186 protein-coding genes, 1 tRNA gene and 2 pseudogenes (2 of these 189 running past the window's edge) are annotated in these 230686 nt (G+C 44.6%); 78 read left to right on the top strand and 111 right to left on the bottom strand.

Annotation, left to right across the window (positions count from 1 at the left end; all coding sequences use genetic code 11):
• The 12 genes in view from H9L11_RS20560 to tagH are tightly spaced (at most 57 nt apart) and all read right to left on the bottom strand, a layout consistent with a single transcriptional unit that may run on beyond the window.
• Positions 1 to 557: the 5' portion of a type VI secretion system accessory protein TagJ gene (locus H9L11_RS20560; RefSeq protein ID WP_005375952.1), read on the bottom strand. 238 nt of this gene lie to the left of the window's left edge; the window shows 557 of its 795 coding nt (coding positions 1–557); it begins with the start codon at positions 555 to 557; its stop codon lies off the left edge, out of view.
• Positions 558 to 567: 10 nt separating this feature from the next.
• Positions 568 to 2079, bottom strand: a complete 1512-nt coding sequence (gene tssC / locus H9L11_RS20555) for a type VI secretion system contractile sheath large subunit (RefSeq protein ID WP_033907015.1) — start codon at positions 2077 to 2079, stop codon at positions 568 to 570.
• Positions 2080 to 2131: 52 nt separating this feature from the next.
• Entirely contained in the window at positions 2132 to 3625 is a 1494-nt protein-coding gene (tssC, locus tag H9L11_RS20550; protein ID WP_005375950.1) for a type VI secretion system contractile sheath large subunit, read from the bottom strand.
• Positions 3625 to 4155, bottom strand: a complete 531-nt coding sequence (tssB, locus tag H9L11_RS20545) for a type VI secretion system contractile sheath small subunit (protein WP_005387524.1) — start codon at positions 4153 to 4155, stop codon at positions 3625 to 3627. Before tssB ends, tssC (H9L11_RS20550) begins: the two co-directional genes overlap by 1 nt.
• Before the next feature lie 15 nt (positions 4156 to 4170).
• Positions 4171 to 5286, bottom strand: a complete 1116-nt coding sequence (gene tssA, locus H9L11_RS20540) for a type VI secretion system protein TssA (RefSeq protein ID WP_205391151.1) — start codon at positions 5284 to 5286, stop codon at positions 4171 to 4173.
• Complete coding sequence (locus H9L11_RS20535; protein WP_033907014.1) at positions 5279 to 6073, bottom strand: protein phosphatase 2C domain-containing protein; 795 nt, start codon at positions 6071 to 6073, stop codon at positions 5279 to 5281. The genes tssA and H9L11_RS20535 overlap by 8 nt, the downstream gene beginning before the upstream one ends.
• Positions 6074 to 6082: 9 nt before the next feature.
• On the bottom strand, positions 6083 to 6778 hold the full coding sequence (gene tagF, locus H9L11_RS20530) for a type VI secretion system-associated protein TagF (RefSeq protein WP_033907013.1): 696 nt from the start codon (positions 6776 to 6778) through the stop codon (positions 6083 to 6085).
• Positions 6760 to 10278, bottom strand: coding sequence for a type VI secretion system membrane subunit TssM (gene tssM / locus H9L11_RS20525; RefSeq protein WP_033907012.1), 3519 nt, complete (start codon positions 10276 to 10278; stop codon positions 6760 to 6762). The genes tagF and tssM overlap by 19 nt, the downstream gene beginning before the upstream one ends.
• Before the next feature lie 16 nt (positions 10279 to 10294).
• A complete protein-coding gene (tssL, locus tag H9L11_RS20520; RefSeq protein WP_033907010.1) occupies positions 10295 to 11587 on the bottom strand; it encodes a type VI secretion system protein TssL, long form in 1293 nt (430 codons plus the stop codon).
• Between the two features lie 11 nt (positions 11588 to 11598).
• Positions 11599 to 12888 (bottom strand): type VI secretion system baseplate subunit TssK, encoded by a 1290-nt coding sequence (gene tssK / locus H9L11_RS20515; protein ID WP_033907007.1) that lies wholly within the window; start codon positions 12886 to 12888, stop codon positions 11599 to 11601.
• Positions 12889 to 12945: 57 nt separating this feature from the next.
• Positions 12946 to 13401 carry a type VI secretion system lipoprotein TssJ gene (tssJ, locus tag H9L11_RS20510; RefSeq protein ID WP_033907006.1) on the bottom strand — a complete coding sequence of 152 codons (456 nt, stop codon included), beginning with the start codon at positions 13399 to 13401 and terminating at the stop codon, positions 12946 to 12948.
• Positions 13402 to 13412: 11 nt separating this feature from the next.
• Positions 13413 to 14606 (bottom strand): type VI secretion system-associated FHA domain protein TagH, encoded by a 1194-nt coding sequence (tagH, locus tag H9L11_RS20505; protein WP_005375931.1) that lies wholly within the window; start codon positions 14604 to 14606, stop codon positions 13413 to 13415.
• Between the two features lie 312 nt (positions 14607 to 14918).
• Between tagH and H9L11_RS20500 the strand changes: the two genes are divergently transcribed.
• The 3 genes from H9L11_RS20500 to H9L11_RS20490 all read left to right on the top strand — a co-directional run bounded on the left by H9L11_RS20500 (position 14919) and on the right by H9L11_RS20490 (position 18077).
• The gene (locus tag H9L11_RS20500) at positions 14919 to 17069 is read left to right on the top strand and encodes a serine/threonine-protein kinase (protein WP_033907005.1); all 2151 of its coding nucleotides are present in this window, start codon (positions 14919 to 14921) and stop codon (positions 17067 to 17069) included.
• A gap of 446 nt (positions 17070 to 17515) precedes the next feature.
• Positions 17516 to 17851, top strand: coding sequence for an Hpt domain-containing protein (locus H9L11_RS20495; protein ID WP_031781126.1), 336 nt, complete (start codon positions 17516 to 17518; stop codon positions 17849 to 17851).
• 34 nt (positions 17852 to 17885) lie between these two features.
• Positions 17886 to 18077: a hypothetical protein gene (locus tag H9L11_RS20490; RefSeq protein ID WP_025767706.1), complete on the top strand. Its 192-nt coding sequence runs from the start codon at positions 17886 to 17888 to the stop codon at positions 18075 to 18077.
• 70 nt (positions 18078 to 18147) lie between these two features.
• On the opposite strand, the gene H9L11_RS20485 is transcribed toward H9L11_RS20490, so the two are convergent.
• The 4 genes from H9L11_RS20485 to H9L11_RS20470 form a co-directional block, all read right to left on the bottom strand.
• Positions 18148 to 18525: an ATP-binding protein gene (locus H9L11_RS20485; RefSeq protein ID WP_230856642.1), complete on the bottom strand. Its 378-nt coding sequence runs from the start codon at positions 18523 to 18525 to the stop codon at positions 18148 to 18150.
• 64 nt (positions 18526 to 18589) lie between these two features.
• Positions 18590 to 19819, bottom strand: a complete 1230-nt coding sequence (locus H9L11_RS20480; RefSeq protein WP_064376518.1) for a SpoIIE family protein phosphatase — start codon at positions 19817 to 19819, stop codon at positions 18590 to 18592.
• 29 nt (positions 19820 to 19848) lie between these two features.
• The gene (locus H9L11_RS20475; protein WP_017820228.1) at positions 19849 to 20109 is read right to left on the bottom strand and encodes a hypothetical protein; all 261 of its coding nucleotides are present in this window, start codon (positions 20107 to 20109) and stop codon (positions 19849 to 19851) included.
• A 220-nt stretch (positions 20110 to 20329) separates the two neighbouring features.
• The gene (locus H9L11_RS20470) at positions 20330 to 20944 is read right to left on the bottom strand and encodes a glutathione S-transferase (protein ID WP_005375905.1); all 615 of its coding nucleotides are present in this window, start codon (positions 20942 to 20944) and stop codon (positions 20330 to 20332) included.
• A 284-nt stretch (positions 20945 to 21228) separates the two neighbouring features.
• Here H9L11_RS20470 and H9L11_RS20465 point away from each other — a divergent pair, with 284 nt between their 5' ends.
• The gene (locus H9L11_RS20465; RefSeq protein ID WP_005375904.1) at positions 21229 to 21804 is read left to right on the top strand and encodes a TetR/AcrR family transcriptional regulator; all 576 of its coding nucleotides are present in this window, start codon (positions 21229 to 21231) and stop codon (positions 21802 to 21804) included.
• A 1-nt stretch (position 21805) separates the two neighbouring features.
• Positions 21806 to 22210: a PPC domain-containing DNA-binding protein gene (locus tag H9L11_RS20460; RefSeq protein ID WP_205391150.1), complete on the top strand. Its 405-nt coding sequence runs from the start codon at positions 21806 to 21808 to the stop codon at positions 22208 to 22210.
• A 98-nt stretch (positions 22211 to 22308) separates the two neighbouring features.
• Here the strand turns inward: H9L11_RS20460 and nirD are convergent, their stop codons facing one another.
• The 11 genes from nirD to H9L11_RS20405 form a co-directional block, all read right to left on the bottom strand.
• Positions 22309 to 22644 carry a nitrite reductase small subunit NirD gene (gene nirD, locus H9L11_RS20455; RefSeq protein ID WP_050937941.1) on the bottom strand — a complete coding sequence of 112 codons (336 nt, stop codon included), beginning with the start codon at positions 22642 to 22644 and terminating at the stop codon, positions 22309 to 22311.
• Positions 22645 to 25164 carry a nitrite reductase large subunit NirB gene (gene nirB / locus H9L11_RS20450; RefSeq protein ID WP_205391149.1) on the bottom strand — a complete coding sequence of 840 codons (2520 nt, stop codon included), beginning with the start codon at positions 25162 to 25164 and terminating at the stop codon, positions 22645 to 22647.
• A gap of 10 nt (positions 25165 to 25174) precedes the next feature.
• Positions 25175 to 26011: an ABC transporter ATP-binding protein gene (locus H9L11_RS20445; protein ID WP_005450080.1), complete on the bottom strand. Its 837-nt coding sequence runs from the start codon at positions 26009 to 26011 to the stop codon at positions 25175 to 25177.
• 11 nt (positions 26012 to 26022) lie between these two features.
• The gene (locus H9L11_RS20440; RefSeq protein WP_005375889.1) at positions 26023 to 26988 is read right to left on the bottom strand and encodes an ABC transporter permease; all 966 of its coding nucleotides are present in this window, start codon (positions 26986 to 26988) and stop codon (positions 26023 to 26025) included.
• A gap of 72 nt (positions 26989 to 27060) precedes the next feature.
• A complete protein-coding gene (locus H9L11_RS20435) occupies positions 27061 to 28425 on the bottom strand; it encodes a CmpA/NrtA family ABC transporter substrate-binding protein (protein ID WP_033907000.1) in 1365 nt (454 codons plus the stop codon).
• A 265-nt stretch (positions 28426 to 28690) separates the two neighbouring features.
• On the bottom strand, positions 28691 to 29272 hold the full coding sequence (locus tag H9L11_RS20430; RefSeq protein ID WP_033906998.1) for an ANTAR domain-containing protein: 582 nt from the start codon (positions 29270 to 29272) through the stop codon (positions 28691 to 28693).
• Positions 29273 to 29345: 73 nt separating this feature from the next.
• Positions 29346 to 30263: a dienelactone hydrolase family protein gene (locus tag H9L11_RS20425; RefSeq protein WP_009704599.1), complete on the bottom strand. Its 918-nt coding sequence runs from the start codon at positions 30261 to 30263 to the stop codon at positions 29346 to 29348.
• A 229-nt stretch (positions 30264 to 30492) separates the two neighbouring features.
• Complete coding sequence (locus H9L11_RS20420; RefSeq protein WP_064376514.1) at positions 30493 to 31446, bottom strand: glycosyl transferase family protein; 954 nt, start codon at positions 31444 to 31446, stop codon at positions 30493 to 30495.
• On the bottom strand, positions 31443 to 32348 hold the full coding sequence (gene cobA, locus H9L11_RS20415; protein WP_064376513.1) for a uroporphyrinogen-III C-methyltransferase: 906 nt from the start codon (positions 32346 to 32348) through the stop codon (positions 31443 to 31445). Before cobA ends, H9L11_RS20420 begins: the two co-directional genes overlap by 4 nt.
• Positions 32349 to 32368: 20 nt before the next feature.
• The gene (locus tag H9L11_RS20410) at positions 32369 to 35032 is read right to left on the bottom strand and encodes a nitrate reductase (RefSeq protein ID WP_064376512.1); all 2664 of its coding nucleotides are present in this window, start codon (positions 35030 to 35032) and stop codon (positions 32369 to 32371) included.
• Positions 35033 to 35324: 292 nt separating this feature from the next.
• Positions 35325 to 35759, bottom strand: coding sequence for an N-acetyltransferase (locus H9L11_RS20405; protein WP_017634213.1), 435 nt, complete (start codon positions 35757 to 35759; stop codon positions 35325 to 35327).
• 379 nt (positions 35760 to 36138) lie between these two features.
• Here H9L11_RS20405 and H9L11_RS20400 point away from each other — a divergent pair, with 379 nt between their 5' ends.
• The 5 genes from H9L11_RS20400 (at position 36139) to H9L11_RS20380 (ending at position 42767) form a co-directional block, all read left to right on the top strand.
• Positions 36139 to 37395: an aromatic amino acid transport family protein gene (locus tag H9L11_RS20400; protein ID WP_205391148.1), complete on the top strand. Its 1257-nt coding sequence runs from the start codon at positions 36139 to 36141 to the stop codon at positions 37393 to 37395.
• Positions 37396 to 38006: 611 nt separating this feature from the next.
• Complete coding sequence (locus H9L11_RS20395; RefSeq protein WP_205391147.1) at positions 38007 to 39920, top strand: tetratricopeptide repeat-containing diguanylate cyclase; 1914 nt, start codon at positions 38007 to 38009, stop codon at positions 39918 to 39920.
• 10 nt (positions 39921 to 39930) lie between these two features.
• Positions 39931 to 40272 (top strand): hypothetical protein, encoded by a 342-nt coding sequence (locus tag H9L11_RS20390; RefSeq protein WP_025767691.1) that lies wholly within the window; start codon positions 39931 to 39933, stop codon positions 40270 to 40272.
• Between the two features lie 248 nt (positions 40273 to 40520).
• Entirely contained in the window at positions 40521 to 42299 is a 1779-nt protein-coding gene (locus H9L11_RS20385; RefSeq protein WP_205391146.1) for a S8 family peptidase, read from the top strand.
• 12 nt (positions 42300 to 42311) lie between these two features.
• Positions 42312 to 42767 (top strand): hypothetical protein, encoded by a 456-nt coding sequence (locus H9L11_RS20380; RefSeq protein ID WP_005375850.1) that lies wholly within the window; start codon positions 42312 to 42314, stop codon positions 42765 to 42767.
• Positions 42768 to 42913: 146 nt separating this feature from the next.
• On the opposite strand, the gene H9L11_RS20375 is transcribed toward H9L11_RS20380, so the two are convergent.
• The 3 genes from H9L11_RS20375 to H9L11_RS20365 all read right to left on the bottom strand — a co-directional run bounded on the left by H9L11_RS20375 (position 42914) and on the right by H9L11_RS20365 (position 45862).
• Positions 42914 to 43843 carry an SRPBCC family protein gene (locus H9L11_RS20375; protein ID WP_017820241.1) on the bottom strand — a complete coding sequence of 310 codons (930 nt, stop codon included), beginning with the start codon at positions 43841 to 43843 and terminating at the stop codon, positions 42914 to 42916.
• Between the two features lie 137 nt (positions 43844 to 43980).
• Positions 43981 to 45222: a HAMP domain-containing sensor histidine kinase gene (locus H9L11_RS20370; RefSeq protein WP_033906989.1), complete on the bottom strand. Its 1242-nt coding sequence runs from the start codon at positions 45220 to 45222 to the stop codon at positions 43981 to 43983.
• Positions 45194 to 45862: a response regulator transcription factor gene (locus H9L11_RS20365; protein WP_025767686.1), complete on the bottom strand. Its 669-nt coding sequence runs from the start codon at positions 45860 to 45862 to the stop codon at positions 45194 to 45196. Before H9L11_RS20365 ends, H9L11_RS20370 begins: the two co-directional genes overlap by 29 nt.
• A gap of 89 nt (positions 45863 to 45951) precedes the next feature.
• Here H9L11_RS20365 and H9L11_RS20360 point away from each other — a divergent pair, with 89 nt between their 5' ends.
• The 4 genes from H9L11_RS20360 (at position 45952) to H9L11_RS20345 (ending at position 48770) form a co-directional block, all read left to right on the top strand.
• Positions 45952 to 47151: a DUF5666 domain-containing protein gene (locus H9L11_RS20360; RefSeq protein WP_033906988.1), complete on the top strand. Its 1200-nt coding sequence runs from the start codon at positions 45952 to 45954 to the stop codon at positions 47149 to 47151.
• Positions 47152 to 47300: 149 nt separating this feature from the next.
• Complete coding sequence (locus tag H9L11_RS20355) at positions 47301 to 47597, top strand: hypothetical protein (RefSeq protein WP_033906987.1); 297 nt, start codon at positions 47301 to 47303, stop codon at positions 47595 to 47597.
• A 309-nt stretch (positions 47598 to 47906) separates the two neighbouring features.
• Positions 47907 to 48488 (top strand): hypothetical protein, encoded by a 582-nt coding sequence (locus H9L11_RS20350; protein WP_240199937.1) that lies wholly within the window; start codon positions 47907 to 47909, stop codon positions 48486 to 48488.
• A gap of 3 nt (positions 48489 to 48491) precedes the next feature.
• Complete coding sequence (locus H9L11_RS20345) at positions 48492 to 48770, top strand: hypothetical protein (RefSeq protein WP_033906986.1); 279 nt, start codon at positions 48492 to 48494, stop codon at positions 48768 to 48770.
• 476 nt (positions 48771 to 49246) lie between these two features.
• Here H9L11_RS20345 and H9L11_RS20340 read toward each other — a convergent pair whose 3' ends face one another.
• Entirely contained in the window at positions 49247 to 50296 is a 1050-nt protein-coding gene (locus H9L11_RS20340; RefSeq protein WP_017634220.1) for a hypothetical protein, read from the bottom strand.
• Positions 50297 to 50735: 439 nt separating this feature from the next.
• Here H9L11_RS20340 and H9L11_RS20335 point away from each other — a divergent pair, with 439 nt between their 5' ends.
• The 4 genes from H9L11_RS20335 to H9L11_RS20320 all read left to right on the top strand — a co-directional run bounded on the left by H9L11_RS20335 (position 50736) and on the right by H9L11_RS20320 (position 54441).
• The gene (locus H9L11_RS20335; protein ID WP_005375842.1) at positions 50736 to 51197 is read left to right on the top strand and encodes a hypothetical protein; all 462 of its coding nucleotides are present in this window, start codon (positions 50736 to 50738) and stop codon (positions 51195 to 51197) included.
• Between the two features lie 93 nt (positions 51198 to 51290).
• Positions 51291 to 51764 (top strand): copper chaperone PCu(A)C, encoded by a 474-nt coding sequence (locus H9L11_RS20330; protein WP_005395626.1) that lies wholly within the window; start codon positions 51291 to 51293, stop codon positions 51762 to 51764.
• 607 nt (positions 51765 to 52371) lie between these two features.
• Positions 52372 to 53127, top strand: a complete 756-nt coding sequence (locus tag H9L11_RS20325) for an SDR family NAD(P)-dependent oxidoreductase (protein ID WP_033906984.1) — start codon at positions 52372 to 52374, stop codon at positions 53125 to 53127.
• Between the two features lie 432 nt (positions 53128 to 53559).
• On the top strand, positions 53560 to 54441 hold the full coding sequence (locus H9L11_RS20320) for an NAD(P)-dependent oxidoreductase (protein WP_005388501.1): 882 nt from the start codon (positions 53560 to 53562) through the stop codon (positions 54439 to 54441).
• Between the two features lie 483 nt (positions 54442 to 54924).
• Here H9L11_RS20320 and H9L11_RS20315 read toward each other — a convergent pair whose 3' ends face one another.
• The 4 genes from H9L11_RS20315 to H9L11_RS20300 all read right to left on the bottom strand — a co-directional run bounded on the left by H9L11_RS20315 (position 54925) and on the right by H9L11_RS20300 (position 59138).
• A complete protein-coding gene (locus H9L11_RS20315) occupies positions 54925 to 56682 on the bottom strand; it encodes a sodium:solute symporter family protein (protein WP_033906983.1) in 1758 nt (585 codons plus the stop codon).
• A 451-nt stretch (positions 56683 to 57133) separates the two neighbouring features.
• Positions 57134 to 57757, bottom strand: a complete 624-nt coding sequence (locus tag H9L11_RS20310; protein ID WP_033906982.1) for a bifunctional 4-hydroxy-2-oxoglutarate aldolase/2-dehydro-3-deoxy-phosphogluconate aldolase — start codon at positions 57755 to 57757, stop codon at positions 57134 to 57136.
• Positions 57758 to 57835: 78 nt separating this feature from the next.
• Positions 57836 to 58768 (bottom strand): sugar kinase, encoded by a 933-nt coding sequence (locus H9L11_RS20305; protein WP_205391145.1) that lies wholly within the window; start codon positions 58766 to 58768, stop codon positions 57836 to 57838.
• Between the two features lie 34 nt (positions 58769 to 58802).
• The gene (locus H9L11_RS20300) at positions 58803 to 59138 is read right to left on the bottom strand and encodes a cupin domain-containing protein (protein ID WP_005450851.1); all 336 of its coding nucleotides are present in this window, start codon (positions 59136 to 59138) and stop codon (positions 58803 to 58805) included.
• A 421-nt stretch (positions 59139 to 59559) separates the two neighbouring features.
• Here H9L11_RS20300 and H9L11_RS20295 point away from each other — a divergent pair, with 421 nt between their 5' ends.
• From H9L11_RS20295 to H9L11_RS20285, 3 genes are all read left to right on the top strand, one after another.
• Positions 59560 to 61725, top strand: a complete 2166-nt coding sequence (locus H9L11_RS20295) for a heparinase II/III family protein (RefSeq protein ID WP_033906980.1) — start codon at positions 59560 to 59562, stop codon at positions 61723 to 61725.
• Between the two features lie 2 nt (positions 61726 to 61727).
• Positions 61728 to 63908: a heparinase II/III family protein gene (locus H9L11_RS20290; RefSeq protein WP_205391144.1), complete on the top strand. Its 2181-nt coding sequence runs from the start codon at positions 61728 to 61730 to the stop codon at positions 63906 to 63908.
• A 322-nt stretch (positions 63909 to 64230) separates the two neighbouring features.
• A complete protein-coding gene (locus tag H9L11_RS20285) occupies positions 64231 to 65982 on the top strand; it encodes a polysaccharide lyase family 7 protein (RefSeq protein WP_205391143.1) in 1752 nt (583 codons plus the stop codon).
• A gap of 469 nt (positions 65983 to 66451) precedes the next feature.
• On the opposite strand, the gene H9L11_RS20280 is transcribed toward H9L11_RS20285, so the two are convergent.
• Both H9L11_RS20280 and H9L11_RS20275 read right to left on the bottom strand, forming a co-directional pair.
• Entirely contained in the window at positions 66452 to 68017 is a 1566-nt protein-coding gene (locus tag H9L11_RS20280; protein WP_017821221.1) for a polysaccharide lyase family 7 protein, read from the bottom strand.
• Between the two features lie 76 nt (positions 68018 to 68093).
• Positions 68094 to 68867: an oligogalacturonate-specific porin KdgM family protein gene (locus H9L11_RS20275; RefSeq protein WP_017634227.1), complete on the bottom strand. Its 774-nt coding sequence runs from the start codon at positions 68865 to 68867 to the stop codon at positions 68094 to 68096.
• 570 nt (positions 68868 to 69437) lie between these two features.
• On the opposite strand from H9L11_RS20275, the gene H9L11_RS20270 reads away from it, so the two are divergent.
• Positions 69438 to 71183, top strand: a complete 1746-nt coding sequence (locus H9L11_RS20270) for a hypothetical protein (protein WP_033906977.1) — start codon at positions 69438 to 69440, stop codon at positions 71181 to 71183.
• Between the two features lie 228 nt (positions 71184 to 71411).
• Here the strand turns inward: H9L11_RS20270 and H9L11_RS20265 are convergent, their stop codons facing one another.
• From H9L11_RS20265 to H9L11_RS20255, 3 genes are all read right to left on the bottom strand, one after another.
• Positions 71412 to 72455, bottom strand: a complete 1044-nt coding sequence (locus tag H9L11_RS20265; protein ID WP_033906976.1) for a polysaccharide lyase family 7 protein — start codon at positions 72453 to 72455, stop codon at positions 71412 to 71414.
• Positions 72456 to 72652: 197 nt separating this feature from the next.
• A complete protein-coding gene (locus H9L11_RS20260; protein ID WP_080996215.1) occupies positions 72653 to 74011 on the bottom strand; it encodes an MATE family efflux transporter in 1359 nt (452 codons plus the stop codon).
• 120 nt (positions 74012 to 74131) lie between these two features.
• Complete coding sequence (locus tag H9L11_RS20255) at positions 74132 to 74848, bottom strand: FadR/GntR family transcriptional regulator (RefSeq protein ID WP_017634231.1); 717 nt, start codon at positions 74846 to 74848, stop codon at positions 74132 to 74134.
• Between the two features lie 560 nt (positions 74849 to 75408).
• Here H9L11_RS20255 and H9L11_RS20250 point away from each other — a divergent pair.
• The 4 genes from H9L11_RS20250 (at position 75409) to H9L11_RS20235 (ending at position 81316) form a co-directional block, all read left to right on the top strand.
• Positions 75409 to 76128, top strand: coding sequence for a FadR/GntR family transcriptional regulator (locus H9L11_RS20250; protein ID WP_005388529.1), 720 nt, complete (start codon positions 75409 to 75411; stop codon positions 76126 to 76128).
• Between the two features lie 142 nt (positions 76129 to 76270).
• Positions 76271 to 78133: a putative nucleotidyltransferase substrate binding domain-containing protein gene (locus H9L11_RS20245; RefSeq protein WP_132936392.1), complete on the top strand. Its 1863-nt coding sequence runs from the start codon at positions 76271 to 76273 to the stop codon at positions 78131 to 78133.
• Positions 78133 to 78849, top strand: a complete 717-nt coding sequence (locus H9L11_RS20240; protein ID WP_005388533.1) for a 3'-5' exonuclease — start codon at positions 78133 to 78135, stop codon at positions 78847 to 78849. The genes H9L11_RS20245 and H9L11_RS20240 overlap by 1 nt, the downstream gene beginning before the upstream one ends.
• Before the next feature lie 685 nt (positions 78850 to 79534).
• On the top strand, positions 79535 to 81316 hold the full coding sequence (locus H9L11_RS20235) for a transporter (RefSeq protein ID WP_205391142.1): 1782 nt from the start codon (positions 79535 to 79537) through the stop codon (positions 81314 to 81316).
• Between the two features lie 342 nt (positions 81317 to 81658).
• On the opposite strand, the gene H9L11_RS20230 is transcribed toward H9L11_RS20235, so the two are convergent.
• The 3 genes from H9L11_RS20230 to H9L11_RS20220 form a co-directional block, all read right to left on the bottom strand.
• Positions 81659 to 82285 (bottom strand): hypothetical protein, encoded by a 627-nt coding sequence (locus tag H9L11_RS20230; RefSeq protein ID WP_054578994.1) that lies wholly within the window; start codon positions 82283 to 82285, stop codon positions 81659 to 81661.
• Positions 82286 to 82610: 325 nt separating this feature from the next.
• On the bottom strand, positions 82611 to 82931 hold the full coding sequence (locus H9L11_RS20225) for a DOPA 4,5-dioxygenase family protein (protein WP_205391141.1): 321 nt from the start codon (positions 82929 to 82931) through the stop codon (positions 82611 to 82613).
• 396 nt (positions 82932 to 83327) lie between these two features.
• A complete protein-coding gene (locus tag H9L11_RS20220) occupies positions 83328 to 83522 on the bottom strand; it encodes a hypothetical protein (protein WP_152560954.1) in 195 nt (64 codons plus the stop codon).
• A gap of 65 nt (positions 83523 to 83587) precedes the next feature.
• On the opposite strand from H9L11_RS20220, the gene pdhA reads away from it, so the two are divergent.
• Genes pdhA through H9L11_RS20205 form a run of 3 tightly spaced genes read left to right on the top strand, consistent with a single transcriptional unit; the run spans position 83588 to position 86803 of the window.
• Positions 83588 to 84682 carry a pyruvate dehydrogenase (acetyl-transferring) E1 component subunit alpha gene (gene pdhA, locus H9L11_RS20215; protein WP_205391140.1) on the top strand — a complete coding sequence of 365 codons (1095 nt, stop codon included), beginning with the start codon at positions 83588 to 83590 and terminating at the stop codon, positions 84680 to 84682.
• A complete protein-coding gene (locus H9L11_RS20210) occupies positions 84675 to 85658 on the top strand; it encodes an alpha-ketoacid dehydrogenase subunit beta (RefSeq protein WP_042521051.1) in 984 nt (327 codons plus the stop codon). Before pdhA ends, H9L11_RS20210 begins: the two co-directional genes overlap by 8 nt.
• Positions 85655 to 86803 carry a dihydrolipoamide acetyltransferase family protein gene (locus H9L11_RS20205; protein ID WP_005375831.1) on the top strand — a complete coding sequence of 383 codons (1149 nt, stop codon included), beginning with the start codon at positions 85655 to 85657 and terminating at the stop codon, positions 86801 to 86803. The genes H9L11_RS20210 and H9L11_RS20205 overlap by 4 nt, the downstream gene beginning before the upstream one ends.
• A gap of 67 nt (positions 86804 to 86870) precedes the next feature.
• Here the strand turns inward: H9L11_RS20205 and H9L11_RS20200 are convergent, their stop codons facing one another.
• Positions 86871 to 87836: an FAD-binding protein gene (locus H9L11_RS20200; protein WP_205391139.1), complete on the bottom strand. Its 966-nt coding sequence runs from the start codon at positions 87834 to 87836 to the stop codon at positions 86871 to 86873.
• A 137-nt stretch (positions 87837 to 87973) separates the two neighbouring features.
• Between H9L11_RS20200 and H9L11_RS20195 the strand changes: the two genes are divergently transcribed.
• Positions 87974 to 89635: an electron transfer flavoprotein-ubiquinone oxidoreductase gene (locus H9L11_RS20195; RefSeq protein ID WP_054701352.1), complete on the top strand. Its 1662-nt coding sequence runs from the start codon at positions 87974 to 87976 to the stop codon at positions 89633 to 89635.
• 59 nt (positions 89636 to 89694) lie between these two features.
• Here H9L11_RS20195 and H9L11_RS20190 read toward each other — a convergent pair whose 3' ends face one another.
• Positions 89695 to 90579 carry a LysR family transcriptional regulator gene (locus H9L11_RS20190; RefSeq protein ID WP_042521059.1) on the bottom strand — a complete coding sequence of 295 codons (885 nt, stop codon included), beginning with the start codon at positions 90577 to 90579 and terminating at the stop codon, positions 89695 to 89697.
• 117 nt (positions 90580 to 90696) lie between these two features.
• Here H9L11_RS20190 and H9L11_RS20185 point away from each other — a divergent pair, with 117 nt between their 5' ends.
• Positions 90697 to 91368 carry a type 1 glutamine amidotransferase domain-containing protein gene (locus H9L11_RS20185; RefSeq protein ID WP_005388562.1) on the top strand — a complete coding sequence of 224 codons (672 nt, stop codon included), beginning with the start codon at positions 90697 to 90699 and terminating at the stop codon, positions 91366 to 91368.
• An 84-nt stretch (positions 91369 to 91452) separates the two neighbouring features.
• Here H9L11_RS20185 and H9L11_RS20180 read toward each other — a convergent pair whose 3' ends face one another.
• Positions 91453 to 92100 (bottom strand): glutathione S-transferase family protein, encoded by a 648-nt coding sequence (locus tag H9L11_RS20180; protein WP_205391138.1) that lies wholly within the window; start codon positions 92098 to 92100, stop codon positions 91453 to 91455.
• A gap of 118 nt (positions 92101 to 92218) precedes the next feature.
• Here H9L11_RS20180 and H9L11_RS20175 point away from each other — a divergent pair, with 118 nt between their 5' ends.
• The gene (locus H9L11_RS20175) at positions 92219 to 93049 is read left to right on the top strand and encodes a LysR family transcriptional regulator (protein ID WP_205391137.1); all 831 of its coding nucleotides are present in this window, start codon (positions 92219 to 92221) and stop codon (positions 93047 to 93049) included.
• Positions 93050 to 93058: 9 nt separating this feature from the next.
• On the opposite strand, the gene H9L11_RS20170 is transcribed toward H9L11_RS20175, so the two are convergent.
• From H9L11_RS20170 to artP, 5 genes are all read right to left on the bottom strand, one after another.
• Positions 93059 to 93631: a protocatechuate 3,4-dioxygenase gene (locus tag H9L11_RS20170; protein WP_205391136.1), complete on the bottom strand. Its 573-nt coding sequence runs from the start codon at positions 93629 to 93631 to the stop codon at positions 93059 to 93061.
• A 136-nt stretch (positions 93632 to 93767) separates the two neighbouring features.
• Positions 93768 to 94436, bottom strand: coding sequence for an arginine ABC transporter permease ArtM (gene artM / locus H9L11_RS20165; protein WP_005388569.1), 669 nt, complete (start codon positions 94434 to 94436; stop codon positions 93768 to 93770).
• The gene (gene artQ / locus H9L11_RS20160) at positions 94433 to 95122 is read right to left on the bottom strand and encodes an arginine ABC transporter permease ArtQ (protein ID WP_005388570.1); all 690 of its coding nucleotides are present in this window, start codon (positions 95120 to 95122) and stop codon (positions 94433 to 94435) included. The genes artM and artQ overlap by 4 nt, the downstream gene beginning before the upstream one ends.
• 1 nt (position 95123) lies before the next feature.
• Complete coding sequence (locus H9L11_RS20155) at positions 95124 to 95867, bottom strand: arginine ABC transporter substrate-binding protein (protein WP_005431576.1); 744 nt, start codon at positions 95865 to 95867, stop codon at positions 95124 to 95126.
• An 88-nt stretch (positions 95868 to 95955) separates the two neighbouring features.
• Positions 95956 to 96684 (bottom strand): arginine ABC transporter ATP-binding protein ArtP, encoded by a 729-nt coding sequence (artP, locus tag H9L11_RS20150; protein WP_318114309.1) that lies wholly within the window; start codon positions 96682 to 96684, stop codon positions 95956 to 95958.
• Between the two features lie 427 nt (positions 96685 to 97111).
• Here artP and H9L11_RS20145 point away from each other — a divergent pair, with 427 nt between their 5' ends.
• Positions 97112 to 99346 carry a hypothetical protein gene (locus H9L11_RS20145; protein ID WP_205391134.1) on the top strand — a complete coding sequence of 745 codons (2235 nt, stop codon included), beginning with the start codon at positions 97112 to 97114 and terminating at the stop codon, positions 99344 to 99346.
• A gap of 141 nt (positions 99347 to 99487) precedes the next feature.
• Positions 99488 to 100483 (top strand): ABC transporter substrate-binding protein, encoded by a 996-nt coding sequence (locus tag H9L11_RS20140; RefSeq protein ID WP_005375798.1) that lies wholly within the window; start codon positions 99488 to 99490, stop codon positions 100481 to 100483.
• 82 nt (positions 100484 to 100565) lie between these two features.
• Here the strand turns inward: H9L11_RS20140 and H9L11_RS20135 are convergent, their stop codons facing one another.
• The 7 genes from H9L11_RS20135 to H9L11_RS20105 form a co-directional block, all read right to left on the bottom strand.
• On the bottom strand, positions 100566 to 100943 hold the full coding sequence (locus H9L11_RS20135; RefSeq protein WP_065275629.1) for a nuclear transport factor 2 family protein: 378 nt from the start codon (positions 100941 to 100943) through the stop codon (positions 100566 to 100568).
• Between the two features lie 142 nt (positions 100944 to 101085).
• On the bottom strand, positions 101086 to 101817 hold the full coding sequence (locus tag H9L11_RS20130; protein ID WP_205391133.1) for a DUF3726 domain-containing protein: 732 nt from the start codon (positions 101815 to 101817) through the stop codon (positions 101086 to 101088).
• Positions 101814 to 103550, bottom strand: coding sequence for a hypothetical protein (locus tag H9L11_RS20125; RefSeq protein ID WP_205391132.1), 1737 nt, complete (start codon positions 103548 to 103550; stop codon positions 101814 to 101816). The genes H9L11_RS20130 and H9L11_RS20125 overlap by 4 nt, the downstream gene beginning before the upstream one ends.
• Positions 103551 to 103651: 101 nt before the next feature.
• Positions 103652 to 105253 (bottom strand): BCCT family transporter, encoded by a 1602-nt coding sequence (locus H9L11_RS20120; protein WP_205391131.1) that lies wholly within the window; start codon positions 105251 to 105253, stop codon positions 103652 to 103654.
• Positions 105254 to 105362: 109 nt separating this feature from the next.
• On the bottom strand, positions 105363 to 106352 hold the full coding sequence (locus H9L11_RS20115) for a membrane dipeptidase (RefSeq protein WP_053303711.1): 990 nt from the start codon (positions 106350 to 106352) through the stop codon (positions 105363 to 105365).
• A gap of 69 nt (positions 106353 to 106421) precedes the next feature.
• The gene (locus tag H9L11_RS20110) at positions 106422 to 107882 is read right to left on the bottom strand and encodes an aldehyde dehydrogenase family protein (RefSeq protein ID WP_193843688.1); all 1461 of its coding nucleotides are present in this window, start codon (positions 107880 to 107882) and stop codon (positions 106422 to 106424) included.
• Between the two features lie 73 nt (positions 107883 to 107955).
• Positions 107956 to 108354: a RidA family protein gene (locus H9L11_RS20105; protein ID WP_182016142.1), complete on the bottom strand. Its 399-nt coding sequence runs from the start codon at positions 108352 to 108354 to the stop codon at positions 107956 to 107958.
• Positions 108355 to 108509: 155 nt separating this feature from the next.
• Between H9L11_RS20105 and H9L11_RS20100 the strand changes: the two genes are divergently transcribed.
• Positions 108510 to 109400, top strand: a complete 891-nt coding sequence (locus tag H9L11_RS20100; protein WP_205391130.1) for a LysR family transcriptional regulator — start codon at positions 108510 to 108512, stop codon at positions 109398 to 109400.
• 79 nt (positions 109401 to 109479) lie between these two features.
• On the opposite strand, the gene H9L11_RS20095 is transcribed toward H9L11_RS20100, so the two are convergent.
• The 13 genes from H9L11_RS20095 to H9L11_RS20035 all read right to left on the bottom strand — a co-directional run bounded on the left by H9L11_RS20095 (position 109480) and on the right by H9L11_RS20035 (position 124417).
• Complete coding sequence (locus H9L11_RS20095) at positions 109480 to 110586, bottom strand: NADH:flavin oxidoreductase (RefSeq protein ID WP_053307780.1); 1107 nt, start codon at positions 110584 to 110586, stop codon at positions 109480 to 109482.
• 670 nt (positions 110587 to 111256) lie between these two features.
• Entirely contained in the window at positions 111257 to 112171 is a 915-nt protein-coding gene (cyoE, locus tag H9L11_RS20090; RefSeq protein ID WP_017634257.1) for a heme o synthase, read from the bottom strand.
• Entirely contained in the window at positions 112132 to 112443 is a 312-nt protein-coding gene (cyoD, locus tag H9L11_RS20085; protein WP_005375783.1) for a cytochrome o ubiquinol oxidase subunit IV, read from the bottom strand. The genes cyoE and cyoD overlap by 40 nt, the downstream gene beginning before the upstream one ends.
• A complete protein-coding gene (gene cyoC, locus H9L11_RS20080) occupies positions 112443 to 113045 on the bottom strand; it encodes a cytochrome o ubiquinol oxidase subunit III (protein ID WP_005375782.1) in 603 nt (200 codons plus the stop codon). The genes cyoD and cyoC overlap by 1 nt, the downstream gene beginning before the upstream one ends.
• The gene (gene cyoB / locus H9L11_RS20075) at positions 113035 to 115071 is read right to left on the bottom strand and encodes a cytochrome o ubiquinol oxidase subunit I (RefSeq protein ID WP_205391129.1); all 2037 of its coding nucleotides are present in this window, start codon (positions 115069 to 115071) and stop codon (positions 113035 to 113037) included. Before cyoB ends, cyoC begins: the two co-directional genes overlap by 11 nt.
• Positions 115072 to 115076: 5 nt before the next feature.
• Positions 115077 to 115958, bottom strand: a complete 882-nt coding sequence (gene cyoA, locus H9L11_RS20070; RefSeq protein WP_005388604.1) for a ubiquinol oxidase subunit II — start codon at positions 115956 to 115958, stop codon at positions 115077 to 115079.
• Positions 115959 to 116756: 798 nt separating this feature from the next.
• Positions 116757 to 117515, bottom strand: coding sequence for an SDR family oxidoreductase (locus H9L11_RS20065; RefSeq protein ID WP_005375778.1), 759 nt, complete (start codon positions 117513 to 117515; stop codon positions 116757 to 116759).
• A gap of 110 nt (positions 117516 to 117625) precedes the next feature.
• Entirely contained in the window at positions 117626 to 118531 is a 906-nt protein-coding gene (gene mmsB, locus H9L11_RS20060) for a 3-hydroxyisobutyrate dehydrogenase (protein WP_053307783.1), read from the bottom strand.
• 11 nt (positions 118532 to 118542) lie between these two features.
• Entirely contained in the window at positions 118543 to 119682 is a 1140-nt protein-coding gene (locus tag H9L11_RS20055) for an enoyl-CoA hydratase/isomerase family protein (RefSeq protein WP_047100927.1), read from the bottom strand.
• Positions 119683 to 119690: 8 nt separating this feature from the next.
• Positions 119691 to 120476 (bottom strand): enoyl-CoA hydratase, encoded by a 786-nt coding sequence (locus H9L11_RS20050; protein ID WP_025767665.1) that lies wholly within the window; start codon positions 120474 to 120476, stop codon positions 119691 to 119693.
• Positions 120477 to 120514: 38 nt separating this feature from the next.
• Entirely contained in the window at positions 120515 to 121669 is a 1155-nt protein-coding gene (locus H9L11_RS20045; RefSeq protein WP_205391128.1) for an acyl-CoA dehydrogenase family protein, read from the bottom strand.
• Between the two features lie 19 nt (positions 121670 to 121688).
• On the bottom strand, positions 121689 to 123182 hold the full coding sequence (locus H9L11_RS20040; protein ID WP_205391127.1) for a CoA-acylating methylmalonate-semialdehyde dehydrogenase: 1494 nt from the start codon (positions 123180 to 123182) through the stop codon (positions 121689 to 121691).
• Positions 123183 to 123205: 23 nt separating this feature from the next.
• A complete protein-coding gene (locus H9L11_RS20035; protein WP_053307787.1) occupies positions 123206 to 124417 on the bottom strand; it encodes an acetyl-CoA C-acyltransferase in 1212 nt (403 codons plus the stop codon).
• Positions 124418 to 124692: 275 nt separating this feature from the next.
• On the opposite strand from H9L11_RS20035, the gene H9L11_RS20030 reads away from it, so the two are divergent.
• The 5 genes from H9L11_RS20030 (at position 124693) to H9L11_RS20010 (ending at position 129710) form a co-directional block, all read left to right on the top strand.
• The gene (locus tag H9L11_RS20030; protein WP_017821195.1) at positions 124693 to 125067 is read left to right on the top strand and encodes a MerR family DNA-binding transcriptional regulator; all 375 of its coding nucleotides are present in this window, start codon (positions 124693 to 124695) and stop codon (positions 125065 to 125067) included.
• A gap of 66 nt (positions 125068 to 125133) precedes the next feature.
• Positions 125134 to 126303 (top strand): isovaleryl-CoA dehydrogenase, encoded by a 1170-nt coding sequence (locus H9L11_RS20025; protein WP_205391126.1) that lies wholly within the window; start codon positions 125134 to 125136, stop codon positions 126301 to 126303.
• A gap of 25 nt (positions 126304 to 126328) precedes the next feature.
• Positions 126329 to 127933, top strand: a complete 1605-nt coding sequence (locus H9L11_RS20020) for a carboxyl transferase domain-containing protein (protein ID WP_205391125.1) — start codon at positions 126329 to 126331, stop codon at positions 127931 to 127933.
• A gap of 29 nt (positions 127934 to 127962) precedes the next feature.
• Positions 127963 to 128802: an enoyl-CoA hydratase-related protein gene (locus tag H9L11_RS20015; RefSeq protein WP_064354630.1), complete on the top strand. Its 840-nt coding sequence runs from the start codon at positions 127963 to 127965 to the stop codon at positions 128800 to 128802.
• Positions 128802 to 129710 (top strand): hydroxymethylglutaryl-CoA lyase, encoded by a 909-nt coding sequence (locus H9L11_RS20010; protein WP_205391124.1) that lies wholly within the window; start codon positions 128802 to 128804, stop codon positions 129708 to 129710. Before H9L11_RS20015 ends, H9L11_RS20010 begins: the two co-directional genes overlap by 1 nt.
• Before the next feature lie 46 nt (positions 129711 to 129756).
• Here the strand turns inward: H9L11_RS20010 and H9L11_RS20005 are convergent, their stop codons facing one another.
• The 3 genes from H9L11_RS20005 to H9L11_RS19995 all read right to left on the bottom strand — a co-directional run bounded on the left by H9L11_RS20005 (position 129757) and on the right by H9L11_RS19995 (position 132928).
• Complete coding sequence (locus H9L11_RS20005; protein WP_205391123.1) at positions 129757 to 130635, bottom strand: DMT family transporter; 879 nt, start codon at positions 130633 to 130635, stop codon at positions 129757 to 129759.
• Between the two features lie 391 nt (positions 130636 to 131026).
• The gene (locus H9L11_RS20000; RefSeq protein WP_205391122.1) at positions 131027 to 132340 is read right to left on the bottom strand and encodes a methyl-accepting chemotaxis protein; all 1314 of its coding nucleotides are present in this window, start codon (positions 132338 to 132340) and stop codon (positions 131027 to 131029) included.
• A 414-nt stretch (positions 132341 to 132754) separates the two neighbouring features.
• Positions 132755 to 132928: a hypothetical protein gene (locus H9L11_RS19995; RefSeq protein ID WP_181881321.1), complete on the bottom strand. Its 174-nt coding sequence runs from the start codon at positions 132926 to 132928 to the stop codon at positions 132755 to 132757.
• A 179-nt stretch (positions 132929 to 133107) separates the two neighbouring features.
• On the opposite strand from H9L11_RS19995, the gene H9L11_RS19990 reads away from it, so the two are divergent.
• A complete protein-coding gene (locus tag H9L11_RS19990) occupies positions 133108 to 133548 on the top strand; it encodes a phosphate-starvation-inducible PsiE family protein (protein WP_005375731.1) in 441 nt (146 codons plus the stop codon).
• 419 nt (positions 133549 to 133967) lie between these two features.
• On the opposite strand, the gene H9L11_RS19985 is transcribed toward H9L11_RS19990, so the two are convergent.
• Both H9L11_RS19985 and H9L11_RS19980 read right to left on the bottom strand, forming a co-directional pair.
• A complete protein-coding gene (locus H9L11_RS19985) occupies positions 133968 to 134576 on the bottom strand; it encodes a MarC family protein (RefSeq protein ID WP_017635732.1) in 609 nt (202 codons plus the stop codon).
• A 279-nt stretch (positions 134577 to 134855) separates the two neighbouring features.
• Positions 134856 to 135281, bottom strand: a complete 426-nt coding sequence (locus H9L11_RS19980) for a TraR/DksA C4-type zinc finger protein (protein WP_205391121.1) — start codon at positions 135279 to 135281, stop codon at positions 134856 to 134858.
• Positions 135282 to 135471: 190 nt separating this feature from the next.
• Between H9L11_RS19980 and zigA the strand changes: the two genes are divergently transcribed.
• Positions 135472 to 136671, top strand: coding sequence for a zinc metallochaperone GTPase ZigA (zigA, locus tag H9L11_RS19975; RefSeq protein ID WP_047100912.1), 1200 nt, complete (start codon positions 135472 to 135474; stop codon positions 136669 to 136671).
• 147 nt (positions 136672 to 136818) lie between these two features.
• Here the strand turns inward: zigA and H9L11_RS19970 are convergent, their stop codons facing one another.
• Positions 136819 to 138033, bottom strand: a complete 1215-nt coding sequence (locus H9L11_RS19970; protein WP_205391120.1) for a GTP-binding protein — start codon at positions 138031 to 138033, stop codon at positions 136819 to 136821.
• A 276-nt stretch (positions 138034 to 138309) separates the two neighbouring features.
• Here H9L11_RS19970 and H9L11_RS23605 point away from each other — a divergent pair, with 276 nt between their 5' ends.
• Entirely contained in the window at positions 138310 to 138489 is a 180-nt protein-coding gene (locus tag H9L11_RS23605) for a hypothetical protein (protein ID WP_225455671.1), read from the top strand.
• A gap of 67 nt (positions 138490 to 138556) precedes the next feature.
• Here the strand turns inward: H9L11_RS23605 and H9L11_RS19965 are convergent, their stop codons facing one another.
• Positions 138557 to 139828 carry a peptidoglycan DD-metalloendopeptidase family protein gene (locus H9L11_RS19965; protein ID WP_205391119.1) on the bottom strand — a complete coding sequence of 424 codons (1272 nt, stop codon included), beginning with the start codon at positions 139826 to 139828 and terminating at the stop codon, positions 138557 to 138559.
• A 147-nt stretch (positions 139829 to 139975) separates the two neighbouring features.
• On the opposite strand from H9L11_RS19965, the gene H9L11_RS19960 reads away from it, so the two are divergent.
• Complete coding sequence (locus H9L11_RS19960; RefSeq protein ID WP_054574360.1) at positions 139976 to 140848, top strand: aspartoacylase; 873 nt, start codon at positions 139976 to 139978, stop codon at positions 140846 to 140848.
• A gap of 207 nt (positions 140849 to 141055) precedes the next feature.
• On the opposite strand, the gene H9L11_RS19955 is transcribed toward H9L11_RS19960, so the two are convergent.
• From H9L11_RS19955 to H9L11_RS19930, 6 genes are all read right to left on the bottom strand, one after another.
• Positions 141056 to 142069: a GTP-binding protein gene (locus H9L11_RS19955; RefSeq protein ID WP_205391118.1), complete on the bottom strand. Its 1014-nt coding sequence runs from the start codon at positions 142067 to 142069 to the stop codon at positions 141056 to 141058.
• Entirely contained in the window at positions 142059 to 142619 is a 561-nt protein-coding gene (locus H9L11_RS19950) for a carbonate dehydratase (protein WP_017821071.1), read from the bottom strand. Before H9L11_RS19950 ends, H9L11_RS19955 begins: the two co-directional genes overlap by 11 nt.
• A 44-nt stretch (positions 142620 to 142663) precedes the next feature.
• The gene (locus H9L11_RS19945) at positions 142664 to 143998 is read right to left on the bottom strand and encodes a dihydroorotase (RefSeq protein WP_047104476.1); all 1335 of its coding nucleotides are present in this window, start codon (positions 143996 to 143998) and stop codon (positions 142664 to 142666) included.
• An 82-nt stretch (positions 143999 to 144080) separates the two neighbouring features.
• Positions 144081 to 144551, bottom strand: coding sequence for a transcriptional repressor (locus H9L11_RS19940; protein WP_017821073.1), 471 nt, complete (start codon positions 144549 to 144551; stop codon positions 144081 to 144083).
• A gap of 4 nt (positions 144552 to 144555) precedes the next feature.
• Positions 144556 to 145224, bottom strand: coding sequence for a DUF1826 domain-containing protein (locus H9L11_RS19935; protein ID WP_025767648.1), 669 nt, complete (start codon positions 145222 to 145224; stop codon positions 144556 to 144558).
• 339 nt (positions 145225 to 145563) lie between these two features.
• Positions 145564 to 146358, bottom strand: a complete 795-nt coding sequence (locus tag H9L11_RS19930) for a helix-turn-helix transcriptional regulator (protein WP_104976541.1) — start codon at positions 146356 to 146358, stop codon at positions 145564 to 145566.
• 122 nt (positions 146359 to 146480) lie between these two features.
• On the opposite strand from H9L11_RS19930, the gene H9L11_RS19925 reads away from it, so the two are divergent.
• A complete protein-coding gene (locus tag H9L11_RS19925; RefSeq protein ID WP_053307804.1) occupies positions 146481 to 147287 on the top strand; it encodes a sulfite exporter TauE/SafE family protein in 807 nt (268 codons plus the stop codon).
• A gap of 119 nt (positions 147288 to 147406) precedes the next feature.
• On the opposite strand, the gene H9L11_RS19920 is transcribed toward H9L11_RS19925, so the two are convergent.
• The 4 genes from H9L11_RS19920 to H9L11_RS19905 all read right to left on the bottom strand — a co-directional run bounded on the left by H9L11_RS19920 (position 147407) and on the right by H9L11_RS19905 (position 151290).
• Positions 147407 to 148432 carry a hypothetical protein gene (locus H9L11_RS19920; protein ID WP_132936369.1) on the bottom strand — a complete coding sequence of 342 codons (1026 nt, stop codon included), beginning with the start codon at positions 148430 to 148432 and terminating at the stop codon, positions 147407 to 147409.
• 424 nt (positions 148433 to 148856) lie between these two features.
• Positions 148857 to 149159 carry a hypothetical protein gene (locus H9L11_RS19915; RefSeq protein WP_054579645.1) on the bottom strand — a complete coding sequence of 101 codons (303 nt, stop codon included), beginning with the start codon at positions 149157 to 149159 and terminating at the stop codon, positions 148857 to 148859.
• A gap of 205 nt (positions 149160 to 149364) precedes the next feature.
• A complete protein-coding gene (locus tag H9L11_RS19910; RefSeq protein WP_017635745.1) occupies positions 149365 to 150303 on the bottom strand; it encodes an alpha/beta hydrolase in 939 nt (312 codons plus the stop codon).
• Positions 150304 to 150375: 72 nt separating this feature from the next.
• Complete coding sequence (locus H9L11_RS19905) at positions 150376 to 151290, bottom strand: alpha/beta hydrolase (RefSeq protein ID WP_158173134.1); 915 nt, start codon at positions 151288 to 151290, stop codon at positions 150376 to 150378.
• Between the two features lie 128 nt (positions 151291 to 151418).
• Between H9L11_RS19905 and H9L11_RS19900 the strand changes: the two genes are divergently transcribed.
• The gene (locus H9L11_RS19900) at positions 151419 to 152348 is read left to right on the top strand and encodes a LysR family transcriptional regulator (RefSeq protein WP_054574369.1); all 930 of its coding nucleotides are present in this window, start codon (positions 151419 to 151421) and stop codon (positions 152346 to 152348) included.
• Positions 152349 to 152416: 68 nt separating this feature from the next.
• On the opposite strand, the gene H9L11_RS19895 is transcribed toward H9L11_RS19900, so the two are convergent.
• Entirely contained in the window at positions 152417 to 153610 is a 1194-nt protein-coding gene (locus tag H9L11_RS19895; RefSeq protein WP_005375697.1) for an acetate/propionate family kinase, read from the bottom strand.
• 363 nt (positions 153611 to 153973) lie between these two features.
• On the opposite strand from H9L11_RS19895, the pseudogene H9L11_RS23680 reads away from it, so the two are divergent.
• A pseudogene (locus tag H9L11_RS23680) lies at positions 153974 to 154624 on the top strand (EAL domain-containing protein).
• 72 nt (positions 154625 to 154696) lie between these two features.
• Here the strand turns inward: H9L11_RS23680 and H9L11_RS19885 are convergent.
• On the bottom strand, positions 154697 to 156628 hold the full coding sequence (locus H9L11_RS19885) for a DEAD/DEAH box helicase (RefSeq protein WP_104976537.1): 1932 nt from the start codon (positions 156626 to 156628) through the stop codon (positions 154697 to 154699).
• A gap of 413 nt (positions 156629 to 157041) precedes the next feature.
• On the opposite strand from H9L11_RS19885, the gene rnb reads away from it, so the two are divergent.
• Both rnb and H9L11_RS19875 read left to right on the top strand, forming a co-directional pair.
• Complete coding sequence (gene rnb, locus H9L11_RS19880) at positions 157042 to 159045, top strand: exoribonuclease II (RefSeq protein WP_170890049.1); 2004 nt, start codon at positions 157042 to 157044, stop codon at positions 159043 to 159045.
• 71 nt (positions 159046 to 159116) lie between these two features.
• The gene (locus H9L11_RS19875) at positions 159117 to 159926 is read left to right on the top strand and encodes an AraC family transcriptional regulator (RefSeq protein WP_053307810.1); all 810 of its coding nucleotides are present in this window, start codon (positions 159117 to 159119) and stop codon (positions 159924 to 159926) included.
• Positions 159927 to 159959: 33 nt separating this feature from the next.
• Here H9L11_RS19875 and H9L11_RS19870 read toward each other — a convergent pair whose 3' ends face one another.
• A complete protein-coding gene (locus tag H9L11_RS19870) occupies positions 159960 to 160313 on the bottom strand; it encodes a DUF3024 domain-containing protein (RefSeq protein WP_017635751.1) in 354 nt (117 codons plus the stop codon).
• 266 nt (positions 160314 to 160579) lie between these two features.
• Here H9L11_RS19870 and H9L11_RS19865 point away from each other — a divergent pair, with 266 nt between their 5' ends.
• Complete coding sequence (locus H9L11_RS19865) at positions 160580 to 161404, top strand: phosphate ABC transporter substrate-binding protein (RefSeq protein ID WP_064354614.1); 825 nt, start codon at positions 160580 to 160582, stop codon at positions 161402 to 161404.
• A 64-nt stretch (positions 161405 to 161468) separates the two neighbouring features.
• On the opposite strand, the gene H9L11_RS19860 is transcribed toward H9L11_RS19865, so the two are convergent.
• A complete protein-coding gene (locus H9L11_RS19860) occupies positions 161469 to 162149 on the bottom strand; it encodes a MaoC family dehydratase (protein WP_005375670.1) in 681 nt (226 codons plus the stop codon).
• Between the two features lie 329 nt (positions 162150 to 162478).
• On the opposite strand from H9L11_RS19860, the gene H9L11_RS19855 reads away from it, so the two are divergent.
• Positions 162479 to 162569, top strand: a tRNA-Ser gene (locus tag H9L11_RS19855).
• A 161-nt stretch (positions 162570 to 162730) separates the two neighbouring features.
• On the opposite strand, the gene H9L11_RS19850 is transcribed toward H9L11_RS19855, so the two are convergent.
• Positions 162731 to 164281: a PAS domain-containing methyl-accepting chemotaxis protein gene (locus tag H9L11_RS19850; protein ID WP_025768974.1), complete on the bottom strand. Its 1551-nt coding sequence runs from the start codon at positions 164279 to 164281 to the stop codon at positions 162731 to 162733.
• 285 nt (positions 164282 to 164566) lie between these two features.
• On the opposite strand from H9L11_RS19850, the gene modF reads away from it, so the two are divergent.
• On the top strand, positions 164567 to 166021 hold the full coding sequence (modF, locus tag H9L11_RS19845; RefSeq protein WP_064354613.1) for a molybdate ABC transporter ATP-binding protein ModF: 1455 nt from the start codon (positions 164567 to 164569) through the stop codon (positions 166019 to 166021).
• Here modF and H9L11_RS19840 read toward each other — a convergent pair.
• The gene (locus H9L11_RS19840; RefSeq protein WP_205391117.1) at positions 166009 to 167481 is read right to left on the bottom strand and encodes an EAL domain-containing protein; all 1473 of its coding nucleotides are present in this window, start codon (positions 167479 to 167481) and stop codon (positions 166009 to 166011) included. The two genes, modF and H9L11_RS19840, sit on opposite strands and share 13 nt — an antisense overlap.
• Before the next feature lie 348 nt (positions 167482 to 167829).
• On the opposite strand from H9L11_RS19840, the gene H9L11_RS19835 reads away from it, so the two are divergent.
• The 3 genes from H9L11_RS19835 to H9L11_RS19825 all read left to right on the top strand — a co-directional run bounded on the left by H9L11_RS19835 (position 167830) and on the right by H9L11_RS19825 (position 172742).
• The gene (locus tag H9L11_RS19835) at positions 167830 to 168564 is read left to right on the top strand and encodes an IclR family transcriptional regulator (RefSeq protein ID WP_005386192.1); all 735 of its coding nucleotides are present in this window, start codon (positions 167830 to 167832) and stop codon (positions 168562 to 168564) included.
• Between the two features lie 6 nt (positions 168565 to 168570).
• On the top strand, positions 168571 to 169410 hold the full coding sequence (locus H9L11_RS19830; protein ID WP_025768977.1) for an arginase family protein: 840 nt from the start codon (positions 168571 to 168573) through the stop codon (positions 169408 to 169410).
• 305 nt (positions 169411 to 169715) lie between these two features.
• Positions 169716 to 172742: a DUF6701 domain-containing protein gene (locus H9L11_RS19825; RefSeq protein WP_205391116.1), complete on the top strand. Its 3027-nt coding sequence runs from the start codon at positions 169716 to 169718 to the stop codon at positions 172740 to 172742.
• Between the two features lie 66 nt (positions 172743 to 172808).
• Here H9L11_RS19825 and H9L11_RS19820 read toward each other — a convergent pair whose 3' ends face one another.
• From H9L11_RS19820 to pcp, 4 genes are all read right to left on the bottom strand, one after another.
• Positions 172809 to 174101 carry a DEAD/DEAH box helicase gene (locus tag H9L11_RS19820; protein WP_005375652.1) on the bottom strand — a complete coding sequence of 431 codons (1293 nt, stop codon included), beginning with the start codon at positions 174099 to 174101 and terminating at the stop codon, positions 172809 to 172811.
• Between the two features lie 170 nt (positions 174102 to 174271).
• Entirely contained in the window at positions 174272 to 175258 is a 987-nt protein-coding gene (locus H9L11_RS19815; RefSeq protein WP_017821090.1) for a GTP-binding protein, read from the bottom strand.
• Positions 175259 to 175321: 63 nt separating this feature from the next.
• Entirely contained in the window at positions 175322 to 175585 is a 264-nt protein-coding gene (locus H9L11_RS19810) for a hypothetical protein (RefSeq protein ID WP_005375648.1), read from the bottom strand.
• Positions 175586 to 175782: 197 nt separating this feature from the next.
• Complete coding sequence (gene pcp, locus H9L11_RS19805; RefSeq protein ID WP_017821091.1) at positions 175783 to 176421, bottom strand: pyroglutamyl-peptidase I; 639 nt, start codon at positions 176419 to 176421, stop codon at positions 175783 to 175785.
• Positions 176422 to 176710: 289 nt separating this feature from the next.
• Between pcp and H9L11_RS19800 the strand changes: the two genes are divergently transcribed.
• The 4 genes and pseudogenes from H9L11_RS19800 (at position 176711) to trpB (ending at position 179768) form a co-directional block, all read left to right on the top strand.
• A complete protein-coding gene (locus H9L11_RS19800; RefSeq protein WP_005375646.1) occupies positions 176711 to 176959 on the top strand; it encodes a hypothetical protein in 249 nt (82 codons plus the stop codon).
• A 306-nt stretch (positions 176960 to 177265) separates the two neighbouring features.
• Positions 177266 to 177478 (top strand): cold-shock protein, encoded by a 213-nt coding sequence (locus tag H9L11_RS19795; RefSeq protein WP_005375644.1) that lies wholly within the window; start codon positions 177266 to 177268, stop codon positions 177476 to 177478.
• A 353-nt stretch (positions 177479 to 177831) separates the two neighbouring features.
• A pseudogene (locus H9L11_RS23675) lies at positions 177832 to 178090 on the top strand (S1 RNA-binding domain-containing protein); the annotation flags it as partial.
• 454 nt (positions 178091 to 178544) lie between these two features.
• Positions 178545 to 179768, top strand: a complete 1224-nt coding sequence (gene trpB, locus H9L11_RS19790; RefSeq protein WP_170890047.1) for a tryptophan synthase subunit beta — start codon at positions 178545 to 178547, stop codon at positions 179766 to 179768.
• Between the two features lie 131 nt (positions 179769 to 179899).
• Here the strand turns inward: trpB and H9L11_RS19785 are convergent, their stop codons facing one another.
• Entirely contained in the window at positions 179900 to 181357 is a 1458-nt protein-coding gene (locus H9L11_RS19785; protein ID WP_054576803.1) for a DUF3360 domain-containing protein, read from the bottom strand.
• A 418-nt stretch (positions 181358 to 181775) separates the two neighbouring features.
• Here H9L11_RS19785 and H9L11_RS19780 point away from each other — a divergent pair, with 418 nt between their 5' ends.
• Positions 181776 to 182192, top strand: a complete 417-nt coding sequence (locus H9L11_RS19780; protein ID WP_005375544.1) for a VF530 family DNA-binding protein — start codon at positions 181776 to 181778, stop codon at positions 182190 to 182192.
• Between the two features lie 151 nt (positions 182193 to 182343).
• On the opposite strand, the gene H9L11_RS19775 is transcribed toward H9L11_RS19780, so the two are convergent.
• Positions 182344 to 183594 carry a DEAD/DEAH box helicase gene (locus tag H9L11_RS19775; protein ID WP_104980805.1) on the bottom strand — a complete coding sequence of 417 codons (1251 nt, stop codon included), beginning with the start codon at positions 183592 to 183594 and terminating at the stop codon, positions 182344 to 182346.
• 576 nt (positions 183595 to 184170) lie between these two features.
• Here H9L11_RS19775 and H9L11_RS19770 point away from each other — a divergent pair.
• Both H9L11_RS19770 and yidZ read left to right on the top strand, forming a co-directional pair.
• Complete coding sequence (locus H9L11_RS19770) at positions 184171 to 185376, top strand: MFS transporter (protein ID WP_205391115.1); 1206 nt, start codon at positions 184171 to 184173, stop codon at positions 185374 to 185376.
• A complete protein-coding gene (yidZ, locus tag H9L11_RS19765) occupies positions 185351 to 186307 on the top strand; it encodes an HTH-type transcriptional regulator YidZ (protein ID WP_033907131.1) in 957 nt (318 codons plus the stop codon). Before H9L11_RS19770 ends, yidZ begins: the two co-directional genes overlap by 26 nt.
• 251 nt (positions 186308 to 186558) lie before the next feature.
• Here the strand turns inward: yidZ and H9L11_RS19760 are convergent, their stop codons facing one another.
• Complete coding sequence (locus tag H9L11_RS19760; protein WP_170890046.1) at positions 186559 to 186804, bottom strand: hypothetical protein; 246 nt, start codon at positions 186802 to 186804, stop codon at positions 186559 to 186561.
• 40 nt (positions 186805 to 186844) lie between these two features.
• Entirely contained in the window at positions 186845 to 187060 is a 216-nt protein-coding gene (locus tag H9L11_RS19755) for a DUF3820 family protein (protein WP_005375557.1), read from the bottom strand.
• Between the two features lie 143 nt (positions 187061 to 187203).
• On the opposite strand from H9L11_RS19755, the gene H9L11_RS19750 reads away from it, so the two are divergent.
• The gene (locus H9L11_RS19750) at positions 187204 to 187512 is read left to right on the top strand and encodes a cysteine-rich CWC family protein (protein ID WP_170890045.1); all 309 of its coding nucleotides are present in this window, start codon (positions 187204 to 187206) and stop codon (positions 187510 to 187512) included.
• 38 nt (positions 187513 to 187550) lie between these two features.
• On the opposite strand, the gene H9L11_RS19745 is transcribed toward H9L11_RS19750, so the two are convergent.
• Positions 187551 to 187895, bottom strand: a complete 345-nt coding sequence (locus H9L11_RS19745; protein ID WP_170890044.1) for a HopJ type III effector protein — start codon at positions 187893 to 187895, stop codon at positions 187551 to 187553.
• Between the two features lie 199 nt (positions 187896 to 188094).
• Here H9L11_RS19745 and H9L11_RS19740 point away from each other — a divergent pair, with 199 nt between their 5' ends.
• Complete coding sequence (locus tag H9L11_RS19740; protein ID WP_170890043.1) at positions 188095 to 189864, top strand: choice-of-anchor I family protein; 1770 nt, start codon at positions 188095 to 188097, stop codon at positions 189862 to 189864.
• A 70-nt stretch (positions 189865 to 189934) separates the two neighbouring features.
• On the opposite strand, the gene H9L11_RS19735 is transcribed toward H9L11_RS19740, so the two are convergent.
• Together H9L11_RS19735 and phhA are read right to left on the bottom strand one after the other, a co-directional pair.
• Positions 189935 to 190273: a 4a-hydroxytetrahydrobiopterin dehydratase gene (locus H9L11_RS19735; RefSeq protein WP_053303750.1), complete on the bottom strand. Its 339-nt coding sequence runs from the start codon at positions 190271 to 190273 to the stop codon at positions 189935 to 189937.
• Positions 190263 to 191057 carry a phenylalanine 4-monooxygenase gene (phhA, locus tag H9L11_RS19730; RefSeq protein WP_205391114.1) on the bottom strand — a complete coding sequence of 265 codons (795 nt, stop codon included), beginning with the start codon at positions 191055 to 191057 and terminating at the stop codon, positions 190263 to 190265. Before phhA ends, H9L11_RS19735 begins: the two co-directional genes overlap by 11 nt.
• Positions 191058 to 191279: 222 nt before the next feature.
• Between phhA and H9L11_RS19725 the strand changes: the two genes are divergently transcribed.
• Entirely contained in the window at positions 191280 to 193253 is a 1974-nt protein-coding gene (locus H9L11_RS19725; RefSeq protein ID WP_047101579.1) for an acetoacetate--CoA ligase, read from the top strand.
• A 148-nt stretch (positions 193254 to 193401) separates the two neighbouring features.
• On the opposite strand, the gene H9L11_RS19720 is transcribed toward H9L11_RS19725, so the two are convergent.
• The gene (locus H9L11_RS19720; RefSeq protein WP_017821100.1) at positions 193402 to 193977 is read right to left on the bottom strand and encodes a class I SAM-dependent methyltransferase; all 576 of its coding nucleotides are present in this window, start codon (positions 193975 to 193977) and stop codon (positions 193402 to 193404) included.
• A gap of 171 nt (positions 193978 to 194148) precedes the next feature.
• Here H9L11_RS19720 and H9L11_RS19715 point away from each other — a divergent pair, with 171 nt between their 5' ends.
• Both H9L11_RS19715 and H9L11_RS19710 read left to right on the top strand, forming a co-directional pair.
• Complete coding sequence (locus H9L11_RS19715; RefSeq protein ID WP_005375568.1) at positions 194149 to 195027, top strand: LysR family transcriptional regulator; 879 nt, start codon at positions 194149 to 194151, stop codon at positions 195025 to 195027.
• Between the two features lie 176 nt (positions 195028 to 195203).
• A complete protein-coding gene (locus H9L11_RS19710) occupies positions 195204 to 196097 on the top strand; it encodes a cation diffusion facilitator family transporter (protein ID WP_053303754.1) in 894 nt (297 codons plus the stop codon).
• A 151-nt stretch (positions 196098 to 196248) separates the two neighbouring features.
• On the opposite strand, the gene yddG is transcribed toward H9L11_RS19710, so the two are convergent.
• Entirely contained in the window at positions 196249 to 197151 is a 903-nt protein-coding gene (gene yddG / locus H9L11_RS19705; RefSeq protein ID WP_005389394.1) for an aromatic amino acid DMT transporter YddG, read from the bottom strand.
• 120 nt (positions 197152 to 197271) lie between these two features.
• Between yddG and H9L11_RS19700 the strand changes: the two genes are divergently transcribed.
• The 5 genes from H9L11_RS19700 (at position 197272) to H9L11_RS19680 (ending at position 201549) form a co-directional block, all read left to right on the top strand.
• A complete protein-coding gene (locus H9L11_RS19700; RefSeq protein ID WP_205391113.1) occupies positions 197272 to 197421 on the top strand; it encodes a hypothetical protein in 150 nt (49 codons plus the stop codon).
• Positions 197422 to 197433: 12 nt separating this feature from the next.
• On the top strand, positions 197434 to 198084 hold the full coding sequence (elbB, locus tag H9L11_RS19695; RefSeq protein ID WP_205391112.1) for an isoprenoid biosynthesis glyoxalase ElbB: 651 nt from the start codon (positions 197434 to 197436) through the stop codon (positions 198082 to 198084).
• 333 nt (positions 198085 to 198417) lie between these two features.
• Positions 198418 to 199566 carry an L-threonine dehydrogenase gene (gene yiaY / locus H9L11_RS19690; protein WP_205391111.1) on the top strand — a complete coding sequence of 383 codons (1149 nt, stop codon included), beginning with the start codon at positions 198418 to 198420 and terminating at the stop codon, positions 199564 to 199566.
• A gap of 149 nt (positions 199567 to 199715) precedes the next feature.
• A complete protein-coding gene (locus tag H9L11_RS19685; RefSeq protein WP_033906836.1) occupies positions 199716 to 200792 on the top strand; it encodes a PQQ-dependent sugar dehydrogenase in 1077 nt (358 codons plus the stop codon).
• Between the two features lie 142 nt (positions 200793 to 200934).
• Positions 200935 to 201549, top strand: a complete 615-nt coding sequence (locus H9L11_RS19680) for an HAD family hydrolase (RefSeq protein WP_021707668.1) — start codon at positions 200935 to 200937, stop codon at positions 201547 to 201549.
• A gap of 108 nt (positions 201550 to 201657) precedes the next feature.
• Here H9L11_RS19680 and H9L11_RS19675 read toward each other — a convergent pair whose 3' ends face one another.
• From H9L11_RS19675 to H9L11_RS19660, 4 genes are all read right to left on the bottom strand, one after another.
• On the bottom strand, positions 201658 to 202137 hold the full coding sequence (locus tag H9L11_RS19675) for a Dps family protein (protein WP_033906834.1): 480 nt from the start codon (positions 202135 to 202137) through the stop codon (positions 201658 to 201660).
• 300 nt (positions 202138 to 202437) lie between these two features.
• The gene (locus H9L11_RS19670; RefSeq protein ID WP_033906833.1) at positions 202438 to 204438 is read right to left on the bottom strand and encodes a methyl-accepting chemotaxis protein; all 2001 of its coding nucleotides are present in this window, start codon (positions 204436 to 204438) and stop codon (positions 202438 to 202440) included.
• Positions 204439 to 204559: 121 nt separating this feature from the next.
• Positions 204560 to 204913, bottom strand: a complete 354-nt coding sequence (locus H9L11_RS19665) for a hypothetical protein (RefSeq protein ID WP_033906832.1) — start codon at positions 204911 to 204913, stop codon at positions 204560 to 204562.
• Positions 204914 to 205345: 432 nt separating this feature from the next.
• Positions 205346 to 223162 carry a tandem-95 repeat protein gene (locus tag H9L11_RS19660; RefSeq protein ID WP_205391110.1) on the bottom strand — a complete coding sequence of 5939 codons (17817 nt, stop codon included), beginning with the start codon at positions 223160 to 223162 and terminating at the stop codon, positions 205346 to 205348.
• Positions 223163 to 223357: 195 nt separating this feature from the next.
• Here H9L11_RS19660 and H9L11_RS19655 point away from each other — a divergent pair, with 195 nt between their 5' ends.
• The 6 genes in view from H9L11_RS19655 to H9L11_RS19630 are tightly spaced (at most 9 nt apart) and all read left to right on the top strand, a layout consistent with a single transcriptional unit that may run on beyond the window.
• On the top strand, positions 223358 to 223726 hold the full coding sequence (locus H9L11_RS19655) for a hypothetical protein (protein WP_031777210.1): 369 nt from the start codon (positions 223358 to 223360) through the stop codon (positions 223724 to 223726).
• Between the two features lie 9 nt (positions 223727 to 223735).
• Positions 223736 to 225085: an HlyD family type I secretion periplasmic adaptor subunit gene (locus H9L11_RS19650; RefSeq protein WP_033906830.1), complete on the top strand. Its 1350-nt coding sequence runs from the start codon at positions 223736 to 223738 to the stop codon at positions 225083 to 225085.
• A 3-nt stretch (positions 225086 to 225088) separates the two neighbouring features.
• Positions 225089 to 227320, top strand: coding sequence for a response regulator (locus H9L11_RS19645; protein WP_042521473.1), 2232 nt, complete (start codon positions 225089 to 225091; stop codon positions 227318 to 227320).
• Positions 227295 to 228719 (top strand): TolC family protein, encoded by a 1425-nt coding sequence (locus H9L11_RS19640; protein ID WP_042521475.1) that lies wholly within the window; start codon positions 227295 to 227297, stop codon positions 228717 to 228719. Before H9L11_RS19645 ends, H9L11_RS19640 begins: the two co-directional genes overlap by 26 nt.
• Positions 228709 to 230295 (top strand): ATP-binding cassette domain-containing protein, encoded by a 1587-nt coding sequence (locus H9L11_RS19635; RefSeq protein ID WP_205391109.1) that lies wholly within the window; start codon positions 228709 to 228711, stop codon positions 230293 to 230295. Before H9L11_RS19640 ends, H9L11_RS19635 begins: the two co-directional genes overlap by 11 nt.
• Positions 230292 to 230686 carry the beginning of an ATP-binding cassette domain-containing protein gene (locus tag H9L11_RS19630; protein ID WP_205391108.1) on the top strand. The gene runs 1744 nt beyond the window's last position, so the window shows 395 of its 2139 coding nt (coding positions 1–395); its start codon is at positions 230292 to 230294; the stop codon falls past the right edge of the window. Before H9L11_RS19635 ends, H9L11_RS19630 begins: the two co-directional genes overlap by 4 nt.

Below are 230686 nucleotides of genomic sequence, written 5' to 3'. Positions count from 1 at the left end.
CTCTCTAACAAAGAAGTAGGTGCTTTAACTTCTAGCGTATGGATGCTCGATATGGGTACAAGAAAATAGTTACCTGCTGTAGAAAACAGTTCAATGTAACCACCTAAACGATCATCAATATCTCTAGCATCTTCGTAGTTTGTGCCGTTTACGTTAAACCCTTTAATAGTACGATGCTCTTCAATGCGATGCGATAGACGTGACGCTTCTTCGTACTCTTGATTTCCGAGAGCAAGATTAAATCGAACAAGCTCTTTAGTTAATTCCTCATCACCTATTACTTTGGCACTAGCCGCACCATTGATAAAATCCTTTCTAGCTTGAGCTGCTTTCACTAAATGTCGTAGCTGACTTGCACCAGGCAGATACTCAGGAAACAATTTAATCGATTGCATGAGCTGAGCGTCCGCACGCTCGAAGTCCCCATCAATGCAAAGAAGCTCAATGAAGGAACTTCTCAAGCTCGCATCTTTAGGTGTTGCTTTAATTTCATCAGTTAACTGCTCTAGAGCGTGTTGCAATAGGCCTTGGGACAAAGCATTTTTCCATTGAGTCATTGTTATTTCCTTACACCATGTGCTCTGGTGATAATTCGGTAATTAATTTAATGCTAGATACCATTTGATCGAGTTGAAAATGCGGTCGCAAATGGATAACTGAGTAATAATGTCCAGGAGTTTCTCTTTTCTCTCGAACTGTAATTTTTGCTTCATTTAGGGGGTATTTAGCTCGAAGCTCATCAGACGCTTCATCTGATGCGGTAGTGTACTGATGTAACCAGCGTTGAAAGTCACGCTCTAGGCTTTCTGCGTCTTGATACCCACCAATTTTGTCACGCCCCATAACCTTGAGATAATGTGCGACTCGCGATACACACAATGTGTATTGCAACATCGATGTCAGTTTTGCATTCGTTGAAATATGCTTTTCTGCGTATTGTTTGGGCTTGTAGAGAGATACATTCGAGGTCATCCCTACCATATCAGTCTCAGGTATTGGAGAAATAGAAATAAAACCGCACTCAGACAATTCTTGTTCTTTTCTCTCAGAGATTTTCAAGTTTAACGGACATCTTTCACGATCATTCTTGCCGTTAACACGCATCTTGCTCCTTGTAGGAGCGACGATAATGCCCTGACTGTAATCGCCTTGTTTAATCCCTCGCATATGCGTGAACCAACCATGTTCCTGAAATGCTCTAATTGATACGGCAGCAAAACAGTACGCACTACTCCCCCATAGCAAATCTCGGTTGGAGTCGTAGATGTGTTCTTGAAAATTGAATTTATCATTCCGCGAGCCATCACTTTTGTATGGCTGACGGAACAAGACGTTAGGTGCAGTCAAACCAATAAATTTAGCGTCATCGTTGTCTCTCAAACTACGCCACTTTGCATAATCTTCCTGTTCAAATTGGGCCGCTATATCTCTTATCGCAGAGAGTTGAGCGAAACTATCAACACCAAACATCTCTGGCGATGCAGACATGATAAATGGGCTGAATGCTGCAGCTGCAGACTGAGAGATCTTACTCAACACAGACAGATCTCTATCAAAATAATTTTTACTAGGATCACAGCGAAGCTGATAATCTCCAACCACCACACCAAAGGGTTCTCCCCCTGCCATGCCATATTCATTTTGATAGAGCAACTTAAATAGTGCTGATTGGTCAAACTCGATGGCTTTTAAAGCATCTTTACTGATTTCATTCCATGTCGCCGTTAAAACCTTAACTTTTACAGAATCCGATGAACGAGAATCAACCTGTTCACATAAATACCTAACTCCAACCCACCCCCTTTCGAGCTGTTGAAACTCAGGATGATGTAATATTTCATTTAGTTGAGATTCTAATAGCTCATCAATGCGGTTAATTGTGTTCATCACACTATGACGAAAGCTGTCCAAATCTCTTGAACGTGTACCTTCTATCCAAATTCGCGCTGACGCTACAAGATCAGAAGATTCATTGAATCGAGTCAACCACGGGCTATCAAGTTCAGCATAGCCTCCGGTACTGAACTCATGTTTTAGCTTGCTAGGGTCGCGAAAGTTAAGTGACACTGCTAATTCCATCTAGAACATAAAGATTGGTCATGGCTGGCCTTTCGACCAGCCAATTCATTTCTTATCCACCTGACTGAGGGATCTTTGCCACAAGTCGCAAAGATGTGGTCAGTTCTTCCATTTGTAACCAAGGCTTCAGCCATGCTACGGCATTGTAAGAACCAGGTGCGCCAGGAATTTCCTTAACCTGAACACGAGCGTCTGCTAGAGGGTATTTCGCTCTGATCTCTTGACCACCGCCTTCAGAAGCATTGACGTAACCTAGGATCCAGCGGTTCAGCCAAGACTCAACGTCTTCTGCTTCCATAAAGCTACCAATTTTATCTCGAGCCATTACTTTCAAATAATGCGCAAAACGAGATGTTGCCATCATATAAGGTAGGCGGGCAGAAATGGCCGCATTGGCCGTTGCTTCAGGGGATTCATGGTTCGCTGGTTTTTGACAGGTTTGCGCACCAAAGAACACTGCATAGTTGGTGTTTTTGTAGTGACAAAGTGGTAAGAAACCAAGCTTACCAAGCTCCGCCTCACGTCTGTCGGTAATACCAATCTCTGTTGGGCACTTCATATCAGGGTCGCCATCATCACTCATGAAGAAATGCGTTGGCAAGTTATCCACTCGACCGCCGCCTTCTGCACCACGGATGGCAGTACAAAATCCATATTTTGAAAATGCGTCGGTTAACTTAACACCAAGAACATACGAAGAGTTCATCCAACAGTAGTCGTTATGTTCAGCGTTAACAGCAATACCTGAAACAGGATCTACTTCGAACTCTTCAAACCCAAACTCTTCGACTGGAGCGGTAGCTTGTCCGTATGGCAAACGAGCAAGGACTTTTGGCATCGTCAGACTAACGAAGCGCGAATCGGCACTCTCGCGGAACGAACGCCATTGGGCGTATTCTAGTGATTCAAATACCTTATCTAGGTCGCGTGGTTTTGACAACTCAGTCCACTCATCAAAGCCGAATAGTGCTGGTGAAGCTGCGGACAAGAATGGAGAGAAGCCAGAAGCCGCTACATTTGACATTAGGCGTAACGACTCAATATCTTCTGGGTGGTTGGTAAACTCATAGTCTCCAATCAATGCACCATACGGTTCACCACCAGCACTACCAAACTCAGACTCGTAAACCTTTTTAAAGATCTGGCTTTGATCAAACTCAACAGCTTTGCTCAAGTCTTTATGTAGCTCTTTCTTGGTCATGCTCATCATGCGAACTTTCAAAGTAGAGCTGGTCTCTGAATTCATCACTAGATAATTTAAGCCGCGCCAAGAACCTTCGAGTTTCTGTAATTCTGGGTGATGCATTACTTCAGACAACTGATCAGAAATCTGCCTATCGAGCAAATTAATCGCTTCACGAAAAGTTACTGTTAGGTTTTTGTTCCAAGTAACTGTCCCTTTCATTGCTTCTTCAGCGAGCGTTTTAATCAGCTCCTCAGCACGAGAAGCTTCGGTCTGCTTAGTCGCACCAATAGCTTGATCTAAGAATGAAGTTGTCTGTTCATTAACTGTTGGATCTAACTGTTTTTCAGCTTCAGTCGTCATTATTCCGCTCCTTCAGTACTGTCTGACTTCGCTTTCTTGTCAAGATCTAACTCGCCTGCAAGTCTTGCCAGATTGTCCGTATTGTTCAAAACATCCTCTAGGATATTTTCAAGCTCTTCTGAGCGGTCAACTTTTGTCATCAAATCACGCAGTTTATTACGCGTTTCCATCAATTGGCGTAGTGGATCAACTTGATTTACGATCGCAGCAGGCTCAAAGTCTTGCATTGATTTAAAGTTTAAATCGACCTCAAACTGTGAATCGTCATTCGCAAGCTTATTCGCAACTTTAAACTTCACCGATGGATTCATTTTTTTGAGTACATCGTCAAAGTTATCTCGATCGATCTGAATAAAACGGCGGTCTTTTAATGGCTTCAACGCTTCTGTGTTTTGACCAGCGAAATCACCCATTACACCTACAACAAAAGGCAGTTCTTTCTTAAGAGTTGTACCTTCAGTTTCAACATCATAGGTAATGTGGACACGAGGCTTCCGTACTCGTGATAGTTTCGAGTGGATACTCGTCATACCATTCTCCCTTTATTAATTTTCATTTTGTTCTGCTATGCCAACCAAACGGAAGTAGCTTTTCTTTGCATCCCCGTCGGAGATAAGTTCCGCCAGTAACTCCGGCAGAGGCATCCCACACCAACGAATGATCTGTTCGATGGAGTAAGAAACTGGTGAGTGAGGTTCACTCTCTCGGAAGAAATCAGCTACTTGCTGCAATTGTCTAATTGCCTGCTCTCGTGATTTCATGTTTGTCGCTAATAATGCATCACAACTTTGTGAACTTAACGGTTGTTCAGAAGAAGATTCATCAAGATCCTCTAGCTCTTCAAACACCGCTTGTGGTTGATTAAAACGATCTCCAAGAAGGCGCTTTAATGCCGAGTGTATTGATTCAAGTCTTTTTGATATATAAGAACTAGGAGTCACATCACCGACCGCTTCATCTAATCGCTGACTGAATTCATTAAATGATTCCTTAGCGAACTCCAAATCCGTGATTAATTCTCGATAAAACGTATCAGAAGTCGACTTAACCGTAGTTGTAATTTCAGATAGCTCAACAGCCCCAAGCTCGACTCGATTTCGGCGCTTATCTTCGTCTAAGCGCTCAAGCTCTATAGCTTGCTGATATTCCCAATAGGCATAAGCTTGCTCCACGCCTAAGTCAGTCAATGGTATACAAGCAATTGGAAAAATAAGTGTTCCTTCACTATCGATACCATTGAGGCCAATAATCGCCGATATTCTTGTCTCAATACCATCTTCATCAGGCATTGGGTACAGATCATCCCAAAAGTTCTCAATTAAACTGGTTGCGAGTTTGTAGCCAACGCCCATACCACGAAAACCATACAATCGAGTTAGGGCTTCTATAAGCCAGGCAACAAATTCCAAATCTTTAGACTGATTCGTGAGTATTTCTGGGACATCTTCAATAAATACTCGCCATAAATTACTGTGGGTATAGATACTTTCTTCTTCTATAAGAGCATTACGTTCAGCGTTGCGGGCGGCCATACGCTGATCTTTCAACCGATAGTAAGCAGACTGTGGTGATACATCCTCTCTAGGATCAACACCTGTAGGATTTTCTTGAGATATAGGGGCCAACGCTTGTTCATACCAATCAAACATTTCATTACTCATAAGCTCTCCCTCTTAGAAAGACAGGTATTGTCGCGTCTTCTCTAGTTACTGTTTCGCACTCCGTTTGCGCTTGGCGAACTTTGATCAAAGCACAAGTTACGTTATCACTTGCGCCCCGAACCAAAGCCGAATGCATGAGCGCTAATCCAGCTTGGTTGACTGAGTCTGCATACAATGTCCGATGAATTTCCTCACTCGTAAGTTCCTTAGAGAGTCCATCGCTACAGAGTAGAAACTGATCGCCGTCAGCCAACTGCCCTGAAACTTGATCAATAGTGACACTTTCGTCGACCCCAACAGCTCTGGTAATAACATTTGCAAGAGGGTGAGATTCGGCATCTTCAAATGCCAATAAGCCCTGATCCACTAAGTCCATGACTTGACTATGATCACGTGTTTTTTGGACAAAATTACCACTTCTAAGCTGGTAAATTCGGCTATCACCCACCCAAAGACAGTGGTAATACCCATCCTGAATAAACAACAAAACAAGTGTTGTTCCCATCGTTTTACCGTCTAAGTGATTTTGTGCGTATTGGTAAATTTCTAAGTTCGCTTCTTGAACCACTCTTCGGATATCATCGATATTAGTATTGGAGACATCCTGCATGTGGCGCGCGACTCTATCCACTAGCATCTGGCTTGCTATATCGCCAGCACTGTGTCCACCCATTCCATCAGCAACCACCCAAATATGCTGCTCTGTCATATCCAACAGAGCATCCTCGTTATAAGGGCGTACTTTTCCTGCGTGCGATTTAGCAAAGGTAAAATAGTTCCAATTCATTCTTCTATCCTACCAATTCCACTTTTTCCAGCCGCCATCAAGCATGGCTGAAAACTGACCAATTGAAGGAAATCCACTCGTAATGAACATGCATGGTTCAACCTTCGTTGAACCTTCAGTCCACCAAAAACATGGTTTACTCAATTTCTCTTTAATGAGGAAATTCAAAAGAGTGTTTTGATCAGTATTGCCGTGATCATGAAAAACTGTAGATATTTGGCTTTGATAAAGAAACTCCAGAGGCCTCACTTCACTTGTCACATTCGCAACGAGGTCATTTTTTTCTTGAGTACTCTTATGCCAAACATCAAAGACAAAGTCGTCCTCAAGTACTGAAAGAGCAAGAGCGGCACTGTCCTCGGTCCAAGCTCTGTCACCCCAATATTGCGCAGCTTCACCTTTTACGGCACGAGCTATAGTAAAGAAAAAGTATCTACCGCATGCATCAACACTAGGAATCATGCTACCAATGTAGGTTGAGTCTTCTAAATAGCTAATATCCAAAGCAAAGTGCCACACAGGAGCCGTTAAAAAGTGCTCATTCCAGCTTTCGCCCAGTTGTTCCCTGCTGACTGCAATAACCGCCTGTTGCCAATCATGCCAACGCTCCGAGAAATCTTGTGATAAACCATCTTTCACAAAGTCCCCTTTTGCAGGCATTTTACCGATATAGCCCCAGCCTGATGTTATAAGGTTCGTGGACATCTGAACCTCTCCATTTCATTTGACCAAAACGGATTAATGGCACTAGAAGGAATAAGCTCTAGTTGCACCTTGTTTCCCTTTAAATCAATCATAACTATATTGTCTTTACGCGATTCTGGCCTTGCTTTAAGTGATTGATCCAAAAGCTTGAATATGCCCCACTCACCTTCATAGGTATGCGCAATTTCGCGTTTAGATTCAGGTGGTGTGAACACAATTCGAGTCTGATCTTGACCGGCAGGCCAACTCAACGATTTAGCTCTTGCTGGTCCATGCTTATAAACCAAATCTTGTCCACCCAACTCTAAGACAAATCGAGTAATGTGCTGGTCTAGATAAACAGGCTTCATACCAAACTCTACGCGTAATGAATTATCAGATTCAAAGAAAGACTGCCTGATACGTTGCGCTCTTTGAAAGACCATTAGTGTTTCTGGACGAACTCCAATTTCCTTTTCTAATCGCCAACGACTTTTCGAAGTATCCACAAACGGTTCGAGGTATTCTTGGAAGAATGCGTCAAGCGTGCCCCCATAACCAAAGAATCGCTTAAAGTCTTTCAATCTGACTTCTCTGCTCGCATTGGGCTCGAATGGATATCTGCCAGCAATAGTCCGCTGATAAGGGCGCACCACTTGTGTTACCCAAAGTTGATTTAGATGATCCTTCGAACCGCTCTCCGCAAACTTGACCGACTCTTGAGAAAGCTCACCTAGCCATTGATTAAATGGTCTCGGCAAAAGTTCTTTAGCACGAGCAAAGGAAGCTGCGACATCTTGTGTAACGGTTCCATCTAAAATACTTTTGTAGGCAATTTTCTGATTGTTACCAGAGCTTGATAAGTCACTTAAATACGAACGCAAGTTAATCATTGCTTGTTGAATATCATCAAAGTCTTGCTCACCAAGGCGTAAAATCTCTGAGAAATGTGATTCGACTTCTTTACCTGGCAGAGCAACATTGAAACCGTTTTCTTCAGGTAAATACATGTCTAGTCTATCTGCCGTATTTGAAAACTTAACTTTGGCAACTTTACCAGCAACTTCAGAAGCGGCTTTTTGATTTTCTGACAATGATACTTTTGATAGAGCAACCTCTTTTTGGATTGCTCTCAACAAAGATTCGATTGGTCTTTCAACTCCAGATAAAACCCTCGCTTGCTCTGTCGCAAGTTCTAGGCTCGGAGCCTGCTTCAATTGAATATCTTCGATCAACGTTTTCCATTCATTAACATAATCTTGATAGTATCGAGACTGAACGCCTTGGATGGCACTATCTTGATCAATTTCATGAGCCTTAAGATCGTCACCATAAACCCAGTTCTCTTCCATTAGGCTTTTTACTGTACGGTTGATCTGAATCTGAAAAATGCTATGAAAACCATTGTACGTGTAGAAACCCGAAATGCCTTGTGATAGCGGTTTTCCACTAGCTCGCTCGAACTGCTCAAGCCCTTTAGGTCCCAATACATCAGTCAAGCGAAATGAAGGTACATGACTCTTAGAAAATTGTATTTTCATTCGCTGATAAGCACGTTCAGGTAGAGACATTTGAGTCAACACTTCTCGAGCACTCGTCACGGCAGCAGTGTTGTAAGTAAAGCCTTGTCCATCGTTGCCTAATAAATATTGAGTGTGCTGTAGCAAGCGTCTTCTTAAGTCTGCGTTTAGCTCACCCGGATATTGACGTTCGAAATAAAAGTTAAACCAAGCCAACACTTCATCTTGTTGATATTTGTCTGGATTGAATAACATCAAATACGTTTTTAACGTTTCGTACAAATACTCACGATGCTGTTGATTGCTCTCCATTTCTGACACCAGGCTATCAAGAAGCAAAGGGGCGAAATATTGGGTCAAAGCATCAGAATATGCATTGTTTGCCGCCTGAGATACTTTGTCTCCTTGATAGAGACCAAACCTCTTTACAGAGTCGGCATCACCGTAGTTGCTTTGCTTTCCGAGAGGAAGCGTCATCAACCTATCTAATGTTTCTACAGCTGAAACAATATCCGCTTCAAAATCTAAACTTTGAGCGCCAATCAGTGCATCAATATGGCTCGCTTGTTCATTGGTATCGACAATTAACTGTGAGTTCCACTTATAACTCATAAACCAAAGCGCAGAAGCTCCTAGCAGTAGCGTTGTACATCCAATGTAAACACCTCGACGCATCCAACCTGACTGCTTTTGATAGTGACGATTAACTGTTCCTAACAGTTGCTCTTTGAAAATAACCTTGTCAAAAAGATTCTTTACGAAATAACTATGAGAACCAGTCTGACTCTTTGCTAGAGCTAAACGATTTAACCCAAGTCCATTGGTTGATTCATTCATCAGCTTATCGACTGGTAAGCCTTCTTGAACCGAACTCAACATAAACACACCACGAATCAAGGCAGGCTCTTCAAAACTGTTTTGTGCAAAAATTTCAGCTAAAAACTCGTCAAGATTAGCTTGTAGCACTCTTAATTGCTTTGGAAATTCAAAGATAAGCGCGCGTTTATCTAAATCGTCCTCAGTTTCAAGTATTCTAAGCATACGGGCATCAAGGCGCTCCAACATGCCATGAAATTCTTTGTTGAATAGAGAAATAACGCCTCTTTCATCATCCACTTCACGAGGGAACATGAAACCAAATAAATCATCTCGTTCTTCCTTACTTAAATCGGCAAAGAATTCATTGAAACCGGCAACTAAATCCATTTTGGTGAGCAATACGTAAATCGGAAACTGCATGCCTAACTGGTTTTTCAGTTCTTGAAGTCTCGACTTAATTGCTCGAGCATGAAGACTTCGCTCGGTTCGAGTCTGAGACATCACGCTGGCTAAACTTATCGTAACAATCGCACCATTAATTGGTCTTTGCGTTCTATACTTTTTCAACAATCCTAAGAAACCATGCCACGCTTTAGAGTCGACCTTTTCTTGACTGTCTTGTGTCGTATACCGGCCAGCCGTATCTATAAGAACTGCTTTATTTGCAAACCACCAATCACAGTGGCGAGTGCCACCTACACCGGCAATAGAGTCAGAGCCAAGGCTGTCTCCTAATGGAAACTCTAACCCCGACTGCTTTAATACGGTTGTTTTCCCCGTTCCAGGAGGGCCAATCAACACATACCACGGTAAGTCATACAAGCTTCTCTTGCCTTTGTGTGTTTTCGTCACTACTTTGACAGCTTGCTCAATACGCTCGCGCATTAAGTCAATTTCACTTGCTGCTTCTTTATCTGATTGGCTATCAACCTCAAGCAACGTTTGAATACTTTCGTCTTCTTTCACCTTTTGCTTATGCTGCTTGGTAACGTTAAATATCGCCCAAAGCAACACCAACACTAGAATAGTGACTAGCCGTTGAAAGTCACTCTTTAGGGGCTCATATCCCGCTATCGCAATAAGTGGACCAACAACCCAAATGAAAATAGAACAAGCAGCGACACCGATAAGACCGAGAAACCATCTTTGAGTAAATATTCTGCCAATTTCTTTAATACGCATCTCTATCTACCTATTATTAATTCGCGACAAGAAGGTCGATTTCAATCCGGCGGTTAATAGCTCGGTTTTCATCACTACTGTTTTCAACTAATGGTCTTGCATCCCCCAATCCCTCGGGTATCACTCGCCCTTCTAATGCACTATTCGAGATCAGTTGTTCAGACATAGCAGTGGCTCGAGCTAATGATAGGTGCCAGTTCGAGGGATATTTACTCGTGAAAATAGGCCTATCGTCGGTGTGACCAGTAACAATGATCTTGCCTTGGGTCGACTCCAATGTTCTCGCAAGCTTAGAAATAACGGGTTGGATGTAAGCGACAACATCAGCACTACCTGATTCAAATAGATCTTGAGACTTTAACGAAATTCTTACCCTGTCTTGCAGCGGCTCAACATTGATTAGCCCCTTACCGATCTCAGTTGCTAGATACATTGAAATCTTTTCTGCAATTGGCGCTGATTTTGATTCTGACGTTGCATCTTGGTTAAGTTGTTGCGGTTGAATCAAATTGACTAATTGAGAAAAGGTGCGATTGGATGCCTTATTTAGCTCATAGCTAAAATACATATATATGCAGACCAATAATGCCGCCGTTACAGAACATACAACCCAAAGAGGGGCTCTATCAGAAGCCTTTGAGCCATTCAAAATGTGTTGGTCGATACTATTACTTAGCTCCTGAGGGACTCCTCTCCCATAAGACTTAAGAGTAGCAATAACCTGTCTTCTCAATTTCCGGTGCGATTCCAGTCCATTTTTTTCTAAACGGTATTGACCCAGAAACCCGAGAGATAAGCACACATACATTAGTTCAAGCAAATCTAAGTTCGCATCTGGTTTCGCCATGCACTTATCAAGATGCTTAAAAAACGCTTCCCCACCTTGACTGCTGGCATAGAAGGAGCTAAGTAATGAATCGTGACTCCAGAATGAATGCCCACCCCAATTGGTGTTAAGGACAACTTCATCTAGTGAACAGCATAAACAATAACGAGCTGTATCAATGGTATCCAAATCAACGTCATGCTGACGTAATCGGTTCTCATAATCTCTAAGCTTTTGTGCCAATGTCTCTTTTAGAAACAACGGATCGGAATGAGTCGCTGTCGACCGAATTTGACCGATAATAGATAACAGGCCATTCGCCTCTGCTAGTAGAGAGTTATTCCCATAAGCGACCACTGAATCATTGTTCACCAATTCAGGGCTTTTTGAGATAACTACGGTATTATCCACAGACTTTTCTGATTGTGGTTTCGATGCGGGAGCTCTTCCACCCGGTGTTGGTTTTACTATCGTTTGTTCCATACAGAGCGCGCCTATTTATTAATACTCCAAAGCTCAAGTTCAGCATTCGGAAAATGCCCTGATAGGTGAAGCGCAATACCGCCACTATCTTTTAGCCTCATCCAAAATGGCCCTTTCTTGACAACTTCGAAATAGACATAACCCGTTTGGTAAGGAATCTGTCTCGGGACGACACTCAGCGGCACTACGTTTATACCGTTGATCTGATTATTAATTAGATCGCGAATCTGTTCTGCGGGGCCAAACTTGAGTTGCGCTGGGACCAGGCGTCTTATTTCATCTGTTGTGGTATCTGCTTTAATTGCTAGCACAAATTGGCATGACTCAAGCAAGCGTTTATCTGGAAGTGGCGTCACTTGAATACCGTACTGGCGAGGCTCCAACGGAAGTTTGGTCGCAGTTTGGTCAAGAACAACACTGAGGTACTGACTGAGTATCTGATTCAACTCGCTATAGACACTTGATACATCTAAGTGATCATACGCAAGCAAACTTGGGACTCTTTTAGTTTTATTAGAAAAAGTGGCTAACTCACCAATGTAACCTTTAAGTGTCGTCGCTAATTCCAGTGGATGTAACCTATCTAACTCACTGAAATGCTTTAACTTCGCCTCATATCGGTTCAGCATTTGGAGCATGATGAAATCAACAGCAGAAGCCGATGCAGATTTACCCTTAATCAAGCGCTGTGCAATAACGTCAGCACGCATCTTTGTCATCGCGATAACGTTACGTAGATAAGCTGACATAACTTTGTCGCTAAGGAGATTGATAAGCGGAGGAACGTACTCATCGTCTAGTATAACTTCCCCTTCAGGAGTTACCTCTTTGATCCTTAAGATAGGTAACTCCACATAACCCGCTAATTTGTCATTACTCGCTTTCAACTCTAGATTAAGGGCTGCAACTTGGATGGTTTCCTCATCTTGTCCTGTAAGGTTATCTATCACGGCGATATCTTGAAGTACATAACGAGAGACGATCGATTCGCTTACATCCGAAACGTTTTTACCTGTAACACTTGAAAGAGGGAGAGTTATTTTTACTAACGTATTTTCAGTGTTTTTATCAATAAGTAGAGGCGAAACTGAATCGTTGGATATTAACGTATTAACCAACGTCATATCTGGCAAAACAGCTTCAAGATGCTCAAGTTCAATAAGACCATCTTTTAGCGCGTGTTTTTTTACTCGACATTTCCAAACTCCCCAATTGTAAGCCCCACCTAACTGATGTAAGCCCTTGAATTCTTGAGAGGTTGCGCGTTCTTGTTGTTGGAAGTGCTGGGGACGTAAAAACATTCCTTCGCACCAAGCCGTCTTGGAGTATTGCGTCATTTATAATTAGCCAACTAAACGTTATTTAACGACCAAAGACAGATCTTCTAACAATACTTGATATGTGTTGTAACCGGTCTTATCCACTTTAATGACTTGTCGCCAATTTGAGTTTTCAATATCTCGAAACGCTACGACAATGCCTAAATATTCTGTCTTTGGAGACATACTTGCTTGATATGTTTCTTTCTGACCTGGAGTTAATGAAATTTCATATTTATTCACTAAATCAGGTCCTAAGACTTTTTCACTTTCTTCATAAATAGAAAAAAAGTCCTGGCTTTCGAAAATGGTATTTGACGTTAATTCAAATACATACACCACTACAGGAGAAGGCCTGCCGTTTGAATCAGGATTAATGTTATGACTTGCTGCTATTTCTAAATCTGAGTATGGATCAACAACTAGGTTCGCTGCTGAGCACCCAAATAAAGCCATTGAAATTAATAACAAAATATATTGGTAAAACTTTTTCATCACCCTAATTCCTAGCCTTTGTTTTTTAATGCTAATTCATAGTGCTTAGCGAAGTCTTCTAAATAGAACGGAGACTCTTTATTGATAATATCATCGGATAACTTTTCATGAATATCCTCAAACCTCTTCCAACTTTGAGCATATTTTCTAGCTGGAATAACCTTATTAATAACCGTGTCTTTCGCTAAAGCATCTGAGTATATAGAAGTAGGTTCAACAAGTGACATAACACTCGAAACCGTACCTTCAACACCTTTCATTAAGGCTTGCTCATGACTTTCGATGTCATTAAATGCTTCTTTAATGGCTGCATTTGGCTTTAAGAAGCTAGCGGTTTGACGGTTATATAAGTTATGAATCGCATCTTCTAAGTTTGCAGAAAACTTTAAAGGGTTATTTTCTGACTTACGAAATGCGGTATGACTAAGTCGATTTGTTTGTTTAAACACTGCTCTGTTATGCAGTGTTTCCATTAAACCAACTAGCATCAAAGAAAATGACTCCCCCAGTTGTTCGAACCATTCCTCTCGGTTATCGCTGGGAATCATCATTGGATCTATACCCACCCCTCTAACAAAAGCCGCAAGTTCACCCCCATTGGTATCAAAGTTGGGAGTCGATAGGTGTTCTGATTGTCGGTTAACTTTCGGTAAAGTTTCAGATACGGTGCTCTGTTTTTCGGGCTTTGGGATATCAATAAAATCATCGACTAAACCAATATCTAGCTGAAAGTCAGAAGGAACACTTTCGTTTAAGAGTTCACTAGCACTAAGGCCTAGGTCAACAAATTCTGCTTCCGATGGACTTGAGACTACTTCAGGGGGTGCGCTAGAAAGACTTTTACTTGTCTCAAGACTGAATACATCTGTATCTGTTTGAATAGAAACTGAAATTTGATAATCCCCTAAGCTAACCATATCGTCATCGCTTAGTGCTATTTCATTTCCTTGACCCACAGGAGTTACAGCATTATTTACAAAAGTACCATTAGTTGAGAGGTCTTTTATCAAGTATTTGTCACCAAACTTAATCAGTTCTCCGTGGGTTCCGGATACCACTCTTTCAGGATCTGGTAGTGTCCAATCACATTGTTCAGACCTACCAAATGTAACCTTGGCATGTTCATCACTTGATTCAAACACGAACTCACTCTCAATCTCTGGAGTAAATTTGTGAAAACTTGTTATGGTTAAAACCAACTTCATGTAAACCTCGCCAAAGACCTGCTAGATATTATTTTTAATTTTATTATTAACTGCTTTCTTATTAACAGTAAGATTAATAAAAACCTTAATACTGCCATTGAAAATCATGCACGGAATAATGAATCATTTTTTTATCAAAGCAATCACGTATTGTTCAACAATTTTAATTATCCAACCAAGTTCAAATTTTTTACACTTAGACTTTCATCAATAAAAAAACGAATGTTAGTTTGGCCGAGAAATTCTAACATAATGACTTTTCATTGAGCAGAAAGGTATATATTCCCCCATCATTTATACGGAGTTCTTGTGATGGAAGACAGTAATAAAAACAATTCTATAAATAACGAAGAAAGCGGAGATAAAACTAAAATTGTAAAGACTCAAAAACGAGACAATGCAATTAAATCAACCAAACTCACTAATAATGAAACCTCCGTTAAAAATAAAAATGAAACAAATACAAAACTGTCTCAAAAAGAAAACACTCCGTTAGTTAATAAGAAAAAAAACAATAAAGATGACTCATTAAATAATAACAAAGATGTTATTAACGAAAGCTTAATAGGAACGACCGTTAAAAATCGGTATGAAATTGAGTCGGTTATTGGGCATGGTGGGCTTTGCGATGTTTACTTAGCTAAAGATAAGATTCTTGAATCTTCAGGTTCAGAAACACCCTACGTTGCGTTAAAAATATTACAGAAAGAGTTTGCTTCTCAACCAGAGACTGCACGCATGTTAATACGTGAAGCTCAACAAACTCAAAGGTTAAGCCACCCTAATATCATTAGGGTTTTTGATTTTGGTGTTGATGGCGAAATATACTTTTTAGTTATGGAGTATATTAACGGAGAAACATTAGAGAGTTTAATACAGCGTTCTAGGCCCCATGGGCTGAAGTTTAATGCAACTTTATCAATCCTAAATCAGGTACTCGATGCACTCTCATATGCTCACTCTCTTGGTGTAGTGCACGCCGACCTAAAGCCCGCTAATGTGATTTTAACGTCTGAGGGTAACGTTAAGTTGCTTGATTTTGGTGTATCTAAAACTCATCAATTAAAGCAGGATCAATATGCGGCTAAACGTAAATCCGAAAATGTTGAAACGCTTGGTTATACTCCCAACTATGCATCACTCAACCTGTTATCCGGTAAGGAACCGAACTTAAGCGACGATATGTTTGCTCTATTTTGTATTGCTTACGAGCTATTGAGTTGCAAACACCCTTACGCAAGAACTCCAGTTAATGAAGCTCTCAAAAAGAAGATCAAGGTCTCTAAACCAACTAACATGCCTGCATCTAAGTGGCCAATATTTTCAAGCGTATTTTCAACTGGCATCATTCCGAACGAGCTGACCCCTGAGCAGTTGAAACGCAAATTGAATATGCGCTATTGGCCTATCGCTAGCGGCGCGGCAGCGAGTATATTATTAGTTAGCGGCATTGTATTTGGTTATCAGCAGCAACAAGAAACCATCGCCAATTTGGAAACCGTTATTAGCAAGCAAAATGATCAAATTGCCGGACAAGAGTGGCAGCTTGATACGCCAGCAGAAAAAAGTTTGGCACTGATTGATAGTGAAAAAAGCTTACATCCAGTCGTTAAGGCTGGCTTATTACGCTTACACAAGACCTATATTCTCAGCGAGTTTGAATCTGAAATTGATCAGGTTTTGAATTCTGATGCCAACAACTACCCGAATTATGATGAAATTGAGTCCATACTTGATAAAGCAAAAACCTACTACCCTGACTCACATAAAATAGAAGTTCTTGCCTTAGATATTCAGTCAAGCAAGCACTCCACGTTACTTTCGATAGCAAGGCAAATCAACAGTCAACTTGAAAAGTCTCGGTACAGTAAAGAAGACGGCAGTAAATCCATCTATGAGCTCAAGGATGAGTTAAATCAGATTCATCAAGGTTATCCTTTCACGCCAAGTTCGTTATCTAGCGATGTTTTCGGTCAGCACCTCACTGAAGCACTCAAAAAGAAAGACGCAGCTGCACTTGTTGCTCTTATTAAGGTTGGGAACACCTTCTTTTCAAACGTAGAAGAGCATCAAGAGAACTTACAGATAAGTAATGCGATGAAAGATGCAGTGCTGGAAATGAAATTATATGAGACAGCGCTAGATTCCAACAGCCCTCTACCGTTTCCAGAAGATGCCGCTAGAATCCTGTTCCAAGAAGAGTTTGAAAACTTTTATTCTCGCCTAGAAAAGGCAAGGACGACAACTCATCTCGATAACTTGGTGAAGGATGTGGATCTGTTCTCGAAAAACTTTCCTATTGGTTTTCAGGATGTTAACGATTTAAGATTCAAAACTGCTGATAAATACTTACGCTTCTCCGATATATTGCTTAATAAGCGAAGGACTTCAAGCGCAAGACGCGCTATGAAGAAAGCCAACGAGCTTATGAAGCAAATAGAACAGGACTCTAAGCAAAGCTAGTAATACAAAAGGGACGCGAGTCCCTTTTTTGCCGTAGATTACTTGCCAATATGCAACTAGATTGCTAATTTATACTTGTACTTAATGAGGAGAGTTAGCCTTGACTGAAGGAATAGTCAAAGTTGGCGAACGTCTGGCGTCCGTATGTAACGATAGCCTTAAACTAGGACTGCAAGACACTTACCGACTCGGCGTTTTACTTGGAAACATCCCCTTTGCTACTTGTGTTAAAAACACGCGAGTTGAAGTTTTTTCATCCCTACATTTCGACCATTGCCGTTTGGATATAAGTCAAAATATCTTTAACAATGACTTTCTTTTTGTAAGTTTATCTCAAGCGACAAGCAAACTATTTCTGCTCAAATACTGGTTATGCCATTCATACCTTCGGCTAAGCCTTCATTATCCGAAACATTCCTCTACCTCAACGTTTAATAGGGGTATACATGATTAATTTTGATGTTCTCAATACATACATGGATAACGACGTAGATCTGATCGTCACTGTTTTTTCTACATACCTTGAAGATCACACGAATGATATAGAGCGTATAGATGAGCTATATGCAAGCAAATGTTGGTCAGAACTCTATCTATTAGCTCATAGTTTAAAGGGCATTTTAGAGAGTTTCGGAGAAGACACCGCGGTCATTGCGTTTCAAAGAATAGAAGAAAAAACCAGAAACGATACAGCGCCAGATAGCTCAGATATAGCTATAGTTACTAAAGAGCTAGCTGCAATTAATCAACAAATCTTCACTTACTTGAAGAATATGCAATAAAGAAATTCAAGGCTTAACTGGGGGAAATATGGCAATGAATAATAGCAATTTCAGGGAGTTGATTGAGTCTCTCAAAGACTTAACACCAACTCAAAAAAGGTACTTACTTAGCCGTACAAAGATGGCGCTAGATGATGAAAGTAATATGTTAAACATCAGTGATATTCTAACACCAGAAGAGTTGGAGGCGTTACTATCACCGGCACCAACAACGAATACAAAATAACAATGATATACAACGCAACCGTCAGATTAACGCTAGGGACCAAGTGAAGCAAATCGACTTTGCTTGGTTGTTAGTTTCTCTCCCTATTCCTTTTCACTACAACAAACGTATTGTTTTCGAAACCTTTTTCCAATGTAAACAGGTCAGATAATTGAGCGACTAACATCAGTCCGCGACCTGAGGAGGACCAACTATCGTCATCCATTAAGTTAGGTGCCTCAATCTGTTTATTTTTATGTTGGATGAACGTCTTTTCATTGATCGGCGCTCCGCAATCAGAGACTCTCAGTTCCACGAAACCGGACACTTGGTCATCCCCAACCCTACACTCCACTTCAATTGGTAGGCCTTCTATTTCACTGTAAGAATGAATATAAGCGTTATTCATGAGTTCAACGACACAAAGCTCCAATGATTGAATTGCATTTAAGGGGATTTGATGACCCATCAAAAACCGAACAACGTCTTTGCTCGCACTTCGTGAGTGAGTAAGGGAGCTCCCGTAAGTTCGTTTAAATTCGCTCTTTGACATTCTTTTCCTTAAAATCGAGCCTCTCACCATGCCATTTTACCTGTAAAAGGCTGGCATCATCATCAAACTCATCTTCGTTATGCCAAGATTGTACTTTTTTAAAGACGTCTCCCACTTGGTCTTCAACTGTCAGCGTGCAAACAACTTTTATACTCGATGCCAATCGTTGTAGTGAAAACATCTCCTCACCCTGCCTCGCTTCAATCAAACCATCCGAATAAAGCCACAATGCATCGCCCTCATCCAGACTAATTTGGTTACCGATATATTCCATCGGCTGCATTGCACCAACGATAAAGTTATCGTCACCTATCTGTTCCATCGTTTTCGTACTCGTTCGCCAAACTAAGATCCTGGGGTGGCCAGCCGTGCAATAACTAAGTTGCCCTGATTTTGTGTTAAGAATGGCGTAAGCCATAGTAAAGTAAAGTTGACTGTTTCTAGTTTGCTGATAACGCCGATTTAGCCGTTCAATCACAGATGCAGGCTCACTTACGCAATAGCCGTCATCTCTCAACTCCATCGTGATCGAATCAGGCCCCTGACTTTGAGATAGCGTCTGTTGAATAGAAAAAGCCATCAAAGCTGAAGAAATACCATGACCAGAAACATCAAATACATAAAACGCAACATGTCGTTCATCGAGCTCCAAATACCCCAACATATCACCACCAATCTGGGAGCATGGTTTGTAGACATAGCTAAAATTTACATTCTGAATAGTTGATTCAGCAGGGAGTAGTTGCTCCATCAGATGACTAGCAGACTGTAGGTCTTGGTGAATTGTTTGATAGGCCGCATCTAGCTCTTTATTTCTCTCAACGAGTTTGTTGTGCAGTTCTAAAGTACGAAACCCCGCACGGATTCTGGCCTGAAGTTCCTCTACAGACGTCTTCTTATCTACGAAATCATCTGCGCCAGCATCAATGCCTTTCACGATCGAACTTTGGTCATTTCTAGAAGACAGTAGAACAAAGAAAATGTAACGTTCGCTAACTTTAGATTTTAATTGGCGACACAATTCAATACCATTAATTCCAGGCATCATTAAATCACTCAGCACAAACTGAATATCAGGGCGGTGGGTTAGCACCTCAAGCGCCGCTCTTCCGTCTTCAACTGCAACCACTTCATAGCCCTGCTTTTCCAATGCACTGCTGATGTAAAGCAGTACTGTTTTACTATCATCGACCAAAAGAATGGGTTTCATCTTCCTCCTTAATACGGTTGCTTTACTGGCTAACGCAAAACACTAGTCACTGACTGCTCATTTCTAAAACGGCTGTAGTCTTCGGCTAATAATTGGTGTTGATATCGAGTGTAAGACAACGCTTCATTAGAAATTAGTATCTGATGCTCTTTTTCGATTAACTGACTTTGCAGCCTTTCAATCTGTTCATTCTGCTGTGTGTAATTGAGGTACAGTGCGAATAGACCAAAAACCGAAACCATTAACAGGGCGATTAGAATATTATTGATAGTTTTCACTTGAATACTCATGACCTCTCCTTGTCTATTATTAGACTTTCCATGATGAAAGAGAGCGTCTACGGACCAAGAGCCCAAGGCTCTAAAACGCAACGAAGCAAATTGAGGTTGTTTTTCCAATTATAGGCGATAGGAGAAAAAATAAGAAAAATCTGAAAAAATTTGAATATCCTGCTGAGTTAAGAATCGGTAAGGTGGTAGCAGCGAGCTATCATCCACTCGCTGCAATACATTAACTCTGAAATGCAGGTCTAGCTAAAATTTGGTTATACCATCGAGCAATGTTTGGCGACGTCGATAGCACATCAATTTCTAGGCCTTTAATTGCGAAACTGATCAAAATAAAGCCTGTTATATCGACGATAGTAAAATGGTCTACGGCGATAAAATCATTATGTTCAAGGCGCTTGTCTAAGACAGGCAGAAATTCGTAGACGCGTTGTTTTGATTCTTCGCCCCATGCTTCAACGCAACGTTCTCTGTCTCCATAAACTCCGGTCATGTTTCGAAACGCCTGAAATGCCGCATTTAGTCCTTGGAACTCCACCACACGATGCCACATTTCCACCTGAGCACGTTCGAGCTGGTTTGCACCAAACAGCGCCAGATCATTTTCAAACGCTTCATCTAGGTAGCGACAAATCGCCACGCTTTCACAGATCGTCGTGCCGTCATCCAGTTCCAGTAAAGGCACTTTGCCGTTCACGCTTTTCGATTTAAACGGTTCAGATAGGTTATCGCCCTCACGAACGTTCAGCGCAATTCGCTCAACCTCGCCACCGATTTCCTTTAGAAAAATGCTAACTCGCTTACAACTTGGAGTCATTGCGGTTTCATAGAGCTTCATTTCACATCCTTTTATCTTTTTCTAACCGATTGGTTAGGATATACTGTAGCCAGTTTATAAACGATCAGTCAAGAACTTCACTATCAAAAATTTTCAAACAGTTGTGGGTCTGTTTGCTGAGCGAGATTTTTGATGCCGTTTGTGAGTTCACATGAATTTGGGGGCTGATACCCAAGAATAGATGGGTATTCATCATATTGGTTCAGTTCGAACGCTAGAGGTTCTCTGTACCATCCCTCCAAAGCAATTCAATTACCCAATAAGCAGACCCAGGCAGGTAATTTATGGCAAGAAAAGCCAACTTCGACCGAGATGAAAAGCTTCTCGTGGCTATGGATGTGTTTTGGCGCAAGGGCTTTGCGAACACGTCTATCTCGGATCTCACCGACGAGTTGAACATCAACCGCTTCAGTCTTTACAACACCTATGGTGACAAGCAACAGCTCTACTACGAAGCGCTCGATACCTACTTGAAAAAGGTCTCGCTACCGTCACTGAATGATTTGGAAAAAGACGACGCGTCTTTACCTGAGTTGGAATCGTTCCTTAAATCTTTTGCTGAGCTGCAACGTAAACGCAACTGTGGGTGCTTTATTCAAAATGCGTTGATTGAGCACGCTGGCGAAGACGACGACGTACTGCGCAAAGGGCATTTTTTGTTTGACCACCTTATCGACATCATTGCAGATGCGCTGACTAATGCGCAAAAAGAAACCTTAGTGCCGAAAACGTTGAAACCAGAAGAACTCGCTCGTTTTGTTCTCAACAACATGCAAGGTATGCGCGTACTTGGCAAAGCCAAACGTTATGCCGATTTGGATACGGCGCTTTCCTGCTTGCTGGTTTTGATTAGGAAGTAATATGTCGATTGAAGTGATAGCGGTACGTCTTACCAAAGGCATGGACTTAAAACTCAGCCTTGCGAAATTGGTCGAGCAGCATGGTATCAAAGCAGGCTCGATTGCCTCATGCGTTGGCTGTGTCTCTGACCTCAACCTTCGTTTGGCTGGTGCAGAGAGTACGCTCACCAAACAAGAGCCATTTGAAATCGTTTCGTTGATGGGAACCCTAACGCCTGAGCATCAGCACGTTCATATCTCGGTGTCTGATCGTGAAGGACGAGTTTGGGGTGGGCATTTGCTGGAAGGCACAGTGATTGATACTACCGCAGAATTGATCATCCATTCTTACTCAGAACTTGAGTTCACTAGAGCGATGGACGACTCGACTGGCTATACCGAACTACAAGTGAATCCTTCCAAATAGTAAAAAGCTCCAGAACCATACTGTGGTGTCTCTGGAGCTTTATTCGCATGTCTCTCACGCGAAGCATTCACTCATATCGAGCAAGCTAACTTCGGAGATCATTCTTCGACTAAATAACAAACCTGATTATCGTCGACCATTACTTGCCACGTTTTTAGACAGTGCGCTTCGTCTTCTAAACACTGCCCGCTCTTTAAGCTGAAATGCTGTTTGTACAGTGGTGACGCAACACACATCTCCCCATCAATATCACCGACAATCCCTCGACTCATCACATAAGCCTTACCAATTGGGTCCCAATCTTGAACGGCGTAAACACCGTTATCAGGAATGTAGAATAACGCCACATGCTCGCCTTCAATCAATACAGTGGCACCGATAAACGGCATTAAGTCATCAAGCTGACACAATTTCACTTTGGTTAAAGCTGCCATTTACACCTCCTGTTTCACGGGAATACGCTGACCGCGCACACGTTGGTACGGCAAGACTTTGCTGCCCGACGTGCTGTTCAAGAAAGGACGGAAGCGTTGCAATTTTTGAGGATTATCCAACGTACTCTTCCACTCACACTGATAGGTATCTACGACGCGCGCCATTTGTTCATCCAAAGAGTCACATAGATTCAGAGAGTCATCCAAAATCACTTGTTTAAGGTAATCTAAGCCCCCTTCCATATTCTCCATCCACACCGACGTACGCTGCAAACGATCTGCGGTGCTGACGTAGAACATCAAGACCCGGTCGATCATGGTGATCAACTCTGATTTGGATAGGTCGGATGCAAACAAATCAGCGTGTCTTGGTCTCATACCGCCATTACCACAAACGTATAGATTCCAGCCGTTTTCGGTGGCGATCACCCCAATGTCTTTACTTTGCGCTTCTGCACACTCGCGAGTACAGCCCGATACGGCAAACTTAAGCTTATGGGGCGCTCGCAATCCTTTGTAGCGGTTCTCTAACTCAATGGCTAACCCAACCGAATCATCAACACCATAACGACACCAAGTAGAACCCACGCAAGATTTCACAGTGCGCACCGATTTGCCGTAGGCGTGTCCTGTTTCAAAACCAGCATCAATTAAGGTTTGCCAGATTTCTGGGAGTTGCTCTAACTGCGCGCCAAATAAATCCACGCGCTGACCGCCAGTGATTTTGGTGTATAGATCGTATTGCTGAGCAACTTCGCCTAGCACGATGAGTTTGTCTGGTGTGATTTCGCCGCCCGGAACACGAGGTACAATCGAGTAAGAACCATCTTTTTGCAGGTTCGCCATAAAGGCATCATTAGAATCTTGCAGAGATTGATGCTGCGGCTCCATGATGTGTTCATTCCACAAAGAAGCGAACACAGATGCCGCTGTCGGCTTACAAATATCACACCCATGCCCTTTGCCATGCAGTGCGATTAAGGTGTCGAAGTCTTTGATTTGTTCCACTTGGCAAATATGGAACATCTCTTGTCGACTGAGCTCAAAGTGCTCACAAAGGTGGTTGTTAACCTCTACCCCCATAGCTGCCAATTGAGTATCCAATACCGACTTGACCATATTGTTACAGCCACCACAGCCAGTACCGGCTTTGGTGTTCGCTTTAAGGTCCGTCAGGTTGGTAGTGCCAGCTTGAATCTCGGCAACTAAGTCGCCTTTTGTGACGTTGTGACAAGAACAGATAATGGCGATGTCTGGCATCTCTCCATCAAGCATTCCGGTATCAAACAGCAGGTTCGCTGCGTGGTCTGGCAGGACCGTTTTGTTCAAATAACACTGTAAGAGCGCATCGTAGTCACTGTTGTCACCAACGAGAATCGCACCAAGCAATTGAGTGCCACTCGCATCAACCACCAACTTTTTGTAGATGCCTGCAACCGCATCTTGCAACACCATTTCTTGTGCGCCTTCGGTTTGCATTTGTGCATCGCCGATAGACGCCACATCCACCCCAAGTAGCTTGAGCTTGGTGCTCATGTCTGCGCCTTTAAAACCTTCGCTTGGCATTCCCGTCAGGACATCGGCAGTGGTTCTCGCCATGGTGTAACCGGGTGCAACTAAACCAAATATCTTCTGCTCCCAAAGGGCACATTCGCCAATCGCGTAAATATTCTCATCGCTGGTTTGGCATTGGTTGTTAATCACAATGCCGCCTCGCTCGCCTACTTCTAGCTCAGACATTTTTGCCAGCTCATCTTGAGGGCGAATCCCTGCGGAAAAGACAATCACATCCACTTCGAGAGGATCTTTGTCTTTAAACACCATACGATGCTTAGCCGTTTCACCATCGCAGATTCGTTCCGTACCCGTTGAGGTGTGAACGGTTAGCCCTAGTGCTTCAATCTTCTCTTTTAGCACTAAGCCAGCACCATCATCTAACTGCACGGGCATGAGGCGAGGTGCAAACTCAATGACGTGAGTTTCTAGCCCCAATAGTTTGAGTGCGTTTGCCGCTTCTAAACCCAACAAGCCGCCGCCAATCACTGCGCCTGTTCTTGCGCCTTCACATGCCTTTTTGATTTGTGAAAGATCATCAAGCGTGCGATAGACAAACACGTTGTCTCGGTCTTTACCTTCAATTGGCGGCACAAACGGGTAAGAACCGGTCGCGAGCACAAGTTGGTCGTAACCCAGCACATCTTCACCATCAAGCAGAATGCGCTTTTGCTCTCTGTCGATGCCTGTTACTTGGCTGCCAAGTACGAGTTGGATGCCATGCATGTCGTACCATTCTTGGTTACTCAGCATTAAATCATCATGAGACTTACCCGCAAACAAAGAGGACAACTGTACACGGTCATACGCGATAAAGCGCTCTGCACCAATCACGGTAATTCGGTGCTCCAAATGCGCGTTTTTCTGTACCAATTGCTCGATAAGGTGTTGCCCGACCATACCATTACCTACCACAACGATGTGGCTCAATGCGTTCTTTACTGGGATCGTTAAAGGACTGTTCATTGCTGCCTCCTTATGCCGTTTGCGCTGCGGTTTTGGGTTTGTCTTCTTTCGAAGCAGGAATCTCGACTTTGGATTGCTTCTCGTAAAGGAACTTCAACACGGCTTGTCGACACTTCTGATACTGCGCATCATCTGCCAGTGCGACACGCTCGCGAGGACGCGGTAGATTCACTTCCAACACTTCACCAATAGTTGCCGCCGGTCCGTTGGTCATCATCACGATTTTGTCGGATAGCAGCACTGCTTCATCCACATCGTGAGTAATCATGATGACGGTGTTGTTTAGCTCGGCTTGAATCTTCATCAGTGCATCCTGCAAATGCGCACGGGTTAACGCATCCAACGCGCCAAATGGTTCATCCATCAGCAAAACCTTCGGTTGAAGTGCCAGTGCTCTCGCAATGCCGACTCGCTGCTTCATACCGCCCGAGATTTCATCCGGCTTTTTGTGCGCGGCATGCTGCATTTGAATCAACTCCAAGTAGTGATTCACTTGTTCCTGAATCCACGCTTTGCCCTTTTTGCCGGCAATTTGTTTTACTGCGAGCTCAACGTTTTGATATACGGTGAGCCAAGGCAACAATGAATGGTTTTGGAACACGACTGCGCGGTCAGGTCCCGGTCCTGCCACCTCTCGTCCATCGACGATCACACCGCCGTCTGTTGGCATGTGCAGCCCTGCAACTAAGTTCAATACCGTTGATTTACCACAGCCAGAGTGACCAATTAGGGATACAAACTCGCCTTTATTTATTTGTAAATCGACGTTCTTAAGCGCGATGAACTCGCCATCTGGCGTTGGGAATCGCATCCCTAATCGCGTTAGATCTAATAATGCTTTTTCCATGATCTTTTCCCTTATCTCAACGCTTGTTGTTTATTCCAAGACAACCACTTTTGAAGTTGCAACATGCCTCTATCGAGCATCAAACCGATAAAGCCGATGGTGATGACTGCGACCATAATACGACCCAATGATGCCGAACTGCCGTTCTGGAATTCATCCCAAACGAACTTTCCCAACCCAGGGTTCTGCGCGAGCATCTCTGCTGCAATCAATACCATCCAAGCGATACCTAAAGAGAGACGTAAACCTGTGAAGATCATTGGAATGGCAGAAGGTAATACGATGGTGCGGATGTGCTGCCACCACGAAAGTTGAAGCACTTTACTCACGTTGATTAAGTCTTTATCAACGCTCGTCACACCCACAGCGGTGTTAATCAGCGTCGGCCACAAGCTACACAGCGCCACAGTGATCAGAGAGTTAATGAACGACTTAGCAAACATCGGGTCATCGCTCACATAAGTGGCACTCACCACCATAGTGACGATAGGCAGCCAAGCCAAAGGTGATACGGGCTTGAGCAATTGAATGATTGGGTTGAACGCTTGATACAGTCCTTGATTAAGACCAAGCACGATGCCAAGTGGAATCGCGATGACAGTCGCCAGCAAAAAGCCCGCAGTTACGGTCACTAAGCTTGTTATGATTTGGTCGAAGAACGTCGGTTTACCTGTGTAGGGACGAATCTTCACTTCCGCGTCCGGATTCTTGGCTAACTTCGCAGCATTACGTTTTTCCTGACGTTCGATAAACGCTTGTTCCTTTTCTCGCTCTTGCCAATGGTCATCGACAAGGTTGCTGAACTGCTGAAAAGTTTGCACTGGCCCCGGTAGCGTACCTAATGAGGTTTGCACTTCTCTCGCTGCTAAGTGCCACATTGCCAAAAAGATCAGTAAACCAATGACGGGCAAAAGTACCAACCGACTTCGGTTCACTACCTGCTTAGCAGGAAAAAGGGAAATGACATTACTAGACATACTCACTCCTAAGAAATTTACATCCTTGTTGCCACAAGCGAATCCCCTCGCCTGTGGCGTTTATCGTTATGGTTAAACCTTGTCTTTTCCTTTAAGCCCGATAGAGAACTTCTCTAGATATTTATTTGGCTCGCGACCGTCATAAACGATGTTGTCGATAAAGTGTGTTTGTGGCGCACGGAAACCATCTTCAGCACTAAAATCTGGGAAGTCTTTTTTGCTCAACACACCATCTTCAATCAGTGCTTGAGCCGCTTGTTGGTAAATGTCCGGACGGTAAACCTCTTTTGCGACATCCATGTACCAATCATCGGATTTCTCGCTTGAGATCTGTCCCCAGCGACGCATCTGAGTCAGGTACCAAATCGCATCGCTGTAATACGGATAAGTGGCGTTATGACGGAAGAACACGTTGAAGTCTGGCACATCTCGTTTGTCGCCTTTCTCGTATTCAAACGTGCCCGTCATTGAGTTGGCGATAACTTCGGCATCCGCTCCAACATACTCACTTTTTGATAGCATCTTCACTGCTTCTTGGCGGTTGGCATTGTCGTTTTCATCCAACCAATGTGCCGCCCGAATCAAGGCTTTCACTACACGAATGTGCGTGTTTGGATACTTCTCAGCCCAAGCTCTGGAAACACCAAACACTTTCTCTGGGTTGTTCTTCCAGATTTCGTAGTCAGTCACGACTGGCGTACCAATACCTTTGAATACGGCTTGTTGGTTCCATGGTTCACCTACGCAGTACCCTTTGATCGTGCCCGCTTCCATTGTGGCTGGCATTTGTGGTGGCGGTGTAACACTCAAAAGAACATCAGCATCCAGCTGGCCACTGTTATCGCCTGAGTCTGGTGCGTAAAAGCCTGGATGAATCCCCCCTGCCGCTAACCAGTATCGCAACTCATAGTTGTGCGTCGATACAGGGAACACCATCCCCATGTTGAACGGTTTGCCTTTATCCAGATAGCTGTCGACCACAGGCTTCAGTGCATCCGCTTTGATTGGGTGAACTGGCTTGCCATCTGGTTGCTTTGGAATGTATTGCTTCATCTGCTCCCAAGTATCATTGGAAACCGTGATTGCGTTGCCGTTCAAATCCATACTGAACGCGGTAATCACTTCTGCTTTTGTGCCGACACCAATCGTCGCGCCCAATGGCTGACCAGCAAGCATGTGCGCGCCCGCAAGCTCACCATCGATGACTCGGTCTAAAAGCACCTTCCAGTTTGCTTGCGCTTCTAAAGTGACGTACAAGCCTTCGTCTTCAAAAAAGCCTTTCTCATAAGCAACCGCCAGCGGTGCCATATCGGTTAACTTAATAAAACCAAACTTCAGGTCTTCAATTTCTGGTTCACCCAACTCTGCCTTTACGCTGACCGTGGTGAATACCGATAACGAAATTGCTGACACTTTCAGCATCGAACTCCATTTCATTGGTTTGCTCCCATAAAAAAAGCGCCACTACTCCGAAGAGCAGTAGCGCCGTTGCTAAGTCTACAATTACCGCCGTTGATAATTGAGATAAGCGATTCAACAATAAACCCAATTCTACTAATCCAATTACTGTGCCAACTTATTTTTCAAAGTAAATACAATAAATTAGTATATCTTGCCGTTTGTTACTCCCTGTTATTGCTTGCTGATAGTGCAACACGCACCACGTTAGAAAACGCACTATAACCCCAAAGTGGTAGAACGACTAATCAAGCACCTCCAAAGTAGTTATCAAATTCTTGGCAACTTGTGCGAGCGTTTGGCTCGATTGCATGGCTGAATTTCTTAGCGCTTTATAAGCCTGTCCTTCATCAACGCTGTGCATCTTCATCAGCAGACCTTTCGCTTTTTCCACCAGCTTGCGCTCTTCAATCTTATTGGTCAGTAATTCAATTTCCGATTGCATACTTTCGAATTTCGCTCTCACTAATGTCGCATGTTCAATCCAAGGTTGAAGTGCAAACTCACTATCGTGCGGCATAAGAACATAGTCCATTTTTTCTGATAAACGATTGATATCATTGGATGATAGCTGCTTTAAGACGATAAGAAGTGGTGCCGATTTTCTGCGGCAGAAATCGACGATCAAACGCAGTTCCGCGGTTGGTTGCTGCCATCCAACCACAACGCTTGCTGACGGTTCTCGTTGCATTAACGTTTCTAGTTGTGCCAATTGGCAACCCATGATGTTGTCGTAATCTTTGCTCAATAAGCCGGACAATCGAGCCTGCTCTTGGAGGCTATCGCAGCATACTATGATGGGTGTTTTTGACGTTGATTGAGTCATGCACATTCCTTGTTTATATCTCACTCACTAAGAGAGACATAACAAGGAATGTGCCAACTAAAGTAGACGCGCTTTAACTAGAGGCGAGATGTTCTTTGAAGAAGCCGAGTGTACGTTCCCAAGCGAGTGCTGCTTCTTCCGGTGCGTAGCGTGCTGTTGAGTCGTTATGGAAGCCGTGGTTGACGTTCTCATACATTAACGCTTGATACTGTGCGTCGGTTGCGATCAATTGCTGCTCATAAGCAGGCCATGTGTCGTTAACACGCTTATCGAGCCCTGCAAAGTGAATCATCAACGGTCCTTTGACTTGCTTTTGGATCTCTTGCGCCGCTGGTGTTCCATAAAAAGGCACACCTGCATCGAGCTCTTCAGGCATTACCGCTGCAAGCATATTGACAATGTATCCACCGAAGCAGAATCCAACCGCGCCCAATTTACCGTTGCCACCCTCGTATTGTTTGAGGAAGTTAGCGGCTGCAATAAAGTCTTGTTCGATCTTGGCTCTGTCCATCTCTTTCTGCATCGCGCGACCTTCATCGTCGTTCCCCGGATAGCCGCCGAGTGGATAAAGCGCGTCTGGAGCGAAAGCAATAAAGCCATCTTTTGCAAGTCGTCTTGCGACATCTTTGATATAAGGGTTCAGACCTCGATTTTCATGAATCACCAACACGGTCGGCGATTTTAAGGTCTTCTTCTGTGGCATCACCAAATAACCACGCCCTTCTCCATGCCCATTTGGAGATGGAAAGGTTTCGTAAGTTGCTTTGATGTCAGGATCGTTAAATGAAACTTGTTCTGCGAGTGCGTAATTCGGGGTTAACGCATCGACCAGTGCTGTCATGCTAAAGCCAAGCACCGCAAGGCCACCCAGCCTGTTAAGAAACTCACGGCGCGAGATTTTTCCGTGGGCGTATTCGTCGTACCAATCGAAGGCTTCTTGCGGGATCGGATGAGAAGCCTTTTCACTAGGAGTGGTATGCTTTAGAACCATTATCCATGTCCTCTGTGTCTTACCATATGGGATTTTCTCATTCTCAAACGCGAAGCTAAAAACGAACGCGATTGAGGCTAAAACTGCGGTTTCACCACTTTGATACGGAGCAAGGTGGTGAAACACATCATTGGCGAGCTAGGATCTTTTACCTTCTTCAAACAATAGATAATGGATTCAGATTCAACAACTTTGCGTCGTTGGTTTTACATTAATTGACAATAGTGCGTTATTGTTGGCCACAATAGGCTTGCCAGTAAGAGAAGGCACGTTCGAATGCTTTTTCTCTGTCGTGCATTTGTGCAAATAGCACCACTGTCATGGTGGCAAGAACCGTATTCGCCATTTGATTCATGTCGTCTTCTGACGTCCCAAATGGGCAATTCGCAGGCATTGGCACCTCAGACAGCATTTGCTCCGTCCAGTAGTGCGATGTCACGCCGCTTGTTTGGCTTAACCATACGGTTTGACTTACTTTCGGGTTGTATTCTGACTCACCCGACTGTCCTTTGAATGACACAACGGCATGAGCGGTTTGACCAATCTCGTATTCGACTTCAGCATGAAGTTGTTGGAATCCAGGATGGAAGCTACCACGAATACCAACCGTCGCCTGCCCCGGATTCAATGCACGAACCACGGTATTAATCGGCGTTCTAAGCCCATAACGATTCTTCCAACCGATCATGGTTTCTGCTTGGGGTGCAAACGAACTTAGCGGTAGATACACAATGTTTTGTGTTTCTAAGACACGCTTTGCGTCTTCTGCTGATTCCGCTTTCTTGATAGCAAATTTGTCGAGGTAACCTTCGGCATGCAAACGACCAGATTGACGGTCATGATAGCCGTGCATCAGCACTTTGTGGCCATTATCGGCAAGGATCTTCGCTGCCAACAGATGCCAAGGCTGACCTGCCGCTTCACGTTTGCCCGCATAACATGGCCAATCAATATCTGCACCAATAGCTGGCATGCGGGATTGGAATGCTTTCACAAAGCCAGCGATTTCTTGTTGAGTCTCGTTCTGTACGCGGATCAGCATCAATAACATCGCCATCTGATCATCATCGCACTCGCCGTTTAGGTATTCATCCATAACTCGAAACGCTTGGTCAAAGTTTAGTGGTTTTCTACCACGTTCGCCACGACCGACTGTTCTAATACATTCCAAAATGCTGCTCATATTCCCTCGTATTCCGTCACTGACTGTACGGTTTCTATTAGTTGTTCGCGCAGTTTGACAACTTCTCCCATCACAATCAATGCTGGGCTCACGCCTTTAAGTGTAATTGATAAATCATTGAGCTGATTGAGTTGGGTAACATGAACTTGTTGTTGAGGGCTGCAACCATGAGTAATGATCGCGACAGGGAAATCTTCTCTCAAACCAGAGCCTATTAAACCCGTTTGTATTTGCGATGACTTTTCTAACCCCATATAGAAGACTAACGTTTGTCCGCTTTGCATCAGTTGGCTCCACGCCTCAAATGCACCTGTTACCACTTGCCCCGTCACAAAGGTAACGCTGCGAGCTACGCCACGATGAGTCAGCGGAATCAAGCTGTTTGCTGCACATCCAATCGCAGCAGTAATTCCGGGGATGACTTCGTAAGCGATTGAGTGTTTGACGAGCACTAATGCTTCTTCGCCTCCACGGCCAAATACGAAAGGATCTCCCCCTTTTAAGCGCACAACTCGCTTTCCTTGCTGAGCGAGCGACACCATCAAATCACAGATTTCTTCCTGACCTATACTAGGTTGTCCGCATCGTTTGCCCACGTAAATCCAATCGGCTTGTGGCGAAGCCAACTCCAAAATATCTTTGTTAACCAAACGGTCGTACAGCAGAACCTCTGCCGACATAATCGCTTTCACAGCCTTCACGGTTAACAAGTCTGGATCGTGCGGCCCTGCTCCGACAATCGAGACAAAACCTTTGTGGTTCGCATCCAGGTCTAGTGAATGGTCTTCTAAAAGTTGGTTCAGTTTGCTTGCTTGATCATGCTTAGAAAAGCGAGACGAGCGTTCTTGTTTCTGACTCACTTGTCCTTTCTTAAACCAAGACTTTTGATAAGGCGCTTCCATGTGCTTATCCTCTTTATGACTTACTTTATTTGAATAGCCAAACTTTGTTGGTTCGCTTGCAGTTTGCCCTTTTGATGCTGATGGCTGTCGACCATTTGTTTGATTTGAGAAACGCACGAGCCACAGTTAGTGCCGCATTTGAGTTTGTTTTGAAGTTGAGTCAGTGACGTGCAGTCTTGTTTCTCCATCGCGTCATGTATTTGTTTATCAGTAACACGGAAACAACTACAAACCAGTTTGACGCTGCTTTGCGATTGAGTGATGGTAAGCAGTTGCGATAGCGCCATCGGTTTGCCAATCAAGCCGGTAAAGTTGGTGTAGTCGGTTTGAATCGGTTCACTAGACACCACCAAAACAGAGCGAATGATACGAACGTCTCCAACAAGGTCGTAATCCACCGCGAGCCAACCTTGGGCAATATCTATCGTAATTCTGCGGCTCTTTTCCGTTCGACAAAAACTCTGCTTCTTTGGTCGCTTATCATGTGCAAAGCGCCAAATACCCAAATGGCTTTCTGCTTGAAATGCGCTGTAGAGAAATTTACCGGAATCAAACTGTGTACCGATGAACATACCGTAGTTTTTTACCGCCGTATCTTGCACTTCAACATAAGATGACTTAAACGCAGGCTGCCCAGAAATAGGGTCTTTTGCGCTGTTTACTATCGCGTTAACACTGCTTTCGCCGCCATATCGCCCCGCCCAGTGCATTGACATAAACAGCTCCTGAAAACCCAAACCTTCATCAATGGCAACTTTGGCATATATACCGGTGTTTGAAGTAGGCTGAAACAGCTTGGTGAGTTGTCCTGCTTTTAAGCGATTTTGAGTGGCAGAGAGTGTATTCATGTACACGGTTGGTTCTAACTCAGAGGCGGCAAGGTGTGCGATATGCCCTGTGCGCGTCATGGTATGCCATTGGTCGCGTTGCCTACCCGTATTGAGCCACCAGCCTTTTGTTCTCTCTAAACGTGTTGGAGATTCACTGGTCACGACAAAACGCGCTTTTCCATCTTGGTGCGAATAGATTCCATCAGCAAAAGGACGCTCTCCTCCCCATTGTGTCGGCACCCACTCTTCGTATTCTTGCTCGGTTAAGTTGGCGTGTTGAGACAGGTCGAGCTTCAATGGCGAATCTGCATTCATGCCTGTCATCGCGGCATATTCTCTGAATACCGCCCGCTCAGAAGTAAACGCAAAGCCATTTTGTGTCTTTTCCAATGCACACAGAGCTTGTCCAACTTGGCTTATCGCCCACCAATCTGATTTTGCTTCACCCGGAGGCATTTGAAACTGACGCTGCCTTGAAAGCCGACGCTCAGAGTTGGTCACCATGCCTTGTTTCTCCCCCCAGCCAGCAGCGGGTAGCAACAGGTCTGCGTAATGCGCGACATCCGAATCCGCTGTGATATCGGAAACAATCACAAACGGACAAATCTCTAGTGCACGTTTTACCAATTGGTTATCTGGCAAAGAGACAACCGGATTGGTTGCCATGATCCACAGAACTTTAATCTCACCACGCTCTACCGCCTCAAACAGCTCAACGGCTTTTAAACCGGGCTGAGTGGCAATCTCTGGTGAATCCCAAAACGCCTGTACTTGCTTGATAGACTCTGCGTCAAAAGCACGATGAACCGCTAATTGGTTTGCCAAACCACCCACTTCTCGGCCCCCCATCGCATTCGGCTGACCTGTAATAGAAAATGGCCCGCAACCTGACTTGGCAATTTTACCTGTCGCCAAGTGTGCATTAATAATGGCATTGCCTTTATCGACACCATTTTCGGCTTGGTTAACCCCTTGGCAAAACAACGTGATTGCGGTTGGGCTTTGCGCAAACCATTGGAAGAATGTCGTGAGTTTTTCTTCTGAAATCCCAATGGAAGACGTCAAATTAGTGACATCGTAACGCAAGTCAGAAACCTCTTCTGTAAGTGCATCAAACCCGTCGGTATAGGAGTTTATGTATTGAGAATCAATGTATTGCTGCTCGATAAGAAACTTGAGCAGCCCATTGAAGAGTGACACATCACCATCGTTTTTAATCGGTAGATGCAAATCCGCTTGCTGCGCGGTGACCGTTTCACGCGGGTCAATGACCACCAGCTTGAGGTTAGGATTGTTTTCTCTCGCTTGTTGAATACGTCGGAATAAAACAGGATGCGTCCAAGCGGTATTAGCACCGCAAATTATCAATAGCTCAGTCTTATCAATATCGTCGTAATTGACGGGAACGACATCTTCACCAAATGCTCGTACATGAGCCGCAACCGCCGAAGACATACACAAACGGGAGTTAGTATCGATGTTTGCGCTGCCAACATAGCCTTTCATGAGTTTGTTGGCGACGTAATAGTCTTCCGTCAACAACTGACCAGAAACATACATAGCGACGGAATCAGGTCCAAACTCCGCTTTCGCTTGATGAATCTTTTCTGCAATTAGATCCGTGGCTTGTTGCCATTGTACTTCTTGCCCTTGAGGTCGCTGCTTGGTAACAAGCTTTGGATACAACAAGCGCGAAGGCATATTCAAACTCTCTGCCAACGCGACACCCTTTACGCACAGTGACCCCGCATTTGCAGGATGGCACGCATCCCCAACGATTCCTTTCGCATTGACCTCGACACCACATCCAACACCACAATAGGGACAAGTGGTTTTTTTGCATCCTTGCGACATAACACCTCCAGTGCGATTCAGCCCAACTTACTAGCAAAAAAAAGCCTCTCCCGAATCGAGAGAGGCAGCAATGCCTTTAACGCTGTTAGTACATTTTCAAAAAGTAATACCCTATACCGCTCTCGCCTGCTATTGAGAGCGGCGCATCGAGTTATCGATGAACATTTATGTAAAGCAAGTGAGGTGCCAAGATTAAAAACCTTTACTATACAACGGGTTAGCTTAAAACCAATTATAGCAACGTAATGCTACGCACTGATTGTGTGCAAATTTCGGTCATTATCGTGCAGTATTACTTTACTAATTCCATGACTAACCTGGATTCTTCGTCACCAAAATAATGCGCTTCTTCTTCTAACGTTTTAAAGCCAAGGGAGAGGTATAAAGACAATGCAGGTTGGTTCTTAGGATCGACAGTCAATTTCACGCTTGAGCCTAACGTCAACGACGCAATAACGTTTTCTAGGAGGGAACGCGCAATACCTTTACCTCTATGTTGAATATCGACGGCCAATGACATGATCCAATATTGATGTGCATTTGTGCTAGTCGTTAGCAATATATACCCTGCGACCTGCTCTCCCTCTTTTGCTACCAGTAAACTCTCTCCCCAACAATCAAAAGCTTGCCGAAAGAAAAATTGAGGATAGGCGTGTTCTCCAAATAAAGTATTTTCGAGCTTATATATGGCAAATAAGTCCTCTTTTTGCGCAGACAAAATGTCCATTCAATGACTCCTTCTTTAACATGAATGGCAGCAGTATACCTAAATCTCATCTAAATGACGGGACACAAACATCTCAATTAAGTGCTTAAGAAATGTAATATTCTTCCTGAAAATTAGGCCTAACTCACTTAGAACATACATCCGTGATTAAGTTTTAACCGCAAAATCAAAAACCACACAATATTAAAATTTCAACACATACAACCATTAAATATATTAAAATTAAGAACTTTATTCTGGTTTATTGAAAAATTCATAGTTGGATAATTTACAACCACCCCAAATCCACAGCATTATTCACCAAGCTTCGCATGTGATAATAAACACTAAAACCTTTACCATTTTCAGCATTATTATTTTTATAAAAGCGAGTTTTAAAGTGAAAGAATCTCGAAATGCCTTAAATCCTAGTGAAATAAACACAACCACAGCTTGGTCAAAACATGATACACATTGGGTTCTTAGCCTATTTGGAACGGCCGTTGGCGCAGGCATCCTGTTTCTGCCAATTAACCTTGGGATTGGTGGTTTTTGGCCTTTAGTCGCGATGGCAGTACTTGCTTTTCCAATGACCTATCTTGCGCACCGTGGCTTAGCTCGTTTTGTACTATCTTCTAAGATCAAAAACGCAGACTTCACTGATGTAGTGGAAGAGCACTTCGGCGCAAAAGCAGGCCGTTCTATTTCACTGCTGTATTTTCTTTCGATCTTCCCGATCCTGTTGATATATGGGGTTGGAATAACAAACACAGTAGATAGCTTCATGGTAAATCAGGCTGATATGGCTTCTTTACCTAGACCTTTGCTTTCTGGCGTACTAGTGTTTGCACTAATTGCTATTATGATGGCGGGTGAAAAAGTAATGCTACGGGCCTTTGCCATTATGGTGTTCCCACTTGTTGCCATTCTTGCCTTTCTATCATTTTACTTAATACCGAACTGGACCATGCCTGTCATGGATGTGCCAGAAACGTCAGCTTTTGCTAGCACTATGTGGTTAGCAGTTCCTGTAGTGATTTTTTCGTTTAGTCACGCAGCTGCAATTTCAAGCTTTGCAAATGTACAACGTCGCCATTACGGTAAGCAGGCAGATGCTAAATCCGAAGTTATTCTTCGTCGCACTAGCATCATGCTGATTGCCTTTGTTCTTATTTTTGTATTTTCCTGTGTGCTAACACTGTCACCTGAACAATTGGCTCAAGCAAAAGAACAAAACGTATCCGTATTGTCTTACTTAGCGAACGCAACCGATAATCCATTTATTGCAACACTTGGTCCTTTAGTAGCGTTTGTTGCTATCACTTCATCTTTCCTTGGGCATTTTTTAGGTGCGCGTGAAAGCTTAAATGGTTTAATTAACAAGCATTTTAACCTATCTGAGAAGCGTGTTGATCGTATCAGCGTGGCAGCACTGTTCTTCTCAATCTGGGCGGCGGCGATCATGAACCCAAGTATTCTTGGTATGATGGAAGCATTGTCAGGGCCTGTTATTGCAATGATCTTATTTATTATGCCAATGTTAGCGGTGTATAAAATCGAGGCGATGAAACAATATCGAGGAAATGTCTCTACTTACTTTGTTCTAGCAGCAGGCATTGTGGCGGTAAGTGCATTGATTTTTAGCTTCTTCAGCTAATAACTAAAGACTAGCTTGGATTTTCAGGGGAATACCTTACACAAGGTTAAGGTGATTCCCTGAATTTTCTTACTCTTTAAAAGGTAATCATCGTTACCCTTGACTCTTAAATAAGAGCGAAAACACCCGCAATCATAAGTACTGAAGCGATGCAGGTACGGCCGATAATGCCGAAGTGCGAAGGTTGAATCATTTCATTATGCATAGTTAATCTCCTATTTATTATAAAAGCCATTTTTTATTGGCTTAATAACACTATGTCTAATATCCAGTTTTTTAACAACCCATACAAACATTAAATATTTATGACAGAAACGTAATTTTTTACACTTCACTCTGATTTCGAGCGATGAATCCGCGGCTTAAATCATTAGATTGAGTCCACCGAATATGCTCACTTACCTTCCATCGTTACCCTACCTATGCCATCTTCCAATCATTACATAAGTTTTCAATAGATTTTGTTTTTATAAATCATAATATTATAGAGATCCTTCTCGTCTCTCACTCCCAAAGCACTTTGCCACTGGGAATCCATCCGCACTTAACCAACAAGAAATGGTAGACTTAACTGGTATTCGGTTAAGAGATCACATTTTATTAATACGCTCATGCACTTCTCAATTAAAAAACTGGCTTGCGCACTTTGTACTGCACTTGGACTTTTCTTGCATCCGACCAACGTGCTGGCGAGTACCGAAAAGCAAGCTTATCTGGAAGAACACATTTCAGCAGAAAGCAAGCCCATGTTAAAACTCTACTTTCGCTCGATGGGTAAGCCGCGATCAATTCAAAAAGATGAGTTAAATACGCCACAGCATGCATCAGCGGAGTCTCTTGCTCTGTATTACTTTGCACGAAAGTACCTTAAGCGTTACGAAGGCGTTCCATTACCGAAAGATATGCCCGATTTAATCGAATTCGGTAAAAAGCACCATTTGGAATGGGTCGTCGCTGAAGCACAGCTCAATAAGGCAGTAACAATGATTGAGCAAGACGATAACTGGAACGCAGAATTGTTACTCCATGACGTTGTTTCTACAGCCCGTGATCTTGGTTATCTAGCATTAGAAGGCCGTGCTTACCGCTGGTTAGGCAATCTAGAAGTATCTCGAAATCAACTACGCAGTGGCCTAAAATATTATCGCAATGCCTATGAGTTATTAGAAAAAACAGTATTTGAAATACAAGTCGCGATGACACTGAACAACATTGGGACGGTCTACATCGACGCATCAGATTGGGCTCGAGCCAACAGTTACCTAACGCAAGCTCTCGACACTTACCTAGAGAGCGAATATCAATACGATAATAGCTTTTTTATGGGGGTTATCTACGCAAACCTTAGCATCGTTCACTCGAGCCTCGGAGATAACAAAGAAGCGGAATATTATTTCAATGAAGCCATTCGACTTTCAATGCAAACAGGGTCGGACACAGTCAAGCACCACTCTTTATCCAGCTTTTCACAAATGTTGAGCTCGGTAGGAAAAATTGATGATGCATTAATGGTCGCACAGCGTTGCGTAGACCTGCCCATTCCAAAAAATCTAGAAATGCTAAAAACGTCTTGTTACGAGGCATTTGCAGAGGCTTACCTCGCAAACAAACAATACGATAAAGCTATTACAACAGCACTTAACGTTCTAGAACAAACCAAATCAACCAGTGAATTAGAGCTGCGTCAGCGTATTGATATGCTTTCGGTACTGGTAAACGCTCATCAAATTCTTAATGACTATGAAGCGGCTTTTCATTATTTAACCCAATTAAGAGAGCTAGAGGCTGAGTTTTCTCATCATATTCATGGTGAAGAGATGATTAACATTAAGTTTGACCTCGAAGCTAAGTTAGCCCAGAAAGAACTCAAATTGCTAGAAACAAAAAATGCGCTACAAGCCTCTGAACTGCGTTCACAGCGCTATCGAGAAATGTTCTACTTTATCGCTATTGCGGCAATTGGAGTCGTTGGTTTTCGTTACGTACTGCGCGTTAGACGTATTAATAAAGCACTCACTCAAGAAAATACTACCGATCCATTAACTCAACTGCATAACCGTCGCTATCTTCACATTTGGTTGGACAAAATGGCTCGTAGAAGCCCAGATAGAACATTTGCCTTAGCAGTTTTAGATGTTGATCATTTTAAAACCTTTAATGATCAATATGGACACGATATTGGCGATAAAATGCTGACTCATATTGCCACGCTATTTAATGAATCCACTCGCTCTGGTGACCTACTCATTCGTTGGGGTGGAGAAGAGTTTGTCCTATTATTCGAAGTACAGCGAGTTGAAGATTGCGCTAAGTTTTTGGAGCGATTGAGATATACTGTTGAAAACACGCCATTGGTGGTTGACTCTAAACCATTAAGCGCGACAATTTCCCTTGGAGCAGTGGACAAACTGTCGGCACAAATAATTAAACAAGAATGGGAGCAGTGGTTTTTCTTGGCAGACCAAGCTTTGTATGATGCGAAGCAAGCTGGCAGAAACCAGTTCATCATTCACCCTACATCATAAAAAAGCACACATGAAAAAAAATCTAATCATTATTACTTTTGCGCCTCTATTTCTTATGGCGTGCAGTAATCAGCAAGCATCTCAACTGGGAATGCGCAGCAGCAGTGTCAATGTATATGCCCAGCAAATGAGTAACACTCAACTATGTGAAACTCTCTACTACAACCGTGCAACCAACCAAACCAAAGTGGCGATTGGTGCTGAGTTCAATCGACGTGGATTAAACAAAAAGTGGTGTGATAAAGAATTCGATAAGTTGTACATTAAAAAGTGGATTGATAACGTGCTGCCTAAAGAAAAAGCCGAACCTAAGAAACCAATAGCAACTATTCAACCCGCTTCAACTAAATAACTCCCCTCTTGAAGCAGACGGTACACTCGTATTTTCTGCTTTTCACTTTTCATGCATGCTCGATGCGACATATAAAAACCTCATGGTTTCAGTAAATTAACAAAGACTTATGTTGTCCATCGAACTTTTAATGTAAACAAGTTGTAAATGGTTTTCGTCCTTATTCTTTGTCGTTAGCTTTGTTTGTTCCTGTTAGCGGAATATGAAACAGGAACTAAAAAATTCCAAACAAAGACATGAGGTCAAAAATGGAAATACGCATTAATCGCCTATTTGCTGCTATGTTGGCAGTAGGCATTGCACCTGCCGTCTCGGCGTTTGATCCACTCTATTCTGAACAATGGCACTTAGACAACACGGGGCAAACTGCGTTTGCGGCTAATCCTGCTGTTGCTGGGAACGACTTAAACACTAGGCTCACTCAGGCAATGGGGATTGCAGGTGTTGGTGTGAAAGTTGCCGTCATTGATTCTGGAGTGCAGATCGATCACCCCGACCTTGCAGGTAATATAGTTACAGGTAGCAGAAACTTCGTCGAAGACTCTTCATTCCCACCAAGTTATCCGGTTGATACTAATGGTCATGGCACTGCTGTAGCCGGTTTGATTAGCGCCGTCGGCAAAAACGGTGAAGGCGGACGCGGTGTCGCTTATCACTCTTCCCTCATCGGTTTTAACTGGTTAGCCAACCAGACATTAGAAGGCTGGTTAATCTCCCATGGCATGGACCCAGCAACACGCGATGTTCGCGTATTTAACCAAAGTTACGGTTTCAGCCCTATAAACCCGATTACTTTTGATGAAAGCGACCCTCAGCTAAAACTTGAAATGGACGTGATGAAAAACGTCAGCAACAGTAACGCCTGGGGTCGAGGTGCTGTATTTGTAAAGTCAGCAGGTAATGGTTACCGCTATTTCAATGCAGGGCGATTCTTCGTATTGCCAAGTAACTTCTTTGCTGGTGGGGACAATCAAGGCTTACCGATGCACAACTCTGCTCAGTCTTATGATAACGCCAATTACTTCAATTTAGTCACTAGTGCACTACGAGCGGATGGTACGCGAGCGAGTTACTCATCGGTGGGTTCGAACGTGTGGGTTGCAGCACCAGCAGGTGAATATGGGCAAGATTTCCCTGCTATGGTCACCACTGATTTAATGGGTTGTGAAGAAGGGCAAAATACCAGTGAAGGCCTTGGCATTAATGGGTTACACGGCGGAACGGAGCTCGATCCGAACTGTAACTATACCAGTACGATGAACGGAACCTCATCGGCTGCGCCGAACACATCGGGTGCCATCGCGGCAATCATGTCAACCAACCACGCACTTTCTGCTCGTGATGTACGTGCTTTACTAGCGGAGACAGCAAAAGTAACGGATAAAGCGCATCCAGGCGTACAGCTTGAATTTACTAACCATAAAGGTGAACAGGTTAGCTACGAGGCAATTGCCCCTTGGCAAAAAAACGCAGCAGGCGTAGATTTCCATACTTTTTATGGCTTCGGCGCTGTAGATTTAGATGAAGCGATGCAACGTGCTCGCATGACGAATCGTGTTTTGCCAACTCAAGTCATTACGCCATGGGTTAATAACGCTACAGAAGTAAGTGTACCCGATGCAAGTCTAGTTGGTGGTTCTTCAAGTATCGCCATTGCCGATGAGCTGACAGTAGAATCCGTTCAAGTGACATTGACACTGGACCACGCTCGTCTGCCCGACTTAGCTATCGAGCTCATTTCGCCATTAGGGACTCGTTCCGTTTTGCAAACACCGCGCAATGGTCTTGTTGGTCAATCTCTTGATTCATCGATTACTGGCTACAAAGATCAATTAATGTTGTCTAACCAATTTTATGGCGAAGATGCAAAAGGCGAATGGACGTTGCGAGCAATAGATACGAACGGCGATGAAGTCTATTCTTACATTGCATATTTCAACTCTTCCACCATCTATGACGTTCCGATGGCAAACAACGCTCAGCCCGGTGTTATTAAGAACTGGTCGATGCGCATATTTGGACACTAAGGAGTCAATAACATGAAATACAAATCATTTTCTATGCTGGCTCTCGTTATCATGACGTCGAGTGTATACGCTGAGCAACAGCTCTCTCAACAGCCTGCACCAGAACTGTTTGTGCCATCAGAAGCGGTTGAGATTAATGGCCAAGATTATCGAAAAGTGCAAACTGGCACTATTAGAACCCTATCTGAAGACGTAAAACTTCAAGCGGGTGATGAGGTGTTTAAGAATGCGTTTAGTAACGTATCCAAAGCCACTGGACTGGTTTATATCACCGTAAACAATCCTAACGAAGCGAAAGCAGTCGCCAAAGAGTTAAAATTAGAAGTTATCTTCGCAGAGGGGGAATCAGCGGTGTTAAAAGCATCTCAAGATCAAGATCTGCTAAGTATTAGCGACTACCTAAACGCAGACAGCCGGGTAAAAGCGTCTAAAATTGAACTAAACAGCGGTAAATACCGTGCACAATAATTCTCTAACAAGAGAAGTTGGCCTGTAAAACCATGCCTCAGCGATTGCTGAGGCATTTTTATGGGTAGGAACAGATAAGCTATTATTCTTTAATAACATTTCGCATAACCAGTATGATACCTAAACACCCTACTCGCCTGCGCCTGTCATTTCTTAAACAAAATAATTTCCGTTCTTAGCTCTTCTTCCGTGGTTTCCTTCGGGCTATTCAGATAGCGTTCGATTCCTAAAGGACTGGTTTTGACTTTCATACCACTCTGACGAACCAAGTTCATCGCTAAAGCCCATGCATTTCCCAAAAACTGATATTCACCTCGGTGTTCAACGACAAATGTTTCACTCTCAGGAATGGTACCGGTAACCGCCCCTTGAGGCGCTGGTACTGAGTTATGAAGAGGAAAGCAAGTGATAAACTCGAATGTACCTTTCTGCATATCCATCGACTGGTAATAACAAAACAATTCACCATTCACGGATAGGGTTTCGTCACTAATTAACTGTTCTAGTTGCTGAACATGCTTCTCAATTACCGAACCTAATTCCTGCAAGCTAGCCACACCCTTGATCCCAATGTAATGAATTTGAGGCAACGTTCGGTTACCTATTTCGACTAAGTCTGAATGCACTCTTCCGGTTTCAAGCTTACTTTTGAGCATGCGTAACCCACGTTGATAATCCATCTCTATCATCGACTTAAACATACTTTTCAGAAAGAACAGATACCAAGGGACGCGAGATTGCATTTGCCATTCGACTAAACAGCCATTTTGTGACGGCGTCACGATCAGAGTCACCTTTCCATGGCTCTTGATTGGGCGAAAGAAATGTAGCTCCATATCTAATCGATGCTCTTGAGTACTTTCCAGTACAATCGCGCCAGTCCCAATACGCTGACCATTCCATTGATAACCAGCTCCAACGTGGCCCTGATTATCACTGAATGTCAGCTCGCAGCTTGGTTCAAGAATGATCCATGGTGACCAGCTGGGCCAGTTATTGAAGTTCTTGAGATAGCCAATAATTTCACTTTGATTCTTATTAATTTCAATACTTCGGCTGACCTGATAAGAGAGCATAACGGTTCCTCGAGTTTCCGCTTCACTAACTTCAGTCTAATTCAAATTCCAGTTTTTTCTTGTTTGACTACGGGTTAGATGCGTACGACAAGAAAAATCCAGAGCGTTAATTCTCACTTGAATCAATACGCGCAAAGCTAAGAGCAGAACTCCACTTTTGCACTAAATCGAACACCATCATCGTCCAGTACTAACGCCCATCCCATCCGTTCACATATTCGTTGTACGATAACAAGCCCACAACCATAACCAGCGTTGTACGTCTCGTTGCCATCGTGACGATTTAGGATCTTAAGCGCATGACCTTTCAACTCAATTTCAATATCTCCCACACTATAGCTAAAGGCGTTTTTAATCAGATTGTTGATAACAATGGCCACAAAACTCTCTGGTGCCTTCACTACACCACTATGTTGTTCGTGCAAAGCGTAATTCGAATCTTGCTTGGCAAATAAAGGAGCTAGCTCTTCCAACTGTTTTTGTAAACAAGTGAGAAGCTGATGCTCTCCGTAATGCTGAGGCTCTATTTTCTCTTTACCAAGTAAGAGAAACGCTTCTGTCAGTACACGCATCTCGTCACAAGCTGACTGCATCCTCGTGATGGCTTTTTGCGCAACTCGAGGTTGGTCATGAATACGCGTCAGAATGTCTGTTGAGCCTTTAATCACCATGATTGGCGTTCTCAACTCATGCGATGCAAAACGGCTAAATTCTTGCTCTCGTTTGAAATAGCCCGCGATATCGTTTTTATTATCCAGCAAAGTTTGCTCTATCTGGCGTGTTTCGCTGAACTTAGTTTCAACTTGGAAAGCGGGTTGATCCGGTGACATTTGGCTAATTTTTTCTTCGATTTGCGCTAGTGGTCGAGACAATATTCGCACCATATAAATGCCATACCCGACCATAACAAATGAAAATAAGCCACCGAGCAGTAGCGTAAACTGATGCAGCGAGCTTTCGTATTCGTCGAGGTAATCATCGGAGTCATCTTGAAATACAATGTACATAAGCCCCTTCCCTGAGGGGTGTTTCAATACGACAAAGTGTTTGTCTTCTTCACCAAGCAGATATTCGTAAAAACCGGGCGAAGTAAAAGAGAGCAACCAATCCGGTGTCGGAGCTTCACTCCAATATGAGTTGAACTCCAATACGTTTGGCAATGGCGCATCCCAGCCCTGTTTCTCGAAATTCTCACTATAAAGCGCCGCTTCAGTATCAAGCCAGTGATGTAAACTCAGCACTTCAAGTTTGTTTTCTGCCACATAAATCAGCGACCAAAAAAGAGTAAACATCACAAACGTCATGACCCCAAAACCCCAACGGATCTTGCGATAAATGCTTGGATATTCGTTATGCTTTAAGTCGGTAACCTTGTCCATGAATAGTCTCTAATCGTGATTCTTCAAAACCTTTGTCTAGTGCGGTTCTTAAACCGTAAATATGGCTACGAAGTGCATCACTTCCGGGTGGTTCGTCTCCCCACACACTATCGATCACTTCTGTGCGCGAGACCGCTGCTGGAGCACGTTGGAGGAGCAATTTTAAAATTTTAGTTTGAATTCGACTCAGCTTAATTTCTTTGTCTTTTCTCGTTACTTTTCCTGTACGCGCATCTAAACAAATATCTGCAAATTTGAGCGTTCCGATATCTTGTCTTGGACCACGATTAGCCAAAGCATGAACACGCAAACTGAGCTCTTCCATCGCAAATGGCTTCATTAAATAGTCATCTCCCCCCGCTTTAAAAGCCGCGATTTTGTCATCTAGCGTATCTTTTGCCGTTAGGAAGAGAATTGGCGTTCCACATAACTTATCTTGTCGAAGCTTCTGTACCGTACTGATGCCATCGAGCTTCGGCATCATGATATCCATGATAATTACATCGTAATGATTTTCCTCGATTAACTTAATCGCAGCCTCTCCATGAAACGCACAATCGATAATCATGCCTTCGAGCTCAAGATAGTCTGCAATCGTCTCCGAGACGTTATGGTTGTCATCTACAATTAAAATTTTCATAAAATCACATTTCTTCACGATCTCTTCACGATATGCCCAATAAGATACAGGCAATTTCCTAAACTCGCTCGTAAATTGAGGTTAATACAATGAAAAAACTCGCTCTTATTTCTGTAGTAGGTTTGGCATTGTCTGGTTGTGGTGGTTCAGGTGGTGGCAGCAATAGCGATAGCACACCAACTCAACCAACAGTGAAACCAAGTGTAGCGATTGGCTCTGTTGAAGCGGTCAACGCTGAAGAAAGCACGTTGACCGTCAATGGACATACGTATCGTGTGTCTGAGGTGGTTTATGACGACACACAAGTGCAATTGGCCGAAGTAAAACCCAAAATGGTGGTTCGCGTGGGGTCAGATATTCGGCAAGCTTCGGACAATGGCGTCCGAGTCACACTTGAACCAACCATTACAGGACGTGTCACAGCGATTGATCATGTGAAGAAAACATTCACGGTAAACGGCATAGAGCTGCAGTTTGACGATTTAAGTGATGATATAGAAGTCAACGACTGGGTAATGGTGTCATCATTGCCAACTGCTGATGCGGGTTATCGAGTGTTGTCTGTGGTCGAACTCGACGTAGATAACGAGTACCCAGTACTTGATAACGACTACGAACTGGAAGGCCGTATTACCAGTATCGATGAAAATGCTGGAACATTTAAGTTAGGTGGAAAAGTAACGGTGGCATATAACAACGTTAACCAGCTTAGCATTGGTCAATGGATTGAAGCCGAAGGTGAAATGCAAAACGGTATCTTCATGGCACATGAGGTACAAGTTGAAGACTACGACGATCTAAAAAATGACAGCGATGTGGAAGGTATCGTGACTTGGGTTGCCAAGGATTATAGTGAGTTCTCTCTAAACTATCGAGGAGCCTTCTCCATTGATAACGCAACACGATTTGAGGATGGTAGCAAAGCTAATCTAGAACAAGGTCAAGAAGTAGAAGTGACCTCTGTGATGAAAAATGGCAAACGCACAGCTACCGTCATCGAATTTGAGCGGTCGGAGTTTGACAATGACAACCAATGGCGGGGTAAAGAGTTTGAATGTGAAGGCTATGTATCAAACTACGATGCTGATTCAAGAGTGTTTGAAGTTGAGCATTGTGAGAATGATGCTGATCAAGTACTAAGTAACACCACCGTTGTGATTGATGCACAAACACGCTTCCAAGGCATTGAAGAACTTAACCTAAATGGTGCTCGTGTCGAAGTCGAAGGTGTGATCATTAACAACCAAAATATTGCCCGTGAAGTGGAGTTAGACGTTTACGACAACTAATCCCTTCTACGCTTAAGAAAAAGTGTCACTTCGATGGCACTTTTTCTTTTCACCTTACTTTGCTTCCCAAGCTCAAACCAACAAATTCTCAGCCAAAGCCTTTTCTCTCCGTTACACTTTACCTATGTTCCACAAAATTGGTGACAACTATGAAAAAACGCAACCTCATTTTGTTAGTCTTGTTTTTTGGTTCAGCCACGAGCTTAGCTAGCGTTATGGATCCTGACTGCGATGCAGAAAAGGCAGCTAAAGCCGCTGCGACAAAAGCCGTGGTTGGTGTTGGTGGTCGCTGTACGCCTAAAGAGGCACTGAAAGATACCGCAGTTGATGCAGGAAAAGACAAATTGCCAGATGAAGGGATGGCGGGTAAAGCTGTTGATGCAATGACACCGGAAAAAGAGAAGAAAACGGTGAAAGACGTAACCAAAAAGCTCAATAAAGATTAACACCTACATCATAGATGTTTGAGCGTAAAAACATGTTCCTAGAATCAAGTGGCTATTTACCTGTTGTTTGAAGCACACGTCTAATCTTGGTTTTTTCATATTCCAAAAACTGCATTTGACCACACACTGTTTTTACTACACAAGTTCAAAAATTAGTAATAGTTTCTCCTAACTTTGAGACTTTGAGTCTAACTAAATGCGCAATGCATTGCATACAGATTGCTTGCCTATATTGTACACATACTATATCGGTTTAACGATGGTTAGAGGTTATAGTGAACAGACTCTAAAAACCGAACTGTAGTTCAATTGGCGGTACTGACTGGCTTAGATGCCGATTTGAACTTCATCAGAAACAACAGAGAAAAGGTTTTGCCTATAATCACAGGTGTCATTTTGTATCGACAGCTCAATAGACTCGACCAAAGAAAAGTCCTTGAGCAGGTACAGGCTTTAGGGAGTTCGAAATTTTTCGGTAAGATTCAAATGCTGGTAGCGCAAAGTATTGCTAAGCCAATGTGGAACCCTTGGAGCCTGTCAGATGGTGAGCTGCGCCAGTATTTTAATACTCATAAGGCAGTTGCAAATTTCCTTTCTACATGGTTTATCACCATCGATATTAAACTTGAGGTCGGCTTTATGGCAGCTGTTATATACGCACTATCAAAAGGTCAAGGGGCTGCATTGATTAAAGAAATGGCTGCAGTGCACATCGCTGAAGAGACTTTCAAAAACCTCAGCCTCTCATTAACTGCACAACAAGCTGGCGCGAGAGCATTTTTTGTAGCTGTTATTCTCACTACTGTACTCAAAGGCTTTAACGAGGCAGATGCGCTAGCTGCAAAGAAAGAGTTGTTACGACGTAATATGCTTAGAATAGAGGATTTGTAAGCTATGTTTTGGATACTGGGTCTTTTGGTTTCCTTGTTTATCATGTACTCGGATTACGCGCATTACTTCTATACCAAGCGACATGGAAAGAAATCTAGGGTTTCTCGCTTATTAAGCTTGTTGATCACGGTAACGCTCCCTATGATTGCGACTATCGAGATTTTGAACGATCTTAATGTAGAGAAAACCAGCTACCAAGTGTGTGTAGTTTTAGTCTCAGCTTTAGTTGGCCTTCTGGTCTGCTTGTCGGAACAGTATCGTTTTAAGTCAGAAAGAGATTAGTGGTATCGGGTTGTACAGCTATCAACAAAGGCATCAAATTGGTGCCTATTTTATTGTTGGTGTATTAATAACTGATCTGGCGAGTAAGGTCGACTCGAATGTCTTCTCACGTTCACCCTCGAGCACGAGACCGCTATCATGACTTCTTTAATGAAGGAAAGAGAACCTTTTGACTCGGGGAATTAGAGCTCTTGGACGTCTGAATGCACATAGTTCATACCCTCCATTGAGACGTCGGAATTATTCGCTGTACCATAATAGAAAATTATTTCTGTATTGAAACACATATACCTTGCTCGTGAATATCTAGCTGTCTCGGACATCTCAAATCTAGCCTCAACTTACATCCAAATGAAGTTGTAGTTTGTATGACCAATTGCTCATAGTTTATTTAACAAATAGAAACGAGTTCATGGGTAGCTAATACAAAAAAGAGCGCCGATTGACGCTCTTTCCGAACTTTAATAGATAACCAATTATGCAGTCTCTGCTTCACCTATCCAATGATAATGGTGGTTGGCTTTTTTCCCCACTAAACCGAGCTCTGCCAATTCTTCAAATACCTTGTCTACCTCTTCCGCAGACAGCCTAAACTGTTTAGCAACGGCTTTTTTGGTGCACGTAATTTGATGCGTTTTAAGTGCATCGCTAACTTGCTCTAACAAGGTTTTCGGTTCCTTTGGTTCTTCTGGCTCCGGCGCAGCTGGTATTTCTTGCTCTTCTTCCTCTTTTATATGAGGAAGATAACCCGCAGGCGCTGGATCTATATCGCGAACTGTTTTCAATATCATGCCCTCATTTCTGCGATAGAAATATCGGAACCGTTGCTCTTCACCAATCAAGCCAACAAAAAATGCAGCAAAGAAGTCCAAAAGAATCGAAAGAAATACAACCAAGCCAAGCTGAGCTTGTTGAGAGGTAGTACCAAATGCGTTGGCTAGGCTATCAATCAAACCAATCACTGAGCCTTGCGTCACCGGCGGTAAACTATCACGCTCCATAGCCAAGCGTTGCTGCTCTTCACGTAAGGTTTTGTTTTGATCCTGAATGCGAGTTACACCAGTCGCGATACGCTCCATCTCGATGTATTTCTGCGCTGCCATATTGTTGAGCTCAATCTGCTTATCGATTGCCGCAATCTGACGATTAAACGCTTCCACTTTCGCCTGCTCTACCGAAATATGACTTTGTGCACTATTGGTTGCACTATTAATCCCACCAATACTACCGCCAATGGAAATCGCAGCTAAAACTAAATAAAACACGAGAGCGGTTGCTGCTCCTGTGTAGTTGCGATGGGCTCGGCGCTCACCGTATTCATACCAAGCGTAAAATTTACCCGCTTCAAAAATGATCGCTAAACCACCAAATAAGGTTTGCATCATCGGGTTTTCGTCGATAGACAAAAATAGCAATAGAGAAAAAATAGTCGATGCTAAAATCGCAGCACCGGTGAATGCATATACACTCACCATGGCAAATCGACCTTTAGGGTATCGATATCCAATCTGTTGTTCGTATTTCATTTGAGAAATTTCTTAAGATTAATCGCCCCTCCGACTAAGTAGGACGGACGTTTCTGGCATGTACAAAGGAGCGCAGAATACCGTATCCTTTATTAAATTACTGTCATAATTCCGTTAATGGAAAACAAGTGAAGATTCGGTGTGCATTTTGAATCGATATCAGCCAAATCTAGCACGTAAAAACACCACCACGACACCCACTAACCGAAGCTTCAGTGACATATAAGAGAGATTAATTCGGTATCTTCAGAAGCGACTAAGCAAGACTGACAAGTTGAATTGGAGGTTGTGAATGTCAGCCGAATCAAGACATTAAAGCGTTAAAAATAGGCAACAAAACAAATAATGCACACTTGCATCACCTTTTAGTAAACTGATAATTACATTGTTTGGTTAATTTGTTAGTATCCCGCGCCGAAGAAGATAAGCACTCAATTGTATGGAAAACACTCTAATACAGCACAAACACCATCGCTTGCACGCTATTGCGGTTATTATCGCGGTGTTGTTTCAGTTGTATTTAGCGTCCACAGCCGCTCTTAATCCTACACAAGTTCACAGCACAACTTGGCTCAACAAAGTCCAAAGTGAAAAGGTTTTACTGTGTACCGCAGATGGTTTCAAATGGGTGGATATCAATACGTTGATTGAGGCTAACGCTCAATCTTCTTCTAAGCTCATCCAAGATCTTAACTTACACGACGGCTTTCAGTTTGAATGTCCGCTTCTTCAAGCTGTTCAATTCTTTCTTCTGGTTGCGATTGGGCTTTACCTGACAACCATCCATTGGCTGCGCCGAGTAAAGTATGCACTGACGACTTATCATTTTTCAAAATGCGATAAGTTCGTTTACAAACACATCGCGCCTAAGCACTCTCCGCCGAGTGTTTTTCCTGCCTAACAGGCATCTAATCATTGACAACTTTATTCAAAAATAACGATGACTCTGTTTGTTGTCCATTCAGAGAAGCTATTCATTCAAAAGGAAAAACACATGCTTAAATCATTTAAAACCGCCGCTATCGCGCTTATTGCTGTCATCGCTAGCCCACTGAGTTTAGCGCACGATTATGAAGCAGGAAAAATTCATATCGACCATCCATGGAGCCGCGAAGCGCCACCAAACGCACCTGTTATCGGTGGTTTTTTTCAATTAACCAACCACGGTGACAGTGAAGATGCATTGATCGCAGCAGAAAGCCCAATCGCAGGGCATGTCGAAATTCACACGCATAAGAAAGAAGATGGTGTGATGAAAATGATTAAGATTGACGAAGTGCGCGTTCCAGCCAATGACTCAGTGTTGTTTAAGCCAGGCAGCTTCCATTTAATGATTTTCAATCCAACACAAGCGCTCAAAGAAGGCGACCGCTTCCCTATGACGTTAACATTCAAAAACGCGGGTAAAGTGGAAGTAGAAATGGCGGTTGAAAAACAAGGTCACATGGAAAAACACATGCACCATTAATGACGTAAACAAAAATGCCCGCTGATTTAGCGGGCATTTTTATCTCAGCTTAGTCAAAATCATTATCCAATAGGTCCTAACTCGACTCTTCAGAATAATGGTGATAAATAACGCTTGGCGAAACGGCGTCATATATCATAACAGCGTGCTCGGGCAAGAGATTCTAAATCACGCTCGTTCCTCGCTATTCAGAATGACCTTGAAAGACTTAAGATCCTAAAAAGGTTCCCTACCCGCTTAAAACTCAACCTCTCGACAAAGTTATCCAACCATCACTTGGCAAGCCTAAATGAAATCATAAGTTTGGCAACAAAGACCCACGGTTAATCGGCTTTCTTTCTACTTGCAACAAACCTCGGCCCAACGAGCTAAGCCCGCAGCTATAAGCTCAATTGTTTATATATCCCGATTATCCTGACTAGATACAAATCATGCACGACCGTAAAAGTCGATATATGCCACTGGATGAGTCAGCATCTAAAGAAAGTACGTGATCGACTTCTCATTGTTGGTGTTTCTCTGTTTATTAAACTAATTTGTATTACAATAATACTCTATGTTAAATAAAAAATCCTTTCCAACTCTACAAACATGAGAGAACACCATTATGTCTACTAAAATTGCATTTATTTCTGGTGCTACTGGCGGTATCGGCTTCCAAGTGGCAAAGCGTCTTGGTCAGGATGGATACACGGTCATTCTAAACGGCATTGAAGATGAAAAAGGTTCGGAGTGTGTCTCCAAACTACATAACGCAGGAATTGAGGCTGAATACTACGGTTTTGACGTTACAGATGAACATGCCGTCGATGAAAACATCAATGCTATTGGTGAAAAATACGGCAAAATCGATGTTGTCGTTAATAACGCAGGTGGTCTTGGTGGTCGTAGTCCTATTGAAGGTATGGAAACTGCTTTTTTCCGTAAAGTCATGGCTTTAAACCTCGATAGTGCATTCTTCGTATCACGCGCAGCGATTCCATTTCTAAAAAAGTCTGATAACGCATCAATTATCAACTTCACTTCAAACGCTGCTTGGAATGCAGGTGGTCCAGGTGCAGGTATTTACGGTACATCAAAAGCCGCCGTTCATACATTAACTCGCGCTTTAGCTAAAGAGTTAGCTCCGGCTGGAATTCGAGTCAATGCAGTATCTCCTGGCACTATCGATACACCATTCCATGCTCAAATCAAAGCAACCAAGCCTGAAGTATTTGCTTCTTGGGCAGACAGTATTATGCTTGGACGCCTAGGCAAGCCAGAGGAAGTCGCCTCTGCTATCTCTTTTCTGGTAAGTAAAGATGCATCATTCATTACCGCAGAAACACTGCAAATTGGTGGTGGTCAAGCTTTAGGCATTTAGTACCAATAAGTCTTTTTACCTATCAGTAAGTACGCTTTAGTACTGATTTGATAACGGCCGCAGTATGTTTGTACTGCGGCTTATCCTTATACCACCTCGCCTTTCACCCCATTTGTAACGTTTCACCCATTTTTTGGTATGGACAGTATTCCTCTAGCTGAAACAAAACCACTTGTATTACAATAAATTTTATTTTTTACGTTATTTAAGCCTCCTAAAGGCTTTGTTCACGATAAAAATGGAAGCGTGATGAATCCGCTTTTCTTATATACACTGATGAATAAAACCCTCACAAACCTTACTTACATCTCACTTTTAGAAAAAATCCATCCCAAGCCCGCTATGCTCATAATTTTCAATTGCAAAAGCCACAATAGTCATTATGATTATCAACAAGCAATATAATCATACAATAGTATTTTTGGAGTTAAAATGACTAAACCTATCATTGGTTTCATCGGCCTAGGCTTGATGGGCGGAAACATGGTTGAAAACCTACAGAAACGTGGTTACGAAGTTGCTGTAATGGACCTCAATAAAGATGCTGTTGACGCAGTACTAGCTCGTGGAAACGCTTCTGAAGCTTCTTCAGGTAAAGAGCTAGCAGAGAAAAGTGATATCGTGATGCTGTGCCTAACAACATCTGAAGTTGTCGAAAAAATTGTTTACGGAGACACTGGTGTTCTAGCTGGCATGTCAGAAGGTAAAACACTCATCGACTTCGGTACATCTATTCCAGCTTCAACGAAGAAGATTGGCGCTGACCTCGCTAAGAAAGGGGCTGGTATGATTGATGCGCCTCTAGGTCGTACACCTGCCCACGCAAAAGATGGTTTACTAAACATCATGGCCGCAGGCGACGTCGAAACATTCAATAAGGTTAAGCCAGTACTGGACGATCAAGGTGAAAACGTATTTTACCTTGGCGCACTAGGCTCTGGTCACGTAACTAAGCTTGTGAATAACTTTATGGGTATGACAACCGTAGCAACCATGTCTCAGGCATTTGCTGTTGCTAAACGTGCTGGTGTTGATGGTCAACAATTATTCGACATCATGTCTGCAGGACCATCAAACTCACCATTTATGCAATTCTGTAAGTTTTACGCCGTAGATGGCGAAGAAAAACTAGGCTTCTCTGTTGCAAACGCAAACAAAGACCTCGGTTACTTCCTTGCTCTATGCGAAGAGCTTGGTACAACTTCCCTGATTGCAGAGGGCACTTCTAAGAGTCTACAAGCAGCAGTTGATAAAGGCCTTGGTCAAAATGACGTTCCAGTCATCTTCGACTACTTTGCAGAGCTAGAAGCTTAGTCACACTCAGTTGCAACTATAAGCCCAGCAACCAATGTAGCTGGGCTTTTTTGTTTTTCCCAAACGCTCATCACTCCTTGATACCCTAGCCACTCCTTTAAAGTTTTGCAGGGCAGCCTCTTCCAATTCTCTTATATATTTTCCACTCACACTTCAAAACCTCTCTCCTATTTCTGGCGTACGCCTCATTAAAGCTACGTCTGATTTAATGCTTTTTCTTTGCTAAGAAGGCACACATATTTATTTAAATAGACAAAGCATCAGGTTTGGGGTGTAAAGTGTAAACACGGCATGCAAAGAAAGTTAGATTGCTTTTTCGCTTTAGGCTGACGACTCTAATGTGAATATAGTCGCACCTTATTGGGAGTTCCCCAATACAACGAATAACAACAAACGATGCGCCACGCTTTCTCAGTCAGCTTGATCAAAAAATCCCACGGCTTTAACACCGCGGGATTTTTCATTGAGAGTCTTTAACTTTGGTTAGTTTTTCGCGTTAGCTAACTTTGGGCTTTTAGGCCCTCGGGCTGCGTTCACCAATAGAACACCCACCGAGAGAACAATCGCACCACACAAGATAAACAGTAGTCGACCAGATGGTTCATTTGGAATTAGAGCCATAGCTAGGATACCGAAGCCCGCTACGCTGATAAGCTTACCAAGCATGCCGCGCTGTTTTGTATCTAGGTTCTGCTGCTCTTCGCTGTCAGCCACAAGTGGCGTATTCCAGTTCTCGAACAATTGGTCCACTTCTTTCTCACGTTCAGGTGATAGACCTTTGTAGAAGCGCGTTGTCAGCAAGAAGAAACCACCGGTGAAGATAACGTGTGCCGCTAAGCTCAAGCCAACTTTCAGATCTGCCCACTCACGTCCTGTAAACGCTTGCTCTAGACCGAATAGGCGCTCTACATCTTCTGCTTGTAGTGAGATACCGAAGATGTAAGAAACAAAGCCACCAACAACCAGTGTTGCCCAACCAGCCCAATCCGGCGTCTTACGAATCCACATACCAAGTAGTATAGGAATCAGCATTGGGAAGCCAATTAATGCACCGACGTTCAGTACGATATCGAACAGGCTCAAGTGACGTAGTGAGTTAATGAATAGACCGATACCAATGATGATGAAGCCCATCACGATAGTCGTTGCTTTACTCACGATAACCAGTTCTTTTTGCGACGCTTGTGGACGCACAATCGGGCTGTAGAAGTTCATCACAAAGATGCCCGCGTTACGGTTAAGACCAGAGTCCATTGAAGACATGGTCGCCGCAAACATTGCTGACATCAGAAGACCCACCATACCTGCTGGCATTACGTTTTGTACGAATGCTAGGTATGCTGCATCACCACCTACTGAGCCGTATTGCTCTGCGAAATCAGGCATAAATGCCGCAACGTACCAAGGTGGTAGGAACCAGATGATAGGACCAACAATCATCAGCACACATGCAAGACCTGCAGCTTTACGTGCGTTTTCACTGTCTTTTGCACATAAGTAGCGGTAAGCGTTGATGCTGTTGTTCATGACACCGAACTGTTTAACAAAGATGAAGACAACCCAAAGGATAAAGATACTGAAGTAGTTCAGGTTGTTACCCAGCATGAAGTCGCCGTGGAAGTTCGACACGATGTTGCCAATACCGCCACCATGGAAGTATGCCGCCACCGCACAAGTGATCGTCACTGCCATGATAACCAGCATCTGCATAAAGTCAGATGCAACAACCGCCCAAGAGCCGCCTGTTACCGCCATTAGCATTAGCACTAAGCCCGTAACGATGATGGTCGCTTCCATAGGAATGTTGAAGACCGCTGCCACGAAAATCGCAAGACCATTCAACCAAATACCGGCCGAGATCAAGCTGTCTGGCATACCAGCCCAAGTGAAGAACTGCTCTGAAGTCTTACCAAAACGTTGACGAATTGCTTCAATCGCCGTCACTACACGTAGTTGGCGGAACTTTGGAGCAAAATAGAGGTAGTTCATAAAGTAGCCAAATGCGTTGGCTAAGAATAGGATTACAACAACGAAACCGTCGTTGAACGCGCGTCCTGCGGCACCTGTAAACGTCCATGCTGAAAATTGCGTCATGAAGGCGGTAGCACCTACCATCCACCATAACATCTTACCGCCCCCTCGGAAGTAGTCACTGGTTGAGGTAGTGAACTTACGGAACATCCAACCAATTGCAACTAAGAAGAAGAAGTAGGCAAGAACAACAAGAGTATCAATAGTCATTTTTTCAGCCTTTCAAGTTTGATCATTTTCTAACGTCTAGACTACTCTTCTCATAACCCCATTTGTACTACAATAAGCTTTAATTGTGATCTGAAGCATAAGTTATTCAACGAAAAAAACACGTCAAATCCCTTACTTTCTTAGACCAATGGCTTTCTAGGAGATAATTGCCACTCAGAACACCTCAACATATTGTAATACAAATTGTCTAATTGAAATTTATTAGAGTATGGAATATTTTTCTTCTTCGCGCTTTGTCTGAAGATCAAAAATGCGCGGCATTTCTTTGAAGGAAACGTAATGAGATGTTTCGAAAAAATTGGATAGAAAGTAGGATTTATATGAATGCGATTTTTAACTCTCGCCTCTTTCAAACTTTCAAACACAAAAAAGCGAGCCCTGAGGCTCGCTTTATATTCTATTCGCTAGTTTTATCGGGGTGTTACGACACTTATGCTACGTGAGCTACTGCGTCGCGAACCAGTGTACCCAGTTCATCCCAGTTACCTTCATCGATAAGTTTTGTTGGCACCATCCAAGTACCGCCACATGCCAGTACTGAAGGGATAGACAAGTACTCGTCTACGTTACCTAGGCTCACGCCACCTGTTGGCATGAATTTCACTGGGTAAACCGCCGTTAGTGCTTTAAGCATACCAACACCGCCAGATGGCTCAGCAGGGAAGAACTTAAGTGTACGCAGACCCATTTCCATCGCTTGCTCAACTAGGCTTGGGTTGTTTACGCCAGGTACGATAGCCACGCCTTTGTCTAGGCAGTATTGAACCGTGCGAGGGTTAAAACCTGGGCTTACGATAAAGTCCACACCAGCTTCGATCGCTTGGTCTACTTGCTCGTTAGTTAGGATCGTACCTGCACCGATCAGCATTTCTGGGAACTCAGCGCGCATAGCACGAATCGCTTCTGCAGCACACTCTGTGCGGAACGTGATCTCTGCGCAAGGCATACCGTTTTCAACCAAGGTGCGACCCAGAGGGATCGCATCTTCTGCTTTGTTGATGGCAATAACAGGAATTACTTTTAGGTTTGCTAATTGTTCGTTTAATGTCGTCATAAGAGTGTACTCGTCGTCATTAACTTGAGTTCAATAAATCACTGCGGAGCGCCGATTACTCAACGCTCCGCAAAAGAATTACAAAGGAAGATCTGGCATCACTTCACGTGGAATGATGGCACCTTTATGTTGAATTACCGCGCCAGCCATACAGTGGCCAGAGTAAGCCGATTCAGCTGCATTACCGCCAGTCAAACGCTTCGCCAAGAAGCCCGCACTGAAAGAATCACCAGCCGCTGTTGTATCAATCACGTTGTCGACTTTGTTTGGCGCCACGTATTGCGCTTCGCCATTCGCCACAACCAAGCAATCTTTGCTACCACGTTTGATGATGATTTCATCCACACCCAGGGCAGAGGTTCTCTCGATGCACTGTTCTAGATGCTCGTCACCGTAAAGCATTTGCTCATCTTCAAATGTGAGCAGTGCAATATCTGTGTGCTTAAGGATCTTAAGGTACCAAGACATGGCATTCTCGCGGCTTTCCCACAATTTAGGACGGTAGTTGTTATCGAAAATAACCTTACCACCTTGTGCCTTGAAGCGCTCAAGGAAGCCAAACAGTTGCGTCTTACTTTCTTCAGTAAGGATCGCTAATGTAATACCGCTCAAGTAAACCGCATCGTACGAGTAAAGTTTGTCGACTAATAGCGGAGACTCATTTTGTTCGAATAGGAACTTAGCGGCCGCTTCGTTACGCCAGTAGTGGAAGTAACGTTCGCCAGTTTCATCGGTTTCGATGTAGTAGATACCTGGTTGCTTTTCTTTAACGGAAAGAACGAGGCTAGTATCGATGCCCTCTTCCTGCCATGCTGATAGCATTTCTTGGCTAAAAGGATCGTTACCCAGAGCCGTTACATAGCTGGTTTTGATATCGTGAGCTTTGGTCAAACGAGATAAATACAGTGCGGTATTCAACGTATCACCACCGAATGACTGCTTTAGCTGACCTTCCTTTTTCTGTAGCTCAACCATACATTCGCCAATGACCGCGATGTTTAATGATTTCATGTTGTCACCTTAGCAACTGAGGTTGCGCTATAGATTATTTTAAGAAGTCTTCACGAGCTGGGTTGAAGATGTCTAGAAGAATGCTGTCTTGCTCTAGTGCAACCGCACCGTGCATCATGTGCTTACGAGCAAAGTATGCATCGCCTTCTTTTAGGACTTTCTTCTCGCCTTCGATTTCTGCTTCAAAGCTGCCACGTACTACGTAACCAATTTGATCATGGATTTCGTGAGTATGTGGAGCACCAATCGCCCCTTTGTCGAAACATAGGTGAACCGCCATTAGGTCATCTGTGTAAGCAACAATTTTACGTTTGATACCGCCGCCTAGCTCTTCCCACGGGTTCTCATCTAATACAAAGAAAGAATTCATCGTCATACTCCTAAAAAGTCTCTATTAAAGCGAACCCTACGGCACTTCATTCTTAACCATGCTTTTATTAAAAGGTTCTCTTAAAAAAGCGTCGTATTGATAAAAGTGAAACGCGAAGCGAAAGGGTCTGCTGTCGAATTGGTAACTAGCATATCCGATCTATTTTAATTGTCATACAATATATCTAAAAATATGTGATATTCATCAAACGGTGCTCGTTAAAGCATTCCACTTAACGATTGATAACGCCGAAACATCAGCCACAACAAGGATTGCCACAACAATACAAATCAATAAGTTAGCTAAATTCGCGTGATTTCACTCTCCCTTTTTGCCACAAAAACTACACCCAAACTTAATATTGTATTACTTTATAGAAAGTTTAAGAAAACAACACACTTCATCTGAGGGTGGTAAAGAAATGACTACACAACCGATTTTGTTGACTGAAGCAGAAGTCGAACTACTAAGAAAGGAAGTCGGAAAGCCGAGCTTAATGGGCAAGTCCATTGAAGCGAATCGCAAGGAACTTGAAGCCTTCATGCGTCTGCCTCTAGACGTACCAGGTCACGGCGAAGCAGGTGGCTACGAGCACAACCGCCACAAACAAAACTATACCTACATGAACTTAGCGGGTCGTTTGTTCTTGATCACTCAAGAAGAAAAGTACGCGCAGTTCGTTAAAGATCTTCTCGCTATTTACGCAGAGAAGTACCTCACTTTTGATTTCCACGTACAGAAAAACACTAACCCAACAGGTCGTCTTTTCCACCAGATCCTTAATGAACACTGTTGGTTAATGTTTACTAGCCTTGCTTACTCTTGCGTGGCATCAGTGATGACGGAAGAAGAGCGCACAGCCGTTGTTGAGCGCATTTTCGAACCAATGCTAGACATGTTCACAGTAAAATACGCGCACGATTTCGACCGTATTCACAACCACGGTATCTGGGCAGTTGCGGCTGTTGGTATTTGTGGTCTAGCTATTGGTAAACCTGAATATCTAGAGATGTCGGTATACGGTCAAGACCGTGATGATACCGGTGGCTTCCTAGCGCAAATCTCACAACTGTTCGCCCCTTCTGGTTACTACATGGAAGGCCCTTACTACCATCGTTATGCGATTCGTCCAACTTGTGTATTTGCAGAAGTAGTACACCGTCATATGCCTGAAGTAGACATCTACAACTACAAAGACAAAGTGATTGGCAACACAGTACAAGCGATGCTGGCAACGGCTTACCCGAATGGTGAGTTCCCTGCCCTAAACGACGCATCTCGTACCATGAGCATTACAGATATGGGTGTTCAAGTTGCGGTGAGCGTTTACAGCAAACACTACGGTATGGATGACAACATCCTAGGCATGGCGAAGATTCAAAACGCAGTTTGGATGCACCCTTGTGGTCTTGAGCTTTCTCAAGCCTATGATAAAGCCATCGCAGACCGTGAAATCGGCATGCCTTTCTGGCCGAGCGTGGAACTTAACGAAGGTCCAACTGGTAACAACGGTGCACAAGGCTTTATCCGTATGCAGGATAAAACCGGTGATGTGTCACAGCTTGTGATGAACTACGGTCAACACGGCATGGGACATGGTAACTTCGATACGCTTGGCATTACCTTCTTCAACCGTGGTCAAGAAGTGCTGCGTGAATACGGCTTCTGTCGCTGGGTAAACGTTGAGCCTAAATTCGGCGGTCGTTACGTAGACGAAAACAAATCCTACGCACGTCAAACTATCGCGCATAACGCGGTAACGATTGATGAGCAATGTCAGAATGGTTTCGATGTAGACCGCGCTGATTCAGTGCACGGTTTGCCTCACTTCTTCAAAGTAGAAGGCACTGAAATCAACGGTATGAGTGCGTTTGCGAACGACCATTACCCGAATACAGACATGCAGCGCAGTGTGTTCATGCTTAACCTCGATGAGCTTGAAGCACCGCTACTGCTAGACCTTTACCGCATCGAAGGTGAAGGCGAACATCAGTACGACTACTCTCATCAATACGATGGTCAAATCGTACGTACTAACTTTGATTACCAAAGCTTTGGTGAACTGAGCACGCTTGGCGATGATTTCGGTTATCAACACCTTTGGAAAGTAGCAAGCGGCAAAGTGCAAGATACGGCGTTGGTTAGCTGGCTACAAAACAACACCTACTACACTTGGTTAGGCACAAGCAGCAGCGCGAAACAAAACGGTGACAATGAAGTTATCTTCACTCGCACTGGCGCCAATGACCCGAGCTTTAACCTACGTAGCGAACCAGCATTCATTCTACGCAGCAAGGGCGAATCGACGCTATTTGCTTCTGTGCTAGAAACACACGGCTACTTCAACGAAGAGTTTGAGCAGTCGGTGAATGCACGTGGTCAGGTGAAAGATATCCGCGTCGTGGGTTACAACGCCGTTGGCAGCATCGTAGAAATCATGACTGAAAAATCACTGGTTACTGTGATGATCAGCAATGTGCTAGGCGCTGACGACCAAACCCCACACCAAGTAGAAATGAACGGTAAAACCTACAGCTGGAATGGCTTCTACTCTCTAGAAGTGAACGCATTCGGGCAGGAGAAATAATAATGAGCTACCAAACCCAGTCTTACCAACCGCTATTAATGAACTTTGAAGAAGCGGCAGAACTAAGCAAAGCACTTGGCACGGATAGCCTATTAGGAAATGCACTAGCACGTGACATCAAACAAACTGACGCTTACATGGCTGAGGTCGGTATTGAAGTTCCAGGTCACGGCGAAGGCGGCGGTTACGAGCACAACCGTCACAAGCAAAACTACATCCACATTGATCTAGCGGGTCGCCTATTCCTTATCACTGGCGAACAGAAGTACCGCGATTACATCGTGGACATGCTAACGGCTTACGCGAAGGTATACCCGACGCTAGAGAGCAACACCAGCCGTGACTCTAACCCTCCGGGTAAGATCTTCCACCAAACTCTGAACGAGAACATGTGGATGCTATACGCCTCTTGTGCGTACAGCTGCATTTACCACACGTTGGAAGAAGAGCAAAAAACACTGATTGAAAACGACCTGTTCAAACAAATGATTGAGCTGTTCGTAGTCACTTACGGTCACGACTTCGACATCGTACACAACCACGGTCTGTGGGCGGTAGCAGCAGTAGGTATCTGTGGTTACGCAATCAACGATCAAGGTGCAGTAGACAAAGCGCTTTACGGCTTGAAACTGGACAAAGTGAGCGGCGGCTTCCTAGCTCAGCTAGACCAACTGTTCTCGCCAGATGGCTACTACATGGAAGGTCCTTACTACCACCGTTTCTCGCTGCGTCCAATCTACCTATTCGCAGAAGCGATTGAACGTCGTCAGCCTGAGCTTGGTATTTACGAGTTCAACGACTCGGTCATCAAGACCACGTCTTACGCGGTATTTAAGACGGCATTCCCAGATGGTACTTTGCCAGCATTGAACGATTCATCGAAGACGATTTCGATTAACGATGAAGGCGTAATCATGGCAACGTCAGTATGTTTCCACCGTTACGAGCAATCTGAAACGCTACTTGGCATGGCAGACCACCAGCAAGACGTTTGGGTTCATATCTCAGGCAAAACATTGTCTGACGCAGTTGCAGCTGCAGATAACATCAAACCATTCAACTGGGGTAGCCTATTCGTAACAGACGGTCCAGAAGGCGAAAAAGGCGGCGTAAGCATTCTTCGTCACCGTGACGAACAAGACGACGACCCCAATACCGCAGATACAATGGCGCTTATCTGGTTTGGTCAACACGGCAGCGATCACCAATACCACTCAGCGCTAGACCACGGTCACTACGATGGTCTGCACCTGAGCGTGTTTAACCGCGGTCATGAAGTGCTGCACGATTACGGCTTTGGTCGCTGGGTAAACGTTGAGCCTAAGTTTGGCGGTCGTTACATTCCAGAGAACAAGTCTTACTGTAAGCAGACCGTCGCGCACAACACAGTAACGGTTGACCAAAAGACGCAAAACAACTTCGACACAGCGCTAGCAGAAACCAAGTTCGGTTCTAAGCACTTCTTCAAAGCTGATGACGAAAAACTGCAAGGCATGAGCGGTCGTATTTCTGGTTACTACAACGGCGTAGACATGCAGCGCAGCATCATTCTTGCTGAGTTGCCAGAATTCGAAAAACCACTTGTGATTGATGTTTACCGCATCGAAGCAGATCAAGAGCACCAATACGACCTGCCAGTGCACTACTCTGGTCAAATCATTCGTACGGATTTTGAATACGATGTCGAAAGCACGTTGCGTCCAATGGGCGAAGACAACGGCTACCAGCATCTATGGAATGTGGGTTCAGGCCAAGTTGAAGGCAGCTCGCTTGTAAGCTGGTTGCACGACAACAGCTACTACTCACTAATCACAAGCGCAACGAGCGGTGGCAAAGTGTTCTTCACTCGCACAGGCGCAAATGATCCAGACTTCAACTTGAAGAGCGAACCAGCACTGATCCTACGTCAATCTGGTCAGAACCACGTGTTTGCCTCTGTGTTAGAAACGCACGGTTACTTCAACGAGTCTATCGAAGCATCGGTTGGCGCTCGTGGCCTAGTAGAGTCAGTAACCATCGTTGGCAACAACGAAGTGGGTACCGTGATTCGTCTGCAAACAACCACAGGCAACGCTTACCACTTCGCTATCTGCAACCTAGACGAAGACAAACAGAACGCGGCACATCGCGTTGAGTTCGACGGTGTGACTTACACTTGGAAAGGCGCATTCGCACAAATTTAATCTTTAGTTAGTCACTAAAAATTAATGTAAAAATCGGGAACTAATTCAAAGCCGGACGTCATGTCCGGCTTTTTTTGATTGTTTACATGACTCTAGATGAACTTATCAATTAGCGTTTAATCATAGTAAAACCGTTAATAACTCTTAGGAAAAACAGACATAACTTAACCTTACGCCTTATCAAAGACACCACTTATAGATATAGAACTCTTCTGAGATTTAATTAACACTTTTACTATTTAACTTATGACTAAACTACTCCCCAACAACACTAAAATGATATTGTATTACAAATATTAAATAGTGTAAGAGGCTTACTACTGTGTTTATAAAATCAACTAAATTGCTTCTAATAAGCTTCTCTGGGCTTGGATTAATAGGTTGTGGAGGAAATACCGCCACTACAAGCCAAGATGATAAACCAAATATTCCGCACCAAGAGCATGTAGCACCATACTCAATAGCAAAATTTCAAAACATATTGAGAAATTCAGATTTACAAGTATCAGATCCCGATGGGAAGGAGGGAAATAAAACCAGTGACGTCAAAAATGGAGCATTCTCGGATTATAAGAGTGACCACTTTTACGCAGAAAAGGATTCCAATTACCTTGTCTTTAAAATGTCGAACTACAAAATGCGCTCAGAAGTTCGTGAGCGAGAAAACTTCAACATTTCAGAACAAGGCGTCTCTAGAACTTTGTATGCAGATGTTCGATTACCAGAGATTAACCTTGCAATGGCTAGCTCCCCTGCAAACCATGATGAAGTCACTTTCCTGCAAATTCATAACAAAGGCACAGATACTTCTGGTACAGGTGCTATCCCACACCCTTTGTTACGAATCGTTTGGGAACAAGAACGAAACAGTATCACTGGTCATTACTGGGCGGTAGTAAAGAACAATGCCATAGATTGCAGTCTACCTTCTAGCGCATCAGATTGTTATGCAACATCATATGATCGTTATGACTTAGGAAAAGCCGATCTCAACGCATTCACGCGATTCGAAGTAAAAATCGGAGAAAACACATTAACCATTAAAGTGAACGATGAACAAAAGGTAAATGTAGATGTATCCTACTGGCAGCACCTCCTGAGCTACTTTAAAGCCGGAGTTTACAACCAGTTTGAAAACGGTGAAGCAAAGGTACAATTTAAGCAGTTAGGACTAACCAAAACTGACCATACTGATTCAATAGCCTGGAATATTGACGATTGGAAATTAACCATTCCTGCAAGCAAAAATGATTGGTATGGTTTTGGCGGTGACAGCGCGGCTGAATTAGAGCCTGAGCGTTGTAATTCAAGTAAAGATCTTCTGTCTAACGAAGAGAGCGTTTACCAACGCGAGATTGATTTATCATACTTCAATGTTATTGACGGTAGCATGCATTTCCGCGCCGATATGGGTTACGGCACGTCAACGGCCAACTCCAGTTACATCCGTTCAGAATTGCGAGAGCTCTACATCAGTACTAACTCCCCGGATTGCAGCACCAGCGATGAAGAGACAAGTTGGTATATTGAAGATAGTCGTACCGGCGCAACTTCGCATACGCTAAACGCAACACTAAGAATTAACGAATACCCTAAAATCGACGGTCAATTACCAAAAGTCGTGGTAGGCCAGATACATGGTTGGAAAATCAGCCAAGCACTCGTGAAGCTACTTTGGGAAGGTGACAATAAGCCAGTCCGAGTTATTCTGAACGATAACTACAAACTTGATAACAACAAAGACTGTACTGATTGCAACGCATTCAGCGTTAAGCTTGGTACCTACGCGGTAAACGAAGACTGGCAATATACGATCCGTGCCGATAAGGAAGGACTGTTTTTAGCCACCTACGATGCAGATGGCAGTAATATGGTCTCGCACACACTGAAGTGGGGAGAAGCATACTCAGACACCGCTAACAACAAGTCCTATACTCTGACTGAAAGATGGGCGTCGCCTGATATTGCGTTTTACTTCAAAGCCGGAATTTACCCTCAGTTTAAACCTGATAATGCATATCGAGGAGAAATCTTTGATGTGAGCTTTAGTGCTTTGAGCACTCTTCATCAATAGTCATTTCAATCTCTTAGCAATAGGCTTGCTACTTTGCTCTAAAGCAACGAACAAAGCTCATACTGCCGCCACGGGAAATTTATTTTCTCGTGGCCTCTTCTTTTAGAACACCACAATTCAACTCGCTTCACGCATAGTGTTTCCTTCTACGATAAATATATAAATCAACCTCCACTTAGGCAGCTTAAAAACAGCTTCTATAGTTTCATGAGATATTTATCTACCCTAACGCAGAGTTATTTTAAATTTAACCAATTAAACTACTCTAATATACATTCGCACTTAAAAATAAACATTGTCAGAAGATAAAAGCAATCAATAATTATTACCTATCTATAGTGATAAATTTTTAAATTAATTTATCTATGTCAATTAAAATAATATTTGAGCTGTTTTATTCTTCTATAGAAAAAAGCCCTCAGCTACAAAGCTGAGGGCAAAGGACTTCAATCAACTATAAGTGATAGAACTAGCCTTGGTACTTACCAAAAGATTGTTTTAATTTATAGAAAGTAGCTTGTGCGTAATCATCTGGATTACCGTACATATTCTGGTTATAGACACCGGCTTTAAAGTACATATATCTGCCACCTTCGTCATAGCCACTGTCACTCATATCTACGACTTGAACAACATCATCTTTACCATCACGTTTTACCGTAACTGTCATTGTGTTGCCTTTCACATCAATGATGTAGCTGAATTTTTCACCTAGCGCGATGCCATCGTCACCGATTTCACCAGTCATATCACCCACTAAGCTGTAGTAATCCTCTGTTCCAGTTTTGGTTTTTTCGTGAGCAAAGTAAACTGTACCTGTTGGTTGGTCTGGTAGCTTACGATAATAAAGACGAATTGGCTCATCATCTTTGTCATGAATCTGGCCGATAATAAAGCGGCCAACTTCATGCGACTGACCAGTTGTGGTTGCATGGTCAATCTTCAGAGTAGCTTCAAGCGTACCGTCTACACCACCCGCTTCTTTTTGATCTTCAACTGGTGCAGAACTGAATACCCAGTTATTAGGATTTACACCTTTTGTGCTGTAAGACTTATCACCAGCACGAAGCATGGTACGTAACTCAGTTCGCGCGTATTTAGTGTTTTCAGAAGTTCGAGCGCCTTTCACATAGCTCTTGAATACCATTCCGCCATCATCTGCTGTGTAGAATATATCAGAGTGTTGGAAGCCGTTAGCCAAGTCCCACTCATCAATATCATCAGCACGACCATCTTTGTCATGGTCGAAAGGTGTCGTCAGTTTCCAACGTGTTAAGTCAAAGTTTTCACCCGGAGCATTTGTAGCGAGTGGCTCTTTCGGTAACGTAGGGTAAGGCATCGCTTTAGAAAGATCACACGTCACAGTCGTTTCACAAGGACGGACGATTGGTGCTCCAAAGTCGCCTTTACGATTCTTTTTGAGTAAATCCTTTTGTGCCTTTTGCTCCGCTTTCATTTGCGCAATCATAGCCGCTTCAGCGTTAACGACGTCATCAGTAATGATGTGACTTGCCGGACAGGCATTAATTCCGCAATTAACTGCCGCTAACTCAGTAACTGAGTTCCATTGGTTTTTGCTATTACCGTGGCCAACGTAACGAACATAGCGTGCTTTTACTGCAGGCTCAAACTGGAAGCGCTCTAAGCCAAGTGCGCGACCAGAGCTTTGCGCACCCTCAATAACCGTCACCCAGTTTTCACCATCAGTACTAAACTGAACATCAAATTTGCTGACGCGTTCGTTACCTTTGCTGAACGAGGCTTGAATTGCGTCGAACTCATAAACCGAGCCGTAATCCAACATCGCCCACTCACCATCACCATTTGCTGACCAACGTGTCATAATATCTTGGTCAAACAACTGCTCTGGAACATTACCATCATGACTACTCGCCGTTATCGTAACGGGAGTCAGAATATCAGCACCAGTTTCTTGGTTGTTTGGAAATGGATCTACCATGGTCGCCGTACTATTACAGCCCACAGCAAGTAAAATAGAAGAAGCTAACAAGCTTTTGAAGAAAATATGCTTCATGTAATCTAACACCTACAATATAAAAATGAATTAACAGCTCTTTTGCTGTAACAACAATTAGGCAATAACACTCGGGTTAAAAGCTGTATTTAAGGCCAAGGCGTGTTCTCAATTGGCGGTCATCCGTGGTTGAACCATCCTTACCTTTGACATTCCACAATTCAAAGTAAGGACGGAAATCTCCCATTTGGTAACCAACAATTAAGCCAGCATCCCACTCAGAATCTTTCCAATCAGATAAACGCACTTCGTCATAGTTTTTGTTGTAGTTGATCTCATAGCTCAGCTTGACGTTATCAAGGTACTCGTTATCAAACTGACGCATATCGTAAGAGCCTGTCAGTGTCCACTTACCTTGTTCAACTGTTTTCCCAGCAACGCTTACCGAAGTACCATCCGTTAGTGTTTTGTTACCTGCACCATCTGAATAAACTTGAAATTCGTGTCGGTAACGTAAAGCGGTACTTAAGCCAAAAGAGGATTTGTAACCAACACGAACTTGTGGTTTATAAGTGGTTTTTTCGTCATCATCACCAAAAGTAATAGGCATCCCTGGTTGGATAAACCATTGTTTATTTATTTGGTAGCGAACTCCCCAATCAAACTCAGAATCACCAGCAACGAGTTGATCCCAAAAATGCGAGTTGTCGTAACTATGGAATTTTTGTTCTACACCAAAGTTCAGTTTGGTCTGATCGTTAATTTTAGAACTACCACTAATTTTGATACGTTGGGCATAAGTTTCACTCTCATGCTTATATTCTGCGCGATAGTCTAAAGTTGCTGCGGAAACCGCTCCCGCCATTAATGTGGAAGCAACGAATAGGGACATTGTTGTAACTGCTTTCATGATTATATCTCTCTGTATATATTTTTTGGGATACCACTTAAATCCCTGGATTTGATTCAACACTATTGAATTAATGTATGACAAATACTAGTTAATTCATCATGAGAGTTCTGTGATATTAATCATGTAAGTGCCCCTCAACTGACAATTTGTATTATTATATATTCAAAAGTGTTAGCTATGTCTGATTCTAAAACGACCTTTGTAGACATCACTTACAGAGAAATGTTTTAACTCGTTTCATATGATAAAGAAGAAGATTAAAAAAATATAAACAACAATAATTTCAATGGCTTAAAATCAAAAATCTTGATGTAAAATCAAATTTCTTTCCTAAATCACCTTTAGTTTTTGCTGTTCCTCTATAAAGAAAGCTGTCAACCTCATAAAGGTTCAGCTCTTATTGATGTTGATATTCAACTATTTTGTGTGACTTATTCATCACTTCAGTGAGCAATCATTGTATCTAGTGTGAGTCGGATCATTCTATTGATAAAACCATCTAGATGACAGAAATTATTTGTCTAACAATATTACATAAATAAAAACACATAGAAGTGAGTACCTACCATGCAAGTAACAAAAATTGCAGCAGCAATTGCTATTTCCACAGGTTTGTTAACCGGATGTAACACTGATTTAAGGGATGCACCATCGGCTCCCCCACCAACAGAAACTGAGTCTGAGTTGAGCCAAGGTATGTGGGATATTTCAACACCAGCCACTGTGGCGAAATCCGATGATGAGCACGACCTGCCAAACGTCTATGTCTTTGAAGACGGTACGCAAAAGTATTATAACGATGATGATAACTTCGGTACTTACACAATCTACACTTCAACTTATACCGAAGATAAAGATACAGAGACGCTTACATTCAACCTTTATGACGAGAGCGATCTAGGTAACCCTACCGAGTTAACAGGGACTTATGAAGTTTCAAACGGCATGTTAACCATCTCAGGAACAAATGACGGAAACTTCACCGGTAACGATGAATCAGAAAACGATGCGGTGAAAGATGCAGTTGCAGCGGCAAATAATGACGCTGGCGATAACAACGTCGTACAAATTTTGGATACCAATAAAGGTGGAACAGAAGAAGACACCGGTGAGTTACGAATCAAGCTGTCTGATTCAACGAGTGTTTCAGAAATTTCAACAGGCCGACTAACTGTAGATCTAACTTACCAGCATCATGAAGAAACAGAACAGGAAGCCGACGGTTCTGGTGACAATGCTTACATCTCATTTTATGCAGCAAAAACCTCGAATTCCAACTTGCATGGCGAAGTGGCATTTGAAAACGGCAAAATCAAATACCGCGATGCAAGTGGAAACTTGACGGAAACAGGCGACACGTTTGAGTTAGGTGAAAACCTCGCGATAGAAGTCAGTTGGATAGAAAACTTCTTCTCTTTTTCGGTTAACGGTAAACAAATAGGTGAAATGTTACCTGTCGCTGATGGCACCGCTGTAACCTATGTATCACTGAGACTAGGTGATAATGGCAACACTACAAACTTTGAATTAAATGCAGACAACTTGAAGATTTACTCTAGTGATTCTGGCTCTGAAGTGTTGGTTCTAGAAGAGGATTTTGACAACTACATTCCAGGCTTAGACCTCGCGACAATTTACAACAGTGCATCAAGCGAAGCGGTTGTCATTTCAGACGGAAGTTCTAATCCTGATAAACCGTCAGAAGACGTGAGTGAAAACTTTGACTCATACCCAGTAGGAACAAATATCAGTTCAGCAAACTCTAGTTGGAAAGAATACAATACGGTTGCTGATGACTCCTCCACCTTGACGTCCGTGGCTGTAGTAAGTGATGACGTATCAAAGAGCGGCGCTAACTCTCTGCTAATATCCGACACAGATACGACCAACAAACCATACGTTACGCGCGAGTTTTCAAACGGAGCAACATCAAACGGTAGCGTGTCATTCGATGTTTACATTCCGTCAGACAACGAAAAAACTACATACATTAATGTTGGCTCAGGTAAAAACAACTCAGATCGTTACTACGAATTGAGAATTTCGGGCAGTGGTAAAGTTGAAGCCGAAGCAGGATCAGATGACGTAGAAATAGGCACTATTACGACTGACGCTTGGAACTCAATGTCCCTAGCTTGGGATGGTGATGAGATTAACGTTTCTATTAATGGAAAAACGGTTGATGCGCCAAGCCAGTCCGAAACAGGCTTAGACGCAACGAATACACCATCACAGCTAACTATTTACGTAGGGGACACAAGTGGTGCTTCAACAAAAGCATATTTCGATAACATCGATTCAAAGCAACTCTAGTGTTATTTTGTAGCACTTGATACTAGGCCAGGCTTTCGAGCCTGGCTTTATTTTTTTACCTCTTCAGAAGAACAAAATTCAACACAATACTCTAAATTCAAGCCAGTCCCAGTGATTGCTTGCTCTATCTTGTTTCTTACCTTTTAAAGAATTCCACTGAAAACAAAAGCCTCATCAAATCGATGAGGCTTAAGTAGAAATCGAGTAGCTCTTAGTTTTCTATTAGTTTCAATTTTGATTTAGCTTGAGCTTAGAAAATGTCACGCTGTTATAGTCACCGTTTTTCTTGTCGACTGTAAAATCACCGGTGCCCGCACATCCTGTACCCCACACAGGGTGAGACTCACTGACGCTACATTGACCATAAGCTCCTGCTTTAAAATAGAACATGTCTTCTGCGTAGCCATGCTCAAAGTCCTTACTATCAATCCCCTTACTGAGATCTATGGAATAAGTCACTGTCTCGTGGCGTTCTGTTTCAAACGTCAAGTTCATCATAGTTCCTTGAACTTCTATCTTGTAGCTGAACTCTTCACCAAGAGCGATACCTGCTTGGCCTGGTTCTTCAAGGTTATCCCAAGTATTTCCCCATACTGGATATGCAATATCAATACGATTTGGATCTTCCTTCGCTAGGTTACGCTCGTAGTTCCAAAATACAGAGCCCATTTTGTGTTCTGGGAATTTTTTATAGAAGATTTTAATGGGTTCATTTCCATGTCCATAACCTTTACCCTCTTTTATTCTTGCATCAATTTTTTTCGCGTGGATTTGACCGACAACAACAGAATGAGCAGGCCCTTTCTCTGGAAATTTGGCGTGTTCAGAAACATGGTTCACTTTCAAGGTCGCTTCCAACGTTCCACCTACACGACTGTGTTTAGCAGCCTGAGGGTGGCTCGATAAAGCCCAATGGTTTGCTAAATCATCGGTTTGAATAGAAAAGTCAGCGCCACGAGGCATTTCACGTAGTTCAGAGCGTGCATTCTTCGAGTTTTTTGTCGTTACCGCTTTATTCTGCACTTCAAATACCAAGTTGCCTTCTTCGTTCAAGAAGAAGAAGTCTTTGTGTGAATAACTCAGCATCGCCACACCCTCGATTTCGTCCACTTTTCCGTCTTCATTGATATCGGAAGGAATAGTGATCTTCCAGTTTCGCATATCAAATTTATCGGCAGGGACTGGATAATCAACGCCATTATTTAAATCAGAAGCGATAGCAAGAGTTGGTAAGGTAACAGCCATTGCGGCTACGAGTAGATTGAGTTTCATGTTCAAACCTTATTATATGTAATATTGTCATACATATAATAAGGTTTGCAAAGGAATGATTCGAGGAAAGAAGTTATGATGTGCTCTATTGATCACAATTTATAAACTCGATAAACCCCAAAATGATAAGCTAGACATACTCCTCTTTAGTCCATAGCATCTACGAATATTTTCGACCTAATCCAATAGTCATAGGATCAATCGTACATTAGCTTGTCTGCCTTATTAATATCGAAATCTTTCAGAGACTTACGTGCTAAATGCCTAAATGGCCATGCCTTAACAATTTCTTCAAACGGCATGATTGCAAACACCCAAAACACTGAAAGGTCCAAGTATAAAATCATCAAAGCACATAACGGTATTGAGATTACCCACTGACCGGTAAAGTTAATCTTAAACACCTCCGTTGTTTTACCTAACGCTCTCAAAATATGACCATGAACGGTGTTATAGCCACGTACTATCGGTAGCAGTATGTAAAGTGGAGCAATCGCGGATAACGCTTTGTAAGTACTCGGGTCTAAGTCGGGATACAAATCAGGAAGAACGAAACTAAGTGCAAAAAAGAAAAATGCTGAAACGAACGAGATCATCACGGCCATATCAATACTAATATCGACATTGTTACGCAGCTCATCCATTTTTCTTGACCCAATTGCTTGGCTAATCGTGATTGCCGATGAATGCGCCCAAGCAGTAATGAACTGAGTACCCGCTTTGATCCAAGGCATCACGATAGTCATAGCGACATAAGCATTTAAGGTCAGTTGCGAGTACAGCAACATGTATATCGTTGCGCCAGTTTGTAACATTGTGACGTTCGCCGCGACGGGGAAAATCTCTTTAAAATGCTTATATATATTGCTTTTCAATGACGCATCAAGCTTCTTAATAGACAAGATGATAGAATCATCAAGCTTAATGCACATGGTTAAATATAACAGCCGAATACTAATAGCAACCAAACTACCCGCCGCGGCGCCTTGAACGCCAATACCTTCAAAATTAGTCAGGCCGTGAATCAGAACATAAGACATCGCCACGTTGACTGGCAATTCAATCAAATAGCCTTTAAATGGAACTTTGGTCCGTCCAAGCGCATTGAACACCGCAATCATAACCTGAGTAATGGCATTGAATATGACGATGAACTTAGCAATTGCAAGGTAGCATTTTGTCTCCGCATAGAGATCAACGTTATCCGTCAACTTACTGATTAACGCTTCATCAAAGACAGTAATCAACAGCCAGAATAAGGATGCGACTAGAACGTTGATAACTAAAGCTGCCCAGAAACCTTTATTTAACGATAGATAATGACCAGAGCCTACGGCACGGCTAAGTACCAATTGAGACCCATTTGCTAGAGCCATTTGGATACCTAAAACAAAAGAAACTATTGTTGTAGCAATCCCCATAGCAGCAAGTGAAACTTCACCTAATGGCGTAACAAGCAGCGTATCAATCATAAGCATTGATTGCATCAACAAAGCATTAAGAGCAAGCGGCCAAGCAAGAGATAAGTTTTTCTTTATATATGGTTGGGAAAACATTAGTAAACCTTTGTAATGAGGTTAAACGTTTAAACTAAAGAGCTCGGTCATTAGGCAAAGTTCATGACAAAAAGAAACGACAGAAAACTCTTTTTAGTCAATAAAGGTGTACGCAAGCTCTTAACTATTCACGGCGTCGGAAAGCCTCTGATTCTCATCATTTAACAGCGTTTGAGAGGCTAAACGAGCTTGAAATGAGTTTCCGACCATAATTGCATCATAAATTGCACGGTGCTCATTAAGGCAGAACCTCCCTCCTTCAACTGACTTGTCAATAAACACCTTAAATATGGTCGAAAGTATATTGCTGAAGGGAACGTAGAATTGATTATCGGTACAAAGGAATATCGTTTGATGAAACAAATGATCGTTAGCAATCCACTCATCATAATCGTGACATCGTGCTGCCATCGTCATTCTTTGAAATACAATTGACAACAGCTTTCTTTGCTCAGCATTGGCATTTTGGGCTGCCAGCGCACACGCCTCTGGTTCTATGGCTTTACGCAATCCTAAAAACTGAGATAGAAACGGCTTAGTATCTTCTAAATCTTGGATCCACTCTAAGAGTTGAGGATCAAGAAAATGCCAATAGTTTCTTGGTAGTACCGTAGTTCCAACTTTTGGTTTAGAGATAATTAAGCCTTTAGCAGACAGCAACTTCGTCGACTCTCGTAGTGCTGTCCGACTAACACCAAACAACTTACACAGTTCTATTTCACTCGGGAGCTTCTCATTTTGACTTAATTCTCCTGACAATATTTTGCGAGAAATCTGTCTTGCTACTTGTACATGTATCTTGTGATTTGAATTCCCGAGAAGTGAAAACTCTGCCATCTATATTCCTCATTGCCAGCAGCCTAAACGACTTGTTTAGCTAATAGTTAGAAAAGGCCAAATGAAACACGCTTTGAAGGCGGAGACTTTCTGTGTAAATGTAAAGCACTGTTATTTAGCGTCTAAAATCTAACGATCTTATGAATATGATTTTTACTCGCGAGGTATATTGGCCAAACTCAATATTGAATGGTCGAGTAGTAACATCATGCACACCGATCTTTAGTATATAATAATACAATATCACTTTATTTAACAAGAAACCTGATCTTCTATTCAAATTGTGTGCTGTGTATTGAAAATCAGTGAGTACAATAAGTAGGCGCGACTAGAGTTAACTAACATATTGAGCTAACAAATAAATAAGGAATGATGTAAGAATCGGTGGCCTCATCTGTTATACGCTAAGTATCATAATCATGAAGGCTTCATAAAGCAGTCGGAGATTCAAAATGGATTTGTGAAGACAGCTGTTATTACGTAAACATCTTCTTGGTGAGCTACACTTTGGATGATATAGTCCAAGCTTAAATAATACAATTTTAACGATAAGTGATTTTATGTCTGGTGAATTTCATTCTATCTCCGGTTCCAAGCGCAGCTTACATGTACAAGTAGCTCGCGAAATTGCTCGTAGCATTTTGTCAGGCAAGATCCCTCAAGGGTCCATTCTTCCAGGAGAAATGTCCCTGTGTGAACAGTTTGGTATCAGTCGCACAGCTTTGCGTGAAGCCGTAAAACTTTTAACATCAAAAGGTTTACTCGAGTCACGTCCAAAAGTTGGTACTCGAGTCATCAACCGAGCGTACTGGAACTTTTTAGACCCACAATTAATTGAATGGATGGACGGTCTAACAGAGATAGATCAGTTCTGTCATCAATTTTTGGGGTTACGACGCGCGATAGAGCCTGAAGCTTGTGCACTCGCAGCGAAAAATGCCACTGCGGAACAGCGAATTCAGCTATCAGAAGCATTCCAAGATATGTTGGAAGTCGCTAAAGCAGACGAACTGGACAAAGCGCGCTGGATGGATGTAGATATTCGTTTCCATAGCATTATTTTTAACTCAACCGGAAACGACTTTTTCTTACCGTTTGGGCATGTTCTGACTACAATGTTCATTAACTTTATTGCTCACTCATCTGAGGAAGGCAATACGTGCATCGAAGAACATCGTGAGATTTATGAAGCAATAATGGCAGGCAATGCTGAAAAAGCACGTCAAGCTTCGGCTAACCACTTGTTGGAGTCAAAACATCGCTTACCCGAAGCCAGTTAAGCTTAGGGCTTGGGCGATCTAATAACTAGGCAAAAGCACGCATCTCGCGTGCTTTTTTAATTTCGTTTCCTCCAATTCTTTATGGCACACCATCAATATTTTGATATATAGTAATACAAATATATTTTGAGAATGTTGTGTTATGACCGACTCGCTACTGCCAAATATCATACAGTTTATCAGCCAGATTGATCCGTTTGACAAGGTACCTAAAGGTGCACTTCGCGAGCTTGCTTCATCTGTTAAGATCACTTATTTAAGCAAGGGGGATGTTGTTGATCAATGTTCTTCTAAGAACGAAAAGTCACTTTATATTATTAGAACTGGCTCTATCGAACAGCGTAAATCTGATGGCATATTGAGAGCTAAACTTGGTCCGGAAGATTTGTTTGGCTTCACTTTTCTTGGTAACGAAGTCGAAAGCGGGAAAGAATACAAAGCAATTGCAATCGAAAATTCATTAGTTTATGTAATTCCAAATGCTGCGCTGAAAAAGTTGTGCACTTCTCATCCTGAATGTGCTGAACATTTTGCATCACAAGCTCAGGTACGGCTAAAGTCAGCATTAGATGTCGTGTGGTCTAACAAAGAAAAAGGGTTGTTTATTCGGCGTGTAGAGGAAGTTGCTAGTGGTCGAGTTGCAATTGTAACCGCTGAGCAATCCATTCAGTCAGTCGCCAACGAGATGATCGATAAGTGCTCTCCCTGCGCTGTCGTTTATCGTGATAAAAAAATAGTTGGACTGATTACCGACCGAGATATGACAAAGCGAGTCATCGCCAAAGGATTAAGCATCTCAACACCAGTCGTCGAAGTCATGTCGCCTGATCCTAAAACAATTCATCCTGACGATTTAGTTCTGCACGCAGCCTCCATTATGATGCAGCACAACATAAGAAATTTACCCCTAGTCAGAGACAATAACGTCGTTGGCGTTTTGACAACAACGCACTTGGTTCAAAACCATCGAGTCCAAGCAATATTTTTAATTGAAAAGATCAAATATGCTGGCAGTGTCAAAGCTTTGTCTAGTTTTACGTCTGAGCGCCAAGCTATTTTTGAAGCATTAGTCGAAGGACGGGTTTCACCAGAAATCATTGGTAAAGTGATGACCATGATTATGGATGCGTACACTCGTAGGTTAATACAAATAGCCATTGATAAGTTGGGAACACCTCCCTGTGACTTCTCTTGGATTGTGGCAGGCTCTCATGCTCGCCAAGAAGTACATATGCTGTCAGATCAAGATAGCGCCATCGTATTAGATGATTCGGCAACAGATAACGACCGTATCTACTTCAAACATTTAGCAATGATAGTAAGTAATGGCCTGAATAAATGTAACTATCCATTGTGTCCAGGGAAGTTTATGGCAGCGACCCCTAAATGGTGCCAGCCTCTCTCTGTTTGGAAAAAGTACTATAAGAAATGGGTGGCAAATCCTGAATACGAGCGCCTCCTCAATATCAGTGTCTTTTTAGAAATCCGAACCGTTTATGGAAACAAAGACTTTGAACAGATACTTCGCGATGAGCTTCACTCTAACATCAACGCTAATAGAGAATTCCTTACGATGTTAGTTAACGATGCGGTGAAAACAAACCCACCGTTAGGAATATTCAATAGCCTAGTATTACAAAAATCGGGAGAGAACAAGAAAACGCTCGACGTAAAAAAATACGCGATTAATCTAATCATTGATCTTGCAAGGATTTATGGTCTGGCAGTTGAATGTGACCTCACTGCAACTGATGAGCGTTTTAAAGCAGCTAACGAAAAAGGACTGCTCAGCCATGACGCGTACAAAAATATAATAAACGCATATCAATTCATCTTGTCGTTTCGATTTGCCCATCAATTAGAAGCACTAAAAAGTGGAGATGAGCCAAATAACCACATTGACCCCAATACGTTCGGTAGTTTTGAACGTCAACATTTAAAAGACGCGTTCCGCATCATTGCAGATCTACAAGAAGTCGCCAAACTCCGTTTTGGGAGCCGATAATGAAGCGCTTACTTGAGTACTTTCATCCATTGACACGAAAAAATCGTCAGAGACAAAAGCACTGTAAAAAGAAGCACATCCCTCTTTATCTTAAAAAGCTGCTTCGCTCGCCAAATCTGGACGTAAATCAACGAGCTTTTGACACTGAGTTCATCGTTCTAGATCTTGAAACAACTGGCTTAGACAGTGAGGAAGAAGTCATTCTTTCCATGGGCTGGGTAGAGATTCGACAAGGCCATATTGACTTAGCAACAAGCCAACACCTTTATGTACATAGCGACTCAAAAATTAAGCCCGAAACCATAGTTGTTAACCATATTACCCAACAAATGCTGACTGATGGAATCTCTATTCATGAAGCAATGCGGACATTCTTTAAAGCAGCAGAAAACAAAGTTATTGTTGCGCACGGATGTATAGTCGAAACTAGCTTTATTAATCAATATTTACAGCGAGTTTTCAACATAAAAGAGTTGCCGCTCATTTGGATAGACACCTTGCGAATAGAAAAAAGGTTACAAAGAGCTATCAATGCTTCCGATGAATCAGATGTGACTCTAGCAGCGACAAGGGAACGTTACGGGTTACCCGCTTACAACGGCCATAATGCACTTGCAGATGCAATTGCAACTGCAGAGTTACTATTAGTTCAACAAACCCGTATCGCACCTCAGACAAAAGCGACAGTCGGGCCCCTTTATCGGCTTAGCCTGTAATCATCCAGATCACAGGCCTATTTGCTAAACATGTTCTCTGTCACAATTTGGTATCATCAGCATTTACCTTAATTAATAATACAATATCATTAATGGGGCGACGTTAGCAAAATGCAGCGAATAGCCATTGTCACTTGCCAACATCAGAGCGAGTGTAAACTGATTAGTTGCTCCATATCATAACTACATTTTAGAGAGCTTAGCATTGCATGTGCGCAATGATTGTCGAAGATCTAGCAGCGTTACATAAACAACTGAATTCAGGTGATGTCCCCTCGAACGTCATCTGTAGTGGTTAGTAATCATGTAAAGCCGCTGTTGCGAACTTCAGCCGACAGCTCGCGGTACTAGTACCGTTTGGCCCATGCAGTACAGGCTTGCATGGGCTTTTTTTTAACAATCCTACATCAATCGATGTTAAATCCCTCTGCCAGATATGCATAAATCCGCATCCATTCTTATTAGAGGACTTAAGATTCTTTATAAGTATATTCATAGAACCCATACCTAAACTCTACACTTTTAGCAGCTTCAGAGAAAAGCAATATCTGACACCGATCACTTGTATGATTAATTAAAGGGTTTATTACGCCTTACTGGTCACGGTTTTGAGTTATTGTACTACAAATAAGAGGGGCGAACGTTACTATTACTTAGGACAATAAACTACTTCAAAGGTCTAAAGATGGAACTCAATACTCTCATTGTGGGCATCTATTTTCTATTCTTAATCGCAATAGGTTGGATGTTCAGAACTTTTACTAGTACTACAAGCGACTACTTCCGAGGTGGCGGCAACATGCTTTGGTGGATGGTTGGAGCAACGGCGTTTATGACTCAATTCTCTGCTTGGACATTTACTGGCGCAGCTGGTAAAGCCTACAATGATGGTTTTGCTGTCGCTATTATTTTCCTTGCAAACGCGTTTGGTTACTTCATGAACTTCGCTTACTTTGCACCGAAATTTCGTCAGTTACGCGTCGTAACTGTCATAGAAGCCATTCGTATGCGTTTTGGTACAACAAACGAACAAGTATTTACTTGGTCTTCGATGCCAAACAGTGTTGTCTCTGCAGGTGTATGGCTTAACGCCCTTGCTATTATAGCTTCAGGTATTTTTGGTTTTGATATGACAGCAACCATCTGGATTACCGGTTTAGTTGTACTTGCGATGTCGGTAACTGGCGGCTCTTGGGCGGTTATCGCCTCCGATTTCATGCAAATGGTCATCATCATGGCGGTAACGATCACATGTGCAGCCGTTGCTATTGTTCAAGGTGGTGGAGTTACTGAAATTATCTCTAACTTCCCAGTCGCAGAAAGTGGCGGCTTTGTTGCAGGTAACAACCTGAACTACTTAAGCATCTTTAGTATTTGGGCGTTCTTTATCTTCGTTAAGCAGTTCTCTATTACAAACAATATGTTGAACTCTTACCGTTACCTAGCTGCAAAAGACTCTAAAAATGCAAAAAAAGCAGCTTTGCTAGCATGTGTATTGATGTTGGGTGGAGTTTTCATTTGGTTCATGCCTTCTTGGTATATTGCAGGCCAAGGTGTTGATTTAGCGGCAGCTTATCCAGATGCTGGTAACAAAGCAGGCGACTTCGCGTACCTATACTTCGTTCAAGAGTACATGCCAGCAGGTATGGTTGGACTTCTGGTCGCTGCAATGTTTGCTGCTACGATGTCCTCTATGGACTCTGGTCTTAACCGCAATTCAGGTATTTTCGTAAAGAACTTTTATGAACCGATCGTTCGTAAAGGCCAAGCATCAGAGAAAGAGCTAGTCGCAGTTTCTAAAGCAACATCGGCGGTATTTGGCGTTGCAATTATTCTAATCGCGCAGTTTATAAACTCTCTAAAAGGTCTGAGTCTATTCGACACTATGATGTACGTTGGTGCGCTCATCGGGTTCCCAATGACAATTCCAGCGTTTTTAGGCTTCTTTATCAAGAAAACTCCAGACTGGGCCGGTTGGGGAACTCTAGTCGTGGGTGGCATCGTTTCCTACCTTGTTGGGTTTGTTATCACAGCTGATATGGTGTCATCGGCGTTTGGCCTTGAGGAGTTGACTAGCCGAGAATGGTCTGATGTGAAAGTAGCAATAGGTCTAATCGGACACATGACGCTAACTGGTGGCTTCTTCATGTTGTCGACTCTATTCTACAAGCCTCTAACTGACAAACGCCAAGCAGATGTCGATAAGTTCTTTGAAAACCTATCAACGCCTCTTGTAGCGGAATCAGTGGCACAGAGAAAACTCGATAACAAGCAACGTCAAATGCTGGGTAAACTTATCGCGGTCGCAGGTATAGGTGTCATGTTTATGGCTCTGCTACCTAACCCAGTATGGGGGCGCTTAGTGTTTATTCTATGTGGTGCCATCGTCGGAGGTGTTGGTCTACTACTTGTAAAAGCTGTGGATTCAAGCGCTGAACAAGTCTCTGAACCTGTGACAGAAAGTTAAATCTCTTATTCTAATAAACGCGGCTATTCTTTGGCCGCGTTTTTTAATTCTAAGTTCCCAGTACGAACACTTCACCCTTTTACGAAGACATATCATCTTGTCTAGGGTTATCGAATTGCAGCTTTATTTTGTCATTCGATAAGGCTAAACCAGAACGTGATAATCTGATCGAGTTAAAAGTGCAGCCTACCTTGCTTAAGTAAACGCCCCAAAAATACCTGATGAAGTAAAGATCTCGGCTCGTATACTTTGTTGCCACTTCGTGATTTAGACTCGCTAGTCCTTTACATCACTACCTAGTCTACAAGCCAAACTATTCCCGCTGAACAAACCATCTCGGGATTACTTAGGTACACTATTTTCTCTTTTTGCAGATGGCACAACAACAGCTACCAATAAAGCTAACAGCAGGAACACAGGGCTAAGCATTAATCCATGCCAGATTGAATACCCATCATGGAACAGCCAGAATATACCAAGCGTCAGTAGGTACGAAAAGTAGCTGCAAAACACCAAGCTAATCGCGACAAAGCGCTTTTGATTAATAATAAGAATCCGCACTAGATACTGGCTAAGAATACCGGAGCAGCGCATGGCAAGTTGCCAATTAATGATAAAGAAAGCAAGCGCAATAAACCCAGCTACGACCAGTGCATCATGCGTACTTAAAATGAAGTAGCTACCAAATCGGCTTATGATGATCGGATAATCGCCTTCGTATATCGTTGACCAAGATATTGCGTTCGCTGCTGCTACGTAATTGGCAAAATAAGCAATGGCGTAGAAAGTCGTTTGAGAACTGAACGGCTGAAATACGTCTGTACAAAACCCTCGCCATTCTTCTTTGTTGGCGGTAGGCCCAACCCAGTCACGTTTTTTTTGAGCGGTACGCCCGGCAAACGCAGGCTCGTTGCGAAACAACAGCCAAAATATATAGAGTGCAAGTATAACCAAGAGTATCGAAAACATACCCTTCCCCCTCAGAAATTATCGGCGCCACTGCCAATGGCGTTGGGGTCGTAAACTGCACTTCCCTGCTATACCTATTTGATTTATCAAAGACTTAATATTTTATTACCACCAAAATTCATTTAATGGCATGCTAAACAGCGATATTTTCACGCTTTGTGCGTGAAGTTCGAAAGCCTACTTTTAGGTTTAGCACAAAAATAGCTACAGCAAAGCGTAAGATAGGGATTCCGCACCCATCAATGAAGATGAGGCGTTAAGCAGAAGCTGCGACCGCAATGAGAAGAGAAGGATTCAAAGCGGTCATGCATGGGCGAGAAGGCAACTATTTCTCTAACTTTTCTTCAAATACACCAATCTCTCTGCCCAACCAAATCGCGCGTTCTGTGTGATCGAGCAACTCTTCTTCGCTTACTGGGTGAATAAGCACAGAAAAATCGCCTCGAATCGTATCAAGCCACGCCAAGAACTCTTCACTCAAGGATTCTAGGTGAATTTCAAACATCGGCATCTTGTGTGGGCCAACTAACCTTCCAACTAATGGAAACACACGCAGCACATCTTGACGCTCTTGACGGATGATCTCGTTCAAGGCTTGCGCTTTATCTTGTTCTCTTAGGGGAAAATAAACATGAGTGTGGTACATAACTTCTCCATAATCACTTCCACTTGAGCACTACCTACTTTGGATAAGCTCAAGGACTGCCGAGGGTATACATTTGTAATGCCGTCACCCTACCTTGATTCCACTCAGTTGGGAAGAAGTTATGCATTCTCATAAGGTCGAGGCTTCGAGCACAACAAAAATTTGCAATTCATCATATAGCAACTGTTTGAGTTGATTCATTAATAATGACTCACTTTGTCAAATTTTACAGCCAAATTTTGTTGCAAATATGTTTCATTAACCAGTAATTAAATTCGAGTTTAAAAATACCACCAGCAAAATAGCAGCATATTACTCTGCAAAATCAGGGTGTAAGCAAAACTTTACTACTGAGCGAAAGTCAAAATGAAGCATAATTTAACAATTTGTTTACACTTATTGTATCTGGCTATACCACGATTTAGTTAGAGGGTTAGATACAGAAAAGCCTTTCTCTGTATCTTGCGGTGAAATAATCGCAGCGATGTTATCGACAAATAGTTTAAGGGACGAACAGATGCCTACCGCTATCGAAAGCACACGCAACCTTAGGTATGGCCTTTGCGCTGATATCAGAGTTTGAGTACCCATACAAACTCTGGTTTTGTATGAACAGCTGCAGTCCAAAAGACCCGCAGCGTCAAAAGGAGCTTGAGATGAACGTTCAGGCATTACCCATGCATCGGTTTATCGACCATCGTGGGGACCTCGTCGGCCAACTACCCAACTGGGCTGACACTGAAACATTGGTCGGGTTTTACCGAGACATGGTATTAACTCGCACTTACGACAACAAAGCAGTTGCCTTGCAACGCACCGGTAAGCTAGGGACCTATCCCTCACACTTAGGCGCGGAAGCCATAGGCATTGCGGTCGGCAGAGCACTTAAAGCCGATGATGTGTTTGTCCCTTACTACCGCGATATGCCTGCGATGTGGTGTCGTGGCATTGGCATGGAAAAGAACCTTCAATACTGGGGTGGCGATGAGCGCGGGAGTGATTTTGCTCCTGAAGGCAGTCCGGTTCCTAGCCGAGACCTTCCCTACTGTGTACCCATAGCGACGCAATGTACGCATGCTGTCGGGGTGGCTTCCGCGCTAAAAATTCAAGGTAACCATGATGCTGCGCTAGTCATGTGTGGCGATGGTGGTACATCCAAAGGGGACTTTCTTGAGTCAATAAACTGCGCAGGTACTTGGAATATTCCACTTGTTTTCGTCGTAAACAATAACCAGTGGGCAATTTCAGTGCCGCGTAGTCTCCAATGTGCCGCCGATTTCTTATCAGAAAAAGCGCAAGGTGCAGGTATACCGGGTATTACTGTCGATGGTAACGATGTCGTCGCCGTTTATGATGCAACTAAAACCGCCCTTGAGAGAGCAAGAAAAGGGAAAGGCGCAACACTCATCGAAGCGGTGAGTTACCGACTGAGTGACCACACTACGGCCGATGATGCGACTCGTTATCGTAAAGAAGATGATGTTCAAACTGCATGGCAATACGAACCTATCGCACGTCTTAAAACGTACCTCCTTAATCAAGGCGCTTGGAGCGACGAACAAGAACAGCAATGGCTAGATTACTGTAAAGAGCAAGTAGAGTTAGCTGTTGAACGCTATCTGAGCTTACCGCCACAAGCACCAGAAACCGGTTTCGATTATTTGTATGAATCGCTACCTCAAGAGCTTCATGCACAAAGAGATGAACTCATCAACAAGGCAATGAGAATGCAGGGAGGCAGACATGGCTGAGCTAACGTTGGTTGAAGCAGTAAACCTTGCCCTGCACCACGAAATGCAACAAGACCCCAATGTTGTCGTATTAGGTGAAGACGTGGGCGATAATGGTGGTGTATTTCGTGCCACTGTCGGACTCAAGCAAGAGTTTGGTCTTAAACGAGTCATCGATACGCCACTCGCTGAAGCCTTAATCGGCGGGGTTGCGGTCGGTATGGCAACGCAAGGATTACGACCTGTCGCCGAATTTCAGTTTCAAGGTTTCGTTTTTCCTGCGATGGAGCACTTAATGTGCCACGCGGCTCGAATGCGTAACAGAACTCGCGGTCGGCTCACTTGTCCCGCGGTTTTCCGTGCGCCATTTGGCGGCGGTATCCACGCTCCGGAACACCACTCAGAAAGCGTGGAAGCGTTATTTGCTCACACTGCTGGATTTAAAGTGGTGATTCCTTCTTCTCCACAACGCGCATACGGCTTACTTCTCGCTGCAATTAGAAGCAATGATCCCGTCATGTTCTTCGAACCGAAGCGCATATATCGCACCGTTAAATCTGAAGTCGTTGATAACGGCGAAGCACTCCCACTCGACACCTGCTTCACCTTACGCAAGGGGCGAGATATCACGCTCGTTACTTGGGGCGCATGCGTCGTAGAGTCACTTCAGGCCGCGCAAACCTTGTCTAGTCAGGGAATTGAAGTCGAGGTGATTGATTTGGCGAGTATTAAGCCAATTGATACCGCGACGATTTTCAGCTCACTAGAAAAAACTGGACGTTTACTCGTTGTTCATGAAGCGAGTAAAACTTGTGGTGTGGGATCTGAGCTATTAGCTCGAACCGCTGAACACGCCATGTGCTTACTTAAAGCCCCACCTAAACGAGTAACTGGAATGGACACCATTATGCCTTATTACCGTAACGAAGATTATTTCATGGTTCAGAAAGAAGACATTGTGACCGCAGCGCGCGAACTCGTGGAGGATTGGAAATGAAGACGTTTAACTTACCCGATCTCGGCGAAGGCCTCGCTGAATCAGAAATTGTAAAATGGCACGTTAATGTCGGTGACATGGTTAAATTAGATCAAGTGATCTTAACCGTAGAGACAGCAAAAGCGACGGTCGACGTCCCTGCCCCCTATTCGGGCCGTGTGGTCAGCCGTCATGGTGAGGAAGGTGAAATCGTCAATATTGGTGCATTACTGCTAGAGATTGATGAAACAGGTGCCGGGAGAGAAGTAACGGCAGAGAAAAAAGCCACTGCTGACGCCGCAACCGTCGTCGGTAGCGTTTCTCACCAAGCGCATCATGTTAACGTTGATGATTTCTGGATTGGTGGCAACCACAACACGACAGAAAGTAACCTCGTTACCGCCCTGCCTTCGGCTCGCTTGTTGGCACAAAAACTTGGGGTAGATCTTAACCTTGTGTCAGGTAGTGGCCCGAACGGACTTATCGTAGATGCCGATATTTACGACGAAGCCGGAAAACAGCGTCCAGGCACCGAAGTTTTGAAAGGCGCTCGACGTACCATGGTATCGTCTATGACCGAATCGCACGAACATGTTGCTGCCGTAACCATTACGGAAGAAGCATTGTTGGAAGATTGGCTGCCAAACGAAGATATCAGTATCCGCCTTGTTCAAGCGATTGTTCATGCGTGTCAAGAAGAGCCCGCTTTAAACGCTTGGTTTGATGCCGAAACCATGACACGCTGTGTACACACAACGGTCAATGTAGGAATTGCAGTAGATAGCCGTCATGGATTGTACGTGCCAGTCTTGCGCCACGCAGATGAATACGAGCCACAAGATGTTCGTCGTTGGCTCGATCAAACCGTTGAAGGGATCAGAGAGAGAAAAATCGGTCGTGAGCAATTGCAACACGCGACGATTACGCTTTCCAACTTCGGCGCGATTGCCGGTATTTACGCGACACCTGTCGTCACACCGCCACAAGTCGCTATTGTCGGCGCGGGCCGAATACTCGACCGAGTTGTGATAAGAAATGGTCAAGCAATTTCGGTGAAAGCAATGCCGCTATCCGTAACGTTTGATCATCGCGCTTGTACTGGTGGTGAAGCTGCAAGGTTTACAAAAGTACTTGCAGAGCACCTGCAACGTCCGAGCGAAAAGTAACTTATAAAAATCAAATGATAAAGGCTTCCAGTCCGGAAGCCTTTTGTTTTAGGAAGCAAGACTATATCTACAGCTTCTCTAACAGCTCAGGCATTACCACAAACAAATCGTCGACCAATCCATAATCTGCAATGTCAAAAATAGGCGCATCAGGGTCGCTATTAATTGCAACAATCACCTTGGAATCTTTCATTCCCGCCAAATGCTGGATCGCGCCAGAAATTCCGACGGCAATGTATAACTCCGGTGCAACAATTTTGCCGGTTTGCCCAACTTGATGGTCATTAGACACATAGCCCGCATCGACCGCCGCTCGTGACGCCCCTACCGCTCCACCTAGCTTGTCAGCCAATTGTTCTACTAAAACAAACTTCTCTTTACTCCCGAATGCACGACCACCCGACACTACTACTCTAGCCGCTGGCGATTCTGGTCGCTCACTTTCTGGCGTTTGTTGCGAAACAAACTCACTAAGTTTATTGATAATCACCGTGTCGACTTGAGTAAGCTTAGGGACAACTGGCGTGTCAGATAGCTCTGCGGCATCAAAAGCCGTACTTCTTATGGTCATCACTTTATAGGGATCATTCGACGTGACTCTCGCCAATGCATTTCCAGCATAAATTGGACGAATCACCGTATCGATAGACTCGATTGTCATCACGTCAGAAAGTTGACCAACATTAAGCAACGCCGCCACACGAGGCATCACATTCTTACCAAATGTACTGGCAGGAGAAAGAATGTGTGAGTAGTTTTTGGCTACTTGTGAGATCAAAGGTGCGATATTTTCCGCTAATCCATGTTCATATCCCTTCGCATCAACCCAGATAATTTCTGCAACACCTTGAACACAATTCAACTCATCCAAAACTGATTGGCACTGATAACCAATAAGCAACACAGAAACAGGAAGCGATTTATCATCATCCTTAATCTCAAATGCCGCTTTAATTGCACACAGCGTCCCTACAGCCAACGATTGGTTGTCATGCTCTGCGAGCACAAGTGTTGCTAATGGTCGGTCTTCCATGGTCATGCCTCATATAACACGTCAGATCCATTACTTGAGCTTAGTCCACTTCACGTTAACGTCAACTGAGCTATAGTTTTCTGTATAGAAACCAAAACCTGTCACGCAGATGACGATAATAGAAAGGAAGCATAAAGATGGAACGAGAATGCATGGAGTTTGATGTCGTGATCGTGGGGGCCGGACCCGCAGGCTTAAGCGCCGCTTGTCGGCTAGCTCAACTCAACCAAGACAGTGAAGGTGACGCACTTTCAATTTGCGTTGTAGAAAAAGGCTCAGAAGTGGGCGCACATATTTTATCTGGCGCTGTTTTTGAAACTAGTGCCTTAGATGAGCTTTTCCCCGACTGGAAAGAAATGGAGGCCCCGCTAGCAGCCTCGGTTCAACGAGATAATTTCCTTTATCTTACTACTGAACAAAACCATATTCGAGTTCCTCACATCCTTACACCGCGTCCAATGATAAATGGCGAGAATAATTACGTAATTAGCCTTGCCAACCTTTGCCGTTGGCTCGCTAACCAAGCAGAAAATCTTGGGGTGGAAGTTTTTCCGGGCTTTGCCGCTGCAAGCATCAATTATGATCAGACTGGCGCCGTGACAGGCATTAACACGAGCGATATGGGACTAGATAAGAACGGCCAGGCCAAACCTAACTTTGAACCAGGTATCGAGCTAAGGGCAAAATACACCCTTTTTGCTGAAGGTTGTCGCGGACATCTGGGTAAAGAACTTATTCAAAGGTTCGACCTAGACGCAGGAAAGCAACCACAGCACTACGCGCTTGGCCTAAAAGAGATATGGGAGTTACCCACTGACAGTAAGGATGTATCTGGCAGTGTTATCCACTCCGCTGGCTGGCCCTTGAGTGAAACAAATACCACAGGCGGCGGTTTTCTCTATCACATGGAGAACAACCAAATCGCCGTCGGGCTTATTGTCGACTTGAATTACAGCAATCCTTACTTGAGTCCGTTTGACGAATTTCAACGCTTTAAGCACCATCCTGCTATTGAACCACATTTGAAAGGTGCTCAGCGCATCGCTTACGGCGCAAGAGCCATTGCGAAAGGTGGACTTTCCTCTCTGCCGAGACAGCAATTCCCTGGCGGTTTATTGATTGGTTGTGATGCGGGGACTTTGAACGTTGCTAAAATTAAAGGCAGCCACACAGCAATGAAATCCGGAATCATTGCAGCAGAAGCGGTACATACGGCCCGACAAACTGGAGCTTCTGAGCCAGACTACCAGTCGTTGTTTGAACCATCATGGTTGTATGACGAACTCGCTGAAACGCGTAACTTTGGTGCGAACATTCATAAGTTTGGCAGCATACTGGGCGGTGCTCTTTCGACTTTTGAACACAACCTGTGGCAACCACTGGTTAAGAAGCCGTTACCTTGGTCTATCAAGGACTATTCGCACGATCATGAGCAGTTAAAACCTAAACAAGAGTGCCACCCAATTGCATACCCAAAACCAGATGGTGAAATCAGTTTTGATAAGCCTTCGTCGGTATTTTTGTCGGGAACACAGCACGAAGAGAATCAACCTTGTCACCTTGTTCTGACTTACCCTCACATTCCAATTGATGTGAATTTAGGTATGTATGACGAACCGAGTCAGCGCTATTGCCCCGCTGGGGTTTACGAAGTGGTGGAAGTGGACAATAAGTTGAAGTTTCAGATAAATGCCGCCAACTGCGTTCATTGCAAAACCTGTGACATCAAAGATCCTTCGCAAAACATCACGTGGAAAGCACCAGAAGGTGGCGGCGGACCAAGCTATCAAAACATGTAGATACGTTAGTATGTTGACGATCTAACAAATGGATAAACAAACCGATTGGCAGAGCCTCATTACTCCTGCCAATCGACAAAATGATCAAGCAAGAAGTCGATAGCCAATCGCGCTCGTAGTGGTAGAAAGTGACGATTCTGATAAACAATCCAGCTGCTGTTGCCGCTTCCCCAATACGGCTCTAGTATTGGCACCAAACGACCAGACGAAATAGCATCGTTGAAACTACTCTTCGGTAAGTACGCCACACCTAATCCTTCTGCACAGGCTTGCAAGACCGTGTGTGCGTTATTGCTCTTCCATCTGCCCTGCACTTTTACGCCATCTAAAGGCTTGCCGTCTTTTTCAAACAACCAAACGTCCTTATTGGCAATAATGCAGCTATGACGCTTGAGTTGCTCTGGGTGCGTTGGCAAACCATGTTCATCGAGATAACGCTGACTGGCTGCCGCTGCCATGGGACGATCCACCAGCTTTCTCGCAACCAAGCCTGAATCACTCAACCTGCCGTAACGAATGGCAAAATCGAAACCATCTTCAATAAAGTTGACCATGCTGGTGTTGAAGTTAATTTCAACCGTGAGATTAGGATGTTGCTTGGCAAACGCCATCAAGGCAGGCGCTACATGGTTCTCAGAAAACGCACCAGCGGCACTCACACGTAACGTACCACTCAATTGAGTTTGCTGCGTGGTGAGTTGCTCATTGGCTTGCTGAAGCCCAATCACCAACTCTTTACACTGTTGATAATACGCTTGCCCCGCTTCCGTTAGACTCACCATTCTTGTCGAACGTGCTAACAAAGCGACACCTAATCGCTCTTCTAGTCTTGTGACTTGGCGACTGACGTGACTGGTACTGCAACCTAACTGTTTTGCCGCTGCAGAAAACCCTAAGCTCTCAGCAACCGTAACAAACTCATTGATGCCTTCAAAACTGTCCATACTTACCTTTGCTATATAGCAATAATGTTTTGCCAATTAATCATATTATCACTTATTTGTTTAGCAATTAGTATGAAGGTGTTCAACAAATATACGTAAGCCAAAAAGGAAACCATCATGAAAAAAGTACTCATCATTGTGACGAACCATGCGACCCTTGGTGAAACTGACCAAGCAAACGGAACTTACGCGCCAGAGCTCACTCATGCGCTTAGCGAGCTACTAGGTGCAGGCTTCGATTACGACATTGCCTCTATCAAAGGCGGGCAAGCACCACTGTACGGAACCGACATCGAAGGCGACGCAGTCAACGAGAAAATCTTAGCGGATGATGATTTCCAGAACCGCATCAACAACACGATTCCAGTATCACAAATCAACGGTGACAACTACGATGCGATCTTCTATCCGGGTGGCTTTGGTCTTCTTTCAGACCTAGCGAGCAACGAAGACTTTGCCAAGATTTCTGCAAAACACTATGAAGATGGCGGTATTGTGGCAGCAGTTTGTCATGGTCCAGGCGCTCTTCTCCCTATCACGCTTAGCAATGGCGAAAAGCTGCTTGCGTCTAAATCAGTAACAGGTTTCACTCGCGAAGAAGAGATCGACTTCGGCACCATCAACGATATCCCATTCCTATTGGAAGAATCTCTTGCACGCAGCGCAGCGCGCTACTCTAAAGTGCAACCATGGCAAGAGTTTGTAATTGTGGATGATCGTGTCATCACAGGTCAAAACCCAACGAGCGCACACGGCGTAGGCAGAGCGATTGTTGAACACCTAGCTTAAACGCGCCGGAAACGACAACCATCCTAGAAGAGGAAAGCGTGCTTTGTCATGCTTTCCCTTGCTACAGGCGATCGCAAGATGCGCTTATACTTCTACCCCTGCTTCATCTTCTTCTACGATATCCGTTTCTTGGCTCGCCTCTTCCAACCATTGCTTTAGAGATTCACTTGCTAGCACCTTCTGTTGGTAAGCTTTGGCACCTTCCGATAGCTCGATACCGTAAGTTTGGAAACGCAATGCCACAGGTGCATACATGGCATCTGCAATCGACCATTCTCCAAATAACCAGCCGTCTGGATACAGATTGGCTTGTTCTGCCCAAATAGCGTCAATACGTGCAATATCTTTACGTGCACCTTCAGTTAAATCGACTTTTCTGCGCGCGCGGATATTCATTGGGAGTTCGTTTCTTAAATCAAAGAAACCCGAGTGCATTTCTGAAGCGATGGCGCGTGCTTTAGCCCGTTCTGCGGAGTTGCTTGGCCATGCTTTACCTTGCAGGTATTGCTCGTTTACGTATTCCAAAATCGCTAATGAATCCCACACGGTTGCATCGCCATCCACCAAGGTCGGTACTTTAGCCGTTGGTGTAATACCTTCCAAGGTCTTGTAAAAATCCTCCGTAAATAACGTCAGCTTAGTGACTTCCACATCCAATTTGAATTGAGAAAAGATCACCCATGCGCGCAGTGACCAGCTTGAGTAGTTTTGGTTAGCAATAAACAGTTTCATGACGCCTCCATGCGGTTCGTGTTTTGAGTACCCATTCACAATATCTGATTGTATTTAAGGGGACTAACGGATAGTTTTGATGGAACACTTCAACAAAAACGATGGATGAGTTTTAGATATGGATATCGATGCGTTACGCAGCTTTCTTGCTTTTGTAGAAACGGGCAGTTTCACTCGAGCAGCCAAGCAGATCAATCGCACCCAATCAGCGTTCAGTGCACAAATGCGTAAGCTGGAAGACGAACTCAGCGTCAGCTTGTTTGAAAAAGAAGGTCGCAACCTAGTATTGAGTGAAGCAGGGCTGGCACTGCGCTCTCACGCCGAACAATTGGTCAGCTTGCACAATCAAGCACTGAAACAAGTGAAACGCTATGAAAATAAGCGCCCTCTTCGCTTGGGTTGCCCCGAGGATTACAACGATAATATCCTGCCTAAAGTCATCCGCGTATTACAGCAATCTGAGCCCACATGTTCGATTCAAGTCTTTAGTGAGCCGAGCATCACCTTGAGAGAAAAACTTGATGAAGGAAAGCTAGACGCCGCTATTGTGACAAGAGCACCGGACAGTGAGGAAGGTTACTGGCTAGCAAGCGACAAAGGCGTGTGGATTGCTCATCCTGATTTTGACATCGAGCAAGCCCAACCTCTCCCTCTCGCCCTATTCCAAACCGACTGCAAATACCATGCGGCAGCAGTAGACGGATTAACCAAACGTGGTACTCCTTATCAACTACTGGCATGGTGCAATACGGCCTCTGCACAACGAGCGATTGTACGTTCAGGCATGGCTATCGGTGCGATGGGCAGTATTAGCGTTAGCGAGGATCTTAAGATCTTAGACGATATGCCATCGCTACCTTCCGTGGATATCGTTTTGGTCACGGGCGTCGAGCCTCATCCGATACTGGATAAAGAATGCTTGGCGCAATTGGTTGAGTTAATGGCTTAACTAAACTCGCTAACCAATCACAAAGTTGAATTCGCCCGTTAATCGCCCGTCGATTCGTATGGTTTCAAACTGTAGATAATCACGGGCTTTACCACCCCACCATTCGTCACCAGTATTGCCTTTTAAGTACAACTGAGTGGTCAGGAGCTCTTGGTTATCCCGCCACAACTTAACGTGAATGTGCGGCGGACGAGTGGCATAAGGCACTGGATACAAAGTCTGGAATAAGTAGCGACCATCCGATTGGGTTTCTGCCGCGCCAAAGCCTGCAAAATGAGCATCAAACTTATCATTACTTGGCTGCTTAGGATGATCGTAAATCCCCTGCCCATCACATTGCCAGATTTCTACCTTGATGCCTGAAACGGGGTTTCCTGTTGTATCTACGACTTTGCCTTGCAGCACAATAGGCTCACCAAGCAAGCCCTCCGATTGCAGAATCAAGTTTTGACGAAGAGGAATGTCCACCACTGGATAAAATGGCCCTTCTGTTTGTGCTGGCGTCGGCCGCATTGGTGTTTTCGCTTTTAGAGAGGGTGCGAACAACAATGTCCACAGCGCTAAAAAGTGTCTTCTTTCCATGATGCCACCAATGCAATTGCGTTGAATTAAGTTTGGTGGAACTTGAGGAATTTTCCATGACGAATATAAAAAATGCCCCTGCAAGAGAGTCAGTTGCAGAGGCACTGTGGAACTAAATTGAGTGTTGATTGAAGGTTTATGCGGCTTCGAACGCCAATGCTTTCTTCTCTACTTGACGGAAAATGAGAGTTAGCACACCATTTACCGTTAAATAAAATGCGCCCGCAATACCAAATACCGTCAACGTATCGTAAGTTTGTGCATTAATGCGCTGCGCGTAACCCATCAGATCCATGATCGTAATCGTGCTTGCTAGTGAGGTGCCTTTGAAGACCAAAATCACTTCGTTCGAGTAAGCCGGAACAGCGCGGCGAATGGCGTATGGCAGCAGCACCTTCAGTGTCGCGGTTTTGTTCATGCCTAATGCACGACACGCTTGCCATTGACCGGAAGGAATCGCGTTAAACGCTCCTTTGAACAACTGAGTGCTGTATGCCGCGGTATTGAGTGCTAGCGCTAACATCGCACAGAACCAAGGTTGGCTTAACCATGTCCAGAATACACTTTCTCTTACAGCATCAAACTGGCCCGGACCGTAGTACACCAAGAAGATCTGTACCAACAAAGGCGTACCTGTGAACAAGGTGATGATGCCACGACTTACCCAATGCAAACCCGGAGTACGTAGGATCAGAGTCAGCGTCATCATCAGAGCTAAGAGACAGCCGACAACCAAGGAAGCGGCGGTCAATTGAAGGCTAGTGCCTAAGCCATCCAGCATTTGCCAAACGTGTTGTTCGTTCATGCAGTTGCCTCCTGTCCCATGCTCATGCCTTGAATTGAGAACTTCTTATCAATCAGTTTGACGGCACGTTGTGTAATCAAAGTAATGCCTAGGTAAATCGCCGCAGCGGTTGCGTACCAAGTAAACGCTTCATGCGTCGCTGCAGATGTTAGCTGCGCTTGCTTCAACAAATCCGTTACACCAATCAGTGATACAAGCGCGGTATCTTTCAGCAAAACCAACCATTGGTTCGTTAAGCCTGGTAGCGCGTGTCTTACTGCTTGTGGCAAAACAATGCGAACGAAAGCGTGTGCTTGACTGATGCCGAGTGCACTTGCTGCTTCTCTCTGCCCTCTTCCAACGGCTTTTAATGCGCCACGTAGAGTTTGAGAAGCATAAGAAGCGAAGATCAATGACAACGCCACCACGCCAGACAAGAACGGGCTAACTTCAATAAAGTCGCCGGTGATTAAAAACAGAACCTGCGTCGAACCAAAATAGATAAACAACACGACAAGGATTTCTGGCAAACCACGTACAATCGTCACAAACGCCGTCATTGGCCATTTAACGAAAACGCGGCGAGACATTTCACCACTGGCGAATACCACTGCCAGAATCAAACCGACTAAAAGGCTTGTGAAGGCCAGCTGGACAGTCATCCAACTAGCTTGAACAAGCGATAAAGAGTAACCCGTTAGTGCCATATTACTTACCGAAGTACTTGTTGTAGATTACGTCGTATTCGCCGTTCGCTTTCACTGTTTTCAGTGCCGTGTTCAGCTTGTTCACTAGCTCGTCGTTACCTTTGTTTACTGCGATACCGAAACCGTTACCGAAGTATTTAGGGTTAGTAACGTGCTCACCAACGTACGCTAGGTTATCTTCTTTCTTGAACCATTCTGCTACGACTGCTGTGTCACCGAATACAGAATCAATACGGCCATTCTTCATATCGATGAATGCGTCTTGGTAGCTTGAGTAAGGAACCGCTGTTACACCTGGCATTTGCTCAATTAGGTAACTTTGGTGTGTTGAACCGTTTTGAACACCAACACGCTTACCTTCTAGTGCTTTTTGATCAGCCACTTTTTCTTTGATAGAAACAAACGCTGCTGAGTTGTCGTAGTAAGGGTCAGAAAAATTCACTTGCTCCAAACGCGCGTCAGTAATATCCATGGCAGAGATAGCCGCATCGTAACGCTTGAATTTTAATGCAGGGATCAGGCTGTCAAAAGATTGGTTGTGGAAGGTACATTTTGCTTCCATTTCTTTACATAATGCATTCGCCAGATCCACATCAAAACCTTGAATTTGGTTGTTTTCATCCATGTATTCGAACGGTGCGTAAGTCGCTTCCATCGCGAATTTGATCTCTTCTTGTGCTGCTGCGTTTGCTGCCATAGTTGCAGAAGAAAGGCCGATTAGTGAAGCTAGTAGAATCTTTTTCATTGCAATACTCCGTGTGTACTTAGTGGGCTGACACTCGCAATGACAGCCGAGCTTATCTGTTAAATAGACTGAACTTTAAAAACGTAATTTAGTGATTTAGGTAGTCAGCAAACTGGGCGGTTTGCGGATTAGAAAACGAATCATTTGTGCCGTGCTCGACGATGTGTCCTTTTTCTAGATACAGTACGTGGCTAGCGATTTTCTTAGCAAAATCGACCTCATGCGTTACTACGACTTGGGTGATGCCAGTTTCGCTTAAATCTTTAATAATCTTAACGATTTGGTTAGTAATTTCCGGATCAAGCGCTGCGGTCGGTTCATCAAAAAGCAAGACTTCCGGTTTCATCATCAATGCACGAGCAATCGCCACACGTTGTTGCTGACCACCAGAAAGCTGCATCGGCCATGCATCCGCTTTGTCTGCCAAATGCAACGTTGCGAGAATTTGCATTGCTTGGTTCTTCGCTTCTTCTTTATCCATGCCAGATACTTTTACCGGAGCCTCAATCAGGTTCTCCATCACTGTCATGTGCGGCCATAAGTTGTACTGCTGGAACACCATGCCTACTTTACGACGAAGTGCTAAACCTTGTTTCTCTTTGATTTCAGTAGAGAAATCAAAAACATCATTTGCGATGTTTAGCTTGCCGTTATCCGCCCCTTCAAGAAGGTTAAGAACACGCAGTAGAGAGCTCTTACCTGCGCCACTTGGACCAAGTAACACCAGTGTTTCCCCGCTTTCACACTTAAAGCTGACATCGTGAAGCACTTGTGTCTCACCGTAGGATTTATTGATTCCGCTTACCTGAATAGTCATGCTGACATACCGCATTAATTGTCACTTGGTATTTATATTACTCAACTGGACTTTTTATGCAATAAAAATGTATAAAAATTTAATTTGTTAATTTTTTGTATGATCAGCTACCACCAAGACAGAGTATCTGACTGGTTTGAAGAGTTAGTTTTAACTGAATTTGTTGAAGAAAAATCCAACAACATGGTGACGACCGAAACAAGGTTAAAATGGTGGTTATTTTTGTGCTGACGTGTAGAGGAAGTTTTGAGTCTATGAGGATGATCTATTCCAAGTACACCCGCTCATTTTTGCACAGCATCCCCTGTTAGTTTTCCTGTAAAGTCCTCTATGGCAGGGTCCTGATTACGACTTCGCGAATGGACTATAATTTCTCTTTGTATCTGACTCTTAATTTGAGTCATCTAAGTATTAATGGGATAACTCCATGTTGAAGTCGCATTGTTTTTCTCTCGTTACACTCATTTCTTTGAGCTTGCTTTCTGTACCCAACGTTTGGAGTAGAACAGCAATCGTATTACCTGGGTTGCATGAACAGGGTATTGATCTTCAAGATAAGCCTATCTCTGCTGCCACTGCACTTGAATGGGAGTTGGATAATGCCGATATCGTGTTTGGAGCTTACGAAAATAAGAGTGATAACGAGCGTGTAAAAGCGCTTGGTTACATGTACAACCAAAAGCTGGAACTTAACTCAGGTTGGCTGGAAAACGATATACGTAACCAAGCAGAACTGAATGGAGTTGACTACGAAGATTTCTTTCTCCACTTTTCTGAAGACACTATCCTAGCTGAAGTCGACTCAAGCCATGGCGAGAATACTCTACTCAATCGAAAACCGATGATCGTTGGCTATACCGCCAGCGCTGACCACGCCGGTTTTTGGCTATATCAACCACCGCCATGGGATGCTGATGTATTCGGTCAGGCGAATAATGGTGGTGCCCTCTATGTTTATCACTCAGAGAAGTTCGACCGCTTAGCCTTTACGTTCTCTCAGTTTGCTCAAGGCGGCAGCTTCACGATTGAATACCCTTCTGCTATCGACTCGTTTGGTCGGGTAACAGAATGGAAACGCTTCGCGATTAAAAAAGACAAAACTGAGAACATGACTAAAAACCAAACAGTAAACTGGTCTGTTCCTTCGGATTGGGTTCGCGCTACAACGCATGATGGTAGCGGAAAAACTTATGGTGGCGGTCAGTACTTTGGCTCCACCTTTTTACGCGACGGCGGCCGCCTTTACTTTGCGAAAATTACTTGGCATGACGGCAACATAGAAAACCGCCCACGTCTCGAAAACATTCAACTCAAAAATAGCTTCCCTGCCGTCAATATCTCAGGAGCACCAACGGAGACACCGGAAGGCCAAACCATTCAACGCTGGCGTAAAATTCGTGGCTTCGACAAATCTGCAGATCGAAACCAAGACAATTATCTTTCTTGGAATGAATACAAAAACCGTTCGAATAAGAATGCAACGGCCCGATTTCGTTGGGAGTCACGGGTTATTCCATTTGGTCGTATGTGGAATCAAACCTCTTCTTGGGCATTGACCAATCTCGGTAATCCCGTTTTTACCAATACAATGCGCCACTATTACCAAGCTGAATGGGCGAAACAAGGTTTAAATGGTGCGTACAACGACGATACGAATAAGTTACTCGGTGCAAATCAGTTCTACATATATTCCGGAGGCACAGTGGATGAACTTGGTTTGGTGGCGGGTAGCCAAGCTGCTGACGATGCTTACAAAGCGCAATTCTCGGCGTTCTTGAATAAACTGGCAACGCTGGATGAAGATGCGTTAATTGGCCTCAACATAGGTACGGCAAACTTATTCGGTCGTAATGGGCAAAACCACTTGGTTAACGCTGGCTCCTTGTACTTGCGCGAGCACTACCTTTTCCCTGCTACCGGCTTTAGTGGCTATGCTGGCTTGGCTAAATTTTGGGATAACTCTGCACTCGCCAAAGCGGGTCAGAAAGTGATTTATCAAGCGACCACGCGTTATGGTCGAGTTCAATACTTTGGCAACACTGAGGATAACTGGAAACAGGACCAATACTCTGCACTAGCGGTGTTCTACTTAAACTATCACCCTGAGCGCAGTTACTTTAATCAGTGGAACAATGGCTACTTATATGGAAGTAATAACACAACAAGTGACAACTTCTGGAAGGCGGGCGTACCAATGAATATTGCTTATCAACCTAGCACCTTGCTTGCCGTTGATTTGGGAGAGCCTGCCAATCAAACACCAGAGGGGTATCAGGCGACTCCGGTAATGATGTCCACCAGCACGCCCTATCCTGCCGATTACACAGTCATTGGAGATGCTTCTATGAGCAAAGTGGCTCATCCTGACTTGCCCAATGGCTCTATCGATTTGTTACCAACCCATACGTACTTTGCGTATCGCTCAGACGATACGGTGGTGATGCATGGTCCTACGGAGATGGTGTTAGCCCGCGAATTCACCAAAGGCCGAGTGCTGTATCGGACTGATTTCTTTGGCAAGAATATCGATTATTTCTCCTCACCGAAGATAACTATCGCACTTCCAGAGCCTATGCAACCTGTAGATCAAGACGGTAACATCGGCGACTATGTTTCTCACATTGAGATCAGCGGCTACGAAGGGGTGTTCTTGCTGTATTAATTCCCTTTCAACCCGTCTCATCAAACGCTTCATAAATCGCCGTTTTTATGCTTAACGTCACTGAAAAAAACTTGTTCACTGAATCTTTATAAACCGATGTATATACTGAAGTAAATGACAACGACAAGGAAATTCAGTCACATGAAGACGACACCTTCAATGCTCTCTGTTCTGCTGCTATCAGCATTATCTACTCATGCAAATGCGGACGAATGCGGAAAAATAACCATCGCAGACATGAATTGGAATTCGGCAAGCTTAATGGCGCACATCGACCAATTTGTCTTAAATGAAGGCTACCAGTGCGATGCGGAATTGATCCCTGGTGATAGCGTTCCTACAGGCACCTCTATGATTGAAAAGGGACAGCCTGACGTTGCGCCAGAGTTATGGACAAACGGTATTAAAGAAGCACTTGATAAAGGGATTGCGGATAAACGCTTGCGCATCGCTAGTGAATCGCTTGTCAATGGTGGTGAAGAAGGGTTTTGGGTTCCCGCCTATCTGGTAAAACAGTATCCAGAACTCGCGACGATAGAAGGCGTCATCAAGCACGCCAAACTATTTGAACACCCAGAGGATGATGACAAGTTCGCGTTTTATAGCTGCCCTGCTGGTTGGACATGCCAAATCACCTCCGGTCACTTGTTTAATGCATTAGGGTTAAGTGAGCACGGCTTTGAGATGGTTGACCCAGGATCTGGCGCAGCATTAGCTGGCACCATCGCCAAAGCCTATGATCGCAAAATGCCTTGGTTTGGTTACTACTGGTCACCGACCCCCGTATTGGGCAAGTATGATATGGTCAAAGTGGATTTTGGTAGCGGAACAGATTTAGAAGAGTATCGCAACTGTACCACTCAGCCTGATTGCGCTTCACCAAAAGTAACAATGTACCCACCTTCTCCAGTTCGCACAGTAACAACTGAGGCGTTTGCGAGCAAAGAACCCCAAGCATTCGCGTACTTGCAGAAACGCGGATTTACCAACGAGCAAATGAGTGAAATGCTGGCCTGGATGGAAGATAACTACGCGGACGGTGAAGAAGCGATGTTTTACTTCTTTAATACCTACCCTGACTTGTGGAAAGGCTGGGTATCTGAAGACGTCGCGGTGAGAATCGAAAAAGCGCTTTGATGATTAATACTTAAAGTGCCACAAATCATTTAACCTCCCATACCGTTTGAATAAACGGCATGGGAGACTCGTCAACGACTCGTTAATACATGGTGTGACCATTCAATGTTTCTTTAGGAATCTCTTGCAGAGCGTCCCAATGTTCAACAATCTTCCCATTATGATCAAAACGAAAGAAATCCATCGTCACGTATTCAATATCATTAGGCCATGTTTGGTGAGTGTGTAGTGCCACCAAGTTCCCTTCAGCAATGGCTCGCACAAACGTAATGTCTTTATTGGGATACTCATTTTGCATCCGCTCAAAATACTCGATAAAAGCCTCGGGGCCATTTCCAACTAATGGATTGTGCTGGATGTACTCATCGCCAACATAGTCTTCAACCGCTTTTCTTGGATTACCTCGATAGGAGGTTTCGTAAAACGCAATGGCATTTCTTTTATTCTCTTGCAGATCCATTTTTCTTACCTGTGTTGCTCCATCTTGCGGATAACGGTAATCATAGTCTTTGAACTTCAGAAGTGACCAAACTTCGCGCACAAAAAAGGCCGCTAAAGAGCAGCCTTCATCACTTCTACTTGGAATCATCGCCTTTCATCGCTTAAACCACACCGCCAGCACCGAGCATAGAACGCTCACTGTTCTCAACCAGCAACGCGGTTGCGGTTTGTTTCAGTGTTTCCCATTCTTGGTCTTCGACAAAAATACCATTTTGCCAAGAGGCTTGTTGCGTGTTGCTTAACTCATCGCCTTCAATGTGAATGGTGTATCCCTGTGCGCTTTTCTCGATATCGAAATCGTTCACAGAGAGTTCGATAACCATACTATGCAAATCCGTATCATGCCCATCAAACTGATCCGAGAAAAAGACTTCTGGCGCGATTCGTCCACGGTTTAACACATAAAGCGTTCGCTTGGGACTAGAGCCATTGACCCATTGTGCACGGCACGCAATGCCTTTTGCAGAGAGCTTCAACAACTCACTGAAACCCAACCAACGGTTATGACACTGTTTCAACGTAATGGTAATCGACTTACGGTTGATCATTTTCTCGAGCGCGAAATCCAACACCGCGGGTAAATGACACGCTACACTCCCGTTGTGCAGTTCTACCTCTATGCTTGACGGCGTGCTGTTGGTCACCGATACGGCGCAGTCTGAATCTAACCCAAGAAACAGACTGGCGTTATTAAAATGGCGAACTCCATGTAAGCCAACCATTTGCAAGTCCGCCACCATGTTCGCAATGACATCCGCCTCACCACAGTGACGGCGCATGCCAAGAAATGCCTTATTAACCGCGGCCACCAATTCGTTGTGAGAGACGATCATAATGCAAACCCTCCACTGATTTTTTGATTATCACTTTGCGCAATTTCGTCACGTGGCGGCATGCTAGGGAAAATCCATGTGTCTGCCAGTTTAGGGTCGTGAATTTCATCTAACAACGGCGCACCTTGGAAGAAAGTTACTCGAACCCAACGATCCGAGCGCGGATCAAACTTAGTCGCGCCAAAGATCGCCAATTTACAGCGCAGTAAGTGCATTGGTAACGCATCTTTACGCAGCACATTCATTTGAATATCCCCCATCGCACGGTTGCCTAGCGTCCATACGCGACGTGTGATCGAACGATAAGTCGGATTTTGCAATAGAAACTCCGCTACGGACATTTCTACATCACAGTCAAGCAAGGCCTGGTACAAGCGATTCACTTGTCTGCCGATATCAAGCGGCAATTCTTTTTCTTCTCCAGCCTCTTCCCCGCGGACACCAAGCCTTGGCTCTTCTTTGTCTTGTGAGCGATACCAGAACCAGTAGTTGTTCTCGGCTAGTGAGTAATCCGCATCAATCGCCCAGCGGTACTTGCTTTGCAACACTTCCAGTAAATCTTGGATCTTTTTCCCGCCCGGAATAGATAACGTTTCATCCGTATTCATTTGGCTAGCAAATTCATCCACTAAAGATGGGTAGAGTTCGATCAAGCAAGAGGTGAGGATTTCTTGGGCTTCCACACTCATTGTTTTCTTATGCTCGACCAAACTCGCCCAGTTCGGATGTAATGCCATTAACGTTGTTAGCTTCGATAGCAGTTGTTTGATGTCTGCTATCGCTTGATGATTGAGCCTGTCTTGATGTTCATTGATGGTGATGACTTGCTCTAAATGACGCTGTGCTTTTTGCAGCAATCCTTGCAAAGGAGCATGGAACGACGCTTCACATGGCATCGCAAAGACTCGCGCTACCGCACGTTCACGAGAGGTCATCCATTGGTCAACAATACACGGATGATTAATCAAGTATGGAGCCATGCCTAAGCCAGTAGCATTGCCGACACCAAGGTAGCGCTGCAAGCCACGATGCAAAGCCACCGCGTTGTCGCCACCTTGTTGAAGTGCCAGATAGTGCACCCAATCTAGGCTGAATTCACGCAACATATATACTGCACACATTTGCGCACTAAAAGACTGGCTGAAATCTGAGTTGTTCTCTAACAGTTTGAAATCGGCGATACCAAACTTTCCGTTACCATAAACAGCTGTGGTACGCAGGATATAACCCACTTCCGCTAACTCTTTCGGCTCAGGCTGCTCGCCTTGAGAAAGCGCGCTAACAATGTGCTCAAACACGCGCACACTTTTGTTTGCGCGAGCAAGAACAAGTACGTTGTTTGGATTACGTCCCGCTTCTTGCAGCGGTACATTTTCTCGCAATCTTTCCAACAAAGTAACATCAACATCGCCTTGAACCAGTGCAAATGTGACGTCCCACTTTTCAGCAATTACGCGATCATTACGCTCGTCGTCGGCAATTTCATCACAGAATACCACCAAATGATAAACGTGCTCTGGCGTGGTCAATTTGTAAATCACATGACCATAACCACGAGGACAAAGCTGCCACTCATGCTTGGTTACTTGCCAGTTTTGGCTTGCCATATTGCGAATCAGACTGCGAACAAAGCTGATTCGGTTTTGGTGCATTGCGCCAAGCCTTTCGGCTGCCATGACAATCGCTGCATCGCGCATAGTTGCTTCCGTATAAGTAGAACGATGTGCATCCATTTTGCTCACCACCTATTTGTTATTGTAAGAATACTAGGGTTTGTGCGGATGCAGGAGGAAAACACCCGCACAAGCTCCACGTTGTTTGAATTAGATAATTGTTATAGCCCTTGCTCTTTCGCCATTTTGATTGCGATTTGCGGCGCATTCCAAAGTGACGGCAACAGAATCAACGAAACCGGAACCGCGGTAATCACAATGAAAGATTGCAGAGCAGAGATGCCACCAGAGCCAAGAGAAATCAGGATTAGTGCCGTCACACCCATCATTACGCCCCAGAAGGTACGGATGATCGCATTCGGCTCCGTTTCACCACTGATCACGACACTGATTGTGTAAGTCATTGAGTCGCCCGTCGTGACGATGAAGATCGTGGTTAAAATCAGAAATAGAATTGAAATCAGCATTGGCATTGGTAGTTGCTGAGTCACCGCAAGCAAAGCACCTGGCAAGTTAAAGCCTTCAAACGCCGCACTCACACTACCCGGTTCCGCAATTTCAAACGCTAGGCCAGAGCCGCCTACAATCGTGAACCAAAAACAGGTGGTTAACGGAGCCACAATACTGATGGTGGAAATGACTTGGCGGATAGTTCGACCACGGGAAATACGCGCAATAAAAATTGCCATCATCGGACCATAACCAAGGAACCAGCCCCAGAAAAATACTGTCCACCAGCTTAGCCAACCTTCATCACCACGGTAGGTCGCCATTGGGATAAAGTTATCCAGCATGCTCCCTACACCTTGAATGTATCCGTTAAAGATAAAATTCGTAGGGCCAAAAAACAGGATGTAAACCATCAATGCCATTGCCAGAATCACGTTGTAACGACTAAGCAGTTGCATGCCTCGGCTTAATCCACTGAGTGCTGACAAGGTGTAAAGCGCAATCGCAAACAAGATGATGATAAGCTGAGTGGTAAAGCCATCAGGGATATCAAACAACGCATTTAACGCGTAGCTAACCTGCAAGCCCAGAAACCCAATGGGCCCGATGGTGCCCGCGGCTACCGCGATAATGCAGCATGCGTCAATCAATGCACCGAGTTGGCCTTTAAGTGCTCGTTCGCCCAAGACTGGGTAAAGCAAAATACGGGGTTTTAGTGGTAAACCTTTGTCGTAATGTAGGTGCATCACCACGATGGAAGTTAAGCTACCTACAATCGCCCAAGCTAGAAAGCCCCAGTGCATAAAGGATTGCGACAACGCATTCACCGCACCTTGCTGCGGGTTATCTTGCGCGCCGTACAAAGGAGGTGGGCTAACATAATGCGCGATAGGCTCAGCCGCGGCCCAGAAAACGCCACCACCAGCCAATAAGGTACAGAAAATAATCGCCATCCAGCGGAAAGAATCCATTTCTGGTTTTGCAATCCCGCCCAACATCACCTTGCCTGTTCGCCCTGCAGCCAAGCCAAGACCAATAAGAAAAGTGAGAAGCAGCAGTAACTGCCAGTATGGACCAAATACCTGAACTGCCCAGCCAAAGCCAGCGTTAACGATCGTAGATAACAGCTCGCCGTCATAAAGTGCAATAGCAACGAACAACGCGATGAAACCACCGCTATACCAAAAGGCCGGGTTACTCAGTCCTAATTTGTCCGTCGTGTTTTCTGTTGTTGATGTGTTGTGTTTTGCTTTCGACTTGCCCGATGACACGCTCATCGTGGAAGCTTTCATGCTATTGGTTAAATCAGACATACTCTGGCTCCAGAGGTTCTTTGCAGCAGCCAAAGACTGGCTACAAATGTGAGTTTTACGCCTGCCGTATTGTTATTATGTGGGCAGGCGGTTCCTACTTTGGGGAATGCTATGAAATAGGCTCTAATCCTTCTTTAAGGAAGTTGAACCAGTTTTCACCCAATATTTTTCCAGCCTCAGATTCACTGAATCCGTGACCCATTAATCCGTTGTAGATGTTCTCCATCCCTGCGCTGCCGCAGAACCATGGCAGCGCATCTGGCCATCCCGAGTTACTTGCAGAACCTTCGCCGTAATCCATCGCTTTTGACCAACGCCCGTTGCGCATCCACTCCAACACTTGTTGCGGCTGATTTAGGCACAAATCGCTACCGATACCTAAATGGTCAACGCCAAACATGTCTGCGGTTTTCGCAACCATCTGGCAGAAATCATCCAGCGTGCACTGGCTGCCATTTGGCAAATGGAATGGATATAAACTGAATCCAATCAAACCACCGCGCTCCGTCAGTGCTTTGATCACGGTGTTGGACTTGTTGCGCAGTGCGTCATGCGCAAATGTCGGGTTAGCATGGCTGATACAAATTGGACGCGAAGAGAGCTCGATAGCTTCCAACGTCGAACGCTCCGCGCTGTGGGACATATCAATGATCATCCCGACTCGGTTCATCTCTTCAATCGCTTGTTTACCAAAGCGAGTTACGCCGGAATCGTTTTGTTCGTAACAACCTGTCGCCAGTAAGCTTTGGTTGTTGTAGGTCAGTTGCATGATCAGCAGACCTTGGCGGCGCATCACTTCAATCAGACCAATTTCATCATCGATTGGTGAGCAATTTTGCGCGCCGAAGAAGATGCCGACTTTGCCTTCTGCTTTGGCTTTTTCTACATCTGCCATTGAATAAATAGGCATGATGAGGTCCGCATTTTGCTCGAAGCGCAAGTTCCATTCAGCAAAACGCGTTAAGGTTTCGCGCGCAGTTTCGTGGTAGACGATGGTGGCATGAACGGCGGTAATGCCACTCGCCTTAAGCGTTTGGAAATACTCTCGATCCCAATTGCAGTACTGCAATCCGTCAATCACAATCCGTTGTTGGTACATAACCACTCCTTAAACAATTTCTTAGCCTTTCAGTGCGGGTAACTGACACCATCAGCTACCCTGCTGTTCTTAGTAAGGGCGCTGATAAGCGGTTTTCACCACGGTGTAGAACTCTTTGGCGTACTGCCCTTGCTCACGAGGGCCAAAGCTAGATTCTTTACGGCCACCAAATGGGACGTGATAATCTGTACCCGCAGTTGGCAAGTTAACCATGACGCATCCCGTTTGGACTTGCTGTTTGAAGATCGCGCTATTGCGCAGACTTTGCGTGATAATGCCGCCTGTCAGGCCAAAGCGCGTATCGTTCGCGACTGCAATTGCCTCATCCAGATCAGAAACGCGAATCACGCTTGCCATTGGTGCAAAGACTTCTTCTTGGTTCACTTCCCAGCTGTTTTGTGTGTTCAAGAACAGGGTTGGTGACATATAGTAACCGTCATGCTCTAGGCTCAGACGCTCACCACCGAAAGCCAGCTCCGCGCCTGCTTGGCGTGCGTTTTCAATCCACTCAAAGTTCGCATTCAGCTGGTTACCATCAACAACAGGACCCATGAATACGCCCTCTTCCAGTGCGTGACCCACTTTTAATTCGCTCATGCGTTGGATTAGCGCTTCAACATACGCGTCGTGAATTCCGTCCATAACCACAAGACGAGAAGACGCGGTACATTTTTGACCTGCACCCGAGAATGAGCCTGCGATTGTGGCTTCAACGGCAATTTGAATGTCTGCATCATCGGCCACTACGAGCGCGTTTTTGCTGCCCATCTCTAGCTGACAACGCACAAAGTTTGGTGCCGTTGCCGCCGCTACTTTACGGCCTGTGTCCACAGAACCAGTGAAGCTCACGCCGTTCACATCTTTCGAATTGATAAGGGTATTACCAACTTGCGAACCGCTACCCAAAACGAGGTTAAACGTGCCAGCAGGTAAACCTTGGCGATGGACAATCTCAGTCAGTGCAACGGCACTCGCTGGAGTTAGGTTGGCAGGCTTCCAGACGACACTGTTGCCAAACGCAAGTGCTGGCGCGATTTTCCAAGCCGCTGTTGCTGTTGGGAAGTTCCAAGGAGAGATAATGGCGATAACGCCGACGGCTTCGCGAGTAACTTCAACGGAGACACCTGGACGGACGGAAGCAGCGTTATCGCCAATTTGACGCAGTACCTCAGCAGCAAAGTATTGGAAGAATTGGCCAGCACGGTAAATCTCACCTCGACCTTCAGCAAATGGCTTACCTTCTTCACGCGAAAGCAAGGTACCCAATTCGTCACATCGTGCAATGAGCTCATCACCAATCGCTTGCAACACTGCTTGTTTGCGCTCGATTGGTGTTTTTTCCCACTCTGACTGCGCTGATTTAGCCGCTTGAATCGCTTGCTCTACTTGCGACACACTCGCTTGTGCGAAATCGCCAATGTTTTCGCTGATATCAGAAGGGTTAATATTGGCGATGGTGTCCATGCCCGATTGCCATTCACCTGCTATGTAGAGGGATTTTTCTGCTTGAACATTGTTAATAAAAGTCATGGTTCTTTCCTCGTTCTTCCGATTTGTGATGGCAAGCCACCCACTCACTGATCTCTAATTGTTCTTATTGGATTTATTCTGGTTTGCTTGCCGACGCGTAGACAACAAACTCCACCAACATCTCTTCTCGCGCTAACCCTGCAACCACCATGGCGGCGCGATTTGGGTACGGCGCTTCAAAATATTCCGCGTACACTTGGTTAACGGTCTTTAAGTATTCTCTGTCAGTCACATAAATCAGGACCTGCAACACCGAGTCCAAAGACTCCCCTGCACACTCCAGGGTGTGAATGAGATTGTTAAAGGTTTGACGTGTTTGTGCTTCGATACCGCCTTCCACAACCGCGCCTGTGTCATCAATAGGAATTTGAGCCGTATACAGGGTTCCGTTGTTGACTATCGCCCATTCAAGCGGCGCTTTAGAAGCAAATAGACTGGTTTTAACTGGGTGTTTTTTAGTAGGAGTATTCACGTGCCTTTCAACCTTTGTAACAGCTTTGTTTCAATATGGTTAAATGATGCACATTGACAAGCGATAAATCTAACGGTAAATTTTTGACATTTGATAAATTAAACTTATCAATCTGTTTAAAATAACGTAAATAAAGGGATTAAGAGGCATTAGGGATGAGTATTAAGCTTCAACAATTAATGCATTTTGTGATGGTAGTCGAGGAAGGAGGCTTTCGAGCCGCTTCACATCGTGCAAATCGTTCTCAGGCGGCACTGTCAACATCGATAAAAGAGCTTGAAAAAATTCTAGGGCAAACGCTGTTTGAACCCGGAAACAAAACCAAATTGACCCCATTTGGTGAAATTTGTCTGCCCAAGGTGGTTCAGTTTCTCAATATCTACAGTGCGCTGGACAACGATCTCAAAGCTGCCGCGGCCGGACAGCAAGGGAGAGTGCGAATTGCGAGCGTTCCTTCTGTTGCAGCGAAACTCATCCCTAGCGTATTGGGTGCCTTTTGCGAGCAGTATCCAAATGTAGAAGTAAGCTTGATCGATGATAACGCGGCGGGCGTCGAGGCTCGCTTACTCTCCGGTGAAGTCGACTTGGCGATCGGTAACCCCTCTCACCTCGATGAGGGCGGCATTGACTTTACGCCACTGTTAGCCGATCCAATAGGCGTGGTGTGTTTAAAGGATAACCCTATTGCAAGTCATCCAGAAGGAATCGAGTGGCAAATTTTGTTGGAACAACCCTTTATCCGTAACGGCACTTGTACACTTCTCGATCCAACCCCAGCAAGAGCTCTGAGTCAGCAAGCGCTCTATTCGGTCGAAAATATTACTTCGCTGTTTTCTGTCTTAGAACTTGGGATTGGTGTCACGACCCTACCTAAACTTGCTTTCCCAACCAATGAAACACGCTTGGTTTGGATTCCGCTTATCGATCCACCACTTGAAAGGCAAATTGGTATATTTACGTTAACCGATCGCACGATCTCGCCTCAAGCTAAAGCATTTCACGATCTTTGTGTGCATTATTTAAACTATCAAAAAGAAGATAAATAATGGTTCGATTAACATGCGGATAATTAAAAGCCTCCATATTCAGAGTGGAGGCTAATTTGTATTTGTGTATCGCTTCGTTCTATTTTTTGCGACGATTTCGGTTCTTATACACCACGCAAAAGTTACCACGCTTGGTACGACACTTTGAGCAACGTTCACAATCTACTGGTGCGCGATTGCCTTCTTTCCAACGTTTGATCAACTGTGGCTCAGCCAATAAAGGGCGTGAAACAGCAAAAAATTGGATATCTGTGTTTTCTGCAATTTTCTCAATCGCATCAATGTCGCTCAGCCCGCCGACAGTAATCACCGGTATGCTAACGTCCTGACTGATCACGTGACCATATTCGTGAAAGTAACCTTCTTCTTGTAGTGTGTAACCATCGAACGTTTGACCAACAAGTTCGTTTGCTTTGCCGTGAACATTGCCAGATACGATGATCGCATCAACGCCTACTTCTTCAAGTTTCTTACAGACGACGCGAGTTTCATCGAACGTTAAACCGCCGTCAAAGAACTCTGTTGCCGTCAGTTTAACGAGGATGGGAAATTCGCTTCCAACCAGCTTTCTGGTTTCAGAATAAATTTCTAAAAGAAAGCGCATGCGATTTTCTAAGTCACCACCATATTCGTCTTCTCGACGATTATAGTACGGGCTTAAAAACTGGTTAATTAAATAAGTGTGCGCCGCATGAATCTCTACGCCATCAAAACCAGCGTCTTGAGCACGTTTACTCGCCAATGCGAATGCCTTTACGATGTAGTCTATTTCGTCCTTTGTCATCGCTTTGCCTTGCGTATTTGTACCACGCTCAGGCACGTCACTCGGAGCGAAGATGACACGCTCACCGACGTTATGGGTGGTTTTGGTGCCACCGTAAGCAATTTGCATCACGATTTTAGAATCTTGTTGATGTACTAGCTCTGTTAGCTTTTTGTATTCTTCAATAAAAGAGTCGTTGTAGATCCCCATCATACCTGCGTTGGGTTTCTCTTCTTCAACGATATTGGCATAACCCGTAACAATAAGCCCAACTTCCCCTTTCGCAAGCGTTTCGTAAATATCGTAAAGCTTTACCGTCATGTGACCATCTTCGGTCGCCATGTTCTCCCACGTTGCGCTTCTCACAAAACGGTTCTTTAGGGTCATGTTGCCAATTCGGGCTTCGGAAAACAAAATGCTCAAAACCAGTCCTCTTAAAGTTGTCTTTATGTTTTATCTTTTCGCAAGTAAACAAGAACGAAAAAGGAACAGCGATACACGATGTATGGCTGTTCCTTCTCTGAATCCTTGAGACCTGCAAACTACAGGCGCACCTTAATGCCTCGGAGACGACAAAACTTTAATCTGGGTTAAGGTTTGGTGAGTTTTTAGATTATGTAAAAGGATGATTCTTAATCGTGTTCATTTCACTGGAGCTAAGGTGCTTCCTCACCCACTTTCAGTCGTAAAACTTTTGTATTTCGCTAGCTGGTGATTCAACTCAAACATTCACATTGTTAGTTTGTATGCTGCTATGGGAACTAGCACTCTCCCCAAATGTTTACATTACAAACTATCGATATTGAATTTTCATATGGCAAATAGAGTTATTGCGCTGTTTATACTTTTTAGCTTAATAGTCACTATTTCTTGGCATTATTACGCGTCAGCGAAAACGTGCTTCACTATGTTTTACACACTGGTTGTTTTTGCTTTTAGATATGAATACGTGATAGTGAAGCTAGAGGAGGAGCAGGAAAAACAGGGAAAATAAAGAACAATAGAAAGTTAAATGACCTTACTTCTAGGTAAGGCCATTCATGCATTCAGCAGCAAAAGATATTGGCGCTTAGCAAACGCTTAGGTTTGGTTGTTACAGAGCTAGAGGAATCAACTCGACACCAAGCACACCACTGATCCCCATCACCACTAGCAGTGAGACTTTAAACACCGACTTTGACCAAGCGATGTAGTTGTTGTCATCAATGCTGCGAAAGGTCACTTTCGTCCACATAAAGCAAACAACCGCTGCAACCGCTAAGTATTCATACCCGGCTTCACCTAGTAAAAATAACCCCAACGATACTGCTCCAAACGCCACGACATACGCTTTCATGTGTCGATGCGCTTTATGAATACCTTCTTTAACTGGCAATACGGGAATCCCGGCTTCTCGGTAGTCTTGCATGCGAAACATGGCAATGGCATACGAGTGCGGCATTTGCCAGAGACAGAACATGGTAAAGAGTAAAATCGCTTCCAAGCTAATGAAGTTTGTTACCGCTAAGTAACCCACCAATGGCGGAACTGCACCTGAGATACTTCCCACTAAGGTCCCATACACCGAGTTACGTTTATACCACATCGTGTAAAAGAACACGTAATACACGTAGCCAAGCAACACGACGACAGCGGATAGTGGGTTCACTCGGATAAATAACAGTGCGGTTCCTACCAGCAATAAAGCAAGTGCATAAACAAACGCAATATCGATATTGATGTTGCCTTTCACTGTTTCACGATTTCGTGTACGTGCCATCTTTTGGTCGATATCACGATCGAAAATATTATTCACCACACAACCTGAAGCGATGACTAACCCAACACCAACTAACGTCGTAACGAACAACATTAGACTGGCTGGTTCTGTTTTTGCGGCGAGGAAGAACCCCGCCGCAACAGAAATCAGGTTGCCGAAAATAATGCCCGGTTTAGTGATAGACAAATAACTTTTCAGCATACCTTGACCTACAACTTCATGTTGACGTTCATGTTGTAGATGATCCATACCGAGCCAGCGATAAGGATAAGTACAACAATGGCGGTAAACATCAGTGATACAAGGTTCCAACGTCCGTCGGATGTTTTTGTTTCCATGTGCAAGAAGTATTTAAAGTGAACAAATATCTGTACTAATGCACATCCAAATAGAATCGCATAGGTCGTTGTATCTGGTAATGATTTCGTCCAAACAAAGTAGAACGGAATTACCGTCAGAATCAGTGAGGCAATAAAGCCTTTCACGTAATCTGACGAACTGGTTTCTACATGTTGATCCATTACATTACCCCCAGTAAGTAAACGATGGTAAAGACACAAATCCAAACGATATCTAGAAAGTGCCAGAATAGGCTTAAGCAGTTAAAGCGCATTGCCATATTGTCGTTCAGACCTTTCGTCGACAGTTGATGATACGCTACCGCTAACCAAATCAGACCAAAGGTTACGTGCAGGCCGTGCGTACCAACCAACGTAAAGAATGCCGACAGGAATGCACTTGTTTGTGGCCCATAGCCTTCTTCAATCAGGTGATGGAACTCATAGACCTCCATACAGATAAAGCCAAGACCAAGCGCGAACGTGACTAACATCCAGCGTTTGAGACCAGCAACGTTGTTGCGCTTCATCGCGATAATGCCAAAACCAAATGTGATACTGCTAAACAGCAGCAGCATGGTTTCGACAAACACGAATGGGAGTTCGAAAATGTCTTTACCTGTTGGGCCCGCAATTGAATTGCTCGACAGCACAGCGTAAGTCGCGAACAAGGTCGCAAACAATACACAGTCACTCATCAGGTAAACCCAGAAGCCAAATAGCTTGTTGCCATTCGTGTCATGGTGGTGATCATGGTCGTGATGTGCTGCGATATTAGTTTGCATACGTCACCTCCAGATCATCTTTACTTTCGCTGTCTTTCACTGAGTTTTTCTTCGCTTCTTCAAGCTGAGCTCGACGTTCGGCCTCAATTGCTTTGATCTCTTCAACTTCCACGTAGTAATCCACATCATCGTTATAGCTATGCTGAATACACGTCACGATAATACCGACCAAACTTGCCGCCGCTAGCCACCAGATGTACCAAATCATGCCGAAGCCAAATAGGAGCGACCAAGCCGACACGTAGATGCCTGTTGCCGTGTTTTTTGGCATATGAATACGTTCGTATTCCACTTCTTTAGTTGGATCGAACTCGCCACTTTGTTTCTGGTACCAGAAGGCATCCAGCACATCACCTTTTGGTAGGTGCGCAAAGTTGTAGAACGGCGGTGGAGACGATGTTGCCCACTCAAGAGTACGTCCACCCCACGGGTCACCAGTTAAATCACGATTTTGCTCGCGGTCACGGATACTCACGTAAATTTGGATGAACTGAGACAATACGCCCAGCGCAATCACAACCGTACCTGCTGCGGCAATCGACAACAGTGGGAAGTATTCTGGGTTGATGTCTTGGCTTAAACGACGAGTCATCCCCATAAAGCCCAGCGCATAAAGCGGTAGGAACGCCATTAAGAAACCAATAATCCAAAGATAGAACGCACGTTTGCCCCAAGTTTCATTCATGGTGAAACCGGTCGCTTTCGGGAACCAGTAAGTGATCGCAGCGAAACATCCAAACACCACACCACCGATGATAACGTTGTGGAAGTGAGCGATAAGGAATACTGAGTTATGCAGAACGAAATCTGCACCCGGAACAGCCATTAGTACGCCCGTCATACCACCAACAGTAAAGGTGATAAGGAAGCCCACCGTCCACATCATCGGCGTCGTAAAGCGGATGCGGCCTTTGTACATGGTGAATAGCCAGTTGAAGATCTTCACCCCTGTGGGGATAGAAATGATCATCGTGGCAATACCAAAGAAGGCATTTACGTTCGCGCCAGATCCCATCGTAAAGAAGTGGTGTAGCCAAACGACAAACGCAAGAATCGTGATCACTACGGTAGCCCAAACTAGCGATGTGTAACCGAACAACTTTTTACGTGAAAAGGTTGCGGTGACTTCTGAGAACACACCAAAAATTGGCAAGATCAAGATGTACACTTCTGGGTGACCCCAAGCCCAAATCAGGTTGACGTACATCATTACGTTGCCACCAAGATCATTGGTAAAGAAGTGCATGCCTAGGTATCTATCCAGCGATAGCAGAGCGATAGTCACCGTTAGGATTGGGAATGAAATGATGATCAAAATGTTTGCACACAGAGACGCCCAAGTGAAAACTGGCATCTTCATCATTGGCATAGACGGTGTACGCATACGCAAAATGGTCGCGAAGAAGTTCACGCCTGTTAACGTCGTACCAACACCTGATATCTGCAGCGCCCAAATCCAATAGTCGACCCCGACTCCTGGGCTAGCCTCAATACCTGAAAGCGGCGGATACGCTAGCCAACCTGTACGACCAAATTCACCTAAGCCGAGAGACATGTTTGTTAGGATGACACCAACAACAAACAGCCAGAAGCTCAAGTTATTCAGATACGGGAAAGCTACGTCACGCGCACCAATCTGTAATGGCACGATGATGTTCATCAGACCAATAACCAATGGCATCGCTACGAAAAAGATCATGATCACGCCATGGGCAGTAAAAATTTGATCGTAGTGATGCGGTGGCAAGTAACCTGCTTCACCCGCAGAAGAAAGGAGTTGCTGACTACGCATCATGACTGCGTCAGCAAAACCACGAACAAGCATCACCATCGCTACTGCGATGTACATGAAGCCAAGTTTTTTATGGTCTACTGAAGTAAACCATTCATTCCACAAATATTGCCACTTTCCGGCTTTAGTTACCGCGTAAACTACGGCTAAACCAACCAGCGCCACAACCGCTAAGGTGATGACGATAATAGGTTCGTGGAATGGAACTGAATCAAGAGTTAATCTTCCAAACATTACGATTATCCTTGGTTTTCAGGCAAACAGTTCATTGAACCAGGATGCTGAGTCACAACGTCGGTGAACAAGAACGGAGGAACGCTAGAGAACAAAGTGACTGGCTCTGCGATACTTGGCGCTGCCAGTGAGCTGTATTGCTCCCAATCTTCAATACGATCAGGGCTCGCCTTCACTTTCTGCACCCAATTTAGGAACGCAGCACGATCAGACATTGCTGAAGCTGTGAACTTCATTTGCGAAAAGCCTTCGCCGCTGTAGTTCGATGCAAAACCCTTGTAGTCACCTTCGTGGTTCGCTATCAGGTTAAGCTTGGTAACCATGCCTGGCATCGCGTAGATCTGTGTACCTAAGCGAGGGATGAAAAACGCGTTCATGATGTTGTCCGAAGTCAGTTTGAACTGCACTGGCACGTCTTTCGGGAACGCCACATAGTTCACCGTCGCAATGTTTTCTTCTGGATAGATGAACAACCATTTCCAATCGAGTGACACCACTTCGATGGTCATTGGTTTAACATCACTTTCCAAAGGTTTGGATGGCTCTAGTTCATGAGTCGAACGCCATGTGATCGTCGCAAGAATCGCAATGATGATGATTGGAATTGTCCATACCACCACTTCGATTTTGGTCGAGTGTGACCACTCGGGTGCGTACTCTTCTTCAGTGTTAGAGGCGCGGTATCGGTAAGCGAAGTAAATCGTCATTAAAATCACAGGGATTACAACGATCAACATCAGCAAAAGAGCAGTAATAATTAACTCTTTTTCTTGCACACCAATGGCACCTTTGGGGTCAAGTAAAGCTGAATTACATCCTGAGAGCATAAGTATGACGGACGCCAAACTTCCCCTCGACAAGATGCGTTTATATCTTGAGGCTTCCATTAACTTTCTCGATGGTTGTCTGGTTTCAAAGCAGATGCCAATCAAAGTAAATAAGAGCTCACAAATAGCGCAGAGGTAATGTATGAGAACAAGAAAAAACTTCGATAAGTAGTTATTCTACTTACAATTTTTCAACTTCGTCATCAAGCATTTAACCAGCTAGAATGAACCGTTATTTACTACGATACGATTGGTATCAAGCCAAGAACCAGTTGTTATAGTCATTAGAATGTTTATGTGTTGAGCATGAGTAACGTCGGGCTCAGAGTGAAACAAAACGGAATTGAGTGGAGATCAAAACCACACTCTTAGTGTGAGTTTATTGTTACACTTTGAAACACTATGTTACATTTGGCGCATTATGAGGAGTAAAAAGTTAAAGCTCATTAGCCACAACTGGAAACTAACCTTCCATTAATGGAAGTTACACACTTTAAATAGAATATTAACCTCAACACGAATTTCTCGTGCTTCAACAATTAATTATTTAAAAACAAACAGTTGAAACTAAAAATTGATGAGACTGACTATCAACTTCATTTACGCAGATAGCCTTAATGAGAAGCGGAAACTAAAAAACCAAAAGTGTGATCAGAATCAAATTAATGATTTCACTTAATATTTGAGTGGTATTTGCATCTCTTTATTGGATTGTGAGAAATCATTCTCAAGGTAAATCCAAACATAAGTTGTAAATACATTTGGGCTGCGCAGAATGAGCACTCCACAACATAGAAAATGTTGAAATGGAAAGAAACTTATTATTCAGGTCCATCAGAGCCTTATTTCAGTGGTCACTTACATACGAATACCGCCATCCACTTCTAAAACCCTGCCAGTAAAGTAATCACTCTCAATAATGTATTTTACTGCATGCGCGATTTCGCTTGTTTCGCCCATCCTGCCAACTGGGATCATCTTTTCTAATCGCTCTATGGCTTCGGGTTTCATTTGCTCTGCCATCGCGGTGTGTACTACACCTGGTGCAACCGCCGCCGCACGAATACCGTATCTTGCGAGCTCACGGGCCCATGTTGTCGCCATGGTCGCGACCGCCGCTTTAGATGCAGAATAATTGGTTTGTCCGATATTCCCTGCTCTCGCAACACTAGAAATATTGATGATAACGCCTTGGGAGCCACTCTCAATCATCTTGACGGCAGCTTCACGCCCACACAAAAACGTTCCTGTCACGTTAACGTTCATGACCAAGTTGAATTGATCCAAAGACATCTTACTGATCACGCCATCTTTTGCTTTTACAAGTAACCCATCTCTTAACACGCCAGCGTTATTGACTAACCCATTGAGTTGACCAAAATCTTGGATAATCGCTTCAAACGTGGTTTCAACGTCGATTTCGTTGGTGACATCCACTTGATATGTCAACGCTTTCGCACTCAGCATTCGACACTGCTCTTGTGTTTCCATTAAGCCACTGGCGTTTACATCCAACAACGCTAAATCAGCGCCAGCTTGAGCAAGGGTAATGGCCATCATTTGCCCAAGCCCCTGCCCTGCTCCTGTAATGGCAATAACACTACTTTTTATGTCCATATTGGTGCACTCCATAGCTCGTAATGTTCTCTATCTCAACCAGTCTAAGTTGGCCGAAATGATGCGCGTTTTAGGTCACCATCTCGGGCTGGTTTGTCACAAAACTCAGTCTAGCCTTTCTTACTCTTGTATAACTCAAATAAGCTTGAGAAATCGAGCTCGCCGTGGCCGCTCGCGTTGTGGAAAGAATATAAGTTGCGCGCTAACGACCCCATCGGAACCGAAGAATGTGTTTGTAACGCCGCATCTAACCCCAAGCCGAGATCTTTTAGCATGAGTTTGCTCATAAAGCCCGGTTGGTAATCGTGACTGGCTGGCGCACTGTCCATCACGCCTGGGCAAGGATTGTAAAGCTCCAATGCCCAATTTCGGCCAGAGCTTTGCAGCATGATGTTTGATAGCACTTTTGGATCGAGTCCATGATCGATACCTAGGTTTAATGCCTCGCACGTACCAGACATTAAAATGCCGAGCATAAGGTTGTTACAGATTTTCGCCATTTGACCATCGCCTGCTTTGCCAGCATGGAAAACATTTTTTCCCATATACTGCAAAATCGCATTGGCTTTAGAAAACGCTTGATCCGAACCACCAACAATAAAGGTTAATGTCGCCGCTTTCGCGCCAGCAACGCCTCCCGAAACGGGCGCGTCGACAAACAACACACGTTTATTTGCCGCTTCATTGGCGACTAATCGCGCAGAGTCCGGATCAATGGTTGAACAATCAATCATCAAGGTACTTGGCGAGACAAGATTGAGGACACCTACGCCGCCGTGTAAGTCGCCAAGATACACGGAACGAACGTGAGATCCTGCTGGTAGCATCGTGATGACCGTGCTTGCACCATCCACGACTTCCTCGATAGAGCTCGCCACCACCGCACCAAAAGGTGCAAGTTGCTTTGCCGCTTCGCTATCGACATCAAATACTTGCACGTTAAATCCAGACGCTAATAAGTTTTGCGCCATCGGATGCCCCATTCTTCCTAAACCGATAAATGCGATGGTACTCATGATCATTCTCCTTATTGACCTAGTGTTTGTTCACCCAAATCAGCAAGCGGATGTTCGTCATCCGGCCAAAGTGAGGTAAACAAGGTATCGATGACATCTTCATCGACTTCACTGACACTGTTAAACATCCAGTTAGGTTCGCCATCCCGGTCAATAAGCCGAGAACGGACGCCCTCTTTAAACTCACCTAATAAGGCACTGCGAACCGACAAACTCAACTCTAAACGGAAACAATCTGCAAGCGGTAAGCTGTGGTACTCTTTCACTTGTCTAAAGCAAATATGCGCGGTGATCGCACTACCCGATGCGAACGTTTGTTTCGCGTTTTCTATCCACTGGCTATTCCCTTCGATAGCCATGATTCGCTGTGCTATCGCATTAAGATCAAAGCCTTTGCACGCTTCCTCTATCTGATCTAAGTATGGACAAATTTGCGTGGTTGGTTTGCTATCAATAACTTGTTCTTCCATTAACTGTAGTAGTGCAGTTACCAACTCTTTCGCATCTTCTTTGCCCCACTGGAGCCGCTTTAGCTCATCCAGTAAGGTGGGATACTGCTCTTCCAACAGTGACCAATCGGCCAAACCAATAGTGACAGCGTCACTTGAATTTACCATTGAACCTGTCAACCCGAGGAATAAACCCACTTGCGGATCTATCTGGCTTAAAAACCACGTACCTCCCACATCAGGATACAGTCCAATATTGATTTCTGGCATAGCAAGGCGTGATGTTGTTGTCACAACTTTATGGCTGGTTCCCATAAAAAGCCCCATCCCACCGCCCATGACAATACCTTCTCCCCAACCGATAATGGGTTTGTTGTAAGTGTGGATGAGATAGTCACACTCATACTCCAACGAGAAATAGTTCGTACAGAACTCTACGATTTTTTCTTTACTCTCGTTATGCATGACGTGATACATAGCTCGAACATCACCACCAGCACAGAATGCTTTTTCTCCAGCGCCAGTGAGTACCACACAAGTCACATGCGGATCGTCTTGCCACTTGATAAGCTGATCGTTAAGTTGGACTAACATGTCATACGTCAATGCATTCAATGAAGCGGTGTTGTCTAACGTTGCGATACCAATGCGGTGCACGCCATCTAAGCACTCTATTTCACTGATGGTTACCATCCCTGCCATGTGGCCTCCTATCGGTTTTTCCATTGCGGTGGGCGTTTTTCTAAAAAGGCGCGAACACCCTCGACTTGATCTTCCGTATCAAAAAGATTCAGAAACAACTCTCGCTCTTTCATTAAGCCGTGCTGAAGTGGCGCAGAGCGCATATTTTGAATGAGCGCCTTACATGCGGCGACAGAAGATGGCGACTGGTTCGCAACAGATTCAGCAAGTTCCAGCGCTTTACTTAAAGCTTCACCTTTGGGAACCAACTCCTCAACTAGGCCTAGTTCTTTTGCTTTGTCAGCGCTGACTTGCTCTCCACATAAAATGATACGCTTTGCCCAGCCTTCCCCTACTAACGCTGTGAGGTTTTGGGTACCGCCAGCGCAGGGCAAAAGTCCGACTTTGGCTTCTGGTAAAGCAAGTACCGCTTGCTCTTCAACTACTCGAATATCACAAGCTAATGCCACTTCTAAACCTCCGCCCATGGCGTAACCATTAATGGCGGCAATGGAAACACCACGAAATTCCGAGAGCGTTTCAAAGGCTTCACCAAAGCATCGCGCCATGTCTAACGCAACCGCTTTGTCACCGTCAGAAAATAGCTTGAGATCTGCACCAGCAGAGAAAAACTTTTCTCCACTGCCGGTTAAAACCAGTGCGTAGACCTGCTTATCATTGTTAAGTGTGAGTATCAGCGACTTCAGTACCTTGAGGCTCTCTGCTGTCCACGTATTGGCTGGCGGGTTGTTCATCGTCACCACCGCAACGTGATTAGTGATCGTATGTTGAATGGCTTCTTGGGTTAATGGCATATCTGAATCCTTTCTCAATGAGCAAATCCAATACTTCGCTACAGCAAGGCCGACTCCTCAGAGAGCAAACGACGTGCGATGATCAAACGCATAATTTCGTTCGTTCCCTCCAGAATTTGATGCACACGCACATCTCTGAAATGACGCTCCATTGGATACTCTTTGATGTAACCATAGCCACCATAAAGCTGCAGCGCGTGGTCGCAAACCTGAAAACCTACATCGGTTGCGAACCGTTTTGCCATCGCGCAATAAGCCGTAGCATCAGGGTCATTTCGGTCGAGTTTACTGGCGGCATAGCGCACCAACTGCCGCGCAGCCACTAGCTCTGTCGCCATGTCTGCCAATTTGAATTGTAAGGCTTGAAACTGCGCAAGCGGCTTGCCGAACTGCTTACGCTCTTGAATGTACCGTGCCGCCTGATTAAGGGCCTGTTGAGCCGTACCGACGGAACAGGTCGCAATATTTATACGCCCTCCATCAAGCCCTTTCATCGCAAAGACAAAACCTTGCCCTTCTTCGCCCAGTAAATGGCTAGCTGGAATAACGACATTTTCAAAAGTAACCGCTCGTGTTGGTTGGCTGTTCCAACCCATTTTGGGTTCTTTGCGCCCATAGCTGATACCATCAGCGTGAGCAGGAACAACAAATGCGGACACGCCTTTGGCACCCGCTTCTCCGGTTCTCGCCATCACGACCAAAACATCTGTCTCTCCTGCGCCAGAGATAAAGGTTTTGCCACCGTTGAGGACATACTTATCTCCCTTTTTTGTAGCGGAAGTGGTCAGTGCAGCGGCATCCGACCCCGCATTAGGCTCGGTTAAGCAATATGAACCCAACCACTCGCCAGAGACCAGCTTAGAGCAATATTTGGCTCTCACTTCTTCGTTCGAGAAACTCGCGATCATCCAACTGGCCATGTTGTGAATCGTCATAAACGCCGTAGTGGACGTACATCCCATGGCCAGTTGTTCAAAGATAATTGAAGCATCCAAGCGACTCAGCCCTAGGCCACCTTGCGCTTCTGGAGTGTAGAGACTGAGAAACCCTAGTTCCCCCGCCTCTCTCAATACGTCTTTGGGGAAGATCTGCTTTTCATCCCACTCCGCCGCCATCGGTGCTAAACGCTCATCGGAAAATTGTTGAGCGGTATCGGCAAATGCACGTTGATCTTCATTAAGTTCAAAGTCCATAAAAGCTCCTTTTATTCACTCAGCGCAGTTGGATGGTCAGATTTGGCCCCGTTGGAATATCGTCATCAAACCAACGCGCCGTCACCGTTTTGGTCTCGGTATAAAAACGTACCGCTTGTTTACCATACGCATGTAAATCACCATAGAAACTGCTTCTCCAACCAGTAAAGGAGAAAAATGGTAAAGGGACTGGAATAGGCACATTGATCCCAACCTGACCGACTTGAATGTCATGCTGATATTTTCTCGCAGCAGCGCCATTAGCGGTAAATATAGAAGTTCCATTGCCGTAAGGGTTGCGATTCACTAACTCAATAGCTTCTTGCAACGTTTCGACTTCCATACAAACTAAGACAGGGCCAAATATCTCTTGCGTGTAAATCGACATGTTCGCTGTTACACCGCTAAACAAGGTTGGGCCAATCCAGTTTCCATCGGGAAAGCCTTCCACTTCACACTGACTGCCATCGAGTTCACACACTGCGCCTTGTTGTTTGCCATCTTCAATTAGGTCCAATACGCGTTGTTTAGCTTGCTCACTGATCAGTGGGCCATAAGCAGCCTGTTCATCATCCCAAGGCCCTGGGTGTACTTTCGCCATCGCCAGTTTCAGGTCCGCAATCCATTGTTTTGAATCGCCGACAAATACCGCAACAGAAATTGCCATACAGCGTTGCCCCGCAGCCCCTACTGAGGCTCCGATTAGGTTATTCACCACTTGATCTTTGTTTGCATCAGGCATGATCACCATGTGATTCTTTGCACCAGCAAAAGCTTGAACCCGTTTAAAATGTTTAGTCCCTGTGGTGTAGATATAACGGGCAACGGGAACCGAGCCAACAAATGACACCGCTCGAATATCAGGATGAGCCAGAAGAAAGTCGACTTGCTCTTTGCGGCCATGAACGATCTGCAACACTCCTTTCGGCGCGCCAGCTTGCTCAAATAGTTCAGCTAAACGAATAGAGGTCAACGGCACTTGTTCGGAGGGTTTAAGCACAAATGTATTGCCCGCAGCGATAGCGATTGGGAACATCCACAACGGAATCATGGCAGGAAAGTTAAATGGCGTAATGCCGCAACACACACCTAGGGGCTGAATCATTGAGTAACTGTCAATATCCGTGGCAACGTTTTCGACGGTTTCGCCCATCATGTTGCTGGCAATGTTTGCCGCCTGCTCAACAACCTCTATGCCTCGCCACACATCGCCTTTAGCATCCGCTAAAATCTTACCCGTTTCATGAGAAAGCAGTGTGGCAAGCTCATCATGATGCTCTTTGAGCAAGTGCTGATAACGCAGCATGACTCTGGCACGCTCGGATACTGCCACTTCCTTCCAGGATTGGAATGTCTCTTTCGCATTATCAATGGCGGCTTCCATCTCATGCTCTGTGGAACATGGAACGTACGCAATGACATCATTAGTGGCGGGATTGGTTACCTCAACCCAATCCGATGTTTGAGATTCACGAAACTCGCCACCAATAAACAAGGGAACCAAACGAGTCATCATTTACTCCTTTCTGATTTCAATTAAAGCGGTATTTCAATGCCTATCGCCGTGGCTTCTCCACCGCCGATACAAAGTGACGCAACACCCCGCATCACTTTTTTGGCTTCGAGATCACCATTGGTGCCTAACGCTTGTAGCTGACGCAAACTGTGAATCAATGTCACCAGAATTCGTGCGCCACTAGCCCCAATCGGATGCCCAAGTGCACAGGCTCCACCTTTAATATTTACTTTGCTCGTATCAAGCCCAAGTTCCGCCACCGCTATTTGTGTCACGACGGCAAAGGCTTCATTGATTTCCCACAGGTCCACTTCATAAATTGACCAATCTAGCTGGAACAGCAGTTGCTCAATTGCATAGACGGGTGCCAAAGTAAATTCTGCAGGTTTTCTGGCATGTGTAGAGTGCGCCTTGATGATCGCAAGTGGTTTAAGCCCCTGATGACGCGCAGTGTCTTCATCCATAAGCACAAGAGCCGCCGCGCCATCTGAAATGGCACTCGAATTAGCAGCGGTCACCGTACCTTTTTCATCGAATGCAGGTTTGAGTTGAGGAATTTTACCAAGGTCAATCGAGCGTGGGGGCTCATCGTAGTCCAGCTCCGCTTGTTCTGACTTGGTATTGAGTGAAACCGGCGAAAGTTCATCGGCAAACAAGCCTCGTTCTTGAGCTTCCAACGCACGTTTTGCCGACATCACGGCCCATTCATCCATTTGCTCTCTGGTGAACTTAAGCCTGTCAGCGACTTGCTGAGCATAAACACCCATTAAGTGCCCTTCGTAAGCATCTTGTAGCCCATCGAGAAACATGTGGTCATACGTAGACTGGTGCCCCATGCGCATTCCCTTTCTCGCCTCCCTCAGCAAATACGGCGCATTGGTCATACTTTCCATACCACCAGCAATGGCAGAGCGAATCGTTCCAGCTTTAATGAGATCGTGCGCTAACATGACGCTCTTCATGCCAGAGCCACACACTTTGTTAATGGTGGTGCACCCTACACCCAAAGGAAGATCTGCCCCCATAGATGCTTGCCTCGCAGGAGCTTGTCCACACCCTGCTGGAAGCACACATCCCATGAACACTTCATCCACCGAAGTCACATTCACTTCGTGCATTGCCGCCTTGATCGCCAGTGCGCCTAATTGAGGAGCAGAGTAAGTTTGCAACTTGCCTTGAAAGCGCCCAATTGGCGTTCTTTTCGCGCTGACAATCCAGATGTCTTTTCCCATGATTCGCATTCCCTTAAGGTATATGTGAACACTTGGCAGACTGATGACACCCTACATAGAATTACTCACCAAGCGCCACACCAGCCTTTATCGCCTTTTTCACTAACAAACTTTCATTCCGCGATTTCTTGACGTTTACGTAAGCATAGCACTAGCCTTTACAATGAGATGAAAAAACACACCAAGCAGACGTTTATATTTCAAAGTTGATGTTCGGCCTTCCCATTTAAGGTTCGATTTCCAGAAACTGGATTTTTATTCGAGGTAAGTATGTTATGGAAAAATACAAGATCAGTGACCTCGCCAAGGAGTTTGATATTACTACTCGCAGTATCCGGTTTTATGAAGACGTGGGTCTGATTGAACCAGAGCGAAAAGGCAATATGCGCGTTTATCAACGCAGGGATAGAATTCGCCTCAAACTGATTTTAAGAGGGAAACGACTCGGTTTTTCGTTGGCAGAAATTCGTGAACTTTTCGAGCTCTACGACATGCAACAAACCGAAGGACAGTTATTGAAAATGCTCAATATCATTGAAGAGAAACAAGCCGTCCTACAGCAACAACTCAACGACATCAGCGTCGTTATGGCAGAGTTGAATGCCGCTAAGGAGCGTTGTATTCAAACACTCAAAAGCAAGCAGACATAAACGCTATACTCAATTAGCAACACCGCTACAGGCTTTTCCACCTTACCTCTGATACCGGGAGACGTTATGAAAAGCACCTATACCCCACTCAATTTCGGACTTGGTGATACCATCGATATGCTCCGAGAGCACGTTAATGCCTTTGCTACCGAACATATTGCGCCCATCGCCGCGGAGATAGACCGCGATAACCAGTTCCCGAATCATTTATGGCCTTTGTTCGGAGAAATGGGGTTGCTTGGTGTGACCGTCGATGAAGAGCTTGGTGGTGCAGGCATGGGATACCTCGCTCATGTTGTTGCCATGGAAGAAATCAGCCGTGCCTCTGCGTCTGTCGCTTTAAGCTACGGCGCTCATTCTAACCTGTGCGTCAACCAAATCTTTCGTAACGGCACACCTTCTCAACGCGAAAAATACCTTCCAAAACTCATTGATGGTAAGCACGTTTGCGCCCTAGCGATGAGTGAGCCCAATGCCGGTTCAGACGTGATAAGCATGCAACTGAAAGCGGAGAACAAGGGCGACCATTTTGTACTGAATGGCAACAAAATGTGGATAACAAACGGGCCCGATGCTGACGTAGTGGTGCTTTACGCTAAAACAGATGTCAGCGCAGGTTCACGTGGCATTACCGCATTCATTATTGAACGTAACTTCGCAGGTTTCACTCATGCTCAAAAGCTGGACAAGCTAGGCATGAGAGGCTCGAATACTTGCGAACTTGTATTTAACCATTGCGTAGTACCGAAAGAGAATATTCTTGGCGAGTTGAATCAAGGTGTCGAAGTGTTAATGAGTGGGCTGGATTACGAGCGCGTCGTCCTCGCTGCCGGACCACTCGGGATAATGCAAGCTTGCATGGACATTGTGGTCCCGTACGTACATGAACGAGAGCAGTTTGGAAAATCCATTGGCGAGTTTCAGTTAGTTCAGGGCAAGATCGCCGATATGTACTCTCGAATGAGTGCAGCAAAAGCGTATGTATATACCGTCGCAGCGGCTTGTGATCGAGGTAACGCAACACGCAAAGACGCCGCTGGCGCGATTTTGTACAGTGCAGAACTCGCCACACAAATGGCACTCGATGCAATACAACTGCTCGGTGGGAATGGCTACATCAATGAATACCCTGCTGGTCGTTTGCTACGTGATGCAAAGCTTTATGAAATCGGCGCGGGTACCTCAGAGATTCGCCGCATGTTAATAGGCCGAGAGCTGTTCGAAGAATCTCGCTAACGGAACATACGACAAGGAAGTCATTATGGCCATTATCAAAAGTAAAACTAAGCCAACTGACGAGTTATTTCTTTCCAATAAAGCTGCGATGGAAACGTTGGTCACTCAACTTAATCAACACATCGAGACCATCAAACAGGGCGGCGGTGAAAAAGCCATTCAGCACCAGAGGCAAAAAGGAAAACTCCCCGCACGAGAACGCATCGCGCGCTTGCTTGATGACAACACTGACTTTCTTGAAATCAGCCAGTTTGCCGCCTGGCAAGTGTATGACGAAGCGATCCCCTGTGCTGGCGTTATCGCCGGCATTGGTATCATAGAGGGAATTCAATGCATGGTCATCGCCAACGATGCTTCGGTAAAAGGCGGAACCTACTACCCACTCACGGTAAAAAAACACCTTAGAGCGCAAGAGATAGCCCAACGTTGCCAACTCCCCTGCGTGTACTTGGTGGACTCCGGTGGCGCAAATCTCCCTCATCAGTCCGACGTCTTCCCCGACAAAGAACACTTTGGTCGCATTTTCTTTAACCAAGCGAGAATGTCGGCGAAAGGCATCCCCCAAGTTGCTGTTGTGATGGGGCTTTGCACTGCTGGGGGCGCGTACGTTCCTGCCATGGCGGATGTGTCCATTATGGTTAAAGAGCAAGGCACCATTTTTTTGGCGGGGCCACCTTTGGTGAAAGCGGCCACTGGCGAAGTCGTGACGGGTGAAGAGCTCGGCGGTGCAGACGTGCATTGTCGAAAATCTGGTGTCGCAGATTATTACGCTGAAAATGATGAACATGCCCTAATGCTTGCGAGAGAAGCCATTGCCAATGCCAATAGAACAAGACCTGTTAAGCCAGAAAACACCGTGCTACCTCCCCGCTACGACGCAGAAGAAATCTACGGAATCGTGAATGCCAACTTACGACTGTCATTCGACGTTCGAGAAATTATTGCCCGCATCGTCGATGATTCTGATTTCGACGAATTCAAATCCTTGTACGGCAGAACGCTAGTGTGTGGCTTCGCTCGTATTCAAGGACACTTGATTGGTATTGTGGCAAACAACGGTATCTTGTTTTCTGAATCGGCACAAAAAGGCGCGCACTTTATTGAGCTGTGCGCCAAACGGAAAACACCGCTTCTCTTTCTCCAAAACATTACCGGCTTTATGGTCGGAAAAAAGGTTGAAGAAGAAGGCATCGCAAAACATGGCGCCAAGCTAGTGATGGCCGTCGCTTGTGCTGACGTGCCGAAGTTTACCGTGATCATCGGTGGATCGTACGGCGCTGGTAATTACGGCATGTGCGGCCGAGCGTATGATCCAACCATGATGTGGATGTGGCCGAACGCGCGTATTTCTGTGATGGGCGGAGAACAAGCAGCAGGCGTTTTAACACAAGTTCGAAAAGACGCGAAGGAACGTCAGGGGGAAGCGTGGTCAGAGCAAGAAGAGCACATTTTTAGAGAATCGATCATAGACTTGTATGAAACACAAGGACATCCCTATTTTGCGAGTGCTCGGCTATGGGATGACGGAATTATTGACCCTAAAAAAACGCGTCAGGTGTTGAGTCAAGCGTTAACGGCAGCATTAAATGCCCCCATTCCTGATAGCGAGTTTGGCGTCTTCAGAATGTAAACATCCAAAGATGAATTAAGGAAGTTAGTATGCAGGAAATGCAACCAAGCATTATTCCCAACGCCCAAAGGCAAGATGATGTTCTTTGGCATGTCGATGATAATGGCGTAGCGACCATTACCCTAAACAGAACAGCCAAACACAATGCTTTTGACGCTTGTACGATCGACTTGCTGATCCACCGCCTAGATTATCTCGCTTTACGAACGGATGTGCGGTGCTTGGTATTAAGAAGTAACGGTAAGCATTTTTCATCCGGGGCCGATTTGAATTGGATGCAGTCGATGGCCGAAAGCACGAGGCAAGATAACTTCGTTGATGCCCAAAACTTGGCAAGACTCATGGAAACATTAGATTCGTTCCCTCAACCCACCATCGCAGTTGTTCAAGGTTCCGCTTATGGTGGCGCGCTGGGATTGATTTGTTGCAGTGATATCGCCATCGCAAGCCAAAGTGCCAACTTTTGCTTAAGTGAAGTTAGGCTTGGTTTAGTTCCAGCAACCATTGCGCCTTACGTCATGCGCGCGATGGGGAATAGACAAGCTAGACGCTATATCTTAAGTGGTGAAGTCATTTCAGCCGAAGATGCCGAACGGTTTGGTATTGTGCACGAAGTGAAAGAAGCCAAACAGCTTGAAAATGCGGTCGATAGCGTAATCAAGACGTTGCTACTTAATAGCCCAGATGCGATGCGTAAAGCGAAAACGCTCTGCCATCAATGTCATCAAAACCCCATCGATCAACAACTGATTCACTATACTAGCAAGCTCATTGCGGACATTAGAGTATCACCCCAAGGTCAAGATGGGCTGCAAGCGTTTCTTGAAAAACGTAGCCCAAGTTGGGTCACCAAGTCACAGGACAAGTAATGCTACCTTCCAAAGTAAAGATTGTCGAAGTAGGTCCTAGAGATGGGTTGCAAAATGAATCTCCTGTTGCGACCCAGACTAAAATCCGGCTGATCAACTTACTCTCTGATACTGGGTTAACGCATATTGAGGTGGGCTCTTTTGTCTCACCCAAGTGGGTGCCACAAATGGCGGACTCAATAGAGGTCATGAAAGCAATAACACGGCGAAATCATGTTACCTACTCTGCCCTGACACCAAACCTAAAAGGCTTAGAACAAGCGTTGGAGGCTGACTCCAATCAGGTCGCGATTTTCACTTCACCCTCAGAAGGATTCTGCCAACACAATATCAATTGCTCGATTGCAGAAAGCCTAACTCGCTTCGAACCTGTAATGCGATTAGCCACCAAACACGGCATCCCTGTTCGTGGCTATCTATCCTGCGTTGCCGACTGCCCTTACGATGGCCCGACAGCCCCTAAACAAGTGGCGAGCGTGGTCAAATCACTCATCGATTTAGGGTGTTATGAGGTGTCTCTAGGCGACACAATCGGTACAGGCACGCCAAACCGTATCGCTGCTATGCTAGAAGCCGTCATGTTGATTGCACCTCTTCCCCAGCTTGCTGTCCATTTCCACGACACATGGGGACAAGCTCTCACCAACATTTATCAGGCATTGAGTATGGGCATCAATACCATCGACAGTAGTGTAGCTGGGCTGGGTGGATGCCCATACGCTCATGGCGCATCAGGAAATGTCGCAACGGAGGATGTACTATATTTATGCCAAGGGTTAGGAATAGAAACGGGGATCGACTTAGAGCTACTGGCTAAAGCTGGCTGGATGATCAGCGAAGAGCTGGGTCGGCAGCCTACATCAAAAGTGTCATTAGCATTGCGTAACCGCGTATTATCACTTTCGTAGAAGGCCATCCGGCACCTCAAATTCTCCCAACCCAAGTTAATTTGCTCTACTTTCGAGCAGGGAAGCGAAACCGCCCGCCAGTACGATAAATAATTAGAGAAAATAAGATAAGCACACAACCTACTAGTTTATTTGCCGTTAGCACTTCGCCATACCACAGCACGCTCAGAATAACCGTCCAAACTGGTTCTAATATCATAATTAGAGCAGCGTTACCTGCCTGAACAAATTTTTGCCCCATGGTTTGCATTACGTAACGCAAGCTCGTCGCTAATAAGGTACTCAACGCAAACCACCACCAAATAGAGGAGTCCACCTCAGCCGGGAAAGATTCCATAAAAAATGAAACCAACAAACCTAAGCAACCTGCTGAAAAAAGTTGCACGCAAGTAAGCAGCAGCACAGGTAGTTTTTGAGAGTATTTGCTGTTCACATTAAAATGAAGCGCCAAAACCAGTGCTGCACCAAGAAACCACAATTGACTGGCCGATTGTTTCCAGCCACCAACTAAAGAAAGACAAGCAAGACCTAATACAGCGATAGGCAAAGAAAGCCAGAAAATTCGTTGTGGTCGTTGACGAAACATAACCCATGCAACAATCGGCACAAACAGCATGGAAAGGCTCATGATAAATGCGCCTTCCCCAAGAGTATCACTGATAGAAATAGCGTAAATCCATGTCATAACGGCACTGCCTAACAGGAGCCCGACACCACCAGCAGAAAGCACATCTTTTAAGTTTGCTTTCAGCAAAGGTCGGTAACATAGAGGCAGTAAGCAGAGCGAAGCGATAGTAAATCGCGCCCCAATAAAGCCAAAAGGTGGTAAACCCTGTATTGTTTCCTTAGAGAATATCCAGCCAAGTGCAGCGATCATCGTCGTCGCAACCAGAATAACCGTCGCTTTGCGTTCTGAGTTAAACATAAGTACTCACAAAATATGGAACACACAATAGCGCAGCAAGAGAGTTTTACTGCGCTATTGTGTAAATTTGAAAGGGGTTTGTGTCGAGCGAAAAAGTGAAAGCCCGATCCTCTCCTGTATTGTTGTCACGCAGATTGAAGTTCTGCTGCTAGATACATTAAATGCAGGCAAAGTCTTAAGGCAAGCCTTTTCGCATACTAAATTACTTTAGCATTCTATACAGCAAGCAAACTGGCTAAAACCTGTACCGGGTGTCGAACTACCCCTCCTTCAAAACGCTTAACTTGACTGCGGCAGGAGTAGTATTGCGACTTCAGCGATCCTCAATACAGGTTGAATAAGGCGAATTGCTTTTTACCCATCGCCCCGACAATGAAAACTTATTGATTAACTACAACGAGCGGTTAAATTGCTCCACGGCCTCTACAACACGGCTAGCGCCATCTTGTATTTCATTCATCACATTGCCTGCTTTTTCAGAGAGCTCTAGCGTATCTAGTGCTTCTTTTTGGCATTTAGCGATCAGCTTAACTGCGTTATCTGTTCGCTGTAGGTTTTCACTGACCATTGTGACAATTTCATCGGTGGTTGCATTGGTTCTTGTAGCAAGCTGTCTGACTTCATCAGCAACAACGGCAAAACCTCTACCATGCTCACCCGCACGAGCCGCTTCTATCGCCGCATTTAACGCCAATAAGTTAGTTTGGTCAGCGATACCACTGATGCTATTTACCAACTCGCTAATACGCGATGAGTGCGCTTTAAGCTCGTCAATCGCGGTGTTCGCTTGCTGCATTTGCTCGGAAAGTATCTGCATCTTTTCTAACGTTGAGCCTATAACCTCTTGCCCTTGCAGGGTTTGTGTTCCAGTTTCTTGCGAGATTTCATTCGCCAATTGCGCAGCCTGGGCCATTTTCTGTTCCTGCATCACCTGCTGGGTAATATCTGTCGCGAACTTAACGACCTTATAGAGCTCTCCTCTGTCGTTATGGATTGGGTTATATGAAGCCTCTAACCACACCTCTTCACCATAACGGTTAACTCGTTTGAATCGCTCTGATGAAAATTGCCCTTTTGCTAAACGTTGCCAAAACTCACGGTAAGCTTGAGAGCTCGACTCTTCCTGATCACAAAACATGCGATGATGCTTCCCTAGAATCTGATCAAGCGTATAACCCATTGTGTTTAGGAAATTATCGTTGGCTTTTAAAACATGGCCATCTAATGTGAACTCAATCACCGCCATAGAACGACTTAATGCATTTAGCATGTCCTCTTGCTCACGAGATGATTTGATCGTTCGCGTAAGTTCAGAAGCAAAAACAAAAAAGCTTTCTACTTCTCTGTGCTCATTTAAAACAGGCTGGATAATCGTTCTTAACCAGGCTTCCTCACCATTACCTTTCTGTACTTGCAATGCCCCATTCCAGAACACTTTATCTTGGACGGCTTTCTTCATTCGATGAAAGTGATCTGTATTGCGCGAATTTGACGGTACCAATTCATTAATTGATTTCGTTAAGATCTCATCATCATTTAAGAAAAGTTCTTGCTGTAGCTTAGTATTTGCAGAAGTAATGATGCCTTTACTATCCAATGTTAAGCGGATCATCTCTTCATCTAAACTGGTTTGGATTTGCTGCAGGATTTGCGACTCCTGCTTTAATCGTTGATTTTCTTGTTGAAGCGACTTATTAAAAAACATGACTTTCTCTCATTTGACCGACCTTCGGATTAGTCAAAGGTTTATTATTTGTATACCGAATAAACTGCAAGCGGCAAAATCGTTTGGTTGCATATTCAAACGCGATTTCTATTTCTTATCAAAGGACCCCGCAGGGAATACGGCGATTTTTTCTCCAGTGTAACCTAAGCGCAGTATACTGAAATTTCTTCAGCACCCAAGTTGTTTATATATTTATCAATATTAAAGCTCTTTATCGCCAATTTGAGGTTTGTATTTGTGGATATACTTATATGGAGAAGTGGTGTGTTCAGATCAATAAGCCTTTTCATTTAAAAAAAGGGCCTTGACTTAGTTCCAATAATTTTCGCCGTTTTACCGCTTTTCCACCCGACTTTTGAGCGATTACCCACTCCTTATTCGCTTGTATTTCTATTAACAACGCACGGAGGAACCAGCAACAAGCGCATCGATTTGCCCAGTATCAATACGTTGTGGTATCCGCTCATTCAGTTTGCCGTGAAGGTGATGAATCACCACCTCACCAGTCGACTCGTCACGATCAGAAATGAGGTAATGAGGTAATGAGGTAATGAGGTAATAACGCATGACACCAGAGATTACATTATGTGTCCAACATTGTGCCCACTCCTAAGTTTCATAACTTCCTTCCCTCGGACGCTTCTATCTCTCACCACAGCAACTATGCTTTAAACGACATGTATTCAATTGTCTAGCTTCAACATATGAAGGTTAAGTGAACATAAACAAGCGAAGGAAACAGGGCCATGGAAGTCGATAAAAATGATAAGTTAACAAAAAAATTACAGATAGTGATTCATTGGTCTGTAAGAGTATTGTCGATAGTTATGTTGTTTGTAATCGTCATGGGTGTGATAGATGTTGCATGGACGATATATCAAAAACTTATCACGCCACCTAAACTCATTCTGACGATTTCAGATATGCTAGCCACTTTTGGTGCTTTTATGGCCGTTTTAATTGCTATTGAAATTTTCATCAATATAACTATTTACCTGAGAGAAAATGTTATTCATGTAAAAATCGTCATGGCCACCGCGCTGATGGCAATCTCCCGAAAGGTCATTATTATAGACTTTGAAACCTTGTCTCCAATGTACCTGATTGGAATTGCGGCTGTAGTTCTTAGTATGAGTCTTGGTTACTGGCTGATCCATAAACTGCCCAATAAGAGCCATACTGAATAAACTTCTCAGCCTCCCGAATTTTCAGATACTCTCAAGGCATGAAAAAGTCTTGTCTTGGCACGTTGGAAGCTAATAAATTCCTCCATGCTAGGCTCTATATACTGCGAGACTACAAGATTATAGAGTAGTGCCTAGGCGGAGAAATTATCGATATTATTTTCTAGCAGCTAATCTTTGAGTATTGGCACAGCTCAATGGGGCAAGTGTTGCTCCAGTTCCCCATCTGATTTATACCCTCAACATCTATGTATTTTAATTTCAACTTTTCCGTGATCCTCTTAAACAAGGTCGTCACGAATAGCCTGAAGGATTACATCCGGCTAAAAGTAACCGCCAGAAAAGTGATTGTCAGGTGGTCGGTCATCTCGCCGTAAAATTAGCTCTTAACGCATACCTTCAGCTCAGTTTGCGAAAAAGCCTTAAAGGTCAAAGTAACTTTCAATCCCATTCAGAGTGTTGGTCGTGGCCACAGCGGCTAATATCAACCCCATGATCCGACTTACAGCACTAGCTCCTGTATTCCCAATAATCCTGTGTATGCCGCTGGCCATTAATAGCAAGATATAAACAACCAATAGTACCAGCAGCATCATAGCCACTGTCTGGACTTGCTCCCAAATATTAAACCGCACGTTCTCTGTGAGTAAAACGGCGGCTAATATTGCGCCAGGGCTAGCAATTGATGGAATGGCTAGAGGAAAAACTGCTGTATCATGATGACTATTGAGCGTTCTGATTTCTTCTGCTGGTTTACTCTCACCAAATATCATAGTCAAAGCAAACAAGAACAATACGATACCGCCCGAGATTTGAAACGCAGACAAGGGAATACGCATTGCTGTAAGTATGATTTCACCAGCAACAACAAAAAACAGTAGGATAGCAGCTGAGAATAGAGTCGCAAAAAGAGCGACCTTACGCTTTGCCACTTCTTCATAGCTTTTTGTGGCTGCGATAAAAACGGGCACAGTACCTATGGGATCGATGACAGCAAAGAAAAAGATAAAAGTTGCCACAAAGTCAATCATGCTACTTTCTCCAGTACCAATTTAGCTTTAAGGATAGAAGATCAGCTTGAAGTAGCAGAGAAAATGTTTGACGCTAACATAGCGAGAGCTCATTCAGAAAAACAAAAATGGTGCGTTATTTACAATACAGAACTTACTTCTATCCTATCGATAACTATTAATATCTCAAAGGTAATGACTACCATACCTAACGGTAGTCGCCATCGCTTTAGACTTCTCAGAGAACATCAAAAAAACAAGTGAACGAGAAGAATATCGACGTCATAAGATAGTGAGGCTTTAGTGTTTATACCAGTGCTCTTTTGACTCCATTTGAGCTTTTACTTCTGCACTATATTCAGCAGTAGGTCGTGCCAATAACCTTGGAATGCCGATAGGTTCTCCGGACTCTAAACAATAGCCATACTCCCCTGTGCGCAAGCGAGCCAACGATTGTTGAATCTTAGGTAACAACTTTTGCTCTCTATCTATGATTCTTAATGCGATTGCAGATTGCTCCTCACTGGACGCCCTATCGCTTTCGTCACTGAATTCCATTGGCGCAATCATCTCTTCTTTCGCGCGTTCAATATGCGCTAACGTCGATTCATAACGCTCAAATAATCGGTTTTCAAAAAATGCGAGCTGAGCTTCATTCATATAATCCGCCTCGGGCGCTGCAAGAATTTCTTCTTCTGTCATGACATGCTTTTTCTCTTCGTTCATAGAACCTCCACACCGAGATAAGAGTTCGCTCTCTAAATTCCGTACATCTGAATCTGTATAACTTAACGACGAATGAATGCACCAACAAGGTGCAGTACTCGACACAGTCACAAACTGCTTGATGCCAGAGTTAAGATCACCGACTATATTAATTGTTATATTATAACATTACACTATAAAGAGCATGAGCATGAACACCCAGAAACTCCCTGTTACGGTTTTGTCCGGCTTTCTAGGCGCAGGAAAAACAACCGTTTTAAGTCATATTCTTAACAATAGACAAGGCAGAAAAGTCGCGGTCATCGTCAACGACATGAGCGAAGTCAACATCGATGCAGCGACCGTTCAGAATGAAGTTTCTCTCAACCACAGTGAAGAAAAGTTGGTTGAAATGAGTAACGGTTGCATCTGTTGTACCCTGCGTGAAGATCTGCTTGAAGAAGTCACTAAACTCGCGCAAGAAGGCAGATTCGATTACTTAGTTATCGAGTCCACTGGCATCGCCGAGCCACTTCCCGTTGCAGAGACTTTTACGTTTGCTGATGAAAACGGGCTATCACTTTCAGACGTTGCACGTTTAGACACCATGGTTACGGTGGTTGATGCGATTAACTTTCTGCGTGATTACGATGAAGCTAAGTTCTTAACAGAGACCGCCGAATCCTTAGGTGAAGACGATGAACGCAGCGTCGCCGACTTGCTCGTTGATCAAGTCGAGTTCGCTGACGTTATCTTGATAAGTAAAACCGACCTCGCTGAGAAATCAGAAATCGAAAGGCTTCTTGCGATTCTTAGAACTCTCAATACATCCGCCACCATCCTTCCGATCTCAAATGGTGAAGTAGACCTTGATGCGGTACTCGACACACAAAGCTTCAGTTTTGAAAAGGCACAACAAGCCCCAGGTTGGTTGAAGGAAATGCGAGGCGAACACATACCTGAAACCGAAGAATACGGCATTTCTAGCTTTGCTTATCATGCGAGACGCCCTTTCCATCCAGAGAAGTTTTATGACTTCCTCCACAATGCGAAAGATTACGGCAAACTGATTCGTTCCAAGGGTTACTTTTGGCTAGCGACCAGACCTGAGTTTGTCGGTCAATGGAGCCAAGCGGGAGGCATCGCACGTTATGGTGTTGCGGGTATGTTTTGGAAAGCGATTCCGAAGGAGGAGTGGCCGACGGATCAAGATTACCTAGATGCTATAAACGACATTTGGCAAGAACCATACGGCGATATGCGACAAGAATTGGTGTTTATTGGTCAGGGATTAGAGCAACAGAAATTGATTGCTCGTCTTAACGAATGCTTGTTAACAGAAGATGAGATGGAGCAAGGGCTCGACTATTGGTTATCTCTGGAAGACCCTTTCCCTGAATGGGAACAGTAAACGACTGAGATTCAAAAAAGCCTCCCACCATTCGGGAGGCTTTTTAGTTACACTGAGCCAATTTTGTTATATAGAACCAACGCAGCAAGTCCGTCTTGGAACAAGCTGAGATTCAAGCATGCAGCGAGGGAATCCTCACCAGCGCATTCAAACCGTCTTCTTCTGGCTCAACTTAGCTATTTTCTTTGGCCAAGGATCTTCAAATGTTGCCCCTTGTTGCCATTGCTCCAATTCCCCTTCCGTTAAAAAGCAGTTTTCCAGCGCATCAATAAACGCATCGACTTCGTTTTCCTGCCCAATCACCGTTAAGCGACAACGACGATCACCAAAGCGGCTTTCAACACTGTCTATCTTATCTTGCAGGATTTGACGATGTTCCTCAGTGAAGTTTTGCGATTCGTCATTGATTACCGAAGCGCGCCAAAAGCCTGTAATTTCAAGCCCCACATTGCCATTCGCTTGGCTCCAAAGCAGTGAAACATCGTCTCGAGTTGGAAACCAAAAGAACCCTTTACTGCGGAACACACCTTTAGTTAAATACTGGTGGCAGGTATTCCACAAACGCGCAGGATGAAAAGGTCGATCATCTTTGATCACTTTCGCGACAAGGCTTTGTTCGTCTTTATCAGAGAGATTCAACGGCTCATTCACCGTCTCACGAAGTTCTGCGATTAACTGCTCAACAAGGAAGAAATTGTAGTCTTGCTCACCTTTCAACATGCGGATATCCAAGTTTCCCCACGACGTTTTGATTATCTCGGTGTAAACGTTAAGCGGGTGAATCGCCTGCGCGATGTTGCGAACGGTATTGTCGTCCACTTTGTCCGTCTTGGTGAGCATGATACGGTTTGAGAACATGATTTGCTCTACCAACAAGTTTTCAACGCCGCGAACACCCTGCTGCACGTTCTCCTGCCACTTAGGGATTAAGGCAGAACCTTGTCGATAGTCATCTCGCAACCAAGTCGCATCCACCAACGTAATTACGTCTTTGAGTGCGAATTGTGCGTTACTTTTGAAGTACTCGACCAAAGGTAAAGGATGACTACTGCCCGACGTTTCAATCACAACCCATTCTGGCGATTTTTCTGCGCAGAGCTTTTTAAGGGCTTTATCGAGCTGCTTTACACCACTCAGGCTGCTGATGCTGTCTCCACTGATCGTAACAAAGTTGCCCTGCTCTTCACTCACCGCATCGGTATTTAAGATAAGCACGCCATCGACGTCTAACTCACTCATGTCATTAACAATAACGGACAGATCAATACCAGAAGAATCGGCTTGTTGAAGAATGTTGCGTAAAAACGTGGTTTTCCCGGACCCGAGAAACCCATGCAAAATGGTGACTGGAATTGATGGCATACTTTTGACCTACAAACTCTGGATGAACGCATGTTATAACATAACAACTTAGTGAGTTATAGAAGGAATCCAATTGCTGTCTTAGACGCAAAACTTAAGAATCGGTAAAGATCACAGGGGCTGATTTCTCAGAACTCTCCTTCGTTTCTCATCACGTTTCATCACCAGCAAAGGTCTGACTATTGATAAAAATAATAAGTGGTTACAAAACGACCATTGCTTTGTTTATAAAATTGGAGAAAGATGACAATACAGCGATTTATAGGAGGTGGTGTTATGACTTTAGTTCTTACCGTTCTTATTTTCCTAAGTTGTATTGCGATGCTCGCAATTGGTGTGATATTTTCACGTAGGCCGATCAAAGGCGGAGGTTGTTGCAAAGCGTCCGATGTTGCGGATGTGGACGCACGTAAAAGAAAAAATCGCAGTCATTATTCTTCTAGGAACACATATTGAGACTCACCTATTGCTCCAACCTCACAACACAAAATAGCATAACTGAGCCCTAACAAATTGTCGGGACTCAGTTTTTCGTTTCTACTAGATAATCAAACTCTGATACTCGCGCCAAAAATGAAGGTTTCTGGATGTTAGGAAGCGACTTCGCGATAGGTAAGTCGGCTTTCATTGCATCAACCGGACGATTACGAACTAAAACTTCAAAATGTAAATGTGGTCCGGTTGAACGACCAGTATTCCCAGAGAGGGCTATTTTTTGCCCACGCTTTATAACTTGACCTTTTTTAACCAAGATTTTATTCAAGTGTAGGTAACGAGTTTTGTACACACTGTTATGTTCAATCACTAAATAATTACCGGCATAAGGGTGCTTGCGGACCGCAATTACTTTTCCATCCCCAGTAGAATAAACTGGCGCACCGATTGGTGTCGCGAAATCCGTTCCGTTATGCGGGGTGACTCTTCCCGTCACTGGGTGTTTACGCTTAGGGTTAAACCCAGAGGTGATTCGGCGGTATGCCCTATCGACAGGATAACGGTTAAACGCTCGCTCCAAACTGTTACCAGCTCTATCATAGAACCGTCCATCCTCGGCTAGAAATGCAGCGACTTCGCCCTTCGCTAAGTTAAAAGAAATAGCCTTAATCTCACTATTGCCAGTTTTGTGTTCACCTAAATATTGCTGTTTCACTAATATATCGAAACGGTCACCGGCTCTAAGAGATCGCGCAAAATCAATCTTATCTTTCATCACCTGCGTAATATTTGCGACGTGGCCTGATGTCAATCCAACTCGATGTGCCGAGACTGAAAAACTCCCTTTGATTTCTCCCGAAAATAAGGTTTCACGCCATTCCCCTGAAATTTCCTGAAATTCGTAAGAGAAGGAGCCATCGTTTTCTCTAGTGTAGATAGCCTTCTCTACAAGGCTCATATGATAAATTAGTCGACTCAATTGCCCCATGTCATCCATCACTAATTCAAGCTCTTCTCCGGGCTTAATCATATCTAGCTGGAGGTGATCAAGATCAACTGAGAGAATTTGCTGCAAAATACCGTAAGGGAGACCCAATTGAGCGAAGATACCACTGAGCGTATCTCCCACTTTAACTATGTAGTGTATTTGTTTAGGTTTAGGTTTAGGTTTAGGCAACGGAGTCAAACTGCTATCTGAGGGAACCACTATCTTTGATGATGGAGGTGGTGACGAATCACTGCTTTGATTCAGTTGAGTGCTGTGACTATCTTGATTTGGCTCATCCTCTGTAGGTAGAAGCAAAGCGACCGAAAAACAAAACACAGCAACGATTAAAGCAATAAATTTAAACTGACTCATGAGAAACTAAGTATCAATAACAACGATTGTTATGTTATAACATATCTAGGATTATTTTTACTCAGTTTAGTAAACGTTTATTCAGTTCACTGGATTGGCTAAGAGAAGACCAGTCATTCAACCCATTCTCTTTGAGAAGGCTCAATAATGAACACATTCAATTCAGCACTTATCGTTGCAGGAACACACGGAAACGAACTTTCTAGTATTTATTTACATAAACTAATCAAAGAAAAACGTTACTCTGTCAATAGATCAACCTTTTCAGCCTGCTCGATCATCGCAAACTCCGAAGCAGTAAAACACAACGTCCGATACATCGATACAGACTTAAATCGCGAGTTCTCAGCAATGAATAGCAATCATTGTCCTGATTTGCATGAAAGCAAGATTGCACATCAATTTATCGAGAAATATGCAAACCAAGAAAAACTGTTGATTGTTGACCTGCACAATACAACAAGCAATATGGGAGCGACGTTGATTTTGCTTTCTAACGATGTGTTTTATCGGAAACTGGGCGCGTACGTCAAACAACGAATGCCATCAGCACATGTCCTTTTCGAAGAGCGAAAAGAATGGCAAGAGCAACCTTACCTTTGTACTGCTGGGCAATATGGAATAATGATTGAGGTCGGGGCGCAAGCACATGGTGCGCTAGAGTACAGTACGTTGGAGTTGATGAAACAGATGCTTACCGCAGTATTGGACTATGTTGAAAAGCACAACCTCAACCAAATAGGCTTACTGAGCGATTATGAGGCGTTTTTTTACACCGAAGAAATCAGGGTTCCACTTGATCAAGAGGGTATGCGGCAAGCACTAGTACACCCTACTATTTGTGGCAGAGATTTTGAGGCGGTCAAACCAGGAGCACCTTTATTAGCGACTTTCGCTGGTTATGATATCCATTGGAATGGCAAAGGGGAAATTTACCCGCACTTTATCAATGAGAGCGCCTACAGTACCGCAAATATAGCAATGGCCCTCGCTAAAAAAAGACGTGTTTCTTCCGTGTAACTTAAAGCAAGTAATTAGGCCACGTGTAACGTGGATACCTCACCCCATGAATAAAACTGTGCCTGAACCGCATAGGCAGAAAATACGGGTACTAACCCCACCCTAATACGGCAGCATAAGTGCCCTAAGCTCAGCTTTAAAAGAAACCCCACTAGAATTTTAAGGAGGTAAGACATTATGGTTAAAAGGAGAGTTTTCTCTTTTCTATCATGATGCCTTCTCCAAACATCGAAATAATCTATCTTCAAATTGGTCATCTAGACCGGAAGAGATCAGTTCTAGGCGGCTTTCTGAACACTCGTCTAGTTCAAATTCTGTGAGTCCATCTGATGTTAGATTGTAACCAAAAATACCGCTTCCCGTGATAAAAACCGCTTTCATTCGTTCGACCTTGAGGTCGAGCAGCAATAATCTCAGCTTTTGATGATCGAACACGTTTTCAGCGGATATACGCCAACCGATACTGTAGAAACCTTCCCCCTGATTGGTTGCTTTTAGAATGCCGCTCTCAGGCATAGGCAACTCAGGAACAAGTGACTTTTTCTCTCTTTCACGATAAAGAACAGAGGGCGTTTTTTGCACGTCAATACGAGTCGCTCCCTCACATTCATGAAAAGGGATAGCGCCATGTTCAGCGAAAATCACTTTTGTTTCCCGCAGACCGAGCTTTGCTATATAAGCCGTCAGCTTTTGCTCATCTTCATCTTGATAGAGATCGCGCTTATTACCTACCACTGTATCTGCGATAGTGATTTGCTGGTTAAACGTTTCATGCTCAGTGTACTTAGGATCCGATAGTTTACGTGCATCGACTAAAGTAATGTTTTTTTGCAAAGCGAGAATTTGACGATAATACTCGGTCGATAGCACTTGCAGTACTTCTTTAGGATGACCAAGGCCTGTAGGCTCAATCAACAATCGATCTGGCCTTGCTTCAGACAATAATTGATTTAAGGCGATTTGCATCGGAAGACCTGCTGCACAGCACATACATCCCCCGGAGACCTCTCGAATAAACACTTGGTCTTGTTGTTTTTTTTGGCCTTGTAACAAGCTGCCATCAATACCAACTTCGCCAAATTCATTGACCAATACAGCCCAACGTTCATGACTCGGTTTATGGGTCAATAAGTGCATTATTGCCGATGTTTTCCCCACCCCGAGAAAGCCAGTGATGATGTTAGTCGGCACTCGCGAAATCAGTGGCTTATTAAAGTTCATTGGCAATTCTCCGGTAGCCTTGGACTAGTTCATGGTTGGCAGAAACGACGGATTCGGAAAAAGCTGAATATTCTGGCGGCACTTTAGAGATACTCTCTAAATCAAAACCGACACCAATATTGGTCATCGGTGGTACATGGAAATAAGCGGGTAAATCGAGGCCATCGACGACACAGTTATGACGAATAACACACCTCTCACCGATGACGCTATTGAACACGACGGAGTTGAAGCCAATGAAAACATCATCACAAACCTGGCAAGGACCATGAATAATCGAACGATGAGCAATGGATGAGCGCTCACCAATGGTCACCGCAGCCCCTGCCTTAGAGTGAATTACGACACCATCTTGGATATTGGTGTCACGTTTGATGACGATAGCTTCCATGTCTCCATGGTTATTAACTTCGTCAGCTCGAATAACAGCATAGGGTCCAATAAAAACGTTATCCTCAATAATGACTTTGCCACAGATAATAGCGGTTGGATCGATAAAGGCTGTTGAGGACACCTGTGGCATATGGCCCGTTGGGTTTCTTCTTAACATAATGCTTCCAGTTTGTTTATGGCTCTTTCTTTGCGGTCAGCGACTTAACGATTGAAGGATAAACGCATCGCTCCAGCTGGTTTATCGATGACTTTGTTATTGGCATAAACTAGCGCGCCATTAACCCAAGTCTTTTGAATTTGAGCTGAAAATTCATGTCCAGCAAAAGGCGACCAACCACAGTGATATAAACTGTTTTCGTTGCTAACTCGTGTTGGGGTATGAGCATCAACCAACACCAAATCGGCGTAGTAACCTTCACGAATAAAACCTCGGCCTTGAATGCCATAGCGAATGGCCGGGTTGTGCGCAGTTTTTTCGACTACTTGAGTCAAACTCATATGACCTAAACGGACATGCTCGAAGAGAGTAAGTAACGCATGCTGAACTAACGGCAGTCCGGCTGGAGCCTGCTCGTAAGGCACTTGTTTTTCTTGCCAAGTGTGAGGAGCGTGATCTGTTGCAATGATATCTATTTGCCCCGTATTTAACGCTTTTAACAACGCATCGCGGTCACTAGGAAACTTGATTGAAGGATTACATTTGATCAAATTACCAAGAGCGCCATAATCTTTGTTGCTGAACCAAAGATGGTGAACACAAGCCTCCGCGGTGATTGATTTATCTCGAATGTCTCCCTCGTCAAAAAGTGCTAGCTCCTTCGCCGTTGTGATGTGCAGCACATGCAGTTGGCTGTGATACTTTTTGGCAAGTTCTACCGCATAAGAAGATGAAGCGTAACAGGCCTCTTCGTCACGCAAAATGGGATGGTCTTCGATAGTGAAACCTGGCTTCTTAAGCCTTTGCTTTTGCTGGTTTTGTTTAATAACAGTCCCACTTTCACAATGAGTAACAATGAGTACTGGAGAGTCACGAAAAATTGACTCCAACGCTTGCGGATCTTCGACTAACAAATTTCCTGTTGATGCCCCCATAAATACTTTCACACCACAATGTTGTTTGGGGTTAAGTTGTTTAATCTGTTCAAGATTGTCTTCGGTTGCACCGAGGTAGAAAGAATAATTCGCAAACGAGCTTTCTTTAGCGAGAGCGAACTTGCGCTCTAACGAGTCAATAGTCGTTGTAGCCGGACTAACATTGGGCATTTCCATGTAGCTTGTAATACCGCCGGCTACCGCTGCCCGCGACTCGCTTGCAATTGTGCCTTTATGTGTCAGCCCAGGTTCTCGGAAATGCACTTGATCGTCAATCATGCCTGGCAGTAAATAAGCCCCTTTAGCATCAATTACAATATCTCCGTGTTGTACGGATATATTAGTAGCAATCTTGTCAATTCTTTGATCAACAATACGTAAATCTGTTTCGGTAATGGCTCCTTCGTTGACCACCCGAGCGTTTTTAATCAATGTTGCTGACATAATTCATTCTTTTAGATAATTTATAAATGTGGCCAATACTCGGTCACCTTGTGAAGCTATAAGGGGAGATCGTGTGTCTGCCTCATAGGGGGCGGTTTGCGCATTCATCGCAAACACAGGAAATCTCAAATTGTGGGCTAAGAACGGTGAAGCCTTCTTGTATGGCTTTCGCACATACGCTAGAAATAACATTGGCTTCAACCGCTATTTCACTAACCTTTCCACACTGAGAGCAAATCAAAAACTGTGGAACGCCATGCTCCTGATCGCACGCGATTTGAGAACAAACGACGTATTTACTAGATGTATTGAGCTTATGGACAAAGTGCTCTGCTTCAAGGAAATCGAGTATTCGATAAACCGACATCGCTTGAATGTTTTGAGAAAAGTTGTGATTGCAGTAGTCAACTAGTTCGTAGGCAGAAAGCGGCTTCTCCGCATATAGCAGCGAAGTCAGTATCAATTTCCGTTTAGTAGTGAGTTGTTTACCTCGCAGCAGGCAGATTTTCTCTACCTGCTTCATGACGTCATCTACCGTTTTGAGCTTTCTCATATCTCTAGATGAAATCCAATGTGAGTAGTAAGCGACGTTCATTATCTGCAACATGTGGAGAGCGATGTATAAGTCCAGTGGCTTCATTGCCTTCCCAACCACTTCCTTTGAGCAGGGCAACATCGCCAGGCTGCATTCGTCGTATGGCACTTTCAGAGTCGTATAAGCCCGATAGGTGATCAGGTTGACCAAGACTACCGGCACCGAGTTTAGTGCGATCAATGGTATCGTTGGTTAACCATTCGGTCGCTCGGCCGGTATAAGTTATGACAAGTCTGCAAGGCACACGATCAAAGTGAAATTTCGGGCACATCGGGCTGTCTAGGCGAGTTAGTCTCAAACCTGCTTCTTTAACCTCAAACAAACAGCAGAACATATCGACGATTAAAGCAACATCTTCACTCAGCGCATCAGCACACGCATAGCCCTCTAACTTGCTTCGTACCCATTGTGCAGCATCATCTGGCGTGACACTTTGTACCAGTGCCAATCTAGGCTCCTGAGCCAGCATCAGATTAATGTCCTTCGTCAACTCTTTCGAGAGCGTTCGCTGCCATATGGCAATATTGTGCTCTGGTTTGTAGATGTCGCTAAGTATGTTCGCTGATGTCGATATCGCCAACGATGATGTTGTTTGGACACGAAGCGGGTTCTCAACTACATCAATGCTCATATATCTTCCTCCCAAGCGTTAAAAAGGTCAGGTAAAGGTTTTAATAACGTTGATTTTCTAGGGCTATGAGACCTAGTAATCGTTACGATTTCGCTCTAGTTCACGGACATATTGACACAGTCCCACCCCATGTAGAGTCAAGTCAGACAGCGCTTGTGAAGAAATCAACGTTTACTCTCTCTCAATAGGAGACTACTGGTTGTGAGATCAATTCTTTAAACAACAAATTGTAGAGCCCCAAACAAGGAAATGTTATAACATAACAATTAATATTTTCAATATTTACCTTTTTTGATTAAAGATAATTAGGGGAACATCATGAGCATGCGAGCACGGAAATTATATTCCGCGATTAGAAAAGTAACGCGTGGGTGAATCGCCATAGACCCGACGAAACATCGCAATAAAGTTACTGGGCGTCGAATAACCTAAAGCATGTGCAATATCTCCCACCGATTCCCCTCGAGCTATCATTTCTAATGAATGTATTAGCAGTACTTGTTGCCGCCATTCACTAAAACTCATGTTTAACTCACTTCGAATCAATCGTCTTAACGTCCGAGATGAGACTGCCCCAATATTGGCCCAATGCTCCACAGAATGTTTGCTGTTTGGGTCTATTAAAATTGCTTGAGTAACTTTTTGCAGTCTCGGATCTCTGGGCAGTGGGATGTGGAGTGACTCATGAGGGCTATTGACGATTTCATCGGATATTACGGCAAGAATACGTAAAGACTGTATGGATAGATCGTCTGTTTTGCTCCATATCGATGCTCTAACCGATAGGGCTTTCAACACATCGCTCAGTTGGATCACACAAGGTCCCATTGGAAACCGCTCACAACTCTCTGGAGTAAACAGTAATGAACGACCTTTCAGAGAACCACAAAAATAAACACTGTGCATCGAACCCGGGGGGATCCAACCAGCTCGGTGAGGTGGTAGTATCCACGTTCCTTCATCGGTTTTGACCTGAATTAGCCCTTCATCTATACACAGTAACTGGCCTCGATGATGACTGTGCCAATTATGTGGCCGTTGATCCAAATGGTTGAAGTCGCTCCTTTCATGCTGCCACTCCTTAACGATCAGTGCGGCGCCATTTTTCCATTCGCTGTAATCAGAGTTTGTCACTTTATTTACTCAATTCCATTTTGGCCATTATTCATTATTTTCTGTCCTCTTAACGTTACCATAGCAAGTTAGCGTTCGAGTAACATTTTAGCAACGACCATTTTATCGAAGGCAGAACCATCATGAACGAACCTATCTTTATTATCTATTACATTACGGCAGGCTTGGGCATTGGCTTTCTCGCAGGACTCGTTGGTGTGGGTGGTGGTGGAATGGCCGTCCCTATTTTTGCGTTTCTATTTTCACTACAGGGAATAGCTGATACGGAAGTAGTGCATCTTGCGTTGGGGACATCAATGGCTTCGATGATTATTACAACATTGGGCAGCATGCGCGCTCACTACAAAAAAGAGAATGTAGACTCGACAATGGTAGTAAAAATGTTGAGCGGAGTTCTAGTCGGAACATTTTGCGCCACATTCGTAGCATCGTATCTACGAGGCGTCTATCTGGCAGGCTTTTTCAGCGTATTCATGTTGTATGTTGCTTATAAGATGTTCCTCAACACTGAAAATGAGTACAACCCTAACCCACATGGGGCTATCGGTAATATCACTGTAGGCTCGGTGATTGGCTCTGTATCAGCACTTGTCTCTATAAGCGGTGCGGGGTTGATCATCCCCTATCTTGTCCAGCAAAATTTTGAGGTAAAACGTGCTATTGGTACCTCTGCTGCGATAGGTTTCCCTATCGCGCTGTCAGGAAGCCTCGGTTACATGTTAAACGGATGGGAAAATACAGATTGGAACAACTTAGTCTTAGGATACATATACCTTCCTGCAATGATCAGCTTCTCCATTAGTAGCTACTTAACTACTAGCCTCGGCGTGCGTTGTGCAGCGTATTTCCCAAATAAAGTTCTTAAGAAAATCGTTGGTATTTTGTGTGTTCTTCTAAGCTTTAAAATGCTGGGACAAGTACTTAATTAAGGCAAATAATACGGTCACTAGTATGTCTTGCAGTATGGTGGAGGGATAAGCCTGCACAAAACTTACTCCTCGCTTTGCTTACTCGAACAGACAATGTGTAAGAAAGTGTCACATTGTTGCTATTCTTGTGGCTTTGTTAGGCTAGTCAGAATTACATCCAAAATTTTCTGGTGATTGTCCTTTCTGGAAACCTCGTCACGCTCCTGGCAAAGTGCTTCCTCCCCTTCTGATGCGAGAATTTTAATGCCACGCTCAGTACATTCTGCGAACGCACTAAACTGACTCGCACTAGGAATCTCTTGAAACGTCACATTGGGAAGAGCAACAAGTGATTCGGCTGGTGTCAGTGCGGGATGTAGCCGATCAGAGAGCGCCACCACGGTGATAGCATTGTTCATCAAGGCCAGAGTTTCAGGGACAAAAGTTTTCGTTAGCTCAGGGTTGATAACGACGACCGATTTCAGTTTGTTTTCAGACTGAAATCGGGGGAATTTTTGATCCGGGATGCTGGTAATATCAACGTTATTTTCACGTAACCAATGACAGTCTACATTGGTGGCGTTGTGACACGATGTTCGATATTTCTCCGGGCTTATTTGCGCTCCGGAGAGCATCAGCATAGATGTGCCGCCCAGAAAAAAGCCGACCCCCTGCACTGCATCAGTATCTACGCCTCCGGACAGTATCCCGACCGAACTTAATTCGTTCAGCCCAAGCACCAAATCACTGGTTCTGAATGTGATTTCATCAACAGCCATTTCTGCATTGATTTCGTTCGGTGCAGGAGGCTTTGGTACCACAACGACATAACCTTGTTGCGCCAGGCTCGAGGCTATCCAACCACTGTGGGAAAACGCTGACCGTGTTCCGCCCTGCGACAAAAGCACAACGGGAAATTTTCCACTTGCTAAAGGGGCATCTAACTGCGTTTCGACTGATTTAAAAATGTTCCCCCTACCAAACGAGAAGTTGTTTTTTTCGTTCGTTGTGGGATACCAATAATAGACTTCCACAGGCTTGTCTCTGTCTTCACTGAATCCCGTTTTGACTGTTAGCGCAGAATGGTATTTCGGCTCATTCGTACTGGCGCTGACACTGACACATAATGTAGCGAGTAGAAAAGACATTATTATTTTGGTTTTCATTTTTCCCTCAGCCGGCAAACACATTCTTCTGCACGGCATCTGAAGATAACGAGCAGAAGAATATCCATATATTTTGCGAAACATAGCAATTAAGCTATTCATAGTCGAGGTAACCCAAAGAAAATGATAGACCGCTCCAGCTAGAGCCTTTCTTTTCAATAATTTTCTGCGGATATCCACCATGCAGAAGTTTGTACTTTACTCATTGTAAACGACTAATCATGGCCTCTTAAGGCTCATGGCCTCTTAAGGCAACATTAGAAAACCAACCGTATTCACAATCCATAACTCCATAACTCCATAACTCATAGTTACACCGATGTATATCTAAGTGAGCTGAAGCTTCATTGCCCATCCAGTGCCCTTTGCATTTTTATAGCAAGGTAGCCAAGCACCATTTTATTACGGACCATTGCTGCCCGCACTAACACTTTTGTTTTGTATCGTAACTGATTTGCTTACTGGCGTTCTTTAGTTGCACTCCTGCCTTATTAAATGCCTTTTGAATAGTTGTGGAAACATGCTGGCGGCCCTCTCCTTCAAAAAAGTTAGCTCGATCTTGCTTCGTTTCGAATACGCAGACTATTTCTAAACTTTGTGGAAAAGAAGAGAATTTGACGGTATGAGTCACCCAAAGAAAGCCATCGTAGCCTTTTAGCGTATCTTCACAAACTTCGGTCAACACTCCTCTAATTAGATTCTCGACCTTCTTATCTGATTTGCGCATAAATTAAACTTCATTCCTATCTAACGCCTTTAATTAGGTTTCAGTGTACATTGTCTTAAACAGTATTTGGCAGTGGTATTTAGTCAATAGCCTGTAGATGAGGTTATTCGCACGAAGATTTACCGACCTACTCGCTTCGAACTACATCTTACGCTGTTAAAAATAAGCGCTTTGCAACTCTACAAAACGCTTCTAACTTATTAGATTATTTTAAGTGTGTTTCAAGGAATGCTGAAACCTTGTCCATTGCAATGCCGACTGCTTCTGGATGGTCATACAGTTCATAGTGAGACCAGTTTTCCAAATTAACCAGCTGTCGGTCTTTTGATTGAACAGAGCGGCCATAAATTTCCTGCCCATCACGATAAGCACCAAACGCCCCGACTTTTTGCCCTACCACGGCCATAACAGGCTGAGTCAATAACGTTTCGGCAAATGCAAAGGCATCCCAGCTCAGTGTTTTCTGTGCATGTGAAAACAGCATACGAGTTGCACCACCTTCGGTTTGTCCACGTGATGTTTTGTAGTATTCAGTAGCTTCGAACACGTCTCGTTCTGTTAATCCATTTTCTTTTGCAAATTCAATATTTGGAGGAAGAAGTTCATCGATTTTCAGCTCTGAGCCGCGAGCTTCGGCTGTTCTCTGCGCAGCCATAGCTTCAAGATTGGCGATAGGGTCGTACATACTAAAGCCTTCACGGAACAAGCGACCTAAGTTAACAGGCGTAATACCTACGACAGCTTTCAAGCGCTTTTCGGTTAGGGCTGAATTGATCATGTAACCACCACCGCCGCAGATACCGAGTCCACCAATTCTATTCTCATCGACATAAGGTAAAGTCACTGCATAGTCGATAACGCGACTGATATCTTCAACACGTTGACTTGGGTCTTCTACGTAGCGAGGCAATCCCCCCGATTCTCCTTGGAAGCTCGCGTCAAATGCGATCACGACGTAACCTAACTCAGCAAGGGCTTTACCATAGACAGCGCTGGATGTTTGTTCTTTACAACTACCAAAAGGATGAACACTTATCATTGTTGGGTAGCGTTTCGATTCATTGAAGCCTTCTGGGAATAAAATTAATGCAGACATATCCCAAGACATATCAGCATTTCTAAAAGTGATTTTTTGCATATTCATAATCAATACCTTAAGAGTAAAAAGCCTTGAGAGCAGAAAGGCTCGAAGCAATTGAGCCTTTCATCGGGAATATTAAAGAGTGCGTTGGAAGAAAGATGCGAGTTGGGATACTGCGTCATCGACGTATTCGGCAACATCATAAAGCGACATATGGTTTGCACCATCAATGGCATACAAGGTTTTATCTGAACTCGCAGCACGTTCTATCAGGTCATCACTCATCCATTTGCTGCCTGCGTCACTACCAACGACAGCAAGAATTGGCTGAGTTAGGAATGCTTCCGCTTTGTGGTACGCATCGTAAGTAATGATCTGGTTTAAGTTACGAGTTAGAGCAAAACCCGGCGCATTTGGATGTTCACAACGTGGTGTGTGGTAATACTCCCAAGCTTCGCGTAGCTCTGCATTTGAGGCATCTTCTTCACGCATCGGAGCTAGAGGAATAGTCGCGAATTCTGTACCATTCGTGTCGGTTGTGCGAGCATTCGAACCAAATTCTAAGTAACCAACAGCGTCAGCATCGTTAACCGAATTATCCCAACCATTACGGAACATTTGGCCAATGTTTACGGCACTAACCATACCCAGTGCTTTGATTCGACGATCATTGGTCGCTGCATTTGCACTATAGCCCGCACCAGCACAAATCCCCATTGCGCCAATTTTATCGTTATCGACGTACTCTAACGTTGTCAGATAGTCGACGACTGCGCTCACATCTTCAGTACTCGTGTAAGGGTTTTCCATTTGGCGAGGCTCACCTGTACTTTCACCTTGATACGAACGGTCAAACGCAATGGCAATTATGCCGCTTTTTGCAAGTTTACTCGCATATAGGCCTGCGGTTTGCTCTTTTACGCCACCACCTGGGTGTGAAACAACAACCGCCGCATATTGTTTACTTGCATCAAAATCTGTAGGGAAGTTGATAACCGCTGAAATCTCAATACCTTGACCATTGAGATTTTTGAAAGTGACTTTAGACATAGCGACATTCTCCATTAGAGGTTAACTGTTCATCTCAGGCTGACCTAAGCTTCGATGTAATATTAGTCAACACACTGTTTCGGATAAATATCGTTTTATCTACATGACTGTTTAGTTATACTTAACAAATGAGAATAGAACCTTCTTTAATTTCATCACTGACGTGGTTTGCACATATTGCTCGCCATCGCAGTTTCACTAAAGCAGCCTTAGAAATGGGGGTAACCCGTGCTGCCTTATCACAACACCTAAAAGCGTTAGAACAACAGCTACAAGTTCGGTTAATTAATCGAACCACCAGAAGTATGTCGCTGACGGAAGAAGGCCAACGTCTGCTTGATATTTTGCAACCTTCATTGGTGAACATTGAGCAGGTCGTTAACGAATTGAACGACTCTCATCTTGAGCCTTCGGGATTAATCCGTATCAGTGTATCAAGAACCGCTGCTCGGCTGCTTATTGAGCCCTATCTAGGTGAGTTCCTCTCTCGTTATCCTAAAATACGCCTAGAGCTAATCATGGATGATGGGTTTTCTAACATCGTCGCAGAAGGCGTTGACGCTGGCATTCGCTTAGGATTAAGCTTAGATGAACATATGGTTGCGATCCCTATTACTCCGCCGTTAACAACGGCAATAGTGAGCTCTCCTGAATACTTTAGGCAAAATGGACTACCTCAAACTCCTGAGGATTTAGAAGGTCACAATTGCCTTGCTTATCGTTTTACCTCTAGCGGAACAATTGATCATTGGTCGCTAACCTCTCCAGATGTTGCAAAGCGCACCCTCGTTTTCGAGCCTAAAGGCAATGCTATTTTTAATGATGACTGTAGTATGTTACAAGCTGCAATACAGGGTGTGGGTTTAGTAAAGCATATTGATTTATGGGTGGAAAAGCACATAGATGAGGGAAGATTGACCCGAGTTCTGACACCTTGGTGCAAAGAGTTTCCAGGGTTTTATTTATATATACCTTCACGAGAGCATATGCCGAAAAAAATCCGCGTCTTGATGGATTTTTTAATCGAAAAGCGCGAAGCTCTGAAACCCAAAGAGTAATTGCCAAATTGCTTTAAATAAAAAAGCGAGCACGAGGCTCGCTTTTAACTTTCTGTTTTCGTTATATATTACAATAGTTCAACCGATTGTTTAGCTATCACAAATTCCTCGTTAGTAGGAATAACAAGAGCTTTGGCACCTAACAACTCAGATGTTGCAATAACACCTGCGTTACCAAATCTTGCATCTTCGTTACCTTTCTCATCTTCAACAAAACCTAGAAGTTTTAGGTTTTTCAAGATTTCACGACGAATTGGTAGTGAGTTTTCACCAATACCACCAGTGAAGATGATGCCGTCTAATGAATCCAGAGCCGCTAGGTAGGAAGTAATGTATTTCGCAACGCGGTAAGTGAAGATCTCAAATGCCAACTTCGCACGTGAATTCCCCGCTTCCATTGCTTCTAGTACGCCACGAGCATCACTTGTCACACCAGATACACCTAAGAAACCTGACTTCTTGTTCATCATCTCGAACACTTCGTCTTTTTCCCAGCCTTTACGGAAAAGGAACTCGATAACACTTGGATCAAGGTCACCACAGCGAGTGCCCATCATTAGGCCAGCTAACGGCGTCAAACCCATACTTGTATCAACACATTCGCCATTTTTAACCGCACTCACTGATGCACCGTTACCTAAGTGCACAGTGATAAAGCTGCTTTCTTCAACCGGCTTATCTAGCATTTTCGCTGCTTCACGGCTTACGTAGTAGTGGCTTGTACCGTGAGCACCGTAACGACGCACTTTATGCTCTTCGTAAAGCTCGTAAGGAAGTGCGTACATAAAGGCTTTGGCTGGCATTGTTTGGTGGAAAGCAGTGTCAAATACAGCAAATTGAGGCAGTGAAGGGAACGCCGCCATTGCCGCTCTCATGCCTTCAGCGTTCGCTTTGTTATGAAGTGGTGCAAGTTCAGCAAGGCGCTCTACTTCTTGAATAACTGTTTCATCAACTTTCACAGTTCCTTTAAAGGTTTCACCGCCTGCGACAATGCGATGGCCTACAGCGACAAATTTTGAGCTCAAACCTAGAGTATCGAGTAGTTTTACCACTCGCTCAACAGCGTACTGATGATGGTTGCCACCAGCTGGAATTGCTTCAACGGTTTTTTCTCCCTGATATTTCCAACTGATTTCAGCTTCAGGTAGGCCAAAACACTCACCAATACCTGATACCAAAGCTTCACCGGTTTCAGAATCAATAACAGCAAATTTTAATGAAGAGCTACCAGAGTTGATCACCAGTACAAACGAATTAGACATGAAATAGTTATCCTGTTGTAGAGCAGAGGTTGTAATAGCGCTTGTGCGCTGCGTACTTCTTGTTTGCCCCTCTATTATTCAATAATTTTTTAATCTTTCAACAATCTTTTAGTAAAACCGATTTGATTGAACAAATTTTGTTGATCTGTAGCAAGTTTTCATTTTATTTGAAGGCTAAAAGATATCACTTGTTAAAGATAATTTATGAATAGGTCAATTTGTACAAAGTCAGATATATAAGATACGTTGTTTATTGGGTGAACAAAAATAACAAACCAATCAATAAATCGGGGTAATCATGTGCCCACTATTGCATTTCTATTAGTGATCTTAGGTTCGATTTTGCTCTGCTGGGGATGGCAGATGACAAAAAACATCTGCTCGAAAACTGACGTAACCGGGTGGACTTTCCTATTATTGTTAATCAGCTGTTTCATTTTTGCTTATGCCGTTTTTTTGCACGCCATCATGCAAAAACCTATTGCTTCTCTCTTAGAAACGGGGGTTTCTCTTATACTTTTTGGCGGCAGTATCTTTGTCGTGCTGGTGATTAAGTGGAGCAACGATTCGATATTCGAGCTTCATACCGTTGCTGAAAGAGAGAAGCGCAATGCTGTCCATGACGCTCTTACTGGGCTCCCTAATCGTAAATACTGCTTTGAGTCTATCGAAGACACGACACAACCTGAAGGCCAATGACTGATTCAAATTATGAGATAACCTCAAAAACGTCGAAAGATTGATAATACGTTTCAAGGTAAGCTGGTTAATTTCTTTTCACAGCAAGCCGCACTGAAGGCTCCCGCTCTATCGTTGAGAACACGATTGCGTTAGCACATGGATTAGGGTATTCGGTCGTAGCAGAAGGCGTTCAAGACATGGACACACTGCATTTTTTGAGAAGTCGAGGCTGTGACATCATTCAGGGTTACTTGTTCTGCCCTGCCCTTAGACGAAGTAATAAGTTGGGTAAACAAACACGATGAAAAGCAAAACCGTATTAGACGCGCATAAAAAAGCCGAGCGCTTTGCTCGGCTTTCAATTCTTTTTGTAGCAACTTAAACCGTCGCTTTAATCACTCGTGATTATGCGTCTGTACGACGGCCACGACCGTGACCACGTTCACCACGATGTGCACCACGATGATCACCACCACGGTTGCGATCGAAACGACGTTCGCCACCTTCACGATTACCATCGCGGTTGCCGTCACGGTTACCACGGAAACCACCTTCGCGACGACCGCCTTCACGACGATCACCACCACGATTGCCGCCTTCGCGGTTGCCACGGTAACCACCGCCATCACGACGACCACCTTCGCGACGACCACCGTCACGGCGACCACCACGAGACTCGCGGAAATCATCGAAATCACATACTACAGCACCAACATCTTGTTGACGGATACGTAGTTTGCTTAGCTTGTTCGCCGCGTCTGAAGTCATTGCTTTAGGTAGCTGTACGAATGTGTGGCCTTGAGCTAGCTTGATCGCACCGATAGAACCTTTACCTAGACCTAGTTCGTTTGCTAGAGCGCCAACGATGTCTTTAACTTGAACGCCTTGCTCACGACCAACTTGAAGCTGGTAAGTATCCCAGTCTTGGTTGTTGAAGTTACGACCGCCATCGCGACCACCTTCACGACGCTCTTTACGACGTTGCTTGTCACGCTCAATTGCTTCAACCATTGGGTCTTCGCCAATGTAGAACAGAGGACGTTTGCCTTGCTGACGCTTAAGAAGCATAGCAGCAAGTGTTGCTGGGTCGATGTCTAGAGAAGTTTGTAGTTTCTCTACCAACTCAGCAAATTTGTCTAGTGCTTTGTGCTCTTTCTCTGCTTCAAGCTCAGCGCCTAGCTTAGCTAGACGAGCTTCAGCAACTTGGTCACGTAGAGGAAGTTGGATTTCTTCCATAGATGACTTAGTTACACGCTCGATAGTGCGAAGCATACGAATTTGGTTAGTGCGAACTAGAAGGATCGCTTTACCCTTACGTCCAGCACGGCCAGTACGACCGATACGGTGGATGTATGACTCAACATCAAATGGGATGTCGTAGTTGAATACGTGCGTAATACGTGGAACGTCAAGACCACGAGCTACAACATCAGTTGCAACTAGGATGTCAATAACACCTTGTTTGATGTGATCAACAGTACGCTCACGTAGAGACTGAGGAATGTCACCGTGCAGTGCAGCTGCTTTGAAGCCACGTGCAGATAGCCAGTCAGCCAGACGCTCAGTATCTTGACGAGTACGTACGAATACGATTGACGCGTCAGTTTCTTCAGTTTCAAGAAGACGAGACATTGCTTCATCTTTCTCTACACCTTTCACTACCCAGAACTGTTGTTGAACTTTGTCTACAGTGTGGTTTTTACCAGCAACGTCAACCGTTACAGGGTCACGAAGGAAACGTTCAACGATCTTCTTCAGCATTGGAGGCATAGTTGCAGAAAACAGAACGCGTTGTGCTGACTCTGGAGCGTGCTCCATGATCGCAGTTACGTCATCTACGAAACCCATGTTTAGCATTTCGTCTGCTTCATCAAGAACGAAAGTACTAACTTCGTCTAGGTGTAGACGTTCGCGATTGATAAGATCTTGAACACGGCCTGGAGTACCGACAACTACATGAGCGCCACTTTTAAGAGCACGCATTTGGTCGACAATAGATGCGCCACCGTAAATCTCTAGAACTTTCAAACCTTTGATGTTTTTACCAAGGTTTTTCATTTCCGCTGCAACCTGAATTGCCAGCTCACGAGTCGGAGCAAGTACAATCGCTTGCGGTTTGCGTTGGTTTAGATCGAGTTTGTTGAGAAGAGGCAGAGAGAACGCTGCTGTTTTACCTGTACCTGTTTGAGCTTTACCCAGCGCGTCAGCACCTTCCAATAGGTGTGGGATTGCCGCAGCCTGAATTGGAGTTGGTGACACGAAACCCATTCCGTCTAGAGCAGAAAGGATAGAATCATTCAGAGATAAATCACTGAATTGAATAACAGAATCTTGCATTGGGATCCTACTTAATTAAACAAAAAAACAGTCCCATATGCTCTTCCAATTCGATACTGATCCATCCAGATACTGATTCCATTCAGACGGGAACACAGCACAGTACACAACCGCGATAAGCCATTAGGGACGACTAAGGGAGGCGGATTATTCCTTAAAAGCATAAAAAAATCCAGAAAAAATTGAATTACATCACAATTTATTCTCAACAATGGTATTTTTAGCATATTTTTCCACCAACCCTACCATTCCCCGTAGATTCGCGTAACTCACAGATGAGAATTTCATCAATATTTAAGCCAATTTCTCGTGGTTAAATTGGCAAAATTCACGGCGAAATTACGCTCCACAGGTAGTAATAATAGCTCGCAATGATTATAGTGTGCCCAACTCCATAGGTAATTTAAGAAAAGATGTTTCAAGATAACCCACTACTCGCTCAGCTTAAGCAGCAAATCCAAGAAAACCTGCCTAAAAAAGAAGGCTCAATAAAAGCCACAGATAAAGGCTTTGGCTTTTTGGAAGTGGACAGTAAGACGAGCTTCTTCATCCCGCCTGCGTACATGAAAAAGTGCATGCACGGTGACAAAGTCATCGCCATTATCCGCACCGAAAATGAACGCGAAGTTGCAGAGCCACAAGAGCTGCTGGAACAAGCCGTGACTCGCTTTATTGGTCGAGTAAAAATGTTCAAAGGCAAGCTCAACGTAGCACCTGATCACCCACAGCTTAAAAAGCTATCTCTTAAAGCGAAACTAAAGAAAGGTCTAAAACCTGACGAGTTCGCCGAAGGTGATTGGGTTGTCGCACATCTTATTCGCCACCCTCTAAAAGGCGATAACTCTTTCTTCGTAGAAATTTCTGAAAAAATCACTGACGCGAATGATAAAATTGCGCCTTGGTGGGTAACGCTTGCTCAAAACGATCTACCAAACTCTGAGCCAGCAGGCATCGATAACTGGGAACTAAAAGACGACGCGGAGCTAGAACGCGTAGACATGACTCATGTTCCATTCGTCACTATCGACGGTGAATCGACTAAAGATATGGACGATGCGCTGTACGCGAAGAAAACCGTATCTGGCGATTTCGAACTCACCATCGCTATTGCGGACCCAACCGCTTACATCACACCTGAAGATGAAATGGATAAAGTAGCGCGTGAGCGTGGCTATACTATTTATCTTCCAGGCCGCAACATCCCGATGCTACCTCGCGATTTAGCGGACAACCTATGTTCTCTGATTGAAGGAGAAACCCGCCCTGCTATTTGCTGTACCGTAACGGTAAGTAAAGATGGTGTGATTGGCGACAATATTAAATTCTTCGCGGCAAACATCAAATCACATGCACGCCTAGTATACGATCACGTGTCTGATTGGTTAGAAAACGGCAGCTCTGAAGCATGGACGCCATCTGAAGAGATCGCGACTATCGTTCGTGATCTTTATGAGTTCTCTCTTGCTCGCGCTGAATGGCGTGAGAAAAACGCAGTGGTCTTCCCTGATCGTCCTGACTACCGTTTTGAGCTCAGTGAAGATAACGATGTAATCGCTATCCACGCAGACATGCGCCGCAGTGCAAACCGTCTTGTTGAAGAATCCATGATTACCGCAAACATCTGTGCAGGTCGTACATTACGCGATAAATTTGAAACAGGTGTCTTCAATACGCATGCAGGTATCAAGAACGAGAAGATTGAAGAAGTGGTTCAACTTGTCAATCCAGAAGGCCAGTTGGAGTTCACAGCGGAGTCTATTGCTACGCTAGAAGGCTTTGCTGCGTTGCGCCGCTGGTTGGCTGCTCAAGAAACGTCTTATCTAGATAACCGTATTCGTAAGTTCCAAGCATACAGTGAAGTGGGTAATCAGCCTCTGCCTCATTACGCAATGGGTTTAGACATCTATGCAACTTGGACATCACCAATTCGTAAATACGGTGATATGATCAACCACCGTATGTTGAAGGCCGTCATCCTTGGTAAAGAACCCGTACAAAAACCAGATGACCAAGTAGGCGAAGAGCTAGCTCTACATCGTAAACATCATAAAATCGCTGAGCGAAATGTCTCAGATTGGCTATATGCACGCACGCTTGCTGATGAGCCGAGCAAGAAAACTTGTTTCACAGGTGAGATTTTCGATATTAATCGTGCAGGCGCACGTGTCCGACTTCTCGAAAATGGCGCAGCAGCCTTTATTCCTGGTGCACTAATTCTTGATAATAAAGAAAGAATTGAGTGCAATGGCGACAACGGTACCATCTCTATCGATAAAGAGGTCGTATACAAACTTGGGGATACATTGGAAATTGTCCTTACGGACGTAAACCAAGAAAACCGCAGTTTAGTTGCAAAGCCAACCCAGGTATTCGCTGAACAACCAGCAGCACAAACAGAACAGACTGTAAGTGAATAATACCGAATGAAGTTAAAAGGCGCTCTATTGAGCGCCTTTTTTATTTGTTATGTAAAACGATAAGAACGAGTATGCCGAACATTGAGATCATTCGCTTTAATCACTTCACTGCGCGCAAAAGTGAGCGTTACACTGCAACACATAATGGATTATATATTGTTGAAGAAGGTGCCCTATTAGTTCATCAACCTAATGGTGAGCAATTTGAACTTAAAGCCGGAGATTTCACACTCTATAACTCCGCAGATCTGAGCAGTGCAGAAGCCGTCTCTAGTGACGGTGGCTTTAAAGCACTGGCTTTGGTCTTCAACCCAAACATATTCTGTGACTTTAAGAAAGCGCACCCGATGCTACGTTCCAAAACGGAAGAAAGGCGCTTCTATCCTTTTTCAACGCAATCCAGTAGCGAAGTAGCACAATTGAAGGACATGTTGGTTAAGTTAGCGAGTCGCAACGCTCCAGACTACACACAAAGCCATATCGCAATGGCATTGCTGTCGTTGATGGTTGAGGTAGAGCCAAACATCCTATCTATCATAGATGATGCAAGTAGCCTGAGCGACTCTCAAAAAGCCATTAAGTACATTGAGGGTAATATTGAAAAAGACATCACGCTAGAAGGCTTAGCGGCTCATATGAGCATGTCCATCGCGACCTTGAAACGTCGCCTCGCCGCAGATGATCTTTCGTTTTCTCAGATATTAAAGGTGAAACGGATAAACTTCGCAGCAACCCAACTGCGCAAGTCAGAAAAATCAATAACAGAAATAGCGTTTGAGTCTGGTTTTAAAAGTGCAGCGCATTTCAGTACAGCATTTAAATCCGTTTACAACATGACCCCCAAAGACTTTAGAAACCAAGTCGTTAAGCCTAAAGTATAAATCATGTCGGCATTCGCATCCGTTGGGCTCGCCCTATTCCCAAAAACACGCTTGAGGATCGCGCTCCAACTCGTTGAGTAAGTCCTCAAGCATTCGGCTAAATGGAAGTGGCTTATAAGGCACCCACCTTAACAGCTCGTTGTGATATGTGGGAACATAGAAATACCAAAGTTGGTTGTCCTCATCAAACATGATCTTCGCGACGGGAGAAGTATACTCGCTATGCTGGGAGTCGAGGAGAAAATGCGCCCGATGAAGCTCAACGCCATTTTCTACTAGCTCATAGAGGCACTTGCCCTGTTCGACAGGCAAGTTAGCATTACGCGCAGAGCAGAGCGATTGAACTGATTTGTATAAACGACTTGTCGCCATTTGGGACACTGACATCAACGTTCTCCCGATGGATGATAGTTAGAGCTGTCGATCCTAGTATATAACCTTTACATCATCACCGATGGTAGTTATCTACCTAACTCAAGTATAAGATAGCTATATTATCATTTACCCAGATTATCATCTCAATCCACTTGGAAACGCTAGCTCCATCACCTCTTGACTAGAAACAATTCCCCTGTTTAGCGCTAACAGTTCACAAAAGTGTAACCTGAACGCAATATCATAAACTCTGCTTTATCCCGTATATGGAGTTTAATATGTTACGTTTTACTGTGGCGACGTTATTGGCCATAGCAGTCTCCCTCCCTACCATTGCAAAAGAAATCAACATCTCGGGTTCAACGTCGGTTGCTCGTGTGATGGATGTACTTGCAGAGGAATACAACAAAACACACCCAGACGATTACGTTGCTGTTCAGGGCATTGGTTCGAGTGCTGGTATCACCATGGTCAATAAAGGAGTAGCCGAAATAGGCATGAGCTCTCGCTATCTGACTGAAAGCGAAAAAGGTGAAGATCTCAATGTATACCCTATCGCTTATGATGGCCTCGCTGTTGTTGTAAACCGTACCAACTCTGTAGAAAACCTTTCTCAGCAACAACTATTTGATATTTACAAAGGTAAAATTAAGAATTGGAAAGAGGTCGGGGGCGCAGATCAGCCTATCGCGGTGGTTACTAGAGAAGCGTCTTCAGGTTCACGTTACAGCTTCGAAAGCTTGCTGGGACTGACCAAAATCGTTAATGATCGCCTTGTCTCGGATATCAGCCCAAACAACTTGGTTGTAAACAGCAACAGCATGGTAAAAACCATTGTTAACCATAACACTCGCGCCATTGGTTTTATCTCTGTAGGGTCAGTAGATCGCTCGATCAAGGCGATTCAGTTAGATGGTATTGACCCAACCTCGACAAACATTAGCAATCATAAGTACAAGTTGGCGCGACCATTCCTAGTGCTATACAAAGTAGATAAGATTAGCGATGCAGGTAAAGGTTTTATCGCTTTCCTTCGTTCAGAGCAGGGACAAAAAGCGATTGCAGGTTACGGTTATACGCCAGTAAAAAACTTTAATCAGTAAAAAATGAAAAAGAGAGCACCTTGATGCTCTCTTTTACTATGTCGTGTTCTATCCGGTTTCGGAATTAGAAATGCAGTTGAATTACAGAGACCACAACCGCACCAGGTCGACGAATACCTTCAATTTCCACTTTAATTTCGCGCTCAATCTCCAAACCTTTTTTGATTGGCGTTACTTTTGTTAACGTGCTGACTGCACGAACATTATTGCCTGCTTTGACAGGGTAAGGGAAACGGACTTGGTTTAAACCCAAGTTAACTACCATTTTAGCTGTTGGGAACATTGGCTTGTCTGGATCGACTGAATCCGTCAGTTTAGGCAGCAATGCTAATGTTAAAAAGCCATGAGCGATAGTTGTCTTAAATGGAGATTCAGTTGAAGCACGCTCTGGATCAGTATGAATCCATTGCATGTCTTCCGTTACCGCACCAAATTGGTTAATACGTTCTTGAGACACATGAACCCAATCACCAGTGTGAATAACTTCGCCAATTTTTTCACTTAACTCGTCATAAAGCTTTTGAGCCTCAGGTGCCATTACGATCGGTGCAGGTTGAGGTGCAACTTCTTCGTTGACGGCTGGCTGCTGGTGATCACGAACTTTTGAGAAAAGAAAGCTATTTTGAGCTTTCCCCAAAAAGTCACTCCAATAATCGCGTAACGTTGGAGACATCCAATTCATAAACTCGGATTGATGAGCAGAAATCGCATCAACTTTGTCTTTAAATAGATTTGTGACCTTCATAAACACCCTTAAGAATTCTAAGCACAACTGGCTATACCAGTTAATTTTGAATTAGTTCACAAAGTCTTGCAAATACTTTCGGGCGAACACATGTACCCTAAAAGCATGTTATGTCTTATATATCAGCAAGATAACAATAAAACACCATTTTATTGACGTGCGCCAATATAAAGTAAAAACTCTATAAATTGGTACTTTTTGTCCCTTTTTCACTCCGTTTTCAAACTGTCCAACATCACATCAGTGATCATAAAACAAGCAAACAGTACTTCTATTATAATTCAGCACTTTACAAGTCGGACTATGCTCCTTATTATACCGCCCACAACGGAGAGATGGCTGAGTGGTTGAAAGCACCGGTCTTGAAAACCGGCATACGTTAATAGCGTATCTAGGGTTCAAATCCCTATCTCTCCGCCACTTATTTAGAGAGCTCGCATTTATTGCGAGCTCTCGTCGTTTTAGCTCTTACAAAAACGAGATTTAGAAATCCTCGCTCGTAAGCGAATCCAGCACTTCACTATATTCCAGTTAAAAGCCCGCTAATGTTTAGCGGGCTTTTAACTTCGATTTTCTAAAGTTTAAGCAAACTTCTTAATCATTTCAGACAGGTCATTGGTGCAATTTTGCACTTTGGTGTTCATATGATTCGTTTCAGTCATCAGTTCATACGATTCACTGTACTTTAAATTAAGCGACTGGATGTTTTCATTTATTTCATCCGTTACATAAACCTGCTCTTCTATCGCGACCGCAATTTGTTGGTTTCGTTCGACGACGTCCTGAACAAGGGACTCCAGTTGTTGAATGCTATCCAAAGCAGTACCTAGCAATGTTACCGTTCCGGTCGACATTTCATTACCTTTCTCTAACGCAGAAACCGCTGATTTGCTCCCATTTTGAATCCCTTCAATGGCCGATTTAATCTCTGTTGTCGATTCCTGAGTTCTTTTAGCTAAGGTTCTCACTTCATCTGCTACAACGGCAAACCCTCTGCCTTGTTCGCCTGCCCTCGCGGCTTCAATTGCAGCGTTCAACGCTAATAAATTAGTTTGTTCGGCAATACCATTGATGACTTCAACAACGGTTCCAATTTGCTCGGTTTGTTGGTTCAAACGTATGACCACTTTAGATATTTCGCCGAGCTCACCCACCAGCTCTAGTACCGATTGGTTAACATTATCGATAACGCTACGGCTGTCTATCATCGTATTTTGCGCTTCTAACGTAGCCTCGGCGGTCGCTTGAGCATTATTTGATATCTCAGATGAAGAGGCTTGCATCTCGTTGACCGCTGTTGCGACCGAGTCAATCTCCACTTTCTGTGCGCTTAAGTTCTCCGTCACTTGCTGGCTATTTGTCGCAGCACTGTTAGCACTTGCGCGCGTTTTTTCGCAAGAGTCTTTTACAGACACGCCAACGCGCCCCAATAGCGCATTGGCAAATTGCTTACGCATCTTCATACCCAGCTCAATCTCAGCCAGATCGTTGATTCTTCCGCAATAAATATATTCCATGAGTGGATTGTTGAAGTCTTGCCTAGCCTGTTTAGCGAGCTTCTCAACTGGTCTGGTTAATACATAAATAGAGAAAACGGAAAGTAACGCAACAACGCCAAACGCTATCACTGGTGATTGATTCATTTGTAGAATGAGTAAGCCAAGAAGGTTTGAAATTAAAAGGAAGAAGGCCGATCTCATCCACAAACGTGTACGAGGAAGATACATTTTCCACGGCTTACGATTATTTCGAAGCTTCGAATACGCTTTTTCCGCTCGCTGGATGTGTATACGCTCAGGTTTAAATCTCACTGATTGGTATTCCACAACTTCACCATTAGATTTTATAGGAGAAGCAAACGCGTCAACCCAATAATAGCCGCCGTTTTTACGTCGATTTTTGACCATTCCCATCCAGTGTTTGCCAGTTTTCAGGTGAGTCCATAAATCTTTAAAAGCCTGTTTTGGCATATCAGGATGACGCACAACATTGTGGGGTTTACCGATAAGCTCCCCTTCATCAAACCCCGCGACTTCATTAAAGTTTTCACTGGCATATTTGATGTAACTGGAGGTATCGGTAATGGAAACTAGGCTGTAACTCGAAGGGTAATCGTATTCCGTTTCACTCATAAACATGTGTCCTTACATTGATTAATTAACAAACGGCAAATATGAATTTATCAGCATAACATATACATGCATAATGATAGGTTGATTCAAAAATAAAACAAAATTATTGACAAGTTTACTTGTTACTTAATGACTCTAGTCGCATTTTTATCCTCTACTACAAGGCTTCGTTAATATGCACAAGACTGAGCACTGTTCAAAATTAATACACAAAAGCGCTTCCGTACTGAGTTCGTAAATTGTTATAAGTAATCCACTAAAACGAAAACAGGGAAGACAAACACAATGACTATTCACTTTCGTCAGCTTGCAGCTAAGAGAAACACGACACACTTGTTTATTGACGATTGGAAAATTAACACTCAGCAGTCTTGGGGGATATTCAGCGCGGATGGAGATATTGGCTCTCTGCTTGGAGACCTTATTTGTGATGAAATGTCACCAAATAGTGGGGAAATTGAGCTAAATGGGCTGTCCGTTGCGCAAGTGTCGTTATCAGAGCAACAGCGATTACTGGAAAGAGAATTAGAAAAAGATGATACGGATTTTCTTGATCGTATCGACCAAGGGAGCACTGTTTATTCATTAATCCTAGAGCAGAGCCAAGACACCAACTTAACTGAACAGCTAATTAATGATCTCGACCTAAGTCATCTTAAAGATAGTGGCTTCCGCGTTCTCTCTACCGGAGAAACCAGAAGAGTAATGCTCGCCCGAGCTTTAGCCACACAACCTGACTTAGTATTACTCGATAATCCATTTACTGGCTTAGATATTGCGCACCGAGCTGCTCTCGCTCGCTATTTACACTCGCTTTCTCAAAATGTGCAACTACTCGTAACCTTCTCTCGCGAATCTGACATGCCTGAGTGGATCAATAGCATCGCGCTTTTCAGTGCAGGAAAGCTTGATAGTACAATGGATAAGTCCAGTTGGGATAATCATCCAATCATTGGACAAATAAAATCTCAGTCAGAGCAACAGAGTGAAGAAATGATGAGCTTGATACGTCAGCATCAGCACTCGACGCCATTCAACAACCCAATATTTGAACTAAAGAATGGGACTGTTGAATACACCGATAAGAAGATTTTTACTGACTTGAACTGGCGCATAGACAAGGGCCAACATTGGCAGGTCAAAGGCCCAAATGGTTGTGGAAAGAGTACCTTACTTGGATTGATCTTTGGCGATCATCCGCAATGCTACAGCAATGACATTGATATTTTTGGTAAAAAGCGTGGTACTGGCGAGACAATCTGGGAAATTAAGCAGCATATCGGTATGGTGTCTTCAGCGCTACACCTCCAATATCGAGTCAATTGCAGCGCATTAGAAGTCATTTTGTCAGGATTTTACGATTCGATTGGGTTGTATAACCAGCCAACTCGCAAAGAGATGAATATTGCAAACGAGTGGCTCGATATCTTACATATGAGCCAGTACAAAAAAACCTCATTCAAGCAATTAGAGTACGGTCAGCAGCGACTATTACTGATTGCAAGAGCCATCGTGAAACAACCCACATTATTGATTTTGGACGAGCCGTATCAAGGGTTAGATTTTTTGGGTAGACGGTTAGTTAAGAACACACTTGAGCTCATCGCTAGAGAGAATTTAAGCCAACTATTGTATGTGTCTCACTACCAAGAAGACCGCTTAGATAGCATCAAAAATGAGTTAGAGTTTGTGTTTGATGAAAATGCTCAGTGTTATAGAGCTAACGTCTACCAATCATAATGACTTCGCTGCGCAAGCTGCTCATAAGGTAATGGTTTGGAGTATAGGTATCCCTGATGATATCTCACTCCCATCTGCTTTAAGTGTTCAGCTTGCGCTATGGTTTCCACGCCTTCAGCGATCAATTGTACTTGTAATTCTTCCGCGAAATGAACCATCGCTTTTAAGACAGAAGCACTAAGGCTAGGAATACCAATGGTTTCGACAAAGCACTTATCGATTTTTAAGTAATCTATGCGCATGTGCTGTAGAAATGCTAACGAGGTTTGGCCAGTTCCAAAATCATCGATCAGCACATCAATACCATGCACTCGCAGCGCTGCAATGCATTTTCTCGCCTCTGAATCAATGAGCTGACGCTCCGTTATCTCTACCCCTAATGAGACTTTGTTTCGGCTCAACTGTCTGTCGAGCAATTGAATTTTTCTGATCGCGTTTGGTCCGACTAAATAACCAGGCGGCACGTTAATACCAAGGTGGACAGGCTGATCAAAGCCTAATTTACTGAAGTCCTCTGCCGCTTTATCCAGAACGAAATCAGTAAGTAAAAAAACCAATCCACTTTGCTCTGCCGCAGGGACAAACTCATCCGGAGAAATGAACCCCTTACTTTGATGCTCCCATCGCACTAGCGCTTCAAACCCGAATAACTGGCCGGTATCAACGTTAACTTGCGGTTGGTAATACAGGGTCAACTCTCCTCTTTTTATCGCTCTTTTAAGATCCAGTATCAAATTGCGATGGGGATCAATAAACTTATTCAACGCATACAAGCAAAGGTAGATAACGAAAATAATTGGAATTGAGTACAAAAAATAGGAAAGTGTTCTCTGTTTGACGAAAAGATCGCTGGCTTCGCTCAAAGCTTCATACTCAAACATTTGCGACGATTTGATACCGATAGGATTACTTCCCGCTCTTAATGCTCCTTCAGGTGAAACTTGATCATGGATAAACAGCGCAGAGCGTTTTAGGCGTAAATCGTTGTTAAACCCTATTGTCGCATTAAAGTAGTCATGATCGATAATCGTTACGGCTTGATAACCCCGCTCTCCCTCCGTTACCACAAGCAAGAACTGATCGTACAAGCTATCAACACTACCAAGCGCTAGCGTTTGTCCCTTAGGAAAGGTGATGTGCTCAGCTAACGGTTTAGAGATACTTCCCAATTTCGAAGAACAAGTAATGACTCCCTCTTTCACAATGAGCATTTCTTCAATATCTCGTTCAAACATTAAGCTTTGCTGGAGCTCTTCACATCGTTCAGGGTGTAGCAACGCCGTGCGGTTTTCTGTCTCTATTTGGAATAAAATTTCATCTGCAATTTGCACATTTTTTTCTAATAAATGATTGAGATTGTTTTGCACGCTTTCACGAGCTAAATACAAAACCTCTCCAATAACCAAGGGAATAGGCAGAAGAAAAATGATGGCTTTTTTAAAAATCGCCTTATTCAGCATATAAAAGTAACCTTTTATAAAACCGATTTACTGAGATGGTACCTCGATTCCGATACCCGCTAGCAACTCACGTTTTTTAACATTATTTGTTTGGATTAACTCAGTATGCGAAACGCTGAGTAATACCGCAAACTAAACAATGTCTTATTCACTCCTGTTCCAATTTAGTATCAAGCGCCTCAAACCTGAGACTTTAATTCGACACCATGTTATGTCTATCGGTACTTGCGAAAGTCTTTACCTGTCTGTTTCTCATCATGTAAGAATTACCCATTAAAATTATTTTTCTTTTCTCAGTGATTAAGAATTATATTTGTCGTAACTCCTACAACACGTTACAACACTCTCATGACGACAAACAAAGCTAATGCTAACCAGGTAAACGAAAAATCACTGCAGTTGTTAATGCAAGTTGCAGTTAGTCCGTTCCCAGTTTCTGCGAAAACGCTAAGCGAGCAATTGAACGTTCCTTTAAGCAGCCTTTACCGACACTTAAAACTGCTGAAAGAGTGGAACTTGATCGAAGAAAGCGTTCACGACAAGACATTTGTCGTTGGTCCGGCGGCATTATTACTCATGCACAGCTATGAGACCGCGCAACATGGGCTCGACATGGTCGAAACCATACTGGCTAGGTTGGTACAACAAACCGGGGAAATGGCCGCTTATATGGTACCAGCGGGTTATCGTGCGCTTTGTGTCAGACAGAAAGAAAGTATGCAGGCGCTGCGTTGCAGCTTCGTCCAGGGTCAAAGTCAACCTCTGCTGCGCGGTGCCTCATCTAAAGTGATGCTTGCTTTTATGCCTCAAAGTCGATGCGAGAAAATCTTGAGATATTTTAATCAAGATCACCGACGTGACGAGTGGGAAAAAGAGCTCACAACCATCCGTAAACACGGATATGCCGTCAGTACTTCTGAGATTGACCCTGGTGTTTCAGGTATTAGCGCACCGGTAATGAAAGGAAGCAAACTGATTGGCGCAGTCTCGGTGATGGCTCCGGCCCACCGAGTCGAAAAGGATAAGCAGCGCATTATTTTACATGTACTGCAAGCGGCAAGGGCACTACCACCAGAAAGGTAATTCATCATGTTAAGCTTTTTCAAACGCTATAAACTCCACCACACCGTGAAACAGCCGCAGCATTACCCTTTTTCTTTTATGACAGTGTGTGAGTATTTGCCACCCATGTCTAAGGGCGCGTTTGAATTAGCTGATCAAAGTTTGGAAAATGCTAGCGATTGGCTATACCAACAGCATGATCATGAAACCGCTGAAAACTTTGGTCACTTCAACCACGACAAGCTGGAAAATGGCGAGTTTCAGGAAGCATTAAGCCTTTCGCTTTCTCGCCACTCAATTCCTGTTTTAGTCACTAACTGTACCGAGGCAATCTTGTCCATGTTACCTGTGGTCGTGTCCTATCGAGACGAAGTGGGTGTGGTAAATATTGGACATGACATGAACTTGAAACCAACACTTGAACCACGTTTAGGCTCGGCATTCCATTTTGCTCTTTCTCGCTATCAAAACGTGCGATTATTTTTTGCTGGTGTTAGCGAACAAGATACAAAGCAAGAAACGTGGGAATACGCGGAGGATCAAGGTTGTGACTGGGTAACCGATAAAGAGTTTTCTTTTCGTCATCGCAATAATGTTAAGCAACAGATCGGCAATTACCTAGACCACTGCGACCAAATAATCATTAGTATCGACCTTGGATCTCTAAAAACCAAAAACAGCCTTGATGGCGCGTCAGAAATTGATATCCAAATGGTTCTACGCACGATTAGGCAATGTTTGGTTGCAGGTAAAGTGAGAGCAATTCAGCTCGTTGGCGATCGAGATTGTCTGGTGTATTCGAGACAAACGAAAGCCATACTAGAAGAGTTATATCAGATGGCTCCACTCATCGTTCACGCTGCCTAGCGTTATAAACGTTCAGAATCAGGATCGCGTCCTTCCTGATTCTGAACCAACATGCTTACTTATTATCCTTAACTAACAAATAGTTACACATATAAATCGACACACATCACACTTACCTCTTGAACTAACCTGACACTTACGTTGTAATAAGGCCGCTAAACTTTGGTATGACATACGAAATAAAAATAACCAAAGTTCAATAACTAAGCGGCTTCAAAACAAAAAGTACCGCAGCTATTCCAATTTCAGTGAGCATTTGCTCACGCTCGCTTGATGCCATCTTGTTCCACTCATTAGGACATTTGATGATGCGTCTTTGCAGTATTTTCACTGCGGTTCTTTTTTTACCGCTAACCTCACACGCCACCACTTATGACGTAAAAGATCTATCTGAGTTAGGTCAACTTTGCTCACACAAGAGTTTTAGTATCGAAAGCGATGGCACGACTTATCGCTGTACAGGGAAACTAGTCCTACCCGCTGATGATAAAATTGTCTCCTCATTACCGGAAAAAGAGATAACGTTAAAAGCAGATTATGGAATTGTGTTAGAGGGGAATAATACGATTGGTGAACCCAATAAACGTATCTCTCTACACGCCCTCGCTACCGGATTAACGGTTAACAATGAGAAAGCATCAAACCTCGACGATTACCAAAACAAACACACTGTCATCTATGGTGATCTTCTATCGGCATACCCAACAAAGCTGCATAACATTCTCATAGACGGGAATATTAAGCTAACAGGTTCGACACTTAACATTGATGGAACGTACAACACCATTATTGGTGACATTTTGACTCACAGCACGACCAATATACTTAATACAAACATCTGTGGTAAGGTCGAATCACAAGGCGAAACACTACACCTAAAAACAAACCATCCTTTACAAGACCATTTTGTCGTCGGTGATGTTTCTGCGCACAAATCTCTGATTATAAAAGATATGTCGATCTATGGTACGGCTGAATCTGTAGGATCGTCAGCTACATTAAGTGGCTCATTCTATAGTTCCACCGCAGCAATTAAATACTTCCACACATTGAACTTCAACAACGCTCCAAATCAGCCTAGTCAAGTTTGTGGTGAAATCCAACAAACGCCAGGAAGTGCACAAACGAAAGCACAAGACAACAAATACACGCAATACTGTGGATTGGGCGAGGCTGATTGTCACTACTCTTCCCAAATCTGTCCAATCACCCCTCAAGATGTTCCGAATTGCAGCATGCAGCCTCCATCGGAGAACGACTTAAACCTCAGCGTCACACCATCGGACGACATGGCACTGATGTGCGGCGACGATCTTCCGCAATTTACAGCAATGACAACCAATAATGGAGAAGTTGTAAGCGCAGAAGTCAGTGCAGCCCTATCACACCCTGACTTGTTCACTTTAGAGGTGATCAAAGGTCAGCAGACATTAAAAGCAAACCAATTTATGTCTGACGACAATGGTGAGCTCGTTGTTCGAGTGGTCCCGAATAATATTGATACGATCTCGTTAGATACCAACTACACAATAACTTTCACTATGGCAGAAGACACCAGCAAGCATCAAACTGTTCGCTTTATGTTTACGCCATTTATGTTTGAGGCCTACTCAAAGACGAAAAGCGCCACTTTAAATGAAATACGCGTTATTGCAGGTAAACCAGAAAACGTGCATACGCGATTGCTGGCTTGTGCCTCCACCGGCGAACCTGTAGTGGCAAGCAACTACAATGGTACGCCTAAGATTTTTCATCCATTGGTTCAACCATTAGGAGGAAGTGAAGGAAACTTTAGCTATTCAGCGGAATTTAAAGACGGCTTGTCTGAACATGGTCTTATCACGAACGAGTCCGGCATATTTGAAGTGACATTGTCCGATCATTTTGAATGTGAGGGATTTGAAGAGTGTCCAGAAGAAGGCAAAGTGGAAGTGAAAGGGACATTTAATGTGCACTCGCGACCATGGACACTCGCTATTTGTGACAACCAACGTGCTTTGCCTTCTGGCACCTCTGAACAAGGAGAAGGGTTTCTTGCTGCCGGAGAACTTTTCTCTCTAACGGTGAAACCAATCATTTGGCAACCTGACGGCTCTGTAAGTGGGTCTGTTGAATCAGCACGCTATTGTGATGCTTCTATCACCCGTAATTTTACGCTTGATGACGCTCCAGCAGCATCGGTTGTCTTGTCGAGTGAGCAACATACGCCATCAGAGACAGCGAACCAAACCTCAAAATTGCTAAAAAGTAGTGACTCACTGGCTCAGGCACATAATTCAGCCAAGAATGATCAATTCGTCTTTAATGGATTATATTGGGAAGAAGTCGGGAGCTTGAGAGTAAAAGCAAACCTAGAAAGTAAATATCTAGGTATGACTGTGAACGAAGGCTATCGTTACGTTGGTCGTTTTTACCCAAAATATTTTCAAGTGCAAGACCAAGAATGGCACTACCCACATGGCCAAACTTTTGCCTACATGAATCAACCTTTTGAGAAAGTCACTTACGATGTTGTCGCACTCAATGCGAATAAGGAAAACGTGAAGAATTACGTCCACTTTTCGTCTAACCTTCAACAACATTTCGATTTAGGCGAGCTAAGCTCATACTCCGATCGTTTTTTGCCGCCTAAGCCTAAGAAGGTAGACTGGAAACTACTGGGTAGCGCGAGTGTTGGAACGTTTGTGATCGAGAAGCCCTCGACCAATGCGACTTGTAACAATAGCCCATGTTGGAAAAAGAACACGACAGATAAACAATACCCTGATGGCCCATTTAATAAAGGGACTAACAGTGACAGCAGCCAAATAGGTTTAGTCACGACTAAAGCCGTTGATGAGGTAAACTTCTTCGACGATAGCGAAGTGCTCACAAAACAACCAGACATTCGATTCGGTCGTTTGAACTTTCAAGATGTAGGTGGCAACCAAGGCATGGTGATCAAAGTGCCACTTGATGTGGAAATTTGGCAAAACGGTCGATTTACGACTAACTTCGATGACAGCTCAACAACGGCGAGTGGTGAATATTACTTCAGCACGCCAATTTGGTCTCATGCGCTAGCAAACAACGCCCTGCTTTCTGGCGTTGGAACGATGAGTATTGGCAGAATGACCGATATCGTTGCAAGCCAAATTGACTCAGCACGCGAGCAAATACAATTCCACCTGGATTTAGACGGCTCAGGTAATCGCATCCCTTGGCTGAAATACGATTGGGATAACACGACAAGTGAAGAGGAAAATCCACCTGTTACAGTTACGTTTGGTATTCACCGAGGAAACGATCGCATTATTTATCGTGGTGAGCCAAATATGCTTGGCCTAAATTAACGCGAAACGACAAAACAAAAAAAGCCCCTATATTGAGGGGCTCTTTTCATCACAAACTGATGTAATTTACTTTGCGCCACGACGCGCTTTCAGGCGCTTCACCATAGCAAGACGACGCTCTGCCGACCCTTGGTCTGTTGCCGACTGGTTCGGATTATTACGACGACCTTGACGATTCTTGAATGCTGGTTTTGAGTGCAGCTTTTCAATGTAAGATTCACGCTGTTTTGGTTCATAGCCAGCAAGCTCAATACGGCGAATTCGCTGCTGGATCAGATTTTCAACCTGAACAACCGTGAGTTCTTCATCTCGATTTACAAATGAAACGGCATGACCTTGTTTACCTGCACGGCCTGTACGACCAATTCGGTGAACGTAATCTTCCGCTAAGAAAGGCATGTCATAGTTCACAACGTGAGGTAAGTCTTCAATATCTAGACCTCGAGCAGCGACATCGGTAGCCACCATGACACGTGCTTTACCGGACTTGAACTCTTCTAACGCACGACGACGAGCACTTTGAGCACGGTCACCATGACAAACCACCGCTTTGATACCATCAAGTTTCAACTCTTTTACCACTTCGTTTGCGGTCTCTTTGTAGTTCACAAATACCAACACTTGTTTCCAGTTCTTACGACCAATCAGCTCCGAAAGCAGTTCCGTTTTTCGCTCTTGATCAACTGGATATAACACGTGAGCAACTGTCTGTGCTGTCGTATTCGCTCGCTCAACTTCAATACGCTTAGGCTTACGCAGGATATCTTTTGCTAACAGATTTAGTTGGCTCGAAGTCGTTGCGGAAAACATCATAATTTGCGGATCAGTATCCACATCTAGCATGATCTTACGTACTGCGTGAATAAAGCCCATGTCCAAGATACGGTCTGCTTCATCAAACACTAAAAACTCTAAGTGTGCGACCGAGACATTACCTTGTTCAATGTGCTCTTCCAATCGACCTGGTGTAGCCACTAGGATATCTACACCGTTTTCTAATGCCGTTACTTGAGAAGACATTTTACGGCCACCGAAAATCGCAGCCACCGACAGGTTCGTGTACTTCGTGTAAGCTTTGATGTTGTCAGCAATTTGTTCAGCAAGCTCACGAGTTGGAGCCAAGATAAGTGCGCGAGCAGTCTTACGAGAAGCGCTACGGTTACTGTCTAGCAACTGCTGAATCATAGGCAGAGAAAACGCAGCCGTTTTACCAGTACCTGTTTGTGCTGTAGCGAAAATATCATGGCCTTTGCGAGCCATTGGAATCGCCTTCTGTTGAATTGGCGTTAACTTTTCATAACCGCATTCTGCCAGTGCTTTAACCACTTCTGGCGCAAAACCTTGAGATGAAAATGACATTGAGCGTATTCCTTAAACAAACCACTAAAAATAGCTTTAAAAATTTAGCCGTGCACTATACCCGAATTTGAGTGATTTATCTCACTTTTCTCATTGAAATCCTACAAAAGAAAAAACGGTGAGCACAGATATATTAGTGGTTCACCGTTTTCGTTTAACCTTTGCGCGATTTAATGTTTGATGCCAGATAACTGAAGGAGAATTCGCTCAAGCTCATCCCATGGCAACAGCTGAGAATCTATCACTTCTAATCGTGATTCAAAGCCTTCTAAGCTGATTTCATTCACCGACACGACTCGGTTGGCAACATTAAACGCGTAACAACCTTGATCCGTATTGACCACTGCTTTAACACGCTCTGCGGTCAAGTCCGAAAGCATAGAGAAAAGCTTTTCAAAATCAAACTTATACTCTGCCCCAAACAACCACCCACAACTAAAATAACCCTGCCCTTTGTTCTCTTTGCGCACAAAGGCTTCACCAGGCGCCAATTGGAATTGAGGCTCTTGATGAGCGTGGTCATGATGATGTGACTCGATATGGGAAGAAGCGCTGCCGTAAACCCGCTCAATATCCAAGACTTCTATCGGCAACTCACCGTCATGAATAAGCTTACTGAATACTTTTGAAGGGGATTGGTCCGTCACCCAGTCATTAAACACATCAAGGTCGTGGCTGGAACATAGGTCAACCTTACTACCAATAACCACATCTGCACTGTCTAACTGGTCCACGAAGTTTTGGTTAGAAAGATACTTTTCATCACTTAAGTTACGCGGATCAACCAAGGCAATCGTCGCTTTAAGATCAACGTAAGGTTCATACTGCTGTGAGGTAAGCGTCGCGATAACCTGTTTTGGATGACCAAGGCCTGTCGGCTCAATCAATAAACGGTCCGGTTTTTGACGCAATAATGCGGTGATACCTACCGACATCGGCACACCCGCAGTGCAGCACATACAACCACCCGGCACTTCTTTAATCAGCGCGCCTTGGTCGGTCATCAATGCACCGTCGATGCCAATCTCACCAAATTCATTGACCAAAACCGCCCAGTTTTCTTTTTCCGGTTTGTTCTTCAGTAGATTTAAAATCGTGGTCGTTTTACCGACACCCAAAAATCCGGTCAGTATGTTGGTTGGTACTCGATTTGACATGCTTATCTCCGACACGTTAGTGCATTAATGCTCCAGCAAAGTATACGGAGAATGTGACTCGCTTCAACGCTTTTTATCGCACGCATCAAGCTCATTGCGTGATGCGTTGGAACACATTTTTCGAGCTTGTTTGGGTTGACTTATCAACTCTGAACGCTTCATATCAGACAGGTATCTACTGGTATAAATAACGCAAGTAAAAAACGCGATAATAGCGACTACGATGGGAAGAACTCCGAGCGTGTTTTCGAATTTAAGCGCAGCAATAGCCAACGCGAAAACAACGACAGAGATAAGTGCGATTGACTTACTTTTGTTGCTTTTCATAATAACTCGCCTTTCGTAAAGTTAGCCCCTAACACCTCCTGTACTAGAGGAATGCCAGTTTGAACAACATCCAACCTGACTATTCAATGCTACTCCTTTCGCTACTTGTGAAATTTGACAAAGCTAACATTTACTACAACATCAAACGACGAGCTTATTATTATCTTTCATATACTTACTGGATTTTAAAACACTTACTAGCAAATCGACCCGCCGCTGACCAATATGTCGTTTTCATTGGCAATACAAACTTGCGCCACCAGCCTTAGCCCTTCGACTATCATCTCCAGAGACATAGAAGGCTGACTGCCATCTGCTGCTTGTTCTGGCAATAATGGAATATGAACAAACCCGTGACGAATCGGATTGTCTTTCAAGTAATGTTGGATGCCATAAAAAAGGTGGTTACATACAAATGTTCCAGCACTGTTGGAAATCTGGCTAGGTATACCCTGCGTTTGCAATGTTTGCACAACACGCTTTATCGGTAGTGTCGAGAAGTAAGCATCAGGACCATCAGCCACCACGGGTTCATCAATCGGTTGATGACCAGCGTTATCTGGAATACGAAAATCATCGACATTGATTGCGACACGCTCTGGGGTTATCGCGCTACGCCCGGCCGCTTGCCCTACAGTAATCACACAGTCTGGCTGGTGCGCTTCTATTGCTTCAATAACGACTTTCACCGAGTCATATCGAACTACGGGGACTGGGCAAGTAACTATCACACCTCCTTTTATGGCCGCGGCCTCTAATTGCTTGACCGCTTCTAAGGCGGGGTTAATGGCGTCACCACCAAAAGGTTCAAAACCGGTAATCAGGACTTTCTTCATAACAGCCTTTAGGAAAAGAGTTTCACAAATTATTGCACTCCCCTTCACCCCATCCAATAGCAAAAGTATTGATGAGATAAACCAGACAACATTATGTGACTCATGTCTAACCAGAGAGTGTTTTCTGCCTCATTGAATCTAGGCAAGTTCCGGACTATCGAGACTAACTTATTGATGATTAGTGGCAGGGCAAGGTTCTCTCATTACATGACGCACGTAGAAGCTTGGTTTCCACGCTTAACTTAGGTAGAGTACGCGACCGCAATGCAATTCGAAGAGATTGAATACAATGAATATTGATAACCATGTAATCGAAACGATTGAAGAGTTAGAGGCATTTCTGCATTTAGTAGAAAGCGGCGCTCTTGGCCTTGAAGGTGTCACTGGCGTTGCGCTAGCCACCTCTAATACCGATGGTCGTCCATTTGTTGCCGTATTAGGAGAAAAGCACCAATTGCTCCTTGGCCGCTGGGTTTCGCAGCACGTATATGACAATGGTAAAGACATCGTTCGTAACGGCCCAACCAGAAAACACTAAGCGCTCGACGCCACCTATAACATCACGCCGTCTTATACACCAAGCGTATGCTTTGAAAGCAATGCGCTTGATGTACTCAAAAAATAAAAAAGAAAAGGCTAGCCTTTATTAATTTTGTCGGTATACTGCACATCAGCTCTTACGGAAAGAGCTATTAATGTAATTAAAGATCAAAGTTTCTCTCAGTTCCACATCGAATTCCTCGTTTACGTTCCTGCGACAAAATAGTTATCTCTAAAATCATATAGTAGCACTTGATATTAGCTAAAAATTCAATATTTAAAACAATCAAATATAGAGGTATCTATGTCTAATAAATTAACTGGTTCAGTAAAATGGTTCAACGAAACTAAAGGCTTTGGTTTTATTTCTCAAGACAATGGCGGTGATGACGTATTCGTTCACTTCCGTTCTATTGTTTCTGAAGGCTTCAAAACTCTTACTGAAGGCCAAAAAGTATCGTTCGTTGTTGAACAAGGTAACAAAGGTTTACAAGCAGCTGAAGTAACTGCACTGTAATTCTTTGTGTGGCATCAATATTGTTGGTGCCACAATCCCCTTCCACTTGTTACTGCCCTTACTATTCTCTATCTAAGTTTATATAGCCAAATCACTTACCTCTCCCACACCATCATTAATCACTTTCAATAAAGTCACTTTGGTATACATCTTTAGGTAATCACACAACCTACCTTGCAATTCCAGTTTGGAATTAAATTAATCTCATTCATATCTGAATCACTTCGCCTCATGCTTTGCTCATAAAAATAAAGTTTATAAAATAAAAGCGATTGGCGAATATAAGAGAAAAAATGAAATTAAATATATCTGCTCAATCAATAAATTCTAATAACTACGAGCACATAATCCCTAGCTGAGAGGTTGAGTCAGCACTGAAATGTCATTACATGAAGCCATTTATCGGACAACACTTCATAGGGACAGCGTGTGGAGTCACACACTTCGGGGTATTTGTTGAGTTAGAGGAACCGAACCGAAGGTCTCATTCCTTTATCAAGTTTCCAAAATGGTGAGTTCGAATTTGATGCAGTCAAACAAAAAATTTCCAGCCAGAGCGCCACGTTTACTTTAGGGACCAAAGTGCACGTGTTGGTTAAAGACGCCGATTAGAGACAAAGAAAGATCATGTCCAACTTAAAAGACGCGGAACACGCGGTAGGTTAGCCTGTTTTAGGTTACTTTCTAATCCATTAATCAAAAATAAAAAATAAGCTTTTAATACCGCAATTAACTTGTGACATTTCGCTGACATCGACTCATTCTAAAACCCTAATATCTGACAAAGGAAACGAATCTAATTTTTGTTTCCAGACACCATCGCAGAGTGTATTTCCAGCACTCTGTTTGCCTCGAGAGGTTCTTATGACAGCCTAGGATCTCTCGAGGCTTTTTTGCACCTATTCAAACCACCTGATTCTACATCACAACTATTATCCCCTACACAAGCCGTACTTTTTAACTAGTGCACTAGATCGCGAACTCTGATTTAAGCAACTGATCACACAACCACTTCTAAATTTTGGGTATAAAAGTATCAATACTTTCGCTAACTAGGATGTAAATAATGAAAAACTCGTTTGATCTCACTATGCCCAACGAAGAAGGATACTTTGGTGAATACGGTGGTAGTTTTGTTCCACCTGAGCTTGAACAAATCATGCATGACATCAACGCAGCTTATGAGGAATGCAGCAAAGATCCTGAATTTAAAGCGGAACTCGCTCGCCTGTATAAGCACTTTGTTGGACGACCTAGCCCAATCTTCCATGCGGAAAACTTGTCTAAAAAATACGGAGCAGACATCTACCTAAAGCGCGAAGACTTAAACCATACAGGCGCACATAAAATTAACCACTGCTTAGGGGAAGCCATTCTCGCTAAAAAGATGGGTAAGAAGAAACTAATTGCAGAAACTGGCGCAGGGCAACACGGTGTTGCGCTTGCTACAGCCGCGGCATTGGTTGGCTTGAAATGCGATATTTACATGGGTGAAGTTGATATCGCCAAAGAACATCCGAATGTCGTCCGCATGAGAATCCTTGGTGCTAATGTCATTCCTGCCACTCATGGGCGCAAAACCCTCAAAGAAGCGGTAGATTCTGCATTCGAAGCTTATCTGAAAGATCCTGATACACAACTTTATGCGATAGGCTCTGTCGTTGGCCCTCACCCATTCCCTAAAATGGTGAGAGATTTCCAATCAATTATCGGTAACGAAGCACGAGTTCAATTCAAAGAAATGACCGGCAAGTTACCCAATAATCTCGTCGCATGCGTTGGAGGTGGTTCTAACGCGATGGGGCTATTTACTGCTTTCTTAGAGGATGAACAAGTCGCCATTCACGGCGTTGAACCTGCGGGCCGCTCTTTGCAAAAGGTTGGCGAGCATGCTGCAACACTCACACTCGGTGAGCCAGGTATCATGCACGGATTTAAGTCTTACATGCTTAAAGATGCACAAGGTGAACCTCAGGAAGTGCACTCTGTAGCAAGTGGCTTGGATTACCCATCGGTTGGACCTCAGCATAGTTACTTAAAAGACATTGGCCGTGTCAATTACGGCTCAATCAGTGATGACGAAGCGATTGATGCATTCTTTGAGCTGTCTCGTGAAGAGGGAATAATCCCTGCTATTGAATCCTCACACGCTGTCGCTTACGCAATTAAACTCGCGCAGCAAGGAGAAACCGGCTCGATTTTGATCAACTTATCAGGCCGTGGTGACAAAGACATTGATTTTGTCGTTGAACACTACGGCGCAAAATACGGCATTGAATCACTCATATAGCCTAACTCCGTAGCCTAACCCTACATGCAAAAAGCTACCTGGTACTAGGTAGCTTTTTGTTTTTGTCTACTATTTTAAGAAGCAAGTCCTTTTATTCACCAATCCCACTATGCCTTTAAAGCATAATTCGATTAACCGATAAGAGCTGGAATGCCTGGAAGCTGACCAACAACAGCAAGGGAGCCTGCACAAACGATAAACGCAGTGCCAGGAATCAGGTATTTATCTTTGCGCGAGAGTTCGTTGGCACGCTCATGGTCGCCGATAAGCCCGAGGTTATCCAACAGCATCGTGATTGCCCAACCGAAGACTGGATTAACGAATGCACAGGCAAAAATACAGATACCTGCACTGAGTGAATCTTTATGCTTATGGATCATCTGCATACCCGCTTCAAGGAGTGGTAAGAATACACCCACAATCAAAGCAACGCGCAGAACAGGTTCCCACATTGCTAGATCCATTGGGTAGCCAATTACCGCCGCCGCAATACACATGAAACCCGTCAACAGAGCGCCACCTGGAATAGGACGCTTGGCAATTGCGGCAGGAATCATGTACGTTCCCCAAGAAGAAGCTAGGTTTCCGCCCCCTAAGAGTGAACCAACCCCCTGACGAACAGATGCTCCGACCATCGTGTCGTCGACATCCATGAGTACACCTTTCGCTTCTTTTGGGTAGTTAAGTTCTTGAAACACACGATGGCCGAGATAATCAGGGGACCACATAGCGACTGCCAGTAGAGCAAATGGAGTCACGGCAATAAAGTGCTCTAGGGTTGGCCAGCCTAGCTGCCAGCCTGTATCTTCACCCCACCAGTAGAATGGACTGAAATTAGGCAGGCCCGGTTCTGTGGTAAAGGCAAACTCAGCGCCCATCAAATAAGCAACAATACCCGCGAGTGCAGAGCACAATGGGATAGCGAGCCAACGTTTATTGATCTTGGCTAAGTAAGCGTAAACCATAACGGTTAGGCCTATGACCACAAACGAAATGTAACCTTGGTCCGTACTTGCAGCCCACGCTTCCGTCTTATTAATTTGCCCGAGCAACCCAACGGCACCAAGGTAGATCAACAACCCTCCTCGAACCCCGATACCAGTCAGAGTCATGAGTTTAGAGCCACCTTTGGTTAAGGCGAGAATTAACCCAAAAACACATACCATCAAACCTAGCGCGAGAGGGTGCCCTCCTGCAGCTGCAATCATAGGAATCAGCGGTATCATTGGGCCATGGGTTCCCGCTAAGTTTGCATTCGGGTTTAGGATGGCAGAAAACAGGATGACGAACAGGGCTCCAGCGATAAGTAATTCGTAACGCACGTTTTCTGCAATGAATTCCGGAGATAAACCAAACTGAGCAGCAAAAGCGGAAACCATGGCAGTGACCATAACCACTTTACCAATGGTTGCTGCTAATGCCGGTACCCAGTCTTCGATTTCAATACTGTAATCACGTGAGGGCAAATGAATTCCCCAGCGACGGAAACTCATGACGGTTAAATCATGATTTAGAAAGTCTTCTCGGTTTTCAAATTCATGCGGTTTTTTGCGCACATCCCTGTAAAAAGTCTTACTTTTGTCAGACATTGAGTCATCCTTTTATGTTTCAACGTTGAACTACGTCAACTAGAGTTTCGCTTGGTAGACAGGCCTTCGACCAATACGAGACAACACCCACATCAAACTTCTAGGCCATACTAAGAAAGCGGCATGAACCAATTTTGATTTTGAGCTTATTAAGCATGTGTTGCTATGGGTAGGAATATTAGACATTAGTAAAAGAACAACAAAAATCTCACTTATTACACAATAATTTAACATCGAGCTGGGACGCTTGAACTTTTAAGAGTCATTTTTGAGCAGAGAGCCAAGTAGAGCGGCCAATTCCGATTTATACTTTCAAGGTAGAGAGCACTGTGCTCGCATCCATCGCAAAGTAACTATCGATATCTCTACATTGTATACTTTGTTAAACTCCGCCCTTTAATGAGTAAGGCCCTTAAAAATGATGACTGACGAAGAGAGAATCGAGCTGCAACAGAACAATCCACTGCACGGATTAAAGCTAGAGACTATGTTGCAAGAGTTAGTGGATTTTTACGGCTGGGACATTCTAGATACAGCAATGCGTTTTAATTGCTTTAACACTAAGCCTTCGATTGCAAGTAGCGTGAAGTATTTAAAGAAAACCGAATGGGCGAGAGAAAAATTAGAAAACTTTTACCTTTATCGCTTTAAGCGCATGCCACGCGCGAGCGAAGAAGAATACAACTTACCACCAAGAGCTCGTACCTTCCCTCATGGCCTTGAACCTAAAGAGCCAATGCCGCTAACCGTTGACTCTATTCTTAAGTCACAAGCCAAAGCAGCGTCTGCATTTAAAAAGCGTTCACCTCGCGGACGCCCTGCTCGTCGCCAATAACACTATCTTGAAAAGCAATAGAGCCCTACTGGTAGCTCCAGCAGGGCTCTATTGTTCTTTAAAGGAATGGCTAGAAGCGAAGACTCAAGCTAGTGAGCATTCCTTTTCTCTAACAACTCCCGTAAGTAAACTCACATGTAGTTTACGTTTTCTATTGATTACGCTTTTTCTTCTTTTTACCCGTACCTGCCGGCTTCGCTCGCGGCTTCATTGGTAAAAAGTAGGCTTCACTCTGATCGTCTTCCACTTCAAAACCGACTACCTGCTCCCGTTCAAGTTGGAACTTATTTTTCTTTTCTATCACTTTGAAATGGTGGTAGTCGTCGTAATCGATAAGAGATAACCCTAAACCTACTTCACCAGCACGACCACTACGACCGATTCGATGCATATAATCAGCAGGGCTACGCGGAAGATCGAAGTTAATCACCACTGGAAGTTTTTCTATATCAAGGCCGCGTGCTGCGATATCGGTGGCAATAAGAACTTGAATCTCGCCAGACTTAAAACCGTCAAGGACACGAGTACGAGCGCCCTGCCCTTTATCACCATGGAAAACTTCAGCGGTAATACCGCGTTTTGACAACTTTTGAGCTAAATGATTACAGGCATTCTTAGCATTCACAAAAATCAAAGTCTGTCGCCACTGATGCTGTTTGATTAAGTGCGCGAGTACCGCCGTCTTCTCACCTTTATTTACACTAAACACGCGCTGCACCAAAGTGCTGGCTTCTGCGCTCTGCAACTGAACTTCAACAGGGTCGCGGAGCAACTGCTGAGCCAGCGTCGTGACTTTATCAGGGAAAGTAGCAGAAAATAACAGCGTCTGTTTCTTCTCTGGTAGTAACGCAAGAATCTTATTCAGTTCTTCGGTAAATCCGAGGCTCAACATTCGGTCGGCTTCGTCAAGGACGAGCGTTTCTACTTGGTTCAACTTAATCGCGTTACTGGATACCAGATCAAGTAATCGACCCGGCGTAGCTACGATAATGTCACAGCCACCGCGAAGCGCTAGCATTTGTGGGTTCACCGATACACCACCAAATACGGCAACCGTTTTGATCTTATCTCGAAGATGGTATGAGTAAGATTTGACGTTGTATGCCACCTGTGATGCCAACTCACGAGTTGGTACTAAAATCAGGTGGGAAACGAAGTTGCCACGGCGATTGTTTGATCCGTCTTGCTGAACAATTTTTTGCAAGATTGGCAGCGAAAAAGCAGCGGTTTTACCAGACCCCGTATTGGCACCACCAATAATATCTTTCCCTTCAAGGATATCAGGAATAGAACGGGATTGAATGGGCGTCGGTTGGCTGTATTCCAACGCTTCTAGTCGCTCGACTAATGTTGGAATCAGGCCAAGATCGGCAAATGTCGCTTGCTGTGTTTTATCTGTCATTACGATGAGTGGCTCAGTGCTAGTAAAGGCCGTGTATCTTATGCTATTTCGCGTCTGGATGTTAGAGATAATGGCCCAAACAGAAGATTGGTGAAAGAAGCACTATAGAGTTCAGGAATTTCCTTTCACTAACATGAGTTAATGGTTTCGATAACCAATACTCTACGACCAAGATGGTAAAGCTCACGACAAGCAAAGTGAAAAGGAGTCAGGCATTCTGACTCCTGTAAAACAAAACACATTGTATTTTGGGGAAAGAGATTACAAAGGCAGGCCACACCCGAATCAAAGGCTTAACCACACTATTTAAGCTCTGCGGTTTTGAGAGCTTAATATAGCTTGAGAAAACTCCAGGTCACTAATGTCCATCGTTGTCTATTTAACTAATGTAGTGGACTCGGTTGTATAGATTACTTTCTCCCAATACCACGGTTCTTCTTAGGGCAAATTTGACTGCTATAGCCACAATCGTTACTGATGTCGTATATGGAAATACCTGTTGTCAGAAAGGTAACGCGCCAAGATGAGTAATGTTGCATATCATCCTCGTAAGCCCAATTCCTTCACGAGGTAGTAATGGAAAAAATTAATTTATCCCGATATCTGATATGTAGCTTCGCCTTTGTGTTGCTTTATCCTACGGCAATAGATCTCTACTTGGTTGCTTTACCACAAATCGCCCATGACCTGTCTGCCAGCGAATCACAACTTCATATTGCTTTTTCTATTTACCTCGCTGGTCTAGCATCGACTATGGTTTTTGTTGGGCGAACTGCTGATTGTTTAGGACGCAAACCTGTTGCCATTTGCGGTGCAGTGATTTTTACCCTTGCATCAATGTTCGCGGGCTCTGCTGAGACCAGTAATAGCTTCCTAATAATGCGCTTTTTCCAAGGCGTAGGTGCCGCATGTTGCTATGTAGTGGCCTTTGCCATTTTGCGTGACACTCTAGGGGACCCAGAGCGAGCTAAGGTTCTATCGATGCTTAATGGAATTATCTGCTCTATTCCAGTACTTGCCCCCGTGATCGGCAATCTGATTATGATCAAGTTTCCGTGGCCCGTGTTATTCACTGCCATGGCGATAATGGGTGTTGTGATAGGTTTAATTGCTTGCTTTGTCTTGAAAGAAACCTTGCCTAAAACCAAGCGCACAACTTTAAAGGTGAGTGAAGCTTCGAACGAATCACTATCTAACCGCTTTTTCATATCGCGCGTTATTTATACATCTTTAGGCGTCACAGCTATTCTCTCTTATGTAAATACGTCACCAATGATAATAATGGATTCAATTGGTTTTACTCGAGGCGAATATTCAACAACGATGGTACTACTCGCGATGGTAGGTATGACGACATCGTTTTCAGTTCCATTTGCTCTTTCTTGCTTCAAACAAACCACATTGATGTTCGCTGCACAAATGACCAATTTTCTGTCGGCTATCGTTATTCTCGCGGCTCACTTGAATAGCGATAGTCCGACACTTTATATGGTAGGATTCACTCTGCTCAGCATGAGTTTTCCAATGGGGTTTGGTGTGGCGATGAGCCAAGCGTTAAGCCAGTTCTCACGCAAAGCTGGACTTGCAAGCTCTATGCTTGGCATAGGTCAGGTTTCTTGGTCTGCACTTTACATTTGGTTGATGGCGACGCTAGGTGTGTCGGCCGTGATGATGTTAATGATAGCGTTGGTTGCTAGTGGCGTTATTGGACTCTCCGTAATATTATTATTTCCAAATCATAACGTTAGTGAGCCTCATGAAGAAATCTCTTGCCCGACTTGATCTTAATTTACTGCTCACTCTGCAACTGCTACTGCAAGAGCAGAGTGTTACTAAAACGGCGAAAAAACTTAATGTAACTCCCTCAACCGTGAGTAAGTCTCTAGGCAAACTACGCGCTTGGTTTGATGACCCGCTTTTTGTGAATACGCCGCAAGGCCTAAAACCAACAAATCTCGCGACAAACGTGCAAGTGCTTTTGTCAGACTGGATGCAGATCGGTAACCAGATTGTTTCACTCAGAGGTGATGATGTTCCAAGCGGAGTTAAATTTCATCTTGGAGTAGAGTCGCCATTGTCACTCATCATGGTCGACGAACTGACCAAACGAATCCATGACTTTTACCCAGACTCAACGGTAAAGTACCATAACTGGGATGAGGACTCATTAGATGCCATCACTAGCGGTGAAGTGGATATTGGTTTTACTGGCCGCGAAAGCCATCCTCGCTCCAAAGAGTCGTTAGAACTGCTACCGTATTTCATTAACTTCGAAGTGTTGTTCTCAGATTTACCTATGGTGTATGTCCGCAAAGATCATCCTGCGCTCAAGCAAGAGTGGAATTTGGATACTTTCTTAAGCTATGCCCATATCAATGTAGCATGGGAGAAAAATGACAGTTGGGTGTTGGATGAGATCTTGGCTGAGCAGGGACACACTCGAAACGTTAGCCTAACGATGGCGAGTTTCGAGCAAGCTTTATTTGTTGCAGAAAAGCCCGACCATCAAATGTTAACCACAGCACCAAAATATTGTCAGCGATACTGCGAACAGCTTCACCCCAACTTAATAGCGTTGCCTATCCCCGTTGCTGAAGATTATCAGCACAAGCTACTGATTCCATTTACTATGATTTGGCACAAGCGCAATAACCAGAACCCTAAAATCGTGTGGTTGAGGGAGACGATAAAGAGCCTGTATGGCACAAGTTGAACAGTTAATGTTTAAGTACATTTAAAGTAAAGGAATAGACATTCTCCCCCTTTATGTTGTCAATAAGCGTAGGAGTGTGATCTTGCCTTCTATTAGATTAAATACTTGAAAATCTTGAACTCTATTATCCACTTCGAAATTGATTTCAGCTCATTTGGGGACAAAAAAGAGTCAGCCTAACGGTCTGGCTCTTTTGAATGAAAAAATAGTCTGGTGGAAGAACTTGTAAGGCTGTGGCAGGTTACACTCACTTACTCCTTAGGCAGGTGACCAGTTTCCTTCGCAAGCTTTTGCATCGCCTCGGCAAACGTTGTTGTCCCGCCTTTAGCTTTAACCTGTATTACCTTATATCCCAACTTTTCCAACGCTTGGCGCTCTGCCAAAACAGCTTTGTCATCTCGCTGGCTACCTTGAGCTGGCTGATGAATGTAACATCCCTCTAGTTTACCATCTTCGACCAATTGGTGGTGTTTCAGCGCATCGATATCAAAATTCATAATAAGTCTTTTCATTAAGAGTGGGAGTTTCTGTGGCTAGTTACATACGCTTCAAAGGCTTCACGACACTATCTAAGCCTTCAATTTTGAGCGCTAAACATAGCTTGAGCAAATCCCCTAGCTCGCCGCTTGGCCAGCCCTTTTTATCAAACCACAGTAAGTATTCTTCAGGCAGGTCGATCAACACTCGCCCTGCATATTTCCCAAATGGCATTTGCATTCTAGCGAGTTTAATGAGGTTTTCTTTTTCTAACATAAGTGACAGAGAGTTAAGGTAACTCGTCCAAGGGTAACACTGGTTCTCCCTCCTCACCAGCAAATCGCAGTCACGTTTATTTTGGCGGCCTTGACTCGCTTTATGCTAGAGTACGCGGCATAAAAAATGAGAACGAGAAAGCAATGAAGTCACCTTGTCGAGCAGCATGTAAAAATAACGCCGGAATATGCTCTGGTTGTCACCGAACGATGGATGAAATCATCCAATGGAAAGACAAAACCGATCTCCAACGAGATGCGATTATCGAACAAATCGCAGGAGAAGATTCAACGCACAGTTGTCCTGAGTGCGGGACTCAAGCCCATTGTGATATCTCCGCAGGCAAAGAGACATGCTGGTGCTTTACTATTGAAACCCGTGATTTACCCAAGCCAAGCGCCAACCAACTGTGTTTGTGCCGAAAATGTCTAGAAAAAAAGCCAGTCGCGTAATACGACTGGCTTACTGATCATCGTTTTCTGACTGGTGTTTATTTAGCGGTTAAAGCGGACGCTTCAAACTTAATGCCTTCCCACCCTGTCACCATAAAATTACGAATATTCTGGTGATCGCTGTTCTCTGGATGCTGCAATACATCTTCACGATAAAAACGGCCAAAGCAGGCTAGCGTCGCTTCTTTGTCGAGGTTGTTTAGCAAACCGAAAGCGAAGATCTTACACGAACCGTTGTTCTCGCCTGCATTGTTTTGTGTCTCACCATTTCCAAAAGCGGTTGGCTCAAACGTATAGTTATCTTCGATCACCGCCATCGTTGCTTCAAATTCGACCTGCTCTGGTGACGCTGCCAATAAATCTAAAAACGATTTTAATTCCATTATTCCTCTATCCCTACTTCATCATATTGATGACACATTAGTTTCATAAAAAGCCAATATAAGAGTCATCAATCATACATATATTCAGAGCCTTACCAAATCACACGTCATTCAGCGCTCTATCATTCCAGTTGCGGAAATGGACAGCAGCATAAAACCCATGCTGATTGACAACCTATCGGATTGATAAGGAGATATCATGATCACCCCTTTAAAGGCAATCGGTGCACTCGCATTGTCATCACTTGCCATCGCGTGTTCATCACAACCCGAAGATACCGTGGCTTCATTCGCTACACAATGCAAACCTACCACTGCGCCCGTTGCTGGGGAAACTTCAATTCAAGGGTTAACGTTTATCGGGACATCCGTTGCTGATGCTCCATTCGACACATCGGCAGCCGAAATCGTCAGTTATGACGCCTGTACAGATAAGCTCTATGTGGTGAATGCTCAAGCAAAACGTATCGATGTAATGTCTATGGATGACAACGGCGTACCAACGCAAAGCGCATTCATTGATCTCAACAGCGCTGGCGAAGCAGCGGGCATTGAAATTGGCGCAGCAAACAGTGTCGCTGTATTCAATGGTTTGGTAGCTGTTGCGATTGAAAACAGTAATAAACAAGCGAATGGTATTGTTGGCTTGTACCGCTCCGACGATTTGTCATTAGTCATGACGTTTCCAACAGGCGCATTGCCGGACATGGTTGGCTTCTCGAAAGATGGCCGATACATCGCAACCGCTAATGAAGGAGAACCAAACAGCGATTACAGCATTGACCCTGAAGGTAGTATCACTTTGATCGATCTGAGCCTTGGTGTGACTCAAGCAGAAGTGTCACAAATTGGCTTTAACGAATTTGATGATTCACGAAAAGCAGAGCTTCCAAAGAATGTGCGTATTTCGGGGGCAAACGCCACCATCGCACAAGATCTAGAGCCGGAATACCTCACTTTTGCAGATAACGGCAAAATCTATGTCGCGCTACAAGAAAATAACGCCATGGCAATCGTCAATCCAGAGAGCAAATCAGTAGAGCGAATTGTTGGCTTGGGTGAGAAGTCTTGGTCGGGCGCTAAACTCGATGCATCCAACAAAGACAAAATCATTGGGAACTTGAAAAGCTACCCACAACTGGTTGGCTTATTTATGCCTGACACTATCGACAGCTACTCAGTGAATGGGAGTACTTACATCGTATCGGCAAATGAAGGCGACGGGCGTGAGTACGGATTCAAAACCACTCAAGAACTGTGCGACAAAGCTGGCTTTATGTGGGATGAAGACGATTACCTCGGTACAGATGAATATACATCTGAGCAAGGAACCTGTTTAAGCCATATTGATGAAGTGCGCGGTAAGAAGCTGAAAGTGGCAGCAGAACACCCATTGGCAGAGGCACTAAAAGACAACAAACAACTCGCGCGTTTAAAAGTGATTAAGCCGGAACAAACGCTTTCTGCACAAGAGAATGTTCAATCATTTGGCGCGCGTTCATTTTCGATTTGGGATGAAAACGGCAAGTTGGTCTTCGATAGTGGTGACGATTTCGCGACTATCGCGCTGCTGAATGAAGGCAAGAACTTCAACAGCACCAACGATAACAATAATAGTGGCGATGACCGAAGTGATGATAAAGGTATTGAGCCAGAGGCGATTGAAGTAGCACAAATTAACGGTCGTCATTACGCGTTTATCGGCTTGGAGCGTCAAGGCGGTATCATGATTTATGACATCACAGACCCGAAACAAGCGCAGTTTATGCATTACGTAAGCCGCCGTGATTACAATCAGCCAGTATGTACAGAAGTCGAAGATGGCGAATGCATGAATGACACATACAATCCAAAAGCAGGCGATTTAGGTCCAGAGTCCATTAATTACTTTACCCGTAACGGTGGTCATTTTATCGTCGTTGGCAATGAGGTATCGGGCACGACATCCGTCTTCCGAATCAATCTATAAAGTAATGTAAAAGTCATTTAGAACCAAAACGCCCGACATAAGCCGGGCGTTTTTTGTATGAGGTAATGTCCTACTCTGCCGATGCTAGCGAGTCACACTTTGATGCGCAGATAAAATCGTTTTTATGCAGACCTTTGATAGAGTGACTCCACCACGTTACGGTAACCTTACCCCATTCCAACAAAATAGAGGGATGGTGGAACTCATCTTCTGCCAGTTCCGCGATTTTGTTACTGAAAGCCCATGCTTGTTTGAAGTTCTTAAATTTATACACCTTTTCTAGTTGAGGTATGTCTTCTCTTTCAATGATCTGCCAATCAGACAATTGCAGCAGCAGAGATTGTTGTTCTTCTTTGCTTAGTGCAATGGCATCGATACTACAAGCTTCGCATTTTTGTTCATTCAACATGAGCAGGTTCCTTTGGTTCAAAAAGTGGAGGAAGCAGTCCAGCTTCAATCGCTAGATCGGCTTGTTTCAATAAATTTAACTGACTGATTTTAAAAAGCTGAGAAAAGTCATCAATCACGTAGTACTTCGGTTGCATGATGTCGATACGATAAGGCGTTCTCAGCACTGTTTGTAATTCAAATGGGTCGCGAATTGCTACATCACTCTCTAATGCGTAGAGGGTTTCGCCAGGAGATGAAAGAATACCACCACCGTAAATTTTGGTTTTGTCCCCTTCTTTCACCAAGCCAAACTCTACGGTAAACCAGTAGAGGCGAGCGAGATAGGCTCTTTGTTTTGGGGTAGCGGCTTGCCCTAGTTGACCATAATGCTCGGTAAATGCAGCAAAGTCTGGGTTGGTTAACATCGCGCAATGACCAAATATTTCGTGGAAGAAATCTGGCTCCTGTAAGTAATCGAACTCATCTCTTGTACGCAAGAATGTGGCGACTGGAAAGCACTTATTACCGAGTAGATTAAAAAATCGGTCGAAATCAATAAGCGCGGGAACGGGCTCCACTTGCCAACCTGTTGTCTCCATCAGGACACGATTAATTTCTGGCAATTGAGGAACGCGGTCTTGAGGTAAATCAAGCAGCGTTAAACCGTGTAAATAAGCCTTACAAGCTCTGTTTTGGATCACACCCATTTGTCGTGTTACCAAATCTCGCCAAATGGCGTCTTCTTCACGGCTCCATTCAACCCTGCCTTCCTGGTTTACGGGTTTAGAACGATACTGGGTCATGGCTCATCTCCATTAACAAATCCTTTACATTAAGCCTATCTGTAGTCTTAAGAGCTTCCAATCCCTGCGCGATTTTCTCAGCATCATCCCGATGTAACATATTGTTTACAACTCATCGTAACTGCATGATTTTTATGACACGATATAATATCTGGCTTGTTTGACTTTATCGTGTATTCCTCTCAAACTAAAACCTGTTATCACTTTGTTATAGAGGGACCTATGCGCGAGAGCAGCAAAGTATGGCAACCGAGCGAAAGTCGTATCGAAGAAGCCAACATTACACAGTTTATTGAACACATTAATCGACAAGGAAATACCCTTGAAAGCTTCGCTGATCTGCATCAATGGTCACTCGATCATGTAGAAAAATTTTGGCAGGAAGTTTGGCTATTCTGCGACGTCATTGGCACTCAGGGAGAGACCATAAAAGAGCGAGCAGAAAGTCGCTGGCAGCAACCTGTTGAAAATAGGGATATAAAATGGTTCCCAAACGCGCAAATTAACTACGCCGAAAATTTGCTAACCTACGCGTGTCACCAACCCGATGATCTCGCGATTTGGTTTGAAAATGAACGTGAAGAAAAACAGACCTACACCTGGAAACAATTGTGCGAAGAAGTTTCGAGTGTGCAGCAATGGTTGAAAGAATGTGGAATTAAGCAAGGTGATGTCGTCGCTGGTTATTTACCTCACCTACCTCAAACGGTAATAGCTATGCTAGCAACCACCAGTTTAGGGGCGACCTGGACTTCCACCTCACCTGATTTTGGCGTCGAAAGCGTTTTGGAGCGCTTTGGTCAAGTGAAACCCAAAATCCTGTTTACTTGTGATGGCTATACATTCAATGGCAAAACTTTCGATATGTCTAAGAAAAACCAGCATATTGCGGATCATCTTGATGGTCTTAAACAAGTTTGCCAAATTAGCTACCTTAAACCACACATTTTTGAATGCGATGTCTGCACCCAAGATTGGCAAAATGTCCTGAATCAATACACCCCCGAAGCGCTGACTTTTACTCGTGTGAATTTTAACGATCCGCTATTTGTGCTCTATTCTTCAGGCACAACAGGCAAACCGAAATGCATCGTTCATTCCGTCGGCGGAACGGTGCTTAATCACTTGAAAGAGCATCAACTGCATTGCGATATCCAACCGAACGACCGAGTGTTTTATTACACGACCTGCGGTTGGATGATGTGGAACTGGCACGTTTCTTCACTCGCGAGCGGTGCATGTTTGGTGATTTTTGATGGTAGCCCTGTTTACCCCACTCATAATGTGCTCTGGGACCTCGCAGAACGAGCCGAAGTGACGCTGTTTGGAACCTCAGCAAAATACCTAGAGGCGCTGGAAAAAGCACCTTTTTCTCCGCAGAAAAGTGATGCATTTCCAAGTCTGAAAACCATTTGCTCAACGGGCTCTGTTCTGTATCCAGAACAGTTTGATTATGTCTATCAGCGCATTAAAGAAGATGTACACCTCGCCTCGATTTCTGGCGGAACAGACATTTGTGGCTGCTTTGTATTGGGCAACCCTATTTCTCCCGTTTATCGGGGAGAGTGCCAATCAGCAGGGTTAGGGGTCGATGTCCGAGTCTTTAACCCACAAGGTAATAGCGTAATGGGAGCGCGCGGTGAGTTGGTTTGTGCCAATTCATTACCCAACTTCCCTGCTGGCTTTTGGAACGACACCGGTGAGAGATATCATCGTGCTTATTGGGATAAATTCGACAATATTTGGCACCACGGCGATGATGTTGAACAGACCCGCGTTGGGGGATACGTATTTTATGGTCGAAGTGATACCACGTTGAATCCTGGTGGCGTAAGAATCGGCACGGCCGAAATCTATCAGCAAGTGAACTGTATAGACGGTATTCTAGATTCGATCGCAGTAGGAAAAGAAGTCGATCGCAACGAACAAATATGGCTGTTTGTCCAATTAGTCAAAGGGGTAGAGCTCAATGACGAGATGATCGCTTCCATCAAAGCACAGCTAAAGTCTGCATGTTCTCCAAGGCATGTACCTAGTGCAATTTACGCAATAAGCGATATACCTAAGACACGCTCAGGAAAGCTGGTCGAGTTAGCCGTTAAGCAAATCGTTAACAACCGAAGCGTCGAAAATTTAGGCGCAATAGCCAACCCTGAAGTGCTGGAGGAGATACGCAGGATAGTCGTCTCAAAATAACCTCCGAAGACTTAGTTGTTCGAGTATGTCCTTGCCTGCACCACGACGCTCGTTTAGAGCAAGTGAAGTTACATATACCCTCAGCAGATAAGAAAAAAGCGAGCTTGTTAGCTCGCTTTTGTCATTTTTTGTTCTTTATTCAGCGGTATTAGCGACGACCAAGCCCCATTAATACCGACATTGTTTTACCATCAGATGTAATGTCAAAAACGTGTTGCGATTCAACTTCAGTAAAGCCTGCTTCTTTCAGTGCACGCTCAGACTTCGCAAGGGTAAAACCGTCTTGTTCACATTCTGCAATCCAATCAAAATGAACAAAATAGCCGCCGTGGTTAAGTAGAGAATGCGAGATCGTTAATGACGCGTCTAAGTCTTCCACAAACGCTAAAACTGATGATGCAACCACCAAGTCGAACTGTCCACGAAACGCCGGATGCTGAGCGACCAAGCCGCGAGATAATGCATCTACCACAGGTTCTACGTTGACGAGCTCTTTTTTATCGAGTTCCTCAATCATGGCTTCCGATGCGTCTAATGCTACGATGTCTTTAACCATCGGTGACAATCGTTGACTTAACTGCCCTGTTCCGCATCCAAAATCTAGTACTTTAATGCCATCAAGCTGAGTTAGCTGTTGTAACTGCTCAAACACCGACTGCGCAAATTGCTCTGTTGCTGGATTTGATTCCCAGTTTTTTGCTAAGCCGTCCCAATCTTGTGCCATCGTGGCCTCCATGTTCACTTTTTGTAACCCACATAGATTACCGCAAAACCGCTAAAAGACCATAGACTTATCTGGCGGATTCGCGTTTTTTTCGATAATCTTTCATGGCTTTGGGAGCGCATCTGCATAATACCCAAATTATTTGAATTCATTTATTGGTTGTGTCAAATCATGAACTTAACTCAAGTAGAAGCCTTCTGCACCATCGCTGAGTGTGGTTCTGTTTCTGAAGCGGCAAGGCAACTCGACTGCAATCGTACCAAACTCAGTATGTCGATTAAGGCATTAGAGAAAGATCTCGACGTTGAATTGTTTAACCGAACTGGCAACCAGCTCACCCTCTCTGAAGCTGGGAAAGCCATTTACAAAGATTGCGAACACCTACTTATCATCGCACAACGGGTCAGAAAGACCTGCGCTCAAATCTCGGAAGGGTTTAACGCGGAAGTTTGGGTAGCACGTGACGACTCCTTACCTGATGATCTCTGGCAAGAATTATCTCATACATTGAATAACCGCTTTCCTTCAACAACCTTCAACTTAATCTTGGCATCCAGTGGCGACTTAGCCAACTTGGTCAGTACCCACCAAGTAGATTTTGCTTTCGGCGTTGATTATGAGCGAGTAGACGATCCTCGTATCGTATATAACCCATTAGGCAAGATACGTATGATGTCAGTATGCAGTGTAGAACACCGCCTAAGTAAGATGCGCCGTGTCTCAGACGAAGATCTACGTAGTCAGATGCAAGCACTAATGGTGTACCTAAATGAGAAAGACAACCCTGAACTGCAACCTTTCTCGACTCGATATATTGGTTTTTCGAGTTTTGACTACATGCTGAACACCATCTTAGAAGAAGACGCTTGGGGCGTGCTTCCAGAACCATTAATCCGCCATTACCTTCGTCAGCAGAAGCTCGCCGTTATCAAACACACATACGGATTGACGCAAGAAGACTACTGTATGTTTTCACCTAACGGCCATACTGAGCATCCAGCAATGACGTGGTTAGCAGATAAATTGAGCGAGTATTTATTTGACTTCTAAACATTTTATCAGTGAGCGTCAATTTTACTGACACCAAAAAATCACAGTAAGCCATTGTTTTATAGGAATATAAATAAAAACGCAATTTTTTAGATTAGTTACTGGTCACTTTGTGGTTGCCTAAATTACCTTATGAGCGAAGAATAGTAAGGTATTAAAATTCAAAGGCATCTTTTATGTGTGACAGGACAAGCAAAAACGAAAACCGTATTCTAACCATTTCAGCCCTTTTGGCATCTGGGTTCGCTGCTGGTGGTATGGTACTTGGCTTGCTTGTAGGATCAATTGTCATCGTGTTTGACGGTGTTTACTCTTTGGTCAGCTTACTGTTAACTTTATTGTCACTGGCCGCTTCTTACTATATTAACAAGCCTTCAAAATCTGTATTCCCATTTGGAAAAGCGGTCTTAGAACCAATCGTTATTGCGATAAAAGCAGCCGTCATTTTAGTGGTTGTAAGCTTCTCTCTCTACTCTGCGATATCAGCATTGATGTCTGGAGGTCGCGAGGTCGATGCTTCTATTGCGACCTTATTCGGCATCGTGAATGTTATCGGTTGTGGTTACGCTTGGTGGTTTATGGCGAAACGCAGCCGCCGCTTCTCATCAGGCTTGATTGAAGCGGAGAAAAAACAGTGGCAAATGGATACTTTGTTGAGTGTGGCGGTGACCGTAGGATTTATCTCGGCTTGGGCTGTTTCACTAACGCCATTCTCTGAGTATGCGGTATATGCCGACCCCATGATGATGGTTTTAATGGGCTTTTACTTCCTCAAAGTACCGTTCGATATGCTAGTAGGTGCCTTACGTGAACTACTAATGATGGCACCAAGCAAAGAGCTGTGTCAGAGCGTTGGCAAAGATGTTCTTGAGATTGAAAAAGTAACTGAGCATCAATTGAAACTGGCTGGCGTAACGAAGGTGGGCCAAGAGCTACGAGTAAATGTGGACGTACATATTGATGACGACACATTGGAGCTTGATACACTAGAGCACACTCGTAAGCAGCTTATCAAGCGACTGTCGAAGCACAGATTCAAGCTTCAACTACACTTGAACGTCGCTTATTAGAGTGCCACCAAAGAGCCGTTAAAACTCAATAAAAAGCTCCCAATCTCGGGAGCTTTTTTAATTTTTTCGATTTAGTTTCTTCGTATTCGAATACAGCTCGCAAGGGAGATCTGTTCGTTGCTCACTTAAATTCTCTGATCTCGTTGGTAACTTACCCAGCCGCTTCGCGCTTCTCTTTGGTGACTAACCAACACATCAGCGAGCCCACCGTTACCATCACAACGCCCTGCCAAAAGCTATGGCTCAGAGTTACGCCAAGAATAATGGAAGAAAATAAAGCGGAAAAAATGGGTGTGAAGTAAGACAAGGTGGCGAGAAAAACCATATTGCCGCCAACGATCGCGATATTCCATAAACCATAACCACCAGCCATTAAAGCCGCAGAGGCCACTAAGTACCCCATCGCTTCCCAACTGAATGTCATTGGTGGCTCATCCGTAAACGCGTATTTGACCCAAAGCGAAACAGCTGTTGCAATAAAAAACAGGGTAATCGCATTATGTTTAGATTGCTGCCTTTGGGTTAAGTTGCAATAAAAAGCCCATATAACCGCGCCAGCGAAAGCCATAAAATACACCAGAGGGTTACTACTAACATTGGACATGATCTGAGTTATGGATAAGCCATTCTCACCGCTCACAGTCCAAGCAACCCCAACAAACGCCAGCGTAACTGCGGGATAAAGCAACCAGTTTGTTTTTTTATTGCTGCCAAGGACCGCAAATAAAACCGTCAGTGCGGGCCAAAGGTAATTGACAATCGACACCTCAATTGCCTGCGCGCGCGAGTTGGAATATCCCAAAGATAGAGCGAGAAATATTTCATAACAGACGAACATCGCACCACCAAGCGCAAGATACTTGGGAGAAAAGTAAGACAACTTTGGAATACCGACCACGATAAGAAGGAAAACAGAGCTAAGAGAGTACAACATGGCTGCCCCGCCTACAGGACCTAAACTCTCCGTAACCAACCTCGCGATGCCAAGCAGACAACTCCAAGAGAGAATCGCGATACAACCATAAAGTGTGAAACGAAATTGCACTGATTTCATGTGACCTACCACTCACGAATGCCAAAGGAAACGTCAGCTTAACTCAAAAATGATCAGGTTCAACGTACTGTTTTATAAAAATCAGTATAAAAATCATTCTATTAAGCCGTTGGAGTCGATATGAAACATTTTCTGCCCTCTAGTGTTATGCTTACACCCTTTGTTGTGCGCTACTATGATGAAGATGACAACGAGAGTGAAAACGTTAAAACACATTCGGAAACGCATGGTCTAGATAGCAAAGAGCAATCTAAGGAACGTTCAGAGTAAAGGAATCCAAACATGAAAAAAGTCGCAGTCATTTTAAGTGGTTCAGGCGTTTACGACGGTTCTGAGATCCACGAAGCAGTGTTGGCGCTCTACGCCATCGAGAAAGCAGGGGCAACTTGGCACTGCTTTGCACCTAACATTGACCAACTCCACGTCATCAATCACCTAACTGGTGACGAAATGGATGAAACACGTAACGTATTGATCGAATCAGCTCGTATTGCACGCGGAAATATTGACGATGTCGCCAAACTTAACGTTGATGAATACGATGCCCTACTGCTTCCAGGTGGGTTTGGTGCCGCGAAAAACTTAACCGACTTCGCTGTTTCGGGTGCGGAGTGCTCCATTAACACACACGTAGCTCAAGCTTGTCGCGCGTTTGCTAATGCGAAAAAACCAGCTGGCTATCTGTGTATTTCTCCTGTCATTATTCCGATGATTTATGAGCAAGGCGTGAAAGGAACGGTAGGCAACGATGAGGCAGTCTCAATAGCATTTAATCAAATGGGCGGTGAACACACCACGTGCTCTGTCGAAGACATCGTTTTTGATGAAAAACACCTCGTACTTTCAACCCCTGCTTACATGTTGGCAGAAAATATCTCTCAAGCGGCTTCAGGTATCGAAAAGTTAGTATCAAAGCTGATTAAAATAGCTTAATTATTAGTAGTTATCTTATAAAACACTTCTCTATCCCCATTGATAATTAAGTTATTAATGGGGATTTTTTATACTTTAGTCGAATTTAGAGATATATCCGCGTCAGAAGTCAATTTCTGCCAATCGTTTGCGTCCATAGTTTCATATTTGTTCTACTTTATATCAGTGTTGCACTTATACGCAGTGCAACAAGATCACTGTCACAGTTTTTCTCTTGCAAGTACCTCTAAGTAGGTAAACTTGCTTCAGATCAACTTCAATCTGGAAACGAATGTGCGACAGTAAATGGCAAATTAAGAAAGATTATTAAAAATAACGACGGAGCTATCCAATATGACAAGTGCATTTTTTATCCCTACGGTAAACCTAATGGGCGCTGGTTGTTTGAAAGACGCAGCAGACAGCATCCAATCTCAAGGCTTTAAAAAAGGTTTGATCGTTACGGATAAGATCCTTAACCAAATCGGTGTAGTCAAACAAGTTCAAGACCTTCTCACTGAGCGCGATGTAGCAACCGTTGTGTTTGATGGCACTCAACCAAATCCAACTATCAGCAACGTTAACGACGGCTTAGCACTTCTTACTGATAACGAATGTGACTTCGTTATCTCTCTAGGCGGCGGTTCACCACACGACTGTGCGAAAGGTATCGCGCTTGTTGCTTCTAACGGCGGCAAAATCGCAGATTACGAAGGCGTAGACCAATCTGCAAAACCAATGATGCCACTTATCGCGATCAACACGACGGCGGGTACTGCATCTGAAATGACGCGTTTCTGCATCATCACTGACGAAGAGCGTCACATTAAGATGGCTATCGTTGATAAGCACACAACACCGCTTATCTCGGTAAACGATCCAGAGCTAATGCTCGCTAAACCTGCTTCGCTAACTGCGGCAACAGGTATGGATGCCCTAACTCACGCGATTGAAGCTTACGTATCTATCGCGGCAACACCAATCACTGATGCAGTAGCAATCAAAGCGATTGAGCTTATCCAAGCTTACCTACGCACAGCAGTGAAAAACGGTGAAGATCTAGAAGCTCGTGAACAAATGGCATACGCACAGTTCATGGCGGGTATGGCGTTCAACAACGCTTCTCTAGGTTACGTACACGCAATGGCACACCAGCTAGGTGGTTTCTACGACCTTCCACACGGTGTTTGTAACGCGATTCTTCTACCTCACGTACAGCGTTACAACGCGCAAGTATGTCCTGAGCGTCTACGTGACGTAGCAAAAGCAATGGGCGTAAACGTAGAAGGCATGTCTGCTGAAGAAGGTGCAGCGGCAGCAATCGACGCTATCGTTACTCTAGCGAAAGATGTGGGTATCCCAGCAGGTATTAAAAAGCTTGGTGCGAAACTAGAAGACATCCCAACACTAGCAGACAACGCACTGAAAGACGCTTGTGGTTTCACTAACCCTAAACAAGCAACTCACGAAGAAATTTCTAAGATCTTCGAAGAAGCGATGTAATCTCGCTAACTAAACAATTCTCTAGCCTTAATTCAATCCCCGATCTCGTATCGGGGATTTTTTACATTCATATACAAGTGAATCTCTGCCAAACATAGTCTTTTAGTGTTAGCTTTTAAGTATTAATACGATTCATATTGGAAGGAACCATGAGAACGATTGCTGCTACCCTACTCGCTTGTTTATCCTGTTCTGCCAACACTGCCGAATACCGCGCCAACGAAGTGGCGAGTGGATTTCAGATCCCTTGGGGGATCGAGTTCTTAGATAATCAACGCGTTATCGTCAATCAAAAGAACGGTACGGTTTCGTTGCTGGATATCACCACAGGCAAACCTCAAAAGCTGTTTAACGTTCCCGATGTGAACACCAGTGGACAAGCCGGCTTATTGGATGTTGCGCTCGCACCGAATGCCGATAAGCAAAACCCGCAACTCTTCTTTACCTACAGCAAGCGTACGAGCAAAGGCAATACGGTGGCGTTAGCGACGGCGCAATTGCAAAACAATCAGCTTGTAGGTTGGAAAGATCTCTTTGTTGCTGATGCCTTCACCGATACAGGTCGCCACTACGGCAGTCGAATTTCATTTGTAGACGATAAAGTTTACTTCTCAATCGGTGACCGTGGCGAACGTGATAATGGACAAGACACTCAAACCCATGCTGGCAGTATTCTACGCCTTAACCTTGATGGTTCGGTTCCGCAAGACAACCCATTCAAACCTTCCGAAGCTCGTCATGAGATATGGAGTTACGGGCACCGTAACCCACAAGGTATGTTTTACGACGAAGCAACAAAACAGCTGTGGTCGATTGAACATGGACCACGGGGTGGCGATGAAATTAATCTAATCAAGAAAGGCGCGAACTACGGCTGGGCAAAAGTCTCTCATGGTAAAGAGTATTGGGGTCCGTTGGACGTCGGGGAAGCTAAGTCGTTACCGGGAATGGAAGATCCAAAACTGGTATACATCCCTTCTATCGCACCAAGTAACATGATTTTGTACCGTGGCGATAAGTACCCTGAATTGGACGGAAAAATCCTCGCCGGTGCATTGAAACTGGCGCACATCAACGTAGCTTCTATTGAGAATGGCAAGCTCACCGAATCAAAAAGATTGATGGAGAATCTTGGTGAGCGAGTAAGAGATATAACCATCAGCCCCGATGGTTATATCTACTTTTCTACCGACAGCGGCAAAATCTTTCGTCTTGAGGAAAGGTAATCAAACACTAAAATCGTTAAGACTATTTAATTTGTGACGTACTAGTGATTTATTTTCGTACAATCCAAGCAGAAGAATCTAAACTTAACAATAACCTTTTGTTTTTTAAAACGATAGTTCGGTTAAGTTGTACGAGGTCATTATGATTCCATTCCCTTTACAGCTCGATAAAATTAAAGCCGTGGTGTTTGATTTAGACAACACCTTGGTGAGTTCTGATATGAACTTCGGCGAATTGCGACAACAGCTTGGCTGTCCGCAGAGTGAAGATCTATTGGATTTTGTCGACGCACTTGAGCACCCTCATCATCGAGAGCACGCTCATAACGTGATATTTGATTACGAGATTTCTGATGCTGAGCAGTCTGCTCCAATGATTGGCTGCCATGAATTACTCGCCCACTTGCATCAAAATGAAATCAAAACCGCTATCGTGACGCGCAACTGCCAAATCGCCACGCAGCGCAAACTAGAGCACAACCAAATCTCAGTGGAACGAGTCATCACTCGTGAATGCTTCCCGCCCAAGCCAGACCCATTGTCTTTGCAGGTGTTGGCGAAAGAGTGGCGTTTGATGCCTAATGAAGTGCTTTATGTCGGCGATTACCTTTACGACTTGCAGGCAGCGTATAACGCGCAGATGCCCTCTTGCCTTGTTCATCACGGTAATCAAGAAACCTTCAATGATTCAGCCTCATTGGCGCTTAATGAACTCAGTGATTTATTGAGCCGTTTTGAATCCTTACCACGCAAATAAAGCACACATATAAAATACGCAAACAAAAAAAGGGGCACCAACGTGCCCCTTATGACTTATTCCCGATTGTTTCATGCGTTCCCAAGGATTGCTTGGGTGATGCGCTGCTTAGCCTTGTAGGTAAGCGTTAAGCATCCACATTAATTTTTCTTGCTCACGGATGTAGTCACCCATCAATGCCGCTGTACCTTCGTCATCTGCTTCACCCGCGTTTTGTAGAATCTCACGCTGTTTTAGAAGTAGAACGCTAAAGCCTTGAACCAGACCTTGTACACACTCCTCACCAGAAGTCGCGTTTTGATGTTCTTTAATTTCACTTGCTTCCAAGTAGTTGCTGAATGAGTGCGCTGGCGTATGACCCAAAGTTAGAATACGCTCTGCAAGCTCATCGATTTTTGTTTGTAGATCAGTGTAAATCTCTTCAAATTTTACGTGCAGTTCGAAGAATTGCGCACCTTTAATGTTCCAGTGGTAACCGCGAGAGTTCATGTACAACACTTGGTAATGCGCTAGCAGTTGATTTAACTGTTGAGCTAGTTGTGCTGATTGTTCGCTGTCTAGACCAATTAGGCTTACTTGTTTGTTCATAATGTTGCTCCTAGAAGGATGATACCAATCGTAGTAACGAACTATTCTCTTACCGGGATTGGTATAAAGTTTAAAAATTCTTTTGCAGTATTTGCTGCCGATGGAGTCATATTACGACTCTGACTCGGTGAAGAAAATTTGGTTTTAGCTATGATTTAAATAGCCAAATCCAATGAGCAAGCAGACGAATATCGGCGTATCATCCAACAAAAAGCCCCAATCCTTTTTGTGTAAAAAGAATTGGGGCTTTTTTACTATTTGGTTAACGTTCAAAAGTAGATGAACAGACGTAAACCTTATCTATGCCGTTTTGAAAGTTGCCATCTGTTGATTCAGCTCAGTAACTTGCTCTTTTACTTGCAATGATGTCTCTGATGCACGTTGGCTGTTATTCGAAACCTCATCCACTGATTGAGTTATATCGGACATCAATCCAGTGATCGAGTTGGTCGCATGAGATTGCTGCTCTGCCGCTGCCGCAAGCTCTGCCATTTGTTCATTCAAAGAACCAATTTGTTCAGTAGTGACGAGCAAACGAGTTACCGCTTTTTCAATGTGCTCAGCGCCCTGCTCCGCAAGTGATTGGCTGTGTTCAATCTCCTCAACCACCGAATTGGTCGAGCGTTGAATCGCGTTGATAATGCCGTTGATTTCTGTCGTCGATTGAGTAGTGCGAGTCGCTAACATACGTACTTCATCCGCCACAACTGCAAAGCCTCGTCCTTGGTCGCCCGCACGCGCTGCTTCTATCGCGGCATTCAATGCCAGTAAGTTAGTTTGTTCTGCTAAGCCTTCAATCACCTCTGTAACTCGACCAATGGCTTCGCTCTCTTTGCTTAACTGCGTCACTTGCGTGCTCGCGGTTTCAATGCTGCCATGTAAGCTTTCCATGGTGACTTTGTTTTGCTCTAGTGCATCGCGACCTTGTTCAATCTCGCCTTTTGAATCAGAAAGCTTCTGTACTGATTGATTGGCTTGATCTAGGGTGTTACGCGCGGCTAAAGCGATTTCATCCAATTGGCTTCCCATTTCAACAATGCTGGTCTGTTGCTGTTCAACATTCAATGAAGTGACTTGCGCCGATTCCAATAAAGCTCCCATGCTGGTATCCACTTGGTGCGCTTTCTCACTCACCCCTGCCACGATGCTCGCTAACGATTGGTTCATGCGGTTAATCGAATCGGTAAGGTCTGCCAATTCATCTTTCCCAACAACAGTTAACGGAGGCTGAGAAACATCTCCTGAAGCGATCGTCTTGGCTCGCTCCGATAAGTTTTTCACTCGGCGACCAATGGTGTTGCCCATGTATTTTGAAATCGCTACTGCGGCAAACAAAACTAATGCTGCTGCAATCAACATAGTGGTCAGTACGTTCTTGATCGACTGATTAATACCCTGTCCACTTTGATCAGCACGACTTTGCTGAGCCAATACGATCGTTTCTAAACTTTGGTCTAGTGCATCCGCTGCTGGCAACAGTTCATTCGCCATTAACAAGTTTGATTCGTTCCATTCTGGCGATTGACGCAATGCAATCACCTGCTCTGCTAAAGGAAAGTACAGTTGCTGCATTTCTTTAAACAGTGACCACAGTGATTGGTCGTTATCGGTAAGTCTGTCGAGTTTGCTATCGATTTCCGCCACAGATTGATTGTGGTATTTAATCAAGTCGTGGTATTTGTCTAGATGATCTTGCTGCCCGTATAACAGGAAATCTCGCAGTGCAGACAGTGCATTGGCGAGCGAGGTATAGCTGTCGGCATAAACTTTGAACAGACGTTTTCTGTCTCCACCGAATGGGTTTCCTGACTCTTCGTTGATTAAGCTTTGAAGCTGGTCAAGTGCCACTTCTGCAATGGGTGCCGCTTCGTTAATAAAGAGGTTGTGTGCGGGTAAGTTCTCATCACTGTGGCTAAGTTCAATCAGCTTGTTTAGAGAAACTTTTACCGCGTCCCACTGGCTTTGGATCGCTTGAAAATCCTGTTCAGAGATCAACGCCTGCAACGTTGGAAGCGACTCGTCTGTAGATGCCATGATATTACGCACGTCCTCACTCAGACGTGCGCTCGCCTCTTCATCGCCACCTAGCAACATGTAGGCTCGAATCGAGGACAGCGACGCTTGAACGGACTGTTGGATGCCGCGACTGGTGTCGACGGTCGGTAAATCGGATTTAAGTAACGAAGAGGCGTATTGCTCTACGGTAGTGACGTTGCGATACGTGAATACCGCTGATGCCATAAAAAGTACGGCTAGCAGCACAAAACTGAGCTGCAACTTCCCTGATATCGTAAGGTTCATCCATAAACTCCTGACAACGATGAGCCTTAAATATAACGATGTTTACAAAAATGTTAAATACAGGTGTCAAAAGTTACTAAGAAAACCATGTAAACCACTATTTTAAGCCTATAAATAGGGCTTATTCGAAGTATGGTATGCGCTCACTACGTAAAATCAGATAATTAACGTAAGTCGTTTCTAAGCAGTCTTGCTCCCACAACGAAAGAATCCGCTTAGTGGCGAAGTAGTAATCTTTATTACGCAGTAACACGCCCACCGTGCGGCTGAGCTGCTCAAAGCGCTGTTGCTCATTAGCAGAGATGTCATTGTCCTCATTTTCAATGATGGGCGCCAATCCATCGGCAAACCAATTGTTCAGAATTTCACGCATCTCAAGTTCTGACTCCGGTACATCGATACTCGACAACTCGCGATGCTGTGGTGGTGGCACTATGTACTTCGATGCTTTTGGCGAACTGACATAACGGTACATGTCGCTCCTCCTTGTAAATGACTCTTATACCCAAGTGACTTCAAGATGCAGGATTCAGAGCGTTGTCATTGATTCGGGGTCAAGGAAAACAACGCAGCGTAATAGTCAGCTCTTTCCAAGTTGTTTGACACAGAAACCGAGTCAATGACACGCTCCCGAAGGGCGAGCTGTCTTGGTTTGTATACTTTGTTGTCGATTCTTGATTTAGACCCACTAGACCTTTAAATCGCCGCCGCGTCTACAAACCAAGCCATTCTCGCTGAACCTAACATCTCGAAGTTACTTGGGTATAAACTAGCTAAGAATACTTTTTTCAATTTCCAAGTTTTTTTCTACAGCTCATAGAAAGAAGCCCAACAAAAAAGCCATGCAAAGTAGGCTCTGCATGGCTTTGGTTTGGGCAGCAATGACACTGCCCTCGTCTAGGACTGGTTACATTGAGCTTTGATCGAAATCGTTGCCTTGGTCAGTACCCGTTTGAGTATCCGAGTCGAAGCTGCCAGAGTCATCCGTGAAGTCAACACCTTGATCTTGACCTCCCGCACTTGTCCAGTCGCTGCCACCAGATTCCATACCCGCCATATCTGGTTGCTGATCTTGAGCAGAACCTTGCATGGTGTATTGATCATCGACTTCAACTTCAACTGTGCCACTCGCACCTTCTACTGCGCTGCCCAATTCGTCGTAACCTTGGAATTGGATTTCGCTCGTACCTTCGTAACCTTCTGGTAAGTCAACCGATACTGGTTGGTTCAGGTTGCCACTTAATGTGAAGCTGCCATCGCCATTATCCAGCGCGTTACTTACTGATGCACCATCAGGTAGACCGGACATTTCTGCATAATCCACCGATTCGTTACCACTGACCTCATCTGGAACCGAGATAGAAATGGTACCGCCTGGTGCTGCAGTCACATCAGCTGCGCTCTCCTCTTCACTGTCTGCACCGTTTGCTGCTTGCTCTTCAGGCTGTTGCGCTTCACCGACTTGCTGCTCTGATGATGCTTGAGCAGTTTGGATTTGTGGCTCGTCGCTTTGCGCTGAATCGTCCGCAACTTGGATGCTCAGATTCTGAGTCGATACTTCACCGTTGTCGTTGACCTGAACATCCATAGCCAAATTGCCATCGAAGTCATCGTTCGGCCAGTATGTCCACTCTTCATCACCTGATTTCGCAAAGAAACCAGCATCGTTTGCATCGGCGACATCCAACACTTCTGCAGAAGGGCTAATGCCAAGCTCATCAATCAACTGTGCTTCCGTTAGTGTTAGTGAACCATCATCAGCCAGTGCGTAGCCTTCGCTGGTTGTGGTTTCACCTTCACCTTGGATGTCGACATTAAAGAAGCTCTCAATGCGGTTTTCACCGTCAGTTGCAATAAAGCCAACTTGAACATCTCCGGTGTACCCTTCTGCTGGTGTGAATTGGTAGTTACCTTGGTTATCGGCCTCTATCACACCTTGACCTTCCATTAGGCTCACTGACTCAATGCTCAAGCTATCGCCTTCTGCATCGCTCAAGGTAGATAGCATGTCATCATTGGTGAACGACAAGGTGCCATCCGCAGCCATTTCTGTGGTAGAAATGCTGTCGATTTCTGGAGAAACATTATCTTGTGGTGCGTCTTCTTTCACGACCACACCCGTTTGCTCATCATGAAGCACACCGTCTTTATCAATCACGTAAGCGATATCCGCTTCACCCGTAAAGCCTGGTGCTGGATTGAATGTCCATGTGCCATCACCGTTATCGACAATTTCACCTTGGCTGCGATCAGCTAGGTGCACGAATTTCACTTCATCACCCGCGTCAGCGTCTACGTTCTCTGCCAATCCGATTAGGTCATCTGCGGTTAGGATAACTGGCTCACCCGCTAGGGTTTCGAAGTCACCTGAATCGATGCCATCTTCGAACTCTTCTGGCTCGTCACCATAATCCACCGTGGTTGCGGTCACGGTTACGAAGAACTCGCCATTAAAGTCAGCTGGAGGCGTCATTTGCAGGTCTGAAATATCCCACTCGTTCAAGTCGATGTATTGACCCGGTTCCGTAATGGTAATGGTGTTCACACCATCCGTAACTTCGAAGCCAACAGGGAAACCAGTCATCACTAGGTTACTTAGCGTTTCTGAATCGTCGATTAGACCGACATTCAAGCCTAGGTGACCCGTTTCGTCCTCACCGAAGACTAACGGACCATCATGGTCGGTTGTGATGACCGCGCCATCCGCAACAGGGCGAACAAACACTGGTACATCAAGTACCGTCTCAAACTCACCGTCACTCACTACAACTTGCAAGTCAGAAACCCCTGCAAAATCGCCAGTCGGTGTGAATGTCCAAGTACCGTCACCGTTGTCTGTTACCTCACCACCATCTTCACCTTCTGCGGTGATAATGCGTGATACGACTAGGTTTTCAGTATCGATATCGCCGAACAAGTTCATCAGGTCGCCAGCGTCGAAGGTGAATGCGCCATCCTCGTCAGTTGCCATAAAGGCATTACCCACATTGAATGGAGCATCATTGACTGGAATGACATCCACATTCAACGAGCCTTCAACCACTTCTTCACCATCCGTCGCGGTGTAGCCCAGTTCCACCAAACCATTGAAGTCTTGAGTGGTTACCAAGTGGTACATACCATCTGGCTGCTGAGTTAATGTCGCGTTTGCAGGCGCACGAACCGTGATGCTTTCTACGCTGATTTCGTCACCATCAAGATCCGTAACTTGATCAGCGATGTAAGCAGGGTCAATCACCATGACCACATCTTCTTCGCCTTGCATCTGGATGGTTGGCGCTTCTGGTGCATCGTTAACCGCTTCGATGTTTAGATTGCCTTCAACCGGCGTAACTAAATCACCATCGCTGACACCGAACGACATTGGCACATCACCATTGAAGTTCTCTGCCGGAGTGAATGACCAAGTGCCATCACCGTTGTCTAGCAAGTCACCGTATTGCTCATCAATCACTAGGTCGACAGCAGACAGTTCGTCGTAGGTGTTGTCGATGTCTGTTGCGTTAGCAAGCAACATGTCCTGCGTGATAAGAATGGTGGTATCTTCGGTGCCAGCAATATTCACTGGCGTTGATTGCGGCGCATCGTTAATTGGGTTCACCGTTAGGTCGACGCCCACTTCCACGCTCGCACCATCGTTATCAATCAAGTCGAAGCTTAGGTCGATATCGCCATTGAAGTTCGCATCAGGCGTAATCGTAAAGCTACCATCTTGGTTCTCAACAACGGTTGCATTGGCTACCGCGGTTAAGTTCACTGCTTCTAGATTATCGCTGTCGACGTCACCCGCTTGAGCCAGTAACTGCTCTTGACTCAATGTGATTGAACCGTCTTCATCGACGCTGTAAGCCAAGTCGCCAGATACCGGAGCATCGTTGACTGGCAATACATCAATGTTCGCGTTGGTTGTCGCAGTTGCACCGTCTTCATCAGCGACGACTACGTCTAGACTTACGCCACCGTTGAAGTTTTCATTTGGTGCGAAGCTGTAAGTGCCATCGTCATTCGCCGTTAGAATGCCGTCGCTACCACTGTAAGAGACGCTTTCTAGGCTCACGTCGCCTTCCACATCGCTTGATTGCGCTAGCAGTTGCTCTTCCGTGAAGATAATGACTTCGTCTTCATTAACAGAGTAACTTGTCGCACCTGCGATTGGTGGATCGTTCACCTCAAGAACGTTAATACCCGCAGTGGTTGAGTCTGTCGCACCCTCTTCATCGACAACTACAACGTCTAGGCTGACTTCGCCATTGAAGTTCTCGTTTGGCGAGAAGGTGTACGTACCATCGCCATTGTCTTGGAACACACCATCGTTACCACTGTAAGTCACACTACTGATGTCTACGTCGCCTTCAATATCCGACGAATTAGCCAGTAATTGCTCGTCACTGATGGTGATCGAGTTGTCTTCATGAACGGTGTAGGACGTGCTGCCCGCCACCGGAGGATCGTTCTCTGGCGTCACACTCACATCAATGTTGGCAGAGGTCGTATCCGCACCGTCTGACACATCGAACGTAAAGTTCACGTCGCCATTGAAGTTCTCGTTCGGTGCGAAGCTGTATGTGCCATCACCATTGTCGGTTAGGACACCGTCTGCACCTGTGTAAGTCACGCCTTCAACGGTTAGGTCGTCACCTTCTACATCTGTCGCGCCTGTTAACAAGTCAGCATCGGTAAAGGTAAGAAGACCGTCCTCACCCACGGTGAACGCTTGATCTTGTGGCTCTGGAGCGTCATTGACTGGTGTTACCGTTAGATCGAGACCAGCCGCAACCACTTCTTCCCCGTCAGTCACATCGTAGGTGAACTCGATATCACCGTAGAAGTTCTCGCTCGGAGTAATGGTGAAGCTGCCATCCTCGTTCATTTCAACCGTTGCATTTTCATCATTGGTGCTCAGGTTGATTGCGCTTAGGTCGTCACCATCGATATCAACGGCATGCTCAAGTAACTGCTCTTGAGTCAGCGTAATGCTGTTGTCTTCGGCAGTGACTGCAGTGATATCACCCGTCACTTCTGGTGCATCATTGGTTGGCGAGATATGAATTGTCACATCTTGCGTCGCTGTCGCCGTTGTACCTGTATCCACATCCGTAGAGGTTGCGTTCACGGTTAGCGTCACATCGCCATTGAAGTCTGCAGAAGGAATAAACTCTAGCCCTTCTAGCTCGCCCGGTTGTAGTGACCAAGTGCCGTCGCCATTATCGACACCCGCTGATAATGAGCTGCCTTCTGGCACATCTTCAATCAAGATAGCGAGGTTTTCTGAACCATCGGTATCGGTTAACGCTGCATCGATATCAAGCGGCACTGGTGTATCTTCGGTGCCAATGATTTGGTAATCCGCGTCCGCTACCGTGATTTCGATGTTGTCGATACCAAACGATTCATCCCAAGTTGACTGATTCAAGGTTGAACCGAAGCCAAGTTGCAGTTCGCCATCCTCAACAGGAACCGTCAGATTGATTTGGTGAGCTTGGTCGTTCCAACCACTGAAGCCTTCACGTTGAGAGGCTCCGTGGATCACTTCACCCACTTCATTACCGTTAGAATCGTAAAGCGTTGTCGTGCCATCTTGAGTACGGAACGCGGAGTTCTCTAACGTCGTTAGCTGTTCGCCGCCGACAAAGATTTGGAACGACTCGCCATCCCAAGAGTCGATTTCGTAGAAGCTAAACGAGATATTAACTTCGTTGACATCGCTTGGGATCTCGTAGGTTTTGCTGACCGCTTCATCACCGCCAGTGCCACCAATACGACCCAACATGTCGCCCGTTTCGAAGCCTTGTGAACTTTCGGTGTTTGCGTTCCAACCGTTCGAGCCAGACTCGAAGTTATCAGAGGCAATCACCAAGTCTGAAGCAATCGACAGCTCTGGCATATCAACCACAGATTGAACATCAATGTTCGCTTCAGCAGGAACCGTTGCAGTGCCATCGTTGACATCAAACGTCACGTTGACGTTGCCATCGAAGTTTTCGTTTGGTGCGAAGGTGTACGTGCCGTCCCCGTTATCGACTAACGTACCACTGTCAGAAGCAACGTTTTCAACCGTTAGGTTATCACCATCGATATCACCTGCATTTTGCAGCAGTTGCTCTTCGGTAAAGGTGAAGCTGGTGTCTTCTTGCGTGACGAACTGTGGCTGACCAACCGTTGGTAGGTCGTTTACTGGATTCACAGTCAGATCGGCAGTCGCTTGAATGGTCGCATCACCGTCCGTAATGTCGAAGCTCAGATCAATGTCGCCATTGAAGTCAGCATCCGGCGTGATAGTGAAGCTACCATCGTCATTCGCAACAACGGTCGCATTGCCGTCAACAGTCAGGTTGGATGCCGTTAGGTCATCGCCATCCACGTCGCCGGCTTGTGCAAGAAGTTGCTCTTGGCTGAGAGTGATAGAACCATCTTCATCTACGCTGTAGGCCAAATCACCTGATACTGGCGCATCGTTGATTGGCAATACATCGATGTTTGCGTTAGTTGCCGCAGTTGCACCGTCTTCATCAACAACCACAACATCTAGGCTCACATCGCCGTTGAAGTTTTCGTTTGGTGCGAAGCTGAATGTACCATCGCCGTTATCGGTAAAGATACCGTCGGAGCCGCTGTAGCTGACGCTATCAATCGCGACATCACCTTCAACGTCAGAAGCATTCGCCAATAGCTGCTCAGAGCTGATGGTGATGACTTCGTCTTCGTTGACTGAGTAGCTGGTCGCGCCGGCGATTGGTGTATCGTTCACCTCAAGTACCGTAATACCTGCGGTGGTTGAATCCGTCGCACCGTCTTCATCGACAACCACAACGTCAAGGCTCACTTCACCATTGAAGTTCTCGTTTGGCGAGAAGGTGTAAGTGCCGTCACCATTGTCTTGGAACACGCCATCTGGGCCACTGTAGCTCACGCTGTCGATTGCTACTTCGCCTTCGACATCAGATGAGTTAGCCAATAACTGCTCGTTGCTGATGGTGATCGAATTGTCTTCATGCACCGTGTAAGACGTGCTGCCTGCCACTGGTGGATCATTCTCTGGCGTCACGCTTACATCGATATTTGCGGTCACGGTATCCGTGCCATCAGAAACATCGAAGATAAAGTTCACGTCGCCATTGAAGTTTTCGTTTGGCGCGAAGCTGTAAGTGCCATCACCATTGTCGGTTAGGACACCATCTGCGCCAGTGTAAGACACACTTTCTACCGATAGGTCATCGCCATCGATATCCGTTGCGCCATCAAGCAGATCTTCATCAGTGAACAGCAAGACGCCATCTTCGCCAATAGTGAACGCTTGATCTTCTGGCTGTGGTAGGTCGTTAACTGGATTAACCGTTAGGTCAGCCGTTGCAACAATAGTGTCGGTGCCATCGTTGATATCGAACGTGATATCAATGTCACCGTTAAAGTTCGCATCTGGCGTAATGGTAAAGCTGCCATCATCGTTTGCCGTGACCGTTGCATCACCGTCAGCCACTAGGTTAGTCGCGGTTAGCGCGTCCCCTTCTACATCCGATGCTTGAGCAAGAAGCTGCTCTTGGCTTAGCGTAATTGAATTGTCTTCATCGACACTGTAAGCCAAGTTGCCCGATACTGGTGCATCGTTGATTGGCAATACATCGATGTTTGCGTTAGTTGCCGCAGTTGCACCGTCTTCATCAACAACCACAACATCTAGGCTCACATCGCCATCAAAGTTGGCGTTTGGTGCGAAGCTGAATGTACCGTCACCGTTATCGGTAAAGATACCGTCGGAACCGCTGTAGCTGACGCTATCAATCGCAACTTCACCTTCAACGTCAGAAGCGTTCGCCAATAACTGCTCAGAGCTAATGGTGATGACTTCGTCTTCGTTCACTGAGTAGCTGGTCGCGCCTGCAATTGGTGGATCGTTCACCTCAAGTACCGTGATACCTGCGGTAGTTGAATCCGTCGCACCGTCTTCATCGACCACGACAACGTCTAGGCTCACTTCGCCATTGAAGTTCTCGTTTGGCGAGAAGGTGTACGTACCGTCACCATTGTCTTGGAACACACCATCTGTGCCGCTGTAGCTAACGCTATCAACCGCGACATCTCCTTCGACGTCTGATGAATTCGCCAGTAACTGCTCGTCACTAATGGTGATCGAGTTGTCTTCATGCACTGTGTAAGACGTGCTGCCTGCCACCGGTGGATCGTTCTCTGGCGTAACACTCACATCGATATTCGCGGTCACGGTATCCGTGCCATCAGAAACATCGAAGGTGAAGTTCACGTCGCCATTGAAGTTTTCGTTTGGAGCGAAGCTGTATGTGCCGTCACCGTTGTCGGTTAGGACACCGTCCGCGCCAGTGTAAGTGACGCCCTCTACCGATAGGTCATCGCCATCGATGTCCGTTGCACCATCAAGCAGGTCTTGATCAGTGAAGGTCAACACGCCATCTTCACCAATGGTGAACGCTTGATCTTCTGGCTGCGGCAAATCATTAACTGGGTTAACGGTTAGGTCCGCCGTTGCAACAATAGTGTCGCTGCCGTCGTTGATATCGAACGTGATATCAATGTCGCCATTAAAGTTCGCATCTGGCGTGATAGTGAAGCTACCATCGTCGTTTGCCGTAACTGTTGCATCACCGTCAACCACTAGGTTAGACGCACTCAGCGCATCACCTTCTACATCCGATGCTTGAGCAAGAAGCTGCTCTTGGCTCAGTGTGATTGAGTTGTCTTCGTCGACGCTGTACGCCAAGTTACCCGAAACTGGTGCATCATTGATTGGCAATACATCAACAGTGATGTAAGTATCGACCTCTGCGCCATCTTCATCGCGAATGGTCACATCCAACTGTACTTGACCGTTGAAGTTTTCATTCGGTGCAAAGCTACAAGTACCATCACCGTTTACTGAGAAGATGCCATCTGGACCGTCGTAGCTGATGCCTACTAGCTCAACATCACCTTCAACATCCGAAGCATTCAGTAGCACTTGCGACTCACTAAAGGTCAGAACTTGGTCTTCATCGATAGTGTATGCAGTAGGACCTGCGATTGGTGGGTCATTTACCTCAATCACAGTAATGCCAGCAGTAGTAGAGTCCGTTGCACCCTCTTCATCGACTACGACAACATCTAGGCTCACCTCGCCACTGAAGTTCTCGTTTGGTGAGAAGGTGTAAGTACCATCACCGTTGATTTCCAGCACACCATCGTTACCGCTGTAGCTCACACTATCAATCAATACATCGCCTTCAATATCCGATGAGTTCGCTAATAACTGCTCGTCACTGATGGTAATCGAATTGTCTTCATGAACGGTGTAAGCCGTACTGCCAGCCACCGGTGGATCGTTCTCTGGCGTCACTGTTACATCGATATTTGCCGTCACGGTATCCGTGCCATCGGAAACATCGAAAGTGAAGTTCACGTCGCCATTGAAGTTCTCGTTTGGTGCGAAGCTGTATGTGCCATCGCCATTGTCAGTAAGAACACCGTCTGCGCCTGTGTAAGTGATGCCCTCAACAGATAAGTCATCCCCTTCAATATCGGTAGCGCCTGTTAGCAGATCCACATCAGTAAAGGTCAGCACACCATCTTCACCAACAGTGAACGCTTGATCTTGTGGTTCAGGCGCATCATTAACTGGTGACACCAATAACTCAAGGTTGGTAGAGACAACATCATCGCCGTCCGACACATCGAACGTAAAGGTGATATCACCATTAAAGTCCGCATCTGGCGTTAAGGTGTAAGTACCGTCGCCATTGTCTGTGATGGTGATGTTTTCATCATCCGTTGCCAAGTTCAGTGCTGTCAGTTGGTCTCCATCCAAGTCACGCGCATTAGCAAGCAAATCTTCTTGCGTAATTAGGATTGAGCCATCTTCTTCAACCATCGCTGAAACAGGCAATGCTTCAGGTGCATGTTCAATGTGAGCACCTGTTGCATTGACGTAGATGGTTTGAGAAACGGTTTCAGAATCATTATTTGATAGCTCTGTTGCCGTTGCCGTTACATTGATTTCTAGCTGTTGGTTAAAGTCTTCTGGCAATTGAATCTGTAGCTCTTGTTCAATTGCCGTGGTTGGAAGCGTTACAGAACCATCTGGTCCTACTGTTACTTCACCGCTGTAGATCTGGCTGTTCACTTCACCGACATCAATAGTGAAGTTGAAGTCGGTGTAATCGGCATCGCCGCCACCGTAAAGATCTTCAAAGCCGTAAACCAGTTCACCGTCTTCGTTCACGGTAGTTCGGGTATGTTCAATGCCATCTTGGTTGAGCTCTGAGCTTGAACCACCATGGAAGACTGCATCACCGAATTGGCTTTGAATCACGGTTTCAGAACCATCAGCGCCAACAAACACGAGTTGTGGGTCAACTGTATCCATGTTCGCAGGAGAGCCATCTGCTGCACGGAACTCGTACTGACCATCTTGCATGGACGCAAAGTCATTGAAGTTGTGACCGTTAGGAATCAAGAATAGGTTGAAGCTTTCCCCTTCCGAGATTTGGAAGCTGAACTGATCTTGTCCCGGAACGAGGTCACCGCCGCCGCCAACTTGAGAGGCGTTTTCGTACACCACTTCAACGCCCGTGATGTTGCCATCTTCATCGACTTTGTAGTAACCCGCTGTGTTTTGGTAACCCGCGGTTTCACCTTCAAACGTAACCGTGATTTCAGTATCGTTGAAACTGGTGATACCGTTGTCTTGATCGTTAAGCACCCCTTCGTTGTCGTAGCTGATCACCGAACCTTCAGGAACACCATCCACGGTCACAGTCAGCGTTTCTGACAAGTCTTGGTCAACCAATGCTGCGGCAATGTTCACTTCAACAATACCGCCTGGCTCAACCAAGATCGCTTGGTCATCCACGTTTCGACCGTCGCCATCAGTGATGACTAGGTCTGGCGCATCTGCCACGGCTTCGATATGGACATTAATGTCTTGCTCAACTTCATCAGTACCGTCAGAAACAGTAAAGCTGAATTGCAAGTCACCACTGAAGTGCTCTTCTGGTACGAAGCTAAATGTACCGTCACCGTTGTCCGTTACAGTACCTTCATCACCCGAGTAGTTAATGCTGGTAACGGTGAGGTCATCACCATCAATATCAATCGCACCACTCAGAAGATCTTCTTGCGTGAAGAGGATGCTGCCATCCTCTTCAATGTGGTACATGCCAGGCGCAACAATTGGAATGTCATTGACTGGGTTCACCGTCAATGTCATTTCATTGGCAACACTCAATTCACCATCGCTCACTTCATAAGTAAACTCGATGTCCCCATTGAAGTGCTGTGAAGGTGTAACGGTAAAGGTGCCGTCGCCGTTGTCCACGATAGAGGCATTCGGATCATTGGTTTCTAGTGCCGTTGCGTATAGGTCATCACCATCTTGATCGCTGGCGTTTTCAAGCAGCATTTCTTGTGTCACGAGGATAGAGCCATCCTCGTCCACGTCTGCCACGATTGGTGCTGCTTCTGGTGCGTCGTTGACGAACTCAACTTTCAAGTCGATGTTTGCCGCCACCACATCGGTGCCATCGCTCACATCAAACGTGAGGTCAACATTACCAAAGAAGCCCTGCTCTGGCGTTAACGTGTAAGTGCCATCGCCATTGTCTGTCACTTGAACCGTGTCGCTTAAACTCGTCACGTTCACAACAGATAAATCATCGCCTTCGATGTCCGTCGCTTGAGCCAGCAGCTCTGCTTCAGTAATCGTGATAGCTTCGCCGTCTTCTGTGGTAAAGGACAAATCAGGCACGTCTGGCAGGTCGTTCACTGGGTTAACGGTGAGGTTTAGATCCGCAGCGACGGTTTCAATCGCGTCCGTTACGTCATAAGTAAATTCAATTTCACCAAAGAAGTTTTCGCTCGGTGTAATCGTGAAGCTACCATCAGCGTTCTCAACGATGGTTGCATTAGGATCGTTGGTCGACAGGTTCACCGCTTCAAGGTTGTCACCATCCACGTCCGTCGCGTTCGCTAACAAGTCTTCTTGAGTGATGGTAATTGAGCCATCTTCATCGACGACCGCATCAACCGGACCGCTGACCTCTGGACCTTCGTTGACGATCTCAACATCGATCTTCGCAGTGCTTGGTGCACTTGCTTGACCGTCGCTGATGTCGAAGGTCAGGTTCACTTCACCGTAGAAGTTCGAAGTTGGTTCGAAAGTAAAGGTGTTGTCGCCGTTATCTGTCAACGTACCTTGTGACTGGTCAACAAGCAGTAGATTCTCGATATGCAGAATGTCGCCATCCACATCGGTCGCACCTGATAACAGGTCTTTTGCTTCGATGATGATGGTGCCGTTTTCTAGCATTTGAGTATGCAGCGGTGCACCAGGAACTGGCACATCGTTGACCGGAATAACGGTCAGATCTAGATGAGTATCGACTTCATCGGTGCCATCGAAGACTTTGTAGTCGATGTCGACTTCACCATTGAAGTTTTCATTCGGCATAAAGGTGTAAGTGCCGTCGCCATTGTCGACAAGCTCACCGTTATCACCGCTGTAAGAGATATCAGAGATAGACAGCGCATCGCCTTCCACGTCACTTGCATTCGCAAGCAGGTCGTCCGCGCTAAACGTAATGCCCACATCCTCATCAGTCGACAATACAATCGGACCAGAAACGATTGGCGCATCGTTTACTGCTTCGAAGTTGATGTTGATGATGTTGTCGTCAGTGAGTTCACCATCTGTAACTTGGTAACCAAGCTCAATCTCACCGTAGAAGTTCTCATCTGGTGTGACTGTCCATGTACCATCGCCGTTGTCAGTTAACGTAGCGTGCTCCGCGTTATCCCCCACCAGCTCTAGGTTTTGAATATCAAGAACATCGCTATCGATATCACTCGCTTGTGCGAGAAGCTGCTCTTCTGTGATAACCACAGAGGCAAACTGCGTAGAACCTTCGGTATCAATGGTCACATTTGGTAGATCAGCAGTCAGTTCGATTTCACTATCACCTTCACGGATATTCAGTTCTACCGTTTCAGTGATTTCCGTGCCGTCCACGCCAATAGATGTGAACACCGCTTCATCATGACAAGTTTGCGAAACCGTCATGTTTTGAACCACGTAAGTACCGTTACCTTGAATCGTACCTAGCTCAAAGTAAGATACAGGCTCGTTCACCGTTAGGGTGTAATCCGTCTCATAGCTACCACGATCTTCTTTGTGGTAAGTCATCGAGTCGATCAAGTCTCCATCGGAGTTGAATGCGCGAATTTCGACTTCCGTAAAGTGGCGAGACTCCTCCATAAACCAGCCGCCTAGACCATCTAGGTGGAAGCTGATTTCGTTGATGTCTTGACCTTCAACGGTCACAGTTAGTTTTTCATCACCGCTCAAGCCTTGGCGGTCAGTATCGCCAATACCGTGACCGATGTGTGTTTTACCATTCCACGCACCGAGTGGGTCATCATTACTTTGAACGGTAACTTTCAAATCGCCATCGACAAACTCACGTGTGTAAGGGTCAACAGCAGTACCCCAATCATCAAGGCTGGCGTTGTCGTCAAAGGTACCAATTTGACTCGTATGCGTACCGTTCGCCAATGCATCATCATTTGGAATGAAGCGCACTTCCGTGTCTGCAGGCACCTCCTGCCCGACTTCTAGCTGTACCCATTCGTCATTTAGATTTGCTTCAATGATGCCGTTTTCAGGGGCTTGGTCGAGACGTAACGCAGGCTCTTCACGCAGAGAAACACCCACTGTTTGGTCTTCTTCTGCGTGAATAAAGATCTCGTCGCCCGCTTCTGGCGCATCGTTGACAGGATTAACGGTCAGATCCAACGTGGTCAGAACATCATTTTCGCCATCGCTGATGTTATAAGTGAAGTCCAACTCACCGTTGAAGTTTTCCGTATGCGTAATCGTGAATGAACCATCATCGTTGGCTACGATCGTCGCATCCGGGTCATTGGTTTGTAGATTGCTGGCAACAAGGTCATCACCTTCAATGTCTGTCGCATTAGCAAGCAATTGTTCTTGCGTGATGGTGATGGCGTTATCTTCATCCACTTCAGCTTGAATGCCTGACGTTTCAGGTGCGTCGTTCACCGCGATAACATCGATGCCTGCGGTTGTTGTATCCGTTGCACCATCTTGGTCGATAACCGTAACGTCGAGCGAAATGTTACCGTCAAAGTTCTCATTTGGCGTGAAGGTATATGTGCCGTCGCCATTGTCCACGAAGCTACCGTCGTTACCAGAGTAGCTAACATTCGCCAAGGCTACATCGCCTTCCACATCAGAAGAGTTAGCTAACAACTGCTCGTCACTAATGGTGATTTGACCGTCTTCTTGAACCGTGTAAGACGTAGAACCGGCAACCGGTGGATCGTTCACTGGTGTCACGCTGACATCAATGAATGCTGGTGTTGAACCTGTGCCGTCAGACACATCGAATGTGAACTGAACATCACCGTTGAAGTTCTCATTCGGCGCGAAGCTGTAAGTGCCATCACCATTATCGGTAAGCACGCCGTCCGCACCTGTGTAGAGAACATTTTCGATAGACAGATCATCGCCGTCAATATCCGATGCGCCTTCCAATAGGTCTGCATCCGTGAAAAGCAAGGTGCCGTCTTCTTCTACCGTGAACTGTTGATCTTGCGCTTGTGGCAAGTCATTCACAGGATTAACCGTAATATCCAGACCAACTTGTACCGAGCCGCCATCGTTATCAATGATATCGAAGGTCAGATCTAGGTCACCGTTGTAGTTTTCATCCGGTGTGATGGTGTAGCTGCCATCATCGTTGTATTGAATCGTCGCGTTGTCATCTGTCGATAGATTGATGGCTTCAAGGTTCTCGCTATCAATATCGCCCGCTTTGGCAAGCAGCTGCTCTTGGCTTAGCGTGATTGAGCTGTCTTCGTTGATGGTGTAAGCCAAATCACCCGATACTGGTGGATCGTTGATTGGCAATACGTCGACATTGATGTGCGTATCAACGGTTGCCCCATTTTCATCTTGAATGGTCACATCCAACTGAACTTGACCATTGAAGTTCTCGTTTGGTGCAAAGCTGCAAGTACCATCACCATTGACGGTAAAGATACCATCCGAGCCTTCATAGCTGATGCCAACAAGCTCTACATCGCCCTCAATATCAGATGCGTTGGCAAGAATTTGTGACTCACTGAATGTCAGTACTGAATCTTCATCAATCGTGTAAGACGTTGGACCGGCAACTGGAGGATCATTCACTTCAATGACGGTAATGCCTGCGGTCGTTTCGTCAATCGCACCTTGCTCATCCGCCACAATCACATCAAGGCTGATATCACCACTGAAGTTCTCATTCGGCATGAAGGTGTAAGTACCGTCACCGTTGTCTTGGAATACGCCATCGGTGCCTGAATAGGTCACGCTATCGATGGACACCGCGCCTTCCACATCCGAAGAGTTAGCCAGAAGCTGCTCGTCGGAAATCGTAATCGCATTATCTTCATCAACCGTGTAAGACGTTGAACCCGCAACCGGAGGATCGTTCACTGGAGTGACGCTCACATCCACATTGGCAGGTACGGTCTCAGTGCCGTCAGAAACACCAAAGCTAAAGCTGACATCGCCGTTGAAGTTTTCGTTTGGTGCAAAGGTGTAAGTACCATCGCCGTGGTCAGTCAGCACACCATCGCTGCCTGTGTAGCTAATGCCATCAACCGTTAAGTTATCGCCATCGATGTCGGTCGCCCCTGCAAGCAGGTCTGCGTCAGTAAACTGAAGCGTGCCGTCTTCATCAACACTGTAAGCCAAATCACCCGATACTGGCGCATCATTGATTGGCAATACATTCACATTGATGACGGTATCAACTTCTGCTCCATCTTCATCTCGAATGGTGACATCAAGTTGAACTTGTCCGTTAAAGTTCTCGTTTGGCGCGAAGCTGCACGTGCCATCATCGTTAACGGTGAAAATGCCATCCGGCCCATCGTAACTAATGCCAACAAGCTCTACATCGCCTTCCACATCAGAGGCATTCAACAGCACTTGCGACTCACTAAACGTCAGAACTGAATCTTCATCAATAGTGTAAGAAGTTGGTCCAGCGACTGGTGGATCGTTCACTTCCAGTACTGTAATGCCAGCAGTGGTGACATCCGTTGCGCCTTCTTCATCAGCGACGACAACATCAAGCGTCACTTCACCATTAAAGTTTTCATTTGGAGAGAAGGTGTACGTACCGTCACCATTGATTTGCAACACACCATCGCTGCCAGAGTAGCTCACGCTATCAATCGATACATCCCCTTCTAAATCCGAAGAGTTTGCCAACAGTTGCGCGTCAGAAATGGTAATAGAGTTGTCTTCGTGAACCGTGTAAGACGTTGAACCAGCCACAGGAGGATCATTCACCGGCGTAACGCTCACATCCACATTCGCTGAAACTGTATCTGTGCCATCAGATACGTCGAAGCTGAAGTTTACATCACCGTTGAAGTTCTCATTTGGCGCAAAGCTATACGTGCCATCGCCATTGTCAGTTAGAACGCCGTCGGTTCCTTCGTAGCTGATTCCCGTTACAGAAAGGTCATCGCCTTCAATGTCGGTCGCACCTGCAAGCAGATCCGCATCGGTAAATTGTAGCGTGCCGTCCTCTTCCACACTGAATTGTTGGTCTTGAGGAACAGGCAGATCGTTGATTGGATTAACGGTTAGGTCAGCGGTTGCTTGAACGGTATTCGTGCCATCTGAAATATCAAAGCTAATGTCGATATCACCGTTGAAATCTGCGTCCGGCGTGATGGTGAAGCTACCATCGTCATTTTGAGTCACCGTCGCGTTGCCATCTACCGAAAGGTTAGAAGCCGTCAGTGCATCGCCTTCCACGTCAGAAGCTTGCGACAACAACTGTTCTTGGCTCAAACGAATCGAGCCATCTTCATCCACTGAGTAAGCAAGATTGCCAGATACTGGCGCATCATCAACTGGCGTAACGTTAACATCAATGTTGGCAGAAACCGTATCTGTGCCATCGGACACATCAAAGCTAAAGTTCACATCGCCATTGAAGTTTTCATTTGGCGCAAAAGTGTAGGTCCCATTACCGTTGTCGGTCAGGATGCCGTCACCACCGTCGTAGCTTACGCCCTCAACCGTTAGGTTATCGCCTTCAATATCCGTTGCACCACTGAGCAGGTCTGCGTCCGTAAAGATCAGCGTGCCATCTTCTTCCACGCTGAACTGTTGGTCTTGAGGAACAGGCAGATCGTTGATTGGATTAACGGTTAGGTCAGCGGTTGCTTGAACGGTATTCGTGCCATCTGAGATATCAAAGCTGATGTCGATATCACCATTAAAATCTGCGTCCGGCGTGATGGTGAAGCTACCATCGTCATTTTGAGTTACCGTCGCGTTGCCATCTACCGAAAGATTAGATGCCGTCAGTGCATCGCCTTCCACATCGGAAGCTTGCGACAACAACTGCTCTTGGCTCAAACGAATCGAGCCATCTTCATCCACCGAGTATGCAAGATTGCCAGATACTGGTGCATCGTCGACTGGCGTAACGCTTACATCAATGTTGGCAGAAACCGTATCCGTGCCGTCGGACACATCAAAGCTAAAGTTCACATCGCCATTGAAGTTTTCATTTGGCGCAAAAGTGTAAGTCCCATTACCGTTGTCGGTCAGGATGCCGTCGCCACCGTCGTAGCTTACGCCCTCAACTGTTAGGTTATCGCCTTCAATATCCGTTGCACCAGCAAGCAGGTCAGCATCGGTGAAGATCAGCGTGCCGTCTTCTTCCACCTCAAAGGTTTTATCTTCAGGCACTGGTGCGTCATTGATTGGACGAACAGTTAAATCAATCGAGCTAGAAATGGTTTCTTGACCATCACTGATATCAAACGTTAAGCCGAGTTCACCATTAAAATCAGTATCAGGTGTGACGGTATAAGTGCCATCACCATTATCCACAACCGATGCATTAGCACCCACTTGCACGTTGAATGCGGCAAGATCATCGCCATCAACATCACTCGCGTATCCGAGAAGTTGTTCTTGAGTGAAGGTAATAGTGCCATCTTCATCCATGATGTATGCCAGATCTTGCCCTACTTCTGGCGCGTCATTTTCACCTTCGACTTTAATCTGGAACGTTTCGCTCGTAGTTTCGGAGTCGAAATCGTCTTCTACTTGCGTCGTGGTTTCTTCGCTGGTGTCTTGTACATCCACCGCGAAGCTCTCTTCAGTGGTTTCTGAATCTAGCTCGTCACCACCTTGAGAACCTTCAGAGTCTGAAGACGCACTTGGCGCAGATGAAGTTTGTGCCGCTTGTCCTTGCGCTTCATTGCCTTCTGCGTCCGAACCACCTTCAGAGCCAGAGGCATCACCACCACCGACCGCTTGGGCACCCGCCCCAGAATCCGAACCACCGCTGCCCAGAGCCTCGTCACCTGATTCTCCGCTAGAAGCTACACTATCAACAACATTGGATTGTGCAGCGTCAGAGTCGCTGCTACTTTCAGTATCCTCTTCTTGAACTGCGCCACCCGAGCTCACTGCTTCTTCTTCCGTACCCGCGCCACTAGGATTTTCTTCCATCGCACGATTGGCTTCATCAACAGCATCTGCACTTTCAGCACCGGTCGCTACAGTCGAAGAGACGGTCGACTGCTGTTTTTCTTCTTTTGTCCCCGTATCCTTCGTTTCTGTTTGCTCTACCGCATCGTTAAGCTTTTCATTGTCTTTTTCTTGATTAGTGTCGCCTGCCATTACAGCCTCCGTTGCTTTTAGCTAACTGATCGTATTTAGAGGCAGTAAAGGACACCATTTTTAGAAACCAACTTTTTTATACAACTTTTTTATACAACTTTTTTCATACCTTTCGAGTTCCATAAAAACAAAAAAATTTGAAAACCCAGTATAAAGATCCTTACTTGTTGTCATTAAAGCAATTAGTGCGGTGGGATAATGATAAATATGACAAATCTGTTGCGCTCAGTCGACAACAGCCATAAAGGGCTGCAATTGCTATTAGGCGATTTTTACCAAGATTTCAGTGACGCAGGGATTGATATTGAGATGCTGCATAAACAAAACCGTTTTGAAGCACTCAGATGTTATTCAAAAAGACTAAAGACCATTCTCGTCTTGTTATGTGATGACGACTTACCACCAAAATTGGCAAAACTTGAACACTTAAATAAACACCATTTCCCTGCTCCTAATGAATTGATTGAGGACGTTAAAACCGAGCTTAACAACGTAAACAAACAAATTAGCCAGCTGTTAAAAATCGAAAATTCAATCGATAGCCGCACAGGTAGTGAATCATAGGGGTGGCTCATGAGTAATAAGCAAATAGAACATCACCTCAAAAAGGCGCTTGTTTCGAACAACGAAGCTTCGAAGGTAACAGCAGACGATACAATCGTGCTAGCCAGTGCAATGACCAGCGTACACAAAACCTTGCTGGTTATCTTTTTGCTTTCCATGGTGGCTATCGCCGTGGCATCTCAGGCTCGTATCGACATTGTGGTGTCGGTGCGCGGTGAGCTATTGCTCGAATCTGACATCGAAAAAGTGCAACACCTTGAAGGCGGTATTCTAGAAGAAATGCTAGTGCGCAAAGGCGAAGTGGTTTATGAAGGTCAGCCTATTGCACGCCTTCGCTCTCTGGATAGAAACACTCAACTTGATACGGTAAACACAGAGATCATTCAGCTTGAGCTAGACAAGATTCGTTACGAAAGCCTGCGCGATATGGTGGAACCCGATTTTTCTGCCTACATCGAAAAGTACCCAGAATTAGTGCAAGTCAACATGAATACCTGGCAGCAAGAATTTTCTAAAAACCGTTCCAATGAAGAGTTGATCACTCACGATATCCAACATAAGAATTCGCTTATTGATTCAATGCTCAAGCGCCGTAAAAGCTCCGAGAATCAACTTTCTTTGATTCGCAAGCAGCTCAATATCAAGAACACCTTGTACAAAGAAGAAATGGCATCTTATGTCGATGTTCTGAATATGCAGGTTCAAGAGTCAAACATGGTGCGTGAGATTGAAAATCTCGATGAGTCGGTCATGAATGAGCGCTTCCAACTCGACAAACTAGAGAAGCAGTACCGAGACTTGGTGGAGAATCGTAATGCCGAGTATCAAGCACAAATCATTCAAGCAAACAAGGACTTAAAGTTGAAACGTATATTACGTCCTCAACACTCAGATAAAGTGGATCGCCTCGTGGTTTACGCCCCTATTGACGGTGTAGTAGATAAAGTGCACTTCAACTTCCGCTCCGCTGTGATACCGCCAGGTGAAAGCATCGCGGACATTGCACCGATCAATAACGCCCTTCATGGAGAGGCGAAGATCCCGCGTAAAGACATGGGTTTTGTAGAAATCGGACAAGCGGTCAAAGTGAAGATGGATACCTACAACTTTGCCAAATACGGATTTTTGGAAGGTCGAATTGCATCGATCAGCCGTTCTTCTTATGAAGAAGAAGACGCTGAATTCTACCTCGCGGAAATCCAAATCAGTCAAAACTATCTAGAGCGCGGAGGCACACAATACAAGCTGTCCCCTTATATGGAGTTTACCGCAGACGTGAAAACAGGTTCACGCCGGGTTATCGAATACGCAGCGAAGCCGGTTATGTCGGCTATCGAAGACGCATTCGATGAGAGGTGATGGATGAGTAGCAAGCCTTCTTACAATATTTCCGTTCCTGTTATGCGCCTAAGCATTGCTTTCAGCTTGATGCTGGCTGCCCTCGCCTTTTATTTGTATATCTCTTGGGAAAAAGTGGATTCAGTCGAGAAAGTGCAAAACGCGCCTCTTTTGGTTCAAGCTCAACAGCTCAACCAAACTATCGAGTTTGATATTCAAACGCTTCAACGCTGTTTAAGCGCACGTTATTGCAGTACAACAGAGCTTGATTTTGAGGTTCTGAAAGACGAAATTGACCAATTTAAGTCGCTCGCGTCACTCAACAAAACCGAGTTTAGCTTGGTGGGCGCGACCGAATACACGCAGCTTGAACTGGCAATCAATCGCTTCTCAGACAGCCAAAAAACACGCGACGATGTGTTGGCACTGTACCTCTCGCTCACCAATAACTACCTACAAATGGACGACAACTACCGGACCATATTTAACAACCATGCGAGCGACCTAATGATGGAGAAAAACGAGTTCTTCATTTGGTTGTTTGTGGTCGTTGTCGTACTGGTTGGTATCGCAGTGCTATCGAACTTGGTGGCAATCCTTAAGCTGAAAAAATCCAGCTCGAATGAGCGTGACATTGACCAAGAATTCGATGAGCTTTATCAAGAGCTCAAACAACTGGATTTACAAAGGTTGGAAGAGTTGCTGAATGAAGTGAGCATCAATCCGAAGCAGCGTCAGATCTACTCTCACCTAAAACTGATTTTCAGCAAACTCGAAGAACAAAAACGCAATAACGATCTCTACAAGCAGCTCTATGCTCTGATTGGTTACGAGATTCGTGGCATCACCAACACCATTAACGGCGGCGTGCAATATCTCGTTCAAGAGACCGATGAGAGCGGCGTGTTGATGGCGCAAGATATAACCTCGGCTGCCAATACCCTGTCTGAATTGGCAGAGAACTACAACCGACTCATTTCACAAGGGACCGAGAGCAAATCGAAAGAGTTTTCACTGCTGAATGTACTGTCTGAATTGATGATTCACATCAGTTCAAAAGTGCAGCGAAATGAAGGTGAGCTAGACTGCTTTATCTCAGATAACTTACCAAACCGTGTTGAAGGACAATCCACCAGCTTATTCTGGGTGTTGTTCCTACAGCTATCAAATGCCATCCAACTCAAAGCCGACAAGAAACTGTTTGTCACCATTGAATCAGGTGCGGCGTCAGACATTGAAAATACCCGCCTGACCATCAATCTAAACTTCTTAACCACGCTGGATGTGCCGCTTGCCAAGCTCAATACCCTACACTGGAGCGACCATAAACAGCACACTGCAACCAAAGACGATTTGGCGAAAAGCGTGTTGAAAGATTATGGCTATTACGAGAGCCATTGGTATCAATCGGGCAATCAGGAACGTTTTCAAATTCAGCTCGATTTGAAAGCCAAAAGCTTCCACACCGAGAAAACTCGCTTCGACAATAAGCGCCTATTACTGTGTGCCAACTCTCAGCTGCGCATTGATGTGATGAGCAAAATGTTAGTCAACTTGGGCTTAGAGATTACGCCAATTCGAACGCCGAACGAACTCTTCTCTGCGGCAAAAACCTTTGGCGAATACGATGCCATCATGCTGACCGACACGTTCGAGCCAAACAAGCTGCCCTCACTGAGCAAAACGGTGAAATCGCAACTGCGCAATCACCCGAACACGAAGTTGTTGCTTTCAGTCACTAGCACTCAGCAAGCACAAGAGAGTCATACCTTTGTCGACAAGATTCTGAACTCCCCCGCGATTCCGTATGAGTTCATCCCTAACCTATTAGCAATCATGGAAGCGGAAGCCTCTGAAGAACAGATGGAGAACAGCTCATTCCTGATTGTGGAGGATGACCGTGTTCAACAGATTCTACTCAAACGTATTTTGAGCAAGCAAGAATACGAAGCCGACACCGTTGGCGATGGCGCAGACGCCGTTCAGCATTTCATGAATCAGCGCTCAGACATCATTTTTATGGACTGCATCATGCCGGGCATGGGCGGCATTGAAGCGACCAAACGCATTCGACAATACGAACAAGAGAGCGGACAGAACCCTTGCACCATTATAGGTGCGACAGCATTGACCAGCAGTAATGAACACCAAGCTTGTATCGAAGCTGGAATGGATTACGTGATCAGCAAACCTTATAAAAACGACGAAATCATCAAGGTGATCAACAAGTATGTGGCGGTACAGAAACTTAACTAGCTGTGTATTGGCAGCGCTTACATTGAGCAACGCTCCTTCGGCAATGGCGACCACCTTGCTTGAGGCGGTCAAACTCGGCTTGGAAAACAATTTATCTCTGCGCGCTAGTGACAAAGGCGTGGAAGAAAACGAATACAACATCGACATTAGCCGTTCTAAGTTTCTACCCTCTTTAAACGGTGCTGCTGATACCACATGGAATGAAAACGAAACCATATTAACGGGAACACCGGATACACGTTCTAGCTACAACTCGAACAGCTACAGTGTGTCTTTATCCCAATCGGTGTTTAACCTTGGTGACATCTTTAAATACGGCACCGCGAAGCTTGATTTCAACATTGAAGAAATCAAACACGAGAACAAAATCCAGAGCACCATTTCTGAAATCGCGACGCAATATTTCGAATACCTCAAAAACAACGCGCAAATCAAAGCCACCCAAGTAGAACTTAAATCGTCTGAAACACGTGAGCGCCAAATGCGTCGCAACGTGGAACTTGGCAACACTGCGGCGAGCGAGTTGTATGAGGTAATTGCCCAGAAAGAAGGCATTGCCAATCGCTTAAGAACCTTAGAGAAAGACCGGCGCGTAATTTTGAACGGTTTAGAGATTCAAGTTCAATACCCAGTCACCCCATCACAGGACATCTACGAAAGCGTGCCCTTGGCGGAAATCAGCGAATCCGAACAACGTGAGATTCTTGAACAAGCTTTGAAGCTCAATAACGACTTATTGGTTGCGAAGAAAACCGTCGAGCGCAGCCGAAGAGGCTTGAAAGAAAGCGGTTCAAACTTTGTGCCGACCGTATCGCTCTCTGCCAGTTACCGTTACGACGATGCGAACAACTATGACCGAACCGACCCAACCGCAACAGGGGACAGTAACTCGACCAGCGTCGGGTTGAACTTGAATGTGCCAATTTTCTCCGGCGGTTCGGATTACTACGGTTATCAAAAATCGTCGACTGCCATCGAGCGAACCGAGCTGCTGTACCAAGATTCATTGTTCGCGACGCGCAATAGCGTTAACACCTCAGTACTCAACATTAACGACTTCTCCCGCGCCATCAGCAGTTACGAGAACATCATCCGTGCCAACTACGCTTCCTACAAAGGCATTCAACGCGCCTATCAGCTTGGTACGCGAACCATTACCGACTTACTGGCAGCGGAAAGTAAACTGTTCAGCGCACTACGTGATTACGAGAGCGCGCGCTATGACTACATCATTGAATCGATCAATCTTGAGCAAATCAAAGGCATGCTATCGGTTCAATCTATCGAAAGCATCATGCAGTTGATGAGCGATATCGAAGGCAGAAGCAATCAAGACTTAGTTCCAAAACACCTTCTCTCTAAACCATCGATTAAGAAAGGAGGTCGCAATGCAAACTGAGCACTTTTCCCAAAAGATTAACTTTGCTGACAAGTGTTATCTGACTTTCTCAACGGTCATCTCAACACTGTTTGGTTTAGTGCTGCCCTTTTCGATTCTTATTATCTTTGACCGTGTTTTACCTAACCAAGCCAAAGACACGCTGTTTCTTCTGTTTGCCATTATCTTGATCACCATCTTCCTCGACTATCACTTAAAGAATCAGGAAGAGAAGATTTCGTCGGTGATCATGAAGCAATTCGAAACCAACTTAACCAACAAGGTGTTTCAATCAATCTGTTTGGCTGAGATATCGAAGTTTCGTCGTCTAGAACCCGGTGAATACCTAGAGCGTATTGCGACCATTCCAGAGATTAAATCCTTCTTTGGCGGAGAATCTGTACGGGCATTGATCAACCTTGCCGTCAGCATACTGACCATTCTGATTATCGGTGTGATCAACATTTGGGCGGGAGTGACCATCTTGCTCGCCTCCATCATTTTGGCGGTGTTCGCACTGAGCCTATCTAAGCAGAAAATCAACAGCTTAGAAAACAAATCCGACATCGAAGGCTTAACTACTTCTAAAATCATCGAGATCATCTCTAGCCCACTCGATATCAAAGCGCGCAATATGGAATATCGCGTTGAGAGCTTGATGACACAAATGGTGGAAGAACGTGAAGTCGAGAACATCAAATACGAGCAAATTGAATCAAACTTCAACCTTATCTTGTCGCTCATACAACAGCTCTCCATCGCTTGTGTGGTGGTGGTTTTGGCAACGGCAGTTATCAACATGCAATCGAGCCAAGGCATCATGGCTGCCATCATCATGCTTACCAACCGCTACTTCGCGCCATACCAGCAAGTAATGCGCACGGTGAGTCGATGGGAGTTGAACAAGCTTCATATTCAACGTATCGCCGAGCTGCTTGAGCTTGCGGCATCTGTAGAACAACAAAATGATACGACAGAAGTCGAGCGCATCTCGGTGAAGTATTCGGAAAAGCAACGCATCGAGTTTGAACGTGGTCAGGCTTACTTGCTGACGGGGAAAAGCGGCGCAGGCAAAACCCATCTTGCCAATTGCATTACGCGGCAAAACACCGACAACAAACTGGACATTAAGATCAACGAGACACCACTCGATGACGTCAACTACAACGTCTGGCGTAATAGCGTGCTCATGGTCGACAAAACCAGTTCGTTCGTCGAAGGCACCATCATCGACAACTTGACTTGTTTCCGCCCGAGCTTAAATAACACGGCATTTGCGCTTTGCGAAACCATGAACATCAAGGCACAAATCGATGCCCTTCCCGCTGGTTTTTACACCGAGCTTAAAGGACATTTACGCAACCCATTCTCGCGCCAAGTCGCTTATGCCTTGTTGTTAGTGCGTGCCTTACTCGCGAACAAACGTGTGTTGATCTTCGACGACATCGACTGTGTTTATGATGACGACTTTGCTCGATTGGTTTTGACCAGCACCGCCTATCGCGCCAACGACAAAATCCTCATCATCGTCAGCAACAAGATGGACAAACTCAATCATCGCCTCAAACGCGTCAAACTTACCGGAGGTGACCAATGAGTATTTTGGTTGATTTTAATAATCTCCCTCAGCGCTTGTTGGACTTTGAGGCTCGCAGTTATGACGAGCGATACAATGAGTCACCTTTGATTCGTGGTTTAGCTTACACCCTCATAGCGCTTGAATGGGAAGGCACACCTTCTATCCTCAGCGACGCTTTTATCCCTAAACCAAAAGACAGCGACAGTTTTATTGCCACCATTGAACGTCTTGGTTACCGTTGTGACGTCACCAAATTAAAAACGTTGGAGCACATCGAGGGGCACCCTCATCCTTGTTTTATTGAGATAGAAAACCTCACTGCGATTTTCTTGGGCACCAAAGACGGCAAACTGATCCTGTTTGATTACACCAATAACAACACCATTGAATACCCGCTCTGCAAGAAGCC

The organism is Vibrio sp. sp1, assembly GCF_016920955.1.
Classification (GTDB): domain Bacteria; phylum Pseudomonadota; class Gammaproteobacteria; order Enterobacterales; family Vibrionaceae; genus Vibrio; species Vibrio alginolyticus.
The sequence above is the reverse complement of the archived record's forward strand: the minus strand, read 5'-3'. Positions and strand labels throughout refer to the sequence as shown.

What these genes read in the sequence shown, in the direction of transcription:
- H9L11_RS19745 (WP_170890044.1), bottom strand. Translation starts at nt 187,895, where the DNA reads ATGGAATTAAAATCGTTTTTAGATTTATTGGCAGCGTCACCAGAGCAG.
- H9L11_RS20405 (WP_017634213.1), bottom strand. Translation starts at nt 35,759, where the DNA reads ATGGACATTTTGTCTGCGCAAAAAGAGGACTTATTTGCCATATATAAG.
- H9L11_RS19675 (WP_033906834.1), bottom strand. Translation starts at nt 202,137, where the DNA reads ATGAACAAACAAGTAAGCCTAATTGGTCTAGACAGCGAACAATCAGCA.
- tagF (WP_033907013.1), bottom strand. Translation starts at nt 6,778, where the DNA reads ATGTCCACGAACCTTATAACATCAGGCTGGGGCTATATCGGTAAAATG.
- H9L11_RS19785 (WP_054576803.1), bottom strand. Translation starts at nt 181,357, where the DNA reads ATGTCTGACAAAAGTAAGACTTTTTACAGGGATGTGCGCAAAAAACCG.
- H9L11_RS20335 (WP_005375842.1), top strand. Translation starts at nt 50,736, where the DNA reads ATGGAAAACACTCTAATACAGCACAAACACCATCGCTTGCACGCTATT.
- H9L11_RS20230 (WP_054578994.1), bottom strand. Translation starts at nt 82,285, where the DNA reads ATGTTTTCGATACTCTTGGTTATACTTGCACTCTATATATTTTGGCTG.
- H9L11_RS20280 (WP_017821221.1), bottom strand. Translation starts at nt 68,017, where the DNA reads ATGAAGCATATTTTCTTCAAAAGCTTGTTAGCTTCTTCTATTTTACTT.
- H9L11_RS20245 (WP_132936392.1), top strand. Translation starts at nt 76,271, where the DNA reads ATGACCGACTCGCTACTGCCAAATATCATACAGTTTATCAGCCAGATT.
- H9L11_RS20365 (WP_025767686.1), bottom strand. Translation starts at nt 45,862, where the DNA reads ATGAAAATTTTAATTGTAGATGACAACCATAACGTCTCGGAGACGATT.
- H9L11_RS20180 (WP_205391138.1), bottom strand. Translation starts at nt 92,100, where the DNA reads ATGAAACTGTTTATTGCTAACCAAAACTACTCAAGCTGGTCACTGCGC.
- H9L11_RS20375 (WP_017820241.1), bottom strand. Translation starts at nt 43,843, where the DNA reads ATGCTCTCTTATCAGGTCAGCCGAAGTATTGAAATTAATAAGAATCAA.
- H9L11_RS20175 (WP_205391137.1), top strand. Translation starts at nt 92,219, where the DNA reads ATGGATATCGATGCGTTACGCAGCTTTCTTGCTTTTGTAGAAACGGGC.
- H9L11_RS20370 (WP_033906989.1), bottom strand. Translation starts at nt 45,222, where the DNA reads ATGGACAAGGTTACCGACTTAAAGCATAACGAATATCCAAGCATTTAT.
- H9L11_RS20035 (WP_053307787.1), bottom strand. Translation starts at nt 124,417, where the DNA reads ATGGGAAAAGACATCTGGATTGTCAGCGCGAAAAGAACGCCAATTGGG.
- H9L11_RS19725 (WP_047101579.1), top strand. Translation starts at nt 191,280, where the DNA reads ATGCGCGAGAGCAGCAAAGTATGGCAACCGAGCGAAAGTCGTATCGAA.
- H9L11_RS19660 (WP_205391110.1), bottom strand. Translation starts at nt 223,162, where the DNA reads ATGGCAGGCGACACTAATCAAGAAAAAGACAATGAAAAGCTTAACGAT.
- nirD (WP_050937941.1), bottom strand. Translation starts at nt 22,644, where the DNA reads ATGGCAGCTTTAACCAAAGTGAAATTGTGTCAGCTTGATGACTTAATG.
- H9L11_RS20120 (WP_205391131.1), bottom strand. Translation starts at nt 105,253, where the DNA reads ATGTCTGATTTAACCAATAGCATGAAAGCTTCCACGATGAGCGTGTCA.
- H9L11_RS20490 (WP_025767706.1), top strand. Translation starts at nt 17,886, where the DNA reads ATGAATAATAGCAATTTCAGGGAGTTGATTGAGTCTCTCAAAGACTTA.
- H9L11_RS20340 (WP_017634220.1), bottom strand. Translation starts at nt 50,296, where the DNA reads ATGAAATACGAACAACAGATTGGATATCGATACCCTAAAGGTCGATTT.
- H9L11_RS20345 (WP_033906986.1), top strand. Translation starts at nt 48,492, where the DNA reads ATGTTTTGGATACTGGGTCTTTTGGTTTCCTTGTTTATCATGTACTCG.
- tssA (WP_205391151.1), bottom strand. Translation starts at nt 5,286, where the DNA reads ATGAGTAATGAAATGTTTGATTGGTATGAACAAGCGTTGGCCCCTATA.
- H9L11_RS19820 (WP_005375652.1), bottom strand. Translation starts at nt 174,101, where the DNA reads ATGTCATTTTCATCTCAAGGTTTTGCGCCAGAAGTGGTTAAAGCACTG.
- H9L11_RS20425 (WP_009704599.1), bottom strand. Translation starts at nt 30,263, where the DNA reads ATGGTTCTAAAGCATACCACTCCTAGTGAAAAGGCTTCTCATCCGATC.
- H9L11_RS20385 (WP_205391146.1), top strand. Translation starts at nt 40,521, where the DNA reads ATGGAAATACGCATTAATCGCCTATTTGCTGCTATGTTGGCAGTAGGC.
- tssC (WP_033907015.1), bottom strand. Translation starts at nt 2,079, where the DNA reads ATGGAATTAGCAGTGTCACTTAACTTTCGCGACCCTAGCAAGCTAAAA.
- H9L11_RS19945 (WP_047104476.1), bottom strand. Translation starts at nt 143,998, where the DNA reads ATGTCAGCAACATTGATTAAAAACGCTCGGGTGGTCAACGAAGGAGCC.
- H9L11_RS20020 (WP_205391125.1), top strand. Translation starts at nt 126,329, where the DNA reads ATGGCCATTATCAAAAGTAAAACTAAGCCAACTGACGAGTTATTTCTT.
- H9L11_RS20330 (WP_005395626.1), top strand. Translation starts at nt 51,291, where the DNA reads ATGCTTAAATCATTTAAAACCGCCGCTATCGCGCTTATTGCTGTCATC.
- H9L11_RS19980 (WP_205391121.1), bottom strand. Translation starts at nt 135,281, where the DNA reads ATGAACGAAGAGAAAAAGCATGTCATGACAGAAGAAGAAATTCTTGCA.
- tssM (WP_033907012.1), bottom strand. Translation starts at nt 10,278, where the DNA reads ATGCGTATTAAAGAAATTGGCAGAATATTTACTCAAAGATGGTTTCTC.
- H9L11_RS19940 (WP_017821073.1), bottom strand. Translation starts at nt 144,551, where the DNA reads ATGAGAAAGCTCAAAACGGTAGATGACGTCATGAAGCAGGTAGAGAAA.
- H9L11_RS19900 (WP_054574369.1), top strand. Translation starts at nt 151,419, where the DNA reads ATGAGAATAGAACCTTCTTTAATTTCATCACTGACGTGGTTTGCACAT.
- H9L11_RS20110 (WP_193843688.1), bottom strand. Translation starts at nt 107,882, where the DNA reads ATGACTTTTATTAACAATGTTCAAGCAGAAAAATCCCTCTACATAGCA.
- tssC (WP_005375950.1), bottom strand. Translation starts at nt 3,625, where the DNA reads ATGACGACTGAAGCTGAAAAACAGTTAGATCCAACAGTTAATGAACAG.
- H9L11_RS20015 (WP_064354630.1), top strand. Translation starts at nt 127,963, where the DNA reads ATGCAGGAAATGCAACCAAGCATTATTCCCAACGCCCAAAGGCAAGAT.
- H9L11_RS19775 (WP_104980805.1), bottom strand. Translation starts at nt 183,594, where the DNA reads ATGACAGATAAAACACAGCAAGCGACATTTGCCGATCTTGGCCTGATT.
- yidZ (WP_033907131.1), top strand. Translation starts at nt 185,351, where the DNA reads ATGAAGAAATCTCTTGCCCGACTTGATCTTAATTTACTGCTCACTCTG.
- H9L11_RS19650 (WP_033906830.1), top strand. Translation starts at nt 223,736, where the DNA reads ATGAGTAATAAGCAAATAGAACATCACCTCAAAAAGGCGCTTGTTTCG.
- H9L11_RS20305 (WP_205391145.1), bottom strand. Translation starts at nt 58,768, where the DNA reads ATGAAATCATTAAACATCGCGGTCATTGGCGAATGTATGGTTGAGCTA.
- tagH (WP_005375931.1), bottom strand. Translation starts at nt 14,606, where the DNA reads ATGAAGTTGGTTTTAACCATAACAAGTTTTCACAAATTTACTCCAGAG.
- H9L11_RS19680 (WP_021707668.1), top strand. Translation starts at nt 200,935, where the DNA reads ATGATTCCATTCCCTTTACAGCTCGATAAAATTAAAGCCGTGGTGTTT.
- H9L11_RS19915 (WP_054579645.1), bottom strand. Translation starts at nt 149,159, where the DNA reads ATGCGCAAATCAGATAAGAAGGTCGAGAATCTAATTAGAGGAGTGTTG.
- H9L11_RS19910 (WP_017635745.1), bottom strand. Translation starts at nt 150,303, where the DNA reads ATGAATATGCAAAAAATCACTTTTAGAAATGCTGATATGTCTTGGGAT.
- H9L11_RS19870 (WP_017635751.1), bottom strand. Translation starts at nt 160,313, where the DNA reads ATGTCAGTGTCCCAAATGGCGACAAGTCGTTTATACAAATCAGTTCAA.
- artQ (WP_005388570.1), bottom strand. Translation starts at nt 95,122, where the DNA reads ATGGCACTAACGGGTTACTCTTTATCGCTTGTTCAAGCTAGTTGGATG.
- elbB (WP_205391112.1), top strand. Translation starts at nt 197,434, where the DNA reads ATGAAAAAAGTCGCAGTCATTTTAAGTGGTTCAGGCGTTTACGACGGT.
- H9L11_RS19925 (WP_053307804.1), top strand. Translation starts at nt 146,481, where the DNA reads ATGAACGAACCTATCTTTATTATCTATTACATTACGGCAGGCTTGGGC.
- H9L11_RS20390 (WP_025767691.1), top strand. Translation starts at nt 39,931, where the DNA reads ATGAAAAAAAATCTAATCATTATTACTTTTGCGCCTCTATTTCTTATG.
- H9L11_RS19795 (WP_005375644.1), top strand. Translation starts at nt 177,266, where the DNA reads ATGTCTAATAAATTAACTGGTTCAGTAAAATGGTTCAACGAAACTAAA.
- H9L11_RS19850 (WP_025768974.1), bottom strand. Translation starts at nt 164,281, where the DNA reads ATGAGTGAAACGGAATACGATTACCCTTCGAGTTACAGCCTAGTTTCC.
- H9L11_RS20440 (WP_005375889.1), bottom strand. Translation starts at nt 26,988, where the DNA reads ATGTCTAGTAATGTCATTTCCCTTTTTCCTGCTAAGCAGGTAGTGAAC.
- cobA (WP_064376513.1), bottom strand. Translation starts at nt 32,348, where the DNA reads ATGGAAGCGCCTTATCAAAAGTCTTGGTTTAAGAAAGGACAAGTGAGT.
- H9L11_RS19720 (WP_017821100.1), bottom strand. Translation starts at nt 193,977, where the DNA reads ATGGCACAAGATTGGGACGGCTTAGCAAAAAACTGGGAATCAAATCCA.
- H9L11_RS20290 (WP_205391144.1), top strand. Translation starts at nt 61,728, where the DNA reads ATGAGCTACCAAACCCAGTCTTACCAACCGCTATTAATGAACTTTGAA.
- H9L11_RS19810 (WP_005375648.1), bottom strand. Translation starts at nt 175,585, where the DNA reads ATGAAAAGCAACAAAAGTAAGTCAATCGCACTTATCTCTGTCGTTGTT.
- H9L11_RS20465 (WP_005375904.1), top strand. Translation starts at nt 21,229, where the DNA reads ATGGCAAGAAAAGCCAACTTCGACCGAGATGAAAAGCTTCTCGTGGCT.
- H9L11_RS20240 (WP_005388533.1), top strand. Translation starts at nt 78,133, where the DNA reads ATGAAGCGCTTACTTGAGTACTTTCATCCATTGACACGAAAAAATCGT.
- H9L11_RS20000 (WP_205391122.1), bottom strand. Translation starts at nt 132,340, where the DNA reads ATGTTTTTTAATAAGTCGCTTCAACAAGAAAATCAACGATTAAAGCAG.
- artP (WP_318114309.1), bottom strand. Translation starts at nt 96,684, where the DNA reads ATGACTATTCAGGTAAGCGGAATCAATAAATCCTACGGTGAGACACAA.
- H9L11_RS19905 (WP_158173134.1), bottom strand. Translation starts at nt 151,290, where the DNA reads ATGTCTAAAGTCACTTTCAAAAATCTCAATGGTCAAGGTATTGAGATT.
- H9L11_RS19990 (WP_005375731.1), top strand. Translation starts at nt 133,108, where the DNA reads ATGGAAGTCGATAAAAATGATAAGTTAACAAAAAAATTACAGATAGTG.
- H9L11_RS19740 (WP_170890043.1), top strand. Translation starts at nt 188,095, where the DNA reads ATGATCACCCCTTTAAAGGCAATCGGTGCACTCGCATTGTCATCACTT.
- H9L11_RS19935 (WP_025767648.1), bottom strand. Translation starts at nt 145,224, where the DNA reads ATGAGCATTGATGTAGTTGAGAACCCGCTTCGTGTCCAAACAACATCA.
- H9L11_RS20045 (WP_205391128.1), bottom strand. Translation starts at nt 121,669, where the DNA reads ATGGACTTTGAACTTAATGAAGATCAACGTGCATTTGCCGATACCGCT.
- cyoB (WP_205391129.1), bottom strand. Translation starts at nt 115,071, where the DNA reads ATGTTTGGAAGATTAACTCTTGATTCAGTTCCATTCCACGAACCTATT.
- H9L11_RS20065 (WP_005375778.1), bottom strand. Translation starts at nt 117,515, where the DNA reads ATGGACATAAAAAGTAGTGTTATTGCCATTACAGGAGCAGGGCAGGGG.
- H9L11_RS19665 (WP_033906832.1), bottom strand. Translation starts at nt 204,913, where the DNA reads ATGTACCGTTATGTCAGTTCGCCAAAAGCATCGAAGTACATAGTGCCA.
- cyoC (WP_005375782.1), bottom strand. Translation starts at nt 113,045, where the DNA reads ATGCAAACTAATATCGCAGCACATCACGACCATGATCACCACCATGAC.
- H9L11_RS20270 (WP_033906977.1), top strand. Translation starts at nt 69,438, where the DNA reads ATGCAAGTAACAAAAATTGCAGCAGCAATTGCTATTTCCACAGGTTTG.
- H9L11_RS19885 (WP_104976537.1), bottom strand. Translation starts at nt 156,628, where the DNA reads ATGCAAGATTCTGTTATTCAATTCAGTGATTTATCTCTGAATGATTCT.
- H9L11_RS20190 (WP_042521059.1), bottom strand. Translation starts at nt 90,579, where the DNA reads ATGGACAGTTTTGAAGGCATCAATGAGTTTGTTACGGTTGCTGAGAGC.
- H9L11_RS20040 (WP_205391127.1), bottom strand. Translation starts at nt 123,182, where the DNA reads ATGACTCGTTTGGTTCCCTTGTTTATTGGTGGCGAGTTTCGTGAATCT.
- H9L11_RS20050 (WP_025767665.1), bottom strand. Translation starts at nt 120,476, where the DNA reads ATGCCATTAACCCAAGAAGCCATTCAACATACGATCACTAATCACGTT.
- zigA (WP_047100912.1), top strand. Translation starts at nt 135,472, where the DNA reads ATGAACACCCAGAAACTCCCTGTTACGGTTTTGTCCGGCTTTCTAGGC.
- H9L11_RS20460 (WP_205391150.1), top strand. Translation starts at nt 21,806, where the DNA reads ATGTCGATTGAAGTGATAGCGGTACGTCTTACCAAAGGCATGGACTTA.
- yiaY (WP_205391111.1), top strand. Translation starts at nt 198,418, where the DNA reads ATGACAAGTGCATTTTTTATCCCTACGGTAAACCTAATGGGCGCTGGT.
- H9L11_RS20480 (WP_064376518.1), bottom strand. Translation starts at nt 19,819, where the DNA reads ATGAAACCCATTCTTTTGGTCGATGATAGTAAAACAGTACTGCTTTAC.
- H9L11_RS19995 (WP_181881321.1), bottom strand. Translation starts at nt 132,928, where the DNA reads ATGCGTTATTACCTCATTACCTCATTACCTCATTACCTCATTTCTGAT.
- H9L11_RS20145 (WP_205391134.1), top strand. Translation starts at nt 97,112, where the DNA reads ATGTTGAAGTCGCATTGTTTTTCTCTCGTTACACTCATTTCTTTGAGC.
- H9L11_RS19965 (WP_205391119.1), bottom strand. Translation starts at nt 139,828, where the DNA reads ATGAGTCAGTTTAAATTTATTGCTTTAATCGTTGCTGTGTTTTGTTTT.
- H9L11_RS20200 (WP_205391139.1), bottom strand. Translation starts at nt 87,836, where the DNA reads ATGGAAGACCGACCATTAGCAACACTTGTGCTCGCAGAGCATGACAAC.
- pdhA (WP_205391140.1), top strand. Translation starts at nt 83,588, where the DNA reads ATGAACGTTCAGGCATTACCCATGCATCGGTTTATCGACCATCGTGGG.
- H9L11_RS20205 (WP_005375831.1), top strand. Translation starts at nt 85,655, where the DNA reads ATGAAGACGTTTAACTTACCCGATCTCGGCGAAGGCCTCGCTGAATCA.
- H9L11_RS20355 (WP_033906987.1), top strand. Translation starts at nt 47,301, where the DNA reads ATGAAAAAACGCAACCTCATTTTGTTAGTCTTGTTTTTTGGTTCAGCC.
- H9L11_RS19685 (WP_033906836.1), top strand. Translation starts at nt 199,716, where the DNA reads ATGAGAACGATTGCTGCTACCCTACTCGCTTGTTTATCCTGTTCTGCC.
- H9L11_RS19750 (WP_170890045.1), top strand. Translation starts at nt 187,204, where the DNA reads ATGAAGTCACCTTGTCGAGCAGCATGTAAAAATAACGCCGGAATATGC.
- H9L11_RS20005 (WP_205391123.1), bottom strand. Translation starts at nt 130,635, where the DNA reads ATGTTTAACTCAGAACGCAAAGCGACGGTTATTCTGGTTGCGACGACG.
- tssK (WP_033907007.1), bottom strand. Translation starts at nt 12,888, where the DNA reads ATGTTTTTACGTCCCCAGCACTTCCAACAACAAGAACGCGCAACCTCT.
- H9L11_RS19780 (WP_005375544.1), top strand. Translation starts at nt 181,776, where the DNA reads ATGATGACTGACGAAGAGAGAATCGAGCTGCAACAGAACAATCCACTG.
- H9L11_RS19715 (WP_005375568.1), top strand. Translation starts at nt 194,149, where the DNA reads ATGAACTTAACTCAAGTAGAAGCCTTCTGCACCATCGCTGAGTGTGGT.
- H9L11_RS20125 (WP_205391132.1), bottom strand. Translation starts at nt 103,550, where the DNA reads ATGGATGCACATCGTTCTACTTATACGGAAGCAACTATGCGCGATGCA.
- H9L11_RS19800 (WP_005375646.1), top strand. Translation starts at nt 176,711, where the DNA reads ATGAATATTGATAACCATGTAATCGAAACGATTGAAGAGTTAGAGGCA.
- H9L11_RS20535 (WP_033907014.1), bottom strand. Translation starts at nt 6,073, where the DNA reads ATGAATTGGAACTATTTTACCTTTGCTAAATCGCACGCAGGAAAAGTA.
- H9L11_RS19755 (WP_005375557.1), bottom strand. Translation starts at nt 187,060, where the DNA reads ATGTTAGAAAAAGAAAACCTCATTAAACTCGCTAGAATGCAAATGCCA.
- H9L11_RS20485 (WP_230856642.1), bottom strand. Translation starts at nt 18,525, where the DNA reads ATGGGTCATCAAATCCCCTTAAATGCAATTCAATCATTGGAGCTTTGT.
- H9L11_RS20010 (WP_205391124.1), top strand. Translation starts at nt 128,802, where the DNA reads ATGCTACCTTCCAAAGTAAAGATTGTCGAAGTAGGTCCTAGAGATGGG.
- cyoA (WP_005388604.1), bottom strand. Translation starts at nt 115,958, where the DNA reads ATGGAAGCCTCAAGATATAAACGCATCTTGTCGAGGGGAAGTTTGGCG.
- yddG (WP_005389394.1), bottom strand. Translation starts at nt 197,151, where the DNA reads ATGAAATCAGTGCAATTTCGTTTCACACTTTATGGTTGTATCGCGATT.
- H9L11_RS20395 (WP_205391147.1), top strand. Translation starts at nt 38,007, where the DNA reads ATGCACTTCTCAATTAAAAAACTGGCTTGCGCACTTTGTACTGCACTT.
- H9L11_RS19635 (WP_205391109.1), top strand. Translation starts at nt 228,709, where the DNA reads ATGCAAACTGAGCACTTTTCCCAAAAGATTAACTTTGCTGACAAGTGT.
- H9L11_RS19970 (WP_205391120.1), bottom strand. Translation starts at nt 138,033, where the DNA reads ATGCCATCAATTCCAGTCACCATTTTGCATGGGTTTCTCGGGTCCGGG.
- H9L11_RS20265 (WP_033906976.1), bottom strand. Translation starts at nt 72,455, where the DNA reads ATGAAACTCAATCTACTCGTAGCCGCAATGGCTGTTACCTTACCAACT.
- H9L11_RS20300 (WP_005450851.1), bottom strand. Translation starts at nt 59,138, where the DNA reads ATGAATTCTTTCTTTGTATTAGATGAGAACCCGTGGGAAGAGCTAGGC.
- H9L11_RS19960 (WP_054574360.1), top strand. Translation starts at nt 139,976, where the DNA reads ATGAACACATTCAATTCAGCACTTATCGTTGCAGGAACACACGGAAAC.
- nirB (WP_205391149.1), bottom strand. Translation starts at nt 25,164, where the DNA reads ATGAACAGTCCTTTAACGATCCCAGTAAAGAACGCATTGAGCCACATC.
- H9L11_RS20295 (WP_033906980.1), top strand. Translation starts at nt 59,560, where the DNA reads ATGACTACACAACCGATTTTGTTGACTGAAGCAGAAGTCGAACTACTA.
- H9L11_RS20470 (WP_005375905.1), bottom strand. Translation starts at nt 20,944, where the DNA reads ATGAAGCTCTATGAAACCGCAATGACTCCAAGTTGTAAGCGAGTTAGC.
- H9L11_RS19815 (WP_017821090.1), bottom strand. Translation starts at nt 175,258, where the DNA reads ATGTCAAATCGAGTACCAACCAACATACTGACCGGATTTTTGGGTGTC.
- H9L11_RS20155 (WP_005431576.1), bottom strand. Translation starts at nt 95,867, where the DNA reads ATGAAAAAGATTCTACTAGCTTCACTAATCGGCCTTTCTTCTGCAACT.
- H9L11_RS20475 (WP_017820228.1), bottom strand. Translation starts at nt 20,109, where the DNA reads ATGAGTATTCAAGTGAAAACTATCAATAATATTCTAATCGCCCTGTTA.
- H9L11_RS19640 (WP_042521475.1), top strand. Translation starts at nt 227,295, where the DNA reads ATGTGGCGGTACAGAAACTTAACTAGCTGTGTATTGGCAGCGCTTACA.
- H9L11_RS19760 (WP_170890046.1), bottom strand. Translation starts at nt 186,804, where the DNA reads ATGAATTTTGATATCGATGCGCTGAAACACCACCAATTGGTCGAAGAT.
- H9L11_RS19840 (WP_205391117.1), bottom strand. Translation starts at nt 167,481, where the DNA reads ATGCTGAATAAGGCGATTTTTAAAAAAGCCATCATTTTTCTTCTGCCT.
- H9L11_RS19670 (WP_033906833.1), bottom strand. Translation starts at nt 204,438, where the DNA reads ATGAACCTTACGATATCAGGGAAGTTGCAGCTCAGTTTTGTGCTGCTA.
- H9L11_RS20030 (WP_017821195.1), top strand. Translation starts at nt 124,693, where the DNA reads ATGGAAAAATACAAGATCAGTGACCTCGCCAAGGAGTTTGATATTACT.
- H9L11_RS20195 (WP_054701352.1), top strand. Translation starts at nt 87,974, where the DNA reads ATGGAACGAGAATGCATGGAGTTTGATGTCGTGATCGTGGGGGCCGGA.
- H9L11_RS20255 (WP_017634231.1), bottom strand. Translation starts at nt 74,848, where the DNA reads ATGGCAGAGTTTTCACTTCTCGGGAATTCAAATCACAAGATACATGTA.
- pcp (WP_017821091.1), bottom strand. Translation starts at nt 176,421, where the DNA reads ATGAAGAAAGTCCTGATTACCGGTTTTGAACCTTTTGGTGGTGACGCC.
- cyoD (WP_005375783.1), bottom strand. Translation starts at nt 112,443, where the DNA reads ATGGATCAACATGTAGAAACCAGTTCGTCAGATTACGTGAAAGGCTTT.
- H9L11_RS20130 (WP_205391133.1), bottom strand. Translation starts at nt 101,817, where the DNA reads ATGATCGTCTCTCACAACGAATTGGTGGCCGCGGTTAATAAGGCATTT.
- trpB (WP_170890047.1), top strand. Translation starts at nt 178,545, where the DNA reads ATGAAAAACTCGTTTGATCTCACTATGCCCAACGAAGAAGGATACTTT.
- H9L11_RS20445 (WP_005450080.1), bottom strand. Translation starts at nt 26,011, where the DNA reads ATGGAAAAAGCATTATTAGATCTAACGCGATTAGGGATGCGATTCCCA.
- tssB (WP_005387524.1), bottom strand. Translation starts at nt 4,155, where the DNA reads ATGACGAGTATCCACTCGAAACTATCACGAGTACGGAAGCCTCGTGTC.
- tssJ (WP_033907006.1), bottom strand. Translation starts at nt 13,401, where the DNA reads ATGAAAAAGTTTTACCAATATATTTTGTTATTAATTTCAATGGCTTTA.
- H9L11_RS20320 (WP_005388501.1), top strand. Translation starts at nt 53,560, where the DNA reads ATGACTAAACCTATCATTGGTTTCATCGGCCTAGGCTTGATGGGCGGA.
- H9L11_RS19830 (WP_025768977.1), top strand. Translation starts at nt 168,571, where the DNA reads ATGTTAAGCTTTTTCAAACGCTATAAACTCCACCACACCGTGAAACAG.
- H9L11_RS20250 (WP_005388529.1), top strand. Translation starts at nt 75,409, where the DNA reads ATGTCTGGTGAATTTCATTCTATCTCCGGTTCCAAGCGCAGCTTACAT.
- H9L11_RS20380 (WP_005375850.1), top strand. Translation starts at nt 42,312, where the DNA reads ATGAAATACAAATCATTTTCTATGCTGGCTCTCGTTATCATGACGTCG.
- mmsB (WP_053307783.1), bottom strand. Translation starts at nt 118,531, where the DNA reads ATGAGTACCATCGCATTTATCGGTTTAGGAAGAATGGGGCATCCGATG.
- H9L11_RS20430 (WP_033906998.1), bottom strand. Translation starts at nt 29,272, where the DNA reads ATGACTCAATCAACGTCAAAAACACCCATCATAGTATGCTGCGATAGC.
- H9L11_RS20260 (WP_080996215.1), bottom strand. Translation starts at nt 74,011, where the DNA reads ATGTTTTCCCAACCATATATAAAGAAAAACTTATCTCTTGCTTGGCCG.
- H9L11_RS20055 (WP_047100927.1), bottom strand. Translation starts at nt 119,682, where the DNA reads ATGGCAGGGATGGTAACCATCAGTGAAATAGAGTGCTTAGATGGCGTG.
- H9L11_RS19955 (WP_205391118.1), bottom strand. Translation starts at nt 142,069, where the DNA reads ATGAACTTTAATAAGCCACTGATTTCGCGAGTGCCGACTAACATCATC.
- H9L11_RS19710 (WP_053303754.1), top strand. Translation starts at nt 195,204, where the DNA reads ATGTGTGACAGGACAAGCAAAAACGAAAACCGTATTCTAACCATTTCA.
- tssL (WP_033907010.1), bottom strand. Translation starts at nt 11,587, where the DNA reads ATGGAACAAACGATAGTAAAACCAACACCGGGTGGAAGAGCTCCCGCA.
- H9L11_RS19865 (WP_064354614.1), top strand. Translation starts at nt 160,580, where the DNA reads ATGTTACGTTTTACTGTGGCGACGTTATTGGCCATAGCAGTCTCCCTC.
- cyoE (WP_017634257.1), bottom strand. Translation starts at nt 112,171, where the DNA reads ATGGATCATCTACAACATGAACGTCAACATGAAGTTGTAGGTCAAGGT.
- rnb (WP_170890049.1), top strand. Translation starts at nt 157,042, where the DNA reads ATGTTTCAAGATAACCCACTACTCGCTCAGCTTAAGCAGCAAATCCAA.
- H9L11_RS19920 (WP_132936369.1), bottom strand. Translation starts at nt 148,432, where the DNA reads ATGAAAACCAAAATAATAATGTCTTTTCTACTCGCTACATTATGTGTC.
- artM (WP_005388569.1), bottom strand. Translation starts at nt 94,436, where the DNA reads ATGAACGAACAACACGTTTGGCAAATGCTGGATGGCTTAGGCACTAGC.
- H9L11_RS20220 (WP_152560954.1), bottom strand. Translation starts at nt 83,522, where the DNA reads ATGGGTACTCAAACTCTGATATCAGCGCAAAGGCCATACCTAAGGTTG.
- H9L11_RS20275 (WP_017634227.1), bottom strand. Translation starts at nt 68,867, where the DNA reads ATGAAAGCAGTTACAACAATGTCCCTATTCGTTGCTTCCACATTAATG.
- H9L11_RS20025 (WP_205391126.1), top strand. Translation starts at nt 125,134, where the DNA reads ATGAAAAGCACCTATACCCCACTCAATTTCGGACTTGGTGATACCATC.
- H9L11_RS20495 (WP_031781126.1), top strand. Translation starts at nt 17,516, where the DNA reads ATGATTAATTTTGATGTTCTCAATACATACATGGATAACGACGTAGAT.
- H9L11_RS19700 (WP_205391113.1), top strand. Translation starts at nt 197,272, where the DNA reads ATGAAACATTTTCTGCCCTCTAGTGTTATGCTTACACCCTTTGTTGTG.
- H9L11_RS20310 (WP_033906982.1), bottom strand. Translation starts at nt 57,757, where the DNA reads ATGACGACATTAAACGAACAATTAGCAAACCTAAAAGTAATTCCTGTT.
- H9L11_RS20100 (WP_205391130.1), top strand. Translation starts at nt 108,510, where the DNA reads ATGAGTATTAAGCTTCAACAATTAATGCATTTTGTGATGGTAGTCGAG.
- H9L11_RS20410 (WP_064376512.1), bottom strand. Translation starts at nt 35,032, where the DNA reads ATGTCGCAAGGATGCAAAAAAACCACTTGTCCCTATTGTGGTGTTGGA.
- H9L11_RS20420 (WP_064376514.1), bottom strand. Translation starts at nt 31,446, where the DNA reads ATGAGCAGCATTTTGGAATGTATTAGAACAGTCGGTCGTGGCGAACGT.
- H9L11_RS19950 (WP_017821071.1), bottom strand. Translation starts at nt 142,619, where the DNA reads ATGTTAAGAAGAAACCCAACGGGCCATATGCCACAGGTGTCCTCAACA.
- H9L11_RS19825 (WP_205391116.1), top strand. Translation starts at nt 169,716, where the DNA reads ATGATGCGTCTTTGCAGTATTTTCACTGCGGTTCTTTTTTTACCGCTA.
- H9L11_RS23605 (WP_225455671.1), top strand. Translation starts at nt 138,310, where the DNA reads ATGACTTTAGTTCTTACCGTTCTTATTTTCCTAAGTTGTATTGCGATG.
- H9L11_RS20140 (WP_005375798.1), top strand. Translation starts at nt 99,488, where the DNA reads ATGAAGACGACACCTTCAATGCTCTCTGTTCTGCTGCTATCAGCATTA.
- phhA (WP_205391114.1), bottom strand. Translation starts at nt 191,057, where the DNA reads ATGACCCAGTATCGTTCTAAACCCGTAAACCAGGAAGGCAGGGTTGAA.
- H9L11_RS20360 (WP_033906988.1), top strand. Translation starts at nt 45,952, where the DNA reads ATGAAAAAACTCGCTCTTATTTCTGTAGTAGGTTTGGCATTGTCTGGT.
- H9L11_RS19835 (WP_005386192.1), top strand. Translation starts at nt 167,830, where the DNA reads ATGACGACAAACAAAGCTAATGCTAACCAGGTAAACGAAAAATCACTG.
- H9L11_RS20325 (WP_033906984.1), top strand. Translation starts at nt 52,372, where the DNA reads ATGTCTACTAAAATTGCATTTATTTCTGGTGCTACTGGCGGTATCGGC.
- H9L11_RS19875 (WP_053307810.1), top strand. Translation starts at nt 159,117, where the DNA reads ATGCCGAACATTGAGATCATTCGCTTTAATCACTTCACTGCGCGCAAA.
- H9L11_RS20225 (WP_205391141.1), bottom strand. Translation starts at nt 82,931, where the DNA reads ATGTACCACACTCATGTTTATTTTCCCCTAAGAGAACAAGATAAAGCG.
- H9L11_RS20115 (WP_053303711.1), bottom strand. Translation starts at nt 106,352, where the DNA reads ATGTACCAACAACGGATTGTGATTGACGGATTGCAGTACTGCAATTGG.
- H9L11_RS19645 (WP_042521473.1), top strand. Translation starts at nt 225,089, where the DNA reads ATGAGTAGCAAGCCTTCTTACAATATTTCCGTTCCTGTTATGCGCCTA.
- H9L11_RS20135 (WP_065275629.1), bottom strand. Translation starts at nt 100,943, where the DNA reads ATGGATCTGCAAGAGAATAAAAGAAATGCCATTGCGTTTTACGAAACC.
- H9L11_RS19770 (WP_205391115.1), top strand. Translation starts at nt 184,171, where the DNA reads ATGGAAAAAATTAATTTATCCCGATATCTGATATGTAGCTTCGCCTTT.
- H9L11_RS20185 (WP_005388562.1), top strand. Translation starts at nt 90,697, where the DNA reads ATGAAAAAAGTACTCATCATTGTGACGAACCATGCGACCCTTGGTGAA.
- H9L11_RS20435 (WP_033907000.1), bottom strand. Translation starts at nt 28,425, where the DNA reads ATGAAATGGAGTTCGATGCTGAAAGTGTCAGCAATTTCGTTATCGGTA.
- modF (WP_064354613.1), top strand. Translation starts at nt 164,567, where the DNA reads ATGACTATTCACTTTCGTCAGCTTGCAGCTAAGAGAAACACGACACAC.
- H9L11_RS19895 (WP_005375697.1), bottom strand. Translation starts at nt 153,610, where the DNA reads ATGTCTAATTCGTTTGTACTGGTGATCAACTCTGGTAGCTCTTCATTA.
- H9L11_RS20235 (WP_205391142.1), top strand. Translation starts at nt 79,535, where the DNA reads ATGGAACTCAATACTCTCATTGTGGGCATCTATTTTCTATTCTTAATC.
- H9L11_RS19860 (WP_005375670.1), bottom strand. Translation starts at nt 162,149, where the DNA reads ATGAAGGTCACAAATCTATTTAAAGACAAAGTTGATGCGATTTCTGCT.
- H9L11_RS20500 (WP_033907005.1), top strand. Translation starts at nt 14,919, where the DNA reads ATGGAAGACAGTAATAAAAACAATTCTATAAATAACGAAGAAAGCGGA.
- H9L11_RS19735 (WP_053303750.1), bottom strand. Translation starts at nt 190,273, where the DNA reads ATGTTGAATGAACAAAAATGCGAAGCTTGTAGTATCGATGCCATTGCA.
- H9L11_RS19985 (WP_017635732.1), bottom strand. Translation starts at nt 134,576, where the DNA reads ATGATTGACTTTGTGGCAACTTTTATCTTTTTCTTTGCTGTCATCGAT.
- H9L11_RS20210 (WP_042521051.1), top strand. Translation starts at nt 84,675, where the DNA reads ATGGCTGAGCTAACGTTGGTTGAAGCAGTAAACCTTGCCCTGCACCAC.
- H9L11_RS20315 (WP_033906983.1), bottom strand. Translation starts at nt 56,682, where the DNA reads ATGACTATTGATACTCTTGTTGTTCTTGCCTACTTCTTCTTCTTAGTT.
- H9L11_RS20170 (WP_205391136.1), bottom strand. Translation starts at nt 93,631, where the DNA reads ATGGAAAGAAGACACTTTTTAGCGCTGTGGACATTGTTGTTCGCACCC.